This window comes from Sphingopyxis sp. DBS4, from assembly GCF_024628865.1.
GTDB lineage: Bacteria > Pseudomonadota > Alphaproteobacteria > Sphingomonadales > Sphingomonadaceae > Sphingopyxis.
This window is the reverse complement of the sequence record NZ_CP102384.1, coordinates 135,001-359,878: the sequence shown is the minus strand read 5'-3', so window position 1 is coordinate 359,878 and position 224,878 is coordinate 135,001. Positions and strand designations below refer to the sequence as shown.

The following is a 224,878-nucleotide window of genomic DNA, read 5'->3' as shown; positions in this document are numbered from 1 at the left end:
CGGCGAGCAAGGGTCAGTACGGCTTTAAATATGTCCTCAACTGCTCGATCAACCATGTCGTCTGCCACGGCGTCCCCGACGCCGACGCGATTATCCGCGATGGCGACATCATCAACCTCGACATCACGCTCGAAAAGAACGGCTTCATCGCCGATTCGAGCAAGACCTATCTCGTCGGCGCGGTCGCGCCCGCGGCGCGGCGGCTGGTCAAGGTGACCGAGGAAGCGATGTGGCAGGGCATCGCGCAGGTGCGGCCCGGCGCGCATCTCGGCGACATCGGCTTCGCGATCGAGCGCCACGCGAAGCGGAACGGCTATTCGGTCGTGCGCGACTATTGCGGGCACGGCATCGGCCGCGAGATGCACGAGGAGCCGTCGGTGCTCCATTTCGGGCGCCGCGGGTCCGGGGTGCGGCTGCGCGAAGGCATGGTCTTCACGATCGAGCCGATGCTCAATCAGGGCAGCCGCAAGGTTTCGACCGAAGAGGACGGATGGACGGTGGTGACGGACGACCGCAAGCTGTCGGCCCAATTCGAGCACACCGTCGCGGTCACCGGCACCGGCGTCGAAGTCCTGACCCTGCGCCGCGACGAGGTGGGGACAAGCCGCCTCCGCGCCTGAGCGCGCCCGCTATTCGGCCGCGACGGCGCTCGCCAGTTCCGGCGACGAACGCTGGCCATCGTAGACGAATTCCGCTCCCCTCAGGTCGATCAGCGGGAAGGCGTCCTTTTCCGCCCAATAATCCTGATTGTGCCGCCATTCGGGCTTGTCGCCGCGGCGCGGCATCGCGTCGAGGCCGCGCATCAGATAGCCGGGATTGAAATTGTCGGCCTCGATCCACGGCAGGATCGCCATGCCGGCATCCTCCGGCCGCAACGCGACCTCGACCTTCCTCGCGCCAATGTCGTCCATATGACCCAGAAGATTGCAGACGAAATCGCCCACCATGTCGACGCGCAGTGTCCAGCTCGCGCGGAAATAGCCCATGACCCAGGCGAGGTTCGGGACGCCGGTCATCATCATCCCGCGATAGGTGACGGTATCCGCCCAGTCGACGGGCGCGCCGTCGACGCTGAAGGGAATGCCGCCCATCACCGACAGGTTGAACCCGGTCGCCGCGACGATGATGTCCGCCTCGATCTCCTCGCCGCTGGCGGTGCGGACGCCCTTTCCGGTGAAGCGATCGATGGTGTCGGTGACGACGCTGAGCTTGCCCTGCACCGCCGCCTTGAAGATGTCGCCTTCGGGGCAGAAGGCCAGCCGCTGCTGCCATACGCGATATCTGGGCGTGAAATGCGGCTCGAACGCGAAGTTCGGGTCGCCGGAGAAGGCGCGGATCAGCTCCTTCAATTCCTCGAACACCTGATCGGGCTCGGTCTGGCAGCGCCGCGTCATCTGATCCTGATCGTGCATGATCTGCGCGCGCACGACGCGGTGCACTGTCGGCTCGTCGATCCCGACCTCGCGCAACCGGTCCGCCAGTTCGTTCTTGTTCTCGCTGCAGAAGAAATAGGTGGGCGAGCGCTGGAGCATCGTCACATGCGCGGCCTTTTCGGCGAAGGCGGGGACGACGGTCGCGGCGGTGGCGCCCGATCCGATCACGAGGATGCGCTTGCCCGCATAATCGGTCGACGGGTCCCAGAGCTGGGCGTGGACGAACCGGCCCCGATAGTCGGCAAGCCCCGGCCAGTCGGGGATGTAGGGCTTTTCATGGTCGTAATAGCCCTGACACATCCAGAGGAAGCCCGCGGTGAAGACAGCGGTGGCGCCGTCCGCGGCGCGAACCGCCTCGACGGTCCAGAGATTGTCGGCGCTCGACCAGCGGCAGGCGGTGATGCGGTGCCCATAATGGATATGGGCGCCGATGTCGTTTTCCTCGATCACCTCGCCCAAATATTTGAGAATCTCGGCGCCGCTCGCGATCGGCGCGCCAACCCAGGGCTTGAAGCGATAGCCGAAGGTGTAGAGATCCGAGTCCGAGCGCACGCCGGGATATTTATGCGTGTCCCACGTCCCGCCGAACGTCTCCTTCGCCTCGAGGATCGCATAGCTCTTGCCGGGGCATTGCTGCTGGAGATGATGGGCGGAGCCGATGCCCGAAATCCCCGCGCCGGTGATCAGCACATCGACGTGGATAGGCGCCCGGCCCGCGGCGGCACGATCGGCATTCGACTTCGACATCTTCCAGCTCCCGTTTCTGTTCGTTCGCCATATCATGGCGCGGCGACGAGGAGAGGACATTGATCCCGATCAAAGGCGGCGCTTCGCCCCCTCCCCGCCGCGACGCGCCGGGAAGGACCCCATTTACTTGATCTTGTCGCGGTTCGCGTAGAGCAGCGCCGCGAGCACCGCGGCGGATCCAATCCCGATCCCCGCAGCGGCGGCCGTCTTCCAGCCGCGCTTTCTGTCATCCTTCGCCGCCGCGTCCTTGTCGGCCGCTTCGGTGGCCTCGGCGGCTTCCTTCTGCGCCTGCAACTCGCGCGCGGCGCGGATGACTTCATTTTCCTCTTCGTCGTGGGGAGGCTGGTCCTGATTCGTCATCGTCTCTCTTCTCGTTCCTCAGGCAAGCGCCTGGCCGACAGGCACATAATCGGTTCCGACCGCCTCGGCTACGGCCTCGAAGGTCACCTTACCATCCCAAACGTTCAAACCCTGCGCAAGATGCACGTCGCGTCGCAAAGCTTCTTTCCAGCCCAAATCGGCGATGCGGAGCGCGTGCGGCAGAGTGACGTTGTTGAGCGCATAGGTGCTGGTGCGCGCGACCGCGCCCGGCATGTTGGCGACCGCATAATGGACGATGCCGTCGACCACATAGGTCGGATCGGCGTGCGTCGTCGCGTGGCTGGTCTCGAAACAGCCGCCCTGGTCGATCGCGACGTCGACGAGCACCGAACCCGGACGCATCGTCCCCAGCATGTCACGCGTCACCAGCTTCGGCGCTTCGGCGCCGGGGATCAGCACCGCGCCGATGACGAGATCGGCCTCCGCCACGCATTCGGCCAGATTGGCACGGTTCGAGAAGCGCGTCTTCGCCCGCGCCTCGAAAAAGGTGCCGACGCGTTCGAGCACTTCGGGATCGCGGTCGAGGATGGTGACGTCGGCACCGAGCCCCGCCGCCATCTGCGCCGCGTTGAAGCCGACGACGCCGCCGCCGATGATGCAGATCTTGCCCGGCGCCACCCCCGGCACGCCGCCGAGCAGCACGCCGCGGCCGCCGTGCGCCTTTTCGAGCGCGGTCGCGCCGGCCTGGATCGACATGCGCCCCGCGACCTGACTCATCGGCTTCAGCAGCGGCAGGCCGCCGTGCGGGCTGGTGACGGTCTCATAGGCGATGCACACCGCGCCCGATTTCATCAGGTCGCGCGTCTGGTCGGGATCGGGGGCAAGGTGAAGATAGGTGTAGAGGATCTGCCCCGGACGCAGCATCGCGCGCTCGGCCGGCTGCGGTTCCTTGACCTTCACCACCATCTCGCAGGTGGCGAAGATTTCGGCGGGCGTTCCGACGATCTCGGCACCCGCCTGTTCGTAGAAGCGGTCATGCGCGCCGATCCCCTCGCCCGCGCCGGTCTCGACGAGGACGCGGTGCCCGTGCACGACGAGTTCGCGCGCGCTTTCGGGGGTCAGGCCGACGCGATATTCGTGATTCTTGATTTCCCTGGGGGTGCCGATGATCATGGTCGCTCTCCATATCGGGCGCCGGACGCGCGGCCTCGCCTGTGCGTCTCGGCTTTCTTTGTGTCGTCCTGCGATTATCTTGTTTTCGCACAAAGACACGAAGCCACAAAGAGGAAGTTCGGGCGGCGCGCCCTGCCGGGGAGCCGCGCTTTCCCGGCACAATCGGCACAGCTGGTTAACGGCGCTTTTACCAATGTCCTTTCATATCTGACCGGCAAGTTTCGAAAGTCATGGCAGCCGCAGAGCTGTGTGTCGTGCGAGTCGCGGTTTTTGGGGATCGGGGAAACGGATCATGGTGAAGGAAAATCCCATTCATAAGCAGCAGATCGATCCCGTTCTGATGGCGGATCGCTTTCCCTTTTACGATCTCGACGGGCAGCTCGCCGCGCACTCGGCCGAAATCCAGGCGATCATCGCCGGGCGCGAAGAGGTGATCGCGCGCGCCTATTGGGACGCCTTCAACGCGCTTCCCTCGGTCGACCGTCCGGTCGAGGGCGAGCTCTACGAATCCTATGTCCGTGGCAGCGCGCGCCACACCGCGCTCAAATATAGCGACCCCGCGGGACAGGAAGTCGCGACGATCGCCTGTCAGAACACGCATATGGCGCGGCGCGTCAAGCTGCCGCTCGCTTCGGTGATGTCGTGCATGGCCGAAAGCCAGCGGCTGACGCTCGAATATGTCGTCGCGGCGTGCGGGAACGATGCGAACCGCATCGTCCGGCTGGCCAGCGCCGTCAATCGGCTCGGCCTGCTCGAATATGACATCATGCAGCGCTATGCCGAAAAGCTGGACCGCGCGGTCATCTCTGGCGAGCGGCAGACGCTCGCAGGCGATTTCGACCGCTCGATCGCGTCGCTGGTGCAGGACACCGACACCGCGCGCCAGCAGCTCGCGAAGCAGGCGGCCTCGGCCGACCAGGCGGCAAAGGGCATGATCGCCAAGACGAGCGAAGTCGCCGCCGCGTCCGAGCAATCGGCGATGGCGATGCGCGAGGCGGCCTCGACCGCCGCCGGGCTGATCCGCGCGATCGAGGATGCGCGCAGCGAGGTCGAAGCCTCGGCCAGCGTCGCAACCCGCGCGTCGGAACAGGCGGGCGAAGCGGTCGCCATGTCCGAAGCGCTGTCGCGCCACGCCGAATCGATCGAATCCATCTTGGGCCTGATCCGCGAGATCGCGGGGCAGACCAACCTCCTCGCGCTCAACGCCACGATCGAGGCGGCGCGCGCGGGCGAGTCCGGCCGCGGTTTTGCCGTGGTCGCGCAGGAAGTGAAAAGCCTCGCCAACGAAACCGCGCGCGCGACCGACGACATCGCGGGCAAGATCACGGCGATCCAGCAGGCGACGCGCGGATCGGTATCGGCGAACCAGTCGATCCAGGCGACGATCGTCGAGGTCCAGACCTCGGCCCAGCGCATCCGCGACGCGATGGACGCGCAGGCGCAGACGGTCACTTCGATCACCGCCGCGGTCGACGAAACCGCGCTCGCCGCCGACTCGATGTCGTCGACGATCGCCAGCATCCGCAACGATTCGGGCATGGTCGCGGGCGAGATCAGCACGCTGAGCGGCGAATTCGCCAAGATGGGCGACCGCCTCCAGTCGCTCGAAAAGGCCGCCAGCGAGTTCAGCCGCCGGGTGGCGTGACGCCGGCACCCTCTCTCCAATCGTCATCTCGGCGAAGGCCGGGATCTCACCCTTGCGTTCTATTCACCGTCGAGATCCCGACCTTCGCCGGGATGACGAGGTAAGGGTGGCACGTCGGTTCGGTCCAACCTTGGCAAGCCCTAACCCGCCGCCTAAGCCAGTTGGCATGAGCTGGATCGTCTCCCTCCCCTGCACCCGCGCCGAAGCCGAGGCGCTGTCGGGGGAAATTCCCGAACTCGACGCGCTGGCCGAAGCCCCCGTCGTCGTCACCCGCGAAATCGAAGAAGACAGCGGGCATTGGCAGCTCGATGCCTATATGGACGAAAAGCCCGGCACGGCGCTGCTCAAGCTGCTGCAGCGGCTGGTCCCGAGCGCCAAGGGCAGGCAACCCGTCGTCGAGCAGCTTGCCGAAGAGGATTGGGTCACGCTGTCGCAGCAGGGGCTCGAGCCGGTGCAGGCAGGCCGCTTCTTCGTCCATACGAGCAGCTATGCCGACCGCGTGCCACCGGGCAGCACCCCCTTCCTGATCGACGCGAGTCAGGCCTTCGGCACCGGCGGGCATGACACGACCGCGGGTTGCCTTGCGATGCTCGACCGGCTGGCGCGCGCCGGAGCCAGCCCGCGCAACATCGCCGACATCGGCACCGGCACCGGCCTCCTCGCTTTCGCCGCGCTGGCGCTGTGGCCGCGCGCGCGCGTGATCGCGTCGGACATCGACCCCGCGAGCATTTTCGTGACCAGAGACAATGCCGCGATCAATGGCGTGCCGCTGGGCCGAGGCGGCGGGCGGCTCGCGCTCGCGGTCGCGCCGGGGACCGATCATCCGGCGATCCGGCACCGGGCGCCTTATGATCTGGTCGTCGCGAATATTCTCGCGGGGCCGCTGATCACCCTCGCCCCCGATATCGCGAGCGCCACGGCGCCCGGCGGCCATGCGATCCTCGCCGGGCTGATCGCGCGGCAGATGGAGCCGGTGCTCGCCGCCTATCGCGCGCATGGCTTCCGCCTGGCCGCGCGCGGTGGCAGCGCGGAGTGGCCGTGCCTGCTGCTCGTCAAGCGCCGGCGTTACGGTTGGCGACGGAAGGAACGCGCCTTCCACCGGGCAAACCCGTCGGACGCGACGTTCGGGAGCTGGTAGCCAACAGGCGCCCAATTCCCGAAGGATTTAGACGTTTTGCCTGCCCAGCGCATAATCCTGCGTGCCGTGCGTCATCACCTCGTCGCCGGGCAATATGTCGGCGATCGGGATCGACGGCAGCGCGGCGTTGGCGGCATAGAGCGGCGCGAAATCGGTGTTCACCGTCACGTCGAGCAATTGGCCGAGGCTGTCGACGACGAAATAATTCTGCTGGAAATCGTCGATCCGGTAATCGGTGCGCATCACGCGCGCGAGGTCGAAGCCGATGCGGTTCGGGCTGTCCGAATCGAGCGCGAAGACGCTTTCGGCAAAGGAGGAGACGATCCCCGCGCCATAGATGCGAAGCCCGCCCGCTTCGCGGATCAGACCGAATTCGACCGTGTACCAATAGAGGCGCGCCAATTGTTTCAGCGCATCGAACTTGAGACTGCGGAGGCCCCCCTCGCCGTAGGCGACCATATAATCGGCGAACACCGGATCGGCGAGCATCGGGACATGGCCGAAGACGTCATGGAAGACGTCGGGTTCCTGCAGATAGTCGAGCTGTTCCGGCGTGCGGATGAAATTGCCCGCGGGGAAGCGCCGGTTCGCGAGATGATCGAAAAAGACATCGTCGGGCACCAGCCCCGGCACCGCGACGACCTGCCACCCGGTCGCGGCCATCAGCCGAGCGTTGAGTTCGCGATAGTCGGGAATGCCCGGCTTTTCGAGCCGCAGCACATCGATCCCGCGCAGGAAGGCCTCCGACGCACGGCCGGGCAGCATCGCCGACTGGCGCGCGAACAGCCGATCCCACATCGCATGCTCGTCGGCGGTGAAGGCGTCCCAATCCTGCGAAATCGTCCAGTCGGCCGCGGCGCCCGGCGGCGGGATGTCGTGAACGTGGGTGTCGGGGTTCTTCATGCGGCATCCCTAGCATGAAATGGTTTCAAGTGAAACTTTATCGCCAGCCTTTAGAACTACAGTACATTCTATTTTGTCATTGCGAGCGAAGCGAAGCAATCTCCAGCCATCGGCCTCGCGCGATCCCGATGGCTGGAGATTGCTTCGTCGCTACGCTCCTCGCAACGACGAGGAAGATTGATCTGACATCATCACAGTTCAAGATGAAGCAACTTGATCCGCCCATAGCCGGTTTCGACCAGCCCGCGCGCGGTCAGGTCACGGAGCGCGGCGCCCAGCGTGACGCGCGACACGCCGAGCAGGTCGGCGAGCTGCTGCTGCGTCGCGTGCACGGTCGCGCCGTCGTCGCCGTCTGCCGCCATCATGCCGAGCAACCGCCACAGCCGGTCGGCGCTGCCGAGCCGCCGCTCGGCATCGATGATGTCGAGCGCCCCGGCAAGCTGGCGGCCGAGGCTGCGCAGCAGCAGCTCGGCCCAGCCCACATCGGCAGCCATCAGGCGGCGGAGCAGCGCGCGGTCGATCGCGACAAGCCGCGCCGAGCCGCTGGCGAGCGCGTCGGCCTGCCGCGGCACGCCGGTGAAGAAGGCGAGCTCGCCAAACAGGTCGCCCGGCCCGAGCACGGCAAAGGCGGTGAAGCCACCGTCCTCGGCATAGCGGCCGACGAGGACATGCCCCTCGACCACCGCCCAGAAGGCGTCGCCGGGATCGCCCTGCTGCTGCACGAACTGGCCGTCGGCGAACCACCGCGCCGGGGCCATCGCCACGAGCCGTTCGCGCTCGGCGGGCGACAGCCGCGTCCGCTCGGCCAGATCAAAATGATAAGATCTTTGCATTTCCGCCGCCCCGTCTGTGGCAAAGGCGGCGGAAAGGCAAGGCCCGCGAAGGCCGGAACGGGAGAATCGGGATGCACCTCACCAACGCGCAATCGAGCATGATCGTCGCGCTCATCTATCTGGGCTTCTGCCTCGTCGAGCTCGCGCGCACGCGGTTTTTCGCGAAGACCGAACAGTCGCGGCACGACGGCATCGTCGAGATCGTCAGCACCTTCACGCTGACGATCCTGACCCAGCCGGCGATCCTGCTGACGGTCGGGGCACTCGGCCACCGTTTCTTTCCACAATATGAGGGTGCGCTTGCGCATAGCCCCTGGTACGCCGCGCTCGCGCTGTTCCTCGTCTTCGAGGATATGATGCAATATTGGTGGCACCGCGCGTCGCACAGCACCGCGTGGCTCTACAACCTCCACCGCGCGCACCATAATGCCCGTTATATGAGCGTGCGGCTCGTCTACCGGAACAACCTCCTCTATTATGCGATGATGCCGAGCATCTGGCTGGCGGGCGCGCTCGTTTATCTCGGGCTCGGCTGGTTCTACGCCTTCTACCTGATCGTGAAGATGCTGGTGATCATCGGCGCGCACAGCGACGTCGCATGGGACGCGCCGCTCTATCGCATCAGGGCGCTCGCCCCTGTCATGTGGGTGGTCGAACGGACGATCAGCACCCCGGCGACGCACCACGCGCATCACGGACGTCACGCCGACGACCCCGCAGTCCATTACAAGGGCAATTTCGGCAATCTCCTCTTCTTCTGGGACGTGCTGTTCGGCACCGCGAAGATCACGCGCCATTATCCCGCGAGCTATGGCGTCGAGAATCTGCCACCCGCGACGCTGGGGCAGCAATTGCTGTGGCCGATCCTGCCCGAGAACAAGGATATGGAGGCGGTGATCCCCGGCGCGACCCCCGCGCGCGCCGAGGCGCAGGCGGCGGTCGCGGCCGGGTGACGCCGCGCGTGGATCAGAAGCGCGCACGCAGTCCCATCGACACCGACCGGCGCTCGATCGGATAATAGATCGCCGAGGCGTCGGTGACGTCGATCGCGGCGCTGATGTCGCCGATCGCCTTCTTGCCCGCGATGTTGCGGACATCGATGAAGGCGTCGATGCCTTCGGCAATGCGCGCGCCGCCGGTTACGCCGATCAGCGCATAGCCGGGGGTGCGGACGCGGCTGCGGTAATCGGCGAACGGCCCCTGCGGCACCCATTCGAGGTTCGGCGCGACATGCAGCGTATCGGTGCCGATGCGCGCCTCGGCGCGATAGACGTGGCGCGGCACGACCGGCAGGCGGTTGTCGCCGAACTGGACGTCATCGCGGAATCGAAAGTTGCTGTAAGTATAGACCTGCCGCAACCGGAGCCAGTTCGCCGGCGCGATCTCCAGCGCCGCTTCGACCCCTTCGTGCCGCGTCCGGCCTGCGTTGAAGGTCGAAGCGGGAATGTCCGCCGTCACACTATATTGCAGCAGCTCGCCCTTGATGTCGGCGCGATAGAGCGAGAGATCCCAGCTCAGCATCCCCCTGCGGCCGCGCGTGCCGACCTCAGCCGTCCACGCGCGCTGTGCATCGAGCGGGACGAAGGCCGACACCTGCGCCAGTTCGATGAAGCCCGGGAATTCGACCGAACGGCTGTAGTTGCCATAGAATTGCACGCCCGGCGCAGGCTCGAACAGCAGGCCGAACTTGGGCGAGAATGCGTCGAAATCGGCGCGGCCAAAATTGTCGACCGGGCCGTTGTTGAACGCCTCGTGCTGGCGCCGCATTCCGTCGGCGTAAATGCCGCCGGCGATCAGCGACAGGCTTTCGACCGGCTTCAGCCGCACCTCGCCATAGAGCGTCGCGGTGCGCGCATCTTGCTGCGCGTCGAAGGTCTTCGCACCGCGCCGCCCCGCGAGATTGACGAAGCGCCGCGAATGGACGTCGCCGACGCGCAGCTCGCCGCCGAGCGTCGCCTCGACCGGCCCGGCGGCATAGTCGAGGCGGAAGAAGCCGCCACGATCGACGCTCTTCTGGTCGATGAGCTGATAGATGGGATGGTGCAGCGTCTTGGCGTTGACGAAGACGCCGAAGTCGAGCGTCGCGGCGCCGAGATCGACGCTGGTGCGGTTCTGAAGCCGCAGCGATTCGATGTCGCGCGCCTGATCGCCCGCGACGCTGCCCGCATTGGCAATGCGCGGCGTCGTGAGCGCTTCGGCGCGGGTCAGCGCGCCCGGCAACTCCTGCTCGATAGTGTTGTAGCTCGCATAAAGGCGCGTCGTGATGTTGTCGGTCAGCGCCAGCCCGACATTGCCGTGGAAGCGCAGGCTGCGCCGCTTCGCGTGATCGCGGTCGCCCTCCGACGTGTCGGCGCTCACCGCGCCCCACGCATCGACACGCTCGCCCGCGACGCCCGCCGAGACGAGCCCGCGCAGCATGTCGAAACTGCCCGCGTCGGCGCGAAGATACACGCCCTCAGCGGTGCGGCCGGTCGGCGTCACGCCGTTGATCGCGCCGCCGAGCGTGCCCGAACCGAAACGCAGCGCGTTGGCGCCGCGATACACCTCCAGATGGTCGAAGAAGATCGGCTCCAGTTCCTGAAAATCACCATTGTCGTCGGCGAGGTTGATCGGCACCCCGTCCTGCAGCAGCGTCAGCCCGCGCATATGATAGCCGCGCGACAGGCCCGAGCCACGGATCGAAATCCGCACCTCCTGCCCGAAGCGCGGCTGGAGATAGACGCCGGGCGAGAAAGCCAGCGTGTCGCGCAGCGAGACGACGCTCTTGTCGGCATAATCGCGATAGGAGACCACGTCGGCACCGCCGGGGGTGCGCGCGGCGCGATCCTCGGCGGCGTCGGTCGCGGTCGGCGCGGTGACGATGATGGTGGAATCGGCCTCGTCGGCATGGGCAGGCGAAGCGGCAAGACAGAGGGCAAGCGCCAGCAAGGGCGCCGCACGATAGGCAATAGTGGACATTGGAAATCTTCCCCGGATACAGGCATGGGGCCGCACCGCGCTTCGGCACGCGGGCGGCGGTTCAGGCTGGATCAGGCGAAGGCAGGGGGGCCGGTGCTCGGCGGGAGCGGCGAGGCGATGCCCGGTGCGAAACCGAGCGACGGGAGTGCGACGGGCGCGGGTTCGGCCGCGGCGAGCTTTGCGGGCAGCGCCGGAGCCGCGGGCGTGATCGGGGCGACGGCGAGCGCGCCCCACGGGCAATGCTGTTGCCCCTCACCGGCTTTATGATCGCCGGTCTTTTCGAGCGCGATCGTCATCGTGCCGCCGGGATTGGCGGGGTCCGAACAGACGCGCACGGTGATCGTGCCGCCCGCGCTGTCGATCATCCAGCCCGGCGCGACGAATACCCGCGCGGCAAGCGCGAGCAGCAGCGGCAGAAGCAGCAGGATGCCCGGACGGCGAAAGGCGGCGAGGATGCCCACGGCGGCGGCCTTATGGCGGGGAGGGCCGATAGGCAAGCGGACATAATGTCCAATGAGCTTCGTCATTGCGAGCGGAGCGAAGCAATCCAGAGCTGGCGTAAACCGCCCTGGATTGCTTCGCTCCGCTCGCAATGACGAAACATTATTCCGCCGTCGCCTCGTCGGTCTTCTTGCCGGTGCGCGTCCAGGGATAGAGGAATTGGCCCCAATAGGCTTTGGGTACATCCTCGGGGATACCGTAATTTTCGGGCCAGCGATCCTTGGGCAGATGGAAGGTGCCGAACAATTTGTCGATCCACGGGAAGTGGATCGCGAAATTGACATCGAACGCCTCGCGTTCCAGCCCGTGATGCCAGTGATGGAAGCGCGGGGTGGCGATCCAGTGGCCGAGCCGGTTGAAATCGCCGCCGACATTGGCGTGGAGCAGCGACGACCAGACATAGATGAAGCCGATATAGGCCTGCATCACCGACGGGCTGAAACCGAGCGTGAACAGCGGCAGCGACGTCACCGATCGCAGCAGGACGACCTCGACCAGATGCATCCGCGACCCCGCGAGCCAGTCCATCGATTTCGCGCTATGGTGGACCGCGTGAAAGCCCCACAGGAACGGCACCTTATGGAACAGCCGGTGATACCAATATTGCGCGACGTCCGAGGCAACGAGGACGATCAGGAACTGCACGATCCACGGCAGCGAAGCGACGGCGGCGCGGAAGGCGTCCCAACTGTTCGTATGTGCATTGACGAACTGCTGCGGCGCGAGCGCGAGAAAGCTCAATATCTGCACGAACATCGTGCTGACGAGGAAATAGAAGAGATCCTCGCGCCATTCGGTGCGGAACAGCCGCTGCGCGCGGCGATGCGGGAAGGCGCGTTCGAGCGGCGCGAACATGAAGCCGGTGACGAGCAGGTTCACGGCGAAGAAATCGAGCCCGAAGAAGATGCCCCAGTCGCGCGTCTCCTGCGGCTGGACGTTCGCCCCGCCGAGCAGCGCCGCGGCGAGCCCGACCATCAGCGCGGTCAGCCCCAGCACCTTGCGCGGACGCAGCAGCAGGCTGAGCAGCGACAGGCCATAGCCCGCGAGCAGGACCAGATGCACCGCCCCGCGAAAGCCGGTCCAGTTCTTGACGATCGCCAGTTCGGGGGTCGCGAACCAGTCGGGAAAGCGCAGCGCGATCACCATGAAGAAACCGCTGATCGCGAAAAGCAGGCCGAAGAAGCCCGACAACCATCCGCTGCCGAAACGCCGCACCTCGGTATGCGATTCGAGATCGCGCATGAGGGTGTCCAGATAATCGCGTTTGGCCATGTCGCCCCACTCACCTCTTATATTCGTCAGGCTGAACTTGATTCAGCATCCATTCGGCCCGTCGTCAGTGACAGCGAGCACTGAATGGACCCCGGATCAAGTCCGGGGTGACGAAGAGAGGAATCGCTCCTCTACCCCGCCGCCGCGACGATCGCCGCCCATTCGGCTTCGTCGATCACGCGGATGCCGAGCGCGCTCGCCTGCTTGAGCTTCGATCCCGCGCCCGGTCCTGCGACGACGAGGTCGGTCTTGGCGCTCACGCTGCCCGCGGCCTTGGCGCCGAGCGCTTCGGCCTGCGCCTTCGCTTCGTCGCGGCTCATCGTCTCGAGCTTGCCGGTGAAGACGACGGTCATCCCCGACACCTCGCTGTCGCGCGTCTCGACCACATAGGGCGGCGGCGACACTTCAGAGAGCAGGTCGTCCCACAGCGCGCGATTGTGCGGTTCGTGGAAGAAATCGCCGAGCGCCTCGCCCACCGCGGCGCCGATGCCGTCGGCGCGCACCTCGAGGATCGCTTTGATCGCCTCGACCTTGCGCGTCATATATTTGCCGGCCGACTCGTCTTCGCCCTGCGGATGCTCATCGAGATAGGCATGGATTTCCGCCGCCTTGCCGGGGAGCCGCGACAGGTCGCCGAGCCCCTTGAGCAGGTCGCGCGCGGTCACCGCGCCGACGTGGCGGATGCCGAGCCCGAACAGCAGCCGCGCCGCGTCGGGCACGCGCTTGGCCTCGATCGCGGCGAAAAGATTGTCGACCGACTTTTCCTTCCACCCCTCGCGTCCGAGCAATTCGTCGCGGTGATTCTTCAGGCGAAAGATGTCGGCGGGCCCCTTGTCGAGCCAGCCGAGCTCCAGAAACTCCGCGATGCTCTTTTCGCCCAGCCCCTCGATGTCGAGCGCGCCGCGGCTGACGAAGTGGCGCAGGCGCTCGAACTTCTGGGCATTGCAGATGAGGCCGCCGGTGCAGCGCACGTCGACCTCGCCCTCCTCGGCGACCGCTTCGCTGCCGCACACCGGGCAATGGTCGGGGAAGGCATAGGCGGGGCGGTCTTCGTCGCGGGTCAGATTGTCGACGACCTGCGGGATGACGTCGCCCGCACGCTGGACGACGACGCGGTCGCCGGGGCGCACGCCGAGGCGTCCGATCTCGTCGCGGTTGTGGAGCGTGACGTTCGAGACGACGACACCGCCGACGGTGACGGGGGTCAGGCGCCCGACCGGGGTCAGCTTGCCGGTGCGGCCGACCTGGATGTCGATGGCTTCCAAGGTCGTCTGCGCGCGCTCGGCGGGGAATTTATGCGCGATCGCCCAGCGCGGCGCCTTGGCGACGAAGCCGAGCCTCGCCTGCCAGTCGAGCCGGTCCACCTTGTAGACGACGCCGTCGATGTCATAGGGCATGTCGGCGCGACGCCGCTCGATCTCGGCATAATGGGCGAGCAGGTCGGCGACGCTGTCGCAACGCGCGAGCAGCGGCGACACCGGAACGCCCCAACCCGCGAGCGCCTGCATGACGCCGAACTGGGTATCGGCGGGAAGCCCGCTCACCTCGCCCCAGCCGTGCGCGAGGAAGCGCAGCGGGCGCGACGCGGTGACGCTCGCGTCCTTCTGGCGCAGCGACCCCGCCGCGGCGTTGCGCGGATTGGCGAACTGGCGGACGGTGGCGGGATCGAACGCCTGCTCGCGCTGTTCGGCGAGCGCACTGCCCTCTTCCATCAACCGCTCGTTGAGGGCCGAAAAATCGGACTTCGCCATATAGACTTCGCCGCGAATCTCAAAAACGTCGGGGGGGTCACCCGCTAATTGCTGCGGAATATCGGCGATATGCCGCACATTGGCGGTGACGTCCTCGCCCACCGTCCCGTCGCCGCGCGTTGCCGCCTGCACCAGCCGTCCCTTTTCGTAGCGCAGCGAACAGGACAGGCCGTCGATCTTGTCCTCGGCGGTCATCGCAATCGCGGCATCGCCAGGCAGGTTGAGGAAGCGGCGCACGCGGGCGGCGAATTCCTCGACATCGTCGGCCGCGAAGGCGTTGTCGAGGCTCATCATCCGCACCGCATGGGCGACCTTGGCGAGCGGCGACGCCTCGACCGCCGCACCGACCAGCCGATTCGGACTGTCGGCGCGGATCAGATGCGGAAAGGCGGCTTCAAGCTCGTTATTGCGACGGACGAGCGCGTCGTATTCGGCGTCCGAAATCTCGGGACTGTCCTCGGCGTGATACAGCTTGTTGTGGTGGGCGATCTGCTTCGCGAGCCGCATCAGTTCGTTGGCGGCCTCGGCTTCGGAGAGCGATTCAATTTCGGTCATGCGCGCGCTTTTGCCACCGACGGACGCCCGGCGCGAGCCTCAATTCGCCGCGATCGCCAGCACGTGCACCTCGCGCCGGATACGAAAGCCGAGCGATTCATAAAGCGCGATCGCGCCCGCATTGTCGGCATAGCTGTGCAGAAAAGGCTGCTCGCCGCGCGCGGTCATCGCGCGCATGACGTGGCCGATCAAGGCGCGCGCCAGCCCACGCCCGCGACAATCTTCCCACGTGGCAACGCCGCTGACCTCGGCCATGCCCGGCATCAACATTCTCTGCCCCGCCATCGCGAGCAGGCGGCCGCCCTCACGAACCCCGAAGAAAGGACCGTAACGATGCGTCGTGCTGCTCCATGGGCCGGGCCGGGCATGATCGGCAAGCCCCGCCATCTCGGCCGCGTCGGCCTCACCAAGCGCGATGATTGCGGGTTCGCCCGGCCGGGCCTCGGGCGGCGGGCCTTCGGCGACCATCTGCGCGAGCGCCGCGCGCTTCACTTCGCGCGTGCCGGGCGGCACGGGCCAGCGCTCGCCCTCGACGATCCAGAGCTCGCCATCCGCCGGAACCAGCGCGGCGAGCGCCCCCTGCGCCGTGCCGCTTCGGTCGGCGGCGGCACCGAACGGCCCATAGCCGCGATCGATCCGCACCGCGCGCGCATCGCCCTCGGCCAGATGCGCCTGCCGCCCTGTGAGCATCGACCAGACGGGGCGGTCGAGGGGGTGCGGCGCCATCATGCAGCGATGTCGAGCAGCCGCAGCGCCTGCGCCCGCGCCTCTTCGGTCACTTCGGCGCCCGACAACATGCGCGCGATTTCTTCGCGGCGGCCGGGAGGATCGAGAACGCGGACGCCGGTGCGGGTCACGGTTCCTTCGCTCGATTTGGCGATGACGAAATGCGACGCGCCCTTGGCGGCGACCTGCGGCGAATGGGTGACCGCGAGCAATTGCTTGCCCGCGCCCGCGAGTCTGGCCAATCGCTCGCCGATCGCGCTGGCGACGGCGCCGCCGACGCCGCGGTCGATCTCGTCGAAGATGATCGTGTCGGCGCCGCCCTCTTCGGCCAGCGCGACCTTGAGCGCGAGGATGAAGCGCGAGAGTTCGCCGCCCGACGCAATCTTTGCCAGCGGCGCGAATGGGGCGCCGGGGTTGGTAGCGATGAGGAATTCGACGCGGTCCATCCCGTCGGCGCCCCAGCGTTCGGCGGGGAGGCGGTCGATGCGGGTCTGGAAGCGCGCCGCGTCGAGCTTCAGCGGCACCAATTCGCCCGCAACCGCCGCGTCGAGTCGCGCCGCGGCCTTGCTGCGCAGGTCGGAGAGCGCGGTCGCGGCGTGGGTATAGGCGGCGGCGGTCTCCGCAACCGCGGCTTCGAGCTTCGCCAGCCCGGCGCTGCCGCCCTCGATCGCGTCGAGCCGCGCCGCGAGTTCGCCCGTCAGTTCGGCGAGTTCGTCGGGCTGAATCCCGTGCTTGCGCGCCATCGCGCGGAGTTCGAACAACCGCGTCTCGGCGGCTTCGAGCCGCTCGGGATCATATTCGAGCGCGCGCGCCGCCTCGTGCAATTTCGTTTCGGCGTCGTCGGCGTCGATGATCGCGCGATCGAGGCTGGCGAGCGCCTCGGCAAGCAAAGGATGATCGCCTGCGAGCCGGTCGAGCCGCCGCGCCGCGCCGCGCAGCAGCGCCGGGCCGCCCGCGCTGCCGTCGAACGCCTCGAGGATCGTGCCGAGGTCGCCGGCGATCCGTTCCCCCTTCTGCATCGTCGCGCGCGCCTCGGCGAGTTCGGCGTCCTCGCCCGGCCGCGGATCAAGCGTGCGGAGTTCGGCGACGCAATGTTCGAGCCATTCGCGGTCGCGCTCGGCTTCCGAAATCGCCGTCTTCGCCGCGTCCAGCCTGGCCTCGGCGGCGCGCCATGCGGCATGGGCGGCCGCGACCCCCGCCGTGTCGGCGCGCGCATAGGCGTCGAGCAGCGCACGGTGCCCGGCGGGCGCGAGCAGGCCGCGATCGTCATGCTGGCCGTGGATTTCGACCAGATAGCCGCCGACCTCACGCAGCAGCGCCGCCGAACAGGGCTGATCGTTCAGAAAAGCGCGGCTGCCGCCGTCGGCCTTGAGCGCGCGGCGGATCAGCAGCGGCTCGCCCGGCTCCAGCGCGATCTCATTGCCGGCGAGCAGCGCGGCGAGCGGCGTATCGGAAGCGGGCGGCGTGAAGCTGGCGGTCACCTGCGCCTTGTCGGTGCCTTGCCGGACCAGTGCGCTGTCGGCGCGCATTCCGAGCACCAGCCCCAGCGCGTCGAGCAGGATCGACTTGCCCGCCCCAGTCTCGCCGGTCAGCACGCCGAGCCCAGCCTCGAAATCGAGGTCGAGCCGTTCGATCAGAACGATGTTCGCGATGGACAGCGCCGTCAGCATGGGCCGCTCTTAACCCAGAACAAAATGCGAATCTATTCGGGAGTGAGGCCGGTGCGGCGAGGGCGTGCCAATCGGTTCACGCGAAGCCGCGAAGCCGCGAAGAAAATAATCTCACACAAAGACACGAAGAGGGCGCGCCCTGTCGCAAGCGCTCCTCGCCGCCGCAGGCGGCATTGCCAGAAAATGCGCTTCGCGCTGGAAAAGCGACATAGCGGGACGATTTTCCCTCTTCGTGTCTTTGTGTGAGATTATGTCCGTTCCGGCGCGCGGAAAAATTCTTCGCGGCTTCGCGTGAACCAAAGTCTATGCGATCTCTGCGCCTCTGCACGAATCCATTCGCGAACGATCGCGGCCCCCGCCTGCGCAGGGGCGACGAAGATCACGCGCTCGGCGCGTGCTTCTGCATCAGCTTGTAGGCGCGGTCGTACCATTTGCTGCCGGGATAGTTGGCACCGAGCACCGCGGCCGATTTCTTCGCTTCCTCGGGAACGCCGAGCGCCAGATAGCATTCGGTCAGGCGATAGAGCGCCTCGGGCGTGTGGCTCGTCGTCTGGAACTTCCGGGTCACTTCGCGGAAGCGGATCGACGCCGCGAGCCAGTTCGAGCTGCGCTCGTAGAAGCGGCCGATCTCCATCTCCTTGCCCGCGAGATGGTCCTGCACCAGATCGACCTTCAGCCGCGCGTCGGCGGCGTAGCGGCTGTCGGGATAGCGGCGAATCACCTCGCCGAGCGCATTCTGTGCCTGCTGGGTGATCTTCTGGTCGCGGGTAACGTCGCTGATCTGCTCATAATAGCTGAGCGCGATCAGATAATAGGCATAGGGCGCGTCCTTGTTGCCCGGGTGGATCGAGAGGAAGCGCTGCGCCGCCTCGATCGCGGGGGTATATTCGCGGTCCATATAATAGGAAAAGCTGCTCATCAGCTGCGCGCGGCGCGCCCAGGGCGAATAGGGGTGCTGGCGCTCGACCTCGTCGAACAGCGCCGCGGCGATCCTATACTGGCGGCGGTCGAGGCGGTCCTGCGCGGCGCGATAGAGGGTATTCACATCGCGCGCGACGTAGCGCGTGTCCTTCTTCACGCCCGAGCCCCCGGCGCAGGCCGCCAGCAGCGGCGAAATCACGAGGGCGGCGGCGGCGAGGCGCGCGGCGGCGCGAAGGGAGATGCGCTGAGTCATGGGCGCGGTATAGCCACAGCGCGGATGAACGCAAAATAAATGATCATGCGTTTCGTCGGCTTCGGGCGGGCGGGCCGGAACGCCGTCACGCACCCTTCACCACGCAGCCCTTCGGCGCGTCGGCGGGCGCGGGGATGCGGCGCGCGGAGAGGATCTTGAACTCGGGATCGAGCATCTGGCCGACCATCACCCCCTCGCCCTTGGTCGGCGAAACCGGCGCGGCATAGATTTTCTCCGCGACGTCGAGCCCCGAAACCAGCTCGCCGAACACCGCGAAGCCGGCATTGTCGCCGCTCGCCGCTGGATCGGCGTCGAAGCCCGGGATATCGGAGAGGAGGATGAAGAAATCGCTCGTCGCATCGCCCGGCGCGAGCCGCGCCATCGCGAGCGCGCCCTTGCAGTGGGTCAGGCCGGTGGCGGTGGTCGCCTCGTGCGCGATCGGCGGATAGTTCAGCCGCGCATCGCCGCGATTGCCACCCTGGACCAGCGCATTTCCCTCCCCCCAGCTTCGCGTCGTGCGATAGAATTTGAAGGTTGTCGCCATCCGCTTGCTGTCAACATAGCGCAGGAAGTTCGCGGTCGTAATGGGCGCACGCTTCGTCTCCAGCCGCACGACCATCCTTCCCGCGTCGGTGACGAGTTCGACATAGGGCCGCGTGTCGACCTCGACCGGCGCGGTGACCGGCGCGGGCACCGCGGGCGGCGGCGGCGGCAATTGCGTCGCCTGCGGCGGAACGGCCTGCGCCGCGATGACGAGGGACAGGAGCAGAGTGTCGAATATCATGATCTTCCTCGGGTCGGATTATGGTCGAGGCGAGGCTAGACGCTGTCGGCGGCCGCGCCAAGCCACCGCTTGCAGGGAGGCTTGCCCTGCGTCCCGGCCCGATGTCGGAAATCTACAATGCCGCGCGGCCGGGCGGTGGCAGGGCGGGCCTTTCTTCACAGGGAGTTTGATAGGATGGTTCGGACGGGAAATACGGCCTTGCGGGCGGCGGCGGTGCTGATGCTCGCGGGGGCGTCGATGCCGGCGGCGGCGGCCGACAAGGCGGCGGGGTGGCATAATTGGGCCGACCGCGGCGAGCGGATCGTCGCGGCGATCGACGCCGTGAACCCCGCGCAGCTCGGCAGCGCGTGCGACGGGGTGACCGGAACGGTGGTCGGCCAGGGATTTCAATTCCCCTATTGGGGGCAACAATTGATCGGCGTGTGCCATGTGTATCGCAGCCTGTTCAGCCACCTTCGGGACGGCACCACGACCCGCAGCGCCAAAAAGGGCGAGTGCAAGGAACTGAAGCAGGTCGGCGGCAATCTTGCGAAGGCGACCGATGTCGCCGAAGAACCGCGCGCGCTGCTCATCGCGCAGGAACTCGTCGTGCATATCGACGCCATGCGTGAGGTCTATTGTACCTGATACCAGGTCCGTCGCCGGATATCGGTCTGGCTCGCCCGCGCAATATCCATGGACAGCCGACCGAAGATCATGGCCTTCCCGAAGGCGCAAAGCGAGCCGGAGCGAATTGGCGATCGAAATTCGGCTGACTGTCGATCACCCATATGATCGACCGGCCGGTTTCGACCGATTGCGGACCTATCTTTCATCGTCATCCCGGACTCGATCCGGGATCCATTCTCTCAGCGCCGGGTGAATGGATCCCGGATCAAGTCCGGGATGACGAGAGTTTATAGGCGGCGGGTGAGCGACAGTCTGTGTCTCATATCTTCGTCATTCCCGCGAAAGCGGGAACCCAGTGTGGGATCAGCCGACGCACGCCCTGGGTTCCCGCTTTCGCGGGAATGACGAAGGTGAGGAGGGGGCAGTTCCCCACCCCATAGCCGCCATAAAAAAGGGGCCGCCTTACGGCAGCCCCTTTCTTTTTCGATCGGTGAAGAAGCTTAGTCCTTCAGGAAGTCGGGCACATGGCCCTGATCTTCGGGACCGTCATTGCGCTCACGGCGCGGACCGCGATCGCCACGATCACCGCCGTCGCGACGGGGGCCACGGTCGCGGCCGCCGCGGCCGCGGTCGCCGCCGTCGCGGCGGGGGCCGCGATCACCGCGCGGTTCGCGCGGCGGGCGGGTGTCTTCGAGTTCGGCGCCGGTTTCCTGATCGACGACGCGCATCGACAGGCGGACCTTGCCGCGCGGGTCGATCTCGAGCACCTTGACCTTGACTTCCTGGCCTTCGCTCAGGACGTCGGACACTTTTTCGACGCGCTCGTTGGCGATTTCGCTGACATGGACGAGACCGTCCTTGCCGCCCATGAAATTCACGAACGCCCCGAAATCGACGAGATTGACGACCTTGCCGTCATAAATCTTGCCGACTTCGGCTTCCTCGACGATCCCGGCGATCCACTTTCGGGCCGCTTCGATCTGGCTGAGGTCGCTCGACGAAATCTTGATCAGGCCCTCGTCATCAATGTCGACCTTGGCGCCGGTGGTCGCGACGATCTCGCGGATTACCTTGCCGCCGGTGCCGATGACATCGCGGATCTTCGACTTGTCGATCTGCATCGTTTCGATGCGCGGCGCATAATCCGACAGCTCGGTGCGGGTTTCGCCGAGCGCCTTGGCCATCTCGCCGAGGATGTGCGCGCGGCCTTCCTTGGCCTGGGTCAGCGCGGCCTCGAAGATTTCCTTCGTGATGCCCGCGATCTTGATGTCCATCTGCATCGTGGTGATGCCTTCGGACGTCCCCGCGACCTTGAAGTCCATGTCGCCGAGATGGTCCTCGTCGCCCAGGATGTCCGACAGGATCGCATAATCCTTGCCCTCGAGGATCAGGCCCATCGCGATGCCCGAGACGGGGCGCTTGATCGGCACGCCCGCGTCCATCATCGCCAACGAGCCGCCGCACACCGACGCCATCGACGACGAGCCGTTCGACTCGGTGATGTCGCTGGTCAGGCGGATCGTGTAGGGGAAGTCGTCCTTGGTCGGCAGCACGGGGTGCAGCGCGCGCCACGCGAGCTTGCCGTGGCCGACTTCGCGGCGGCCCGGCGCGCCGAAGCGGCCGACTTCGCCGACCGAATAGGGCGGGAAGTTATAGTGGAGCATGAAATTCTGATACGACAGGCCGTTGAGACCGTCGATCATCTGCTCGCTTTCCTTGGTGCCGAGGGTGCAGGTCGCGATCGTCTGCGTCTCGCCGCGAGTGAACAGCGCCGAACCGTGGGCGCGCGGCAGGAAGTGCGTTTCGGCGACGATCGGACGAATCTGCGTGGTCGTGCGGCCGTCGATGCGCTTGCCGTCCTTGAGGATGGCGGTGCGGACGATTTCGGCTTCGAGCTTCTTGGTCAGCTTGATGCCGGCCATGACTTCCTGCGGGCTGAGGCCGTCGGCAGCGAAGCTTTCCTTCGCCTTCGCGCGCGCCTCGTTGAGCGCGTTCGAGCGGGCCGACTTGTCGGTCAGCTTGTAGGCAGCGGCGATGTCCTTGCCGATCAGCTTCTTGAGCTTGTCCTTGATCGCGGCATTGTCGTCCGACGCAGCCATTTCCCAAGGGTCCTTGGCGGCCTGTTCGGCGAGCTTGACGATCGCCTTGACGACTTCCTTGCACGCGTCGTGCGCGAACATCACCGCGCCGAGCATGACTTCTTCCGACAGCTCGTTCGCTTCGGATTCGACCATCATCACCGCGTCGTAGGTTGCGGCGACCACCAGGTCGAGGTCGCCCTCGGCGACCTGCTCGTCGGTCGGGTTGAGGATATATTCGCCGTTGAGGTAACCGACGCGCGCGGCGCCGATCGGACCCATGAAGGGCACACCCGAGATGGTGAGCGCGGCCGACGCCGCGACCATCGCGAGGATGTCGGGCTCGTTATGGCCGTCATAGCTCAGCACCTGAGCAATGGCGTTGATCTCGTTGTAGAAACCTTCGGGGAAGAGCGGACGGATCGGGCGGTCGATCAGGCGGGAAACCAGCGTTTCCTTTTCGGTCGCGCCGCGTTCGCGCTTGAAGAAGCCGCCCGGGATGCGCCCGGCGGCCGAATATTTTTCCTGATAATGGACGGTGAGCGGGAAGAAGTCCTGCCCGTCCTTCACCGACTTGGCGGCGGTCACGGCGCACAGGACAACCGTTTCGCCCAGCGTCGCCATCACGGCGCCGTCGGCCTGGCGGGCAACCTTGCCCGTTTCGAGAGTGAGCGTCTCACCGCCCCACTCGATCGATACTTTTTTCACGTCAAACATGGATTTTCCTTCGCCCGCCGGGCCCTATGCCGGGCGGGGCCTCTGATTCCGGGCAGTCCGGCCCGGGGCGGTGTAGGGCGTCTGTCTGCCCTATGGCGGTCCCGCCGGATGCGGGAGCGGCCCTTGCGGCTCGCGAATTTACCGCGAACCAAAATGAAAGCGGCCCCGAACCCGGAGCCGCCCTCGCATTCTTATTTGCGCAGACCCAGCTTCGCGATGAGTGCCTGATAGCGGCCCTCGTCCTTCTTGCGAAGATAGTCGAGCAGGCTGCGGCGCTTGTTGACCATCATCAGCAGCCCGCGGCGGCTGTGATTGTCCTTGTGGTGCGCCTTGAAGTGATCGGTCAGCGTGTTGATGCGGTCGGTCAGGATCGCGACCTGGACTTCCGGCGAACCGGTGTCGCCCTTGGCACGGGCATTATCGCTGATGACTTCGGCTTTGCGCTCGGCGGTAATCGACATAAATATATTCCTCGAACATCATGGCTATAGATTGAAGCCCCGCACGACCTTCAGCGTTCCCGCCAAAGCCTCGATCAGGGCGACGGGCCGATTGTCGGCATCGCGTCCCCAATAGAGCCCGTCGTGCGTGCTTACCCCGGTCCAGACGCGACCCTGACGGATCGCCCCTGCCGCTTCCGGGGAAAGGTTCAGAGCCGGGATGTCGACCAGCCCCGCCTCGAGCGGCAGAATGACATCTGATTGCGCGGCCCCTTGACCGAAAGCGTTCAATTTGTCCAGCGAAATCGCTTGGGACAGGTCGAACGGCCCCGCTTTGGTACGGTGGAGCATGGTGACATGGCCGACGGTGCCGACCGCACGCGCAATGTCGCGGGCGAGGCTGCGAATATAGGTGCCCTTCGAGACATGGGCGGTGAGGGTGATGGCATCCAGTTCCTCCCCGGCACGGGGAGGGGGACCATGCGAAGCATGGTAGAGGGGCACGGACGGTTTGCACCGCGTATCGGCGAAGCGCGAACCCTCGCCTGCCCCTCCACCACCTTCGGCGGTCCCCCTCCCCGTGCCGGGGAGGATCGCGAGCGTGTGTATCGTCACCCTCCGCGCCTTCATCTCGACCTCTTCGCCCGCGCGCGCGCGATCATAGGCCCGCTGCCCGTCGACCTTGATCGCCGAATAAGCGGGCGGAATCTGTTCGATCGGGCCGGTGAAGCGCGGCAGCACCGCCTCGATGTCCGCCAGCGTCGGCCGCACGTCGCTCGTGGCGACGACGTCGCCCTCCGCGTCCAGCCCGGCGGTTTCCATCCCGAACGCCACGGTGAAATCATAGGTCTTGCTGGCATCGAGCATCCGGCCGCAGAGCTTGGTCGCCTCCCCCAGCGCGATTGGCAACACCCCCGAAGCAAGCGGGTCGAGCGTTCCGCCGTGGCCGACCTTGACCTTGCCGAGACCCGCCTCGCGGCAGACGCGCTTCACCGCGCCGACCGCCTGGGTCGAGCCGAGCCCCACGGGCTTGTCGAGGATGATCCAGCCGTTCATCCCGCGCCCCTGCGGACGCGCGGCACGCTTGTCAATTCGACTTGGCGGCCTTCGCGGCTTGCTCGGCTGCCTTCCGTTCCGCCTTGGTCGGCGGCGCCGCCGAGGTCACGAAAGAGGATAGCGTGCAACGCTCGCCGCGCACGAGAAAGGTCGCGAACCTGTCCAGCCGCGCCGCTCCGCGCGTGTCGACGCCAATCGCCTGCGCGAAATCGATATTGTGGCAGGGGCCGAAGAATTTCGCATAATACCAGTTGCGGCGGCTGTCCTGTATCCAGACACCGTCGTCGCCGTCGGCCTGGAAATTGCGGATCGTCGCATTGCTAGGGAAACTGATCCCGGTTTCGACGCCGAGCGGCTGCGCCGCCGTAGCGGGCTCGTCGGCCGCCGCATTTGCCGAAAGGGAAAGCAGGGCGGCGGCCAGGGAGAGTGCGAGTTTCTGTTGCATGTCGAGTCCTTCGAGACTGATGATCCCCGACCTGATGCGGACCGTAGCAAAGCAAATCTGAACCCGCGCTGACCCTCTCCTCTCCTCTTGAGAGGAGGGGCTTAACGCCACTCGTCTGCCAGCAGCGACCAGAGCCCGGTATCGCGCACGAAGCCCGTCCAGGTCACCCGCTCGGATCGCAGCACGCCTTCGCGGACGGCACCGAGCTTTGCCACCGCCGCCTGGCTGCGCTTGTTGCGCTCGTCGATGCGGAATTCGATGCGGCGGATGCCGGCGGCAAAGGCGTGGCCGATCATCAGTCGCTTCAAGCGGCCGTTGAGCCCGGTGCCGCGAACGTCGGGATGGATATAGCTGCCGCCGATCTCGACCGTTTGCGCCGACCAGTCGGGACGGAGCCACGCGGTCATGCCGACGAGCCGGCCGCCCGCGAACACCGCATAGGGCATACGCACCGGATTGCCGAGCAGCGTATCGAAGGCGGCGTCGAAATGCTCGGGATCGAAGCTCGACGAATAGATCGGCCAGATGTCGGCATCGGCCGCGCACGCCGCGCCCAGCGCCTCGCGATGCGCCTCGGCGAGCTTGACAAGGTGGAGGTCGTCGTCCGCAAGCTCGACATACAGCGCGTCACGCATCGGCGAGCACCTCCGCCGCAATGCGCCGCTTTTCCATGAAATGGCGCCGGCACATCGCGACATAGCGGTCGTTGCCGCCGATCTCGGTCTGCGCGCCCTCGACCACCGCGCGGCCGTGCGCGTCGACGCGCAGGTTCATCGTCGCCTTGCGCCCGCACTCGCACACCGCCTTGAGTTCGACGAGCGCATCGGCAAGGCCGAGCAGCGCCGCCGAGCCGGGAAACAGGTTCGCGGCGAAATCGGTGCGCAGGCCATAGCAAAGCACGGGAATATTCGCCTCGTCGGCGAGCCGCGCGAGCGCGAGCACCTGTTCGCGCGACAGGAATTGCGCCTCGTCGACGAGCACGCAGGCGAGCGGGCGCTCCGCATTCTCGGCCCGCACCGCCGCCCACAGGTCGCTGTCGGGGTCGAACTTATGCGCTTCGGCGAGCAGGCCGATGCGGCTGGTGATCTGCCCGGCCCCGTAACGATCGTCGAGCGCCGCGGTCCACAGCATCGTCTCCATGCCGCGCTCGCGATAGTTGAAATCCGCCTGCAACAGCGTCGTCGACTTGCCCGCGTTCATGCTGGCATAATAGAAATAGAGCTTGGCCATGGCGGCAGCGATACCGCCTCGGCCGCGCCGCGCAAATCGAAAATCAGGGAACCCCGAGCAGTTCGCGAAATCGCCCCGGCTGCGGCACCAGATCGGTGAGCCGATAGCCGTCGAGATGCGCCAGAAAGGCCGCGAGCGCGCCGCCGAGCGCGCCTTGCAGGCCGCAGCCGCCGCACACCGGGCAGGTCGAGGTCGCGGGGGCCATGCACTCGACCAGCCCCTCCAGATTCTCGAACTCGCGCACCACCGTGCCGACGATCACCGTATCGGCCGCGCGCGCCAGCGTCAGCCCGCCGCCGCGCCCGCGCTGCGCGCTGACGTAGCCAAGCGCCTGCAGCCGCTGCGCGACCTTGGCGAGGTGGTTGCGCGAAATGCCGTATTGGCCCGCGATCTCGTCGACCGACATCTGCCGGCCGCTCGCCGACAGCGCCATCAGGATGCGCAGGGCATAATCGCTGTGCAGGCTCAATCGCATTAAATAGGTATATTGAATATTGCTTTTTGCGGCAACCTGCTTAAAGAGGTATTTCAAATACTCAATATAGAGTCGGAAGCATATGACGCCGAGAACGGTCCAGGCCCATCCCCACGCCATCGCCGCCCGCGAGGAACGACGGGCCGAGGCGCGCGCCATGGGCATCGACGAAGCCTTCATCGCCGAACTGGTCGATCGCTTCTATGCCTCGGTGCGCGAGGATGCGATGCTCGGCCCGATCTTCGACGCGCGCATCGACGACTGGCCCAGGCATCTCGGCCAGATGAACCGCTTTTGGCAGTCGATCCTGCTCAGCGCCGGCAATTTCACCGGCAATCCGATGATGAAGCATCTGGCGATCCCGACGATCGGGCAGGAGCATTTCCAGCAATGGCTGCGGCTCTTCTACCAGACGCTGCACGCCATCGCGCCGACCCCCGAGGCCATCCCTCATGTCGGCGCCAAGGCGCGGATGATCGCCGAGAGCCTGCTCACCGGCATCTGGGTTCACCGCGACCGCGAGGATCCTCTTGCGAAGAAAGTGGAGTTGCCCGATGTCTGACCTGCCTGCCGTTCCGCCGCCGCCCTATCGCTCGAACGATCCCTATGAAACGAGCGGGGTCCAGGCGGGCTTTCAACTGCCGCGATCGATCTGGCACGCGATGTTCGCCTGCTATGCGGTCTTCTTCCTCGGCATCTTCATCGCCACCGGGCGCGACGCGGCGACGGTGATGATGCTCGTCATCTCGGGCCTCTATATGCTGATGTTCTTCGGCACCGCGAAGCTGCTCAACACCCAGAAGGGCCGCGAGCATGATTCGCCGCTCGACCGGACGGACGGCGTGCTCGACACCTGGACCGGACCGATGGACCGCCACACCGTCGCGGCGCAGATACTTGCGGTGCCAGCGGGCTTCGCTTTCCTCGGCGTCACCTTCGTCATCGTTCGGGCGACGGCGGGTTTCTAGACCATGACCATGCCGATCGCCGAGCGCGGGCCGCCGCTTCCCTCCGGCGCCCGCGCTTACCGGCGGATCGGTCCGTTCGGCGCCGACGCGATTCCCGCCGGGTTGCTGCGCCGGCACGATCTCAAGGACGGCGCCTGGGGTCTGCTATCGGTCCTCGCCGGATCGATCCACTTTCATTGGGACGACGATCAAGGCGGCACACGCCTGCTGAAATCGGGCGACACGATGCTGATTCCGCCGCAAGTTCCGCATCATCTGGAGCGACAGGGATCGGTAACGATCGAGATTGCCTTCTGCACGCCCTGACCATCGCTTGACACGCTCGCCGCCGCTGTCATGCTGCGCAACAAAGGTCGCAACATAAGTGGGGAGAGCGGCGGATGCGGCTGATGCCGGTGAGCGATGCGATGTTCCTCTGGGGCGAGAGCCGCGAGATGCCGATGCATATCGGCGGTATCAACCTCTACACGCTGCCCGACGATGTCGACGAAACCGAATGGCTGAACGAACAACTTGCCCTGCTCCGGCAACCGGAAGGCCTGAGGCGACCATTCAGCGAGGTGCTGAAGCTCACCCCGCTCGGCCAGTACGGCCCGATCCGGCTCGAGCCCGATCGCGACATCGACATGCATTACCACGTCCGCGCCGCCGCGCTGCCGAAGCCGGGGCGCTATCGCGAGATGTTCGAACTCGCCTCGCGGCTCCATTCGGGGCTGCTCGACCGCACCCGGCCCCTTTGGGAAATCACCTTGATCTCGGGTCTGCCGAACCGGCAGATCGCGACCTTCAAGAAGGTCCACCACGCGCTGATGGACGGCGCGGCGAGCATCCATTTCTACAATTCGATGCTGACGCCCGATCCCAAGGAACGGCGCGCCTGTTCGCCGCTGTCGGTCGAAGCCTATGAGGCGTACAAGCGCAAGTTCCCGACCCCGAAGAAGCCGTCGCTCCCGAATCTCACCGACATCAAGGCGATCGGCGATTTCCTGAAGGAGCAATGGGGCAACAGCGTCGGGGTGACGAAGGCGCTCAACCAGTATCTCGCGGCGATGTTCGGGATAGGCGGCGACGGGCTGGTCACCCCCTTCGCCGGAGTGCCGCGCACCAGCTTCAACCGCAACATCACCGGCGCGCGCCGCTTCGTCGCGCAAAGCTGGTCGCTCGAGCGCGTCCGCGCGCTGGGCAAGGCCTATGACGGGACGATCAACGATGCGGTGCTCGGCATGTGCGCGGGGGCGATGCGCAAATATCTGCAATCGCTCAACGAACTGCCCGACAAGCCGCTGAAGGCGATGGCGCCGGTGTCGATCCGCCCCAAGGACGACATCGATTCGGGCAATTCGGTCGCCTCGGTCACCGCCAATCTCGCAACCCACATCGACGACCCCGCCGAGCGGATGGCGGCGATCCAGGAATCGATGAACTCGGCGAAGGCACAGCTCCGCGCGATGACCGCGTCGCAGATCCAGCTCTATACCGCGATCACCAGCTTCCCGATGATGCTGACCGCACTCACCCGCACCGCCGACAAATTCCCCGCCTATTCGGCGACGATCTCGAACGTGCCTGGCCCGCGCGAGCAGATGTACTGGAACGGCGCGCGGCTCGACGGCATGTATCCCGCGAGCATCCCGGTCGACGGCATGGCGATGAACATCACGCAGGTGTCGAATTTCAAGAACATCGACTTCGGCATCACCGCATGCCGCCGCAGCGTCCCCCATGCGCAGCGAATGATCGACTATCTGGAGGAAGCGCTGGTGGAGCTGGAGCAAGCGTCGGGGATCAAGAAGGGGAAGTAGGCAGAGGTGCTTCAGAAGCCCCGATAAGGGCCATCGGTCGGGAATCTCCATTTTTCATCGTCAGGCAACAGACGGACCGAACCGTCCACAATCTTACCCGTCGCCACATCGGAAATCATCAAAAACGATCGCCCCTGCTTGTCGGGCGGAATGGGCCCCGAAAACGCAGGATCTTCAAAGACACACATATCGATCCGCGTTCGAAACGCCCAAGCGAGCTTGCTACCGTCTCTTGACCATTTGAGACCATCTCCCGTCATCCAGTCTGCTTTGTCATCTGATGGCAGGCAGGGGGAAATCTCGCGGGCCTTGTCCTCGCCCGTTCTCAGAAAGTCCGCATATTCGATGACCCGGTCGCCGGTTATCTGAAAGACGCGCGGACGCTGCAAGCCCGAACCCCGGTAATGGTTAATCATGAACCAGTCGCTACGCGGCGACCAATAGAGAGCGAACGGCATATGATCGTTGAGATCGGGCACATGCCCGACGAGCTTGCCGTCCGGCGTCTCGATGACAACATCATAAACTTCTTCAGCGCCGATAGGCGAGGTCTGTATAAGTTTCCAGCGACCGTCAGGTGACAAGGACGATTGCGGGCAATTGGCAAGAAACTGAATCCCGCCATCGGAATTGATGCCGCTATGCTCGCAGTGGCCGTCCGGCACGACATGAGGCGCCGTCGCGTTCCCGTCGTCGGACGCCGAAAGGCCCAAGGTGGCGCCAATCGCTACCAGCGTCGCCATTACGACCGCGAGATAATCAACTCTCTTCACCGCTCTCCAAATCCCGCATCACCTTCGGGTCGCGCAGCAATGCGTCGATATGGCTCGCCTCGTCGAAGCTTTCGTCGGGCAGGAATTTCAGCTTCGCGGCATATTTCATGCGGATGCGGTGCGCGACCTCGCGCTGGAGGTAGGCGGTGTTGGTGCGCAACGCCTTGATCACCGCTTCCTCATCGCGGCCGAGCAGGGGCTTCACGAAGACCGTCGCGTGGCGCAGGTCTGGCGACATGCGCACCTCGGTCACGCTGACCGGATGGTTAGTGAGCACATCGTCGTGCACGTCGCCGCGCGCGAGGATTTCGCTCAGCACATGGCGCACCTGCTCGCCGACGCGCAGGACGCGAACCGATGGGCCGGACGGGGTTTCGTTATGACGCATTTCGGTTCAATTCCATGATGCGCGCGCTCGATGTCGCGCGCGCAAGAAGCTCGCCCTGCTCGTCGAAGAGCTCGGCCTCCAGAAAGGCCACCGAACGCCCGCGGCCGACGACGCGCCCCTTGCCGATCACCCGGCCAGGCATCACCGGTTTCAGGAAGCTGACGTTGAGGTCGATCGACGCCGGAACCTCGGCGCCGCCGGTCATGCTGACCAGCGCCGGTCCCATGGTGTCGTCGAGCATCGCCGCGACGAAGCCGCCCTGTACCGTTCCGCGCGGATTGAGCATCTCGGCGGTCGGGTGAAAGGCGATCTCGATCCGGCCCTCGCCGGGATATTCGGCGATCAACTCCCACCCGAGCAGTTGGGCACAGGGTGGGGCCGGAAACCGGCTGAAAAAACTCTCAGCCATGCTCCGGCTCCCCCGTTACAGCGTCCGTTCGCGCAGTTCGACTTCGAAGACTTCGAGGTGGTCGCCCGCCTTGATGTCGTTGGTGTCCGCCAGCACGACGCCGCATTCCAGACCGGCGCGCACTTCGGCGACATCGTCCTTGAAGCGGCGGAGCGACGCGATCGTCGTCGCCGAGACGATGACGTCCTCGCGCGTGAGACGCGCGTGAAGCCCCTTGCGGATCGAGCCTTCGAGCACCAGCAGACCCGCGGCCTTGTCGCGCTTGCCGGCCGGGAAGACTTCCTTGACCTCGGCGCGGCCGACGACGGTCTCGACGCGTTCCGGCCCCAGCTCGCCCGCCATCTCCTTCGCGATGGCGTCGGTCAGGTGATAGATGACGTCATAGTAGAGGAAGCGGACCTTTTCGCGGTTCGCGATCTCGCGCGCCTTGGCGTTCGGGCGGACGTTAAAGCCGATGATCGGCGCGCGCGAGGCGGCCGCGAGCGTCACGTCGCTTTCGGTGATCGCACCGGCGCCCGACTGGAGCACGCGGACGCGAATCTCGTCGGTCGACAGGCGGTTCAAGGCGTTGACGATCGCTTCGACCGAGCCCTGCACGTCGGCCTTGATGACCACCGGATATTCGATGACCTTGGCCTTGTCGGCGAGCGCGGAGAACATGCCCTCAAGGCTGACCGGCGCCTGCGCCGTCCGCTTCTTGAGCGCCTGCTCCTGACGATAGGCCGCGACCTCGCGGGCGCGCGCCTCATTCTCGACGACCGTCAGCGTGTCGCCCGCCATCGGCACGCCGCCGAGGCCGAGAACCTCGACCGGCATCGACGGACCGGCCTCTTTGACCTGCTTGCCCTGATCGTCGACCAGCGCGCGGACGCGGCCGCTTTCGGCGCCGCAGACGAAGATGTCGCCGACCTTCAGCGTGCCGCGGCGGACGAGAATCGTCGCCACCGGCCCGCGACCCTTGTCGAGCTTCGCCTCGACCACCGTGCCTTCGGCGGCGCGGTCGGGATTGGCCTTCAGCTCCATGATCTCGGCCTGCAGCGCGATCGCGCCGAGCAGCTTGTCGAGGCCGGTCTTCTTCAGCGCCGACACCTCGACATTCTGGACGTCGCCGCCCATTTCCTCGACCACCAGCTCATGTTCGAGCAGGCGCTCGCGGACGCGCTGCGGATTGGCGCCTTCCTTGTCGACCTTGTTGATCGCGACGATGATCGGCACGCCCGCCGCCTTGGCATGATTGATCGCCTCGATCGACTGCGGCTTGAGGCCATCGTCGGCCGCCACCACCAGGATGACGATGTCGGTGACGTTCGCCCCGCGCTGACGCATCTCGGTAAAGGCTTCGTGGCCCGGCGTATCGAGGAAGGTGACCAGGCTCCCGTCGGGGGTCTTCACCTGATAGGCGCCGATATGCTGGGTGATGCCGCCGGCTTCGCCCGATTGCACATTCGCGCCGCGCAGCGCGTCGAGCAGGCTGGTCTTGCCGTGATCGACATGGCCCATGATCGTGACCACCGGCGCGCGCGGCTTCAGATGCGCGGCGTCGTCGACATCCTCGTCGTGGCGGATGTCGATGTCGGCTTCGCTGACGCGCTTGATCTCGTGCCCGAATTCGGTGACGAGCAGTTCGGCGGTGTCCTGGTCGATCGTCTGGTTGACGGTGACGGGCATCCCCATCTTGAACAGCGCCTTCACCAGGTCGGCGCCCTTTTCCGCCATGCGGTTGGCGAGTTCCTGCACCGTGATCGTGTCGGGCACGACGACTTCGCGGACCTGCTTCTCGCGCGGGCCGCTCGACACCATGTGCGAGCGCTTTTCCTTCTCGCGGGCGCGCTTCAGCGCCGCGAGGCTGCGCGCGCGCGCGCCTTCGTCGTCGTTGAGCGCGCGCGTGACGGTCAGCTTGCCCGACTGGCGGCGATTGTCGGCGCCGCGGTTGGCTTTCGGTTCGGGGCGCTTCGGTTCGGGGCGCTTCGGCGCCTCGACCGGGGTGAAGCGGCGCGGCGCGGGGGCTGCGCTGGCAGTCGTTGCGCGAGGCGCGGCTTCGGCACCCGCTTCCTTGGGCGCGGGAGCTTCGGCCGCGGGCGCCTCGGGCTCGGGCGCCGCAGCCGCTGGTTCAGGCGCCGTCTCGACGACCTTCGCCTTTTCCTCGGCGCGCGCCTTTTCTTCCTCGGCGGCGCGCGCACGCGCAGCTTCCTCACGGCGGCGATTGTCCTCGAGCGCGGCCATGCGCGCTTCCTCGGCTTCGCGCAGCAACTGCGCCTGGCGCTCCTGCCGCGACATCAGGCTGTCGACGGGGGGCTTGGGCGCGGCCGGCTTCGGGGCCGGGGCGGGCGCCGGGGCCGGAGCGGCAGGCGCGGCCTTGACCTCTTCGGGCTCGGGCGCCGGAGCGGCTTCGCCGGGGCGGCCGAGCACGCGGCGGCGCTTGACCTCGACCACCACCGTATTGCGGCGGCCGTGGCTGAACTGCTGCTGCACCTGGCCGGCCTCGACCGTCCGCTTCAGCCCCAGCGGCTTGCGGGTAAGGGTCGGCTTGTCCTGTTCGTCACTCATCGAAACGTCTTATTCCTTCAATACGCGTCCGAAGTCGCGGAATCCGTGTCGGAATCCGTGGACGCCGTCTCCTTACCCGCAGAGCGGGAGTCGTTAGTCGAAACGCGGTCGGCCGCGTCCCTACTCCATCCGGTGAAAAACTGCCAGCGGGTCAAATGCGCCAGCACCCGGTCCGCGGCACGCGCGTCCACGATCGCCAGATGCACCGCATTTTCACGCCCCAATGCCATAGATAGGGACTGCCGGTCCACTGGCAAGATCAGGCCTTCGCGGCCCGAGCCTTCGTCCTCCTCGCCGACGCGCCACGCCTGCGCCAATTTCTTGCGCCCGTCCTCGCCCGCGTCGTTGGCATGAAGCAGCAGGCGCACCTGTCCGCGCCGCGCCGCCTGCTCGATCTTGTCGCTTCCCGAAATCAGCGTCCCCGAGCGCGATTCGAGGCCGAGCCGGTCGAGCGTCGCGCGCATCAACTGCGCCTCGATCCGTTCGCCGAGATCGTCGGGAATGACGATATGGCTCTCGTGAAGCGCGCGCGCGAGGCCGCCCTTCAGCTTGCCCTTCGCGCGGGCGGCCTCCAGCGCGGCGCGATTGACCCCGATCCAGGCACCGCGCCCCGGCGCCTTGCCATGAACGTCGGGCGCGATCGTGCCGTCGGGGCCCAGCGCCAGACGCACGAGCTGCTCCGCCGGCGAAACCTCACCGGTTACGACGCAGCGCCGCTCGGGCACATGCTGGCCGCGCCCCTTTGCGCGGTCGGTTTCGGTCAGCTGATCATTGCGCGGGGTCCGCATCGGCGGCCTCCCCGTTTTGCGGCTCTACCGCTTCGGCAGGCGCAGCCGCTTCGGGTTCGTCATCGAACCAGTGCGCGCGCGCCGCCATGATGATCTCGTTGCCCTGCTCTTCGCTGAGGCCATATTCGCCGAGCACGCCGCCCTTGTCCTCGGCGCGCTCGCTGCGTTCGCGCGACGGACCGCGGCGATTGTCCTGCCGCTTCTTGGCGATCAGTTCGTCGGTCGCGAGGTCGGCGAGGTCGTCGAGCGTCTTGATCCCCGCCTTGCCGAGCGTGACGAGCATCGCCTCGGTCAGGTGCGGGATGTCGGCGAGATCGTCCTCGACGCCGAGGCCGCGGCGTTCCTGCCGAGCGGCTTCCTCGCGGCGTTCGAGCGCTTCGGTCGCGCGGCTCTGCAGCTCCTGCGCCAGTTCCTCGTCGAAGCCCTCGATGCTCGCCAGTTCGTCGAGCGGCACATAGGCCACTTCCTCAAGCTCGCCGAAGCCTTCGGCGACGAGGAGCTGCGCGAGCGTCTCGTCGACATCGAGCTCTTCCTGGAACATCGTCGAGCGTTCGACGAATTCGCGCTGGCGCTTTTCGCTCGCGTCAGCCTCGGTCATGATGTCGATCTGGCTGCCGGTGAGCTGGCTAGCGAGACGGACGTTCTGGCCGCGGCGGCCGATGGCGAGGCTGAGCTGGTCGTCGGGAACGACGACCTCGATGCGGCCGTCATCCTCGTCGATGACGACGCGCTGCACCGTCGCCGGCTGGAGCGCGTTGACGACGAAGGTCGCCGTGTCTTCCGACCAGGGGATGATGTCGATCTTTTCGCCCTGCATTTCCTGCACGACCGCCTGCACGCGGCTGCCCTTCATGCCGACGCAGGCGCCGACGGGATCGATCGAGCCGTCATAGCTGATCACGCCGATCTTCGCGCGCGAACCCGGATCGCGGGCGGCGGCCTTGATCTCGATGATCCCGTCGTAGATTTCGGGCACTTCCTGCGCGAACAATTTCTTCATGAACTCGGGGTGTGCGCGGCTCAGGAAAATCTGCGGGCCGCGGTTCTCGCGGCGCACCGACAGGATGATCGCGCGGACGCGGTCGCCGACGCGCATCAGTTCGCGCGGAATCTGCTGGTCGCGGCGGATCACGCCCTCGGCACGGCCGAGGTTGACGACGATGTGGCCGAACTCGACCGATTTCACGACGCCGGTGATGATCTCGTTCGCGCGATCCTTGAACTCTTCATACTGGCGCTCGCGATCGGCTTCGCGGACCTTCTGGAATATGACCTGCTTCGCCGACTGAGCGTCGATGCGGCCCAGGTCGACCGCGGGCAGCGGATCGACGATGAAGTCGCCGAGCTTGGCGTCCTTCTGCAGCTTCTGGCCGGCGGCGAGGTCGACCTGCTTGAAATAATCCTCGACCTGCTCGACCACCTCGACGACGCGCCACAGGCGAAGGTCGCCGGTCTGCGGGTCGAGCTTGGCGCGAATGTCGTTCTCGGCGCCGTAGCGCGCGCGCGCGGCGCGCTGGATCGCTTCCTCGATCGCCTCGATGACGATGCCCTTGTCGATCATCTTCTCGCTGGCGACGCTGTTGGCGATCGCGAGCAGCTCGGCCTTGTTGGCGGAAATGGCAGTGGCCATCAGTCCTGTCCTTCTTCTTCCATATCGTCGGCGCCCTCGGTCGAGAGCGGGACGGTTGCGGCAATCAATTTGTCGGTGAGGACCAGCTTCGCCGTGTCGATCGCGTCGAACGGCAGATGATGCTCCACCCCTTCCTTATCCGAAATCGTGACGGTGTCGCCGTCGACGCCGACCAGCTCGCCGTTGAAGCGCTGGCGCCCGTCGCGCTTCTCTTTGAGCGCGATCTTCGCCTCATGCCCCGCCCAGTCGGCGAAGTCGGCGCGGCGCGTCAGCGGCCGGTCGATGCCGGGCGACGAGACTTCGAGCCGGTAAGCGCCGTCGATCGGGTCCTTGCCCGCCTCTTCGAGCGCATCGAGCCGTTCGGAGATGCGGCGCGACAGGTCGGCGCAATCGTCGATGGTGAGCTGGCGCGTATCGGGCCGCTCGGCCATCACCTGCAGCGTCGGATCGCTGTCGCCGCCGAAGAAGGCGACGCGCACGAGCGCCAGGCCCAGCGCCTCGGCTTCGGGCGCGATGATCGCGTTGAGGGCGTCGAAATCGACCAAATGCAATTCCCAAAATCGGATGACCGGAAACCATGCGGAAATAGCCGCCGCGGCCCGCGGCCCCGACGTCCCAACTGGCTAACCATGTCAAGAAGTAGGCGGCATATAGGCTTTGACGCATGAGTCGGCAAGGGGAGAATGGAAAGGCGGCTTTCGACCGGAAGCGGACCTACCTTACGTCGTCATCCCGGACTTGATCCGGGATCCATTCTCTCGGCGCCGGACGAATGGATCCCGGATCAAGTCCGGGATGACGAGAGTCTGAAAGTCGCGCGCAGCATCTCTTATCCTCGTCATTCCCGCGCAAGCGGGAACCCCGAGCGTGCGTCGGCTGACCCCACTCTGGGTTCCCGCTTTCGCGGGAATGACGAAAATTAGGAAGGGGCCGCTCCCCACCCCAAAGTCGCCAATCGCCACATGCCCCTTGCCCTATCATACCGCGTCATGCTCAACGCGCGCCCATGACTGATGACTCTCCCTTGCTAGCCTTGTCCAACGTTCGCGTCATGGCCGACGAGACGTGCATCCTCGACCTGCCTACGCTGACCATTGCCGACGGCGAAAGCACCGCGATCCTCGGCGCCAACGGGTCGGGGAAGTCGACGCTGGTCAAGCTGATCGCGCGCCAGCTTTATCCCGCCTATGGCGCCGACGTCCGCATCTTCGGGCAGGATAGCTGGAATGTGTTCGAGCTCCGCAAACTGCTCGGGATCGTCTCGACGACGATGCAGCTCGATTTCGATGCCGAGCCGCCGCTGGAGGCGCTCGACTGCGTCGTCTCGGGCTTCTTCGCCTCACGCGGGCTGTGGGCGCATCAGCATTACACGCAGGAGATGATCGACGCCTCGCGCGCCGCGCTCGAAGAGGTCGGCGCCACCCATCTGATCGGGCGCAGCATGGCGAGCCTGTCGACGGGCGAGGCGCGCCGCGTCCTGATCGCCCGCGCGCTCGCGCACCGGCCGCGCGCGCTGCTGCTCGACGAGCCGTGCGCGGGGCTCGACCCCGCGGCGCGGCACCATTTCCTCGACATGCTGCGCGGCGTCGCGCGCGGCGGCACGACGCTGATCCTCGTCACCCACCATATCGAGGAGATATTGCCCGAGATCGGCCGCATCGTGATGCTGCAGGGCGGGCGCGTGCTGCACGACGGCGCCAAAGCCGACCTGCTCACCAGCGACGCGCTGACCGGTCTTTTCGGCCTGCCGATCGATGTATCGCCGCGCGGCGACTGGTACGACGCCGCGATCGTCCACTGATCGCTTGCCCCGCTACGCTTATATAGGATAGGGGGGTATCCTATGTCGCATACGCACGCCAACAAGGATCAGCTTCTCGCCCGCACCCGGCGCATCGCCGGGCAGATCGCCGCGATCGAGCGCGCGATCGCCGATGAGGCAGGCTGTGCGGCCATCCTCCATCAGGTCGCTGGGGTGCGCGGCGCCGTCGCCGGCCTGATGGACGAACTCGTCGCCGACCATCTGCAATCGCATGTCGCCGCGCCCGGCCTCTCGGACGCCGAGCGCGCGCAGGGCGGCGAAGACCTGCTCGCGGCGATCCGCCGCTATACGAAATAGGGGGAGCCGCATGTCGCTCGACGACGACATCGACGCGCTGACGCACAGCCATGTCTATCTCGGCAAGCGGCACGACGAAAATGCGCGCCGTACATTGTGGGTCGTGCTGCTGACCGCGGTGATGATGGTCGCGGAGATCGCCGCGGGGCTTGCCTTCAACTCGATGGCGTTGCTCGCCGACGGCTTTCACATGGCGACCCACGCGGGCGCGCTCGGAATCGCGGCGCTCGCCTATCGCTACGCCCGGCGCCACGCGACGAGCGGGCGCTACAGCTTCGGCACCGGCAAGGTCGGCGATCTTGCGGGCTTCGCCTCGGCGCTGGTGCTCGGCATCGTCGCGATCGGCATCGCGTGGGAATCGGCGATCCGCCTCGTCGACCCCAGTCCCGTCGCCTTCGGCGAGGCGGCGGTCATCGCCGTGATCGGCCTCGGCGTGAATATCGTCAGTGCGCTGCTGCTCGGCCATGGTCACGGTCATGGGCACGACCATCATCACGACCACGCGCATGATCATCACCATGGGCACGAGACCGATAACAACATGCGCTCGGCCTATCTGCACGTCCTCGCCGACGCGCTGACCTCGGTGCTCGCGATCGCGGCGCTGCTCGGCGGGCGCTATTTCGGCTGGGTGTGGCTCGACCCCGCGATGGGCGTCGTCGGCGCGATCGTCATCGCCATCTGGTCCTGGTCGCTGATGCGCGACACCGCCGCAGTGCTGCTCGACGCGACCGACAAGAAACTCGAAGCCGAAATCCGCGCGCTGGTCGAAGGACCGGGCGACGCACGAATTCGCGACCTCCACGTCTGGCGCGTCGGCCCCGCCGCCCACGCCGCGATCGTCAGCGTCACCGGCACGACGCGCGCGGCGGTCTGCGAACGGCTGCGCCCGGTGCACGAAATCGAACATCTGACGGTCGAGATCGGCTGACGCATCACCTGTCCCCCTGCGGCACAGGACATCGGCGGCGAAACACTTTATTGGCGTTTCGGGGCATAAGGCAGGATGAGAGCGGCTGCGCGAATCGGCCGCGGAGATTGTAACGCGACGCATGAAGCCCGAACTCCATCTTGCCGCCCGCTCGACGTGGCGCGACCCGGCGCCGGAAAAACCGGCGGGGCCGGGGCGCGAATATTGGGGGATGCTGGCCGCGATCACCATCGTCGCCTGCCTCGCGCTCATGCTGTCGACGGGGCAATACCGGCCGCGCGGCTTCGGTCCCTATAGCGTCAGCGTGCCGTTGACTTTCAAGCCCTATGATCCGGCGCGCTGGGCGGTGATGAATTCGGACAGCTATGAGGATGCGCTCAAGATCGATCCGACGCTGCCCGACCCCGCCAGCGTCGGCTATGCCGATGCGACCGCGCTGCCCCCCGCGTCGCCGACCGAGCTGCAGCAGGAAGCGTTCGTCGGCCCGCCCGCCAAGCCCTATGTCTTTCGCGGCCTGACCGCGCTCGACCGCGAGCGCGCGCATTATTGCCTGACTTCGGCTCTCTATTACGAGGCGGCGTCCGAAAGCGACGACGGGATGCGCGGCGTCGCGCAGGTGATCGTCAACCGCGCCCGCCACCCGAGCTTTCCCAACACGATCTGCGGTGTCGTCTTCCAGGGGTCCGAGCGCGCGGGCGTGTGCCAGTTCACCTTCGCCTGCGACGGCGCGATGGCGCGCGCGCCCGAACGCCGCAACTGGCTGCGCGCGAGCCGCATCGCCTCTGCAGCGCTGAACGGCTATGTTTTTCCGGGCGTCGGGCTCGCGACCCATTATCACACCACCGCGATCTGGCCGCGCTGGGGCAAGAGCCTCGTGATGACCAACATCGTCGGCGCGCATATCTTCCATCGCTGGCGCGGCCGCTGGGGCATGCCCGACGCCTTTCGTGCCCCCTATATGGGGCGCGAGCCGGTCCCCGGCCCCTATCTGCCGCTCGCGCAGCAACTCGCGATCCTCAAGGGCCAGGGGTTGCCGCCCGGCGCCGGGCCGGTGCCGGGGCTGACCGGCCCGGCGGCGCCGCTGCCCGATGTCGCGCCCGCGCCGCTGCCCGGCACGATGGGCGCCGCACCGCCCGCGGCGGCAACGACAGCGCCCACCGCAGCGCCCGCGCCGACCTACACCGATCCGCGGCTCAACCAGTCGGGGCAGATCAAGGAAGAGTTCAGCAAGAGCGGGGAGTGGATTCGCTGACCGAAGCCGCCTAGTCTCGCGCCCTCGGCATCAGGGAGGCAGGCATGGGACATGTAAAGGGCATCGGCGGACTCTTCTTCCGCGCCCGCGATCCGGAAGCGCTGTCGGCCTGGTATCGCGACCGGCTGGGGGTCGGCGGCGGGATCAGCGCCGACGGCAGCGAGCCGGTCAATCAATGGGTGTGGACGGTCACCGGCGGACCGCTGGTCTTTTCGCCCTTCAAGGCCGACACCGACTATTTCCCCGCCGATCGGCAGTTCATGATCAACCTGCGCGTCGACGACCTCGACGCCGTCCTCGCGCCGTTCCGTGCGGCGGGCGACGCGGTGATCACCAAGAAGGAATGGGACGACCCGAGCGTGGGCCGCTTCGCGCGGGTCCACGACCCCGAAGGCAACCCGATCGAGCTTTGGGAACCGCCGGCGAAATAGGTCCCCCCTCCCTGAAAGGGAGGGGTGATTTACCGCCCCTGGCTTCGCCAGCGCTTGACGACGCGCTCCAATATCTCCGCCTCGCCGCCGGTCTCGCGCCACAGCTTCGAGAACATCGGATCGCTCGACGCGGGCCTCTTGTCCTCGTCGAGCGTGTCGAGATAGACGCGGATCGGAATCGACACGCCCTCGCCGCAGACGATGCATTCGCGGTTGCGAAGCGCCGGGATCGAATCGATGAAGCCGCGCGCGCCTTCGGGCATCGCCGCCTTGACGAAATGCTGGTCGCGCTCGTTGTTGAGGCGCATCGAGATGATCGTGCCGCACTGGGAGAGCACGCCTTCGGCCAGATCCGACGGGCGCTGGGTGATCAGCCCCAGCGACACGCCATATTTGCGGCCTTCCTTGGCGATCCGTTCGAGAATCTTGCGCACCGCCTGGCCCTGGCCGATATCCTTCGACGGGATGTAGCGGTGCGCTTCCTCGCAGACGAGCAGGATCGGACGCTGCGGTTCGCCGCGCGACCAGATCGCATAATCGAAGGTCAGGCGCGACAGCACCGCGACGACGACGCTGGTGATATCGCTGGGAACCCCCGACACGTCGATGATCGAGATCGGACGGCCGTCCGACGGCAGGCGAAAGATCTTGCCGATGAAATTCGCCATCGTGTCGGCGACGAGCATGCCTGAGAACATGAAGTTATAGCGCGGGTCGGCTCGCATTTCCTCGATCTTGCCCTTGATCCGCATGAAGGGCGCCGACGAGGTCGCCTTGTCGAGCTTGCCCATCTCGTTCGTAAGGATGTTGAGCAGGTCGGAGAGCAGATAGGGGATCGGCGAGTCGACCGTGAGCTTGGTCATCCCTTCGGCCATGCGGTTCTTCTGCCGCGCCTGGAGCAGACATTTGGCAAGCACGTCGCAGTCGCTCTGGCGGTCGCGGCCCTCGCTGGTGACGAAGACCTCGCAATGTTCCTCGAAGTTCATCAGCCAATAGGGCATGGCGAGATTGTCGACATCGAACAGCGCGCCGGTGCCCTTGAAGGCGGCCGAATATTCGCCGTGCGGGTCGATCATCACGATATGGCCCTGCGGCGAAAGTTCGCAGATCTTGTGAAGGATCAGCGCGGCGCTGGTCGACTTGCCGGTGCCGGTCGATCCGAGCAGCGCGAAATGCTTGCCGAGCATCGCATCGACATAGAGCGAGCCGCGAATATCACGCGTCGGATAGATGGTCCCGATCTCGACATGCGCGCGTTCGTCGGCGGCGTAAATCTGCTTGAGGTCGTGGCTGGTCGCCGCATAGACCTGCCCGCCCGGGATCGGATAGCGCGTCACGCCGCGGCGGAAATTGTGGATGCGGCCGGTGATCTTTTCCTCTTCGCCTTCGCCGAGGAAGTCGATCGTCGCGACGATCAGCCCTTCGCCGCGCTCGTGCATCTGCTGGTCGCGGATGCTGGCGACGAGCCACACATTGCCGACGCGAATCTTGACCTGCGCGCCGACCTGCCCCGCCATCGCGACCGCCGCGTCGCTCGACGACGCCAATTGGCCGAGCGTTGCGGCATCGAGCAGAATCCGCGAATCCGACCCCGATATATCGATCACTTCGCCGATCAGCAGATCGTCGCGATGATGGGGGGTGACCGGCGCCACGGCCGCGGCGGTCCCACCGCCCGCAAGCCGGACATGCTGCGCGGCTGTCAAATCCCCGGCGCTGAACCCGCCACCCTGCATATCCATATCAAGCCCCCGCCTTTATCGTTCCGGCGCTGCTTATCGCAGGTGAGGGTAAATAAAGCGCTTATGCTGAATCGGCGGAAAAGCGCTCAGCGGCGGCGGAAAAGCGCCGATGCGCCATAGCCGAGGACCAGCGAAAGCATGACCGCGGTCAGGCCGTAGAGAAAGCCGTGCCGCTCGGCGGCGAGCGCGACGAACCGCTCGAACCCCGCCTTGCGGATCTGGACATCGCGCGAGGCGACCGCGATCACGCGGCCGCGGCTGATCAGATAGGTTTCGGCGCGATAGGTGCCGACGGGCACGCGCGCCGGCACCGGGATACGCGCGCGATAGAGCACGCCCTCGCTGATCTCGACCGCGCGCGGATTTTCGTAGAACAGCCCCGCGCGGCGATAGAGGTCGATCAGCCCCGCCTCGAAGCGCGCGAGCTTCTTCGCTTCGGAAAAGCCCGCGGGCGACATCGACAGATTGTCGAGGCCGAGCTCGAAGATCGCCGCGGTGCGCTCGTCGACCAGCTTGTCGATCGGCCGCGACGATCCGATCGCGTAAAAACCGGGCGAGGTGCGCAGCCGGATGCTGCTCGCATTGACCCAGATTCCCGCAACGCGCTGTTTCTCTCGCAGGACGATCGGCCGCACCGGCCCCTTCAGCACGACGACGATGTCGGTGCGGTCGTCGGGAAGCCGCTGCCCCGGATAGAGGATCGCGCCGAACAGCAGCAATTCCTCGCCGGTGAAGCTATACTGAATCTCGATCGCGCGGCTCGACACATCGGGCACGAGGCGCGGATCGTCGGCGCGCGCGGTGCCCACAGTCAGCAGCAGCGCCGATGCGCAGGCGAGAGCGCCGAGCCCCCTCATTGCACGGTGTAGATTTCTTCAGGGCGGATGAAGAGATCAACCGCCATGCGCAGCGCGACGATCAGCACGATCACCGCCAGTGCCATCCGCAGATATTCGGGCTTCACGCTCTGCGCGAACCGCGCGCCGATCTGCGCGCCGGTGACGCTGCCGACCAGCAGCAAAGCCGCGAGCACCAGGTCGACCGCGCCGGTGGTCATCGCATGGACCATCGTCGTCGCGATCGTCACGAACAGGATCTGGAACAGCGAGGTGCCGACCACCACCTGCGTCCCCATGCCGAGCAGATAGATCATCGCGGGCACCATGATGAAGCCGCCGCCGACGCCGAGCAGCATCGTCAGCACGCCGACCATCATGCCGAGCAGCAGCGGCGCGAGCGGCGAGATATAGAGGCCCGATCGATAGAAGCGCCAGCGCAGCGGCAGGTTGGCGACCATCGGATGGTGCCGCCGCTTGCGCGCCGCCGCGGGAAGCCCGGCGCGCATCCGCCGCAGCGCGCCCCACGCCTCGCGCGCCATGATCCCGCCGACCGAGCCGAGCAGCACGACATAGAGGATGTTGATCGTCGTATCGATCTGGCCCCACGCGGTCAGCAATTCGAACAGCCCGGCGCCGATCAGCGACCCGAACAGACCGCCGACGATCAGCACCCCGCCCATCCGCACGTCCACACCGTCGCGCTCGAAATGCGCAAGCGCCCCCGAAACGCTCGCCCCGGTGACCTGCGTCGCCGCCGACGCCGCGGCGACCGTCGGCGGAATGCCATAGAAGATCAGCAGCGGCGTCGTCAGGAAGCCGCCGCCGACGCCGAACATCCCCGACAGGAAACCGACCCCGCCGCCGAGCAGGATGATGACCAGCGCGTTGACCGACAGATTGGCGACGGGAAGGTAAAGATCCATGGGCCCCGAATGACGTTCACAGCGCAGGAAATGCGCCGAGTCCGGCGACCCTAGAGCATTTTTCGGGGCCGGGGAATCGGCTGCGGCACCTAAATTTCGCGGCTCTCTAAAAGTCTGTGGCGAGGGTCAGTGCGAGGCCGCTTTCGGGACGCGCATTGCCCGCCACCCGCTGTCGCCAGTCGAGCGCGATGCGGCTTCCCTTGCCAACGTCGGGAAGCCGCAGGGTCAGCCGGGGACCGACATCGATCCGCGACACGCCCGGCTGGACCGCGCCGGCGGCAAGCGCGCCGAGCCGCAGCGGCGAGCGCTCATCATCGCCGAGCCGCCGGTCAACGACCAGCGCGCCGTCGGCGAAGCCGTCGCGCCGGCGCGCACCGACGACGCCGGCCTGTGCATAAGCATCGAGGCGGAAGCCCGCAGGAAGCGGAACGTCGCTGACGCCTCCAGTCGCCATCGCGGCGAGCGCGGTGCGCCCCTCGCTGCCGATCGCGACGCGCTGCTCGATCGCAATGTCGACCGGCAGACGCCGCACGGGCGCGAACGCCGCGCCAAAGGCAAGTTCGCGCTGTTCGGCCCGACGTATCGCCATCGTCGCGCGGCCATAGGCGCGCAACCGCCCATCGTCGCCGAAGCCGTAGGCGAGGCGGAGGCCCGCCTGCGAACTGCCGAGTTGGCCGCCGGCGGCGATCGCATCCGACGCGCCGGCCGATCCCTCGCGCAGATAGAGCCAGCCGCCGAGCGACCAGCGGGCCAGCGGGCGCTGCATCCAGAAGGATTCGCCCCGCCCCGGATCGCCCACGCGGAGCGGCAGCGCGGCGCGCCACGGCGGCGGGTCGCCCCGCAGGGCGCCGCGCGTCGGAACGCCGGGCAGGAACCGCGCGATCAACGCGAGCCGTATGTCATGCCGGTCGCCGCCGAACCCTTTGTCCCCGGTCGTGCCCGGGACCGAAGAGGCGGCCTTCGGCAATGCGGCAAGGAAGCGGGTCGCTGCGGCGCGTTCGGGCAGCCGCGGCATAGCGGGCGAAAGGACTGCATCCGCCCGGTCGCGGGGGGCCGGCAAGATAAAGGGCGAAGGAATATTCCACGAGGGCCGAAGACCGGCCGGCGGCGCCGGCATCGCCGGGTTCCACAGCATCGCCGCGCGCAGCAGCACCCAACCGCCGAGGCAGAGCGCCAGAAAGCGCAGCGACGCGGCATCGCGCCCCGGCCGGGGGCCAGTCGCGGAGATCATCATGGCCGGATCGCCCGGCGCCCGGGCACGGCCTCGCCGTCCCGATGCTCGGTCTTTTCCCAAAGCACCTGCCCCGACCGCAGCATCCGCCAGTAAAGAACAACCGCCCGCCGCGCGGCCAACATCGCGATGACGTTGGCGACAAAGGCGCGCGGCACCGCCAGCAGCGCCTGACGCGCGCCATACCAGCGCGCGGTGAAATGAACGCGCATCGCGAGGCGCCACAGCAGCAGCGCGGCGTTGAGCGTGAACAGCACACGCATCCCCCCACCCAGCGGCATGGATTCCCAACCCAGCAACGCTTCGCCGGCAAGCGACAGGCCGCTGGCGATCAGACCCAGATAGGCGGCGAGCAGGACCAGCGCGGCGAGCGGCGAACGCCGATCGCGCCACAGCATCCAGCGCGCGAGCCATATCCGCCAGCGCGATGCCTCGCCGCCCGAGAAACGCGCGCCGAGCCAACCGAGATGATCCCAACCCGCAAGCGCGATGCCCGCGATCCAGCGCGATTTCTGCCGTACAGCATGCTCGATCGATCCCGGGAAGCCGCCGCGCGAGACGATGCGGTCCCCCGTCGCGGTCAGGCTGTCGGCGAAACAGGCGCGAAGGCCATAGGCACCGATCAGCATTCCGACCTCATAATCCTCGGTCAGGCTGTCGGCGCGAAAAGGGTAGCCGCCGCGCTCGATCGCGAGCAAGGACAGGGCATTGCGCGTCAGGGCGCAGCCGACCCCCGCCGACGGGATCGGAACCCCGAGGCGCGAGCGCAGCGCCAGTTCCTTGCCGTGCGCCTCCGCGAACTCGTCGCCATAATGGCCGCCGATCCATCGCGACCCGCCGGTCACCATCGGCACCACGGGAATCTGGACCATCGCATGGTCGCCCAGATGTCGGCGGTACAATGCGATTTCGTCGGCGTGGACATGATCTTCCGCATCGTGCAGCACCACCGCCGCGAAGCGCCGTCCCTCCATCCGCTCATCCTCGCCGAGCGCGGCCCATAGGCGATTGAGATTGTCGCCTTTGGTCGTCGGCCCCTCGGTCTCCCCGACGACGAGGCGCAGCCGCGCATCGCGCGCGACAAGCGGCGAAACCGAAAAGAGCGTCGCGACGTCGTTGGGATAGCAGCCGACATAGAGGCGAACATTTTCGCCCGCCCACGCCGCGAGCATACGCCGGAGCGTCGCAGGCAGCACCTCTGCCTCGTCCCACGCCGGGATGAAAACGGCGATCCGCCCGTCGAGCGGCCTGCTTTCCGCCCCCAGCGGCGGTGCCGCCACCTTGCGCGGCATCGCAAGCCACAACAGATCGAACAGCAGATCGTCGATTCCGATCAGCAGAATCCCGACCGATGCGAACAGCATCAGTTCGTGGCCGGCCCCCGCGACCAGCCATTGCAACCATGCGGACGACGGCTCCACCCCGCTTGCCCCGCTCCCCCGCGCGGCGCTTGCCGCGATCCCGCATGGGGTAACCGGCTGTTAATTTTTGTAAAGGGTGACGCCCGGCCGCCCCGGCGCTAGGAATGCGGCTCTCTTCCGGGTCGAGCAGGGTCGCAGCATCGCATATGTCCAGCAATTCAGCCTCTCGCTCCGTCCTGCGCGACTTTCTCGCGAGCGAAAGCGCGGGCGGGATACTGCTGATTTTCGCAGCCATATTGGCGATGATTGTCGCGAATTCGGCGCTGGGCGAATCCTATCACCATCTGGTTCACGCAGAGACCGGCCCGGTGCTCAGCGACAAGCTGGGGCCGATGACGGTCCATTTGTGGATCAACGACGGGCTGATGGCGATCTTCTTCCTGCTCGTCGGGCTCGAGATCAAGCGCGAGTTCGTCGACGGCCGCCTCGCGAGTTGGGACCGGCGGCGGCTTCCCTTCATTGCCGCCGCCGCGGGAATGGCGGTGCCCGCGCTGCTCTATATGCTCTTCGCAGGGAGCACGCCGGGGCTCGCGCAAGGGTGGGCGATCCCCGCCGCGACCGACATCGCCTTTGCCATGGGGGTGCTCGCGCTGCTCGGCAGGCGCGCGCCGACCTCACTCAAGCTGTTCCTCGTCACCGTCGCGATCGTCGACGACATGGGGGCGGTGGCGATCATCGCGCTTTTCTATACCGCGACGATCGACCTTGCCGCGCTCGGCGCCGCAGCGGCGCTGCTCGGCATGATGTTTGCCTGCAATCGCGGCGGTGTCCGGCATCTGTCCGTCTATCTGCTGCTCTTCGCCTGCCTCTGGTATGCGATGCTGCTGTCGGGGGTTCATGCGACGATCGCGGGGGTGCTCGCGGCGATGACGATCCCGCTCGACCGCACGCCCGGCGCGCCCGACAGCGCCGCCTCGCCGCTCCACCGGCTCGAACATGCGCTGCACCCGTGGGTCGCCTTCGCGATCGTCCCCGTCTTCGGCTTCGTCAACGCCGGGGTCGATATTCGCGGCCTCGGCAGCGAGCAATTGCTGTCGCCGCTGCCGCTCGGCATCGCCGCCGGGCTGTTCCTCGGCAAGCAGATCGGCATTTTCGGCAGCGTCTGGCTGGCGGTGAAGCTCGGCATCGCGGGCCGGCTGCGCGGCACGACCTGGCGGCAGGTCCACGCTGTCGCGGTGCTCTGCGGCATCGGCTTCACGATGAGCCTGTTCATCGGCGGCCTCGCCTTTCCGGGCGCACCCGAACTGATCGACGAGGCAAAGATCGGCGTGCTCGCGGGATCGCTCGCCGCCGCGCTCATCGGCTATGCGCTGCTGCGCTTGGCGCCGATGCACCCCGATCACGACGTGATCGAAGCCGCGAGCGAAGGCGAGATCGTTGCCGACGGCGACGTGCACGACACGTCGGAAACGCTCACATGAGATATGCGCCCTTGCTTTTTCTCGCGCCGATGCTCGCCGGCTGTGCGACTGCGGACACCAGGCCCGCCGCCGGCGTCGCGTCGATAGACGTCCGCCGCGCGCCGGTCTCGTCGCAGGCGATGAACGACATCGCCGCCGCCTATGTGATGCTCAGCCTCGAAATCGGCACGCACGAGGACGGTTATATCGACGCCTATTACGGCCCGACGGAGGTGAAAGCCGCCGCCGAAGCCGCGCCGCGCGACAAGGCCGCGCTGCTCGCCGCGACGCGCGCGCTGTGGGCGCGGCTCGATCTCGCCGCGCCCCGCCTCTCCGATCCGATGGAGCGCCGCCGCGCGGCTTTTCTGCGCGCGCAGCTTCGCGCCGCCGAAACGCGCCTGCTGATGATGCAGGGAACGCGCTTCGCCTTCGCCGACGAGGCCGAGCGGCTGTTCGGCGTGCGGCCGCGCCTGCTGCCGCTCGCGAGCTACGACGGTGCGCTGGCGAAGGTCGCGGCGCTCGTCCCCGGCGACGGCGACCTCGCGACGCGCGTCGAGGCCTATCTCGACCGCTTCACCATCCCGAAACCGCGGCTGCAAAAGACCTTCGACGCCGCGATCGCACGCTGCCGCGGACGCAGCGCCGCTCAGATCGAAATGCCCGAGGGCGAGAGCTTTCGTCTGGAGTTCGTCACCGGCAAGAGCTGGAGCGGTTACAATTATTATCAGGGCGGCTATCACAGCCTGATTCAGGTCAACACCGATCTGCCGATCCGCCTGTCGCGTGCGCTCGACCTCGGCTGTCATGAGGGCTATCCGGGCCATCATCTGCTCAACATGAAGCTGGAGGAACAGCTCGTGAAGGGACGCGGCTGGGCCGAATTCACCGTCTATCCGCTCTACAGCCCGCAGAGCCTGATCGCCGAGGGCAGCGCCAATTACGGCATCGACCTCGCCTTCCCGGCCGAAAGCCGCGCCGATACGGAACGCGACGTGCTGATGCCGCTGGCCGAAATTCCGGTTCCGGCGGACGATCTTTACTGGCAGCTCATGGACGCGACGAAAGCGCTACAGGGCGCGCGGCTGACGATCGCGCAGCAATATCTCGACGGCGCGATCGACCGCGCCGCGGCGGTCGCGCTGACGCGGAAATATCTGCTGATGTCGCCCGAGCGCGCCGACCAGTCGGTGCGCTTCGCCGAACAATATCGCAGCTATGTGATCAATTACGGACTCGGCGAAGCGATGGTTCGCGGCTATGTCGAACGCGGCAATCCGGACCGGGACGAAATGTGGCGGCGTATGGCGAAGATCATCGGTGAACCCACGCTGCCGGCGGACCTGCTCCGCCGATGAAGGCGGCGGCGCGCCTCTTGTGGCTCGGCCAGGCGGGTTCGCCCCGCCGTCCCCCGGCGGGCGTGGCACCGCGCGGCTGACCGATCCGGCGCGCACCCTTGCGCGCCGTCCGTCATTCCCGTGCCAAGCCGAAAAGGAGCAGATCATGCTCGACAAAGAAGATATTCATCGCCGCATCGAAACGCCTGAGATGAAGGATTATGGCGTCTACCTTGCGGTCGACCGCCTGCTCGCGTGCCAGAAGCCGCTCGCCGACCTCTGCACCCCCGACGAATTGCAGTTCCAGATCGTCCATCAGGTCGAGGAATTGTGGATGAAGCTGATGGCCTTCACCTTCGCCGAGATCGACGGCCATATGGCGGCGGGCGAGACGATGCGCGTCCTCTCGCTGTTCGACCGCGTCAATCGCATCATGCGGCTGATGACCGATCAGCTCGGCCTGCTCGAGACGATGAGTCCCTTCGACTATCAGGCGATCCGCCTCCAGCTGGGCAACGGGTCGGGGCAGGAAAGCCCCGGCTTCCAGCTTCTCCTCACCCTGCCTCAGTCGCTCTGGACGCGCTACAAGGCGGTCTATCTCGACGCCGCGGGGCGCACGGTGGTCGACGTCTACGACACCGGATACCGCCACGACGAAGCCTATATGGTCGCCGAGGCGATGGTCGAATATGACGAACTGTTCCAGCTTTTCCGCGCCCACCATATCCAGCTCATCCACCGTTCGATCGGCATGGGATCGAAGTCGCTGAAGGGGCGACCGGTCGAATTGCTCAACGCCGGGATGCGCCACCGCTTCTTCCCCGAGCTGTGGGACGTCCGCTGCGAGATGACCGACCGCTGGGGTGCCCGATATGGCGTCAAGCGCGACAGCATCAGCGGCGCTTCGGCGGCCGGGCACGGCAGCGGGCTGTGAGCGGCGCGCTGCTGTCGGAAGCGGTCGCGGGCCGCTTCCACCTGCCGCCGAACGCCACCTATCTCAAGAGCCACAGCGTCGGCTGCCAGCCGCGCACAGCCGAGGATCTGCTGCGCCGGAAACTGCTGGCGCCGTGGCGCGAGACGGGCGAGGCGTGGCCCGACTGGCTCGGCGCGATCGATGCGTGGCGCGCGGCGCTGGCCGGGCTGATCGGGGTCGAGGCGCGCGACCTCTGCCCCGCAACCAACGTCAGCGCGGGCCTGTCGCGCTATCTCTCGGCGCTTGGGACAGCGACGAGGCGGCGCACGATCTTGCTCGCGCCGAGCGCCTTTCCGACGATCGGCTATGTCGCGAGCGGGCTCGAAGCGGCGGGGTGGAGGGTGCGCTACCTGCCCGGCGACGCCGACGTTCGCGATCCCGCGAGCTGGATCGCGGCGCTCGACGACGATGTCGCGCTCGTCGTTGCGATGCACGTCAGTTCGAACAGCGGTGCGCTCACCGACATCGCGGCGGTCGCGGCGGCGGCTAAGGCCGCAGGCGCGCGCTGCATCGCCGACTGCGCGCAGTCGGTCGGCGTGGTGCCGGTGACGCCCGCGGCGTGGGGCGTCGACGCGGTGCTCGGCACCAGCGTCAAATGGCTGTGCGGCGGCCCCGGCGCGGCGTGGCTGTGGGTCGCGCCGCACGACCGCACTGCGCTCTCGCCCATGGAGCGCGGCTGGTGGAGCCATGAAAATCCGTTCGAGATGGACATAAGCGCCTTCCGCTACGCCCCCGACGCGCGGCGCTGGTGGGGCGGTACCCCCGACGTCGCGCCGTTCATCCTGTCCGCCACGGGCATTGCCGAGATCGCGGCGATCGGGGTCGACCGAATCCGGGCGCATAATCGCGCTTTGCAGGCGATGCTGCGCGACGCGCTCGAAGCCCGGACGCCGGGGTGGCGCTGGCCGGCGGGCGACATCGGCGGGACGCTGTGCATCGACACCGGCGCCGATCAGCCGCGCGTGGCCGCGGCGCTCGCGGCGCACGGCATCGGCGCCGACTTTCGCGGATCAGTCGTTCGCCTGTCCTTCCACGCCTATAATGGCGCGGGGGACGTCGAAGCGGTCGCACGCGCCTTTCTGCCATAATGTGTCCCCGCGAAGGTGGGGACCCATCTCCGGTCGGTTCAAACTGGCTCCGGCAGAAGATGGGCTCCCGCCTTCGCGGGAGCACGCCGCTTTTTCCCGAAAGGGAGTGGCATGACCCGACCCACTGAAGGCCTTAAAGCACCGGCCGCCGGTCGAACCAGGGCTGCGCGGCTTCAAGTTGCGTCGCGAGCTGAAGCAACAGCGCCTCCTCGCCGACGCGGCCGACGAACTGTGTTCCCATCGGCAAGCCATCGGGCGTCCACCACAGCGGGAGGTTGATCGCCGGCTGACCGGTCGCGTTCTGGATCGCGGTGAAGGGCACATAGTCGGTCATCGCGCCGAAACCGACCGCGATATCGTCGCTGTCGAGCGGGAAGCTGCCGTTCGGGGGCGGCGGCGCGCCGAGCGTCGGGGTCAGCCAGACGTCGTAATCGGCATGCCACGCGGCGACCGCGCGCGCCATCTGCTGAAGCTGGAAGATCGCGCCCCAAAGCTGCGGCGCGCTGATGCCCTTGCCCATCGCATAGAGGCCGCGCGTCAGCCCTTCGAGCGTGTCGGGGCCGGGCACCTGCCCGGTCATCGCGGCGAGGCCGTCGATCTGCATCGCCGCGCCGCTCGACCAGATCGCCAGGAAGGCGGGCACCATCGCGTCGTTGTCGACCGGCGGCGAAGCCTCCTCGACATGATGACCGAGGCTTTCGCAGAGCTTCGCGGCATGGTCTACCGCTGCGACCGCCTGTGCATCAAGCGCGCGGCCGCCGGGCGCGGTGCGGGCGAAGGCGATGCGCAGCGCCGGGCACGGCGCCTCGGCGGCGCGGCGCCAGCTCGGCGGTGCGGGCGGTGCCGAATAGGGATCGCCGAGCTCGGGGCCGGCGGTGACGTCGAGCATCGCGGCGGTGTCGCGCACCGAACGGCTGACGATATGCTCGGCCGCGAGCCCGCCCATCACGTCGCCGAGCATCGGCCCCAGCGGATTGCGCGCCCGCGTCGGCTTCAATCCGACGAGCCCGTTGCAACTCGCCGGAATGCGGATCGAGCCGCCGCCATCGTTGGCGTGGGCGACGGGCACCATCCCGCTCGCCACCGCGGCGCCCGACCCGCCCGACGAACCGCCGGTCGAATGCTCCGGGTTCCACGGATTGCGCGCGGGGCCATAAAGCTTGCTCTCGGTCGTCGCGACGAGGCCGAATTCGGGAACGTTGGTCTTGCCGAGCGGCACCAGTCCGCCGGCGAGGAAGCGCTGCACCAGCGTCGCGGTGAAGGGCATCGGCACCGGCGGCGAGAGGCGCGAACCATTGCGCGTCGGCCAGCCCGCGAGGTCGCCCAATATATCCTTGAGCAGGAAGGGCACGCCCTTGAACGGCCCGTCGGGCAGAGGCCCCTTCGCCCGCTCGCGCGCACCGTCGAAGTCCGTGAAGATCACCGCGTTGAGACGCGGGTTCAGCGCCTGGATCCGCGCGATCGCGGTGTCGACGAGTTCGAGCGCCGTTACCTCACCCTTCGCGACGAGTTCAGCGAGGCCGAGCGCGTCGTAACGGCCATAGTCGGCAAAGCTCATGCCGTTCTCCTCCGGTCGTTGGAATGGGTTGGCCGGACGCACGGTCCGGCCGCCCGGTCACTCCGCCGCGATCGCCAGTTCGACGCGCTGGGGCCCGCGGATCACGCCGCCGGGGGTCGGGCCCTGCATCGTGCCGTCCTTGAAGGTGACGACGCCCGACTTGATCGTCGCGACATAGCCCTCGGCCTTTTGCAGCAGGCGCTTGCCGCCCGCGGGCAGATCGAAGGCGAGCCACGGCTTGCCGAGCTTGAGCGCCTCCATGTCGATGATGTTGAGGTCGGCGAGATAGCCCGGCGCGAGCACGCCGCGATCCTCCAGCCCATAGAGCATCGCGGTGTCGCGGCACTGGCGCTTGATCGCCGCTTCGAGCGCGATGCGGTTCCCTTTGCGATCACGCACCCAATGCTGGAGCATGAAGGTCGGCGAGGCGGCGTCGCAGATCGTCCCGCAATGCGCGCCGCCGTCGGACAGGCTGTTCACAGTGTCGTCCGACGCCTGCAGATCCTCGAGGAAATTGAGGTTGCCGTCGCGGTAGTTCAAAATCGGGAAATAGATGAAGCCCTTGCCGTCGTCCTTCATCAGCAGGTCATAGGCATATTCGGAGGGCGAGACGCCCGCCGCCGCAGCGCGATGCGCGACGCTTTCGTCCATGCGCGGTTCGTAGTTGAAGTCGGGGTCCATCTCGAAATGCACCGGCCAGCCCTCTGCAACGACCATCAGGAAATCGAGGATATCGCTTTCGGGCCAGACATTGGGTTCGCCGATCATGCGGGCTTTGAAGGCCGGGTCCTTCAGCTTCGCAAGCTGCTGGTCCCACGGCAGCCCCTCGATCTCGGCCCAGGCAGGCTTGAAGCGGAAGGGGTGGACGGTGCCCTGCCACGCCATGATCACGCCATTGCCGCGCAGCGCGATCTGCGCGACGATGTTGGCGCCCGTCGCGTTCTGCTTGCGCATCTCCGAAATCTGTTCCTCGAGCGGCAGTTCCTTGGCGATCGACTGGAGCGCGGCAAAGGTCACCGGCAGGCCGGTCTCGCGGCTGAGATCGCCCATCCACTGGAACTCGTTCCACTCGCGTTTCATGTCGCTCGCCATCTCGAAGACGCCATAGCCGACGCGGCCCATCGCGCGGCCGATCGCGACCAGTTCCTCGGCGGTCGCGGTGGTGCCGGGGACGAGTTCGCCGTCGACCGACTTGTGGAGCACGGTGCGGCTAGTCGAGAAGCCGAGCGCACCCGCGCGCACGCCTTCCTCGACGATCCGCGACATTTCGGCGATGTCCTCGTCGGTCGGGATCGCGCCGGGCTTTTCGCGGTCGCCGAGCACATAGGCGCGTACCGCGCCGTGCGGGACGTGGCAGGCGACGTCGACGGTGCGTGGCAGTTTTTCGAGCGCGTCCATATATTCGGGGAAGGTTTCCCATTCCCACGACATGCCCTCGGCGAGCGCGGTGCCGGGAATATCCTCGACGCCTTCCATCAACGAAATCAGCCAGTCGTGGCGGTCGGGCTTGGCCGGAGCGAAACCGACGCCGCAATTGCCCATGACGACGGTGGTGACGCCGTGCCAGCTCGACGGCGCCATTTCGGCGTCCCACGTCGCCTGTCCGTCATAATGGGTGTGAACATCGACGAAGCCGGGGGTGACGATCCGGCCGCCGGCGTCGATCTCCTCGCGGCCCGCGCCGAGGTTCTGACCGACCGCGACGATGCGGTCGCCCTCGACCGCGACGTCCGCGACGAAGGGCTTGCCGCCCGACCCATCGACGACCGTGCCGCCGCGAATCACCAGATCATGCATGTCCGCTCTCCCGTTATTTTCGTTTCAGGACGAAACCTATCATGGATCGCCGATATGCCAAGAGCTTTGACCAAGCCCCCTAAGGCGACAAAAGATACGGACGGACACATTCTTTCTGTCTCTTTTGTCGCTTTAAGGGAGCGGCCGTCATTGCGAGCGGAACGAAGTGATGATGAAGCAGGCGGTGAACCACAGCATGGATGCTGACACGGCGGGACAATGTAGGAAAGCCCCGCCCCTTCCGCGCGAATAGGCGCGCACACCGCATCGCGAGGCGCTATGGTGCGGCATCAAACAAAAGGGAGTCGAAACCATGATCCGCCCGCTGACCCTCGCCCTGCTGCTCGCCGTCGCCGCGCCATCGGCCATCGCGCAGCCGTCGCCCGCTCCCGATTACAGCGCCGCGCTCGCCGATCCGGCACGCCCCGCCACCGATCAGGCACGCGACGCCGCGCGCAAGCCCGCCGAACTGCTCGCCTTCGCGGGCGTGAAGCCGGGGCAAGCGGTTGGTGACTTTGTGATGGGCGGCGGCTATCTGACCCGCATTCTCGCGGGCGCGGTCGGGCCGGAGGGCAAGGTTTACGCCTTCCAGCCCGCCGAGTTCATTGCCTTCAAGAAGCAATATGGCGACGATCAGGCCGCGATCGACGCCGCCTATGCCAATGTCGACGCGGTCGCGGGGCCGTTCGCGGCGCCGGCCTTTCCGGTGCCGCTCGACACGATCATCACCGTGCAGAATTTCCACGACCTCTATCTGAAACCCTTCCCCGAAGGCACCGGCGACGAGGCGAGCGCGGCGCTGTTCGCGGCGCTGAAGCCCGGCGGGACGCTCGTCGTCGTCGATCATAGCGCGGCGGACGGCAGCGGCACGACGCTGTCCGACAGCCTGCACCGCATCGACAAGGCGGCGGTCGTCGCGGCGCTCACCAAGGCAGGGTTCACGCTCGAAGCGGAGAGCGATCTCTACAAGCAGCCCGACGACCCGCGCACCGCCAACGTCTTCGATCCCGCCATTCGCGGCAAGACCGACCAGTTCACCTTGCGCTTCCGCAAGCCCGCATGAGGCGCTAGGGCGGCGTGATGAACAACAACGACGAAGACTATGTCTATGACGAGGCGAGCGGCGAATGGCTGCCCGCCAGCGAAGCGCGCGAACGGGCGGCGGCCGCCAATGCGCTGCCCGAAGCCAGGGACGCCGTCGGCAATGTGCTGAGCGACGGCGACTCGGTCGTCCTCATCAAGGATCTGCCGGTGAAGGGCGCGGGGCAGACGCTGAAGGTCGGCACCGTGATCAAGTCGATCCGGTTGACCGCCGATCCCGAAGAGATCGACTGCCGCTACGAGGGGATCAAGGGGCTGGTGCTGCGGACGGAGTTCGTGCGCAAGCGTTAAGCGATCGCGCATTTGATCGGGATCGTCCCCTACCGTTCGTGTGGAGCAGGACTATAGTCCGGGCTTAACACACATCGGTTTGGAACGTGATCATAGTTGATGGAATCGTCATCCCGGCGAAGGCCGGGATCTCATCGTATCGACCATCCGCACCGGCGAGATCCCGGCCTTCGCCGGGATGACGAGATGGAAACCGCGTTTCAGTCAGACTCAATCAAGCCCTAAGCCCGCGCCGAAGGCGGCCTTTCCGTGTCCCAGCGGGGCCGCGCGGCGTCCATTCCGGCGACGACCTTGTCCCAATAGGCCTCGGTCCGCCCCTGGAACTTCATGTCGAAACGCTCGACCGTGCGGAATTCGAGCACTTCGACGCCTTCGGGCCCCGGTTTGTAGCTATAGGGGACGTCGCTGCCGACGAAAAAGCCGTCGCCCGCGCCGAGCTCCTCGGTCCCGAGCTTCAGCGAACCCGCGATGATATAATAGAGACAGTCCGCATCATGGCTGTGCAGCGGCAGCGCGAAGCCGCTTTTGAACCAGGCGTAGGTCAGGCTCATATGCGGGAGCGAGAACAGCACTTTGGTGACGTTCCCTTCGCCGACGCCCGCCGCGACCCAGCGGCCGATGCCGGCTTCGACGATCGGGGTCAGCCCGGCGAGCGTCATCTTGTCGGTTTCGTTGAGGTCGGGCGCGTCGCCGGCCCGGAAAATCCGGGACGGCGCCGCGTCCCGCGCGCGATCGGCCTCGGCCATGGCTGTCTCCTCTTCCTTCGTCGCGGCGATCATGCCGCAACGAAGCGAAGAGTCCACCCCGCTCAGATTTTCCCCAGCGTCTCCCTGCGCGGCCCCATATAGCCGAAGAGATAGGCGGCGACCTTGCGCATCTGGATTTCCTCCGCCCCCTCGGTGATCCGATAGCGGCGATGGTGGCGATAGATATGCTCGAACGGCTTGTGCCGCGAATAGCCGATGCCGCCGTGCACCTGCATCGCGCGGTCGGCGGCTTCGCAGACGAGGCGGTTCGCCCAGTAGTTGCACATGCTGACCTTGTCCGACAGCGTGCGCTCGATCTCCTTGTGCGGGGTGTTGTCCATGTCCCACGCGGTCTTGCGGATCAGCAGGCGCAGCATTTCGGCCTGCGTCGCGAGTTCGACGAGCGGGAACTGGATCGCCTGATTCTTCGCCAGCGCCTCGCCGAAAGGCTTCCTCTCCCGCGCGTAGCGCACGCTTTCCTCGATGCAATAAACCGCGGCGCCGAGCGAGCTTGCCGCCTGGCGGATGCGATTCTGGTGGACGAAGCTCTGCGCGATCGACAGGCCGCCATCGACCGGCCCCAGCCGCGCGCTGTCGGGCACCCAGACGTCGGTGAAGGTCATACGCGGATGGTCGGTCGGCATGTTGAAAGTCCACATATATTCGTCGACCGTCATGCCCGGCGTGCCCGTCGGCACGAGCAGGCAGGTGATGCCCTTCGCATCGCCGTCCTCGCCCGCGGTGCGGCAGAAGGCGGCGCAATGCGTCGCGACATGCATCCCGGTGATCCACATCTTGCGCCCGTTGATCAGCCAGCCGTCAACGCCATCCCGCGTCTCGCGCACCGCGCGCGTTTCCATATGTGTCGCATCGCTGCCGTGATCGGGCTCGGTGAGGCCGAAGGCGGTGCGGCGCTTGCCCTCGAAGCCGCCGAGGATGAACTCCTGCTTCTGTTCCTCGCTCGTCGCGAACTGCTCGAACATCGCGACGAAGGGGAAATTGCCGACAATGCTATGCTCGTTCTGGAGGTCGTTGTGGAGGCCGAGGCCCTTCGCCGCGAAATGCTCGCGGATCACCGCCATCCACAGGTTCGACCCGTCCTTGCCGCCATATTTCTTCGGCGCCGAAAAACGCCAGTGCCCCGCCGCGTCGGCCTTGCGCGTCGCCTGCTTCAAAAGCTGTTCCCACTCGTGGCGCGGCAGCCCCTGATTGTCCCAGTCGGTGCGGCTATGCTCGCGGCGGTGATCGAAGAAGCGGATATTGTCGTCAGCCAGTTCGAGCGGCCTGATCTCGGCTTCGATGAAGGCGTCGAGTTCGTCCAGATAGGCCTGCAAGTCGGCGGGCATCGCAAAATCCATCTCTCTCTCCCTATGATCTATCCGCGCCATTCGGCGGTCGCCGCGGCGAGCGCGGCATATTTGGGGCTGTCGACCGCGCATTTGTCGAGCACCGCGCGGCGCAGCGTCGCGAGCAGGCCAGGCTCGGCGAGCGTCGTCTTCCCCGACATCAGCGCCTCAGCCAGCCCCCGGTCCTCGGCGCGGGTTCCGGCGCCCAGATCGCGCATCACGATGCCGAGTGCATTCATCGCGACGACCGCCTCGAACTTGGCGTGACCTTCGGCTTTTGGCTTGATCGCGCTCTCGATCCAGGCGCGCACCGCCTGCACCATCTCGCGGCTCGTCGGCTCGCCCGTCGGCGCCGGCGCGGGATCGGAGGACGGCGGCAAGGCGCGCTGCCGTTCCGCTTCGGGCGCCTCTTCCTCAAGCAGCCGAACAAGATCGAGTTCCTGCTCGGCGGTGCGCCGCCCGACGACGACGCGCTCGACCGTCGTGTCGGCGCCGCTGCGCCACGCCTGCCCCATCTGGAGGCAGCCGAGCGCCCACCACAGGGTGCGATAGACGAGCCAATATTTGAACCGCGCTGGATCGACCCTGATGCCGCCCGCGGCTTCATAGGCCGCGAAATAATCGGCGAGACTGCCGACGCCGAACGCCGGCTTGTCGAGCTGGCCGAAGCGCCAGACGGTCATGCAGCCGAAGGCGAGATCCTCGTGCGCGTCGCCCAGATGCGCGAGTTCCCAGTCGAGGACGACGGCCAGCCCGTCGCCATCGACCATGACATTGCCCATCCGGTAGTCGCCGTGGACCAGCACCGGCTCGGCGGGTTCGGGCAGATGATCCTCGCACCATTTGACCGCGAGCGCGATCGCCGGGCGGTCGCCGCCATAGGAGAGAAAGCGCGCCTTGAGTTCGGCGAGCGCCGCGGCGGTGTCCATCACCGGAATGCCTTCGGGAATCGCGGCGCGCGGCAAGGCATGGATATGCGCGAGTTCGCGGCCGAGGTCGGCGACGAGCGAGGTCGGCGGATTCGGCAATATCTTCGCAGGAGCGACCTCGGCGATGACCCGGCGCATCACATAGCCGGTTCCCATGCCGTCGCCATCGGCCAGCACACCGACGACCTCGGGCGCCTTGACCCCGCCCGCATGGGCCGCCCGTACCAGCGCCGCCTCGACCGGATGGCCATAGGGCCGCCCTTCCATATATTCGGCCGACGGCGCGCGGCGCAGCACATAGGCCGCCCCCGCCCAGTCGAACGCCCAGCTTTCCATGTTCGCCCCGCCCGACAGGCGGGCGAGCCGCGACAGCGTGCCGGGTCCGGCAAGGCGCGTCATGAAGGCGGAAAGCGGTTCGGAGAGGTCGGCCATTACTTAACCATGCTAAGTATTTCCGGAGGCCGCAAGTCCCATTGCATTGGGGGTCTCGGTCAGGGGATCACAAAGCGCACGCTGCTGAGATAATAGGCCTTCATGGGCTTGCCATCGGCATCGAGCGCGGGCTCGAAGCGAGCGCGCTGCATCAGCAACTGGCACACCGTCTTGTCGAAGCCGTCGGGATCGGTCGATTGCTGGATGTGGCACGACAGCGGCTTCCCGTCCTCACCGATCGTCAGCCGGAAATAGATGAGCCCCTGCTTTCCTTTGTTGAGCATGCCGAGCGGATAATCATCGGGCCCAATCCAGTATGCCGGCGATCCGCGCGGTACAGCGCGGCGCGACTGAGCCTTGGCCTGCTTGGGATCGACACCCCAATGCGTCACGAGTTCGTCGGTGCAGGCCCGCATCGCGTCGAGCGCCTGCTTCATCGGCCCGGTATGCAGGATCAGCGGGCGATGCAGCGGGCGATCGAAGCGAACCTGCGTGGTCGCGGCTTCGTCGGCTTCCGAAATCGGCGCGATCTGCGTCGAGTCGGCCAGTCCTTCTTCCGCGACCTGGGCCGCAACCTGCGCCCGCTGCGCCTCTGTAAGCGGGCGGATGCGCGCATTGCCGGCGAAAATCCACGCCGGCGTCTTCTCGCCGAGTTTTCCTGAGAAGAAACGGACCGTCTGCTCGTCCCAACCCGGTCCAAATTGCACATGGGCCTCGCCACCGGACTTCGCCGCGTTGGTCGCCGCGCCGGCCAGCGTCAAGCGAAAGGAATCGCCCGGCGCATAGCGATCCATTATCAGGATGGTCCGCTGCTCTCCCTCGCCAAAGATGCGCCCCAGCCGACAATAATCCTCGGCGTAGTCCATGTTCCACGGCGACGACGGTTCGAGCACGACCGGCTCATCCTTGTCCGCGGCAACCAGCGGTGCGCTGCTCAACAGCAGTCCCGCGCCAACGACCCATCCCCCCGTCTTCATGGACATAGGCTAAGGCGTCCGCGCCCCGAAGGCAAGCGGCCGCTCAGCCGGCGCGTTCGCGGCCCCGCTCCATCACCGCCAGCCGTCGCGCCTCGACCTCTTCGGCGCGCACGGTGCCGTTCGCGGCCTTTGAGCGCTGCTGTTCGAGCGCGAGACCCGTAGCGAAAGGCAGCGCATAGCCGTCGTCGATCAGCTTCTTATAACCCCGCACCATCGCCGGATCGATGCTGGCGATATCGCGCGCGAGCGCCTGCGCCGCGGGAAGCAGCTCGTCGGGCGCGACGACGCGGTTCACCAAACCCCAGTCGCGCGCCGCCTCGGCACCCAGGAAATTGCCGGTCAGCGACAATTCCTTCGCGCGGCCGAGCCCGACGATGCGCGACAATTTCTGCGACAGGCCCCAGCCCGGCATGATGCCGACGCGCGCATGGGTGTCAGCGAAGCGCGCATGGGTAGAGGCGATCAACAGGTCGCAGGCGAGCGCGACCTCGAACCCGCCGGTGATCGCGACGCCGTTGATCGCGCCGATCACCGGCTGCGGACACAGCTCGATCGCCCGCACCGGATTTTCGTCGGCCCCCTCGGCATTGGCGGCGCCGAGGTTGCTGGTGTCGGCGCCAAGTTCCTTGAGGTCGAGTCCCGCGGTGAAAGCGCGCGTTCCCGCCCCGGTCAGCACGATCGCGCGGACGCTTTCGTCGGCAGCAAGCCCCCGCATCGCCGCCGCCAGTTCGGCACGCAGCGCGCGCGACAGCGCGTTCATCGCCTCCGGGCGGTTGAGGGTAACGGTGGCGACGGGACCGTCGCGGGCGATGAGAACCAGGGTCATCGGTCGATTTCTCCCCAGGATATATAATCCTCGACATGAATATTGGGTCGGCGGAAATTGGTGAAGCTCATGCTCGCCGACAGATCGAGCGCCTCGACCTGATGCCACCATCCGACGGGCAGGAATATGGCCTCGCCGGGGCCGATGATCGTTTCGAGGACGGGCGGCGTCGCCGCGTCGCCTTCGCCCGCAGGCAGCGGCGCATTGCCCCAATCCGAAAAGCAATGCCGGCTGTTCCGCATCCGCGCGAAAGCCCAGGGCGGCGCCATCCGCACCCGCTTGCGCCCGAAAACCTGCACTAGCAGATTGTTGGTGAGATCGTGGTGCCACGGCGTCAGCGTGCCTTTCGGTCCCAGCCAGAAAAAGCCGTCCCGATCCCCACGCGCTTCGAGCAGGTCGATCGGCGCCAGATCCTCCCACAGGATCGCGAGCGCCGCTGCGTTGGTGCCGCTGTTATAGGCCGTCAGATAGATGTCGTTGCTCGCTTCGCCCTTGCGCAGCCAGCCGATCAGTTCGCCGAAGCGGACGAGGCGGCGGTGATCATCCTTTGCGAGCTCATAATCGGAATCGCCGTCGCGCCCGACCTGCGCTTCGACCGTGGCATGGCCCGCGACACGCTCGAAATGATCGAGCGACCAGCGCGCCAGCGCCGGCCAATGATCGACGACGCCGGTGAGTTTCGCGGGCCGGTTGGCGTCGTAATATTGGCGGTAGAAGAGGCCCGGCGCGGGCTTGTCGAGCATGGCGAGCGCGAAGCCCCCATCCGCCTCGAACGCCAGCCGCTGCTGATTCGCGAGCAGCCAGTCCTGCTTCGCCATTCGCGCGGCCTGCCGGCGCAGCATCGCCGCCATCGGGTCTTTCGCCAGCCGGTCGATCTCATATTTCGCCGAGGCGGCCGACACGCCGGCGTCGCGCAACCGGGTGCCGAGCGCGGCATCATCCTCGCCGACGGCAAGTCCCGCGGCCAGCAATGCGCGTTTGTCGGGCTGGGACATCGGGCCTCCTCGCTCTCTTGCTTCCGGTTAGCGGAAGGAGCCGCTTCGCCTCAAGCGCCGATCGATGACAGAAGGATGACGCGCTCCAAATGAAAACGGCCGCGGGATCGCCCGCGGCCGTTTCCGAATCATGGCCGAAAGGCTCAGATCTTGCCGGTCAGTTCCGGCACGGCATTGAACAGATCGGCGACGAGGCCGAGGTCGGCGACCTGAAAGATCGGCGCGTCTTCGTCCTTGTTGATCGCGACGATGGTCTTGCTGTCCTTCATGCCGGCGAGGTGCTGGATCGCGCCCGAGATGCCGATCGCGAAATAGACTTCCGGCGCGACGATCTTGCCGGTCTGGCCGACCTGATAGTCGTTGGGGACATAGCCCGCATCGACCGCAGCGCGCGAAGCACCGAGCGCGGCGCCGAGCTTGTCGGCAAGCGGAACGATGACTTCCTGATATTTCTCGCTCGAACCCAGCGCACGGCCGCCCGAGACGATGATCTTCGCCGAGGTGAGCTCGGGGCGATCCTGCTTCGCGATCTCGGCGCCAACGAAGCTGGAGATTCCGGCGTCGCCACCCGCCGGGACGGCTTCGACGGCGCCCGAACCGCCGGTGCTGGCGGCCTTTTCGAAAGCGGTGCCGCGGATGGTCAGGACCAGCTTCGCGTCCGAGCTTTCGACGGTCGCGATCGCGTTGCCGGCGTAGATCGGGCGGGTGAAGGTCTTGGGCCCCTCGACCGACAGGATTTCCGAAATCTGCATCACGTCGAGCAGCGCGGCGACGCGCGGCGCGATGTTCTTGCCGGTCGTGGTGGCGGGCACGACGAACGCGTCATGGCTTGCCATCAGTTCGGCGACGAGCGGCGCGATATTTTCGGGCAGATTGTGACCGAAGGCAGCGTTGTCGGCGACATGCACCTTGCCGACACCGGCGATTTCCGACGCGGCCTTGGCGACGCCATCGACGCCAGCCCCGGCGACGAGAAGGTGGACTTCGCCGAGCTTCGAGGCGGCGGTCACCGCAGCGAGCGTGGCATCCTTGACGGCGCTACCGTCATGTTCGACCCAAACGAGCGTTTTCATGAATGCACTCCCATCGCCTTCAGCTTGGCAACCAGTTCATCGACATCGGCGACCTTGACGCCGGCCGAGCGGACGGGCGGCTCCGACACCTTGACCGTCTTGACGCGCGGCGCCGTGTCGACGCCATAATCGGCGGGCGACTTGGTATCGAGCGGCTTCGACTTCGCCTTCATGATGTTCGGCAGGCTCGCATAGCGCGGCTCGTTGAGGCGAAGATCGGTGGTAACGATCGCGGGAAGCTTGAGCTTCACCGTCTCGAGGCCGCCGTCGACTTCGCGCGTGACGCTCACATGGTCGCCATCGACGTTCACCGCGCTGGCGAAGGTGCCCTGCGCCCAGCCGGTCAATGCGGCGAGCATCTGGCCGGTCTGGTTGTTGTCGCCGTCGATCGCCTGCTTGCCGAGGATGACAAGGCCGGGCTGTTCGGCATCGGCGATCGCCTTGAAGATCTTCGCGAGCGCGAGCGGTTCGACCTCATCGTCGGTCTGCACGAGAATGGCGCGGTCGGCGCCCATCGCAAGCGCGGTGCGCAGCGTTTCCTGCGCCTTTGCCGGGCCGACGGATACGGCGACGATCTCGGTCGCGACGCCTTTTTCCTTCAGGCGGATCGCTTCTTCGACACCGATCTCGTCGAACGGGTTCATCGACATTTTGACATTCGCCAGGTCAACGCCCGTGCCGTCGGCCTTGACCCGCGGCTTGACGTTGTAATCGAGCACCCGCTTCACGGGGACGAGGATTTTCATGGGCTCAAAGCTCCTCTCGAAAAATTGTGCACTGCGCCATAATTGGCGTTTACGTAAACGTCAACCTTGCAGTCCCCACGAACCCCTTCTCCCTTGACGGGAGAAGGATAGGGAGCCTTATCGCCGTAGGCGATTAGGCGGACTTGGATGAGGGTGAGCGGAGCTATGCTCCGCGCGAGCCTACGGCTCGCATACCCCTCACCCAGCTTCGACTAGCGAGCAAGCTCGCAAGTCTCCGCAACCCTCTCCCGCAAGGGGAGAGGGGGTGGAACTTCACGCCGCCTTGGCGACCTCGGCAACGATCTTCTTCGCCGCGTCGCCCAGATCATTGGCGGCAACGATCGGCAGGCCCGAGTTCGCGAGAATGTCCTTGCCCTGCTGGACGTTCGTGCCTTCGAGGCGGACGACGAGCGGGACCGAGAGATTCACTTCCTTCGCCGCGGCGACGATGCCGTCGGCGATGATGTCGCACTTCATGATGCCGCCGAAGATATTGACCAGGATGCCCTCGACCGCCGGGTCCTTCAGGATGATCTTGAACGCCGCGGTGACCTTCTCCTTGCTGGCGCCGCCGCCGACGTCGAGGAAGTTCGCCGGGAAAGCGCCATTGAGCTTGATGATGTCCATCGTCGCCATCGCGAGGCCGGCGCCGTTGACCATGCAGCCGATGTTGCCGTCGAGCTTGATGTAGGCGAGGTCATATTCCGACGCCTCGACCTCGGCCGGGTCTTCCTCGGTCAGGTCGCGGAGGTCGGCGATATCCTTGTGGCGGAACATCGCATTGCCGTCGAAGCCGAGCTTGGCGTCGAGGACGAGCAGTTCGTCGCCGTTCGCGCCTTCGCAGACCGCGAGCGGGTTGATCTCGATCTGCTCGGCGTCGGTCGCGAGGAAAGCGTTGTAGAGCCCCGCGAGCGTCTTCGCCGCCTGCTTCGCGAGATCGCCTTCGAGTTCAAGCGCCGCGGCGACGCTGCGGCCGTGGTGCGGCATCAGGCCGGTCGCGGGGTCGATGACGATGGTGTGGATCTTGTCGGGCGTGTTGTGCGCGACGGTTTCGATGTCCATCCCGCCCTCGGTCGAGGCGACCACCGCGATGCGGCTGGTGGCGCGGTCGACGAGCAGCGCGAGATAATATTCCTTTTTGATGTCGGCGCCGTCGGTGATGTAGAGGCGATTGACCTGCTTGCCATGCTCGCCGGTCTGGATCGTCACCAGCGTGTTGCCGAGCATGTCCTTGGCCGCGGCCTCGACTTCCTCGAGCGTCTTGGCGAGGCGGACGCCGCCCTTGGCGTCGGGACCGAGCTCCTTGAACTTGCCCTTGCCGCGGCCGCCGGCGTGGATCTGCGCCTTCACGACATAGAGCGGCCCGGGAAGCTGCTTCGCCGCCGCGACGGCTTCCTCGACGCTCATCGCGGCAATGCCCTTGGGCACCGCGACGCCAAATTTCGCGAGCAGTTCTTTCGCCTGATATTCGTGGATGTTCATGAGGTCTGCCGGGCCTTTCGACTCTGGAAGGGGAGAAGAATGGCGCCGCATAAGCACAAGTTGCGCGGCAAGGCTACCCCTGCCGCGACAAGAGATTCTATCGAAGGAAGCCGATCACCTTGCTCTTTGTCATCCCGGCGAAGGCCGGGATCTCTCCCTCCCGTCATAACGCCCCGGCGAGATCCTGGCGTTCGCCGGGATGACGATGACGGGAAGCATGAACGAAGGTGTTAGCGCAGCGCGCAAAGCGCGGCGGAGCTTGTCGAAACCGTCAATATCTCGGGATCCTTGAGAGCGCGGACCTTGTGGAGGAACTGGTCGAGCGACAGATCGGTGATCCTTTTGTCCCTGAGGCTGCCGAGCGCCGAGAGGCGGCGGAGCTGGACGAGCGACAGGCGGTCGACCATCCGCTCGGCCATGCACGCCGACATCGCCTGCGACAGGCCGGCATTGTGGAGGCCGTTGCGGAGCCGCGTCTCGGGCGTCGCGCAGCTTGCGAGCGCGAGGCATCCGGCGATCAGGGGGAAAGCGATACAGGTCTTCATGCGCCGCCTATAATCGAAAGCGGCAAGACCACAAACCCCGCAGGACGCCCCTATCGCCCGTGGAATTCGGCGACCGCGCCCGACACCGCCTGCATCAGCGCCATGCGCTGCGGAATCGACGCGGTCGTGGTGCCCAGCATCACGACGATCGCATAGCGGGTGCCGTCGGGCGCGGTGGCGATGCCGATGTCATTATAGCCCGCGGTCATGCCGTTGAGATCCTGGCCGGTGCCGGTCTTGTGGAGGAATTGCCAGCCGGCGGGCAGGCCGGCCTTCAGCCGCTGCGGCCCGCTGTGCGTCCGCGTCATCACGCCGAGCAGATAGTCGGTCGATTCGGGCGACAGCAAGGTGCCGCGCGCAAGGCGGGTCAGCGCGCTCGCGATCGCCGCGGGGCTCGCGCCGTCGATCGGGTCGGCGAGATATTTGTCCATCGCCGCCTGGCGCGTCGCCATCGGAAGCGCCGCGCGCGCGGTCTGGAAGTTGCGGCCGAGCGAATAGCTCTGCTGCCAGGTCAGCCCCGCGGTCGCGCTTTGCAGCAGCCGTTCGCCGGGGCCGAAACGGATCGATCCCAGATCCTTCTTCGCGATGAAAGCGCGCACCGCACCCGGGCCACCGACGGTGCGCAGCAGGCTGTCGTTCGCCAGATTGTCGCTGTGCGTGATCGCGGTCTCGATGAGGTCGCGCACGCTCATCGTCACGCTGCCTTCCGAGCGCACGCGCGCGGCGAGCGGCTGGTGAAAGACCACCAGATCCTCGGGCCCGATGCGCACTTTCTGATCGAGGCTGATCCGGCCGCCGTCGACCGCGTCGAGGACGCTCATCGCGACCCACAGCTTCGATACGCTCTGTTGGGGGAAGAGGTCGGTGCCGCGCTGCGCGATCGCCCATTCGCCGTCGATGCGCTGGACCGCGATGCCGGTCTTGCCGGGAAAGGCGCGCCAGAGCGAAGCAATACGATCATTGAGGCCCGGCGCGGGACGGCGGAAGCCGGGGTCGAGCGTGCCGCGCGGCGGCGGCGCCGACGAGCGCACCGGCTCCCCGATCGGAACGGTGACCGCGCCCGGAGCGTGGGGCGCGGGCTGCGCCTGGCGCGGCGGCGGCGGCACCAGCGCCGCGCCGCTGACGCATCCTGCGAGCAACGTCGCGCCGATCGTCATGCCGAGCAGCGACCTGCCCGAAAACCGTAACTTCATTCCAACCCCGCGGCTGCGACCGTCTATATTGTCCCGACCCTTTTGGCCGCCCCCCTGCTCCCGCAGCCACAGGCGGCGGGCCAGCGATTTGCGACGAACGATTCCGCAGGCGCGATGAGCGGCGGGGCGGCAGCGATCAGGGGACGGGAGTCTGGCGGACGAGGCCCGGAAACAGCCGCTTCAGCGCCGCGAGCTTGGGCGCGTCCCAGCGGACGATATAGGGATTCGCAGGGTGGAGCCGCATGAAATTCTGGTGATAGGATTCGGCCGGATAAAAGCGCTTATAGGCTTCGATCGGGACGACGAGCCGCTTGGTATAATAGCCGCCCTTGCCGATCTGCGCGAGATAGGCGGTCGCGACCTGCCGCTGGGCCGCATCCATCGGCACGATCGCGGCGCGATATTGAGATCCGGCGTCGGGGCCCTGACGATTCTTCAGCGTCGGGTCGGCAACGACAGAGAACAGCACGCGCAGCAAGGTTCCATAGCTGACCTTGGTGGGATCATAGACGATCCGCACCGCCTCGGCATGGCCCGAGCTGCCGTCGTGGGTCAGTTCGTATTTCGCCGTCGCCGCGCTGCCGCCATGATAGCCCGCTTCGACCGAGATCACGCCCTTGACGTTGGAAAAGACGCCCTCGACGCCCCAGAAGCAGCCCCCGGCGAGCACCGCTGTGGCGCGCTTCGCGTTCACCGCGGGGTCATAGGCGGCGGCGGGCAGCTTGACGACATTCTCGGCCTGCGCGGGCGCGCATTGCGCGAGAAGCGGCGCCGCGAGCAACGCGGCGAACGCGCGCCGCATCGGCATTATAAGGGAAGCGCGAGCCCCGGATGCTGGAGCATCACGATCAGCCCGCCGATGGCGAAGCCGGCGAGCATGGTCGGAAACCAGTCGGAGCGGATCAGGGTGAGCATGGGAGCCTCGTGTCATGTTTATCGTTTCGCGGGCGATGCCGCCCTGGTTACACCGAACGATATGGCGCGCCCCTTGCCGCCGCGCAGTGATGGCGATCACCTATAGAGACGAGGGCTTACCGAAGGGTGAACCGGATGGTTGTGCAAGGTTCAGCTTCTCCCCTCCCGCGTGCGGGAGGGGAGACAGAGTCAGCTCAGCGCCGCGCAGGCCTGCTGGATGCGCACGCACGCTTCCTTGAGCGCCGCTTCGGATGTCGCATAGGAAACACGGAAGGCCGGCGACAGACCGAAAGCCCCCCCATGCACCGCCGCGACGCGCGCCGCGTCGAGGAAATAGTCGATCAGCATCTCGTCATTCTCGATGACGTGACCCGAAGGGGTCTTCTTGCCGATGCAGCCGCTCGCGTCGGGATAGACATAGAAGGCGCCGTCGGGGACCGGGCACGATAAGCCGGGCGCGTCGTTGAGCATCGCGACGACCATATCGCGACGCTTTTTGAACGCGGCGTTGCGGTCGTCGAGAAACTGCTGCGGCCCGCCGAGCGCCGCCGCCGCCGCCGCCTGCGCGATCGAGCAGGGGTTCGAGGTCGACTGCGACTGGAGCTTGCCCATCGCCTTGATGATCCAGGCAGGACCGCCGGCATAGCCGATGCGCCAGCCGGTCATCGCATAAGCCTTCGAACAGCCGTTCACAGTCAGGATGCGATCGGCGAGGTCCGGGCAGCGCTGCGCGAGCGTCGAGAAGGCGAAATCGGCGTACCAGACATGCTCGTACATATCGTCGGTCATTACCATCACATGGCTGTGACGGCGGATCACCTCGCCGATCGCGTCGATCTCCTCCGGCGCGTAAGCAGCGCCCGACGGGTTGGACGGCGAGTTGAACATCACCCAGCGCGTCTTCTTCGTGATCGCCTGGTCGAGCTGCGCCGGGGTGATCTTGTAATTCTGCGCCGCCGTTCCCTCGACGATCACGGGCGTGCCCCCGCAGAAAGCGACGATGTCGGGATAGCTCACCCAATAGGGCGCCGGGATGATCACCTCGTCGCCCGCATCGACCGTCGCGACGAGCGCGTTGAAGAGCGTGTGCTTGCCGCCGACGTTGACCGTGATCTGGTCGAGGCCGTAGTCGAGGCCGTTGTCGCGGCGGAACTTGCCGCGGATCGCTTCCTTGAGCGCGATCGTGCCGTCGACCAGCGTATATTTGGTCTGGCCGTTGCGGATCGCCTCGATCGCCGCTTCCTTGACGAAATCGGGGGTGTCGAAATCGGGCTCACCCGCCGAAAGGCCGATCACATCGACGCCTTCGGCCTTCAGCTTGGTCACGCGCGCGGTCATCGCGAGCGTCGCCGAGGGCTGGATGCGGTTCAAGGCAGCGGATGTATGCGGCTTCAGCGACATGGAAAGGCGGTCCTTCGCGAGCAAATGGACAGGAAATTGCGCGGGGCCGCGCCTAGAGCTTCCATCCGCAATTCGCAAGCGCGGCATGGGATAATTTACCTATGCAGGGCGAAGCTCAGCCTATCGCGGTAGCCGTACCGTCCACCAGCCGCGCCGGGATCAGGCCGCGCAGCGAATTACCGAGGAAGAAGCCGCTCGCAAGGTCGGCGAGGCGCAGGTGCGATTCGACCGCGCGGCCTTTCTCGATCAGCTCGGCGCGCAGCACGCCGGGAAGCAGGCCGAGCGCCAGCGGCGGCGTCAGCAGCAGCCCGTCGCGCTCGACGAAGATATTGCTCCAGCTTCCCTCGGTGACGAAACCAGGCTCGTCGACGAACACCACCTCCGCTGTGCCCCGCGCGGCGCGCGCGGCGTCATAAGGCGCGCGCAAACTGGTCTTGTGCAGGGCGCGGAAATCGCCCGCCGCCATCGGCGCCGGGCAGGCCGCGACCGGCACCGGCAGTTCGGCAAGCCGCGGTAGCGGCGACACCTCGACCGCGAGCGCGCCCGACCGCGCGAGCCGCATCCGCACCCGCGCCGCGCTGCGCAGACGGAAGGTCGCCGATTGCAGGCTATTGCGCGCGCCGTGCCGGTCGAACACGAAATCGAGCGCCGCGGCACTCGCCTTCATCCGCGCCAGATGGCCTTCGAGCCGCTGGACGCCCTCGACGGGATCGAAGAACATCGTTTCGATCAGGTCGAAGCTCTCGCCCGCTGCGCTCACAAATTCCCCCTTGGCCAGACATTCGCGCCATTCCTCGGCAGGCTGGCTGTCGGCGACGATTCCGGAACCGAGCCCCAGCGTGGCGCAAGCCGCGCTTTCCTGCAAGGGGCGCGTGGCGCAAGCGGCGCCGTCCCGCAAGTCCCCGTCCGGAAACACCAAAGTCCGGATCGCGACATTGAAGGCGGCGTCGCCGCCCGCTTCGATGAAACCGATCGAGCCCGTGTAGAGCCCGCGCGGTTCGATCTCCAGCGCGTCGATGATCTCCATCGCGCGCACCTTCGGCGCCCCCGTGATCGACCCGCAGGGAAAGGCAGCGCGCAGCACATCGGCCGCCCCCGCGCCGTCGGGCAGCGCCGCCGACACGTCGGAGACGAGCTGGTGGATCGTCGGAAAGCTCTCGACGCGGAAGAGCTCGGGCACCGTCACCGTTCCCGGCACCGCGACGCGCGACAGGTCGTTGCGGATCAGGTCAACGATCATCAGATTTTCGGCGCGCTGCTTGGGGTCTTCGGCCAGTTCGCGCGCCGCCGCGGCATCGGCGTCGGCGTCGGCACGCCGTTCGGCAGTCCCCTTCATCGGCCGCGCCATCACCTGCCCCTCGCGCAAAGCGAAGAAAAGCTCGGGCGACAGCGAGGCGACCGCCCGCTCGCCGGTCCACAGGAAACCGCCATAGCCCGCGCGCGCGGTGCGCCGCAGCCGCGCATAGACGGCGAGCGGATCGCCGAGCAGCGGCACATCGGCGCGGAAGGTCAGGTTCGCCTGATAGATGTCGCCGGCGCGAATATAGGCGAGCACTTGCTCGACCGCGGCCAGATAGTCGGCGGGATCGATGCGCGGGCGGGGCGCGCCGACCCACGCGGCGGCGGGATCGGGAAGCCATTCGGCGACGGCATCGGGCGCGATCCGCTCGACCGTCTCGAACAGGCCGAACCACGCAAGCGGAAGGTCGCCGCCCGCATCGGCATCCCCTGCCCCCCCACGCCAAGCCGGCGCAAAGCCCCGGCCGGCTTCATAGGCGAGATAGCCTGCGACATGGAGCCCGCGCGCGCGCGCCGCGTCGAGCGCATCAAGCAGCGCCCCCATGTCGCCGACGCGCGCCGCGACCAGCGTGCCGACCGGATGCCGGAACAGTCGCGCGGGCGCTGCGCCATCGCGACGCGCATCGTCGAGCAGGACGAAAGGCACAGCGCCTTCGCCGACGGCCAGCCGCTTCTCCATATCCGATGCCTGCCCGAAATCCGCCGGTGCCGGTCAGCGTTCGCGGCGAACGCGAATGGCGGGTCGTCCTTCGAGGCTGAGGAAATAGCTGCCGAGCGACGCGGTCTTGATCTGGATCTTCTGCCCCGGCCGCGGCGACAGCGCCATCCGACGGTCGTCGATCTGAAGCCAGACCGAACCGTCCGCCATCGCGATGCGATAGCGCCCGCCCTCGACCTGCGACGAGGAAGCGACGGTCGTGTCGATGCTCTTCACCTCATCTTCGTCATCGCCGCCGAAGATGCCGAGGTCGGGCAAGGTGAAGCCGAAAAGACCGCGCCGCGTCTTCTTCACCGTTTCGCGGTCGGCGAAGCTGATCTCGCGCTGGGTATCGGCGGTCTGCAACTCACCGACCTCGCGATCGAAGCAGGCAAGGCGCGCCGTCGGATCGGCGATGTCGCGGCAGTTATAGAGTTCCTGAATCTGGGCCGGACGCGGCGGCGGCTCCTTGTCCTTTGCGGCGGCGGGAGCGGCTGCGGCGACCGCGGCAAGAACAGCGAGCGGCGCGATCAGGCGCATGGACAGGTGCGGCATGGCGATCCCCTGGAAATTCGAACGCCCTTGCCTAGCCGTCGCGCCGCCGCGCCGCAAGCACGACCCCCGATTGCGATATGCGGCGGCGCTGCTTAGAGTGATGTCAGTAACGAGCATAGAAAGGACGAATCCCGGCCATGCCGAGCCCCCATGACTGGTCGCACGATTATCGCCATCCGACCGCATGGGATCAGCCCTTCGCTCCCCTCTCGCTTCCCGACATGCTCGCGGCGAGCGCCGCGCGCAAAGGCGATGCACCGATGCTCGATTTCATGGGGCGGCATTTTTCCTATGCCGAGGTCGCCGATGGCGTCGCGCGTGTCGCGCGCGGGCTGCAACAGCGCGGCATCGGCAAGGGAAGCCGCGTCGGGCTCTTCCTGCCCAATGTACCGCATTATGTCGCGGCCTATTATGGCGCGCTCGCCGCCGGGGCGACGGTGGTCAATTTCTCGCCGCTCTATACCGTCGCCGAGCTTGAGGCGCAGGTCGAGGATTCGGGCACCGACACGCTGGTCACGCTCAGCGCAGCGGCGCTGTTGCCGACCGCGCTCGCGGTCCTCGACGGGTCGAGCCTCAAGCATCTTGTCGTCGGATCGATCGCGGGCGGACTGCCGCCCGCGAAGTCGGTCCTCTACCGATTGTTCAAGACAAAAGAGGTCGCCGCGCTGCCCGCCGATCCGCGTATCATCCGCTTTTCGGCGCTCATCGCCAACGACGGGCACCCCGACCCGGTGGCGATCGATGCGGAGCGGGACGTCGCGCTGATCCAATATACCGGCGGCACCACCGGCACGCCAAAAGGCGCGAAGCTCACCCACCAGAATCTCACCGCCAATGCGCGGCAGGTCAATGCGATCGATCCCGATCACGATGCGGGCGACCGCATCCTGGGGGTGCTGCCCTTCTTCCACGTCTTTGCGAACACCTGCGTCCTCAATCGCACGATACTCAACGGCGGGATGATCACGATGCTGCCGCGCTTCGACGCCAAGGCGGCACTTGCGGCGATCACGCGGACCAAGGCCACCGCGCTGCCCGGCGTCCCGACCATGTATCAGGCGCTGCTCGACCATCCCGACCTCGCGAAGACCGACTTTTCTTCGCTGCGCGTCTGCATTTCGGGCGGCGCGCCGATGCCCGCCGAGCTGCGCGAGAAATTCATCGCCGCGACCGGCGCCTCGCTCGTCGAGGGCTATGGCCTCACCGAAAGCTCGGGAGTCGTCGCGACCAACCCCTATGACGGCCCGGTCAAACCCGGCACGATCGGCCAGCCGATCCCCGCGACGCGCATCCGCCTGTTGGGCCGCGATGATCCCACGCAGGACGCCGCGCCGGGCGAAGCGGGCGAACTTGCGGTCAAGGGGCCGCAGATCATGCAGGGATACTGGAACCGGGCCGAGGCCGACGGGGACAGCTTTACGGAGGACGGCTGGCTGCGCACCGGCGACGTCGCGGCGATCGACGGCGACGGCTATATCCGCATCGTCGACCGGCTGAAGGACATGATCGCGGTCGGCGGCTTCAAAGTCTATCCGAGCGTGATCGAGGCGCATCTCCACGAACATCCCGCGGTCAAGGAGGCGATCGTCCTCGGCGTCCCCGACGCCTATCGCGGCGAGACGCCCAAGGCGTTCGTGACGCTGGAGGAAGGCTATGAGGTGTCGGGCGAAGCCCTCGCCGCCTGGCTCAACGCCCGGCTCGGCAAACATGAGCGGGTGAGCGCGGTCGAGGTGCGGAGCAGTCTGCCCAAGACGATGATCGGCAAGCTCGACCGGAAGGCGCTCAGGGCAGAGGCGTCCCAATGACACTCCCTATCCGTCACCCCCGCTAAGGCGGGAGCTTAACAAAGCTCGTCATTCCCGCGAAAGCGGGAACCCAGAGCGTGCGTCAGCTAACTCCGCACTGGGTTCCCGCTTTCGCGGGAATGACGAAGGGGGGATATGAATTGTTGCAATGAGACATTGTAACCTCTGTCATGTTATGCCATATCAAACCCCGCAGTTGGACCAACGGAGAATCGGGTGACCCAAGTCGCCAGTCACAGCCATGCATGGCCGCGCCTCGGCGCGATGGTGCGGGCTGCGCGCGATTCGCGGCCGCTGACCTCGCTGTCGGGCGATCAGCTCGCGATGGGATTGTCGGGACTCTGCCTCGTCCATTGCCTCGCGACGACGATCTTCTTCGCGTCGATCGCCTCGGTCGGCGGGGTATTCCTCGAAAACCATCTCTTTCACGAGGTCGGCCTCGCCATCGCGATCGGTTTCGCGCTGGTAACGCTGGTTTCGGGGGTGCTCAGTCACGGCTATATGATGCCCTTCGGCGTCGGCTGCTTCGGGCTCGGCATGATGGCGGGGGCGCTGGCGCGGCCGCACGACGGCAGCGAAGTGCTGGCGACGATGATCGGCGTCGCGATCGTCGCGCTCGGCCACGATCTCAACCGCCGCGCGCGCCACTGATACGCATTGCCCGCAACTTGCGGGCCGCGCCCAAAGCGCCTACATTATCGCCATGGGCAAGCATGATCATGCGCATATCGAGGCCAGCGGCGCCTCGCTCGCCAGCGCGGCGCAAACCGCGCTCGAGGGCGCGGGCGAAGCCTGGACCGACATGCGCGCGCAGATCTTCGACGCCGTCGCCGAAATCGGCAAGCCCGCGAGCGCCTATGAGATCGCCGACATCGTGTCGCAGAAGCGCGGCAAACGCGTCGCGCCGAACAGCGTCTATCGCATCCTCGACCTGTTCGTCGCGAACAACCTCGTCCGCCGGGTCGAGAGCGCCAACGCCTTCGTCGCGAACAGCCATCCGGGCTGCCTTCACGATTGCATCTTCCTGATCTGCGACAGCTGCGGCAGCGCGGTGCATATCGACAACGACAAGATTTCCGACGGCGTCCGCGCCGCCGCCGACGCGACGGGCTTTGCCGCCGAACGCCCGGTGATCGAAGTGCGCGGCAAATGCGCCGAGTGCCAATAGATTGAGCGCGGCGGCGCTGCCGGCGGCACGCTGGTGGCACGCGGCGCTGTTCCTCGGTTTCGGCGTCATTCTGGTCGGCTTGTGGCTCGGCCAGACCTTCCCGCAGGATAGCTTCGCCGCCGAGCCGGGCTATGGCGCGCCCGTCCTCGCCTTTGAATTCGCGGGCAGTCAGGACGATCTGATCGCCGTATTCGGTCCCGATCACGACGCGCGGCAGGTCGGTCGCCTCGCGATGATGCGGACGGGCAACGAGCGCGACTATCTCTACATGCTGCTCTACGCGGGCTTTCTCGGCTGCGGATTGATCGCGCTGGCGCGTGAGACCGGGCTGAAGATCATCTCGTTCGCCGCAGCGCTACCCGTCCTTACAGCGCTCTGCGATGCAAGGGAGAATTGGCTTCTCTTCGACATCCAGGCGGCTTTCACCGCCGGCGATTATTCGCCCGCGATGGCGAGCTTGCCTTATCCGGTCGCTGCGAAATTCGTGCTGCTCGCGCTCACCAATATCGCGGTCGGTCTGGCGCTGGCACGGCTCGGCGGGCGCTGGTGGACGCTTGCGGGAACGCTCGTGATCGTCGCCTGCGTGCCCGCGCTGATGGCGATCGCCCTCCCCGCGCGCTACGGCTGGACGCTGCTCGCGGCGACCGGCGGCGGCTGGATCGCGCTGCTCGGCACCGCGGCGATCGCATGTTGGCGCGCGTTCGCGCAAAAGCGGCCGTTGGTCGAAGCCGAACCGCCCGAGGTGCTTCAGCGACCCGTTCCGGCACGTCCCGCGCCAGGGCGCCCGACCTTTGGCCGGCGCCGGTCCTGACCCCTCTTCCCGTCGCGGCGATGCGGGTCTAGGGAGACCGGCGAATCCTGCCACAAGGGGGAAAGGCTGCACCCATGAACACCGTCATCATCCGCGAGGACGACCTCGTCGAAACGATCGCCGACGCGCTCCAGTACATCAGCTATTTCCACCCGATGGACTATATCCGCGCGCTGGGTGCCGCCTATGAGCGCGAGGTGTCGCCCGCCGCGAAGGACGCGATGGCGCAGATTCTCTCGAACAGCCGGATGTGCGCCGAGGGGCATCGCCCGATCTGCCAGGACACCGGCATCGTCACCGTCTTCATCAAATGGGGTATGGACTGCCGCCTCGACAGCCCGCGCAGCCTGCAGCAGGTCGTCGATGAGGGCGTCCGCAAGGCCTATCTCCATCCCGACAACAAGCTGCGCGCGTCGATCCTCGCCGATCCGGCGTTCAGCCGCGTCAACACCAAGGACAACACGCCCTCGGTCCTCAATGTCGAGATGGTGCCGGGCGACAAGGTGCATATCGACGTCGCGGCGAAGGGCGGCGGCAGCGAGAACAAGTCGAAGTTCAAGATGCTCAACCCCAGCGACTCGATCGTCGACTGGGTGCTCGACATGGTGCCGCAGATGGGCGCCGGTTGGTGCCCGCCCGGCATGCTCGGCATCGGCATCGGCGGCACCGCGGAAAAGGCGATGCTGCTCGCCAAACAGTCGCTGATGGACCCGATCGACATGACCGAACTGCTCGCGCGTGGGCCGTCGTCACCGATCGAGGAATTGCGCGTCGAGTTGTATGAAAAGGTCAACGCGCTCGGCATAGGCGCGCAGGGACTCGGCGGCCTCGCGACCGTGCTCGACATCAAGATCAGGGACTGGCCGACGCACGCGGCGTCGAAGCCGGTCGCGATGATCCCGAACTGCGCCGCCACGCGCCACGCGCATGTCACGCTCGACGGCAGCGGGCCGGCCTTCCTCGAACCGCCGATGCTCGCCGACTATCCGCAGATCGACTGGACGCCCGACAAGGCCGCGATCCGCGTCGACCTCGACACGCTGACGCCCGAGGTCGTCGCAAGCTGGAAACAGGGCGACCGCATCCTCCTCAATGGCAAGATGCTCACCGGCCGCGACGCCGCGCACAAGCGCATAGCCGACATGCTCGCCAAGGGCGAGGAACTGCCCGTCGAATTCAAGGGCCGCGTCATCTATTATGTCGGCCCGGTCGACCCGGTCGGCGAGGAGATCGTCGGCCCCGCGGGCCCGACCACGGCGACGCGCATGGACAAGTTCATGGACATGATGCTGGAGCAGGGCCTGCTCGCCTGCGTCGGCAAGGCCGAACGCGGCCCCGCCGCGACCCAGGCGATCGCGAAGCACAAGAGCGCCTATCTGATGGCGGTCGGCGGCGCGGCGTACCTCGTCGCGCGCGCGATCAAGGGCTCAAAGGTCGTCGGCTTCGCCGACCTCGGCATGGAGGCGATCTACGAATTCGAGGTCAAGGACTTCCCTGTCACTGTCGCGGTCGACAGCGAAGGCCAGAACGTCCACGTCAACGCGCCGCTGCTGTGGCAGAAAAGGATCAGGGACGAGGGGTTGCTGGAGAAGGCGTGAGATTCCCCTTATCCTTTCTCCGTCACCCCGGCGAAGGCCGGGGTCTCGCCCTATCGACCATCAACCTCCGAAGCGGCGAGATCCCGGCCTTCGCCGGGGTGACGAAGTGGGAAAGTGGGAGAGCGCCATGGCAAAGAGCGAAGCGGTCGATCTTCACTCCCCTCTCTCGCCCGAGGCGATCGCGCACAAGCTGAAGGCGATCATGGCCGACCCCATGGACGGCGCGAAGGCGCGGGTGTTCGGGAGCGGCGATCAATATGTGATGCGACTACGCTATGCGCGCCGCAACGTGCAGAATGCGATGGCGCCCGAACTCGAAGCCTCGATGGAGCCCTATGCGGGGGGGACGCGCATCACCGGCACGCTCGGGCGATCGACCGCGGGGCGGCTGTTTCCTTACATCTGGTTCGGTTTCCTCTCGATCTTCGTGATCGTCGGCGCGGCGATCGTCTGGTTCGTTCCCGGCACGCTGCTGTTCGGCGCGATCTTTACCGGCATTCCGATGTTGATGATGGTGATGGGCGCCGCCGCGATGCGCGTGGGCGGCGACGGATCGAAGGACCGCGAGGAAATCCTGGCCTTTCTGCGCCGCGAACTCGATGCCCGGCCGATCTGAAGGAGAAGGGAGCATGGCCGAAGACCTCAACGGCGTCGCACATGTCATTTTGACCGCGGGCGATTTCGCGCGCTCAACGGCTTTCTGGCGCGATGTCATCGCCTGGCTCGGGCTCAAGAAAGTGCTCGACAGCGAGCATATGCTCTATGGCGTCGGCGGCCGCACCGCGATCGGCATCCGCCCGCCGAGTCCCGATCATGTCGGCAAGCGCTTCGATCAAGGTGCACCGGGGCTGCATCATGCGTGCTTCCGTATGCGCGACCGCGCGGCAGTCGATCGAATCCACGATTTCCTGAAAGACCGGGGCGACATCCATATCGTCCACCGCCCGCAGGAGGAGCCGTGGGCGCCCGGCTATTATTCGATCCTGTTCGAGGATCCCGATGGCATCCGCGTCGAATTCAACCATGTCCCCGGCAACGGCCTGCTCGCTGAAGGACAGGAAATCGGCGGCGCCGGGATATTCGATGACGGTTAGAATCCATAGACCAAGGTGAAGCGCGTCAGCGTATCGACCTTCTCGATCCCCGGCGGCGGACGGGTATCGATATCGGCCGAATAGGAAAAGCGCGCCGACAGCGCACCGGTCAGCTTCGCATTGAGCGCGGTCAGCGAGCTGGTGACGCTGTTGTGCTGGCCGACGATCGTCGAGGCGGTCTGCGTCAGGCGTAGGGTCGGCGACAGGTTCCAGCCGAAATCGAGCCCCGCGAGCCCGGTCAGCTCGCTTTCGTTCTGTCCGCGGCCGGGCAGATAGTCGGTCTCGCGCCACGCCGGCCCCGCCTTCAGGTTCAGCGTCATCGCCTTGTTCGCGATCACCTTGTAGCCCATGCCCGCCGATGCGTTCCAGCGGTTGCCGAAACCCAGGATGCGGTCGCGCTCCCAGCGGCCAAGGCCATAAGCGAAAGCGCGCTCGCCGACGCGAATCTGCGGCTCATATTCGACCAGATAGCGCTCCATCGACGTGCTGCCGCCCGTCCGCTGATAATCGGCCTGGGCGCGAAAGCGCTGGTCCCAGTCGATCCCCTTGCGATTGAGCGCCAGCCCCAGGCTGAGCCCCGTCGAGCTGGTGTTGCCGCTGCTCTGCGACGCGCCGATCTGTCCCTCGCCCTTCCAGTTCTGCCAGAATTTCGCGGCGGCGAGCTTGGCGCGCGCCGCGTCGGCCGCCGCTTTCTTCTCCGCGGTCCGCCTGGCGCGATAATCGACGAGCATCGCGTCGATGTCGGCGATCCGTTCGGGGTTGGTCTTCTTCGCCAGTGCGCCCACCGCCTCGACGTCGCCGTCCTTCCTGGTCGCCATCGCCGCCGCCAGCATTTGCCGGATCGGGTCGGGCTCCGGCTTGCTTTCGTGCTGTGCCTGCCAGGCGGCAAGAATCGCCTCGATCTCGCCCACCGATTTGGGGTTGGTCGCCTTTGCCAGCGATACGACGATTTCGATATCCTTGCCCTCGCCGCTCGCGAGCGCGGCATCGATCATCGCGCGCACCGGATCGGGCAAGGGCCGCGGCAGTTCCTCCAATACCCCTGCGGTCAGCGGGACGATCAGCGCGGGCAGCGCCGGATCGGGAACGGACGCGAACGCCGGCGGGGCGCCAGCGGCCATCAGGAGAGCGGGGGCCAACAGGCCGGGCGCGATGAAGCGGGGGAGAGCTGTCATCGAAAGGATCCTTCGCTGGGGCGGGGGGCTTCGTGCGATCGGCCGACGGACCCATACCGCGGCGCGCGGGCCTTATAGACGCAATTTCGCTGGCAATTCCACCCCACACGCCCCATTTGCGATGCTATGTGGATCGCGATCATCGCCATTTTCTGCGCCGGTGTCGGCAATTTCGCGATGCACCGCGCCTTCATGGAAAGCGACGACCCGCTGATCCGGCAGATGGTCCAGCCGCTCGCCGAACGCGCGGGGCCGAACATCACCTATCTCTTCGAGTTTCTGCTGCTCGTCGGCGCGATGGCGATCGCGACGCGTAACTGGTTCACCGGCCTGCTGCTCTATGGCCTTTACACCATCTTCAACGCGATGGCGTTCAGCTGGGTCATGCACCGGCCGCGATAGATGGCCTCACGCAAAGGCGCGAAGGCGCAAAGGAAGCGGGCTCACACAAAGACACAAAGAGGGCGCAAGCCTCGCTGAAGTAGCCTGCCGCCGCAGGCGGCTATTGATAAATGCGCTTCGCGCGGAAGTTCGAGCGGGGCCGGTTCAATGCCCCACCCTCTTTGTGTCTTTGTGTGAGACGTCTTCTTCTTTGCGTCTTCGCGCCTTTGCGTGAGATTATCCGTCACGCCACGCCGTGATACCACCAGACGCCGTCGCGGTTCTCACGCTTGACGCGGCCCTCGACCTCCAGCCGCTTGAGGTGCGCGAAGGCTTCGCCGGTCGCGAGGCCCTGATTGTGGCTGCCGATCGGGCGGTTGAAGAGCAAGGGAAAGCTGTCGACCGCGCGCAGCGGCGCTTTCGCGGCGGCTTCGGCGAGATTGTAGAGCCGCATCCGGTGCTCGTCGCGCAGCGCCATCAGGCGAACGTGCAGTCCCTTGAAGGGCTCGCCATGCGCAGGGCAGACGATCACGTCCGCCGGGATGGTCGCGAGCAATTTGTCGATCGAGGCGAGCCATTCTCCGAGCGGATCGGCATCGGGTTCGGTGATGTTGACCGACACGTTCGAGCTGATCCGCGGCAGTACCTGATCGCCCGACACCAGCACGCCCTCACGCTCGTTCCACAGGCACGCATGTTCGGGGCTGTGCCCCGACCCGGTGACGACGCGCCAGCGATGCGCCCCCATGTCGAGGACGTCGCCGTCCTTGATTCGCGCGTAGCTGCGCGGCAGCGGGAAGACCATCATGCCGAAGCGGCCCCAGCCCTCCGCCTTCTGCCGCTCGATCGCTTCCTCGTCCCAGCCCGCGGCACGCGACTGCACCAGCGCCTCTTCGGGCGTGGTGTCGCTCGTATCGGCGACGATCGTACGCGCGGTCAGCATCTCGCCGCGCGTCATCCACAGCTTGACGCCCTGCTTCTTCGCGATCCAGCCCGCGAGGCCGATATGGTCGGGGTGCAGGTGGGTGCCGAAGACGCGGGTGATCCGCTTGTCCGCAAGCGCGCCGGCGTACAGCGCTTTCCACGCGTCCGAGCAGATCGTCAGGCAGATGCCGGTGTCGACGACCGCGACCCCCTCGCCCGCCGCATCGGCGTCGTCGAGCAGCCAGCTATTGATATGGCCGAGCGAGCCGGGCATCGGCAGCCGCGCCCAGCTGATGCCATCGGCGATGCGGATCGTCTCGCCCGCCCCCGGCGCCGCCTCGCCCCACGGGTAAGTGAGGCCGGCGTGGCTCGTCGCGGTGAAGCTGTCGTCCTGGGTCAGCGACGCGTCGGGAGAACCGCTGGCCGCGGGGATATTATCGTCGTCGCCCGCGCCTGCCATCGGATCAGGCTTCGTTGCCGGCTTCGGCATCCTCGGCCGCGCGCGCTTCGGCGGCGGCGGTGCGCTCGGCACGCAGTTCCTCGAGCAGCGCCTCGCGGTCGCCTTCGAGGCGACTGTCCTCGGGCGCCTTGATTCCGGCTTTCTTCGCCGCCTTGGCGACCAGTGCATCGAGTTCGCGCTGCGAGCAGAGGCCGAGGGTCACCGGATCCTTGGGCACGATGTTCGCGCTGTTCCAGTGGCTGCGCTCGCGGATCGCGTTGATCGTGTTGCGCGTCGTGCCGATCAGCTTGCCGATCGCGCCGTCCGACACTTCGGGATGGTTCTTGAGGATCCAGGCGATGCCGTCGGGCTTGTCCTGGCGCTTGCTGACCGGCGTGTAGCGCGGCCCACGGGTGCGGCGAATCGTATCCTGCCCCTGCACGCTCATCTTGAGCTTGTAGTCGGGATCCTTCTGGCCCTTTTCGATCTCGTCCATCGACAGCTCGTGCGCGCGCACCGGATCGCGGCCGGTATATTTGGTCGCCGCGGTCTCGTCGGCGATCGCCTGAACTTCCAGGATGTGGATGCCGCAATATTCGGCGATCTGGGCAAAGGTAAGGCCGGTGTTGTCGACCAGCCAGGCGGCGGTCGCGTGCGGCATCAGCGGGGTCGGATTGGCATTGGCCATGGGTAATCTCCAAAAGCGGAAATAATAAGGGCCGCCCCTCGCGGGGCGGCCGGACATTGGCGGCGGCTATATGCCGAATTGGCAGAAGGGGCAAGAGTGCGGATTCGGCTCATGCCTCGGAAGGACAAAGACGGCGGCGGCTCTCACCGCTCGCCGCCTGCTCACAGAGGCAGCGTCTCCGGTGAACCGGGCGATTCCATCAATGTCCGGACGATGCTCAGGACGCAAGTGGCAGCGATGACCAGCGCAGTACCTGCAAACAACCCGATCGCGCCCCACGGATAAAAGCCGAACGGATCCGCCGCCGGTCGCGTCAGCCAGCCGACCGACACTATCGCAAGCGGCGCCGCACACAGCACGGCCCACAACAGGTGGCGCCGGGCCAGTACAGCCACGATGCAACAGATAGCCCAAACGGCGAACAACAGCATGCCGAGACGCTATCACCCGCAGCGCCGCACGGCAATGTCGGCGCCGCGCGCGCTCACACCGTCAGCACGATCTTTCCGACATGCTCGCCCGCCTGCATCCGCGCATGGGCAGCGGCGGCTTCGGCGAGAGGGAAGCTCCGGTCCATCGCGGGTTTCCAGCCGCCCTCGGCCAGGCGCGGCCACAGCGTGCGGTGGAGTTCGTCGGCGAGCAGCGCCTTGAACTCGGCGCTGCGCGCACGCAGCGTCGAGCCGGTCATCGTCAGCCGGCGGCGCATGAGCTGCGAAATGTCGACCTCGACTTTCGCGCCGCGCTGGAAGGCGATCGTCACATGGCGGCCGTCCTCGGCAAGGCAGGCGAGGTTGCGCGGCAGATAGTCACCGCCGACCATGTCGAGGACGATGTTGACGCCCTCGCCGCCGGTGAAGGCCATGACCGCCTCGACATAATCCTCGGTCGAATAATCGACGGCAAGATCAGCGCCGAGCGCGCGCGCCGCGTCGCACTTCGCGGCGCTGCCGCAGGTGACGATCGTGCGGATGCCGAACAGCTTGCAAAGGCCGATCGCGGTCGTGCCGATACCGCTGGTGCCGCCGTGGATCAGCACGGTCTCACCCTCGCGGACATAGCCGCGCTCGAACAGATTGTGCCAGACGGTGAAGACGGTTTCGGGCAGCGCCGCGGCCTCCGCCATCGAAAAGCCCTTCGGCACCGGCAGACAGCTTCCCGCCGGCGCGGCGCAATATTCGGCATAGCCGCCGCCCGCGACCAACGCGCAGACCGCCTGGCCCAGCAGTTCGGGATCGCCGCCCGGCCCGACCGCGACGACGGTGCCCGCGACCTCCAGCCCCGGCAGGTCCGACGCGCCCGGCGGCGGCGGATAGAAGCCCATGCGCTGCAGCACGTCGGGGCGGTTGACCCCTGCCGCCGCGACGCGGATCAGAAGCTCGCCCGGTCCCGGCCGCGGCACCGGCCGCGTTTCGGGCACAAGAACCTCCGGTCCGCCGGGCTCGCGAATCGCGATGGCGGTCATGGTTTCGGGCAGGCTGGTCACGCGCGTCATTCCCCCACTGGTCTTTTGGTCCCGCTGGCCGCCTTATTGACAGCAAGGGGAGTCGGGTCAACAGTCCGCGCGCTTTGCAAATCAGATGGATAGTGTGCAGGGACCAGCGAGAGAAAGGACGTGCCATGGACGATGACGACCTTCCCCGCCGCCGGGACGACGCGCTCGCCGCGCTGACCCGCCAGTCGCTCGACCCGCTGTCGGTCGCCGAACTCGATGAGCGCATCGCGGTGCTGGAGGCCGAGATCGCACGCGTGAAGGCGCACAAGGCCGCCGCCGGGGGCTTCAAGGCGAACGCCGAGGCGCTGTTCCGGAAGGGGTAAATATCGAAACCTCCCTCCCCTTCAGGGGAGGGCAGCGAGACTTGCCAGCTTGCTGGCATTAGTCGCAGCGGGTGGAGCCAGCGGCCTTGCGCAAGGCCGCGGGCCCCCACCCCAACCCCTCCCCTGAAGGGGAGGGGCTTTTACGGCCTCACGCCACCTTGGCGTAGCGCAGCAAATCGACCATCCTGAAATCGTCGCCTTTCTTCGACGGATCGACGGTCGGCAGGAACGGCTGCCATTCGGGGTCCTGCGCCAGATAGGAGCCCTTGTCGCCCTGGAGCAGCCCGAGGAAAACCTCGGTCACGATCCGCGCGCCGACCGGGCCGAGCCGCTCGCCATTCTCGACCGTCTGCGCCTCGCGCAGGATATAGAACCACAGCGGGGTGCGGTCGTCGAGCCCGTGGGGCTTGAGATCGGCAAGGTCGCCCTTCGACAGTTCGGGCAGCTTCATCGCCCGCGCGACGCGCTGGCCCGAAGGGAGCGCGAAGGTCAGGTGGCGCAGCAGGTTGCGCTGCGCGAGCGACGCCGGGTTGGTCTTGGGATCGGGGTTGGGCACCACCGAGCCCGGCAGGCGGAACAGCGCGGTCGACAGCGTCGTGTCGATCTTCTTGTTCGGCTTCACATTGCCGTCGGCGAAGTCGAAGAAGGTCGGCCAGTCGACGAAGCGCCGCGGCGCGCGGCAGCCGCCCGACAGATCGTCGGGATCGTCGGGGTCCGACGGGGTCGGCTTGAAGATCATCGCGAAGAAGGGATTGCCCCCATTGCCGGTGAAGTTCGCACGGTACGACGGCCGTATCTGGCTATGCCCGAAGCGATAGGCAGCGACCGAGAATTCGACCGGAATATAGGGCTCGTTGTGCCAGCTGTAATATTTGCGCCCGTTCTGGAGCACGTCGTCGACCACCGTGTCGCCGCAGGTCCGGCGCAGGAATTCATGAACGACCATCCATTGATAGTGCCAGCGCACGATCCGCTGCGCCTCGGCGAAAATCTCGTCGGAGCCGGTCAGCTTGATCTTGGTCTTCACATAGTCGACGACTTCGTTGTGGAACTTCAGGAAAGCGACCTGAAGCTGGCTGATGATCAGATTCTCGTCGTCGCGCGGATCGCCGATCAGCGCGACCTTCTGGCTGTTGCGCGGCAGGTCGAACTTGTTCGCGGTGCCGGTGGCCTCGAGCAGGAACTTGCCGCCCTTGCCGCCCTGCGTGTCGTAGAGATGCGGACTGCCGCCCGGCCCGGCGCCATAGACATTGTCGAGGCCGAGGCTGGGGGTGCGGAAATTGGCGATCTGCTCGGGGTCCGCCTGCCGTTCGAGGCTGGAGGTCGGATCGAAGGTCATGTCGTGATCGAGGAACTGGCCGAGGAAGGTGAAGCCCGCGGTCAGATTGGGATTGTCGCTGTTCTTCGCCGACAGCGCCGGGTCGGTGATCAACTCGGCCGGAGTCTTGGTCAGATTGTCCTTGGCATCCATGATGCCGCCGGGCTTGCCGATCTCCATCAGCGCGGCGCGGACGTCGGGGGTGTCGGCGGCAAAGGGCGGAAGCTCTCCGAACAGGCGGCCGAAGCGGCCCGCATCCGAATATTTCGAGCGCGGCGGAACGATGTCGCGCGGATATACGCCGTGACGAGGCATGGCAGTCTCTCCTGCTATTTTTTCTAACGATGTGCGATTGTCGGGAGGGCTTCGCCGATGGAAGACGGCGCGCATCCGCTGTTCTGGCACGACACCAAGAGGGGCAGGCTGCACGCTGCGGTCGCGGAGGCCAAGAAGATTGAGGGCTAATTTCCGGTTTACCTGCCCGGTTGCCGCAAAGGCGCGATGGGCCGTGCATTTGGTGCGGAGGCCGTCGCCGTGCGGCAGCTTGCCAAGCGGCGCGAAGGGACCGAAAGGACGGCGATGGATTTCGACGACCAGCTCCGCCGCTATTTCGGCACCGCCGACCTCGCGGCAATCCACCCGGAAGCGCACGCCGCCGGGACCGAACGTATGCGCGTCGATTTCGGTCTCGAAACCAACCCCGGCCGCCGCTTCGCGCTATGGGCGCTGATGCACATGCTCGGCGTCGCGCCCGACCTGGATGTCGCGTTCGAGGACGAGGGCGAACGCAACGTGGCGCGCGATTTCATGGCTATGGCGGATCGCGCCGGGGAAGCCGAGGGCGGCTGACGACCGATAAGCAACACCCTTCGTCCTGCAACATCGTCATTCCCGCGAAAGCGGGAACCCAGAGTGTGCGTCGGCTGACCCCGCACTGGGTTCCCGCTTTCGCGGGAATGACGAAGGTTTAGAAACGACCGGCAATAACCGTCGCTCCGCCTTCGCGAAGACAACGGTTTGCCTCCCCCAATTTCTCAACGCCCCGTTAACCATAGCGCAATCCTGTCATCGTAATTTCACATCCGCCTCCGCTTTTCCCTTGCGGCGGGGCGGCGGCATCGCCACCTTGTGTTCAGCGGGCTCGCCTCTCCCCGGCTTGTCCCCAAGGAGATAAGCCCATGCCGTCCTTTTCGGAATCGCTCGAAAAGACCCTGCACAATGCGCTGAAGGCCGCGTCGGAGCGGCATCACGAATATGCGACGCTCGAGCATCTGCTCTATGCGCTGATCGACGACGAGCACGCCGCCGAAGTGATGCGCGCCTGCGGCGTCGCGACGGGCGACCTGCAATCGGCGGTCGTCCACTATCTCGACACCGAACTCGACAGTTTGAAGGTCGAGGGGCACAGCGACCCCTCCCCCACCAGCGGCTTCCAGCGCGTCGTCCAGCGCGCGATCCTGCATGTTCAGTCGTCGGGCAAGGATGAGGTGACCGGCGCCAACGTCCTCGTCGCGCTCTTCTCCGAACGTGAAAGCTATGCGGTCTATTTCCTGCAACAGCAGGATCTGACACGGCTCGACGCGGTTTCCTATCTCAGCCACGGCGTCGGCAAGGGCGGCAAGCCCTCGCCGCAGGCCGAACCCGAGGAAAAGGAAGAGGCGAAGGACAAGAGCGAAGGCAAGTCCAAGAAGGAAACCGCGCTCGACCAGTTCACCGTCAACCTCAACGAAAAGGCGAAGACCGGCAAGGTCGACCCGCTGATCGGCCGCAGCGCCGAGGTCGACCGCACGATCCAGATCCTCTGCCGCCGCAGCAAGAACAACCCGCTCTATGTCGGCGATCCCGGCGTCGGCAAGACCGCGATCGCCGAAGGCCTCGCGCGCAAGATCGTCGAGGGCGACGTGCCCGAGGTGCTGCTGCCCGCGGTGATCTATTCGCTCGACATGGGCGCGCTGCTCGCGGGCACGCGCTATCGCGGCGATTTCGAGGAGCGGCTGAAGCAGGTCGTCACCGAACTCGAAGGCCTGCCGCACGCGATCCTGTTCATCGACGAGATTCACACGGTGATCGGCGCCGGCGCCACCAGCGGCGGCGCGATGGATGCGTCGAACCTGCTCAAGCCCGCGCTGTCGGGCGGCGTCATCCGCTGCATCGGCTCGACGACGTACAAGGAGTTCCGCAATCACTTCGAAAAGGACCGCGCGCTGCTGCGCCGCTTCCAGAAAATCGACGTGATCGAACCGAGCATCGAGGACACGAAGAAGATCCTCGCTGGCCTCCGCGAAGCGTTCGAGAGCCACCACAATGTCAAATATACCGCCGATGCGATCAACGCGGCGGTCGAGCTGTCGTCGCGCTACATCAACGACCGCAAGCTGCCCGACAAGGCGATCGACGTGATCGACGAGGTCGGCGCGATGCAGATGCTGGTGCCGCCGTCGAAGCGCCGCAAGACGATCACCGCGAAGGAGATCGAGGCGGTGATCGCGACGATGGCGCGCATCCCGCCCAAATCGGTGTCGAGCGACGACAAGAAGGTGCTCGAAACGCTCGAAACCGATCTCAAGCGCGTCGTCTTCGGCCAGAACACCGCGATCGAGGTGCTGTCGTCGGCGATCAAGCTGAGCCGCGCGGGGCTCCGCGATCCCGAAAAGCCGATCGGCAATTACCTGTTCAGCGGCCCGACCGGCGTCGGCAAGACCGAGGTCGCCAAGCAACTGGCGTCGATCATGGGCATTCCGCTCCAGCGCTTCGACATGAGCGAATATATGGAGCGTCATTCGGTGAGCCGCCTGATCGGCGCGCCGCCGGGCTATGTCGGTTACGATCAGGGCGGCCTGCTCACCGATGCGATCGACCAGAATCCGCACTGCGTGCTGCTGCTCGACGAGATCGAGAAGGCGCACCCCGACCTGTTCAACATCCTGCTGCAGGTGATGGACAACGGCCGGCTGACCGACCACCACGGCAAGACGGTCGATTTCCGCAACGTCATCCTGATCATGACGACCAACGCGGGCGCGAGCGACATGACGCGCGAATCGATCGGCTTCGGCAACACGACCCGCGAGGATGTGCAGGAAGAAGCGGTGAAGCGCATGTTCACCCCCGAATTCCGCAACCGCCTCGATGCGATCGTGCCCTTTGGCTATCTACCGCCCGAGGTCGTGGCGCGCGTCGTCGACAAGTTCATCCTGCAGCTCGAACTGCAGCTTGCCGACCGCAACGTCCACATCCAGCTCGACGACGCGGCGCGCGAATGGCTGACCGGCAAGGGCTATGACAAGCTCTATGGCGCGCGTCCGATGGGCCGCCTGATCCAGGAGAAGATCAAGCAGCCGCTCGCCGAAGAATTGCTGTTCGGCAAGCTCGTCCACGGCGGCGAGGTCAAGGTGAAGATGAAGACCGGCGAGGACGCCCATGTCGGCAACCCGCTGACCTTCGAAATCGTCCCCGCACCGCCCAAGGCGAGCAAGGGCAAGGCGAAAGGCAAGGCCGAGAAAGCGGCGGAATAGCGATTATGCGCGCAGGGCAGTCTATCGGCCTTCGGGTTTGTCGCGACTGCCCTGTTCGCTTTGGGAGGGACGAAACCAATGGCCGCGGGAAAGATCTACAGAATGTCAAAGGACGACATTCACCCGCTCGCGACCGGGCGCGGCGGATGCATAGCGTCCGACCGCATAACCATAGATGGTCTTCCCGTCCGGTTCATGTATCGACAACAACCGCATAATCCACAGGATAGCGGATGGGCTTTCCTTTCCGGCACTGAAGACGATGCATATATGAATGATGCCGCGAAACACGACATCTATGACGTGAACACGATCGCCAACTATGACCGCTCCATCATCCCGTTTCTCGATGCACCCGTTGGCAGCGTTTTTGAGAAAGTGCCCGGAGCGACGGATTTCGTCCTTATAACCGATTGGGCTCCGTCGCGCAGCTAGTTACGCGCGTCGCTTCTTGAATTGCTTGAGCGGCAGCGTTATAACACATGTATGAACACGCCACTTAAGATAACCAAGGTCGGCAACAGCGCCGCCGTCATCCTGCCCAAGGAATTGCTGGCGCGCCTCGGCGCGGCGCAGGGCGACATGCTATCGGTGCGCGACACCGAGCGCGGTATCGAACTGGCGCCTTTCGACGCTGATTTCGAGGAAGAGATGGCCGCCGCTCGCGAAGTGATGGCGCGCCGCAAACGCGCGCTACGCGAACTGGCGAAATAGGCCAGATTCATGGGGTGGAGATGGGTGTCGCTGGAGACTGCTCTGGCGGCGCACCACGAACAGATTGCGGAACATGGCGGCGGCAGCGGCGTTCGTGATGCTGCGCTGTTGGAAAGCGCGATGGCGAGACCGCAAAATCTGGCCGCCTATGCCGACCCCGACCTTGCCGCCCTCGCTGCGGCCTATGCCTTCGGAATCGCGCGCAACCATCCCTTCGTCGATGGCAACAAGCGGACAGCCTTGGTCGTCAGCGAAACCTTTCTGGTCCGTAACGGGAGCTGGCTGGATGCCACCGATGCCGAACTGGTCGTGACGTTCCTCGCGCTTGCAGCAGGCGAGCTTGCAGAAGAAGAGTTGGCCGACTGGTTCCGCGATCATCTGTCGGCGCTCTGACATCGCGCCCCTCGCATTTCGGCGCCAACTTGCCTATATACCCCCCATGTACAACTACATCTCCGTAACCGCCGACGAAGCGGCCACTCCTGCCCGCGTCCGCGACGGCACGATCAAGCTGCACGATGCGGCCGGCTTTGCCGGAATGCGGCGGGCTGGACAGCTTGCGGCCGAAATTCTCGACGCACTCGTCCCCTTCGTCCAGCCCGGCGTGACCACGGCACAGATCGACGATCTCGTCCGCGAAATGACGCTCAAGGGCGGCGGCATTCCCGCGACGCTCGGCTATCGTGGCTATACGCATAGCTGCTGCACCAGCATCAACCATGTCGTGTGCCATGGCATCCCCGACGACAAGCCGCTGCGCGAAGGCGACATTATCAACGTCGATGTCACCCCGATGGTTGACGGCTGGCACGGCGATTCGAGCCGCATGTATCTGCTCGGCGACGTCGGCGTGAAGGCGCGGCGGCTGGTCGACGTGACCTATGAATGCCTGATGCTCGGCATCGAGCAGGCGAAACCCGGCAACACGATGGGCGACGTCGCGCACGCGATCCAGAGCCATGCCGAGCGCCACCGCTATTCGGTGGTGCGCGATTTCTGCGGCCACGGCGTCGGGCAGATGTTCCACGACGCGCCCGAGGTCGTCCACGCCGGGCGCCCCGGCACCGGACCGGAACTTCGCCCCGGCATGTTCTTCACGATCGAGCCGATGATCAACACCGGCAAATATGCGGTGAAGATGCTCGCCGACGGCTGGACCGCGGTAACCCGCGACCGTTCGCTTTCGGCGCAGTTCGAGCATAGCATCGGGATCACCGAGACCGGCTGCGAGATTTTCACCGCCAGCCCCGCGGGTCTGAACGCGCCGCCCTGGACAAGCTGATCAGCACCACGATTTAGTTCGTCATCCCGGACTTGATCCGGGATCCATGGCGTCCAGGGCAGCGTTTGCCTTCGTGGACCCCGGATCAAGTCCGGGTGACGATAAGAGAGCCTCCTTCTCCTCATTTTCCTGCTTGCACCCCGGCCCCTTCCGGCGCAGACTTGACGTTAACGTCAAGCATAGACGTGGGAGAGGGATATGGCGAAGACGGTCTTTTCGGCGGCGCTGCTGGGTTGCGCGGCCTTGGCACTGGCGGCGTGCAACGCATCGAAGAACGACAGCATTTCGGGCGGAGGCGCGCTCGACGATGCCGAGAAGGCGAGCGAGGCGCTGCTCAAGACCGGCGGCAACGGCGATAATTGGGCGGGCATCGGCTACAGCTACGACGAACAGCGCTTCAGCCCGCTGACCGATATCAACGACAAGAATGTCGGCCAGCTCGGCATCGCCTGGTTCGCCGACCTCGACGATGCGCGCGGGCAGGAAGCGACCCCGGTCGTCGTCGACGGGGTGCTTTATGTCAGCCACGCCTGGTCGAAGGTCGACGCGTGGGATGCCGCGACCGGCAAGAAACTCTGGAGCTTCGACCCCAAGGTTCCCGGCGACCGCGCGGTTTCGGCCTGCTGCGACGTCGTCAACCGCGGCGTCGCGGTGTGGGGCGACAAGCTGTTCGTCGGCACGCTCGACGGCCGCCTGATCGCGCTCGACCGCAAGACCGGCAAGGAGCTGTGGTCGACGCAGACCTTCGACACCTCGAAGCCCTATACGATCACCGGCGCGCCGCGTGTCGTGAAGGACATGGTGCTGATCGGCAACGGCGGCGCCGAGTTCGGGGTACGCGGATACGTCACCGCTTACGACGCCGACACCGGCAAGGAACGCTGGCGCTTCTACACCGCACCCAACCCGACCAAGGCAAAAGATGGCGCCGCGAGCGACGACATCTTCGCATCGAAGGGCAACGCCACCTGGTCCGACAAGGGCGAGTGGAAGGTGTCGGGCGGCGGCGGCACGGTGTGGGACGCGATCGTCTACGACAAGGATCTCGACCAGATCTATCTCGGCGTCGGCAACGGCAATCCGTGGAACCATGGCGAGCGCTCGAACGGCGAGGGCGACAACTGGTTCCTCTCCTCGGTCGTCGCGCTCGACGCGAACACCGGCAAGTATAAGTGGCATTATCAGGAAACGCCCGGCGAGAGCTGGGACTATACCGCGACCCAGCCGATCATCCTCGCCGAGCAGGCGGTGGACGGCAAGCCGACCAAAGTGCTCTACCACGCACCGAAGAACGGCTTCTTCTTCACCATCGACCGCACGAGCGGCAAGCTGATCGACGCCAAGCCCTATGTCGACGGGATCAACTGGGCGACCGGCTATGACCTCGCCACCGGCCGCCCGATCGAGAATCCCGAGGCGCGCTTCTACAAGACCGGAAAGCCGTTCATCGCCATCCCCGGCGCGCTCGGCGCGCACAACTGGCACCCGATGAGCTACAACCCCGCGACCGGGCTCGTCTACATCCCGGCGCAGCAGATTCCGCAGGGCTATCTCCAGGACATGGACGAGCTCGACAAGCGCAAGGTGCTGGGGTTCAACGTCGGCACCTCGCTCAACAAGACGATGCTTCCCGACGATGCCAAGGCGTTCCGCGCCGCGGTCGCCGCGACGACCGGACGCCTCGTCGCCTTCGACCCGCGCACGGGCAAGGTCGCGTGGGGCGTCGACTATCCCGCCGCGTGGAACGGCGGGACGATGACGACCGCGGGCAACCTCGTCTTCCAGGGCACGAGCACCGGCCGCTTCCGCGCCTATGCCGCCGATACCGGCAAGCAGCTTCTCGACCTCGACATGCAGTCGGGGATCGTCAGCGCGCCCTCGACCTTCCGCGTCGGCGGGGTGCAATATGTCGCCTTCCAGACCGGCAAGGGCGGCGCCTTCCCGCTTGTCGCCGGGGTCGCCGGAGGCGTGACGCGCAAGCTGCCCAACCTGCCGCGCCTTGTCGTACTCAAGCTCGGCGGCACGGTGAAGCTGCCCGCGCCGCCCGCGACGACGACGCTCGCGTGGAATCCGCCGCCGCAGTTCGGCACGCCCGAACAGGTCGCGTCGGGCAAGGCGCACTTCGGCCGCTATTGCCAAGTCTGTCACGGCGACAGCGCGATCGGCAACGGGTTCACCCCTGACCTCCGCGTCTCCGGCACCCTCACCAACGCCGACGCCTGGAAGAGCGTGATTCTCGACGGTGCGCTCAAGGATCGCGGCATGGTGAGCTTCGCCCGCGTCCTCACCCCCGCCGACGCCGAGGCGATCCGCGCTTACGTCATCGACCGCTCGAACTGGACCAAGGCCAACCTCCCCGACGCCACCGCGCCGGTCGGGCGGTAAATAGTCTCGCCAAAGGCTAGGGTGGCGTCGGCGACGACTCCACCCACAGCTTGCCGTCGGGGTATGAAATTATAACTTTCCGCCCGAGGAAGAAGGGGGCTCCAATCAAGCCCTCGGCCGTTTCGGCGGAGCGTCCTGACACCTGGTCCGAAACAGCTACCAATTGAGACGGTGCCGCCTGCCCGCCCAATTCGATATCGGCGTGGCCGGATCGCACCCTGCCTTCGCCGCCCGCACCCACCGCATTTGCGTCGGCATCGACGGCGATTCCGGCGCGCTTAGCCAGCGACGGGCTGACGAAGGAAGCCGTCGCGGCCGTATCCAGCTCCATTTCGACGGGTCCGTACCCGTTCACTTTCGCACGAACCCGGATCATGGGACTCTTCGGCTCGACGGTGAAGGCGATGGCACGGGTTTCGGCACCTGCTTCGGCGTCGAAATCGATCAGCCGTGCCCCATAGTCGATCGAAAAGCGATGCGTGCGCAAAAACTCATATCCGACGATTCCATCGATCCGCCGGCCGATCGACGCGCTCAGCTTGTCGATGAATTTGCTCGCGGCAACGGGTGGATCAGCTAGGGAAACCGATCCCAAGGAAAAGGACGCGATATGCACGCGCTGCAACTCGATGGCGTCAGGACCGAACGCTCCCGATTCCTCGAGTTTGAATGACATGTCCCGTGGCAGTGCCAGCTCTTGCGCCAGCGCGGCGCTGATGAACAATGCGTAAGGAGGCATTGCGCCCGTATCGACCACTATAGTGATGGGGCGATCGCCTTCGATCCGGCCGGTCACGAGGACGAGAGGCGCATCGGGGGCGAGAAACTCGAACGGAATAGCGTCAAGCATATCCCATCGTGTGGCCGGACGCAGGGCAGGTCAAGCGAAGGCATTGCCTGAAAAATAGGCACCCCACTTGATGGAATGCTCAATCGTTGAGCAGACCCGCCTTTCCCCGCCGCAAATCTCCGCGAAAGCCCGCGATTCGGCAATTGGCACGGGTCTTGATTGGTGCAAGATGGCGGGACACCGCACCGACTCGACCGGCCGAACCGGACCAGGCGCGCCTGATCCGGCTTTGACTGCGAGCGGCGGCGGCCAGTCCAAAGGGGATCAGACGCGTGAAGAAGATTGAGGCGATCATCAAACCGTTCAAGCTCGACGAAGTGAAGGAAGCGCTGCACGAGGTCGGTGTCAGCGGCATCACCGTGACCGAGGCGAAGGGCTTCGGCCGCCAGAAGGGCCATACCGAACTCTATCGCGGCGCCGAATATGTCGTCGACTTCCTGCCCAAGGTGAAGCTGGAGGTGATCGTCGAGGATTCGCTGGCCGAACGCGTCGTCGAGGCGATCGCCGCCGCCGCGCAAACCGGCCGCATCGGCGACGGCAAGATTTTCGTGATCCCGGTCGAAACAGCGCTCCGCATCCGCACCGGCGAACGCAACGAGGACGCTCTTTAAGGCATCCGCGCTCCATCCCGTTCAACCAGACCCCGGCGCGAGCCGGTCATCATCGCAAGAAGGAAGCATAGACGATGGCTACGAAGCCCAAGGATATCATCGCGCGGATCAAGGAAAACGACATCGAATGGGTCGACCTGCGCTTCACCGACCCCAAGGGCAAGTGGCAGCATCTGACCATGTGCGCCGGCGTGATCGACGAGGATGCGCTCGAGGACGGGCTGATGTTCGACGGCTCGTCGATCGAGGGCTGGAAGGCGATCAACGAGAGCGACATGATCCTGATGCCCGACCTCGACGCCGTCTATGACGATCCCTTTTCGGCGACCCCGATGATCGTGATCTTCTGCGACATCGTCGAGCCCTCGACCGGCGAAGGCTACGCCCGCGACCCGCGCACGACCGCGAAGCGCGCCGAAGCCTATGTCGCCTCGACCGGCATCGGCGACACCGTCTATGTCGGCCCCGAGGCCGAATTCTTCATGTTCGACGATGTCCGCTTCGAAACCGGTTACAACAAGTCGGGTTTCGAGATCGACGATATCGAACTGCCGACGAACACCGGCCGCGCTTATGAAGGCGGCAACCTGGCCCACCGTCCGCGCGCCAAGGGCGGCTATTTCCCCGTCGCGCCGGTCGACAGCGCGGTCGACATCCGCGCCGAGATGGTCTCGACGATGCTCGAACTCGGCCTGCCGTGCGACAAGCATCACCACGAAGTCGCCGCCGCGCAGCACGAGCTCGGCCTGACCTTCGGCACGCTGACCCAGACCGCCGACCGGATGCAGATCTACAAATATGTCGTGCACCAGGTCGCGCACGCCTATGGCAAAACCGCGACCTTCATGCCGAAGCCGATCAAGGACGATAACGGCTCGGGCATGCACACCCACATCTCGATCTGGGAAAAGGGCAAGCCGCTGTTCGCGGGCAACGGCTATGCTGGTCTTTCGGACATGTGCCTCTATTTCATCGGCGGCGTGATCAAGCACGCCAAGGCGCTGAACGCCTTCACCAACCCGACGACGAACAGCTACAAGCGTCTCGTCCCCGGCTTCGAGGCGCCGGTGCTGCTCGCCTATTCGTCGCGCAACCGCTCGGCCTCGTGCCGCATCCCTTACGGGGCGGGCGCCAAGGCGAAGCGCGTCGAGTTCCGCTTCCCCGACGCGATGGCGAACCCCTATCTCTGCTATTCGGCGCTGCTGATGGCGGGGCTCGACGGCATCCAGAACAAGATCCATCCCGGCGACGCGATGGACAAGAATCTCTACGATCTGCCGCCCGAGGAACTGGCTGAAGTGCCGACCGTCTGCGGCTCGCTTCGCGAAGCGCTCGACAGCCTGCTCGCCGACCACGACTTCCTGCTCAAGGGCGACGTCTTCTCGAAGGACCAGATCGAAGCCTATGTCGAGCTCAAGTGGGCCGAGGTCTATAATTTCGAACAGACGCCGAGCCCGGTCGAGTTCGACATGTATTACAGCGCCTGATCCGCAGCGATCAGACCGCGCGGGGCGTCCGGTTCGGGGGAACCGGGCGCCCCATTTTGTTTGCGCCCGCCTGCCGCCTCGCTTACGCTTTGGTAAGCGGTGTGCGCTAGGACCATCCGGCTTGCAGGGGGGCCGGGTCATGCCGCGTATTTCGATCGTTTTTGCCGCGCCGCTGCTTCTCGCCAGCTGCGGCGACGCCGTGCTGCTCGCCAACCAGACGAAGACCGTCGCGGCGCCGCGCGAAGCGGTATTCGCGAAGATGTTCGGCGACGACGGCGCCTTTGCGGGCCTGCCGCTCGTCACCAACGGCGGCTCCGACCGGCTCTACGAGCTGGTCGTCGAAAAGAGCGATCCGATGTGGGCGCAGATCGCGCCGAAACAGCGCCCCGACGCCTATAAGGTCAAGATCGCGGTCCAGATGGACATCCCGCGCGAGGCGCATATGATCTACAGCGTCGACGACGGCGCGCTCGCCACCGGCCTCAAGTTCAACTTCGAGGAACTCGCGCCCGACCGGACGCGCGTCACCTTCACCATCGACGAGTTGACCGGCGACGATACCGACGGGCTGGCGGTCAACACCGGCAAGCTGCGCGGCATCGCGCGCGACGCGCTCAGGAAACTCGACGCCTTCGACGCGGCGAAGGACGCCGTCTGACGCTCGCACGCTTGCGGCGCGGGCGCCGCGGCGGCACAAGGGGCGGAATCGAAGGAGTCCTCCCCCATGAAATCGCTGCCCTTTGCCGCCCTGATCGCTCTTCAACTCGCTCTGTCGCCTGCCGTGCACGCGAAGCTCAGCCCTGCCGAGGCGAAGATGGCGAAGACGGTCGAGGCCGAACAGGGCCGCAACCTCGCGCTGCTCGAAAGGCTGGTGAACCAGAACAGCGGATCGCAGAATCTGGAAGGCGTCGAAAAGGTCGGGCAGATGATGCGCGCCGAACTCGAACCCCTGGGCTTCCAGGTCGAATGGAAACCGATGCGCGATACCGGGCGTGCAGGCCATCTGATCGCAACGCACGCCGGCAAGCCGGACGGCAAGCGCCTGCTGCTGATCGGCCATCTCGACACGGTGTTCGAGCCCGACTCGCCTTTTCAAAAATTCGTCCGCAAGGGCGATATGGGCGAAGGCCCCGGCGCGGGCGACGACAAGGGGGGGATGGTCGTCGTGGTCGCGGCGCTCCGCGCGATGCAGGCGGCGGGAACGCTGAAGGACGCCAACATCGAATTTCACATGACCGGCGACGAAGAGGATGCCGGCACCCCCATCGAGAAAGCGCGCGCCGACCTGATCGCCGCGGGCAAGCGCAGCGACGTCGCGCTCGATTTCGAGGGGCTGGTGCGCGATGCGGGCGCCGACATGGGATCGGTGGCGCGGCGCTCGTCGGATAGCTGGACGGTGACCGCGACCGGCAAGGCGAGCCACAGTTCGGGCATCTTCAGCGCCGAGGCGGGCGAAGGCGCCATCTATGAATTGACGCGGATCATTCACCGCTTCCGCACCGAGCTTCCCGAACCCAATCTGACCTTCAACGTCGGGCTGATCGCGGGCGGCCAGCAGGCCGAGCTCGACGCGGGCGGCATCCGCGCCACCGCCAACGGCAAGACCAACATCATCCCAGCGATCGCGATCGCGCGCGGCGACCTGCGCGCGCTGTCCCCCGAGCAGATCGATCGGGTGAAGGCGAAGATGGCCGCGATCGTCGCCGATCACGCCCCCGGCACCGGCGCGACGATCGGCTTCGACCCCGGCGGCTATCCGCCGATGGCGCCGACCGAGGGCAATAAGGCGCTGCTGGTGAAGCTCAACGGCGTGAACCGCGACCTGGGTCTCGCCGAAATGGCGGCGCTCGACCCGCTGAAGCGCGGCGCGGGCGACATCAGCTTCGTCGCCGCCGACGTCGACGGGCTCGCGGGGCTTGGCCCCTGGTCGACGGGCGATCATGCGCCGGGCGAGGCGGTCGACATCCCCAGCATAGCGCGGCAGGCGACCCGCGCCGCCATATTGATGTCACGGCTGTCTGCTGAAAAGCGCTGAGTAGCCCCCTGCGTCGTCCGCCCGGACTTGATCCGGGGCCCCGCTTTTCGACGTCGCTGAGCGGGACCCCGGATCAAGTCCGGGGTGACGAAAATGGGGGTGATGCTTGATTCATTCGCTGCCGTCATTAGGTAGCAATGCGAGACGTAATTTCACGCCGATGGGAGACTTATGATGAGCGACACCGAAACCCACCTGAAACAGCATTACATCGGCGGCAAATGGGTCGATAGCCAGGGCGGCAAGCTCCACGAGGTCATCAACCCGGCGACCGAGGAAGCGGCTTCGACCGTCGTGCTCGGCAGCGCGGCCGACGTCGATGCCGCGGTCGCGGCGGCGAAGGAAGCCTTCAAGACCTTCTCGCAGACGACGCGCGAGGAGCGCCTCGCGCTGCTGAACCGCATCGTCGAGGAGTATAAGAAGCGTGGGCCCGATCTCGCCAGGTCGATGGCGAGCGAAATGGGTGCGCCGGTGAGCTTCGCGGGCACCGCACAGGTCGGCGCCGGCATCGGCGGCTTCCTCGGCACGATCGCCGCGCTCAAGGATTTCGAGTTCGCCGAAAAACATGGCGCGAACACGATCGTCTATGAACCGATCGGCGTCGTCGGCATGATCACGCCGTGGAACTGGCCGCTCAACCAGATCGCGCTCAAAGTCGCCCCCGCGCTCGCCGGGGGCAATACGATGATCCTCAAACCGTCCGAGGAATGCCCCGGCAATGCCGTGATCTTCGCCGAAATCCTCGACGCCGCGGGCGTGCCGCCGGGCGTGTTCAACCTCGTCCAGGGCGACGGCCCGACCGTCGGCAACGCGATCTCGTCGCACCCCGGCATCGAGATGGTCAGCTTCACCGGCTCGACCCGCGCCGGCATCCTCGTCGCCAAGGCGGCCGCCGACACGGTCAAGCGCGTCCATCAGGAGCTGGGCGGCAAGTCGCCGAACATCGTCCTGCCCGACGCCGACCTCGAAACCGTGCTGCCGCCGACGGTGCAGGGCGTGCTCGTCAACACCGGCCAGAGCTGCATCGCGCCGACGCGCATCCTGGTCCACAAGGACCGCAAGGCCGAAGCGGTCGGCGTCATCAAGGCGATGTTCGACGGGACGCAAGTCGGCGACCCGCAGGCCGAGGGCGGCCATATCGGCCCCGTCGTCAACAAGGCGCAGTTCGACAAGATCCAGGGCCTGATCCAGTCGGCGATCGACGAAGGCGCGACGCTGGAGACCGGCGGCACCGGCCTGCCCTCGAACGTCAACCGCGGCTATTTCATCAAGCCGACCGTCTTCTCGGGCGTCACCCCCGACATGCGGATCGCCAAGGAAGAAGTGTTCGGCCCCGTCGCGACGATCATGGAATATGGTGACCTCGACGAAGCGGTCGATATCGCCAACGACACCGAATATGGCCTGTCGGCGGTCGTCTCCGGCGACCCCGCCAAGGCGGCCGAAGTCGCGCCGAAGCTGCGCGCGGGCATGGTCGCGGTCAACGCGTGGGGCCCGGCACCGGGCGCGGCGTTCGGCGGCTACAAGGCGTCGGGCAACGGCCGCGAGGGCGGACTGTTCGGGCTGAAAGACTTCATGGAAGTGAAGTCGATCAGCGGCATTCCGGCGTAACATCTCCCCTCCCTGAAAGGGAGGGGTTGGGGGTGGGTCGCCGCAGGCGTTCTGCTTGGCGGCACACCCACCCCGCTGCGACTAAGCGGGCAAGCCCGCAAGTCTCGCTGCCCCTCCCTTTTCAGGGAGGGGTTTTTCTTTGCGCATTGGCAAGCTACACGCCGCGCCATGACCACGCGCTCGCCCCTCGCCCCCGCCGCCTTCCCGGCCCTCCCCGACATCGCCGGCGTGACCCGCCGCGTCGCGCGCGCGCAGTACAAGAATTGGGATCGCTGCGACCTCACCTATATCGAGCTGGTTCCGGGCACCGCCGTCGCCGGTGTGACGACGCGCAACCTCTGTTGCTCGACCGAGGTCGAGATGTGCCGCGAAGGCATCGCCCACGGCCGTGCGCGGGCACTGATCGTCAACGCCGGCAACGCCAACGCCTTCACCGGCTATCGCGGCCGCGAGGCGGTCGAGCAGATCGTCGAACAGGTCGTCGCGCATCTCGGCTGCGACCCGAAGGAGGTGTTCGTCTGCTCGACCGGCGTCATCGGCGTGCCGCTGCCCAAGGACAAGGCCCGCGCGGGACTGGCAAAGGTCATCGGCTTCGACGCGCCGGCGGCGAGCTGGGAAGAAGCGGCGCAGACGATCACCACCACCGACACCTTTCCCAAAGGCGCTGCGGCAAGCGCGGTCGTCGGCGACCGCACCGTGTGGGTCGCGGGGATCGTCAAGGGATCGGGGATGATCGCCCCCGACATGGCAACGATGCTCGGCTATATCTTCACCGATGCCGCGGTCGCGCCCGCGCTGCTACAGGAGATGCTGAGCGAAGCGACCGGCGGGACGTTCAACAGCATCACCGTCGACAGCGATACCTCGACCAGCGACACGGTGTTGCTGTTCGCGACCGGGCAAGCGGGCAATCCAGTGCTCGCCAGCCGCGACGATCCGGGCGCCGACGCGCTCTACGCGGCGATCCACGCCGTCGCGCTCGACCTCGCGCAGCAGGTGGTGCGCGACGGCGAAGGCGCGTCGAAATTCATCGAGGTTCAGGTGACCGGCGCGGTCAGCGACGACAGCGCCAAGCGCGTTGCGCTGTCGATCGCCAATTCGCCGCTGGTCAAGACGGCGATCGCGGGCGAGGACGCCAACTGGGGCCGCGTCGTGATGGCGGTGGGCAAGGCGGGCGAGCCCGCCGACCGCGACCGCCTCGCGATCCGCTTTGGCGATCACTGGGTGGCGAAGGACGGGCTGCCGGTCGACGGCTATGACGAGGCGCCGGTCGAGGCGCACCTCAAGGGGCTGGGCATCCGCGTCGGCGCCGATCTTGGCCTCGGCGAAGGCCGCGCGACCGTGTGGACGTGCGACCTGACCCACGGCTACATCAGCATCAACGCCGATTACCGGAGCTGAAATCAACCAATCCCGATAAAGTATCAGCGTGTCCCCGCGAAGGCGGGGACCCATCTCCTGTCGGTGCAAGATGGAACCGACCGGTGATGGGCTCCCGCCTTCGCGGGAGCACACGGCTTTTGATCACGGTCCGCGCCTTACAGCGCCCCTTCGAGCCAGCCCTTGAGCGCGCTCTTCGGTGCCGCGCCGACCTTGGTGTCGGCGACCGCGCCGTTCTTGAACAGGATCATCGTCGGGATGCCGCGCACGCCATATTTGCTCGGCGCGTCGGGGTGGTCGTCGATGTTGAGCTTGGCGATCACCACCTTGCCCGCCAGCTCGTCCGAGATTTCCTCGAGCGAAGGGCCGATCATCTTGCACGGGCCGCACCATTCGGCCCAGAAATCGACGAGCACCGGCGTGTCGCTGTCGAGCACGTCGGCCTGGAAGCTGGCATCGGTGATGGCTTTGGTACCCATGATCAAACTCCTGAAACTGTCTTGCCCCCAAGCTAGGGCGTCGGCGCGTCCGGCTCAAGGGTCGAACCCGGCAAATTCGCCTTGGTTGCCGCCAAGCCGGGCTTGTGCGCATCGAGCAGCGCATCGCCCAGCCGGATCAGCCGCGGCGCGGCGGTATAGAGCAGCGCCGCCTCGACCCGCCGGCCGGGGAAAATGACCGTCAGCGCGTCGCGATAGGCCGCCATCTGGCGCAGATAGGCGGGCTGGACCGCCTCGGCGCTGCCCGGCACCTGCCGCCCGGTCTTGTAGTCGATCACCGTCACCGCCCCGTCGGTGACGAGCAGCCGGTCGACGATCCCCGCGATGACCGCGCCGCCATCGACTACCGCCGACAGCGGCACTTCCGCGAGACTGCCGGGGCCAAACAGCGCAGCGTGCGCGGGATCGTCGAGCACCGCGAGCACTTCGCCGACCATCGCCGCCCGCGCCGTCTCGCCGAGCGTCGGCGCCTGCGCGGCGAGCCAGCGCAGCGCGGCGCTCCGCCGCTTTTCCGCCACGACCGGCGGCAACCGCTCGAACAGCGCATGAAGCAGCAGCCCGCGCTCGACCGCCGCGACGCGCGCGGTTCCCTGTGGCGGCACCGCGACATCATCCTCGCCAAGCGCCGACGGCGCGAGCGGGCGCGGCGGGCGCGCTTCCTCGGGCGCTGGACGGAGCGCCCATAGGGGAAGCGCGAGCGCGGGTGCCGGAGCCTTGGCCGCTTTCTCCTTCTTCGCCCATTTGCCGTCGTTGGCGCGGTGGATGCGGCGCCGGCCCCAGACCGGACCGGCGTCCTCCCACTCGCAGGGCATCGCCGCGAGCACGCTTTCGGCCGCGGCGTGCCAGCTCGTCTCGGGAACCGTCCGGTCGGCCTTTTTCGTCACCCCAGCGACGACCAATATTTCCTCGGCGCGCGTCATCGCAACGTAGAAGAGCCGCCAATGCTCCTCCGACGCCGCTTTCGCCGCGGCGGCATAGGCGTCGGCGAGCGCCCCGTGCCGCTCGTCGGCGGGCAGCGCGAAGACCGGCAATTTCTCCCATGCCGCGACATCGACGCTGAACGGCCGGTGCCCGATCGCGGCATCGTCGGTCGCATCGGCGAGGATCACGATCGGCGCCTGCAGCCCCTTCGATCCGTGGACCGTCATCACGCGCACGACATCGCTGCGCGCTTCGGTCTGGCGCTTGATGTCGGCCGCGCTCGCCGACACCATCGTCAGGAAGCCGAGCAGCGACACCGTCTCACGGCTCTCGAAGGCGAGCGCCTGATTGAGCAGTTCGTCGATCGGGTCGCGCGCCTCGCGCCCCAGCCGCGCCGTGAGCTTGCGCCGTCCGTCGATCGGCCCCGACAGCACGGTTTCGAGGAAGCGGAAGGGCGTCGTGAAATCGGCCATGCCGAGCAGGTGGCGCAGCGCCGCCATCGCCGCCGCGGGAACCTCGCTCTCGGTCGCACGCAAATGCTCCCACAGCGCCGCGCGGCCACGCTTGTGGGCGTGCGCATAAAGCTCGTCCTGCGTCCAGCCGATCAGCGGCGAGACCAGCAGCGCGGCGAGATTGAGGTCGTCGAGCGGCTGCACCGCAAAGCGCATCGCCGCGATCAGATCCTGCGCCGCGAGCGGCTGGGTCAGCGCGAAGCGGTCGACGCCCGCGACGGGAACGTGCAACGCCTGCAGCCGCGCGACGATCCGCGCCGCAAGGTCGCGGCGGCGGCGCACGAGGATCATGATATCGCCCGGCGCGACCGGGCGTCCGTCCTTGCCGTGCGCGATCCAGTCCCGCACCTCGCCCGCGATCGCCTTCGCCAGCCGCATCGAGGCGGGGTCGGAGGCGGGCGCATGTCCGTCGCCATCGCCCTCGTCCGCTTCGTCGTTGCCGGCATCGAGCGCCTTGCCGACCGGCAGCGGCTGCCAGAGTTCGACCTGTCCCGCGTGATTCGAGCGGAAAGGGCGGTGCGGCGGTTCGTCGCCGTCGAGCCCCATGTCGGCGGTGCCGCCCGCAGCCAGCCAGCGATCGACGACATCGAGCACCGCCGGGGTCGAGCGATAGTTGGAGACGAGGTCGACATTCTCGAAGGCCTGCCCCGCGCGCTCGCCCAATATGTGGAACAGCTCGCGCGCCGTCGCGAACGCCTTGGGCTCGGTGCCCTGAAAGCCGAAGATCGCCTGCTTGCGGTCGCCGACGGTGAACAAGGTACGAATGCGCTCGGCATCGCCCGGCGCCACCGCGAAAAACTCCTCGGCCATCGACAGGACGATGCCCCATTGACGCATGTTGGTGTCCTGCGCCTCGTCGACGAGGATATGGTCGGTGCGCTGGTCGAGCTTGAAGCGCACCCATTCCCCGAAGCTGCTGACGCGCAACAGCGAGCCCGCGAGGGTGATCAGGTCGTCGAAATCGGCGAGCCCCTGCTCACGCTTGGCGAGCGCATAGCTTTCGGCGAAGCGGCTGCCGAGCGTCCACGCTGCCGCAAGATCGTCGGCGACGCGCATCGCGGTGACCATACCGATGAGCCGCTGCGCGGCCTCAACGATGCGCACTGCGCTATCGACGCAGTCGGTCATCCGCCCCTTGTCGCCCGCGAAATCGGCGCGAAGATCGCCCTTGCCGGTCAGGAAGCAGCCGAGCAGTTCGCCGAGCATCGCGGCGCGCGCGGGCGCGGCGGCGATCAGCCAGCCGACCATGACGTCGTTGCACGCGAGCCCGGTCTTCGTCCCCCAGTTGGCGCCGCTCGTCGCGACCGCGCGGATGTCGGCGTCGGGGACCGCGCCGTTCGCGAGTTCGCCCTCGATCCAGACATCGGGATCGCCGCCCGGCAGGTCGAACGCGGCGCGCAGGTCATGCGCCGAGGGCGGCAGCGCCGCGCGCGGGCCGCCGAACGCCGCGGCGCAGCTCGACAGGAAGGACAGCGCCGACTCCTGCCCCAACCGCCGCGACAGCATTGCCGCGGCGTCGCGGAGGGCCGCGCGGTCCTCGCCCGCTTCGAGCAGGTCGGCCAGCACCCTTCTTTGCAGCGCCGCCGCCTCATCCTCCTCGATCGCGCGAAACCCCGGCAGCAGCTTCGCCTCGAGCGGAAAGCTCGCGAGCAGGGTCTGGCAGAAGCTGTGGATCGTCTGGACGCGGATCGCACCGCCGGGGCTGTCGATCACCGTCGCGAACAGCGACCGCGCCCGCGTCATCAGCCCCGGCCGGTCCCAGTCAAGCCCCAGAGCCTGCAGGTCGAGCCGCAGATCGCCGTCGTCCATCCGCACCCACGCCGCAAGCCGTTCGTGGATGCGGTGCGCCATTTCGGCCGCGCCCGCCTTGGTGAAGGTGATGCAAAGGATCGCTTCGGGCGACACGCCGTCCAGCATCAGGCGCAGCACCCGCGCCGACAGCACCTGCGTCTTGCCCGTCCCCGCCGACGCGCCGAGCCAGACATGGCTTTCGGGATCGGCGGCGGCGGCCTGCCGCGGGTCGAGGGTGGCGAGGCCGGAGGGCTTGCTCATTCGCCGTCCTCCCCGCGCCCGAACCATTCGTCGCGGCGCATGAGCTGGTCATAGTCGCCATAGCCCGCCGCCTCGCCCGGCGCGAAGGGCGCATCGCCAAACAGGTAGCGCGCCGCAAGATCGGACAGCGCATCGGCCGCATGGTCGATCGCCTGCTCCGCGCTCTTCAGATCGCTGCGCGGCCCATAGGTGGCAGAGACCTTCCCCGCCCCGCCCGCGCGGCGGTCGGGACGCAGGCTCCAATATTCGAGGGCATCGACCGGCGCGGCGGCGATGTCCTTCATCCCGCCGCGCTGCGCGATCAGCCCGAGCAGGCCGAGCTGGTTGTCGAGCTTGTCATAGGCCGCCTTCGCGCTCGGCGCGCCGCCCGACTTGTAATCGACGATCGCGAGTCGGCCCTCGCCGTCGCGGTCGATCCGATCGGCCTTGCCGTGCAGCACGATGCCGTCGACGGTGATCTCGCCCTGCGCCTCGACCGCCAGCGGCTTGCGCCCCTCCGCATCCCAGACCTGCTCCGCCGCCCAGCGCAGCGCGGGCTCGATCCGCGGCAGCCAGAAGGCGCGCGCGATGGCGTCGAGCGCCGGATCGGCGCCGAGCGCAGCGAGTTCCGCTTCGAACCCGTCGCGCGTCGCGCCGCCGCGCACCCAATCCTCGAACAATCGGTGGACGCGCGTTCCGCGCCAGCGCGGGTCGGGTGCGGCGCTCAAGGGGTCGAGCGCCGACAGGCCGAGCATCCGGTCGGCATAATAAGCGAAGGGATCGCGGGCGAGCTTGTCGACCCCGGTGACGCTGATCCGGCGCGGGCGGTCTTCGATGGGCGGGCGCGGCGCGGGCCGCCCGGCGGGCTGCGTCCCGCCGGCCGGACCATCGAGTTCGGCCGCGAGCCGCGTCAGCGGTACGCCGCCCGGCGCGGGCTCGGGAAGGTCGCCCGCGAGCGCCGCGAGCCGCAGCCAGAAGCGCGAGGCGACCGCCGGATCGCCGCCACTCCGTTCGGCGCGGGTGACGACGATCTCGCTGCCGCCAAGCGCGCTCGCGAAATCATGCGCCGCCATCCCCTGCTGCCGCTCGGGCGCGGGCAGGCCGAGCAGGCGGCGGATGCCGGGCGCAAGCCACGGGTCGGGCTGGGTGGCGGCGGGCCAGCGCCCCTCGTCGAGCCCGCCGAGGATCATCAGATCGGCGCGCTGGAGCCGTGCTTCGAGCAGCCCCCAGATGAAGAGCCGCGGATGACCGCCATAGGGCGGACGCACGCTCGCTGCCCCCAGTAACTGCCCGAGCATCGCCGGGAAATCGGCGGGATCGACGAGCGCCGGGCCGTCGCCGCGCGCGAGCGCCCACTGGTCGAACAGTTCGGCGAGCATCCGCCCCGCGGGACCGGCCCATACGGCATCGCCGGTGAGTCCTTCGAGACCTTGCTGCAACGCCGCGAGCAGCGTCGCGGGCGGGGCGGATGCGGCAAAGGGCGCGAGCGCCGTTTCCAGCGCCTCCGACACCGCGTCCCACCACGGTTGCAACTGGGCCGCGAGGCCGTGCCCGCGCGCCTTGGGATCGGCCGCGCGCGCGGCGAGCCGTGCACCCACTCCCTGCCATCCCGGCGCAAGCCCCGGCTCGCGCAGAAGCAGGTCGAGCCGCCGCACCTGGTCGAGCCACGCCGTCCGTCCCTCGCCCTTCCGCACCAGCGGATGCCCGAGCAGCGACACCAGGGCGACGGGATCGAAATCCGCCGCCAGTTCGGCGAGCAGCAGCAGCAGCGCACCCGGCGGCGTCCGCGACAGGGGCTGGCCCGCGCTATCGTCGACCGAAATCCCCCAGCGCGCGAGCGCCGCCGCGACGCGTTCGGCGAGGCCGCGATCGGGGGTGACGAGCGCCGCGGTGCGCCCCGGCGTCTCGACCGCCTCGCGCATCAGCAGCGCGATTCCCTGCGCCTCCTGTCCGTCGGCGGCGAACACCGCACCCTCTATTCCGGCGGTCGCCGCCGACAAATCGCCCACCGCCTGCCATAGCGCGCTATATTCCGCGGGCGCGAAGAGCAGCGACACGAAGGGCGTGCGTGCCGCGGGGCCGTCATACTCCGACGCCGCCTCCCATTCGAGCACTTCGTCGCGGCTCGCCCCCATGCGGTCGAGCAGAAGCTTCAGATGATATTGCGGGTGCGTTTCCAGCGGCCGCGCCGGATGGTCGGGGTCCGGCCGCGTCGGGCCGAGCGCGTCCCATTCCTCGGCCGCCATGACGCGGTCGAGTCCCGGCAGCACGACCATGCCGCGTTCGAGGTCGGCGACGGTGCGCAGCAGCCGCGCGATCGCGGGCGCCGCGGTGGTGATGCCCGCCGCGACGGTGAAGCGCGCGGGCGGCGCGGCGCGCCATCCCTTGGTCACGCGGTCGAGCAGGCGATTGCGCCGCGCGGCGCGGTCGATGTGCCCCGTCTTTGCCAGCATCTCCGGCCAATGATCGACGAGCAGCCGCAGCCGCCCGAGCGAGGCCTGCCAATGTTCGGCGAAGGCGCCGAGGTCGAGGTCGACGAGCGCGCTGGCGCGGATTTCCTCATAATGAAGCTGGTCGATCACCCGCGCGAGCCCGTCGGCAAGCTGGAACGCCGCCGCGCCGCTGATCGCCGCCTCACCCGCAGGCGTATGCCGTTCGATCAGTTCGGCGAGCAGCAGGCGGCGGCGCAGCGGATCGATCGCGGGCGGGATCGGGTCGTCATCGATGGCGTCGAGCGCCAGCGCCACGCTTTCATCGAGGTCGGCGTCGCCGATCACCGCGAGGCGCGGCATCAGCAGGCCCTGCCCGCCTGCGCGCACGAACGCCGCCTGCACCGCGCTCCGCGCGCGGTTGCTCGGCAGCAGGATCAGCCCCTCGGCAAGGCCGAGCGCGCCGTCGCCGTAGCGCGCGACGATCCCGGCCGCGAGCGCATCGGCAAACGCCCGGTGGACCGGGATGGAATGGATGGTGGGGCGTTTCACCTCGGACACGGAAATTCGGAACTCCCTTTCTCCGTTCGCCCTGAGCTTGTCGAAGGGCCGTTCTTCCTTTTGACGGAGAAAAAAGAAAAGGACAGTGCTTCGACAAGCTCAGCACGAACGGCTGAGGAGGACAGACCCGATCCGTGTCAAACCTCGCCCAGCGCCGCTTCGGTCGGCGCGATGCTGGCGGGGGTGCCGACGTCGAACCATTGCCCCATGTGCGACAGGCCATAGAGCCGCCCCGCCGCGATCGCACGGTCCCAGAGGATGTTGGTCGAAAAGGCGCCCTCGGGGGCATCGGCCAGCAACCGGCGCGAGACGAGCTGGATGCCGGTGTAGACGAAGGGAGCAACCCGCCCCGGTTTGCGGCGGCTGAGCCTGCCGTCGCCGTCCATATGAAAATCGCCGCGCCCGCCATGTCCCGTCGCGCTCGCCTGCCGGATGACGAGCAGCAGCGCATCCATCCTGTCCCCTTCCCAATGGCGCGCGAGGTTCCGGATGCTGTCCTGCGGCCCGTCGGTCCAGATATTGTCGCTGTTGACGATCAGGATCGGGTCGCCGGTGAGCAAAGGCAGTGCCTTGACCATCCCGCCGCCGGTTTCGAGAAGCTGGCCGCGCTCATCGGACACCGCGATGGTGAAATTCCGCTTCTGCGCCGCGAGATGCGCTTCGAGCGCGTCGGCGAGATAATGGACGTTGACGACGACATGGCCGATCCCCGCCGCCTCGATCCGGTCGAGACTATGGTCGATCAGCGCCTTGCCCGCGACGCGCACCAGCGGCTTCGGCCGCGTCGCGGTGAGCGGGCGCATCCGCTTGCCGATCCCCGCGCCCATCACCATCGCGCTTTCGATCTTTGCGCTCACGCCCCCTGCTCCACCCATGCCTCCGCCCGCTTCGACGCGGGGACATGCTCATCGAACCATGTCCGCACCGACGCAAGCGCCGGATGCGCCAGATCGCGTTCGAGCAGCCCCCACATGCGCGGCTGGAAGCGGCGATAGCCTTCCTTGCCGTCGCGCTTCCACAGCCGCACGAAGACGCCGAGGATGCGCGTGTTACGCTGCGCCGCGAGCGCCCAATAAGCGGCGCGGAACGCCTCGCCCTGTCCGGTCGCGGCGACGTAGCGATCGAGCATCGCCGCCTCGACCGCCGGGGTCACGTCGCGCCGCGCATCCTCGAGCACCGAGGCAAGATCATAAGCGGGATGGCCGACGAGCGCGTCCTGGAAGTCGAGCAGGCCGTAATGCGCGATGCCGTCCCGCCCCGGCACCAGCATGATATTTTCGGCATGATAGTCGCGCAGCACGGTGACGCGCGGCAAGCCGTCGGCCTCGACCGGGGCCAGCACTTCTTCCCACGCGGCGCGGAACGCATCGCGGTCGACCTCCAGATCGAGCGCGGGGCAGTACCAGTCGGTGAACAGCATCACCTCGTCCAGCCATTGCGCCAGCCCATGCACCGGCAGCCCCGCCATCGGCGGCCGCGCGTGGAGGTGGACGAGCAGGTCGGTCACCCCCGCATAATGGTCCGCCTCGGCATCCGGCTTTGCGTCGAGCGTCTCGCGCAGGCGCACATCGCCGAAATCCTCGATCAGCAGCAGCCCTTGGTCGAGGTCGCGCGCGAGGATCGCCGGCGCGGTCAGCCCCTGTTCGCAGAGAAATTCGGCGACCGCGATGAACGGCCGCGGGTCCTCGTGCGGCGGCGGCGCGTCCATCAGCACCGCCTGCCGCCCTTCGCCGACGACGCGGAAATAACGGCGGAACGAGGCATCCCCCGCCAGCGGCAAAATCTGGGCGTCGCCCCAGCCATGCGCGGCGAGGAAAGCCGGGGCGTGGGCGGGCGGAATCATCGGAGCGGCCATCGCGCCTCCCAAGCCGCAGGCACTTCGGCTGTCAAGACGCGGGCGTCGCCGCTGCCCGAAATCGTCAGCATCAGCGCCTCCGGCCACCCCTGCGCGCCGAGCCGTTCGGGCCATTCGATCAGCAGCGCACCGTCGTAGAGATAATCGTCGAGCCCGAGCTCGATCAGCTCGCCCTCGCTCTCGATGCGATAGAGATCGACATGCACGATGGGTAGATCGACCTCGGGCGGCGCATAGGGCTGGACGATCGCAAAGGTCGGGCTCGGCGCCTCGCCCGCCAGCCCCCGCGTCTTCAGCATCGCGCGCGCCAGCGTCGTCTTCCCCGCGCCGAGATCGCCCGACAGCAGCACCACGTCGCCGGGCGCCAGCGCGGCGCCGATGGCAGCGCCGATGCGCCCGGCTTCGTCGAGATTATAGGGGCGACGGAATTGCATGGCGGTTTTGCAACAGATTCGCGCAGAGGCGCAGAGTCCGCAGAGAAGACGGTGAAGATTCACGCGGAGACGCGGAGACGCGGAGAGAAGAACACGGGCCGCCAGGCCCTTTATTATCACAATGGGCGCGCCCGGATGCGAGGTCGAATGTAAAGAGCCGCTTCGCGGCAAACACAACATCTCCGCGTCTCCGCGTCTCCGCGTGAACAAGAATCTCTGCGCCTCTGCGCGAATCTCTCCTCTGCGCAGGCAAGGACACCCCTACCCACCCCGCGGCAGGCTGATGCGCACCAGTGTCCCCTGCCCCTTTTCGCTCATCACCTCCATCGTCCCGCCGTGCGCGGCGACGAGCTGGCGGGCGAGGGCGAGGCCGATGCCGCCGCTTTGCGTCCCCGCCTGCGTGCCCCGGGTGACTGCGGCAACGGTGTCGGGCATCCCGGGCCCATTGTCGGAAACGACAATCTCTACCCGCTCGCTATCGCCCTCGGCGTGGAGCAGGACGCGGCCGCCGCTGCGCTTCGCAGGCGCGGTGAAGCGGATCGCATTGTCGAGCAGCCCGGCGACGAGCCGCGACAGCCGCGGTGCATCGCCCTCGATCGTCCCGAGCCCTTCGGCAAGCTGGCCCGCAAGCTCGATCTTCTCGGCCTTTGCGAATGCCTTTGCGTCGGCGAGCGCGCTTTCAAGCAGGGCACGGACGTCGACCGGCGCGCGCTCGACCGCGAGCGTCCCCGCCTCACCCTGCGCGAGGTCGAGCACATTGTCGATCTGCCGCCCGAGTACCGCGACCGAATCCATGATCGCATCGACATAGGCCTTGGCGGGCGCGGGCAGTTCGCCGGCATAGCCCGCCTGCAGCATCTCGCCGAAGCCGCCGATCGAGGTCAGCGGCGTGCGCAGTTCATAGCTCATCCGCGACAGGAAGGCGGTCTTGACCTTGTCGGCGGCTTCGAGCGCCTCGTTGCGTTCGCGCAGCGCGCCTTCCATCTTCCGGCTCGCGGTGATGTCGAGCATGATCAGCAGCGCGTTGCCGTCGGGCAGCGGGATCGAGGCGAAGTCGAAATGGCGCCCGTCGGCGAAGCGGATCTCGCCCGCGCGCTGCGTGCGTTCGAGCGTCGCGGCGCGGATCACCTCCTGGACGATACTGATCTGGTTCGGCTTGGCGAGCCGGTCGGCCAGCCCGCCCATCAGGGCATCGACGCGCGGATGCGCCGCGAGCTTATGCTCTTCGATATTCCAGAGCCGGCGGAAGCGCTGGTTCCAGAGGTGAAGCCGGCCGTCGGGCGCGAACACCGCGATCGCCTCGAACAGATTGTCGAAGGTCGCGGTGCGGACGCGGAGCAGCGTGTCGCGCGCGCCCGCAAGCTGCACCTGCTCGGTCTTGTCCTCGGCGATCAGCAGCAGGCCGCCGTCGGGGGTCGGCTGCGCGACGACGTGCAGGTGGGTGCCGTCGCGCAGCAGCCAATCCTCCTCGCTCGCCTCGGCGCGCGCGAACCAGTCGACATGCGCCCGCCGCCATTCGGGATAGTCGCGCACCTCGGGCGTGCGCCCGCTCTCGCGCCACGCATCGAGCAGCCGTGCAAAGGGCGGCGCCTCGGCGACCTCATCGGCGTCGAGCGCGAAGAAGCGGCGGAACGGCAGATTGGCGAAGACGAGGCCCTGGTCGGAGCCGAATTGCGCGACCGACGCCGACAGCCGGTCGAGCAGTTCGCGCTGGGTATCGACGAAGCGCCGGTGCGCGCCGCGCTCGCTTTCGAGTTCCTGAATGTCGATCGCATAGCCGGCGATGCCGATCATTCGTCCGCCCTCGGGCGCCAGCGGCACGTCGACGACGCGCATAATCCGCCGCTCGCCCTCGATCGTGACCGGCACGGTGCGCTGCTGCGCCGATCCGGCGTCGCGCGCCGCCTCGGCGGCGTCGGTAGCGCTTACCCCGGCAACCGGCTCGCACAGCTCGACGCCGGCGTCGATCACCGCCGCCGCGCTCTTGGCCTCGACCGCGCGAACATAGGCGCTGTTGACGAGCGCGAGGCGCATGTCGGGCTCGCGGAACCACATCGGAAAGGGCGCCGCCTCGATCAGTCCCGACAGCGCGGCAAAGGCGGCCATCGCCTCGTCGCGCTCGCGCCGCGCCTCGGCCAGCGCCTGTTGCCCGTCGGTCGCGTCGCTGATCCACAGCAGGACGCTGCCCGGCCCGCCGACGGCCTGCGGCGCCGCGGCGCCATGGAAGACGATCGTCCGGTTGCCGCCGATCGGCCTCAGGCTGAGCATGAAGGGCTTGGCGCCGCGCTGCGCGCCGAGGATCGCCTGGCGAAGCTGCTCATGTTCGGGCTGGCCGAGCCCGGCGTCGAGCCCGCGCAGTTCATCGAAATTGCGCGGCCCGCGATCAAGCCCCAGCCACAGGCCAAGTCGTTCGCTCGCCTCGATCCGCCAGTCGGCGCGGACGACGACGGGAAGCTGCGGCGACGCCTCGATCAGGCTGGCGAGCCGGTCGGTCTGCCCCGCGACGAACGCCGACCGCCGCTGCATCGCAATCCCGCGCCCGACCGCCCACAGCCCGGCGAGCAGCCACAGCGCCGCGAACAGGCCGAGGGCGAAGAGCAGCCCCGGGGAAAGCGTGTCGCTCATCCCGTTTCAAATCCTCGCGTGTCCGGCTCCCGCGCGTGCATGGTGCCAAGCCCTAGAGGCGATGGCGGGAGGTTTCAATCGCATGTCGGCGCCGATCGCCGCGCACGGGCGTCCGATGGGCGCGCGGCTGTGGAAAACATGAATTCGCGCGGAGGCCGCAGAGGGAGCAGAGAGAGTTCCCTGACCCGTTTTCCGGGAAAGAAAAAGGGGACGGCAACGCCGCCCCCTTCCCCTTTCTCTGCGGCCTCCGCGCGAAACTTTCCCGCGCCGAGGCCGAAAAGCATCAATACCGGTAATGATCGGGCTTGAACGGCCCTTCAACCGGCACGCCGATATAATCGGCCTGCTTCTGGGTCAGCTTGCTCAGCTTCACGCCCAGCTTCTCGAGGTGCAGCGCCGCGACCTTTTCGTCGAGATGCTTGGGCAGGACATAGACGTCGTTGCCGTAATTCTCGCCCTTGGTGAACAGTTCGATCTGCGCCAGCACCTGGTTGGTGAAGCTCGACGACATCACGAACGACGGGTGGCCCGTCGCGCAGCCGAGGTTCACGAGGCGGCCCTTCGCCAGCACGATGATCTGCTTGCCGTCGGGGAATTCGACGAGGTCGGTGCCGGGCTTGACCTCGGTCCACTTATAGTTGGCGAGCGCCGCAATCTGGATCTCGCTGTCGAAGTGGCCGATATTGCAGACGATCGCCATCGGCTTCATCGCCGCCATATGCTCGGCGGTGATGACGTCGGCGTTACCGGTCGCGGTGACGAAGATGTCGGCACGCTCGACCGCTTCGTCCATCGTCACGACCTCATAGCCTTCCATCGCCGCCTGCAGCGCGCAGATCGGGTCGATTTCGGTCACGAGCACGCGCGCGCCACCGTTGCGCAGGCTCGCGGCCGATCCCTTGCCGACGTCGCCGAAGCCCGCGACCGCGGCGACCTTGCCCGCCAGCATCACGTCGGTGGCGCGGCGGATCGCATCGACCAGCGATTCCTTGCAGCCATAGAGATTGTCGAACTTCGACTTGGTGACGCTGTCGTTGACGTTGATCGCCGGGAAAGGCAGCTCGCCCTTCTTCGCGATGTCATAGAGGCGGTGGACGCCGGTCGTCGTCTCTTCCGACACGCCCTTCAGCGCCTTGACGGTCTTGGTGAGGTAGCCGGGGTTCGCGGCGACGAACGCCTTCAGCGCGCGCTGGAACTCGACTTCCTCTTCATTCTCGGGCGGCGGCAGGGTGGCGCCGGCCTCGAGCTTCGCACCCCACAGCGCGAACATGGTGGCGTCGCCGCCGTCGTCGAGGATGATGTTCGCGGTCGTGTCGCCCCAGTCGAAGATGCGGCCTACATAGTCCCAATAATCGGCGAGGCTTTCGCCCTTCACCGCGAAGACCGGCGTCCCGCCCGCGGCGATCGCGGCGGCGGCATGGTCCTGGGTCGAGAAGATGTTGCACGTCGCCCAGCGGACGTCGGCGCCGAGCGTTTTCAGCGTCTCGATCAGCACCGCGGTCTGGATCGTCATGTGCAGCGAGCCGGTGATGCGCGCGCCCTTGAGCGGCTGCGCGGCGCCATATTCGGCGCGCAGCGCCATCAGACCCGGCATTTCGGTTTCGGCGATCGCGATTTCCTTGCGGCCGAAGTCGGCCAGGCCGATATCGGCGATCACATAGTCACGGGTGTCGGCGGCGAGAGTAGCCACGGGGAATCTCCATATTGGCAGATCGACCGCAGGCGAGCGGCCACGAATTTTGCCCGGCGCCCTATCCGAAAGCGCCGCTTGGATCAAATATAAACTTTTCTTTATATCCTCAAGACCCGAGCTGTCCGCGGTCGCGCTTTCGGCACGATTCGGCGGCCGCCGATCGGCGGCGACGCGAAAATAAATTTTTCGCGGGCGCAATTGTGACAGCCGCCCGCGCGACTTTGTGACACGGAGTCGCCGCGCCCAAGATTCTGATAATCGAGCCTTATAATGCGGCTTGGCGCTAAGCTTAATTCTGCTTTGTGACATCCATGTTACAACACCCCGGAAATATTGACTTTTCATCCCGCCAGACGGAAAATCATCCAAAGTTTTCGGGGAGATAGAGACAATGAAAAAAATTCTGCCACTGTTCGTCGCGCTCGCTTTCACAGGCCCGGTCGCGGCGCAATCGATCGTCGTGAGCGGCGGTGACGCCAGCGACCTGTCGCCGCTGTCGGTCGCCTATGACGAATTGCAGGCCGGCCGGAACGCGGCTGCTGTCGACAAGCTGACGCACAGCGCGATCGATGCGCGCGACCCGTCGCGGCTGATCAACCTCGGCACCGCTTATGCACGGCTGGGACAAACGGCCGATGCCGCCACCGCCTATGAGGCCGCAATTACCAGTCCGATCCGTTACGACGTCGAGCTGGCGGGCGGAACCTATATGGATTCGCGCTGGGCCGCCCGCATCGCGCTCGCCAACCTCAACGAAGGCAAGCCGCTGCTCGCGCTGGCGCGGTAGAAGTCTTTAAGCCCCTCCTCTCCGCAAGACGGGGAGGATTTCAGGCCTCGCCGCCTTCGGTCGTCAGCAAGCGGGCGTCCACTCCCGCTTCGGCGAACGCCGCCTGCCAGCGACTGGTGGGCGGCGTTTCGAATATCACGCTGTCGCTGCCCGGGGTGACGTGCCAGCCGTGGCGAACCATTTCCTCCTCGAGCTGCCCCGGCGACCAGCCGGCATAGCCGAGCGCGACCAGCCATTGCGCCGGACCGCGCCCCTCGCCGATCGCGCGCAAGATGTCGTGCGAGCTCGACACCATCCAGCGGTCGGCGACCTGCACCGCGCCTTCGCCGCCCCAATCGCGGCTGTGGATCACGAAGCCGCGCGACGGCTCGACCGGCCCGCCAAGGAAAACCGGCTGATCGAGCGGCTCGTCATGTCCGATCTCGAGCTGGTCGAGCACCGCGCCGACGGTCATGCCATCGATCGGGTCGGCAACCCCGATCCCCATCGCGCCGTCCTCGTCATGGCTGATCATCGCAATCACCGCATGGGCGAAACGAGGGTCGCCGATGCCCGGCAGCGCGAGCAGCAACTGGCCGGTGAAGAAAAGCGGCGCGGTGTCCATGGGCGTACAATGCCCCGTGCGGTAAAAAGGGTCCAGCGCCATATTTCCCCGAATTGGAATGGCCGCGCTTGACTCCAGCCCACCGCGCCCCAATGTCGCGCCAACCGAAATCCCCTCAACGAAAGGATGCCAAGATGACGATCCAGACCGGCGACAAGCTGCCCGAAGCGACCTTCGTGAAGGTCACCGACAACGGTCCCGAACAGGTGAATACCGCCGACTATTTCAAGGGCCGCAAGGTCGCGCTCTTCTCGGTTCCCGGCGCCTTCACCCCGACCTGCTCGGCCAAGCATCTGCCGGGCTTCGTCGACAAGGCCGACGAGCTCAAGGCCAAGGGCGTCGACGAAATCGTCTGCACCGCGGTCAACGACGCCTTCGTGATGGGCGCCTGGGCGAAGAGCGCGAACGCGAACGACAGCGTCACCATGCTCGCCGACGGAAACGGCGCCTTCGCCGACGCGGTCGGGCTGACGATGGACGGTACCGCCTTCGGCATGGGCAAGCGCGGCCAGCGTTTCTCGATGATCGTCAACGACGGCGTCGTCGAGCAACTCAACGTCGAAGCCCCCGGCGAATTCCGCGTGTCGAGCGCGGACCATATGCTCGAGCAGCTCTGAGAATTTTGAGGGGCGGCACGACGGCGCGCCGCCCCTTTCCTTTTGTCACATTTTCGTGCAACAGCGTCGCGATGACATCACACTCATCGAACAATCAGAACAGCTCCGACCCCGCCGCCCTTGTCGAGGGCATCATCGCCGAACTTCAGGACAAGTTCCGCGCGTCGGTTTCCAACCTCAAATCGGCCATCGCCGCCTATGTCCGCGACGGCACGCTGCCTCCGGCCGATGCCGCCGCGACCGGCCTCTTCGACTATCCCGCGATCCGCCTCACCACCACCGGCGAGCAGCGCGAGGGGCAGAAGGGGCATAATCTCTCCTTCGGCCGCTTCGAACATGCGGGCGTGTTCGTCACCACCGTCACCCGCCCCGACCTGTTCGCCGATTATCTGCGCGATCAGCTCCTGCTGCTTGCGCGCCATTACGACATCACGCTCGAGGTGACGCGCACCGGGCAGCAGATCCCCTTCCCCTATGTGCTCGACGCAAGCGACGGGTCCGACATGGGCGGGGTCACCCCGCTCGAACTCGCGCGCCATTTCCCGACCACCGAACTCGCCGACATCGGCGACGAGCTCGCCGACGGGCTGTTCGGCGCCGACCCCACGAAGCCGCAGCCGCTCGCGCTGTTCGACGCGCTGCGCACCGATTTCAGCCTTGCGCGGCTGCGCCATTACACCGGCACCGCGCCCGAGCATTTCCAGCGCTATATCCTGTTCACCAACTATCACCGCTATGTCGACGAATTCGTCGCCTGGGCGGCCTCGCAGGTCGGGCAGGGCCGCTACACCGCGCTCGCCGGCGCCGCGGGCCTCTATGTCGACCGGCCGGGCGTCAACGCCAGCGCGCTCGTCGCCGACAGCGCATGGCGGCGGCACCAGATGCCCGCCTATCATCTGATCGCCCCCGACGGCGCGGGCATCACGCTCGTCAACATCGGCGTCGGCCCCGCCAACGCCAAGACGATCTGCGACCATCTCGCGGTCTTGCGGCCCGAGGCGTGGCTGATGATCGGCCATTGCGGCGGCCTCAGACCCAGCCAGCGGATCGGCGACTATGTCCTCGCCCACGCATATCTGCGCGACGATCATATCCTCGACGCGGTGCTGCCCCCCGAAATCCCGATTCCCGCGATCGCCGAGGTCCAGCTCGCGCTCGCCAGCGCCGCTGAAGCGGTGTCGGGCGCCAGCGGCGCCGACCTCAAGAAACGGATGCGCACCGGCACCGTCGTCACCACCGACGACCGCAATTGGGAACTGCGCTATACCGACAGCGCGCTGCGCTTTTCGCAGTCGCGCGCGATCGGCATCGACATGGAGTCGGCGACGATCGCCGCGCAGGGCTATCGCTTCCGCGTCCCCTACGGCACCCTGCTCTGCGTCAGCGACAAGCCGCTTCACGGCGAATTGAAGCTGCCGGGGCAGGCCAACCGCTTCTACGAGGAAGCGATCGCCGCGCACCTCCAGATCGGCATCCGCGCCTGCGAGACGATGCGCGACGAGGGCGCCAAGCTCCACAGCCGCAAGCTCCGCGCGTTCAACGAGCCGCCGTTCCGCTAAGCGTCGCACCAGTGAAGGGGCCCGGTAGGACTAGATTCGTTTAGTCCGTTCGTGTCAGTGACAGATCATCATATTCCGCCAATGGGAGAGGAACCCCGATGACGAACGCACCCCCCACCCTCTCACGCTCCATCGCCGGCCGCGTCGCGATCGTCACCGGCGCGGCGAGCGGCATGGGCCGCGCGACCGCGCTGCTCCTCGCGAGTGAAGGCGCGAAGGTCGCGGTCACCGATCTCGACCTTGCCGCCTGCGAAGCCGTCGCGGCCGACGCGGGCGCGGGTGCCAAAGCCTTCGCGCTCGACGTCGCCGACGGCGAGGCGATCAAGCGCACCGTCGTCGCCATCGCCGATCATTTCGGCGGCATCGACATCCTCATCAACAATGCCGGGGTGTCGAGCTTCTGCCCGCTTGATGCCGAAGACGACTATGAGGCGATCTGGCACCGCGCGATCGCCGTCATGCTGACCGCGCACCAGCGCATGGTGCGCGCCGCGCTGCCGTGGCTCCGCCAAAGCGATGCCGCGCGCATCGTCAACATCGCCTCGACCGAAGGGCTCGGCGCGACGCCGGGCGACACCCCCTATGTCGCGGCCAAGACCGGCGTCACCGGGCTGACGCGCGGCCTTGCAGTCGACCTCGGCAAGGAGGCGATCACCGTCAACTGCATCTGCCCCGGCCCGATCCGCACCGGCATGACCGACAAAGTGCCCGAGGAGGACAAGGCGCTGTTCGCGAAACGCCGCACCGCGCTCCGCCGCTATGGCGAGCCCGAGGAGGTGGCGCATGTGACGCTCGGCCTCGTGCTTCCCGCCGCCAGTTACATCACCGGCGCGGTGATCCCGGTCGATGGCGGACTGATGGCGCGTAACGCCTGAATAACACAGACTTAATTGTCGAAACGCCCGAATTTCGGCGTTTTTGCGCTGGGCCCTCGATCGGCTGAACCGTGCAAAGCGCTCGACAATCCGCGCAACTCTGCGCCCTGCCGGGAGTATAGCTGTGCCGGAAGGGGCTCGTAAATTGCGAAGCCCTGCCGACCCAATTGAAGGAGAGCTTATGGGTGCCGTTTCCAAAAATTCGCGAATCCTGTTGCTGACCATGCTCGCCGGGGCGGCGACGGTCGGCTTCGCCGCGCAGGCGCAGGACGCGCCCGAGCGCGACGCCGTGATCGTCAACGGCGAGCCGATCCCCGATCCGGCCACGATGGCCAAGGGGCCCGAAATCGAAGGCATCATCTCGGCGCGCAGCGACGGCATGATGCAGGTCACGACCGCCGACGGCACCGACACCGCGATCGCTATCGGCGACAACACCAAGATCAAGGGCAGCGGCGGCTTCCTGGGCCTCAGCCGCAGCAAGCTCGCTGCGGACTCGCTGCTCAACGGCCTGCCCGTCTCGGTCGAGACCTTGCAGTGGAGCGGCGGCCTGCTCGCGAGCCAGGTCGAACTCAAGAGCAAGGATCTGCGCACCGCGTCGATGATCCGCACCGGCACCAACCAGCGCTTTGCCGAGCAGACGGCGGCGACCGAGGCGCTGCGCGGCCGGGTTGGCGATATCGACCAATATAATATCAAGGGCACGACCAACGTGAACTTCGACACCGGCAAGGCGGTGCTGTCGTCGCAGGCAAAGGCCGACCTCTGCGCCGCGGCAACCCAGGCCGAAGGGATGGACAACGCCCTGCTGCTCGTCATCGGCTACACCGATTCGCGGGGCAGCCAGGAATTCAACCAGGCGCTCAGCGAAAAGCGCGCCAGCGGCGTCGTCAATTATCTTCAGCAGGCCTGCGGGTGGAAACCCTATCGCATGTTGACCCCGACCGGGATGGCCGAAGCCGATCCGGCGGCGGACAACAGCACCCCCGAAGGCATGGCGCAGAATCGCCGCGTTGCGGTGAACATCATGGTCAGCAAGGCCGTCGACGGGATTTAAGATGGCGCGGGGTGGGCTTTCGCTCACCCCCACCCTTCTTTTCGTCACCCCGGATCAAGTCCGGGTGACGAAAGAAAGAAACTCACGCGCGACCGCGGTCAGACATACATGCCCTCCCGCAGATTGATGCCGTGCTCGATCCAGACCTTGAGCGCGCAGAGCATCTGCGACCAACCCTGACAATTGCCATAGGAGGCGCCGAGCGCCCCCTGATTCTCGCGCCAGCCCTCCTCGGCGATCTCGACCAGGGTGCGCCCGTCATCCAATCCCTTGAAGCTCATTGTCACGCGGGTGCGATAATCGGCGTCTTTCATCTCGCCGCCCTCGACATTCGGCGCCTCGCCTTCATTCGCCTGCCATTCCAATATGATCTTCTCGTCGGGCACGACCTCGATCACATGGACCGGGAAGGCGCCGGGGAAGTCGTGGAAATCCCACTCCACCGTCGCGCCGGTTTCAAGCCGCCCTTTCGCGCCGCCGGTTGTGAAATAGTGCGACAGCTTCGCGGGATCGGCGACCGCCTCGAACACTTCGTGCACCGGCTTAGCGATCCGCGCCGCGACTCGGAATTTCAGTTCCATGACCAGTCTCCGCTTGAGTCGCATCCTTTTATGTTATATTTATATAACATGTCAATTCACGACTCGTTCGACGCGACCTTCAAGGCGCTCGCCTCGCCGATCCGGCGACAGATTCTCGACGATCTGAAAGAGCAGCCGCTCACCACGGGAACGCTGTGCAGCCATTTCGCCGACGTTGACCGCTGCACGGTGATGCAGCATCTGAAGGTGCTGGAGGATGCGGGGCTGGTAATCGCCGAACGCCGCGGCCGCGAGCGCTGGAATCATCTCAACGCGATGCCGATCCAGGACATCCACGACCGCTGGATCGGCCCGCACGCGGCGGCGGCCGCGGCGCGACTGGCGCGGTTCAAGCAGGCAGTGGAGGCGCGGTGAAGCCGGGGGACGGCGACGGCGGATTTCGGCCGGTGCGGCCACTCTTCTCCCCTCCCGCAAGCGGGAGGGGCTTGGGGGTGGGCAGCGACGTCGCGATGGCCCACCCCGCTGCGACTAACGAACAAAGTTCGTAAGTCTCGCTGCCCCTCCCGCTTGCGGGAGGGGAAATCAGCGCCATCCTTCAATGTCCGCTCCCCACCCCAATGCCGACACTCGCGCTTACGCATGAAAAAGACCGGGAAGTCGCCTCCCCGGCCCCTGTCACTGCGCCTTGACCGCGCTCACCAGCCCGACGGATGCCCCTTGTTCTGCTCGTCGAGCCACTTCTTCAGCGGCGCGAAATAGTCGGCCATCGCGCGGCCCGACATCTCGCGGCTGCCGGTGAAGGCCTCCAGCGCATCGGGCCACGGCTTCGACGCGCCCATTTCGAGCATCGCGTTCAATTTCGCGCCGACCGCCTTGTTGCCGTAGAAGGAGCAACGGTGGAGCGGCCCCTTCCACCCCGCCTGCTTGCACGCAGCCTGATAGAATTGGAACTGCAGCACGCGAGCGAGGAAATAGCGGGTGTAGGGGGTGTTGCCCGGAATATGATATTTGGCGCCTGCGTCGAACGCATTCGCTGGCCGCTCGCCCGGCGGAACGATACCCTGATATTCGCGGCGAAGGTCGGTCCACGCCTTGTTATAGTCTGCGGGCTTGATCGACCCGTCGAACACGCCCCAGCGCCAGCGGTCGACGAGCAGGCCGAACGGCAGGAAGGCGACCTTGTCCATCGCCTGCCGCAGCAACAGGCCGATATCCTTGTCGGCGCTCGGCACCTTCGATTTGTCGAGCAGGCCGATGTCGACCAGATATTGCGGGGTGATCGACAGCGCGACGAAATCGCCGATCGCCTCGTGGAAGCCGTCGTTCGCGCCGTTGAGATAGAGGAACGGCTGTTTGTTGTAAGCGCGCTGGTAATAATTGTGGCCGAGTTCGTGGTGGATGGTGACGAAATCGTCGGCATTCACCTTGATGCACATCTTGATGCGAACATCGTCCTTGTTGTCGACGTCCCACGCCGAGGCGTGGCAGACGACTTCGCGGTCGGCGGGCTTGAGGAACTGGCTGCGCTTCCAGAAGGTCTCCGGCAGCGGCGCGAAGCCGAGCGAGGAATAGAAATTCTCGCCCGCCTTGACCATGTCGAGCGGCTTCTTGCCCTTTTCCTGGAGCAGATCGCCGATGTCATAGCCGAGGTCGCCAGTGCCGGCAGGCGCGACGAGCGGGTAGATATTGCCCCATTCCTGCGCCCACATATTGCCGAGCAGGTCGGCGCGGATCGGGCCGGTCTTGGGCTGCACCGCGTCGCCATATTTCTCGTTCAGTTTCCAGCGGACATAGGTGTGGAGCGCCACATAAAGCGGCTTCATGTCCTGCCAGATCTTCTCGGTCAGCTTCGCGAACTCCTCGGGCGGCATGTCGTAGCCCGAGCGCCACATCGCGCCGGTGTCGGCGAAGCCCAGCTCCTTCGCGCCTTCGTTCGCGATGCCGACCATCTTGGCATAATCGTCCTTCATCGGCGTGCCGACATTGTCGTGCCAGCTCGTCCACATCTCGGCATATTCGGCGGGCGTATGCTTCAGATTGCCCATTTCGGCCTCGATGTCGGAGCCCGAGATTTCCTTGCCGTCGAGCGTGCCGCGACCCTTGCCATATTGCGATTGCAGGTCGGTCGCGATCGTGTTGAGTTCGGCCGCGGCACCCGGCGTCGTCGGCGCGGGCAGCACGATGCCGGTGCGCAATATGTCGAGCTTGCGCTTCGTCTCGGCACTGAGCCCCGCGACGTTCATGAACTTGGCCGCCTCGAGCGCATATTTGACCGACTTCTCAGTGCCGATCGCGTTGATCCGCGCCGCCATCGCGTCGGTGTCCTCGGTGATATAGGTCGCGTTGACCCAGTTCACCTGGCTGCCCTCGACCGTATAATCGAACAGATCCTTCTCGACCGCAGCGATGAAGGCGTCGGCATCAGCAGCGGTCGGAGCCGCGGCCGGCGCGGCGGCGGGGGCCGTCTGGGCAAGAGCGGGGGCCGCCACCGCGAGCGACAGGGCCAGCGACAGCGTGGAAATCATGGCTTTCATGGGGTGCGTCCTCTGATGTTTCATGCGCTCTCTGGCGCGATGGCGCGCAATCTGGACCGCGCGGCGGACAGGGTCAAGCCGTGAGGAAAGCCGCGATCGCCTCGCCCAGTTCGGGGCGCGTGACACTCGACATATGGGTGCCGGGGATCGTGGTGAGCCGCGCGTCGGGCAGCACCGCGACCAGTTCCTCGGCCGAACCATTGTCCTGATCCTGATCGCCGCAGACGACCAGAGTCGGCATCGTCAGCGCCGCCAGCATCTCGGGCGTCGTGTCGGTGAAGCTGTCCAGCAGCAAGCGCGCCGCGACGCGGTCGATCTTCATCGTCTTCATGAACTGGATCGACATCCAGGTATCGTCGCCGCGCTTCGCACTCTCATAGTCGGCGATGACGCGCTGGAAGAATTGCCCGCGCTTCGCCCAGCCGGCGAGCCCCGCGAGCCCCATGCCGCCGAGGATCAGCCGCCGCGGCCGCATCCCCGCGACCACCGCGCGCACGCTAGTCCGCGCGCCGAGCGAAAAGCCGCCGAGGTCGAAATCGGCGAGACCCAGATGCGCGACCAGATCCTCAAGATCCCGCACCAGCACGTCGGGCGGATAATGCTCGGGCTCGTGCGGCGCGTCGCTCGATCCATGGACGCGCAGGTCGGGCATGATGACGCGGTAGCCCGCCGCGGCGACGCACGCGGCGGTGCCGAACTTGATCCAGTTGACCTCGGCGTTCGAGAACAGGCCGTGGAGAAGCAGGATCGGCGCCCCTTCGCCCATTTCGCGCCACGCCAGCCGCACGCCGTCGCGCGCGTCGAAAAATTGCGGTTCGATGGTCATGGGCAGCCTTTATCTGCGGAGGCGGGGCAAGGGCAAGATGGGCGAATTGCGCGCAGAGGGCAGGGTGCGCGAAGAAGAATAGGGTTCACGCGGAGGCGCGGAGCCGCGGAGAAGAAAGATCCGGGCCGGCAGGCCACCTGCTATCGCTCAGGGTTCGGCCGAAAGCGAGGCGGAAGAGAAAAGCCGCTTCGCGGCGAACGCAATCTCTCCGCGTCTCCGCGTGAACCGAAAATCTCTGTAGCGTCTGCGCGAAACTCCGCTATCGCGCCCGCAGCCCCTTCTGCTCCATCCGCCATTTCGCCAGCTCGATGCGGTCCTGTCCGAAGAAAGGTTCACCATCGAAAACCAATGTCGGCACGCCCCAATGTCCCGCGAGTTCGAGCGCGAGCTGGTTCGCCGCGATTTCGGTGTCGAGCGACTCGGCATCCTCCACCACCTCGGCGTCGAGCTCGGCAAGATCGAGCCCCGCGCGCTGCGCAGCGCCGGCGAGATGATCGCCGAGATGCCAGTCCTGCGCGCCGCCCCAGATGAGCTGCGCCACCTCGTGGCAGAAAGCGAGGCTCTTGCCGCGCCGCGACGCCGCCTGGCCGAGGCGGGTCAGGCGGTAGATATAGGGCTGCTCCTCCGCAATCGCGCGCGTCGCGACATTCTGGACGATCGGGTCGGGCCGCGGCGGGCCGAAAGGAATGCCGTGGAACTGCGCGACGCGGATCATATCGCGCATCGTATAGCTCAGCCAGTTCGGGTGATTGCGCTCGAAGAAATCGGGCTGGCGGATCGCGAGCGGATAGACCGGGCGCAGATCGATCGTCAGGTCGTGGCTCGCCGCGAGCGCGCGGTAGCGGCCGATCGCCAGATAGGAATAGGGCGAGCGAAAGGACCAGAAGAGGTCGGCGGTCAGGGTCATGGCACGCATAGTGCCGAAAATGCCGGACAGCGCAAGCACCCCTGTCGGGAAATTTTACACCATATCAGATGTTTCGCAGATGCAGCAAAGTTGCGATTGAATATAATAGCATCTGCTACTATATGCGCCGCCATGAACGAAACGATCGGCTTCCTGCTGAACGACAGCGCGCGGCTGTATCGCCGCGCCTTCAACGCGCGCACGAAAGCCAGCGGGATCACCGCACTGCAATGGCGGCTGATCACCTATCTCAAGCGGCATGAGGGAATCCGGCAGGGACCGCTCGCCGAGCTGATCGAGGTCGAGCCGATCACCCTGTCGCGGATGGTCGACCGGCTCGCCGAGGCCGGGCTGGTCGAGCGCCGCGCCGACCCGACCGACCGCCGCGCCTGGCGGCTCTACCTGACCGCGCGCGCCGCCGACCTGCTCCACTCGGTCCGCCGCACCGCCGAAGTGCTGAACGACGAAGCTACCGAAGGCCTGACCCCCGCCGAACGCGAACAGCTCGCGGTGCTCGTCGAGCGGGTGCGCGCCAATCTCTCCCGCCGCGAATGCCTGAAAGAAGCCCTGTAATGGACCAGCTCTCCCCTTCCCGCACCAAGGCCGAGGACGCGCGGCCAAAAGCGCTGCCCAAGGCTGACCCGGTGCCGGCTGCGGCAACTCCCGCGGCCGAAGCCGGGATGGAGGAGAAGGCGTCGTGGCGCACCCGCGCGCTGATGTTCGGCGTGCCGCTGCTTCTCGCGGTCGCGGGCGGCGCCTGGTGGCTGACCAGCGGCGGGTCGGTGTCGACCGACAACGCCTATGTCCAGATGGACAAGGTGTCGGTCGCGGCCGAGGTCGGCGGCCTGATCACCGAAGTCGCGGTACGCGAGGGGCAGGAGGTGCAAAAGGGCCAGCTTCTCTTCCGCATCGACGGCCATCCCTATGCGCTGACCGTCGCGCAGGCGAGCGCCGCGATCGACGCCGCCAAGGTCGACGTCGGCAATCTGTCGGCGAGCCTCGCCTCGACCAGCGTCGACATCAGGGCGGCGCAGGAAGCCGTCGGCTTCGCCGAATCGAATTTCGCGCGGCAGGCGGCGCTGATGGAAAAGGGCTTCACCACCAAGGCCGCCTATGACGCCTCGAAGCACGCCGTCGAACAGGCACGCGCCAGCCTGGCGCAGGCCCGCGCCGATGCGGCCGAAGCGCGCGCCAAGCTCGCGACCGGCGCCGGCGGCGTCAATCCGCAGGTCGAGGCGGCGAAGGTCCAGCGCGCGCAGGCCGAGGTCAATCTGGGCCGCACCGAAGTGCGCGCGCCGAGCGCCGGCCGCGTCGCCGAATCGGATCGCCTCCAGCTCGGCCAGATGATGGTCGCGGGGCTTCCCGCGGTGACGCTGGTCGACACCGCGCATCCGTGGGTCGACGCCAATTTCAAGGAAACCGACCTCGCCCATATGTGCGCGGGGCAGCGCGCCGAAATGCGCTTCGACGCCTATCCGGGGCTGGTCGTGCGCGGCCACGTCCAGACGATCGGCGCGGGCACGGGCAGCGAATTTTCGGTGCTGCCGGCGCAGAATGCGACCGGCAACTGGGTCAAGGTGACGCAGCGCGTCCCCGTCCGCATCGCCTTCGACGAGGTCGCCAAGCGCCCGATGATCGCGGGCCTGTCGACCGAGGTGAAGGTGATCACGTCGGACGGCTGCAAATAAGCCCCGCCTGATGGCCAGCCGCGCCCTTCCCCGCCGCCGCGCCGCGCCCGCGGCGACGGTCGTCCATGAGGATCGCCCGCTCTACGAGCAGGTGCGCTATCGCGGCCTCCTGACCGTCGCCGTCATGGGCGCGTCGGTGATGCAGATTCTCGACACGACGATTGCCAACGTCGCCATCCCGCACATGCAGTCGAGCCTCGGCGCGACGAGCGAGACGGTGAACTGGGTGCTGACCAGCTATATCATCGCCTCGGCGGTCGCGATGCCGATCACCGGCTGGCTCGCCGACAAGATCGGGCGGCGGGCGCTGTTCCTCGGCGCGGTGATCGGCTTCATCATCGCCTCGATGGCGTGCGGCGCGGCACAGAATCTGGAGGAGATGGTGATCTTCCGCTTCCTCCAGGGGATCAGCGCCGCCTTCATCGGCCCCCTGTCGCAGTCGGTGATGCTCGACATCAACCCGCCCGAGCGTCACGCGCGCGCGATGTCGATCTGGGGCATGGGGATCATGGTCGGGCCGATCATGGGACCGATCATCGGCGGCTGGCTGACCGAATCGGCCAATTGGCGCTGGGTCTTCTACGTCAACCTGCCGGTCGGCGCGGCGACCTTCGCGCTGATGTGGGCGCTGCTCCCCGCGACGGGGCGCAAGCAACGCAAGTTCGATCTTTTCGGCTTTTCGATGCTCGCGCTGGGTCTCGCCTCGCTCCAGCTCATGCTCGACCGCGGCGCACAGAAGGACTGGTTCGACAGCCTCGAAATCTGGATCGAGACCGGGGTCTCGATCTCGTGCCTGTGGATGTTCGTCATCCACCTGTTCACCGCGCGCAACACGATGTTCGACCGCCGGATGCTCGCCGACCGCAACCTCGCGACCGCGCTCGGTTTCATGGTCGTGATCGGCATCGTCATGTTCTCGTCGATGGCGCTGCTGCCGCCGATGCTTCAGCGCCTGTTCGACTGGCCGGTGATCGACACCGGCTGGGTGCTCGCGGTGCGCGGCATCGGCATCTTGCTCAGCATGTCGGTCGCCGGGCGATTGATCGGCAAGGTCGACGCACGCTGGATGGTCGGCAGCGGCCTGTTGATCGCCGCTTACTCGCTGTGGCAGATGAGCCACTGGTCGCTGATGATGGGCGCGTGGCCGGTGGTCGTCAGCGGTCTCGTCCAGGGGCTCGGCATGGGGCTGGTCTTCATTCCGCTCAACACCATGGCCTTCGCGACGCTGGGCCCGATGTGGCGCACCGATGGCGCGAGCCTGCTCAACCTGTTCCGCAGCGTCGGCGCCTCGGTCGGCATTTCGGTCGTCACGACCCTGCTCGGCGCCAACACACAGACCAGCCACGAAGACCTGGTGGCGCATATCACCAGCGGCTCGGTATCGATGATCGATCCCTCGACCTCAGACCGGCTGGGCCAGCTCGGCGGCAGCGTGATGGCGATGGTCAATGCCGAGATCAACCGGCAGGCGGCGATGGTCGCCTATATCGACAATTTCTGGGCGATGATGTGGGTAACGCTCGCCTCGGTCCCGCTCGTCATCCTGTTGCGTCCGCCAAAGCCCGGCGGCCCGGCGGCGTCGGCCGCCGACATGGGGCATTAGAGTGCGACTGTCCTGAAGGGGGCGGGGAACGGACATTTCCCTCTTTGTCATTCCCGTGAAAGCGGGAATGACGAAGGCAGGAGATGCAGAACGTCGCTTATCGGCTTAAAACGCCCTTCACCTTGCCCAGCGCAGTGCCCGGCGCAGTTCGGCGGCACCGTCCGAGGCATAGGGAAGCCCATGCGCCATCACCACGCGCTCGCAGGGCCAGGCGAGGATCGCCGCTACCACCGCGCGGACCGCGCGCCGCTTCGGCCAGAAGGTCAGGCGAAGGTCGATCGGCGCCGTACCGTCGGGATGCGCCGCGCCCGATAGGCGAACGAGCCAGCGATAGACGGGATTGACGACGCGCTGCGGCTCGAAATTCTCGATCAGGTCGGTCAGGATCGCGGCGCGCGACGCGTGGTGGAAAAAGACCGCTTCGCTCACCGCCGTGCCGGGAACGAGCACCGTGTCGATCTCCTCGCGCGGCCACGGCGCGCCGGCGCCATCGAGCACCGCGTCGATACGAAAGGTCCGCTTCGCCTTTTCGGCGAGCCCCGGCACCGCGGCGGTCTTCGCCTGCGGATAGCGCTGCTGCCAGTCGGCGACGAACCAGTAATGAAGGCTGTTGGGGGCAACGAGCCACGCGACCTCGCCCAACTCATCGACCGCGTCGAACAGCGCGGCTTCCGGCGCGACCGGCGAATGGACCCACAGGCGCCCGTCGCCCAGCCGCACCAGCGTCATCCGCGTCGGAAAGGGGATCGAGGCGGGGCCATAATCCATGCGGATTTCCGGCCCGTCAACGATCCAGATATTCTCGCCGAAGGGCTTGGGGACATTGAGCGGCGCATAGGGGCGAAAGCCGGCCATCGCCTTTCCTACCACCCCGGCTAGCCGGGTTCAAACACTCCCCGGCTGGAGTAGGGAGGCAGTTCGACTACACTCCTCGTCACCCCGGGCTTGATCCGGAGTGACGAAGACAGAAAAATCGCACCTGGTTCCACAAATCAGGTCATCATCCCAGCCGGGAACCGGCCCCCCGCCGCGTCATCGCCAGTTCCATGAAGCTCGCCGGATCGGGCGTCGCGTCGAAAGCCGGCACGCCTTCGGGGATCGCGACCCAATCGCGTTTCCGCCGCACCCAGATATGCGCGAACGGGTCGAGCTCCGCCGGGTCGTCGAGGGTGCCGCCGCGCACGATCGCCATGCCGGGACGCTCGCTGTTGACGTTGTAGATGCGGCCGAAACAATCGGGGCAGAAGCTGTGCGTCGACACGCCGCCCGAGGGGCGCGGCATCGCGCGCTCGACGCGCCGCCCCTCGCTCGACAGGCTGGCTTCCATCACGATCAGCTGATCGGCAAAGGCACTGCCGGTCGACTTCTGGCAGTCGAGACAGTGGCAGCAATAGTTGAGCAGCGGCCCCTCCTGAACGAAGCGGTAGCGAAGCTGGCCGCAGCGGCAGCCGCCGGTAATCTCGCGCGTCATGTCGCTTTCCTTCCTTGTCCCGTTATCGCCGGCAACATGACGATCGCACCGAGCGCGGCGATCGCCATATCCTTTTGCGCGTCCCACATATCGCCCTGCTGCCCATTATAGCGATCGGCAGTCTCGCCCGCCGCAACGATCGTCAGTAGCCATTCGAAAATCTCGTAGAGGCAGGAAATGGCGAGCACCCAGCCGAGCACGGCAACCACCGCGCCGCGTCGCCCCAGGCCGCCCCAGCGCCGCGCGATTTCGGCAACGGGGATCGCCGACAGCGCCCCGAAACCGAAATGGACGAGCCGGTCATAGTGGTTGCGCGTCCAGCCGAAGCTTTCGGACAGCGTCGCGCCGGTCAGCACGCGCGCCCAATCGTCATAGGGAACATTGCTATAGGCATAGCGCCCGCCGAGCGTATGCAACGCAAGAAAGGCGACGATGCAGGCCAGCGCCGGGCTCGAGAGCGGCCAGCGGCGCAGCAGCCACGGCGAAGCGAGGAGCAGCAGCCCCGTCGGAATATGCTGCAACAGCGCCACCTCGGGATAGGGCTGCGCGATCTGGGCGGTGAGCAGCAGCGCGAGAAGCAGGCCGAGAAACCAGCGCTGCGGCCGGGACAGCGACGCGATCACCAGCGCAGCGACATGCAGCTCAGCCCCGCATCGATGCGCGCGATCTGGTCGGTCGCCATCGGCCGGACGGCGATCCCGCGCGCGGACAGCAGGGCGTGGGTGGCGGACCAGCGGGCACCGACGAGGATCGTGTCGCCGATGCGCAGCAGATTGGCGGCCGCCTCTTCGCCCGCCGGAGTCTCGACGACCGTCAGACCGGCGAACTGCGGGCAGCCCGCGAGCGCGGGAACGGCGAGGATCGTCGTTTCGTCGATCAGCCCGCAACCGGTCTTGAAATGGAGCACGCCGGGCGGGGTCTCGGCAATCTCGGCGCGGATGCCGAGTTCCCTGAGCAGCACCGCCAGTTCCTCGGCGCCCGCGCGGTCAGTGCGCGCGGACAGGCCGATGATCACGCGGTCGGCGAGACGCAATATGTCGCCGCCGTCGGCATGGCCCGGCCCCGTCATTGCGAGCAGACGCGCGTGGCGCGCCGCGAGCGCTGCGCGGATATGCTCGACCTCGCCCGCGCGGGGTCCCGCGCCGGGGCGCAGCAGGATCGCGCCTTCGGGAAAGGTCAGCGCGACATCCTCGGTGAACAGCGCGTCGGGGAAAGCGTCGAGCGGCGGCAGCACATCGACCGACAGGCCGAGATTGCGCAGCGCCGCGACATAGGCGGCATGTTCGGCGGCGAGGCCGGCGAAATCGGGATCGGGCCCGTCCCCGGCGCGCAGGCCCTTGACCGCCGATGGGGCGGGGGCGCGGCAGAGGGCGTGGGTGAAGGCGAAGGGACTGGTCATGCACTCCCTTATCCGTTCGCATCGAGCGAAGTCGAGATGCCGTGAGGGCAAACGCCAACGATGGGTGTCTCGACTTCATCCTCAGGATGAAGTTTATCCTGAGCGCCTGCCAAGGCAGTCGAAGGGCTCGACACGAACGGGATTTGGAGAGTCGCTTTACCCCTTCTTGAGGTGCCGGCGGCCGAGCAGTTCGGCGATCTGCACCGCGTTCAGCGCCGCGCCCTTGCGGAGGTTGTCGCTGACGCACCAGAGGTTGAGACCGTTGTCGACGGTCGGATCGTCGCGGACGCGGCTGACGAAGGTCGCGAAATCGCCGACCGCTTCGACCGGCGTGATATAGCCGCCGTCCTCGCGCTTGTCGTGGAGCACGACACCCGGCGCCTCGCGCAGGATGCGCTGCGCTTCCTCGGCGGGCAATTCATCTTCCAGCTCGATGTTGATCGCTTCGGAGTGCCCGACGAACACCGGGACGCGGACGCAGGTCGCGGTGACCTTGATCTTGGGGTCGAGGATCTTCTTGGTCTCGACGACCATCTTCCATTCCTCCTTGGTCGAACCGTCGTCGAGGAATTTGTCGATGTGCGGAATGACGTTGAAAGCAATCTGCTTGGTGAACTTGGTCACGTCCTTCTCGTCGCCGACGAAGATCTGGCGGGTCTGGTTCCAGAGCTCGTCCATCCCCGCCTTGCCCGCACCCGACACCGACTGATAGGTCGAGACGACGACGCGCTTGATCGTCGCGGCGTCGTGCAGCGGCTTGAGCGCGACGACCATCTGCGCGGTCGAGCAGTTCGGATTGGCGATGATATTGCGCGCCGTATAGCCGTCGATCGCGTCGGGGTTCACCTCGGGCACGATCAGCGGCACGTCGGGGTCCATGCGATAGAGCGAGCTGTTGTCGATCACGACGCAGCCCGCCGCCGCGGCCTTGGGCGCGTGGATCGCGGTCGCGTCGCTGCCGATCGCAAAGATCGCCATGTCCCAGCCCGACCAGTCGAAATTCTCGATATTCTGGCATTTGACGGTCTTGCCGGTGTCGCCGATCTCGACCTCGTCGCCCTGGCTGCGCGACGATGCGACCGCCGCCAGTTCGTCATAGGGAAATTCGCGCTCGGCGAGAATGGCGAGCACTTCGCGCCCGACATTGCCCGTGGCCCCGGCGACAACGATACGATAACCCATCTACTCACTCCTCAAGCGTAAGAATTCGGTGGAAACGATAATCAGACTTTCCAGCGGAAATGGCCGGTCAGCGGATGCGCGAACAGCGCATCCTCCTCACGCGTGCCGCCGCCGATATTGTGGATGACCAGCGGGATGCCGATCGTATTCTTCCGGTCCGAGACGATGCCGGTATGCGGCAGGCGCCCGCCCACCCGCTGGGTGAAGATATCGCCCGGCCGCCAGCCCGCCGGATCTTCGCTCACCGGAACCGCCGCCTTCTGCCGCCGCCAGAAGGTCGCGAGGTTGGGAACACGGCGGTGGTCGATATTGCGGTCGGGACGGCCGAGCCCCCAGTTCTTCGGATAGGCCCCGAAATTGGCGCGCATGTCGGCGTTGACGAGCGCTTGCAGATCGAGCCCCAGCGCATCGCGAAAGGCGCGGATCACGACATCGGTGCACACGCCCTTGACGCGGTCGACGTCGCCGTTCGGAAAGGACAGCACCGTATAGGCGGGGTCATAGCGCAGCGTGACGCCGATCTGTCTGCGCGCCGCCGCGACAAGCCGCTGCGCATGGGTCGCGGCCATCGCCTGCCCCGCGAAGCCGAACGCCCCAAAGCACAGCCCCGCGCCGATGAAGGCGCGCCGTGTCGGCTGGAAAGTGGGGGACGGCTGGATCAATTTCGCTTTGCCCAAATGAAAACGACCGGCTCTGCCTGTTGGCGGAACCGGTCGTTTTTGAAAGCTGTTTCGGCTTTATGGAGGAGAAGCTCTCCTTAGCCTTCGCCGGCTTCCGACCGGTAATCGCGGCGCTCCGCAATACGTGCCGATTTACCAGTGCGTCCACGCAGATAGTAAAGCTTCGCACGACGGACAGCGCCCTTACGGACGACGGTAATCGAATCGATGTTGGGCGAGTAGAGCGGAAACACGCGCTCGACACCTTCGCCGAACGACATTTTGCGCACGGTGAAGTTGGAGCCCATGCCCTTGTTCGAGCGTGCGATGCACACGCCTTCGAAATTCTGGACGCGGGTGCGTTCGCCTTCGACCACCTTCACGCCGACTTTCAGCGTGTCGCCGGGACGGAAGGTCGGAATGGTCTTGCCAGCCTTGGCGATTTCTTCGGCTTCGATCGTCTGGATGAGGTTCATGTCCTCTAGTCCTTTTCTTTTCGCCGCGCGCCAGAGGCAGGTCGGTCCCGAGCGCCCTCATGGCGCTCCCAAAGGTCCGGCCTGCGTAACCGTGTATCGATCTCGGCCTGTTGTTTCCGCCAGGCGGCGATCTTCGCATGATCCCCCGATCGCAGCACTTCGGGGATCGTGCGCCCTTCCCATGTGACGGGCCGGGTATAGTGCGGATATTCGAGCAAACCGTTCTCGAACGATTCGTCGTCACCGCTGGATGGCGCGCCCATTACGCCGGGAAGCAGCCGAATGCAAGCGTCGAGGAGGAGCAGCGCGCCCATCTCGCCCCCCGACAGGATGATGTCGCCCATCGACACCTGTTCGACGGCCCGCGCCTCGAAAATCCGCTCGTCGAACCCCTCGAACCGGCCGCAGAGGATGATTGCTCCCGGCCCCGCCGCCAGCGCGCGCACGCGCGCCTGCGTAATCGGCGCCCCGCGCGGCGTCATCGCCAGCACCGGCAACCCCGGATGCGCGGCCATCGCATGGTCGATCACGGCGCCGAGGACATCGGCCTTGAGCACCATCCCCGCCCCGCCGCCCGCGGGCGTATCGTCCACGGTTCGATGCTTGTCGGTCGCGAAATCGCGGATCTGCACCGGATCGCACGCCCAGACCCCGGCTTCGAGCGCGCGCCCCGCCATGCTGTGCCCCAGCGGGCCGGGGAACATGTCGGGGTAAAGGGTCAGCGGGACGGCGGTGAAGGTCAAGGCAGCGTCCAATTCTCGACTTTCAGCCCCGGGACATCGGCGAAGTCGGCTTCGTTGTTGGTTACGAGGGTCAGGCCGAGTGACAGGGCGTGGGCCGCGATCAGCCGGTCGAAGACCGCCCGCTTATGCGGCAAGGTGCCGTATATCCTTGCCGCAGCCTCGTCGAATGGAACGGCCGGAACATTTTCCAGAAAGATGCCCAGGTCGGAGGCGTCGAGCGCGCTGGCGCCATAACCCACCGCGATTTCAGCCAGATTGATCGCCGAGCAGCAAAGCGTACCCGCATCCTGCTGGCTTACCTTATCGAGAAGTTTTGGTGAAGCGGCAGTTAGCAAGTAGATGCAGATATTGCTGTCGAGCAGAAAGCGAAATTCACTCATCGGGTTTCAGTTTTTTGCCTTCCCAATCGAGCTGACGCTCCTCGAAATCACGACGCTCCGGAACCTTGAGCCAAGGCGCCTTGCCCCAAAAACCGCTGACGTCGATCTTCGCCTTGGGCTTGTCGGCGGGCTCGAAGCGGAATTCGCCGCGTTCCTCGCGGACGATCATCTCGGTTCCTTCCTCGATCCCCAGCGCCTTGGGCAGGCGCAGCGCGAGCGAATTGCCCGATTTGAACACTTTGGCGCGATATTCCTTGGTCATGGCAGGCTCCGTATATACATTATGTATATACGAGATCGCTCCGAATCAATCCATCGCCTGCCACAGCGGCGCCGGAACCAGATCGCGATCCATCGCCAGTTCCTCGTGAAGCCATTCGCGGAACCGCTCGATCTTGCGGACACCGACGCGGCCTTCGGGATGGACGAGGAAATTGGCGGTGCCGGGACAATAGAGCGTCTCGAACGGGCGCACGAGCCGCCCGCTGTCGAGTTCGGCGCGCCAGAAGAGCGGGGTCATCAGTGCGACGCCGAAACCGCCCTGCGCCGCGATCGCTTCCTGAAGCTGGCTGTCGAGTTCGATCCCGCGGCGCGAAGGCGGCGGCGGGGTACCGATGCCGGCCGCAGCGAACCAACCCGCCCACCAGGGATCGTTCGGCGCGAGGCGCGGAGCGCGGAGCAGATCGGTGGGCGCCACGATCGCGTTCGCATCGCGAAAGGCGGGCGAGCAGATCGGCGTGACGTGACTGCCGAACAGAAAGTCGCTGCGCAGCCCCGGCCAATCCCCGCCGCCGGTGCGGATCGCGACGTCGACATTGGTCGCATCGAAATCGACGAGTTCGTTCGACATCAGGAGGCGCACCGCGATGTCGGGATGACGAAGCTGAAAGCGTCCGATGCGTGCGCTGAGCCAGGTACCGCCGAAGGTGATCGCGGCGCTGATCGTCAATATATCGGCGTCATCGCTGCTGAGCGCGGCGAAGGCATCGTTCATCGTAGCGAAAGCTGTGCTTATTGCTGGAAGCAGGCGTCGCCCGGTGTCGGACAATCGCACCCGTCCCTTCGCCCGCACGAACAGCGCGCGACCCAACCGCTCCTCCAACTGCCGTATTTGATAGCTTACGGCTGCTTGCGTCATGCCCAACTCATCGGCGGCGCGCGAGAAATTCTCGAGCCTGGCGGCGGCTTCGAAGGCGCGAACGGCGGCAAGAGGCGGGAGCTTGGACATATCTCATATAAGTTGTGCTTATATCATGCCGCAATAGTTTTGTTGGCTTTGCGGGCCGCCCGAGCGCATCTGCGGACCATCGCGGACGAAAGGAGACAAGCGATGATGGAAGAGCATTTCATGCGCGGCTGGACGCACGGTCACGAACGCCTGAGCGCGGATCTCGACCGCGGGTTCCGATGGCTGCGCCGCGCGGCCTGCCGGTTCGTCGAAACGGTCGCCCCCAGCCATGCATCGGGCGAGGACGTCTATTTCGTGGCGCCCGCCCGCCACGTTGCGGGGCAGAGTGCTCCGGTTCGCGCGGCCCGTCACCGCTGAGCCGCGCTCGCGTCTGCCGTTCCCGTCCGGTGGTCCCTCGCCGGCACCGGGGACGGCGGGCGCTTTATTCGATGAAAGCCGCGTTCACCGTCACGCCGTCGGCGTCCCACGCGGGGACCGCCTGCGCGGTCATCGGCACCATGAAGCGCTTGCCGTCGGACTTCTCGATTTCGAGGATGTCGCCCGCGCCGAAATTCTCGACCGCCGCGACATGGCCGATCGCAGCGCCGCCGGTCGATACGCACGGCAGGCCGATCAGGTCGTGATGATAATATTCGCCCGGACCGAGCGGCGGCAATGCCGAGCGCGGGACGGTCAGGATCGTGCCGCGCAGCGCTTCGGCTGCGCTGCGGTCGGCGATCTCGGCGAAGCTTGCGACCGCGCCTTGGTTCGCCGGACGCACCGATTTCAGAGTCAGCTTGCGACCGCCCGCGTCGAAAACGGAAAAGGCGCGGAGAGCCTCCGCGCCTTCGCCGAACAGCTTGAGCCGCACCTCGCCCTGCACCCCATGCGCGCCGGCAATGGCGGCGAGGGTGACGGGGCGGTCGGCGTTCGCCAAGGCTTAGCCTTCGGCCTTTTCTTCGCCGGCTTCTTCAGCGGCGGCTTCGGTCGCAGCTTCTTCGGCCGGGGTTTCTTCGGCAACCGGGCCGCCTTCGGCGACTTCCTCGGCGATCGCGGTCGCGTCTTCGGCGGTCGCGTCGGCCGGGACTTCGTCAGCGACGGCTTCGGCCACCGCTTCGGCGGTCTCTTCGCTCTTCACCGAACCGGTCGCATCCGATTCGGCGGCTTCGGGAGCGGCCGCTTCTTCAACCTCGGGTTCCGGGGCCGGAGCCGCAGCGGCTTCCTTCGCCGCCTCTTCAGCGTCGGCCAGCTTCTGGGCCTTTTCCTCGGCGCGTTCCTTGGCCTTCTCGCCCGGAACACCCTTGTTGGGGTTGTTGCGCGCGGCGCGTTCCTTGATGCCGGCGGCGTCGAGGAAACGGGCGACGCGGTCGCTCGGCTGGGCGCCGACGCTCAGCCAGTGCGCGGCACGCTCGGCGTCGAGCTTGACGCGCTCGGGATTATCCTTGCCGAGCAGCGGGTTGTAGCTGCCGATACGCTCGATGAAGCGGCCGTCGCGCGGGCTGCGCGAATCGGCGACGACGATCTTGTAATAGGGGCGCTTCTTGGAGCCGCCGCGCGAAAGGCGAATGGAGGTAGCCATGATGTAGTCCTTCTTTCTAATTCAATTCAAACTTGGGTTTTCGTAAACTCTGGATCCCCGCTTTCGCGGGGATGACGGCCTGTCGGGACCGTCATTTCTTCTTGTTCATCAAATTGGCGAGTTCGGGCGGGATCGCCCCGCCGCCGAGGCCGGGCAGCCCGCCGAGACCGCCGCCTCCGCCGCCCATTCCTCCGCCCCCGCCCATACCGGGAATGCCGCCGCCCTTGCCGAACAGCGCGCCGAGCCCCTTGAGGCCGCCCATCTTGCGGATACGCTTCATCGCGGTCGACATTTCCTGGTGCATCTTAAGCACCCGGTTGACCTGCTGCACCGTCGTCCCCGAGCCGTTGGCGATGCGGATCTTGCGCTTGGCGGTCAGAATTTCGGGCTTCGCGCGCTCCTTGGGGGTCATCGAGCCCATGATCGCGTCGAAGTGGATCAGCATCTTGTCGTCGGCGCCGCTGTCGGCCATCGCCGCCTGCGCTTTCTTGAGGCCGGGGATCATTCCCGCGAGCGCGCCGAGGCCGCCCATGCGGCGCATCTGGTTCAATTGCGTGCGAAGATCGTCGAGGTCGAACTGGCCCTTCGCCATCTTCGCCGCCATCGCCTCGGCCTCTTCGGCCTGGATCGTCTCGGCGGCGCGTTCGACGAGGCTGACGACATCGCCCATGCCGAGGATGCGGCCCGCGATGCGCGAGGGCTGGAAGAGTTCGAGCCCGTCGAGCTTTTCACCGGTGCCCGCGAACTTGATCGGCTTGCCGGTGACCGCACGCATCGACAGCGCGGCACCGCCGCGCGCATCGCCATCCATGCGGGTCAGCACGACGCCGGTCAGCGGCACCTGGTCGGTGAAGCGCTGCGCGACCTGCACCGCATCCTGCCCGGTCAGGCTGTCGACGACGAGCAGCGTCTCGGCCGGGTTCGTCGTACGCGACACCGCCTGCATCTCGTCCATCAGTTGCTGGTCGACGTGGAGGCGGCCCGCGGTGTCGAGCATGAGGACGTCGAAGCCTTGCAGCTTCGCCGCCTGCAGCGCGCGCTGCGCGATCTCGACCGGCTGCTGGCCCGCGACGATCGGCAGGGTCGCGACGTCGATCTGGCTGCCGAGCACGGCGAGCTGTTCCTGCGCGGCGGGGCGATTGACGTCGAGCGACGCCATCAGCACCTTCTTGCGCTCCTTGTCCTTGAGGCGCTTGGCGATCTTCGCGGTCGTGGTGGTCTTACCCGACCCTTGCAGGCCGACCATCATGATGACGGCGGGCGGGGTGACGGCGAGTTCGAGTTCGGCGGTCTCCGACCCGAGCATCTCGGTCAGCGCGTCGCTGACGATCTTGACGACCTGCTGCCCCGGCGTGACCGAACGCAGGACATTCTGGCCGATCGCGAGTTCGGTGACCTGATCGACGAAGCTGCGCACCACGGGCAGCGCGACGTCGGCCTCGAGCAGGGCGATTCGCACTTCGCGCATCGCCGCGCGCACGTCGGCCTCGGTCAGCGCGCCGCGGCCGCGGAGCTTTCCGAAAACATCGCCAAGCCGATTGCTCAGACTGTCGAACATGCGCTTTTTCAACCTTCTGACGACCGCAACGCAAAACACGCCGGTGAGCGAAACCTCGCCAACCAGCGGTATCCGTGGACAGGTTTTCCGTCGCGGATGTCGTATCTGCCCGGGTGCAAGATGCGCCCGAACGCGGCGCTTTTACGCAAAAGCGGGGAGAAAGGCAAGGCCGGCCCCGTCTGCACTTAACGCAAATTTCACCGCTCGCAGCCAATATGCAGGACATGGTGGGGAATGAATCTATGACATTATGGCCGAAGTCTCGCGACCGAAGCGAGGATGCGCGCCGCGACGTCGTCGCCGGCGGCATCGTCGTCGCCGGCATATTGCTGTTCGTCGGCACCGGCGGCAGCGTGATGCAGTCGATCGTGCAGACGCTCGTCGGCATCGGTGGCGGCCCCGACAAGGTGTTGGCGATCGCGCTGATCCTGAATGTCGCGCTCCTTCTCTTCGGCTGGCGGCGCTATGAGGATCTGAACCGCGAAATCCGCGAGCGAACCGAGGCGGAACAGCGCGCGCGCTACCTCGCCGACACCGACCCGCTCACCGGCTTCCTCAATCGCCGCGCGCTGCTCGTCCAGGGCCAGCGGTTGATCACCGACGCGACATCGAACGGGCGCCACGTCGCCTTGTTCCTGCTCGACCTCGATCATTTCAAGACGGTCAACGACATCCACGGCCACGCGGCCGGCGACCGCGTGCTGCAGGTCGCGGCCGAGCGCATCAGCAGCGTGCTGCCGCCGACTGCCGCCAAGGCACGACTCGGCGGCGATGAGTTCGTCGCGATGCTGTCGTTCGAACCCGCCGCGCGCGCCAGCATCGACGCGCTCGCCGCGGCATTGGTCGCCGCGCTTGAGGATAATGTCGCGCATGATTCGCAGCAGATCCGCGTCGGCGCATCACTCGGCATCGCGCTCGCCACCGATGCCAGCATGACGATGGAAACAATGGTCCGCCAAGCCGACATCGCCATGTATCACGGCAAGGACGAAGGGCGGAACCGCCACATCTGGTTCGAGCAGGGCATGGAAATGGCGGTCCAGGTCCGCAACCAGATCGAGACCGGGATTCGCGACGGCATGCCGCGCGGCGAATTCATCCCCTATTTCGAACCGCAGGTCGATATCGCGACCGGCCGGCTCGTCGGCTTCGAGATGCTGATGCGCTGGGAATCGCCCGAATATGGCCTGATCCCGCCCGAACGCTTTATCCCGGTTGCGGAGGACAGCGGCCTGATCGGCGAACTGTCGCTCCAGGTCATCGGCCGTGCGATGGAGATCGCCAAGGGCTGGGATCCGTCGATCGTCCTCGCGGTCAACATCTCGCCGCAGCAACTGAAGGACCCCTGGTTCAGCCAGAAGCTGACCAAGCTGCTCGTCGAAACGGGCTTCCCGGCCAATCAGCTCGAGGTCGAGATCACCGAAAGCTCGCTGTTCGAGAATCTGCCGCTCGTCCGCTCGATTGTCACCAGCCTCAAGAATCAGGGGGTGTCGCTCAGCCTCGACGATTTCGGCACCGGCTACAGCTCGCTGTCGCACCTGCGCGCGCTGCCGTTCGACCGGATCAAGATCGACCGCAGCTTCATCGCCGCGATGCGCGGCAGCCCCGACGCGCTGGCGATCGTCGTCGCGATCGTCCGGCTCGGCGAAAGCCTGGCGATGCCGATCACCGCCGAGGGGGTTGAGGACGAGGCGACCGCGATCGAACTCACCCGGCTCGGCTGCTCGAAGGGGCAGGGTTGGTATTACGGCCGCGCCGCGTCGATCGACGACACCGCCCGCCTGCTCGCCGACCGCGGCCTGCTGCGCGCGCCGATGCTGCCCGAGGCGGCGAGCGAGGAAGCAGAATTGCGCAAGAGGGCGTGATCTCGGACGCAGCAGGCCGCTCGTCGAAAAGATGCCGCACCAGGGAGTTTCACGCGAAGACGCGAAGACGCGAAGAAGATCGCGGATGAATCTCATGCTTCTCCTGTCGCCGCAGGCGACCTTGAAAGGCGCTTCGCGCGATTGGCAGTCTACGCAGATGCCATGACGCGACATCCTTCGCGTCTTCGCGGCTTCGCGTGAAACAATATAGCGCGTCGCTCTCGCACAACGCGGTGCCGACGCCTCGCTAGACTTCCCTGCACTGCATCCCTAAATGCGGCCCATGGCGGACCGCTTCACCAAGATGCATGGACTGGGCAACGACTTCGTCGTCATCGACGCGCGCGAGAAGGCGGTCGCGATGACCCCGGCGCGCGCGCATGCGATCGCCGATCGGCGGCACGGCATCGGCTGCGACCAGCTCATCCTGCTCGAACCGTCCGAAAAGGCCGATGTGAGGATGCGTATCTTCAACGCCGACGGTGGTGAGGTCGAGGCGTGCGGCAACGCGACCCGCTGCGTCGCGACGCTGCTGGCACGGCCCGCAGTGATCGAGACGCTGGGCGGAATGCTGCGCGTCACCCCCGCCGACGGTGGCGCCGAAGTGACCTTGGGCGAACCCGTCTTCGACTGGGAGGCGATTCCGCTCGCGATGCCGATGGACACGCGCGACATGCCGGTCGCGTGGGACGAGCTGGAGCGTGGCGCCGCGGTGAATGTCGGCAATCCGCACATCATCTTCTTCGTGCCCGAGGCCGACGCGGTGCCGCTCGCCGAACTCGGCCCGCGGATCGAGACCGACCCGCTGTTTCCCGAACGCGTCAACGTCAATGTCGCGAGCCTCGATGGCGAGAACCAGCTGCAGCTTCGCGTCTGGGAACGCGGCGTCGGGCTGACGCAGGCGTGCGGCACCGGGGCCTGCGCGACCGCCGTCGCGGCGATCCGCGCCGGGCTCGTCGCATCGCCGGTCACCGTGTCGCTGCCCGGCGGCGACCTGATCATTCGCTGGGCGCCGGGCGAGCCGATCGTGATGAGCGGCGCCGCGACGCGCGTCTTCGACGGCGAGACCGACTGGGCGCGCTTCGGATGAGCCTCCTTGCCGCCGACCGGCAGGAGGTCGTCAATTTCGGCTGCCGCCTCAACATCGCCGAGGCCGAGGCGATCCGCGCCGCCGCGCGCGAGGCAGGCGCGCGCGACACGATCGTCTTCAATAGCTGTGCCGTGACCGACGAGGCCGTGCGGCAAGCGCGTCAAGCGGTACGCCGCGCGCTGCGCGAGCGGCCCCAGGCTGACGTCGTGGTGACCGGCTGCGCGGCGGAGCTGGAGGCCGAACGCTTCGCGGCAATGGGCGCGCGGGTGGTGGCAAACGATGCGAAGGGGTTGGCGGAGAGTTATAGTCAAAACCCCACACCGTTCCCCCGCGAAGGCGGGGGTCCATCTTCCGCCGGTGTCATTTCGAACCCACCGGAGATGGGTCCCCGCCTTCGCGGGGACACGGCATATTATTCCCCCGCCCTGTCCGGCCCGGATCACGCGCGCGCCTTCCTCGGCGTCCAGACCGGCTGCGCGCATAGCTGCACCTTTTGCGCGACGGTGATGGCGCGCGGCACGGCGCGTTCGGCGACGGTCAACGCCGTGCTCGACGCGGCGCGGATCGCATGGGATCGCGGCCAGCGCGAGATCATCCTGACCGGGGTCGACCTTGCGAGCTATGGCGACGACAGCGGGACAACGCTCGCCGCGCTGATCGAGGCGCTGCTTGGGCTGCCGATCGAGCGCCTGCGTCTTTCGTCGCTCGACCCGAACCGCATCGACGACGCCCTGTTCGCGCTGCTGACAGAGGAAAAGCGCGTGATGCCGCACGTCCATCTGTCGCTTCAGGCGGGCGACGACATGATCCTGACCCGCATGAAGCGCCGCCACCGCCGCGCCGACGCCGTCCGCCTGACCGAACGGCTCAAGACCGCGCGCGCCGACATCGCCATCGGCGCCGACCTGATCGCCGGATTTCCGACCGAGGATGACCAGATGTTTGCCCATACAATGGCCCTGATCGACGATTGCGACATCGTCTTCGGCCATATCTTTCCCTACAGCCCGCGCGCCGGAACCCCCGCCGCGCGAATGCCGCAGGTCGGCCGCGCCGTCGCGCGGACGCGCGCCGCGCTGCTGCGCGAGGCCAATATGCGGCGGCGCCATGCGTGGCTGGACGCGCAGGCGGGCCGCACCGCAACGATGCTCGTCGAGCGCGACGGGTTGACCGGCCATGCGGAGAATTTCGCGCCGCTGACGCTGACCGCACCCGCCGAACCCGGTACCATCGCCCGGGTCCGCTTGACCGCGCGGGACGGCGACCGGATGATCGCCGAAAGGCTGGACGCATGACCGGACAGAGCTGGAGCGACCGGCTGCTCGGCGGCCTCAAGCGCACGTCGGAGCGGCTCGGCGAAAATCTGTCGGGGCTCACCGGCAAGTCGCGGCTCGACGACGAGGATCTCGACCGCATCGAGGAGGCGCTGATCACCGCCGACCTGGGCCCGGTCATGGCCGCACGCATCCGCGACCGGCTCGCCGAGCGCCGCGACGTCGCCGCGAACGGGACCGAGGAATTGCGCGGCATCGTCGCCGAGGAAATCGCAGCGGTGCTGCGCCCGGTCGCCGAACCGCTCGACATCGACGCCTTTCCGCGCCCGCAGGTGATCCTCGTGATCGGGGTCAACGGGTCGGGCAAGACCACGACGATCGCCAAGCTCGCGCACCTGTTCCAGGAACAGGATTATGGCGTGATGCTCGTCGCGGGCGACACTTTCCGCGCCGCCGCGATCGGGCAATTGAAGGTCTGGGCCGAACGGCTCGGCATCCCGATCATGGCCGGTCCCGAGGGCGGCGATTCGGCCGGCATCGTGTTCGACGCGGTCAAACAGGCGACCGCGACCGGCATCGACGTGCTGATCGTCGACACCGCCGGGCGCCTCCAGAACAAGCGCGAGCTGATGGACGAGCTCGCGAAGATCAAACGCGTTCTCGGCCGCCTCAATCCCGCCGCGCCGCACGATGTCGTGCTGGTGCTCGACGCGACGACGGGGCAGAATGCGCTGTCGCAGATCGACGTGTTCCGCGAAGTCGCCGGGGTCACCGGCCTCGTCATGACCAAGCTCGACGGCACCGCGCGCGGCGGCGTCCTTGTCGCCGCGGCCGAACGCCACGGCCTTCCCATCCACGCGATCGGCATCGGCGAGACGATCGACGACCTCCGCCCCTTCGACGCCGACGAGATCGCGGGCATCATTGCCGGAAACATCCGATGAGCGACCAACTTGAACAGCTTCCCGGCGGCCCCGAAGCCGTACCTGCGCCGCCGCCCGCCAAGCATGGCTGGCTGAATTTCGCGATCGATTTCGGGCCGCTGCTCGTCTTTTTCGTGACTTATAAATTCACCTCTGGCGGCAGCGGCGCCTTTGCCGCGACGACCGGCGCGATCAAGGGCACCATCGCCTTCATGGTCGCGATCGTCGCCGCGATGATCGTATCGAAATGGAAGCTCGGCCGGATTTCGCCGATGCTATGGGTATCGAGCATCCTCGTCCTCGGTTTCGGTGCGCTGACCATCTGGTTCCACGACGAGCGCTTCATCGTGATGAAGCCGACGATCATCTATGCCGCCTTTGCGGCGCTGCTGCTCGGCGGCTGGGCGCTGGGCAAGCCGATGCTCAAATATCTGCTGCAATCGGCGCTCGAAGGCGTGACCGAAAGGGGCTGGCTGCTGCTGTCGCGCAACTGGGGGCTGTTCTTCGCCGCGCTCGGCGTCGCCAACCATGTCATGTACGAACTGATCCAGGCGAAGCAGATGAGCTTCGATGCGTGGCTGACGATCAAGGTCTGGGGCGTCACCGCCCTCTCCTTCCTCTTCACGCTGACGCAGGTTCCGGTGATGCTGAAGAACGGGCTGGCGGTGCCCGAAGAAAGCTGACTTCCCCTCCCGCTTGCGGGAGGGGAGAAGACTTAACCCTCCACCGCCGCCTTGTGCATGCGGCCGTTCAGCACATAATGCTGTACGCCGACCTGCATTCCCGCGGCTTGCGCGTCGTCGATGTCGCGCACGCGCCGTGCGGGAGCGCCCGCCCACAGTTCGCGCGCGGGAATGTCCTTGTTCTCGGTGAGCAGCGCGCCCGCGGCGAGCATCGCGTCGCTGCCGATGCGGCAGCCGTTCATCACCGTCGCCTTCAACCCCACGAAAGCGCGGTCGGCAAGCGTGCAGCCGTGCACCATCGCCATATGGCCGATCAGCACATCCTCGCCGATGATCGTCGGAAAACCGTCGGGCCGGTGCGGCATCGGGCCGTCGCAATGGACGACGCTCCCGTCCTGGATGTTCGACCGCGCGCCGACGACGATGCGGCTGACGTCGGCGCGCAGCACGCAATTGTACCAGATGCTGACATCGGGGCCGATCGTCACGTCGCCGATGATCCGGCACCCCGGCGCGATGAAGGCGCTGGGGTCGATCTGCGGCGTCTTGCCGTTGACGGTGATGATGCTGACGTCGGTATAGGTCATTCGCGTTGTCCGATCAGATGGCCCCAAAACAGGACCGGCAGGGTCGACGCATAATCGTCGGTCCAGCGTTCGAAATGCGGCCGCGATTCGAGCGGCACCCATATACCGTCCTTCGCCGCCTCCGTGCGCGGCTCGAGACCGTCCGTCAACTGGCCGAGGCGCTGCGGTGTCGCGGTCAGCGCCACCCAGTTCGATCCGGTCAGGTTGCTGAAATCCTCGTCGGCCGCGCCTTCGTCGGGCGACGGGTCGATGCGGATCGCCGCCGACCAGCCGCGCGCCTTCGCCTCCGCCGCCAGCACGGGTTCGAGGTCGAAGAAGCGATTCGAGATATGAATCAGCAAGATGCCGTCCGGTTTCAGCGCGCGCGCATAGATGCCGATCGCTTCGGCCGTCAGCAGGTGCAGCGGAATGGCATCCGACGAAAAGGCGTCGATGATCAATATGTCGAACTGCGCCGCGGGCTGCTGTGCGATCCGCAGCCGCGCGTCGCCGATCACGATCGGCACATCGGGGGCGCAGCGGCTGATGAAGGTGAATTTCGACGGGTCGCGCGCGATTCGCGCCATCGCCGGGTCGATCTCGAAGATCGTCCAGCGCTGCCCCGGGCGGCGGTAGCAGGACAGGGTTCCGGCGCCGAGCCCGACGAGCCCGACCGCAGCGCGCGGCCCGGCGAGCGCTTCGGCCTTGTCGAGCGTCAGCCCGACCCCCGACTGGTGGCCGTAATAGGTGGTCGGCTCGAACTGATGCGGCGCATCGGTGCGCTGGAGCCCGTGCAGCGTCGTCCCGTGCGCAAGGCGGCGCTGGTGGCGATACGGATCGTCGGTCACCGTATAGACGCCGAAATAGCTGCGCACGCGCATTCCGGTCACGCTTTCCTGAAGCGTGCTCCATCCCCCGACGCCGATCATCAGCAGCGCGAGAATCGAAACGAAGGCCCAGCGCCAGCCGATGACGAGGAGGCCGGCGGCGAAGATGGCGGCGCCCCAGACCGCCACGGCTCCCTCGAAGCGGCCCGCCCATTCGCCCGTCATCTTCCAGCAGGCGAAGATCGCGAAGGCGACCAGCAGCGCGGCGATAGCGCGCGCCCGGCCCGGCGACAGTTTCGGCCATGCGTCCCACGGGAACAGCGCCGGGAGCGGCAACAGCATCGCGGCGGCAAGGACGAGCAGCGGATGCTCGTAGACCCAGTCGAAGATCAGCGGGGCGATCAGCGCGGCGAACAATCCGCCGAGCACCCCGCCCGCCGACATGATGAGGTAAAAGAGCGTCAGATGCTCCGCCGCGGGCCGCAGATGATAGAGATAACCGTGGAGCGCGACCGCCACGATGAACAGCATCGCGAGCGCCGCGAGCGCGACGAGCATCGTCCCGCCGCCGGTGCTGAGCAGCGCCAGCCCGCCGATCGCCAGCAGCACGGCCGGGGCGATGGTCGTGAAAATCTGGGTCAATCGCTCGGCGGTCGAGAAAGCGATGACGAAGCTAAGGAGATAGAGGCCGAGCGGCAGCACCCAGAGCAGCGGCATCGCGACGATGTCGGTGGTGAGGTGCGTCGTCGTCGACAGCATCAGCCCCGACGGCACCGCCGCGAGCAGCAGCCAGTGCAACCGGCGGCGCAGCGAGGGCGGCGGCTCGGAGCCATCGGCAACATCCGCTTGCACGGCATGGGCGTGCCAGCGCGCCGCCGCGCTCGCCGCGACGAGCAGGACGAGCACACCGTAACCCGCGCTCCACCCCCAGCTTTGCGCCGCTAGCGGCATCGCCGGCTCGACCAGCGCGGGATAGCTGATCAGCCCGGCGAAGCTGCCGAGGTTCGAGGCGGCATAAAGATAATAGGGATCGCCGGCGCGCGCATCGGCCGCGAACCAGCGTTGCATCAACGGCGCCTGCGCCGACACGACGAAGAAGACCGGGCCGATCGACGCGAGCAGCAGCAGCGGCACCCACAGCGCTTCCTGCCCCGGCGCGGGCGGCGCGATGTTCGCGATGCCGATCGGCAGCCACAGCGCCGCGACGAGGAACAGCGCGACATGGATCGTCGCCTGGCGGCGCACCTCGAAACGGGTGAGCCAATGGGCATAGGCATAGCCGCCGAGCAGCAGCGCCTGATAGACGAGCATTGCGCTGTTCCAGACGGCGGGCGCGCCGCCCAGCTTGGGCAGAACCATCCGCGCCACCATCGGCTGAACCTGGAACAGCAGGAAACTGCCGACGAATATCGTCAGCACGAACAGCCAGCGGCGCGGCGTTGCGGACAGGCGATCGATCATGCCGCCGTCCACGCCCCGCGCGCAATCGAATATGCGACATCCGCGTCGCGCCACGACCGCATGACCAACCGCGCGGTCTCGATCATCCGTTCAGCAACCGCGCCGCGTGGAGCGCGTGATAGGTCAGCACGCCCGAGGCGCCCGCGCGGCGGAAGGCGAGCAGGGTTTCGAGGACGAGCGCATCACGGTCGCCCGCGCCGACCGCCACCGCGGCCTCGATCATCGCATATTCGCCCGACACCTGATAGGCATAGACCGGTACCGCGAAATGATCCTTTACTGCGCGCACGACGTCCAGATAGGGCAGGCCAGGCTTGACCATGACGCTGTCGGCGCCTTCCGCCAGATCCATCTCCACCTCGCGCAGCGCCTCTTCGACGTTCGCGGGGTCCATCTGATAGGTCTTCTTGTCGCCCTTGAGCAGCCCGCGCGAACCGACCGCGTCGCGGAAGGGACCATAGAAGGCCGAGGCATATTTGGCGGCGTAGCTCATGATCTGGACGTGCCCGAAGCCCTCGATCTCCAGCGCTTCGCGGATCGCGCCGACGCGGCCGTCCATCATGTCCGAAGGCGCGATGATGTCGGCCCCCGCGCGCGCCTGATTGAGTGCCTGCCCGACCAGCACCTCGACCGTCTCGTCGTTGAGGACATCGCCCGCCTCGTCGATCAGCCCGTCCTGCCCGTGGCTTGTGTAGGGATCGAGCGCGACGTCGGTGAGCACACCGATGTCGTCGCCGAGCGCCTGCTTGATCGCGGCGGTGGCGCGGCACATGAGATTATCGGGATTGAGCGCTTCCGCGCCATCCTCGCTGCGCCGCCCGGCCTCGGTATAGGGAAAGAGCGCAAGGCACGGGATGCCCGCCGCCGCCGCGTCCTTCGCGCGCTCGACGAGCCGGTCGACCGACCAGCGCGATACGCCCGGCAGGCTCGCGATCGGCTCCTCGGTGCTCGATCCGGCGCAGACGAACAGCGGCCAGATCAGGTTCGACGGGGTCAGATGATGCTCGCGCACCATCGCGCGGCTCCATGCCGTGCGGCGGCTGCGGCGCAGGCGCAGGTCGGGAAAGGGGGCGTGAGTCATGCCCGCGTGCATAGCGGCGCGAAGCGCAAGGGCAAATAGCATTCATCCCCTGCCGCTTGCAGGAGGGGGAAAGCTAGATCCCTTCGCCCGCGCGCTTTGCGGCGACATCGCCGAGCGACCCGAGCTTCGGCCCTTCGACCGGCTTCGCCGCGACCGGAGCGAGCGCCGCGCCGGGCGCGATCGACGTGAGCTGACGGATGCGCGCGCGGAAGTCGGCGAGCGCCTGCCCTTCCAGCCTGGCGCGGGTGACGAAGGCGATCGACAGCGGGTTCACCGGAACGCCGTTGCGATAGACTTCATAGTGAAGATGCGGGCCGGTCGAGAGGCCGCTCGATCCGATATAGCCGATCACCTGCCCGCGCGTCACATGCTGGCCGGGCCGCACCGCGATACGGCTCATATGCCCATAGCCGGTGCCGAGCCCGCCGCCGTGGCTGAGCTTCACATAATTGCCATAGCCGCCGGTGCGACCGGCGACCTGCACGACGCCGTCGCTGACCGCGAAGACCGGACCGCCGTAACCGCCGCCCATGTCGATGCCGCGATGCATCCGTACATAGCCGAGGATCGGGTGGCGGCGCATTCCGAAGGGCGAGGTGATCCGACCGTTCGTCGGACGCACCATGCCGCTGCGCTGCTCGCCCGCGCCCGACGCCTCGAACCATTGGAGACGGCCGTCGACGGTCCATTCGATCATCGACAGCTTCGGCTTGCCGCCGCGGACAAGACCCGCATAGAGCAATTTGCCCGTTTCGCTCTCGCCCGTTTCGGCGCGGCGATGCTCGACGATGATGTCGAACTCGTCGCTCGCGCGGATGTCGCTGCCGACCGAAAGCTGACGGCCGATGACGCGCAGATAAGCCTGGATCGATTCGGGCGAAGCGCCCGCGGCGCGCGCCGAGCGATAAAGGCTGTCACCGACGCGGCCGCGGATGCGCAGCGGCGTCGCATCGACCGCGATCGGGATGCGGCGCATCACCAGCCGCCCGTCGATCCGCTCCATCTCGATGCGCAGGTCGAAGCGCGCGCGCATCGCGAGCGCGTCGACCGGGCGCGGCATGGTCCGCGCGGCGCGGCGGCCGAGGATCAGGTCGATCCGCGTGCCCGGCGCGATGTCGGCGAGCGGCACCGCGCCCGCGACCTGGCTCGCAAGTGCCTCTGCATCCTGGCTGCCGACGCCCGAGCGTTCGAGCACGCGGGCAAAGCTGTCGCCCTGGCCGAGCGTCGCGGTGAGTTCGATCTGCGGGCGTTCGGGGGTCTGGGCGAGCGGCCGTACGGCGTCGGTCGCGGCCATGTGGCGGCCGGTATCGCCACCGAACGCGAGCGGCACGATCATCTGCGCGCGCGCTTCGTTGAAATCGGCGGCATCGAGTGCCGCGGCGGGCTGTTCGAGCGGCTGCACGCCGGGATAGGTTGCAATGGCAGCGCCGCACAGCAGGGTCAGCGTCGCTAGCCCCCGCCACCATTCGCCCGAACCGATATTGTCGCCAAGGTCGGGAACGAGATCGAGCAGCGCAAGCCGGTCGCGCCAGGACAGCGCCGGTTCGGGCGCGGCGTCCGCGCGCCGCAGGCCGATCGCCTGCGACATCGTGAGGGCGGCCGCATTGCCGGACATCCCCGCGATGGGTTCGTGACGCTGGAACAAAAGCAACCCCCGTTCGACGGGCCTCCCGACCCGGCCGTCGAATGATCTTTTCGACCGCCGATCTGTAAACAAAGGCCGTTAAAGTCAATTTAACGCCCCACCTCCTCGCCCGCCTTGCGGCGGGCCGTGCGGAGGCCGGGATATGATGCGGCCCCTCGTCGATCCGCCTCATATTCGGGTCCGCTTCCTTCACTCTCACGCAAAGGCGCAAAGACGCGAAGAAGGAAGAAAATAGAGAAGCTCACACAAAGACACAAAGAGGGCGGCGCGCACATTAAGCGCGGTGAAGAGCCGCGCGAAGCGCATTTGATACAGTCGCCTGCGGCGACAAGCCGACGCCGCAAATCGCGCGCACCCTCTTTGTGTCTTTGTGTGAGGCATTTCTTCTTCTTCGCGCCTTTGCGCCTTTGCGTGAGATCATCATCGCAACACCCACCGGAAAAAGGCGGGACCACGCCAGGAGCGACGGACGAAATCGCCGCTCTTCGTCGATCCCCTGTTGCGCTGCAGCGCGCGCCATGCCAGCTTGGGGCAAAGACAATGACGGCATCCTCTTCCAGCCCGGTCAAGGCCGTCCTTGGCCCCACCAACACCGGCAAAACCCATTTGGCGGTCGAGCGCCTGACCGCCCATTCGAGCGGGATGATCGGCTTTCCGCTGCGCCTGCTCGCACGCGAGGTCTATGACCGCGTCGTGGCGATGAAAGGGCCGGCACAGGTTGCGCTGGTGACGGGCGAAGAGCGGATCATGCCGCCCGAGGCGCGCTACCTTCTGGGCACGATGGAAGCGCTGCCGGTGGAACGCGACGTCGCGTTCGTCGGCATCGACGAGGCCCAGCTCGGCGCCGATCCCGAACGCGGCCATGTCTTCACCGACCGGCTGCTCCGCGCGCGCGGGCGCGAGGAGACGATGATCCTCGGCTCGGCGAGCCTCAAGGGGCTCGTCCGCGATCTGGTGCCCGAGGCAGAGATCGTTACCCGCCCGCGCTTTTCGACACTGAGCTATGCCGGCACCTCGAAATTGTCGCGGCTGCCCAAGCGCTCGGCGGTTGTCGCCTTCTCGGCCGAGGAAGTTTACGCGATCGCCGAGATGCTGCGCCGCTTTTCGGGCGGCGCCGCGGTCGTCATGGGCGCGCTCAGCCCCAAGACGCGCAACGCCCAGGTCGCGATGTTCGAGGCGGGCGAGGTCGACTATCTCGTCGCCACCGACGCGATCGGCATGGGGCTCAACCTCGACGTTCAGCACGTCGCCTTCGCGAGCCTGCAGAAATTCGACGGCCGCCGCCTGCGCCGCCTGACCATTTCCGAAATGGCGCAGATCGCGGGGCGCGCCGGGCGGCACCAGCAGGACGGCAGCTTCGGCACCGTCGGCACCCCGCAAGGCGGCTTCACGCCCGAGGAGATCGCAGCGATCAAGGGGCATCATTTCCCGCCGCTCACCAGCCTGTTCTGGCGCAATCCGGCGCCGCGTTTCGACACGCTCGAAACGCTGCTCGCCGATCTCGCGCTGCCGCCCGCGCAGCCGAGCCTGCGCGCCGCGCCCGAGGCGGTTGACATCGCGGTGCTGCGGCATCTCGCGGGCGACATGGAGGTGCGGATGCGCGACGGCGAGCCCGAGGCGGTCCAGCGCCTGTGGGACGTCTGCGGCCTGCCCGATTTCGAGCAGCTCGGCGCCGAGCATCACAGCCGCACCGTCCTCAAGCTATGGCAATGGCGGACGAGCGGCGACGGGATGGTCGATCCCGACTGGTTCGCGCGGCGTCTCGCGCGGCTCGACGACACCGACGGCGATATCGACCAGCTCGCGAGCCGCATCGCCGCCGTCCGCACGCTTTGCTTCATCGCCCAGCGCGGCGACTGGATCGCCGGCGGCGCGGGCTGGACCGAGCGGACGCAGGATCTCGAATCGCGGCTTTCGGACGCGCTGCACGCCGCGCTCGCCCAGCGCTTCGTCGATCGGCGGCTCGCGCTGCTGCTGCGCGACGCGGGCCAGCGCCACACCGCGCTGCCCGTCGCGGTCGCCGCCGACGGCACCGTCGCGGTCGATGGCGAGGCGATCGGCACGCTGAACGGATTCCAGTTCAAGGTCGACGCGCGCGCCCGCGCGAGCGATCATCGCCTGCTCCTCGCCGCCGCCGAAAAGCATCTGCGCGACGAATTGGCGCGCCGCGCCGCGACGCTCGCGGCGGGCGAGGATCAGGCGCTGTCGCTGGTCAGCGAAGCGGGCGCGCCGCCGCGGCTGGCCTGGCACGGCCATATCGTCGCGACGCTGGCGCGCGGCCCGACGCTCGTTCAGCCCGCGATCCAGATCGACGCCGCGCTCCGCCGGTTCGAGCCGCAGCAGGTGCAGGCGATTTCCGAACGGTTACAGGCTTTCGTCGCCGAGCAGCTTGCGCGCCACGCCGCACCGCTCGCGGCGATGGGCGAGGCGGCGGGCGACCTCTTCACCCCACCGCGCGTCCGCGCGCTGCTCGCCGCGCTCGTCGACGGCGGCGGCACGGCCCCGCGTGCCGCGGTCGAGGCGCAGCTCGCGGCAATGACCGCCGAGGAGCGGCCGCAGCTTCGCAAGCTCGGCCTCACCGTCGGCTCGCTCGACATCTTCCATCATCAATTGCTGAAGCCCGAGGCGGTGCGCTGGCGCGCCGCGCTGCTCGCCGCGCAGCAGGGCGAGCCGGTCCCGGCGTTGCCGCCGCAGGGCGCGGTGTTGCAGAAGACGGGCAATCACGCCGGGCTGCGCATCGCGGGCTTCCGCCGCTGCGCCTCGGGATGGCTGCGTATCGACATGGCGGAAAAGCTGGCGCGCCAGGCGCACGCCGCGCGCATTCAGGCCGCCGCGCCGCCGACTTCGCCTGTCGTCGGCGGCGACGCGCATCATCAGGAAGAGGAGGCAGGCGAAGACGTCCATGCCGCGCCGCCGCCGGGCTTCGCGATCGACCCCGCGCTCGCCACCTCGCTCGGCCTCGACGAGGAAGCGCGGCGCGCGCTGCTCGCCAGCTTCGGGTTTCGGAGCGTCGGAGACCCTCTGCTGCAACGCTGGCGCTGGTCGGGCCTCAAGATCGCCGACAAGGGCCCGCGTCGCAAACGGGGCAAGCCGAACGAACGGGCAGAAGCGCGGGCACGGTCCGGGCCTGCTGGCGAACGCCCGCATCCGCCCGCCAAGCAGGGCAAGGGCCGGCGCGGCAAACCGGCCAAGCCGCCGAAGCCATCCGATAGCGCCGGCCGCGCGCCACGCGCCGATCGTCCCCAGCGTCGCGGCCCCTCGCCGAACAGCCCCTTCGCCGGACTTGCGGCGATGCTGGCCGAGGCCCGCAAGGATTGATGGCGCGCTGATGGCGAGCCCCGGCGCCGCGGGAAGCATCCGGCTCGACAAGCTGCTCTGGTATCTGCGCTTCGCGCGCTCGCGCGGCCTCGCGCAGGCGATGGTCGCCGCGGGGCATATCCGCCTCGACGGACGGCGCGTCACCCGCCCCTCGGCCGCGGTCCACGCGGGCGCGACGCTGGTGCTGCCGGTCGGCGAGCGGATCGAGGTGATCCGCCTCCTCGCCCTGCCGCAGCGCCGCGGCCCCGCGCCCGAAGCGCAGGCCTGCTATCTGAAGCTCGATGCCGGGACGCCCGCCGCTTCCAGTTGAACTATCCGCGCCGCAGGAAAAGCTGTCGCGCGAAAGCGCCGCCTTTCCGCTACTGAATGAGAGTGATTCGCAACTGTCGCTTTGCGTTGACGCACCGCATTGGCGCGGCTTAGAGGCGGGTCGATGAATGTCCGGGCGGCCGGGAAGCCGCCCCCGAAGGGAGCCGCTATCCATGACCTATGTCGTCACCGACGCCTGCATCCGTTGCAAATATATGGACTGCGTCGAGGTCTGTCCGGTCGACTGTTTCTACGAAGGCGAGAATATGCTCGTCATCAACCCCAGCGAATGCATCGACTGCGGCGTGTGCGAGCCCGAATGCCCGGCCGAGGCGATCCTGCCCGACACCGAAAGCGGCCTGGAGAAATGGCTGGAAGTCAACGCCAAGTTCAGCGCCGAATGGCCGAACATCACGGTCAAGAAGGACAGTCCCGCCGACGCCGATGAATTTAAGGGCGTCGACGACAAGTTCGACAAATATTTCTCGGCCGAGCCCGGCGAAGGCGACTGATCGAAAACAGGGCGGGACTTTCCCGCCCTTTTCTTTGGTCGCGACAATGGACATGAAGGCCGCTTTCGACCGATTGCGGACGTCCGGCATCTCCTAACTTTGTCATCCCCGCGAAAGCGGGGACCCAGAGCGTGCGTCGGCTAACCCCACACTGGGTTCCCGCTTTCGCGGGAATGACGAAAGTGGGGAGTGTCCGCTCCCCACCCCGAAGCTGCCACCCTTTCCTACAATATCCGGCCGTGATAGCTCCTTGGCGATGCCCTGTGCCGATCGATCTTCTGCCACCCTTCCGCAACGCTCCAGCCGCTGTTCGGGGGCGAAATGTACGGGGACCTACCGTGACCTTCGTGACCTTTGAAATAAAATGTCGCAGGCGGTCAGCCTCACCCGCGGCCCCGACTCCGAAACCGACATCGACGATCCGTTCGCCGAGCCGGTCAGCCCGATTTGCCCCCTTGAAAGACCTTCGCTTGGCGACGATGTAGAGCGGCGGAGGGGCAGCCCGTCGGTTCTCGGCGCGGCAACCCGGATAATGAAGGACGAATTCCCAATGATCGACCCGCTCGCCGCCCTTGTTCCCGTCGTCGTCGAGCAGACTAGCCGCGGCGAACGCAGCTTCGACATCTTCTCCCGCCTGCTGCGCGAACGGATCGTCTTCGTCACCGGCGAGGTTGAGGATAATATGGCCTCGCTGATCACCGCCCAGCTTTTGTTCCTCGAATCGGAAAATCCGAAGAAGGACATCTATATGTATATCAACTCGCCGGGCGGGGTCGTCACGGCGGGCATGGCGATCCACGACACGATGCAATATATCCGCCCGCGCGTCGGCACCGTGTGCATCGGTCAGGCGGCGTCGATGGGCAGCTTCCTGCTCGCAGCGGGCGAGCCCGGGATGCGCGTCGCGCTCACCAACGCGCGCGTCATGGTCCACCAGCCGTCGGGCGGCGCGCGCGGCATGGCGTCGGACATCGAGATCCAGGCCAAGGAAATCCTGCGCATCCGCAAGCGGATGAACGACCTCTATGTCCAATATACCGGCAAGTCGCTGAAAGAAATCGAAAAGGCGATGGACCGCGACACCTTCCTCGAAGCCGACGAGGCGAAGGCCTTCGGTATCGTCGACCATGTCTACGACCGCCGCCCCGCGCTGCCAGGCGACGAAGCGCCCAAGGAAATCAGCGAAGGCCCGACGCCCTGATCGAGCGTCTATCCATCCTTTCGTCACTCCGGACTGGATCCGGGGTCCATTCAAGGCCGCGCAGCGTGGATGGATGCCGGATCAAGCCTGTCCTGAGCCGGGCTCCGGCATGACGAAGAAGGTGACATTCCGGTAACCGCATTTCTTGACATCCGTCCCACGCCTTGGCGCTAGGCGGAACATTGAACCCGCGTCATCCAATTGCCATATTGTAATTGGGTGGCCGGGGGCTAGGATAAGGACGGCAGCGCGCCTTTTGCGCCCGCCAGAGGAAGATTTATGACGAAATTGAGCGGCTCGGACAGCAAGAGCACACTCTACTGCTCCTTCTGCGGCAAGTCGCAGCACGAAGTCCGCAAGCTGATCGCGGGTCCGACCGTGTTCATCTGCGACGAATGCGTCGAGCTTTGCAACGACATCATCCGCGAAGAAATCAAGGGCGGGATCGCCGCGCGCAAGGATGGTGCGGTGCCGACGCCGCTGGAAATCTGCCAGCATCTCGACGCCTATGTGATCGGGCAGAACAAGGCGAAGCGCGTCCTGTCGGTCGCGGTCCACAACCATTACAAGCGTCTCGCCAACTCGGGGCGCGGCGAGGACGTCGAACTCGCCAAGTCGAACATCCTGCTCGTCGGCCCGACCGGCAGCGGCAAGACCCTGCTCGCGCAGACGCTCGCGCGCTTCCTCGACGTGCCCTTCACCATGGCCGACGCGACGACGCTGACCGAGGCAGGCTATGTCGGCGAGGATGTCGAGAATATCATCCTCAAGCTGCTCCAGGCGTCGGACTATAACGTCGAAAAGGCGCAGCGCGGCATCGTCTATATCGACGAGATCGACAAGATCAGCCGCAAGGCGGAGAATCCCTCGATCACCCGCGACGTGTCGGGCGAAGGCGTGCAGCAGGCGCTGCTCAAGCTGATGGAAGGCACGACCGCGAGCGTTCCGCCGCAGGGCGGCCGCAAGCATCCGCAGCAGGAATTCCTGCAGGTTGACACGACGAACATCCTGTTCATCGCGGGCGGCGCCTTCGCCGGCCTCGAAAAGATCATCGGCGACCGCCTGCAGGGCAAGTCGATCGGCTTCGGCGCGCATGTCGCCGGTCCCGACGAACGCCGCGCGGGCGAGACGCTCAAGCAGATCGAGCCCGAGGATCTTCTGAAATTCGGCCTGATCCCCGAATTCGTCGGCCGCCTGCCGGTGATCGCGACGCTCGAGGATCTCGACGTCGACGCGCTGGTCAAGATTTTGGGCGAGCCCAAGAATGCGCTGGTCAAACAGTATAAGAAGCTGTTCGATCTGGAGGAGGTCGCGCTGACCTTCACCGACGACGCGCTGGTCGCGGTCGCCAAGAAGGCGATCGAACGCAAGACCGGCGCGCGCGGACTGCGCTCGATCGTCGAGGCGATCCTGCTCGACACGATGTTCGACCTGCCCGACCTGACCGACGTGGTCGAGATCGTCGTCGACAAGGATGTCGTCGAGGGCCGCAAGGACCCGGTGCGCGTCTATGCCGACAAGGCGAAGGAAGCCGCGGGCGACGCGGCCTGATTGCGCGCGCCGCTGAGTCGCGGCCTATATTCCGATTGAAATCAGCGGCGTCGCGCGCAATGCGCGGCGCCGTTTTGTTGCATTGCAGCAACAGTCGCCCGAAAAAATGCAACGGCCCTTGTGGATAACTTTGGCGGACCGACGCAAATTCGCGTTTTTTTACCGCCCGCCCCGCCCGTTCCCCAAGCGCGGCTTGCACTGTCACAATTGCTGTCACAATCGTGCCACATGCGGGCTTCAGGGGCGCTCGCAGGTGAAGCGCGCCCAGGTTGCGCGGCTGCCGAATGCTACCAAAGGGGACATCCTGACATGAAACTTCGTTATTCGATCGCGGCTAGCCTGATGGCTATCAGCGTCGCTACCGTCGTCGCCGCTCCGGCGCAGGCGCAACAGATCACCACCGGCATCCAGGGCCAGGTCAGCGACGACAATGGCGGCGCCATTGGCGGCGCGAAGGTCATCATCACCGACACGCGCACCGGCGCCGCACGCACCTTCACCACCGGCGCCGACGGCCGCTTCGTCGCGACCGGCCTGGTCACCGGCGGTCCTTACAGCGTCTCGGTTACCGCCGACAGCTTCGAAGGCCAGACGCTGCAGGACATCTACACCTCGCTGCAGGGCAACACCGACCTCGCCTTCTCGCTGTCGTCGGGCGGCGGTGAAATCGTCGTCACCGGCACCCGCGTCCGCGTGACCCAGCTCGCGGTCGGCCCGGGCAACAGCTTCACCACCGAAGTGCTCGAAAGCGCCCCGTCGTTCAACCGCGACGTCCGCGACATCATCCGCCTCGATCCGCGCGTCAGCCTCGACCGCGACGACGGCGGCTCGGGCCAGGACCGCATCTCGTGCCTCGGCGGCAACGACCGCGGCAACGCCTTCACCGTCGACGGCATCAGCCAGGGCGACGTCTACGGCCTCAATGACACCGGCTTCTCGTCGCGCAGCTCGACCCCGATCCCCTATGACGCGGTCCGCGAAACGCAGGTGCAGTTCGCGCCGTTCGACGTCGACTATGGCTCGTTCACCGGCTGCGCGATCAACGTCGTGACCAAGTCGGGCACGAACGATTATCATTTCGGCGGTTTCTTCGAATATTCGGACAACGGTATGCGCGGCGACTCGCTGCCCGGCATCGCCAAGCTGCCGCCGGTCAAGCCCGAAAAGCGCTGGGGCCTGTGGGCCGGCGCGCCGATCATCAAGGACCGCCTGTTCATCTTCGGCGCCTATGAGCATCAGGAAGCCGGTCAGGCGCAGGACGACGGTCCGGTCGGCGGCGGCTATGCCAATGAACAGACCGGCATCACCGTCGATCAGTTCAACGAAATCTCGGGCATTCTGAAGAACACTTACGGTGTCGACACCGGCCCGCTCGTAACCAATCGCCCCTATTCGAACGACCGCTATTTCGGCCGCCTCGATTGGCAGATCACCGACAACCACCGCCTCGAGCTGACCTATCAGCGCCTGGAGGAAGGCTCGACCCGCCCCGATGACCTGTTCACGGGCACGTCGCCGCAGGCCGTCGGCCTCAACACCTTCTACACCAGCGGCACCAAGTCGAACTATTATTCGGGCCGCCTCTATTCGCAGTGGACCGATAATTTCTCGACCGAATTGCGCTATTCGCGTTCGGAGGTCCGCGACCGTCAGGATCCGATCGGCGGCGGTGAAGCCCAGTCGGCGAACCCGATCCCGCGCATCATCGTCGGCATCGACAATCCGACGGGGATCGACGGCACCGTGCTGGCGGGTCCGGGCACCTCGCGCTCGGCGAACGACCTTCGCACCGACATCGACCAATATCGTGCGGTCGCCAAGCTGGTCGCCGGTTCGCATACGCTGAAGATCGGCGCCGAACTCAATCGCGCCAGCCTGTTCAACCTGTTCGTCCAGAATGCGACCGGCACGCTGGTGTTCCGCAACATCGACGATCTGCGCGCCGGCCTGCTGTCGCCGGGCGCGGTTCCGACCGGTCCCGATCCGGCTTGCAGAAACGTCACCAACTCGACGACGCCCGTCAACGTCGTCAACGGCTGTACCTATGGCGCCTTCGGCAACTTCTCATCAACGGGCGACATCAACGATGCCGCCGCCGCGTTCACGCGCAGCATCTATTCGATCTTCGCGCAGGACGATTGGGAAGTTTCCGATCGCCTGAACGCGGTGATCGGCGTGCGCACCGACTGGTACGACGGTGGCAATCCGCGCTACAATCCGGTCTTCGCGCAGCGCTATGGCATTCCGAACACCACCGGATTCAGCAATCTGGCGCCGGTCGTCATGCCGCGCCTCGCGCTGACCTATGACATGGACGATTTCGCGGTGTTCGGGCGGCCGAAGCTCAGCGCCGGCGTCGGCATCTTCTCGGGCGGCGATCCGGTGGTCTGGTTCGGCAATGCCTTCCAGAACGACGGCCGCGGCTTCAACGAAGGCAATACCGGATCGTCGAACTGCCCGACCGGCCAGATCAGCGTCCTGACGGGTGGTCAGTTCAGCGGGGTTCCGACCTGCATCCAGGCCGCCGGCATCTCCACCGCCGCGCGCGGCCTCGGCGATACCCAGTCGATCAGCCCGGACATCAAGATGCCGACGGTGCTGCGCGCCAATATCGGCTTCCAGTCGGAGCTGAATTTCGCCCCCTCGGGCTTCTTCAGCGGCTGGAACCTGAACCTCGACTATATCTACAGCAAATATCGCAATCCGCTGACGCTGGTCGATCTCTCGCAGACGGTGAATCCCAACCTGGGTCTCAACGGCTACACGATCGACGGTCGTCCGATCTATCGCGCGATCGATCCGAACGTCGCGGGTTGCACGGCGAAGCTCGTGGGCCTGAATCCGGCTCCGGTGTATGAAGACGTCAACGCGGTCTGCTTCAACACCGGCCGCGACGACGAACTGCAGCTCACCAACAGCGCCGGCTATCGCAGCCACAATGCGTCGATCATCCTGTCGAAGACCTTCGACGGCGGGCTGTTCACCGAGAATGGCAGCGTCGATTTCAACTTCGGCTATGCCTATACCGACTCGCAGGACCGGCGGAGCATGTACAACTCGACGGCAGGGTCGAACTACGACTATGTCGCCGCGTTCGACCGCCAGAATCCGGGTGCGTCGCGCAGCTTCTACGAAAGCCGTCACAACATCTCGACGCGCCTCGCCTTCCGCGAGGAGTTCTTCAACGATCTGTCGACGCGCTTCGCGATCAGCTTCATCGCTCGCTCGGGCCGTCCGTACAGCCTGACGTTCAGCGGCAGCGGCATCTTCAACGACAGCGTGTCGGGCAGCAACAATGCACTCGCCTATCTGCCGACCGGGATCGACGATCCGAACATCTCGCCGGCGTCGAACATGACGGCAGTGAAAGATCTCGTCGCTTTCGCGAGCGGCCTGGGCTGCGCGAAGAAATATGTCGGAAAGACGATCCCGCGGAACACCTGCTCGAACGACTGGTATTTCGACATGGACCTGTCCTTCTCGCAGGAGCTTCCTGGTCCGGGTCGCCTGTTCGGCCGCAACGACAAGATCAAGCTCTATGCGACGATGGACAATTTCCTGAACTTCCTCGACAAGGACTGGAACGTTCAGCGTCGCCGCAACTTCGCGGGGCTTCAGGACATCGCGTCGCTTGGGTCGACCGGCTTCGATTCGGATGGCCGCTACATCATCTCCGGCTTCAACGGTGTGGACAGCATCGCGGACGACAATGGTATCAACACCAGCTCGTCGGTGTGGCGCCTCAAGATCGGCGTCTCCTACGAGTTCTGATCTTCGATCAGGCCGGAAAATCGGGGCGCGGGAGGCAACTCCTGCGCCCCTTTTCTTTGTCCGGCGAAAGGAGGCGGGAGATTGCGATCGATGCTTTGGTGACGCGCTAACCCGCGGCGAGGCGGCGGGCGGTGTCCTGGACCAGCGCGATCATGTTCGGCACACCCTGGGTGCGGTTCGACGAAAGCTGGCGCGTCAGGTCGAAGGGGGCGAGCGCGGCGGTGACGTCCATCGCCGCGACCTCGGCCGCCGGCCGGTCCTGCACCGCAGCGAGGACGAGCGCGACGATCCCCTTGGTGATCGCGGCGTTGCTGTCGGCGAGGAAATGGAGCCGGTCGCCCGCCTGCGGCACCGGATAGACCCAGACGTTCGCCGAACAGCCACGAACGAGCGTCGCGTCGGTCTTGAGCGCATCGGGCATCGGTTCGAGTTCGCGCCCGAGTTCGATCAGCAGGCGATAGCGGTCGTCGCCGTCGAGGAAATCATATTCGTCGAAGATGTCGGAAAGGCTGCGCATGGCGCGGCCGTGGCAGATTTGAAGGAAAGTTGGAAGCCCACCGGTCGCCCGGCAAAGACCAAGCGTAATAAAATAGTGTGTCCCCGCGAAGGCGGGGACACATCTCCCGCCGGTTCGAAATGGCACCCGAGAGTGATGGCCCCCCGCCTTCGCGGGGGGAACACACAACTTTTTACGGGAGACGGCTTTTTACGGGAGACGGCGCTCCAGCGGCCCCCGCCTGCGCGGGGGCGACGTTATGGTCAGAGGTCGACCCCTGCCGCAATCGCTTCGAGCTTGCGCAGCCGCTCCTTGAGGTCGGCGATCTCGATCCGCGACCCGGCGTGCGGCACCCCGGGATCCTGCGCGGCGACATGGCCGGCGGCGAGTTCTTCGCGCTTGAACTGGATCCAGTCGCGCCAACCGCGCAGCGCGGCGAGGCTGATGATGGTCAGCGCGCTCAGCGCCACCGCGGCGGTGACCAGATTATTGGCGAGGTCGGAAGCAATGGGGACCATGTCTCGGTTCCTTCTCCGTCACGTCTTCACGGGTGCGAGCGGTCGCGCAGTTTCTCGATTTCCTCATCGAGGCTGGCCGCCCGGTTGGTGTCGGTGGCGATGCGTTCGAGCACCTGGATGCGCTCCTTGAGCGCGCGAATCTCGGCCTGCAGCGCCTTGGTCTCGGCCTCGTTGCCCGCATTGCCGACGAAATATTCGTTGCCGTGGCGGTCGCGGCGGACGCCGTGGCGGGCGCGAAGGACGCTGCCGATCGTCACGATCAGGACGATGCCGATGACCATTTCAAAGGGGTTCATGGGGAATCCTTCTCTTCTTTCTTATCGTTGTTCAGTTCAGCGGCGCGTCGCGCAGTTTTTCGATTTCTTCGGCAACATCGACGCCCTTGTCGGTGACGATGCGTTCGAGGACGCGGACGCGGGCCTCCAGCCGTTCGGTCTGCGCCGCATATTGCGCGGCCTTTTCGGCGGTCAGTTCGGACTGCTTCTCGATCATCTTCTGCTGATGCTTCGACCAGAAGATGAAGCCGACGAGCAGGAAGGGCGCAAGCGGCACGAGGATCCAGATGGTGTCACCCATGATTGCGTCTCCTCAGTTCGCGGGGCGCCGCAGCGCCTCGATCTCGTGGCTCAGCCGGTGGCCTTCATCGGTGACGATGCGCTCGATCACCGCGAGGCGATCCTTGACCGAGCCGAGTTCGGCGCGAAGCTGGGCATTTTCCTGGCTGATCAGCTTGACGCGCTCGACCGTCTCGTCGCTGGTCTTGGGATAGACCGCCTGTCCCCAGGCGCCGTCGAGCGGATAGCCGTTCTTGATCCGCAGCCAGGTGGTAAAGACCCAGCCGGCGACCCCGGCCACGCCGATGATGGCGACGACGGGAGCGATGGCGGTCAGAATATCGAGATTCATGATCTTTTCCTTAGTCAGCGCAGGCGGTCGATCTGGTCGGCGAGCTGCGCGGCCTGGCCGTGGTTTTCGGTCGCGATGCGTTCGAGCACCGAGATACGCTCCTCCAGCCGGCCGATCTGGCCCGCGAGCTTGGCGTTGTCATCGGTCAGCAGCGCAATTTTTCGATCAGCGTCGGCGTCGGTTCGATGAACCGTGCCACCCCATTCATTCTCGACGGGATAGCCGTGCTTGGCGCGGACCCAGGTGGTGAACATCCAGCCGCCGATCGACAAAGCGACGATGGTCAGGACGAAGAGGGGGCCACCGAAGTTCATATATCTTGTCTCCCTGTTGCGTTTCCGCCTGCCCGGTCGGCGCCCCGATCAGCGAAGCGCGTCGATTTCGTCGGCGAGGCGGCGGTTGTGGCTGGTGTAGTAGAGTTCGATGTCGGCGAGCCGGCGGTCGATGTCGCGGAAGCGCGAGCGGATGTCGCGGGTCGAGGCGCTGGGGTTCGAGCGCACGCCCTGCCAGAACTTCGCTTCCTCGTTCGAGCCATAGAGCGCGAAGGGTTTGGGCGTTCCCATCCAGGCAACCATCCAATAGGCGATCAGCGTCCACGGGAAGCCGCCCATCAGGGTCAGCAGCACCGCGCCGACGCGCACCCACAGGACGTCGATCCCGCTATAGTCCGCGATCCCCGCGCACACGCCGCTCCATTTGGCGTTCTGCTTGTCGAGATAGAATTTGGTGCGGCTGGCAGACATCTCAGTTCCTCCGGCTGATATTGTTTTCGAGTTGCGCCAGTTCTTCATCGCTCCTTACCGCAGGGCGGAAGTCGGGATGGTCGGCGCTGATGATGCGTTCGACGGTGTGCAGGCGGTTCTCGAGCCGGCGCGCCGTGTCGTACAGTTCGTCGAGCAGTTGCTCATCCTCTCCGGTCAGCGTCTTGGCCTGCTTCCACTTAGTGATGTAGTGGAGGATCAGCCAGGGCAGACCGAGGAAGAGGGTGCCGATGACGATCGGGACGATGATGATCTCTTCCATCGGTCCGGCTCCTTATTTCTTGCCCTGCGCGGCCTTCAGCGCGGCGAGCTCGTCGGCGACCTTGTCGGCGGCCTGAAGCTCGGCGATCTCCTCGTCGAGCGACTTCTTGTAGCCGAGGCCCAGCGCATCGGCGCGGCCTTCGGCCTCATCGACGCGGCGTTCGAGGATCTCGAAGCGCGAGAAGGCATCCTCGACGCGGTCGCCGTTGGTCATCTCGCGCAGGCGATAGCGATTTTCGGCGCTTTCGAGACGATTGACGACGCTCGACTGGCGGGCGCGGGCTTCGCTCAGTTTCTTCTGCAGCTTGGCGATGTCGTTTTCATAGCCCTGGAGCGCGTCGTCGAGGACGGCGATCTCGGCCTTCAGCTTCTCGGCCATGTCGCCGGCCTTCTGCTTTTCGACGAGCGCGGCGGTGGCGAGGTCCTCGCGGTCCTTCGACAGCGCGAGTTCGGCCTTTTCCTTCCAGCTGTCCTGCAGGCTTTCGAGCTTGGCGATGTGGCGGCGCATTTCCTTCTGGTCCGCGATCGTGCGGGCGGCGGAGGCGCGGACTTCGACGAGCGTCTCGTTCATCTCGAAGATGATCTGGCGGATCATCTTTTCGGGATCTTCCGCGCGGTCGAGCAAATCGGTGACGTTGGCGGCGATGATGTCGCGGGTGCGTGAGAAAATACCCATGTGTGAAACTCCTGTCGAACTTGGTCCTGAAATACTGGTGCCGGGGCGGGGCAAGGGGGGAGAGTGCCCCGGCACCAGCGTGTCGGTCAGGCCAGTTGGCTGACCGCCGGGGTGGCTGCAGCGGCATCGTAACCGAGCTTGGGCTGGTCGATCACGCCGACGAAAATGGCCAGTGCTCCGAGCGCGCTGAGCGCGAAGGTGGCGGCCTGGGCAAAATTCGTCTTCATGGGTCAACCTTCCTGTTTTTCGCTGCACCGGAGCGTTTTGCGCCGGTTCGTCTCATACTTTGCAGAAGGCGTGCCAATTGCCGAAAGGGGCGGAAAAGCGCCTAACTTCATTCGCAAATCGACCCGAACATCGATTTGACTTGCCAATCAGCGGGAAATTTTGCCAATGATTGGGAATGGAACGCGAAACGCAGTTCATCGGCCAATCGGCGGCCTTTCAGGACGCGGTCGAACGCGCGAGCCAGGCGGCGACGCTCGACCGCCCCGTCCTCGTCATCGGCGAGCGCGGCACCGGCAAGGAACTGATCGCCGAGCGCCTGCACCGCCTGTCGGCGCGCTGGGACAAGCCCTATGTCATCCTGAACTGCGCCGCGATGCCCGAAACGCTGATCGAGGCCGAACTATTCGGGCACGAGGCGGGTGCCTTCACCGGCGCGACGCGCAGCCGCGCCGGCCGCTTCGAAGAGGCCGACGGCGGCACCCTGTTCCTCGACGAGCTCGCGACGATGTCGAGCGGCGCGCAGGAGCGATTGCTGCGCGCGGTCGAATATGGCGAGATCACCCGCGTCGGCGCCTCGCGCCCGACCCGCGTCGATGTCCGCATCGTCGCCGCGACCAACGAGCATCTGCCCGCACTGGTCGAGCAGAACCGCTTCCGCGCCGACCTGCTCGACCGGCTGTCGTTCGAGGTCATCACCCTGCCCCCGCTGCGCGCGCGCGAAGGCGACATCGAAGTGCTCGCGACCTATTTCGGGCAGCGCATGGCGGCGGTGCTCGGCTGGGACGAATGGCCGGGTTTCGGCCCGCGCGCGCTTGCGGCGATGGAGGGGCACGACTGGCCGGGCAATGTCCGCGAGCTCCGCAACGTCATCGAGCGCGCCATCTATCGCTGGGCCGATCCCGAACGGCCGGTCGACGCGCTGACCTTCGATCCCTTTGCGAGTCCGTGGCAGCCGGTGGCGCGCAAGGCCGAAGCCAGGACGGACGCCCCCGCCCTGTCAGCGGTGGCCGACGCAGCCGCAGCGCCCGCCACGCCGTCAGGGCCGGTAAGCGACCTGCGCGCGGCAGTCGATGGCTATGAGAAGCAGATCCTCGCCGACACGATGGCGCGCTGCCGCTACAATCAGAAGGTCGCGGCCGAGGCGCTGGGGCTGAGCTATGACCAGATTCGCCATGCGCTGAAGAAGCACGGGTTGAATCAGTAAGTCCCCTCTTGTTTCCTCGTCATGCTGAACTTGTTTCAGCATCCATGGCCTGCCGCTTCCTCAAGCGCGGCGCGTTCTTTGGATTCGCACAAAGCCACGAAGCCACGAAGATGTCGTGCTTGCCGCGAAGCGGCTTTTCTCTCAGACGTTGCGGCCGCCGCATCGTGGAAAGAAAAAAGGGCCTGCCGGCCCAGACGGCCCTCTTCGTGGCTTCGTGGCTTTGTGCGAACAAATAACCGACACTGTCCTATCAGGAGAGCGTCAGACCATCGATGCCGAAACAGTTCGGCTATTCCCCCGGCAACTGCCGGCTCAGCGCCTCGATGACCGCATCCTGCGCCGACGCCGTATCGGCGAGGCGGTCGCGTAGCGCATAGATGTCGGGCAGTCCGTCGACCGCCGCATCGATGCTGCGGTCGAGATAGAGGCGGTCGATGTCGGCGAGTGCCCCGGTCAGCGGCGCGCGCGCGGCGATCAGGCGCGAGATCGCCTGCTGCGCAACGACCCAGCGCTCGCTGGCAACCGGCGCGCCGGCAGCGGCGGAAACGAGCGACGCGGCATTGCCGCGCTCGGCGGCGAACGCCTGCTGCGCCGCGGCGGCGTCCGAACTCCACCGCGCGAGGCGGCCGGTGAGATCGGCGGGCAGCGGCCCCGGCGGCGTCACGACCACCGAAGGCGGCGCGACGTTGAATCGCCCCTCGACCGCCCGGTGCGCGAGCGATGGCGCCGCCTCACCACTCACCCCGCCCGCGCAGGCAGACAGCGAAAGGGCGGCGATCGCGGACGGAAAAAGAGAGGCGCGCTTCATCGTGCCTCCTGATATGGGGCCGCAGGCGTTGCAGCAAGTGCCGAATCGGGTGGGAGTGCGACACCGCGGCCCGGCCCGTGCTTTTCCTTGAAAACCACGGAAATATGCGGTTGACAGCTTGCGCCCATAACGCTAGTGGCGCGGTCTTTCCCGCTTGCTGGAAAATTCGCCTGCCTTGGCGGGTGACCGGTGGCGCGGGTGTTTTAGTTTCTGATTGGATGGAAGACCATGTTCGCAATCGTGCGCACGGGCGGAAAGCAGTATCGCGTTGCCGCCGGAGACAAGATCGCCGTCGAGAAGATCGAGGGTGAAGCCGGCGACACCGTGTCGCTGGGCGACGTCCTGCTGGCCGGTGACGGCGGCGAGGTGAAGGATGCGAAGGGTCTGGCCGTCTCGGCCGAGATCATCGCCCAGACCCGCGGCGAAAAGGTCATCGTCTTCAAGAAGCGCCGCCGGCACAATTATCGCCGCCGCAACGGCCATCGCCAGTCGCTGACGCTGCTGCGCATCCTCGCCGTCGGCGACGCCAAGAAGACCGCCCCGAAGAAGGAAGCCGCGCCGAAGGCCGAGGAAGCCGCCGCTGCTCCCGCTGCCGAGAAGAAGGCTGCTGCACCGAAGAAGGTCGCCGCCCCCAAGGCCGAAGCCGCCGAAAAGAAGCCCGCTGCCAAGAAGGCGGCCCCCAAGAAGGAAGCCTGAGCGCGGCAACGCGGCTCGGCCCCCGGAAGAGAATAGGAGTTTAGGTCATGGCACATAAGAAAGCAGGCGGTTCGTCGCGCAACGGTCGCGACTCGCAAGCCAAGCGCCTTGGCGTCAAGAAGTTCGGCGGTCAGGAAGTGATCGGCGGCAACATCATCGTGCGCCAGCGCGGCACCAAGGTGTATCCGGGCGTCAATGTCGGCATGGGCAAGGATCACACCCTGTTCGCCACCACCGACGGCCGCGTCCGATTCCACGACGGCAAGCTTGGCCGCAAATATGTGTCGGTCGACGCCATGGCGGAAGCCGCCGAATAAGGACGATCTTTCCAGGGTCGTCCATCCAAGGGACGACCCGGAACTGTCCTTTCCGCCCCCGGCGGAAACAAGGTTCGAAAAGAGGGAGACGGGTCGTCCCGGACTCCCTTTTTTCTTGCCCGAAATCGGCACCCCGAATTTCCGGCGCGAAAACAGGGCCATCCATCTCCCTCACTATCGAATGTCGTCAAAGCGTCACCATCTGGCGCCACGGCGACAGGCAAATGGGAGTGAGAATATGTTCGCGCGTACCGAAAGACTGTTGCTGCGGCCCGGCTGGCAGGAAGACGCCCCCGCCCTCGCGCGTGCGATCGGTGAGGAAGTGGTCGTGCGCAATCTGTCGCGCGCGCCCTGGCCCTATGGCGAGGAGGAAGCGCAGGCGTTCCTGAGCCTTCCCCTCCATCCCGACCAGCCGCGTTTCCTGATCTTCGCGCGCACCGGCGGCGCCCCGCGCCTCGTCGGCGGCTGCGGCATTTCGCCGAGCCCGGAAGGAGCGCTCGAACTGGGTTACTGGATCGCGCGCCCCTATTGGGGGCTCGGCTTCGCGACCGAGGCGGGGCGCCAGCTCGTCCGCATCGCGCGCGCGATGAACCTCCCGAAGCTCGGCGCGGGCCACTTCGTCGACAATCCCGCGTCGGGCGCGGTGCTGCGCAAGCTGGGGTTCCGACCAACCGGCAAGGTCGCGCGGCGCTACAGCGTCGCGCGCGGTGGCGAGGCGGCGTGCGCGCTGTTCGAGGAAGGCGATGGTGACGGCAGCAATGCCGTCACCCCCATGCGCGGCCGCATCGGCGGCGACGAGGATTTCCGCGAGCACATCCGCCTGATGGCGGCGTGACTCCCCCCCCTCCCGCAAGCGGGAGGGGGCCGGGGGGTGGGCGCCCCATAAGCCCACCCCGCTGCGACTAGCCAGCAAGCTGGCAAGTCTCGCTGCCCCTCCCGTTTGCGGGAGGAGGCTTCGCTCTACCCCCTCAATTTCCCCGCCATGCCGATGATGTCGTCGAGCGGATTGCCGTCGCCGTCCATGTCGAGCATCTTGCCGAGACCACCCAAGCCGCCGCCGCCGCCGAGAACGCTGCCCAGCATACCGCCAAGGCCGCCGCCCGATCCGCCGCCGCCGAGCGCGCCGCCGATCAGGTCGCCGAGGCCTCCGCCGCCGCTCTGCTGGCCGCCCTGCTTGGCCATATAGCCCGCGACCATCATCGCGAGGATCGGCAGCATCTGCTTGAGCAGCCCCGAATCGAGCCCGGTCTGCCCCGCGGCATGATCGGCGACGGTGCGGCTGACATCCTTCGACCCGAAAATCTGGCCGAGTACGTCGTTGCCCTGACTGACGGGCGTCGCCTGCGACCCGAGCACCGCGTCGAGCAGCCCGCCGCCGCCGAGCTGGCCCAGCAGGCCGCCCAGACCCTCGACCCCGCCGGCACCCGCCGCCTGCTTCTTGAAGCCGCCAAGGATCGCGGGCAACAGCGCTTCGGCGCCCTGCTTCGCGACCGTCGGCGATACGCCGAGCTGGCTCGCCATCGATTCGATGCCGCCGGCCTGCGCGAGAATATCGGTCAGATTCATCATCAATCTCCCACTTCGGCGCGGGATCGAAACGCGCCGGACGACGTTATCATAGTCCGGCAGCGAGCGAAGAACGAGACGTTCATTTCGCTGTCATTTTCAACTGCCTAGGTCCATCCTGCAGCCATGCGACTCGCCCTCGGCGAATGGCCGCGCATCTTAGTGGGAGCAAATGAATGAGCATTTTCGGCAAGATCAAGGACGCGATCTTCGGCAAGGCGCAGGCTGCCGAACCCGCCGCCCCGGCGGCGCCCAACCCCGTCGGCGCCGCGCTCGACGCCGCGACGAGCGCGATGGCCGCGGCCGCCGCGGCACCGGTCGACGTCGACGCCATCCTGACCGCCGAGGCCGCGAACGCCGGCCAGACGCTTAACTGGCGGACTTCGATCGTCGACCTGATGAAGCTGCTCGGCATCGATTCGAGCCTCGACAACCGCAAGTCGCTGGCGCAGGAGCTCGGCTATACCGGCGCGCTCGACGGCAGCGCCGAGATGAACATCTGGCTGCACAAGGCGGTGATGCGCGAGCTCGCCGCGAACGGCGGCAAGGTGCCCGCCGAGCTGACCGACTGACAAACGGCAGATATTTTTCGATGGGGGTCGGACGAGCGGAAGCTCGCCCGACCCCTTTTCGTTGACCGGCGCGCCGTGTCCCCTAGACAGGTTTCACAAGAAACGAAGTCGCCAGGGAGTCCGTCCGTGCACCATCCGCTTTCCATGCCCCTCAGCCGCCGTCAGTCGCTCGCGACTCTCGGCGCCGGCGCAGCCGGTCTCGCCATCGCCGGCCCCGCCGCGGCCTTGCAGGCCCCGCCGCAGAGCGACGCCGCAAAGCTGCTCGATTCGGTCGCCGACAATCTGCTCGCCCTCTCGCCCGAAGGCGCGACCGCGCTCGGCATCGACACCGGCGCGCGCGCGGCGATGCGCGGCCGGCTCGGCGACCGCTCGGCGGCGGGAATGACGGCGGTCGCCGACACGCTGAAGGCCGACCTCGCGCGCGTCCGCGCGCTCAAGACCGACGGGCTCGATCATGCGACGCGCACCAGCCTCGCGGTCGTCGACAGCGCCTACAGCGTCGCGCTCGACGGCTTCGCGCAGCCCTATGGCGACGTCGCGGTCGGCGGCTGGCGCAACACGCCTTATGTGGTGATCCAGAATGTCGGCGCCTACCTCGACGTGCCGAAGTTCCTCGACAGCGACCATCCGGTGAAAACGTCGGCCGACGCCGAGGCCTATCTCTCGCGCCTCAATGATTTCCCGGGCGTGCTCGACGGCGAGACCGACCGGCTGAAATCCGCCGCCGGTCAGGGGCTGATCGCCCCCGGCTTCCTGATCGACAAGGCGGTGAAGCAGATGGAGGCGACGCTCGCCGACGCGAAAGCGGGCGGGTCGATGGTCGAAAGCCTCGCCCGCCGCACCGGCGAGGAAAAGATCGCGGGCGACTGGCGCGCGCGCGCGGCGAAGATCGTGCAGGGCCCGGTCGCCGCCGCACTCGACCGCCAACTCGCCGAACTCAAGGCGCAGCGCCCCAAGGCGACGATGGACGCGGGGATGTGGGCGCGCCCGCATGGCGACGAATTCTACGCCTGGGCGCTGCGCGCCTCGACGACGACGCGCATGACCCCCGAGGAGGTTCATGCGATGGGGCTCGACCAGCTCGCCGAGCTGCACGGACGGATGGACCCCATCCTCCAGAAGCTGGGCTATACCAAGGGCTCGGTCGGCGCCCGGATGATCGAGCTTGCCAAGGATCCGCGCTTCAAATTCCCGGAGGGCGACGCCGGCCGCGCCGAGATCGTCGCCTATATCCAGACGTGGCTCGGCAAGATACGCGCGCAATTGCCCCGTGCGTTCCGCACGCTGGTCAAGGGCAATGTCGAGGTGAAGCGCCTGCCGCTGGCCGAAGAGCCCGGCGCGCCCGCGGCCTATGGCGGCGCGGGCTCGATCGACGGCAGCACCCCCGGCCGGATGTGGCTCAACCTGCGCACCACCGATTTGCACAGCAAATATTCGCTTCCCGATCTGGCAATGCACGAAGCGATTCCGGGGCATGTCTGGCAGGGCGAATATGCGAACAAGATGCCGCTGATCCGCACGATGCTGGCGTTCAACGCCTATTCGGAAGGATGGGCGCTCTATGCCGAGCAGCTTGCCGACGAACTCGGCCTCTACGACGATTTCGAGGTCGGACGGCTCGGCTATCTCCAGTCGCTCGCCTTTCGCGCCTGCCGCCTCGTCGTCGATACCGGCATTCATGCGAAGCGCTGGACGCGCGAACAGGGGGTCGATTTCTTCGTGCATCAGAACGGATCGAACCCGCTCGAGGTCGCGAGCGAGGTCGACCGCTATTGCAGTTGGGTCGGTCAGGCCTGCGGCTACAAGGTCGGTCACAGCGAGATCGTCCGCCAGCGCGGCCGCGCGCAGGCGGCGCTGGGCGCGAAATACGATCTGCGCGATTTCGACGACACGGTGGTCAAGGGCGGCAACGTCCCGCTCGACGTGCTGGCGCAGAATGTCGACGAATATATCGCGGGGGCAAAGAGCTAAGTTTCAGGCCTCTGTCATTGCGAGCGAAGCGACGCAATCCAGAGCGGTTTACGCCTGCTCTGGATTGCCGCGTCGCCTTCGGTTCCTCGCAAGGACGGTCTAGGGCAAAGGTCCAAGATCCGGTTCCACGAACCCCCGTCGCGCCGCGACCGAGAAGAGCAGGTCCCGGCTGTAGAAACGCAGCGGCCAGTCGCGCCGCCCCATGTCGGACTGCAGCAGCGCATTGACGCGCGCCGCCAGCCCCGCCTCCACCGTCTCCGACAGAAAAAGGCGCACCCCCGCGACATAGGCGCGGGTAATGCTGTCGTGATAGCCTTGGTGATCATCATTCACCCCGCCGACGCTTTCGTTGAAGCGGCGAATAAGTCCCGCAATCTCGGTATCGATATCGATGTCGGGGCGCTCGCTGAGCAGCCAAAGGCACGCACCCAGATGCGCCTCATGCGTCCATGCCGCACGCGGAAGCGTGCAGGCGAGCAGGCCTTCGCCGATCGCGCGGACATCGGCGTCACGCCCGAACAGGCGCGGGGGATATTCGGTGGTCATATCTCCGGTCCTTCCGGGTGACGGGCCACCCGGAAGCGATCCGGGTCGATTATGCGGCGACGGGCGCCTGCGGCGCGGCCTGCCGGACGCCTTCATCGACATGGTCCGCGAATTGCGCGAAATTGTCGATGAATTGCTGCACCAGCGCCTCGGCGGTGCGGTCATAGGCGGCCTTGTCGGCCCACGCTTCGCGCGGGTCGAGCAGCGCCGTGTCGACGCTCGGCACCGCGACCGGAACGAGGAAGCCGAAATTCGGATCCTTGCGGAATTCAACATCGTTCAGGCTGCCGTCGAGCGCGGCATTGAGCAAAGCGCGCGTGGCCTTGATCGGCATCCGCTTGATCCCGTCCATCGTCGCCATGCCGCCGGTCCAGCCGGTGTTGACGAGCCAGCACTGGACGCCGCCTTTGGCGATGCGCTCCTTGAGCAGATTGCCGTAGACCGACGGATGACGCGGCATGAAGGGCGCGCCGAAGCAGGTCGAGAAAGTCGCTTCGGGCTCGGTCACGCCAATCTCGGTCCCCGCGACCTTCGCGGTGTAGCCCGACAGGAAATGATACATGGCCTGATCGGGAGTCAACTTGGCGATCGGCGGCAGCACGCCGAAGGCATCGGCGGTCAGCATGATCACCGTGCGCGGCACCGGCCCCATATTCGCTTCCGACGCGTTCGGGATGAAATCGATCGGATAGGCGCCGCGGGTATTTTCGGCGAGGCTGTTGTCGTCGAGGTCGAGGGTGCGCGTCGCGGGGTCGATCACGACATTTTCGAGCACCGTGCCGAAGCGGCGGGTGGTCGCGTAAATTTCAGGCTCGGCCTCTTCCGACAGACGGATCATCTTGGCGTAGCAGCCGCCCTCGAAATTGAAGACCGCGGTGTCCGACCAGCCATGCTCGTCGTCGCCGATCAGCGTGCGCGAGGCGTCGGCAGACAGCGTCGTCTTGCCCGTGCCCGACAGGCCGAAGAAGACCGCGGTGTCGCCCTTCGGCCCGATGTTCGCCGAACAGTGCATCGGCATCACGCCGTCGACGGGCAGAAGATAGTTGAGGATGCCGAACACCGACTTCTTCATCTCGCCGGCATAGGCGGTGCCGCCGATCAGCACGAGCTTTTCGGCGAAGTTGACCGCGACGACGGTTTCGGTGCGCGTGCCATGCTTCGCGGGATCGGCGCGGAAGCTCGGCAGGTCGATGATCGTATATTCGGCCGCGAACGCCGCCAGTTCCTCAGCGGTCGGACGCACCAGCAGCGTGCGGATGAACTGGCTGTGCCAGGCGAGTTCGGTAACGACCTGAACCTGGACGCGATGCTCGGGCTGCGAGCCGCCGAAGAGCTGCTGGCGATAGAGGCGTTCGCGGCCCGCGAGATGCGCAAGGAAATCGGCCTTCAGCGCCGCGAAATGATCGGGGGTCATCGCGACATTGGTCTTGCCCCACCAGATGGTATCGCGCGTTTCATCGTCCTGGACGATGAACTTGTCCTTGGCGCTGCGCCCGGTGTGCTTGCCGGTTTCGACGACGAGCGGGCCATCCTTGGCGAGCAGGCCTTCGCCATGGCGAAGCGCATCCTCCACGAGCCGCGCCGTGCCCCAGTTTTCGGCCACATCCGCCTTCGTCTCGACGGTGTCGGTGCCGATCGCAATCTTGGTCATTGCCTTTGCCTCTCCATTGTCCGGCGGCGTCGTTGCATACCTATGCAATGCTTAGCGTGCTAATGGACAGGCCCGCATTTCCATGGGTGCCGACGGGAGCGCCGATTCCGAAATCCCGATCGCGTTAGCGACGATGCGAAGACAGGTCAAAAGATTAAAGGGTGAATCGCGGGCCAGCCGTGCGCGGTTGTCGCTGGGCGGCAGATCGGCTAGTTGAACCGCCGGGTCCGCCCAATGGAAAGAGCATGACGGCAACCATCGCGCTGGTCGACGACGACCGCAACATCCTGCAATCCCTGTCGATCGCGCTGCAGGCCGAGGGATTCGTCACGCGCGTCTATTCGGACGGCGAGGCGGCCCTGAAGCCGCTGATCGACAATCCGCCCGACCTCGCCGTGTTCGACGTCAAGATGCCGCGCATGGACGGGCTCGAACTGCTGCGGCGCCTCCGCGAGAAAAGCCAGCTTCCGGTCATTTTCCTGACCAGCAAGGACGACGAGATCGACGAGGCGCTCGGTCTCGCGATGGGCGCCGACGATTATATCGCCAAACCCTTCTCGCAGCGGCTGGTGATCGCGCGCATCCGCGCGATCCTGCGCCGCGTCGAACTCAACCGCGCGCCGCCGAGCGAGAATGACGAGCCCGTCGCCGACCCGATCACGCGCGGTCGCCTGCGCATGGACCCGGCGCGCCACAAGGTGAGCTGGGACGGCAAGGACGTCACGCTGACCGTCACCGAATTCCTGATCCTCGAAACGCTTGCGAGCCGCCCCGGCATCGTGCGCAGCCGCAACCAACTGATGGACGCGGCCTATCAGGACGACGTCTATATCGACGACCGCACGATCGATAGCCACATCAAGCGCCTGAGGCGCAAGTTCCGCGAAGTCGACCCCGATTTCGACGCGATCGCGACTCTCTATGGCGCCGGATACCGCTTCTCCGATGACGGCTGACTCCAAAAGGCCCGAAGGGAGCATTGCCGAGCAGGAGGAGGCGCCGCTCGTCTGGTCGGCGCGCTGGTCGCTGACGACGCGCATCCTCGCCGTCAATATCCTGGCCATCGTACTGTTCGGCGGCGGTTTCTTCTATCTCGACACCTATCGCAGCCGCCTCATCGATACGCGGATGGACGTGATGGGCGACCAGCTCGCACAGCTCGACGAAGCGCTCGAAGCGGCGCGGCCCGACCAGCGCCGGCACCTGATCGGCGAATTCACCCGCGCGACCGAGTCGCGCCTGCGCTTCTATGATGCGGACGGGCGCAAGATTGACGACAGCTTCGCGCACGCTCCGCCGACCTATACGCTGCGCGATCCCGAGCTTCAGCCGTGGAAGCGCGACGCCGCGCGCGCGATGGACCGCGGCATCGACTGGATCGTCGGCGCTCCCGCCTACCCCGATTTCGAGGAACCGCGGATCGACCATGGCAGCGCCTGGCCCGAGGTCGCCGAGGCGATGAAGACCGGCGCGGCGGCGAGCCGCTTCCGCTACGCCCCCGAACGCACCCCCTTGCTCAGCGCGACGCGCATCGTCGACCTCGACACGCCCGAAGTGATGCTGATGACGCTCAACGCGCGCGATATCACCAAGACGGTGCGCGCCGAGCGCTTCCGCCTCGCGGTCGTCGTCGCGATGGTGCTGATCGCCTCGATCCTGCTGTCGCTCTTTCTCGCGCGCACGATCGTTCGCCCCTTGCGCAAGCTGGCGCGCGCCGCGGTGCGCGTGCGCCTCGGCCGTGCGCGCGAGGTCGTCGTCCCGCGCCTGCCGAGCCGCCGCGACGAGATCGGCACCCTCGCCCGCGCGCTGTCCGACATGACGCAGGCGCTGCGCGAACGCATCGACGCGGGCGAGCATTTCGCCGCCGACGTGACGCACGAGCTCAAGAATCCGATCGCCTCGGTGCGCTCGGCGATCGAGGGGCTGGGGCGCGGCACGACCGACGAACAGCGCGCGCAACTGCTCGCCATCGCCGACGAGGATGTGCGGCGGCTCGACCGCCTGGTCACCGACATCAGCGACGCAAGCCGGATCGACGCGCAACTGTCGCGCACGCTGTTCGAGCCGATCGACATCGGGCTGATGATCGAATCGATGCTCGCGGGCCGCGCCGCGCGCATCAAGCCGGATGCTCCGACCCCGCGCATCGCCTTCGCCCGGCCGCGCAAGGGCACGACGCAGGTGATGGGCGACGGGCACCGGCTCGAACGCGCGATCGACAATGTCATCGACAATGCGATCAGCTTCTCGCCCCAGGGCGGCCTCGTCTGCATCGCCGCGACGCGGCTGGGCGACGAGGTGCATATCCGCGTCGACGACGACGGCCCTGGCATCGACCCCGCGCAGCGCGAGGCGATCTTCCGCCGCTTCCACAGCGAGCGGCCCGACGGCGAGGCGTTCGGCCGCCACAGCGGCCTCGGCCTCGCGATCGCGCGGACGATCATCGAGGGGCACGCGGGAACGATCTCCGCGCGCGACCGCGACGACGGCCAGCGCGGCGCGAGCCTGCTCATCACCCTGCCCGCACGCGAGGGGCATGAGGCGGAAGGATAGCAGGGTTCACGCGGAGACGCGGAGCAATTCTCCTCATCCGTTCGTGCTGAGCTTGTCGAAGCACCGTTCTTCCTTTCGGTCGGGCAAAAAAGAACGGCCCCCTTCGACTGCCTTGCAGGCGCTCAGGACAGGCTTCGACAAGCTCAGGGCGAACGGGCTTCTTGTTCTCTCCGCGTCTCTGCGTGAACCTTCTTCCCCGAGGCTGCTACGCGAGCCTCCTCTCTTCACCCGAATCGGTTTGCCGCCTTGCAGCCCCGCTTCGTCGCCGGTAAGCCCCGTTGATGTTTCCGAGCCGGACCAAGCCCGAGATCCAGAATATCCACGCCAGTTGCGTCGCGGCGGGCAGCGGCGGCGTGCTGATTCTCGGCAACAGCGGGCAAGGCAAGTCCGACCTCGCGCTCAGGCTGATCGATCGCGGCGCGCGGCTTGTCGCCGACGACCGCTGCGACATCTGGTACGATCGCGACCGGCTGTGGTGCCGCCCGCCCGAGAATCTTGCCGGCAAGCTGGAAGTGCGCGGCATCGGCATCGTCGAAAAGCCGTGGACCGCGCCGGTGCCGCTCGCACTCGCGGTGCGGCTTTCCGACCGCTACGACCGCATGCCCTCGGTGAATCAGGTCGAGACGGTCGCCGGGCATCCGCTACCCGCGCTGCTGCTCTCGGCCTTCGAGGCGTCGGCGCCGATCAAGATATTGCTCGCGCTCGAACGGCTGGCGCCCGACCGATGAGCAGCCCCGACCCTCGCCTGCTTCTCGTCACCGGCCTCTCCGGCGCGGGCAAGTCGACCGTGCTCAAGGTGCTCGAGGATCTGGGCTGGGAGGTCGTCGACAATCTGCCGCTCGCCTTGCTCGAGGCGCTGATCGACGCGCCCGCAAAACGCAGCGAGGCGGGCCGCCCGATCGCGGTCGGGATCGACAGCCGCAGCCGCGGCTTCAAGCCCGCGCGACTGGTCAAGCGGATCAAGGAGCTGCGCGAGGACGGCGGCCGCGACATCCAGACTTTGTTCCTCGACTGCGCGGGCGCCGAGCTCGAACGCCGCTTCTCCGAAACGCGGCGCCGCCATCCGCTCGCCGAGGATCGCCCCGCCGCCGACGGCATCGCGCGTGAACGCGAGCTGATGGAGCCGCTTCGCCGCTGGGCCGAGCATGTCATCGACACCACCAACTATTCGAGCAACGATTTGCAGCAGGAGGTGCGTCAGCGCTTCGGCGACGCGGGCGACGGCGAGCCGGTGCTCAACATATTGAGCTTCGGCTTCGCGCGCGGGCTGCCGCGCAACGCCGACCTGGTGTTCGACATGCGCTATCTGCGCAATCCGCACTGGGATGCGAAGCTGCGCCCCGGCACGGGGCTCAACCCCGATGTCGCGGCCTATGTGATGGCCGATCCCGCCTATGAGGACAGCGTCGCGCAGATCGAGCGGCTGCTCCTCACATTACTGCCGCGCTACCGCGCCGAGGGTAAAAGCTATGTCACCGTCGCCTTCGGCTGCACCGGCGGGCGGCACCGCTCGGTCCATGTCGCCGACCGTGTGGCCAAAACGCTACGCGCCGCGGGTCATGAGCCGACCGTGACCCATCGCAACCTTGACTCTGCCCCGCAAGATGGGCTTGAGGGCAGGCCCCCGCCCGCATCTCCCGCCGGCGCCGGACAAGCATAAGGGTCTGCGATTTCATGCCCGTCGATAAAGCATTGCCGCTGCTGGGAATGGTCTTGGTCACCCATGGCCGGCTCGCCGAGGAAATGGTGACCGCGATGGAGCATGTCGTCGGACCGCAGCGCGCGATCGCCACCGTGTGTATCGGCCCCAACGACAATATGGAAATGCGCCGCAAGGAAATCGCCGAGGCGATCCGCAAGGTCGATGAAGGGCGCGGCGTGATCATGCTGACCGACCTGTTCGGCGGCACCCCGTCGAACCTCGCGATCAGCCTGCTCGAAAGCGGGCGGACCGAAGTGATCGCGGGTGTGAACCTGCCGATGCTGATCCGCCTCGAAAGCGCGCGCAAGGCGATGGACCTGCGCGCCGCGGTGATCGCGGCGAAGGAAGCGGGCCAGAAATATATCTCCGTCGCGTCGGAGATGCTGGGAGTGGGACCATGAGCGAAAACAGCGAGACGGTCGAAATCACCAACCAGCGCGGCCTGCACGCGCGCGCGAGCGCCAAGTTCGTGACCTTCGTCAGCCGCCTTCCCGAGACCGTCAGCGTCGAGGTCGAAAAGGGCGGCAGCCGTGTCAACGGCACCTCGATCATGGGGCTGATGATGCTCGGCGCCGCGAAGGGCGACAGCATCACGATCCACACGAAGGGCGAAGGCGCCGACGCGGCGCTGCTCAAGCTGGTCGGGCTGGTCAAGGACAGCTTCGGCGAGGATTGACCGGATGACCGGTCGCCGTTCCCGCATCGAAAGCCTTTCCAATCCGCTGATCAAGCGGATGCGTCTGTTGCGCGAGAAGCGGCATCGCCGCGCCGAGGGGCTGTTCCTCGCCGAGGGGCTGCGCATCGCAACCGAAGCGCGCGAGGCCGGCGTGCTGCCGTCATGGCTGTTTCTCGCCAACGAGGACGCCGCCGCGCACCCGCTCGCGAAGACTCTGGTTGACGCGACCCTCGCGGCGGGGGGCGAGGTGATCGACACCACTCCCGCGATCCTCTCCAAACTTTCGGGCAAGGATAATCCGCAGACGATCGTCGGCATCTATGCCGAGCCGAAGACCGGCCTTGCCGATCTCGATCGCGCCACCGCGCCGATCTGGCTCGTTGCCGAGCGACTGCGTGATCCCGGCAATCTCGGCACGATGCTCCGAACCGGCGACGCGGTTGGGGCGGGCGGGCTGATCCTGCTCGACGAAAGCACCGATCCCTATGGCGTCGAGGCAGTGCGCGCGAGCATGGGCGCGATCTTCACGCAAAAGCTGGTGCAGGCGCGCTGGGACGATTTCCTGCCCTGGCTGCGCAGCGGCCGCGGCGAACTCGTCGCGACCTGGCTCGGCGGCGACACACAGGATTATCAGGCAGTACGCTATGCCGCACCGACCTTCATTCTGATCGGCAACGAATCGCAGGGCCTGCCCGCCGCCTATGCCGCGGCCGCCGATGTGCGGGTGAAAATGCCGATGATGGGCAAGGCGGACAGCCTCAACGCCGCGGTCGCAGCGGCAGTGATGGCCTATGAAGTGCTCAACCAGCGGCGAAGCTGAACGGCGGTTGGCGCTGCCGTTCAGGGCACGGCCATTCAAGGCACCCTAACGGCGCCTTCAACACTCTCGCCACGCCGAAACAATATCCGGTTGGCGAAGAACGAAAGGCTATTTCCGTGACACGCATCCTCCCCCTCATCGCCCTGCCGCTGGTCCTCGCGGGCTGCGCCGCCTCGGGCGCCCCGCAGGCGCCCGGCGACACGCCCGCGCCATCCGCCGCCTATATGGCGATCGGCACCGAACCCGGCTGGACGCTCGAGATCACACCCGAACGGCTGACCTATGCCGGCGACTATGGCGAGACGCGAATCGCCGTCCCGAACCCTGGCGCGGCACCGTCGATGAACGGCAAAACCTACGCCGCCGGGCGGCTCTCGGTCGTGATCAAGCATGCGCCGTGCAGCGACGGGATGAGCGACCGGCGCTATGCCGACACCGTGCGTGTGATCGCCGACGGCAAGCGCGTGCAGGGCTGCGGCGGCGCGATCCTGCCGCCCGATACGCTCGCGGGGTCGAGCTGGAGCTTCGTGTCGATCGACGGAACGCCGGTAGCGTCAGACAGGCCGACCTCGCTGGCGTTCGACGGCACGCGCCTCAGCGGCAGCGCAGGGTGCAACCGCTTCGGCGGAAGCTACAAGGTCGAAGACAGCACGCTCTCCGCTGGACCGCTCGCCGCGACGATGATGGCTTGCCCCGGCCCGGCAATGGAGCAGGAGCGTGCCTTCCTCGACCTGATGCGCGCGCCGGTGCAAATCACCTTCCCCTCGGACGGCACGCTGCTGCTAACCGGCAAGGACGGCAAGACGGCGGCGCTCAAGCGGGTGATTTGAGGAGCGGCGCTTCATCAAAGCCGTGTGCTCCCGCGAAGGCGGGAGCCCATCTCCGGGCGGCGCGATCTTGAACCGGTCGGAGATGGGTCCCCGCCTTCGCGGGGACACGCGGCTCATTCCCCGTCGTTCACCGCAGACGGCGCAGCCGCGAGCTTTGCTAGCGGTCGCGCGGTTTGCTCGGCGACCGGCAGCACAGGAATCTCCTTGTCGCCGGTCTCGACATCGAGCGCCTCGAAGCGCTTCGCTTGCGTCAGTACCTGACTTTCGAAACTGCCGACGAAGGCGTTGTACGCACCCGTCGCCTGGTCGAGATTCTTGCCGACCCGCGCGATATGCGAGCCCATCACCGACATGCGCGCATAGAGCTCCTTGCCGAGCGCCGCGATCTCGCGCGCCTGACCCGCGAGCTTTTCCTGCCGCCACACCGCCGCGACGGTGCGCGCGATCGCGATCAGGTTCGTCGGCGTCGCGAGCAGCACCTTGCGTTCGAACGCATAATCCCAAAGCTCGTGATCCTGATCGAGCGCCGCGGCGAGGAAATGCTCGCCGGGAACGAACATCACGACGAAATCGGGGGTGTCGTCGAACTGGTTCCAATAGGATTTGGCGCCGAGCAGGTTGACGTGCGCCTTCATCGCCGCGGCGTGCACCGCGAGGTGCCCCGCCTTCTCGCCCTCGTCGACCGCGCCGAAGGCGTCCTGATAGGCGTTGAGCGACACTTTCGCGTCGATGATCAGGCTTTGTCCGCCGGGCACCTTGACGACGACATCGGGGCGGAGCCGCCCGCCGTCACCGTCGGCGACGCTGACCTCGGTCTGGAAATCGGCATGTTCGCTGAGCCCACAGCTTTCGAGGACGTTGCGAAGCTGCTGCTCGCCCCAGCGCCCGCGTGCTTTGGGCGCGTTGCGCAGCGCGTTGACGAGCTTCGCCGCTTCGCTCGACACGCGCTCGGTCCCTTCGCGCATCGCGGCAATCTGGCCGTGGAGCAGGCCGAAGGCATTCTGACGCTCGGCCTCGACCTTGCCGATCGCTTCCTCATATTTCTGCAACCGGTCGTGGACGGGGGACAGCAGCGCCGTCAGATTCTTCCCCGCGCTTTCCTCGCTCTGGCGGAAGCGTTCGTCGGCGCGTTCGAGAAAGGCCTTCTGCGCCTCGCCCAGCATCGCCTGCCCGACCTCACGGAATTGCGCGGTGAGCGCCGCCTGCGCGTCTTTCAATTCGGCGATGCGCGCCTCCTGCGCCTCGTCGCGCGCAGCCTGTTCGGCAAGCAGCGCGGCGAGTTTCAAGTCGGCGGCCTTGCGCGCCTCGGCCTCGGCAGCAAGGTCCGTAACCGCCGCCTTGAACCGATCGGACAATCCGTCGCGCTCTGCCTTGAGCGCACCCGCCTGTTTTCCGGCAAGCAACCAGCCGATGAGGGCGCCGAGAACAAGAGCGACGAAAGCGGTGGCGAGCGCGGCAACATTCATAAGTGGAACATAGGACGAACGCAGCGCTTTTGGCTAGCCGCAAATTATCGGGTCAGAGCAGGTAGACGAAGATGTAGCGAGCGATGAGCGCGACAAGAATCGCCGTGCTCCAGCGGCGATCCGCCACCCACATCGCCGCACCCATCAACGCCACGAGGATCAGCGTCAGGGTCGCGCTGAGCGGCCGCGTAAGATTGGGCGCGATATCGGGCTGCGACAGATAATAACCGAGTTGCGCCGCGAGCAGCACGAGAAGCAGTGCGAGCACGACGCGGCGGACGCGAAAATAATGGATGTCGAGGTCGGCGAAACCCTCGGGATGCGAGGGGAAGACGAGCCGTGCGGCGAGAAAATAGAGGCTGGCGAACGCCGCGACCGCCATCAGCGTCGTGCCCGACACCGCGATGTCCGCGCGCACCGTCCACGCCGCCGACCAGAAGGACAGAAGGTCAAGCATCACGAAGATCGCGAGCAACGGAGTGAGCCAGCCGATCGTGAACTTTGTCCGGCCGTCCTCCGCCGCGAACCGCGTTTCGAGAGCGCCGCCGAGTCCGCTCAGAAGCTCGACCATCGAAAGACCCAGCAGCAAGCTGTAGAGTGCGAAGACAAAGTCGAAATCCTTCACGTCGCGGCATTCCATTCGGCGGGCAGGATGGCTCGATAGGCGGCGACATCGGGCGCCCCGCCGATCGTCACTCCTCGCGTCAGCAGCCAATAATGCCGCACGATCTCCGCCTGCTGCTCCAGCCCGTAGCGGCGCAGCGGCCAGCCGGGTTTCAGGCTGTAATCATAGGTCGCGAAAGGATGCCGCATCAGCACCAGATACCAGCGCCCGCGCTGCTGCGCCTGCCAGACGTGGGTCATCTCGTGAAGAAACAGCCCCTTCGCGCGCAATTCTTCGCTCCGCCCGCCGGCCGGGCAGGAGAAATCGTCGCAATAGACGCCGCCTTTGGGGTGGAAATGCAGGTCGCCCATCGGCGCCATGACGATCCGGCGCGGCTGGAAGAAAATCCATTTATAATGGCGCACCCGCACCCGCGCATAGTCGATCGCATCGCCGAACACCGAACGGGCGAGCGCGATTTCTCCAGTCGTGAGGGGGCGCGAAGGGCGCGGCACTTCGGCCTATTTCTTCGCCGCGTCCGTCCCCGTCTTGCCCCCGCTCATATCCATCGCACCGTGATCCATGCCGGCCATCCCGTCGGCGCTCGCATTCGGCGCCGGCTTGATCGGCAGGTCGAACAGGATGCGTTCATTGTCGTTGTCGGTGAAGACGAAGGCCATCGGCAGCTTGCCCGCACGCACCGCGGCGCCGTTGATGTGCCAGATCATCAGATGCTTGCCGCCGGGCTTGAATTCGAGCTTGCCCTTCGCCGGGACGACGGCGGCGGCGAGCGGCTTCATCGTCACGACGCCGTTTTCCTTGACGCTTTCGTGCATCTCGACCCGCTGCGCGAGGTCGGCGGTCACCGCGACGAGCTCGACGTCGCGAGGCCCGCCCTGGACGGTGAAATAGCCCGCCGCGGGGCTGTCGGGCGTCGCCCCCATCTGGATATAGCCCGCGACGACGTTGAGCGGCTGTCCCGCGCCCAGATTCTTCTCGCACGCGGTCAGCGTGAGCGCGGTGGCGGCAAGCGCGGCTATTGCAAAGGGCTTCATGATGCTTGGGACTCCCGAAATGCGTCAATTTTCCTGTCCCAGATACGCCGTCAAAACCCTTGTGCCAAGGCAAAGCGCACCTATATCGCCCCCATCAAATCAACGCACGGCGTGCCTTTTCAGGGCGCCGAATGAAGCAACAAGGACGAAAAAACCCATGGCCAAAGTGATCGGGATCGACCTCGGCACCACGAACAGCTGCGTCGCGGTGATGGAAGGCGGCAAGCCCAAGGTTATCGAAAATGTCGAAGGCACGCGCACGACGCCGTCGATCGTTGCCTTCGCCAAGGACGGCGAGCGGCTGATCGGCCAGCCGGCGAAGCGCCAGGCGGTCACCAACCCCGAAAACACCATCTTCGCGGTCAAGCGCCTGATCGGCCGCCGCTTCGACGATCCCCTGACCAAGAAGGACATGGAACTCGTCCCCTACACCATCGCCAAGGGCACCAATGGCGACGCGTGGGTCAAGGCGGGCGGCGAGGATTATTCGCCGTCGCAGATTTCGGCCTATATCCTTCAGAAGATGAAGGAAACTGCCGAAGCCTTTCTCGGCGAAAAGGTCGAGCAGGCGGTGATCACCGTTCCCGCTTACTTCAACGACGCCCAGCGCCAGGCGACCAAGGACGCGGGCAAGATCGCCGGCCTCGAAGTGCTGCGCATCATCAACGAGCCGACCGCGGCCGCGCTCGCCTATGGCCTCGACAAGACCGAGAACAAGACGATCGCGGTCTATGACCTTGGCGGCGGCACCTTCGACATCTCGATCCTCGAAGTCGGCGACGGCGTGTTCGAGGTGAAGTCGACCAACGGCGACACTTTCCTCGGCGGTGAGGATTTCGACAGCAAGATCGTCGAATATCTCGCCGACGGCTTCAAGAAGGACGAAGGCATCGACCTGCGCGGCGACAAGCTGGCGCTGCAGCGGCTGAAGGAAGCCGCGGAGAAGGCGAAGATCGAGCTGTCGACCGCGCAGTCGACCGAGGTCAACCTGCCCTTCATCACCGCCGACGCCAACGGGCCGAAACACCTCGTCAAGACGATCACCCGCGCCGATCTGGAAAAGCTGGTCGAGGATCTGATCAAGCGCACGCTCGAACCGTGCAAGAAGGCGATCAAGGACGCGGGCGTCAGCGCCAGCGAGATCGACGAGGTCGTACTCGTCGGCGGCATGACGCGCATGCCGCGCGTGCGCGAGGTCGTGAAGGACTTCTTCGGCAAGGAGCCGCACACCGGCGTCAACCCCGACGAAGTCGTCGCGATCGGCGCCGCGATCCAGGCGGGCGTGCTGCAGGGCGACGTCAAGGATGTGCTGCTGCTCGACGTCACGCCGCTGAGCCTCGGCATCGAGACGCTGGGCGGTGTGTTCACGCGCATGATCGACCGCAACACGACGATCCCGACCAAGAAGTCGCAGGTCTATTCGACCGCCGACGACAATCAGTCGGCGGTGACGATCCGCGTGTTCCAGGGCGAGCGTGAAATGGCGGCCGACAACAAGATGCTCGGCCAGTTTGACCTCGTCGGCATCCCGCCCGCGCCGCGCGGCGTGCCGCAGATCGAGGTGACCTTTGATATCGACGCCAACGGCATCGTGTCGGTCCACGCCAAGGACAAGGGCACCGGCAAGGAACAGCAGATCAAGATCCAGGCCTCGGGCGGGCTTTCCGACGCGGACATCGACCAGATGGTCAAGGACGCCGAGCAGTTCGCCGAAGAGGACAAGAAGCGCCGCGAGGCGGCCGAGGCCAAGAACAACGCCGAAAGCCTGATCCACACGACCGAGCGCCAGCTCGAAGAGCATGGCGACAAGGTCGATGCGGGCCTCAAGAGCGAGATCGAAGCGGCTGTCGCCGAAGCCAAGACGGCGGTCGAGGGCGGCGATCCCGCCGCGATGACCGAAAAGTCGCAGGCGCTGGCGCAGGTCGCGATGAAGCTCGGCCAGGCGATCTATGAAAAGGAACAGCAGGCCGCGGCCTCCCCCGCCGCCGACGCTGGCGAGACCAAGGCCGACGAAGATGTCGTCGATGCCGAATTCTCGGAAGTCGAAGACGACAAGAAGTAAGGATGAAACTCTCCCCGCCGCACCCTGAATGTGCGGCGGGGCTGAGGGGGCTTTGAAGCATGTCGCTCGACATCGATTATTACGAATTGCTGGAAGTCGAGCGCACCGCCGACGACAAGACGCTGAAGTCGGCGTATCGCAAGCTCGCGATGCAATATCACCCCGACAAGAATCCGGGGTGCGGCGACAGCGAGGCGCGCTTCAAGGCGATCAACGAAGCCTATGATTGTCTGAAGGATCCGCAGAAGCGCGCCGCCTACGACCGCTTCGGCAAGGAAGGCGTCAATGGCGCGGGCGGCTTCGGCGGCGGCAACGGCGCCGATTTCGGCGACATCGGCGATATCTTCGAATCGATTTTCGGATCGGCGTTCGGCGCGCGCCAGCAACAGCGCGGCCCCGCGCGCGGCGCCGACCTGCGCTATGACATGGAAATCAGGCTCGAGGATGCGTTCACCGGGTGCAGCCGCGAGATTCAGGTCGACGTTGCCGCGCGCTGCGAGGCGTGCGACGGGTCGGGCGCGAAGCCCGGAACCTCGACCAATCGCTGCTCGACCTGCGCGGGGCACGGCAAGGTGCGCGCGCAGCAGGGCTTTTTCATGGTCGAGCGCACCTGCCCGACCTGTCAGGGCGCCGGCGAGGTCATCGCCGACCCCTGCAATAGCTGCCACGGCGAAGGCCGGGTCGACCGGCGCAAGACGCTGACCGTCACCATCCCGCCGGGGGTCGACGAGGGCACCCGCATCCGCCTGTCGGGCGAAGGCGAGAGCGGCGCGCGCGGCGCGGCGCCGGGCGACCTCTACATCTTTCTCCACATGGCGAGGCACAAGGTCTTCGAGCGCGAGGGCACGACGCTCTTCACCCGCGCGCCGATCAGCTTCACCACCGCAGCGCTCGGCGGATGCATCACGATCCCGGGGCTCGACGGCAAGAAGCACGAGATCAATATTCCCACCGGCATCCAGTCGGGCAAGCAGCTCCGCCAGCGCGGCGCCGGCATGCCGGTGCTCAACGGCCGCGGCCACGGCGACCTCGTCGTCCAGATCGACGTCGAGACGCCGACGAAGCTCAGCGCCAAGCAGAAGGAATTGCTGCAGGCGTTCCGCGAGACCGAAACCGGCGACGAATGTCCCGCGAGCCAGGGATTCTTCGGCCGCATCAAGGAAATGTGGGACGATCTGACGGAGTAAGGACGCCCGTCGCCCCCACGCAGGTGGGGGCCGCCGTCGACCTTGCCCCTTATTTGCCGCCTAAATCTCCAGCAGCCCCCGCCTGCGCGGGGGCGACGAGATTTAGCCGATCTCCCCCCTCAACTCCGCAATCAGCGCCTTCACCTTAGGCAGCCGCTCCTCTTCCTCGTCCAGGATCGCATGGAACGCTCGCCGCTTGATCGCCGCGAGGTCTTCGGCGGGCAACGCACCGTCGCCGGTCACGCTGCTCGACACGATGTCGCACAACCGGTCGGCACCGTGGAGCCGCCCCCAGAGATAGTCGTTCTCACGATAGGCGCGGCTGAAGAAGGCGCCGAAGCTGTTGAATTCGACCCCCTTCAGCATCGCCGCCGCGCCGCCGGTGCGGATCGCAGTCGCATCGGAGGGCGAGATGCGGTCGATCTTGATCGGGTCGAACTCGTCGAACCCCTCACCCTGCAGCAGCGGCAAGGTCGCAATGTCGTAAAAGGGATAGCCGAGATAGGCGAGCAGCAGCGTCCGCCGGTCGTCCTTGGGCAGCCCGCCAAGCGCTTCGGCGACGAACGCATCGCCCTCGGCATCGGCACGGATCAGGTCGCGGTGCGCCGCGATGCCGTCGAGCCATTGCCCGGCATCGGCATCGACGGGCACATCAATGCCCGCAAGCCAGCTGTCGTTCTCGCGCTCGAGATAGATGCCGAGCGCGGTGAAGATCGCCTCGCGCATCGCGTCGCACGCCAGGTCGCGCGTGTCGCGCTTCGCCTCGACCACCCGGTCGAGTTCGCGCGCGAGGAAGCGCAGGCGGCGGATACGGAAGCCGAGGTCGTGGTGGCGGAAGAAATCGACGGCATCGTCGCTTGCACCCGCCCCGCGGCGCCCCGACAACCGGTCGAGCCCGCGCGCGCGGACCTCGTCCCAGATCGCGGCGCGGCGATTGCGACGATGGATGTCGCCTTCGGGCGGCGCGAGCCGGTCGACGACGCCGACCAGTTCCTCGACGATCGCCGACAGCTTGAGATGGCCATAGGGCGCGAAGGCGAAGCCCGCGCGCGCCGCCGCCTGATCCTGGGCCTTGGCGCGCCATTTCTGCAACCGCGCCGGGGTCGGCGTGTCGAGGAAGAAGGTGGTGCCGAACAGCGCCGCTACCTGTTCCTCGACCTCGACCTTCATCGCGTCGACGATATGCTGCATCCGACGGATGCGGCGCGACATGCCCTCGATCGCCTCGACATTCTCACGGATCGGCTGTTCGCGCGGGATTTCGGAAAGCGCGCCGAGAATCGTCGAGAGAAAGCCGGGCAGCTTCGGCGCCCCATCCCCGACATCACCGTCCGCCGCTTCGCCGGGCTTGCCGAAGCTGATCGAGCGGTAATCGGGCTTGGGGTCGATATAGACGAAGCGCCGATCGATCTCGCGCCGCGCCGGACGCTGCTTGAGCGCCGCGATTGCGGGGCGGAACGGCGCGTTGGCGAGCACCGAGCCATCGATAAGCACGCGATCGGCGGGATTGCGCGCATCGTCCGCGCCGCCCGCGGGCAATTGGGCGCGGATGAAGGCATCGCGGTCGGGCCAGGCGATCCGGCGCTTGTGCAGCACCCGATCGAGTTCGCGCAGCGTGAAAGGCGGAAAGGCGCCCGGAAAGCTCGCGGTCGCGCGCGCGGCGGCGGCGAGCGCCGGCACGTCGTCGAGGCTCTTGCCCGCGCGCGCGTCCTGCCGGAAATGCAGCATCAGTCGATGCTCCTCCTCGGTGACGCGTGGCGGGCTGTTCAGCGACAGAAAGGTCTGGTGCCCCGCAAAATCGGTCACCGATACGAACAGGTCGACCGGTTGGCCTGCGGGCACCAGCGCCGGCCCCTTGGGGCCCGCATCCATCGCGTCGAAAGCGTCGAGCAACAGCTCCGAGAAGGTCTCGCCGCCGAAAGGCGGTTCGAACCAGCGCGCGCGGACGAAGCGCGACAGCTTCGCGCGCACCTCGTCCTGCGCGCTTTCACCCACCGTCTGGTCTATGACGTTGCCGCGCCGCTTCATCGCCCAACCGGCGATCGGCACCGCCCAGAATTTCGTCGCCGCCGACAGCGGCCGCGCGTCGGGGTCGAGCAGGCTGTCGACGTCGGCGTCCTTCAGCCACAGCTCGGTCAGCGGGTCGAGCGAATGACCGCCGGCGATCGCGCGCGCCAGGAAGATGCCGTTGATCCCGCCCGCGCTCGCGCCCGCGACGATGTCGGCGAGCACGCGCAGCTTGACTCCGCTCCGCTCAGCGATCGCCGCGAGCAGTTCGCCATAGACGCGCCCCGATCCCGCCTGCGGTGCGCCTTCGTGAAACGCCCGCGACGCCGCGGCAAGCCGCCACACCTCCTTGGTGATGCCGTGCATATAGACGGCGAGACTGATACCGCCGTAGCAAATCAGGGCGAAGCGAAGTTCCTTTTCCCGCATCGCAAGGGTGATAGCGCGCTTTGCGCGGCATGTCCCTCCCTCCCGCCAACGCGAAGACTGCTTCGGGGTGGAAAGCGAGCATTATGCCCCCGGTGGCCTTCCGACTGCCGGCAGGCCGGCCAGCCAAAGGGCCACAGGGAGAAGCCATGGACCGCAACCCGTCGTTTCCGCCCCCTGAATAAATCCACGCGACCCAGGACGGCAACAATTCCCGATCCTGCCCGCGCCCGCTTGCCCCTTACCTGCTACATGGTTAAGGCCGGTCCCCATGACCGCCGCACCCTCCTCCGTCCGCATCGCCCCGTCGATTCTCAGCGCCGACTTCGCGCGGCTGGGCGAGGAAGTCCGGGCGATCGAGGCCGCGGGAGCCGACTGGGTGCATATCGACGTGATGGACGGCCATTTCGTCCCGAACCTGACGATTGGCCCGATGGTCGTGAAGGCGCTGCGTCCGCATTCGGCGCTGCCCTTCGACGTGCATCTGATGATCTCGCCCGTCGATGGCTTCCTCGACGCCTTCGCCGCGGCGGGTGCCGACATCATCACCGTCCATCCCGAAGCCGGGCCGCACATCCACCGCAGCGTCCAGCACATCAAGTCGCTCGGCAAGCAGGCGGGCGTCTCGCTCAATCCCGCGACCCCGGCGAAGATGCTCGACTATCTGATCGACGACATCGACCTGGTGCTGGTGATGAGCGTCAATCCGGGCTTCGGCGGGCAGAGCTTCATCACCAGCCAGCTTCGCAAGATCGAGGCGGTCAGGAAGATGATCGAGAAATCGGGCCGCGACATCCGCCTCGAAGTCGACGGCGGCATCGACGCGGCGACCGCGCCGCTCGCGATCGACGCGGGCGCCGACGTGCTCGTCGCCGGCACCGCGACCTTCAGGGGCGGACCCGACGCTTACGCCGACAATATCCGGCGCCTTCGCGGCGCCTGACCGGGGAAGGGCAGGCCTGTGACCTCTCCCCCATCCAGCCCGATTCCCGATCCGGGTGATGACGCCCCGCCGCTCGACGATTCGATCGAGCCCGGCAAGAGGCTGATCCGCCTGCCTGCCGACAAGGGGCTGTCGCTTGGCGACCGCATCGCCAACCAGATCACCCGGCTGACCTGGCGCACGCCGCTCCACGCCTTTCGGTTGAAGGGGCGCTTTCCGCTGAAATTGCTCGGCGTGCCGGCCGATCCGGTGCCCGGCGACATGCGCGCAGGCACCGCGATCCGCGCCGGTCACTTCCTCCACCGCGGGCTGAAGTTGCCGCTAAACGAGCTCGATTTCGCGACGCTTGCGGTCGCGCCGGCCTTTGCCGACTATCTCCACAGCTTCGCCTGGCTCCGCGACCTCGCCGCGACCGGCACCCGCGCCGACGGCGCCCCGATCGCCGAGGCGGTCGTGCGCCAGTGGCTCGCCGCACATGGCGAGGCAGTCAGCGAACCCGCGTGGCAGGCCGACAATACGGGCTGGCGCATCCTCTTCTGGGCCGCCCACGCGCCGCTGATCCTGTCGTCGAGCGACCTCATCTATCGCTCGGCGGTGCTCAACCATCTCGCGCGCGCCGCGCGCCATCTCGACCGCGTCGCCGACAAGACGCGCCCCGGCACCGGCCAGCTCGTCGCATGGATCGGCATCGTCGCCGCGTCGCTGCTGATGCCCGGCGGCGAGCCGCGGCAGGTGTTCGGCGAGGCCGGGCTGCGCAAGGTGATCGAGACGAGCTTCTATGCCGACGGCGGCAATATCGCGCGCTCGCCGCAAGCGCAGCTCGACGCGGTGATGGCGCTGGCGATGCTCGCGCGCGTCTATGACATGCGCCGCATGGAGGTGCCGCCCTTCGTGCAGGAGGTGCTCGCGCGCGCCGTTCCCGCGCTGCTCGGCCTCGTCCACAGCGATGGCGGCATGGGCAATTGGCAGGGCAGCGGCGCGACGTCCGCCCTCCATATCCAATATGTCGTCGCCGCGAGCGGCGTCCGCACCCGCCCGCTCAAGCAAGCGCGCGACTGGGGCTATCAACGGCTCGTCGCGAACAAGGTCGTGCTGCTCGCCGACGCCGCGCCGCCGCCGATCGCGCGGGTGACCGAAGCGGGCTGCGCCTCGACCCTTGCCTTCGAGCTCAGCGACGGCGACGAGCGTATCGTCGTCAATTGCGGCGGTGCCGCGCTGACCGGCGCGACGATCCCCGCCGACCTCGCGCGCGGGCTCCGCACCACTGCCGCCCATTCGACGCTGACGATCGCCGACAGCAATTCAACCGCGATCCTGCCGAGCGGCGCGCTCGGCCGCGGGGTGACCGAGGTCGAGCTCGACCGGCGCGAGACGCCGCAGGGCAGCCGCGTCGAGATGAGCCACGACGGCTATGCCCGCCGCCACGGCTTCATCCACCGTCGCCTGCTGATCCTCGCCCCCAACGGCCGCGAGCTGCGCGGCGAGGACATGCTGCTCCCCGCCCCGCGCAGCCGCCGCAAGGGCGACAAGCGCTTCACGCTGCGCTTCCATCTCGGGCGCAACCTGTCGGCGAGCCTGACCGCCGACAAATTGGGGGCGCTGCTCCGCATATCGGGCGGGCCGTTATGGCAATTCCGCACCTCCGACGGCGTGCTGGAAATCGAGGAAAGCCTGTGGGTCGACGGCGACGGCCGCCCGCACCCGACCGAACAGCTCGTCGTCACCGGCACCGCGCCGGCCGGCGGCGCCAGCATCGGCTGGATTTTCAAGCATATCGGCTGAGCGGGCCGCCGGCGGCTTTGAGACAGTAAGCGATCATTCCCAATCTTCGTCATTCCCGCGAAAGCGGGAACCCAGGATGGGATCAGTCCACGCGCGCTCTGGGTTCCCGCTTTCGCGGGAATGACGAAGGTGTGAGATTGCGAAAAATAGTCGGCACCCAAAATCCCTCCCGTATCCAGCGCCTTTCCCGGCAAGGCCCTCCCCATATGTCACTCGTGTGACAGTCACGTAACACAGCGGTCACAAGGCGCTGTCACTCGCCCCCTCGAATCGCGGGAAGCAAATCTGCTCCGCGATCTTCCGCACTCTCCAGGGGGAAAAAATGCAATCGCTTCGCTCCGTCCGCTCGCGCATCCTGCTCGGCACCTGCCTTTCGCTCGCCGCCGCGCTTCCCGGCACCGCCTTCGCGTCCGACATCGTGGGCACCGTCACCGACGCGAGCGACACGCGTGCGCTGCAGAGCGCGCAGGTCCGCATCATCGAGCTTAATCGCGAGACCGAGGCCGGCCGCGACGGCAGCTTCCGTTTCGGTGACGTCCCCGCGGGCACCTATACGCTGGAGGCGCGCTACGTCGGCGCCGCGCCGCGTACCGAGACCGTCACCGTGTCCGACGGCGGCAACGCCACTGTCAGGCTGGTGCTCGGCACCGACGGCACGATCCTCGTCCTCGGCCAGTCGGCAAACATGACCAGCGCGCTGTCGCGGCAGAAGGCCGCCGACGGCGTCGAAAGCGTGCTGACCCGCGACGCGGTCGGCCAGTTCCCCGACCAGAATGTCGCCGAATCGCTGCGCCGCCTGCCCGGCATCAACATCCTCAACGACCAGGGCGAAGGCCGCTTCGTCTCGGTGCGCGGACTCGATCCCGAGCTCAACGCGACCTCGGTCAACGGCGTCCGCCTGCCCGCGCCCGAAAGCGACATCCGCTCGGTCGCGCTCGACGTGATCTCGAGCGACAGCATCGAATCGATCGAGGTCAAGAAATCGCTGACCCCCGACATGGACGCCGACACGATCGGCGCCTCGATCGAGATCAACACGACGAGCGCGTTCGAGCGCCGCAAGAATCTGCTGACCGCGAAGATCGAGGGCAGCTACAATGAATATTCGGAAAAGCTGACCCCGAAGGGCAGCATCGATTTCTCGCAGCGGCTCGGCGACAATGTCGGCGTGTCGGGCGGCGTCTCCTATTATCAGCGCAAGTTCGAGACCGACAATATCGAGGCCGATGGCTGGGGCGAGGACGACGGCCTGATCTTTCCCGAAGAGGTCAATTACCGCGACTATGACGTCGAGCGGAAGCGCTTCTCGGCCAACCTCAACTTCGATGTCCGCGTCGGCAGTTCAACCAAACTCTATGCCCGCGGCGTCTACAGCCAGTTCGACGACCAGGAGTATCGGCGCGAAACGAGCCTCAAGCTGGAGGATGCGGACACCATCACCGCTAACGGCGCCACCGGCGTCGACTTCAGCGACGAGGACGGCGAGATCAAGATTCAGCGCTCGCTCAAGGACCGCTTCGAGCGCCAGCGCATCCGCAGCCTCGTGCTCGGCGGCGACACCGAAGCGGGCGGCTGGCACGCCCAATATTCGGTGAGCTATGCCAAGTCGGCCGAGCGCGAGAACGGCTCGATCGACCCCGCCAATTTCGAGCAGAAGTTCGAGGACGACGGGCTGGTGATCGGCCTCGACACCGCCGATCCGCGCAAACCCATCTATACCGTGGGCGGGCTCGCAGGCGCGGTCGCCGACTTCCGCGATCCGGCGGAATATGAGCTCGACAGCATCCAGGTCACCAACCTGTCCGACTCACGCGACCGCGAATGGGGCGCGCGCTTCGACCTCGGCCGCGAGTTCGCGACCGACAACGGCAGCTTCACGATCCAGGCAGGCGCCAAGGGCCGCTGGCGCAAGAAGAGCTATAATCTGGAAACGACCTATTGGGAAAATGACGATCTGACGATGGCCGACCTCGTCGGCGATCAGACCTATCGCCTGATCGATATCTCGCCGGTGCTCGACAAAAAGGGGGTGCGCCGCTTCTTCAACGCCAATCGCGACATCTTCGAACTCAACGAATTCGACACGACGCTCGACTCGCTTCTCGACGATTATTCGGTCACCGAAGATGTCGTCGCGGGCTATCTGCTCGGCCGGTGGGACAGTTCGACGCTGCGCGTGATCGGCGGCGTGCGCTACGAGCATACGAAGAACGACATTCGCGCCAATACCGTGCTGACGGTCGAGGAAGGCGGCGAACTGCCCGACGGGACGACCGCCGACGACGACACGATCGCCAGCGTCACCCCGAACCGCTTCCAGCGCAGCTATGGCGACTGGCTGCCCAGCCTGACGATCCGTTGGGAGCCGCAGCAGAACCTCGTGCTGCGCGCCGCGGGCTACAAGAGCCTCGTGCGCCCGAAGCTGTCGAAGCTCGCGCCGCACTTCACCATCGAGCAGAATGACGACGACGAGCGCGAAGGCGATTTCGGCAATCCCGACCTCAAGCCCTATCGGGCGTGGAACTTCGACGCCGGGGTCGAATATTATCTTCCCGCGGGCGGCGCGCTGTCGGCGGGTGTCTTCTACAAGGACATCAAGGATTTCATCGTCGACGCGAAATATCAGAACCCCGGCACCTGGCAGGGCATTGCCTATGACGAGGCGACGATCCCGATGAACGGCGACAGCGCCAAGGTCTGGGGCCTCGAACTCAGTTATCAGCAGGCGCTGCGCTTCCTGCCCGCGCCGCTCGACGGGCTGCTGGTACAGGCGAACTACACCTACACCGACGCCACCGGAAAGGTGCCGGTCGACGGCGACATCACCGACCTGCGCAAGATCGACCTGCCGGCGGCGTCGAAGCACACGTTCAACGTCGCGCTGGGCTATGAGAAGGGGCCGGTCTCGCTGCGCCTTGCGGGCACCTATCGCTCCAAATATCTCGACGAGCTCGGCGACGACGCGCCCGAGGACCGGATGATCGACAATCATTTCCAGCTCGACCTCTCGGCCAAATATGACGTGACCAAGCGGTTCCAGGTCTTTTACGAGTGGGTGAACATCAACAACGCGAAATATTTCGCTTACAATAATGTCGGCGCACGCCGGAATCTGCTGCAGTTCGAGCAATATCGCTGGACGATGAAGTTCGGGGCGCGGATGAAGTTCTGATGCCTCGTCGCGAGGGGCGTCCGGAGGCCTGTGACCCCGGAGCCCCTCGCGAACGCGCGGCGCCGTTTCGGCCCGACACCGCTTGCGATAACGGGCCCAGCCGCCTAGGGGAGCCGCGTCTTTCCCTTCCTGCAAAGGCCGCTCTTTCCATGACCGATCTCGTTCCCGTCCGCCGCGCCCTGCTGTCCGTCAGCGACAAGGCGGGGCTCGCCGATCTTGCCGCCGCGCTCGTCCGCCACGGCGTCGAGCTGGTGTCGACCGGGGGTACCGCGAAGGCGCTGCGCGAGGCGGGGCACACCGTTCTCGATGTCGCCGACCTCACCGGCTTTCCCGAGATGATGGACGGCCGCGTCAAGACGCTGCACCCGACGGTCCACGGCGGCATCCTCGCGGTGCGCGACGACGCCGCGCATGTCGCGGCGATGGAGCAGCACGGCATCGGCGCGATCGACCTCGTCGTCGTCAACCTCTACCCCTTCGCCGCGACCGTCGCCAAGGGCGCGCCGCGCGACGACATCATCGAGAATATCGACATCGGCGGCCCCGCGATGGTGCGCTCGGCGGCGAAAAACCACGCCTTCGTCGGCATCGTAACCGAGCCCGAGGATTATGCCGCGGTGATCGCCGAGATGGACGCTAACGGCGGCGCGACCAGCTTCGCGCTTCGCAAGCGCCTCGCCGCGACGGCCTTTGCGCACACCGCGACCTATGACGGGATGATCGCAAGCTGGTTCGCCTTCGCCGATCAGGGCAAGCTGTTCCCCGAAACGCTGCCGCTCATCGCCAAGCTGTCGACCGAACTGCGCTATGGCGAAAACCCACATCAGAAGGCGGCGCTCTACCTGCCCGCCGGCCCCGCCGCGCGCGGCATCGCGCAGGCCGAGCAGGTGCAGGGCAAGGAGCTCAGCTACAATAATATCAACGACGCCGACGCCGCGCTCGAACTCGTCGCCGAATTCCGCGAGGCCGACCCGACCTGCGTCATCGTCAAGCACGCCAATCCGTGCGGCGTCGCGAGCGCGGCGACGATCGCCGAGGCCTATGACGCGGCCCTGAAATGCGACGATGTGTCGGCCTTCGGCGGCATCATCGCGGTCAACCGCCCGCTCGACGGCGCGACCGCCGAGCTGATCAGCGGCATTTTCACCGAGGTCGTCTGCGCGCCCGACGCCGACGCCGATGCACGCGCGGTGTTCGCGAAGAAGAAGAACCTCCGCCTGCTACTCACCGGCGAACTGCCCGATCCGGCGCGCGGCGGGCTGATGATGAAGACGATCGCCGGCGGCTGGCTCGCGCAGAGCCGCGATAACGGCCGGATTACGCGCGCCGAGCTGAAAGTCGTCACCGAGCGCGCACCGACCGAGGAGGAACTGACCGACGCACTCTTCGCCTGGACCGTCGCCAAGCATGTGAAGTCGAACGCGATCGTCTATGCCAAGGGCGGCTCGACCGCGGGCATCGGCGCGGGACAGATGAACCGCCGCGACAGCGCGCGCATCGCCGCGGTGAAAGCGCGCGAAGCCGCCGAAAGCCATGGCTGGACCGAGCCCCGCACCGTCGGCAGCGCGGTCGCCAGCGACGCCTTCTTCCCCTTCGCCGACGGCCTGCTCGCCGCAGTCGAGGCGGGCGCGACCTGCGTCATCCAGCCGGGCGGCTCGATCCGCGACGACGAGGTGATCGCGGCCGCGAACAAAGCGGGGCTGGCGATGGTGTTTACCGGAATGCGGCATTTCCGGCATTAACGACCTTTTCCGAATCGTCATCCCGGCGAAGGCCGGGATCTTATCCTCGCATCCTGGCGCACCGGCGAGATCCCGGCCTTCGCCGGGATGACGAGAAAGGAAAGGATGCTCCTGTCTCGACTTCGTTCGCCGCGAACGGCATAGGAAAGCCGTGGTCATCCTGACCCGCAACAAGGACCAGCATGACCGCCACCGTCCGCAACACATCGATCATCCAGCGGCTCTACAACTGGACGATGGAGAAGTCGGCGCATCCGCACGCCGAATATTGGCTGGCGCTGGTCGCGTTCGTCGAGGCGAGCTTCTTCCCGATCCCGCCGCACCCATTGCTGGGGCTGATGTGCCTCGCGAACCCGAAGAAGGCGGTGCGCTATGCGATCATCTGCACGCTGGCATCGGTCGCGGGCGGGATGCTCGGCTATTCGATCGGCTATTTCCTTTACGAGAGCGTCGGGCTGTGGCTGCTCGGGGTGCTCGGGCTGACCGACGCCTTTCCGCCGGCCGCCTGCTATCTGCGCGAATTCGGCGCCGAGATCATCCTGATCAAGGGCGCGACGCCGATCCCGTTCAAGCTGCTGACGATCACCGCCGGCTTCATCCACATGAATTTCTGGACCTTCCTGTGGGCCAGCCTCGCCAGCCGCGCCTTTTCCTTCATGCTGGTCGGCATATTGTTCCGGCTTTTCGGGGCCCCGATCAAGGCGTTCATCGACAAATATCTGATGTGGGTCGCGGGCGGATTCATCGTGCTGGTGGTCGCGGGCTTCCTCGTTATCGGCGCGCTGTCGGGCGACGGCAAGGCAAAGGAAGCCGACAAATGCAGCGGCGCGACGCTCGCGAGCATGGGGCTGGATCGGACGTAAACGGATCGGGCAAAACCTTCGCGGGGGCACGCGGTTTATTTGCGCAACGATTGCTACTCGTTCGCCGCCTGATGCAGCCAGTCGGCGTGGCGCGGGGCCTTCTTCGTCCGGCTCCATTCTTCCAGCATCAGCGGCGCGACGCGGCGAAGTTCGGCATATTGCGCGTCGGTGCCGATGTCGCACGCCAGCTCGACGCGGTGACCGTTGGGGTCGAAGAAATAAATCGACTTGAAGATGCCGTGGTGCGTCGGGCCAAGCACATCGACGCCGTTGGCGGTCAGATGGTCCTTTGCCGCGACCAGCTCGTCATAGCTGCCGACCTTGAACGCAAGATGTTGGACCCACTGCGGCGTATTCTCGTCGCGCCCCATGTCGGGCTGGTTGGGCAGCTCGAAGAAGGCGAGGATGTTGCCGTTCCCCGCATCGAGGAAGACGTGCATGTACGGATCATATTCGCCGGTCGAGGGCACATGATCCTCGGCGAAGGCGGTCGTGTAGGTCATGCCGAGCATGGCCTCATACCATTCGACCGTTTCCTTCGCGTCCTTGCAGCGATAGGCGGCGTGGTGGACGCCGCCCAATTTGATCGGCGATTGGCTGGTCATTTTACCCAACTCCGTTCGTGCTCAACCTAATTCCGTTTGCCCTGAGCTTGTCGAAGGGCCGTTCTTTCTTTCGAGCGACGAAGAGAAGAACGGTGCTTCCCCCGGACTTGATCCGGGGTCAGCACGAACGGGATTGGGATCAAGCGTTCTCTTTCACTTCCAGCGCGCCACGACGAATCTGATCGAGCTCCATCGACTTGAACAGCGCGGTGAAATTGCCCTCGCCGAAGCCTTCGTCCTTCTTGCGCTGGATGAATTCGAAGAAGACCGGGCCGATCACGGTCTGGCCGAAAATCTGGAGCAGCAGCCGCGGGTCGCCTTCGGTGGTCGAGCCGTCGAGCAGGATGCCGCGCGACTTGAGGTCCGCGACCGGCTCGCCATGGCCGGGCAGGCGCTCGGCGAGCAGTTCGTAATAGGTTTCGGGGGGCGACGGCGCGAACGGATTGCCGAGCGCCTTCAATTTGTCCCACGAGGCATAAAGATCGTCGCAGGAAAAGGCGATGTGCTGGATGCCCTCGCCATTATAGGCGCGCAGATATTCCTCGATCTGGCCGCCACCGCCCGCGCCTTCCTCGTTCAGCGGGATGCGGATCTTGCCGTCGGGGGCGGTCATCGCCTTCGAGGTGAGGCCGGTATATTCGCCCTTGATGTCGAAATAGCGGATCTCGCGAAAGCCCGCGATCCGCTCGTAGAAGGCGGCCCAATGCGCCATGCGGCCACCGTAGACATTATGCGTCAGGTGATCGATGACCTTGAGGCCGGCCCCGACGGGATGGCGATCGACGCCTTTCTCATAGACGAAATCGATGTCGTAAATGCTGAGGTCGTCGCCGTAGCGGTCGATCAGATAGATGATCGAGCCGCCGATGCCGCGAATCGCGGGGAGGCGCAGTTCCATCGGTCCGGTCTTGCCCTCGACCGGCTCGGCGCCGCGCTCGATCGCCGCAGCATAGGCTTTCGCGGCGTCGCGGCAGCGCCAGCCCATGCCGCACGCCGACGGACCATGCTCGGCGGCGAAATAGGCCGCAGGCGACTTGGGCTCGTAATTGGCGATCAGGTTGATGTCGCCCTGACGCCACAATTGCACATCCTTCGAACGGTGCCGCGCGACCAGCGTGAAGCCCATGCGTTCGAAGACCGGTTCGAGCATGCCCTTTTCGGGCGCCGAAAATTCGACGAACTCGAAACCGTCGAGGCCCAGCGGGTTTTCGAACAGGTCGGCCATAGTCAGTCCCTCACATGGTTTCAATTGAAACTATTATGAGGGATCGAGGCGAGGGAGTCAATGCGCGAGCCCTTTCCCATACTTCGTCATTCCCGCGAAAGCGGGAACCCAGAGCGTGCATCGGCTGACCCCACACTGGGTTCCCGCTTTCGCGGGAATGACGAAGGTGGGAATCTCAACTCCCCACCCGTTCGGGCCATTGAGCGTAATCCTCGACTAGGCGGCTGCCGTCTCGATCGCTTCGAGCGCGTCCATCCACGCCGCCTCGACGGTTTCGAGTTCGGACGCGAGCTTGCCGCGGCGCTGCGACAGGTCGCCCATCTTCAGCTTCGCCAGCGCGGGGTCGGCGCTCGCGGGATCGAACATCGCACGGTCGATCGCGCTGATCTGCTGCGCGAGCTTGCCGGCGCGCGCCTCATGATCCTTGGCCGATTTGCGGAGCGCCGCCTGTGCCTCGCGCGCCTTCGCGGCTTCCTGCCGAGCGGCCTTCGCATCCTTGGGCTTGGCGGGCGCCGCCTTCATATCGTCGTTCGCGGCCGATTTGCCGAGGATGAAGGCGACATAATCGTCCATGCTGCCGTCGAAATCGCGCGCCGTGCCGCCATCGACGAGCACCAGCCGATCGGCGCTGAGTTCGAGCATATGGCGATCGTGGCTGACGACCAGCACCGCGCCGTCGAAGCCGTTCAGCGCCTGCACCAGCGCCTCGCGCGCATCGACGTCGAGGTGGTTGGTCGGCTCGTCGAGGATCAGCAGGTGCGGCGCCTCGCGCGTGATCAGCGCGAGCGCGAGCCGGGCGCGTTCGCCGCCCGACAGCTTCGCGACCTCGGTCGTCGCCTTGTTGCCCGAAAAGCCAAAGCGCCCCAGTTGCGCGCGCACCGCGCCGGGGGTCTTGCCCGCCATCACGCGGGTCATATGGCCGAGCGGCGTGTCGTCGCCATCGAGTTCCTCGACCTGATACTGGGTGAAATATCCGACACGCATCTTGCCCGCGACATTCATCGCACCATCCTCGGGCTTCAATTGCGCCGCGAGCAGCCGTGCGAGCGTCGTCTTGCCGTTGCCGTTGCGGCCAAGCAGCGCGATGCGATCGTCGGGATCAATGCGAAGGTTGAGGCGCGACAGCACCGGCTCGCCGGGCGCATAGCCGACGCTTGCAAGGTCGAGCGTGATCAGCGGCGGCTTCAATTCGTCGCCGGGGCTGGGGAAGTCGAAGACGAGACTGGGGTCTTCCGAAATCGCCGCGATCGGCTGCATCCGCGCGAGCTGCTTGGCGCGCGACTGCGCCTGCTTCGCGGTCGAAGCGCGGGCGCTATTGCGCGCGATATAGTCCTGCAGCTTCGCGCGCTGCGCATCCTGCGCCGCCTTGGCGGCTGCAAGCTGCGCCGCGCGTTCGGCGCGCTGGCGCTCGAAGGCGTCGTAACCGCCCGCATAGAGCGTCACCTTGCCGCCCTCCAGATGCAGGATATGATCGACGACATTGTTGAGCAGGTCGCGCTCGTGGCTGATCACGACGAGCTGCCCCGGATAGGCGCGCAGAAAGCTTTCGAGCCACATCGTCGCCTCGAGGTCGAGGTGGTTCGAGGGCTCGTCGAGCAGCAACAGGTCGGGGTTCGAAAAGAGCAGCGCCGCCAATGCGACGCGCATCTTCCACCCGCCTGAGAAGCTGTCGAGCGGCTGCCCCTGCATATCCTCGTCGAAGCCGAGCCCGATCAGGATGCGCGCGGCGCGCGCGGGCGCCGTATAGGCGTCGATCGCGATCAGCCGCTCGTGGATGTCGGCGAGCCCGTCGGGATCGGTTTCGGTCTCCGATCGCACGAGCAGGTCGGCGCGCTCGGTGTCGGCGGCGAGCACGGTTTCGAACGGCGTCGCGGTGCCGCTCGGCGCCTCCTGCGCGATATAGCCGACGCGAGTGCGGCGCGGCATTTCGATCGCGCCGTCGTCGGCCTCGAGCTGGCCGATCATCACCTTCATCAGGGTCGACTTGCCCGCGCCGTTGCGCCCTATCAGCCCAACGCGGCTCTTCGGCGGCAAGCTCGCGCTCGCGCGGTCGAGGATGGTGCGCCCGCCGAGGCGCACGGTGAGGCCATTGATCGTCAGCATGGGCGCGCCGCCTAGCATGGTGCGACGCAAAGCCCAAGCCCGAGGCTGGCTTTTCGGTGCGCCGCGCGGCACAAATGCACGCATGAGCGACCTCGCCCCCTTTCACATCGCCTTTCCGGTCGACGACCTCGATGCAGCACGCCACTTCTACGGCACGGTGCTGGGCTGTCCCGAGGGGCGGAGCGATGGCGACTGGATCGACTTCGACCTCTATGGTCACCAGATCGTCGCGCACCGCGTTAAAGGCCATCGAGTCGTCGCGGGGCATAATCCGGTCGATGGCCACGACGTGCCGGTACCGCATTTCGGCGTCGTGCTGCCGCCCGATCAATGGCGGGCACTCGCCGAGCGGCTGAAGCACCATGGCGTCGCCTTCGTGATCGAGCCGCACACGCGCTTTGCGGGCCAGCCTGGCGAGCAATCGACGATGTTCTTCCTCGACCCCGCTGGCAACGCGCTGGAATTCAAGGCCTTCGCCGACCTGGAGCAGTTGTTCGCGCGATAGGCGTCAGTGCGATGCGCCCATCGATATCTGCTGCGGGCGCGGCGCGAGCCACACCGCAATGGCTGCGATGATGAAGATCACCCCTGACGCGAGAAAGAGGTGGATCACCCCCAGTGTCGCGGCCTGCCCCTCGACCAGCCGGTCGAGCACGCCGCGCGCCTGGTCGGCGGTGAGCCCCCCGCTTTCCATCGACGCCAGCGCGCCCGCAGGATTGTTAAGCGCCGACACCAGCTCGGAGCGCGAGACGCGGCTCGCGTCATCCCATGCCGTCGTCGCGATCGCGGTGCCGATCGCACCGCTCAACGTTCTGAGGAAGCTCATCAAGCCGGCGGCGGAGGTCTGGTCGCGCATCGGCACCGAACTCAGTGCGAGCGCGGTCAGCCCGACGAAGAAGAAGGGCATGCCCACGCCCTGCAACAGATGGGGAAGCGCGAGCGACCAATAGCCGACCTCGGTATTCCAGCCCGCGCGCAGGACCGACGTCATCGCCATCCACAGGATGCCCGCGCAAATCGAGATGCGGATATCGACCTTGCCGATCATCCCGGCCGCGACCGGCGACAGCAAGACCGCGAAACAGCCGAGCCAGGCGACGACGAACCCCGTCTCGGTCGCGGTATAGCCGACGACCTGTTGCAGCCAGAGCGGCGTCAGCACCACCTGCGCGAAGAAGGCACCGAAGCCCAGCGAGATGGCAAGCGTTGCAAAGCTGAATCCGCGGAAGCGGAAGACGCGAAGGTCGACCACCGGATTGGCGTCGGTCAATTCCCAGATGATGAAGGCGGCGAAACTGATCGCGGCGACGATCGCGAGCATCACGATCCACGCCGATCCGAACCAGTCATGTTCGCGCCCGGTGTCGAGCATGATCTGGAAAGCGCCGACCGACACAACGAGCAGGATCAGGCCGACGACGTCGATCCGCGCCTTTTCGCGCTTCGTCTCGAACCCGCCGAGCAGGCTGCCGACGCCGAAAGCGCAAAGCGCGACGACGGGCAGGTTGATGAAGAAAATCCACGGCCAGCTCCAATTGTCGCTGATCAGCCCGCCGAGGATCGGGCCGAGGATCGGGGCGGTGGTGGTCGTCATCGCCCAGATCGCCAGCCCTGCCCCCGCCTTCTCCTTCGGGAAGATGCGCAGCAGCAAGATCTGCGACAGCGGCATCAGCGGCCCGCCCGACAGACCCTGGAGCACGCGGAACAGGATCAGCGCGTCGAGCGTGCGCGATATGCCGCACAGGAAGGAAAAGAGGCCGAAGCCGAGGATCGAGATGATGAACCAGCGCACCGTCCCGAACCGAAATGCAAGCCAGCCGGTCAGCGGCACGCTGATCGCGTCGGCGACCGCATAGCTGGTGATCACCCACGTTCCTTGGGTGGGCGAGACCGCAAGGCCGCCTGCAATATGCGGCACCGACACGTTGGCGATCGTCGAGTCGAGCACGACAACGAAGTTGGCGAGCGCCAGCGCGAAGGCGGCGATGATCAGCTTCGCGCCGCTGAGCGGTTGCGGCTCGGCCGGGATGGCGGGGGCAGCGGCGCTGGCCATGATTCAGCTCAATTCCCGCGCGTGTCGATCGTCGCTTCCATCGACAGGCCGACGCGCAGCGGGTGCGCCTTCAGTTCCTTCGGATCGAGCGCGATGCGGACCGGCAGGCGCTGCACGACCTTGACCCAATTGCCCGTGGCATTCTGCGCCGGGATCAGCGAAAAGGCGGCGCCGGTGCCGCCGGCGATGCCGATCACCTTGCCGCGATAGACCACGTCGCCGCCATAATAGTCCGAGGTGAGTTCGACCGGCTGGCCGATGCGGATGCGTTTGAACTGGCTTTCCTTGAAATTGGCGTCGACATAGGCGGTGGCGATCGGAACCACGACCATGATCGGCGCGCCCGCGGCGATCCGCTGCCCCACCTGCACCTGCCGGTTCGTAACGACGCCGTCGACCGGCGCGCGGATCACCGTGCGTTCGAGGTCCAGCCGCGCCTTGTCGAGCCGCGCCTGCGCCGCCGCGACATCGGGGGCGGTGTCGATCGTCGTACCGCGCACCACCGCTTCGGCGGCGCCGAGGTCGCCGCTTGCCGATCCGCGCGTCGCCTCGGCCGAGGTGATTCCCGCTGCCGCAAGGTCGCGCGCCGCGCCCGCCGAGGCGAGCGCCGTGCGCGCCGCGGTCAGTTCTTCGGCCGATACGGCGCCGGTGCCGGCGATGCTTTCGCGCCGCGCCAGTTCGGCGCGTGCCTTGGCGACCGCCGCGTCGGCGTCGCGCAGCCGCGCCTGCGCCTGCGCGATCTCGGCGCCGCGTGCGCTGACGCGCGCGCGCGCCGCATCGGCATTCGCGCTCGACTGTCCATAGCGCTGGCGCGCCTGACGGAGCGCCGCTTCGGCATCGGCAACCGCGATCCGCTGATCGGCGTCGTCGAGGACCACGAGAACGTCGCCCTTCTTCACCACCTGCGTGCCGCTGACGCGAACCTCCTTGACCGGACCCGAGACGAGCGCGGTCACCGTCGCGGAATCAGCACCGACATAGGCATTGTCGGTCGACACGCGGCCGGCCTGGGTCAGGAAATACCAGATGCCCCACAGCGCCGCGATCGACACGACGACGATCGCGAGGATGCGCAGCAGCTTCTTGCGCTTCGCCATCGCTTCACTGTTTTCGGGGGAAGAGGATTCGGGGAGAGCCTCGCTATTTGCCGCAGCCGTATCGTCGGCCATCGTCATTCTCCTGTCTGGGTCTAGTAGCCGCCGCCGAGCGCGCGGATCAGGGCGATATCGAGGGAGAGCCTGCGCGCCTGCAGGTCGGCGACCTGACGCGCGAGCTGGGTCATGCTGTCTTCGGCGACGAGCTGTTCGAGCTGGTTCGACAGGCCGGCGCGGTAGCGGAGGCCCGCGAGCTCAGCCGCGTCGGTCGCGGCCTTGAGCGCGTCCTGCCGTTCGGAAAGCTGGCGCTCGGTCGCCGCGCGGCTGGTGACGATGTCGGCGACGTCGCGCAGCGCGGCGATCAAAGTACGGTCATAATTGGCGACCGCGCTGTCGAAATCGGCACGCGCGCCGCGATAACGGCCCTGCAAGCGTCCGCCGTCGAAGATCGGCAGGCTGACCGCCGCGCCGAAATTGCCATAGTCGGACCCCGACTTGAACAGGTTGGAAAGGCCGAGCGACTGGAGCCCGATAAGCGCCGACAGGTTGATGTTCGGATAAAAGTCGGCGCGCGCGACGTCGATCCGCTTCGCCGCCGCCTCGGCGCGCAGCTTCGCCGCGACGATGTCGGGGCGGCGGCCGACGAGATCGATCCCCGCCTGCGGCGGCAGGCCGATCCCCGGTGAGGCGAGCGTCGGCCGCGCGATCGACAGGCCGCGATCGGGCCCCGCGCCAACGAGCGCGGCGATCCGGTGGCGCGTCGTCGCAATCGCTTCCTCGAGCGCGGCGATGTCGGCGCGCGCAGAGGCGGCGCGGCTTTCCGCCTGGCGCTCGGCTGACTGATTCTCGATCCCTGCCGCGGCGCGCCGACTCGAAAGTTCGGCGCTAGCACTGCGCACGCGCACCGCTTCCTTCGCGACATCGAGCGCGTGATAATAGCCCGCGAGATCGGCATAGGCCGAAGCAATTCCCGTCGTCAGCATCAGCCGCGCCTGCGCTTCGTCGACGCGCGCCGCTTCGGCTTCCGAGGTCGCGGCGGCGAGCGCCGCGCGATTCTTGCCCCACAGGTCGAAATCGAGACTGAAGGTCGCGGCGACATGGCCGGTGTCCTGAATGCCGTCGGGAACGAAGGCGGGCGGAATACCCAGATTCTTGCTCTGCTGGGTGCCGCCGGCGCTGCCCTCGACCCCGACGCGCGGGAGCAGCGCGGCGCCCGCCTGCTGTGCCAGCGCCTCGGCGGCGCGAACCCGCGCCGCAGCGACCGCCATATCGGGCGAACCCTTGAGCCCTTCCGCGATCAGCGTGTCGAGCTGAGCGTCGCCGAAGCTCTGCCACCAGCCTTCGACAGGCCACGCGCCCGCAGCGTCGGCGAAGCTCGCTGCCGATTCGAACGACCCGGCTGCGGCCGGGACCGGCTTGAGCCCAAGGTCGGGAACGGTGGCGCAGGCCGAAAGCAGGCCGAAAACGGCGCCCAAAATCAATGGGGAGGGGAGATTTCGATAAGGCATGGAATCCAACGATACTAGCTGGTATCATGCGTCATTGGACCTTGGAGAGTGCGTTGTCAATCGAAATGATACCAGACAGTACGGCACCGCTGGACGACGCCGCAACGGCGCGGCGCAAGGCGTTCGTCGATGCGGCGCGCGAGGCTTTTTTCACCAACGGCTATGCCGGGACGACGATGTCGTCGATCGCCAGCAAGGTCGGCGGGTCGAAAACGACGCTGTGGAGCTATTTTCCGTCGAAGGAGGATCTGTTCGAGGCGGTGGTCGACGGCATCGTCGAAGAATATGGCGACGCGCTCGCGGTCGACCTGCCGCTCGACGAGCCGGTGCCAGAGGTGCTGCGCCGCTTTGGCAATCTGCTCATGACCAAGCTCACCGCGACGCCGATCCTGTCGCTTTTCCGCCTCGTCGTCGGCGAAGCCGAGCGCTTCCCGCACCTCGCCAAGACCTTCTATGATCGCGGCCCGCGCCGCGGCAAGGCCCGCGCTGCCGAGTGGGTCGGCGAAAAGATGGCGCGCGGCGAGTTGCGCATGGGCAATCCGCTGCGCGCGGTGCAGCATTTCACCGGGCTGTGCCAGTCGGGACTCTATCAGTTCGCGGTGCTCGGCCTGCCCGAAGGCCGCGACCTCGACCGGCTCGCTGCCGAGATCGACGACGCGGTCGACATCTTCTACCGCGCTTGGAAGCCTGAGGATTAAGGCCAGTCATTCCTGAATGAACAAGGCCGTGTTCCCCCGCGAAGGCGGGGACGCACGCACTCTTTGCAGATGTCGGCACTCAACCAAGCCCTCTCTCCGCGAAAGCCGGTTGCCAAATTGCGGCATCGCGCTATGGGCGGCGAAGCGGGGCGATGTCCCGCATGATCGCGCCGGTGCCCCGCAAGGGGCTTAATAGGGAATGCGGTGAGAAGGCCCTGCCTTCGAATCCGCGGCTGTCCCTGCAACTGTAAGCGGCGAGCGCGACGCACCGCCCCGAACGTCTTTCCGGGGCAGCCACTGGGATCCGTCCCGGGAAGGCGTGCGTCAAGCGACGACCCGCGAGCCAGGAGACCTGCCGGCGTGGGTCGCTCAATGCCTCGGTCCAGGGAAAGGCCAGGGCACGGAGAACTCCGTCGAGCGACGACCAAGCGGTGGAGCCGCTTCGGTGTCGGGGTCGCGGTCCTTCACGCCGCCGGTGGCCTGGACATCGGTCGAACGTGCGCGCGTTTCGGCAGGCCCCGCCTTCGTTGCCGGCGTCGGGGGACTCCCATGTTGAAGCCTGTCACTCTTTCCTTGATCCTGTCGGCGGCGGCGACGCCCGCCTTTGCCCAGACCGGTTCGCCCGCCGACGATATCGTCGTCACCGCGTCGGGCATCGAGCAGCCCCGCGACGAGACCGGGCAGGCGATCACCGTCATCGATTCCGACACGATCGCGAAGCGCCAGACGATCGACGTCGTCGATCTGCTCGCCACCACCCCCGGCGTGCGGTTCAGCCGCACCGGCAGCACCGGCTCGGTCGCGGGGGTATCGCTGCGCGGCGCAGAGACGACGCAGACCCTGGTGCTGATCGACGGCGTCAAGGTGAACGACCCGAGCGGGATCGGCGACGGCTATGATTTCGGCCCGCTGCTGACCGGCAACATCCGCCGGATCGAGGTGCTGCGCGGATCGAACTCGGTCGTCCACGGCAGCCAGGCGATCGGCGGCGTGGTCAGCCTGACGACCGCCACCCCCGCCGAAGGGTTCGCGGCGGACGCCGCGGCTGAATATGGCTATAGCGACACGACCAGCGCGCGGGCCGACGTGTCGGGCACCGCGGGCGCGGTGTCGGGCGGCGTCGGCGCGTCCTGGTTCCGGACCGACGGCATCTCGTCGGCCGCGAGCGGCACCGAAAAGGACGGCTACAAGAATTTCGCCGGCAATGCGCGGCTGAAGGTCGCGCTCGGCGATGCGCTGAGCCTCGACCTGCGCGGATATTATATCCATTCCAACCTCGACTATGACAGCTTCTTCGGTCCCCCGGCGGACAGCGCCGACGTCGCCAAGCTCGACCAATATGTCGGCTATGCGGGCCTCAATCTCGCGCTGTTCGATGGCCGCTTCACCAGCCGCGCCGCGGTGACCTGGCTGCGCAACGACCGCGACTATTATTTCGTGCGCGGAACCGCGCCCGACTATGGCTATTCGGGGAGCAACCTGCGCTTCGAATATCAGGGCGTCGTCACGCCGGCCGACCGCGCGAAGCTGATCTTCGGCTATGAGCACGAGCGGCCCGACTATGATTTCTTCGGCTTCGGATCGACCGACAGCCAGCGCGCGAACATCGATAGCGTCTATGCGCTGGGGATCGTCCAGCCATTCGCCAGCCTGTCGCTGACCGGCGGCGTGCGCCACGACGACCACAGCCAGTTCGGCGGCGCGACGACCTTCGGCGCCAACACCAATTATTCGCCGAACGGCGGCGCGACCAATGTCCGCGCGAGCTATGGCGAGGGGTTCAAGGCACCGTCGCTCTATCAGCTCTACGACAGTTTCAGCGGCAACGCAGCGCTGCGGCCCGAACGGTCGAAAAGCTATGACCTCGGCATCGACCAGAGTCTGGCGGACGGGCGCGCGGTGATGTCTCTGACCGCCTTTGTGCGCAACACCACCGACCAGATCAATTACGACAACGCCACTTCCAAATATGGCAATATCGACCGCACCCGCGCCAAGGGGGTCGAGGCGACACTCGCGCTGCGCCCCGTCGACGCGCTGAACGTCACCGCCTCCTACTCCTACATCGATGCCCGCGACCGTTCGGGACGCCCCGCATTCGACGGCAAGCGCCTCCCCCGCCGCGCCGAGCAGGCGATCAGCCTGTCGGCCGACTATGACTGGTCGTTCGGCCTGTCGACCGGGGCGACGCTGACACTGGTTGGCGACAGCTTCGACGACGCGGCGAACCTCGTCCCGCTCGACGGCTATGCGCTCGCGGGTGTTCGCGCCTCCTTCCCGATTGGCGGACATATCGAGCTGTACGGCCGCGTCGATAATCTGTTCGACGCCGATTATGCGACCGCCTCCGGCTATGGCGTCTATGGCCGTGCCGCCTATGGCGGCGTCCGGCTGAGTTTCTGACCGTGAAGCCCCGTACCGACGCCGAGCATAAGGCGAAGATGGTCAAGCTGCAGGCGGCGCAGGCGAAGAAGATCGCGACCAAGACGGTCGAAAAGGGCCTCGTCATCGTCCACACCGGTCCCGGCAAGGGCAAGAGCTCGGCCGCCTTCGGCATGGCGATCCGCGCGATCGGGCACGGGATGAAGGTCGGCATCGTCCAGTTCGTCAAAGGCGCGATGGCGACCGGCGAGCGCGCAGTGTTCGATCGCTTTCCCGAGCTTGCCGCGTTCAAGCCGATGGGCGAAGGCTTCACCTGGGACACGCAGAACCGCGCGCGCGACATCGAAGTCGCCCGCGAAGCGTGGGAGGAAGTGAAGCGGATGATCGCCGACCCCGCCTACAAGATGGTCATCGCCGACGAGCTCAATATCGTGCTGCGCTATGATTATCTGCCGGTCGAGGAGGTGCTGGCGACGCTCGCCGCCAAGCCCGCGATGACGCATGTCGTGATCACCGGCCGCAACGCGCCACAGCCGCTGATCGACGCCGCCGATCTCGTCACCGAAATGACGCAGGTCAAGCATCCCTTCCGCGAGCAGAATGTCCGCGCGCAGGCGGGGGTCGAGTTCTGATGCGCGGCCTGCTCGCGATCCCCCTGCTGCTCGCCGGCGCAGGGGCCTTGTGGGCTGCTGCACCTGCAAGTGCACCGAAGGCCCCCGCGACGCCTAAGCGCATCGTCTCGGTCAATCTTTGCGCCGACCAGCTCGTCCTCGCGCTCGCCGACCGTGGACAGATCGCGGGGCTCACACACAATGCGTCTGATCCCGAACTGTCGGCGGCGGCGGCGAAGGCGCGCGGACTGCCGCTGCTCGGCAATTCGGCCGAGCAGATTTTGGCGATCGGTCCCGACCTCGTCGTCGGCATGCCCGCGAGCCGCAGCGCCGCGCTCGCCGCGCTGCCCGGCCGGACCTATCCGCTGCTCGACCTCGACACCGCCGACCGGCTCGACCAGATCTACACCTCGATCCGCGCGACGGCGAAAGCGGTAGGGCACGCCGACCGCGGCGAAGCGCTTGTCGCGAAGATGGAGCGCGAGCTTGCTGGCTTGCCGAAGCCGGGACGCGGGCGCGTCGCGGCCTATTATCAGCGGCGCGGCTACATGACCGGCACCGGCACGCTGATCGACGAATTGATGACCCGCCTCGGCCTCGTCAATCTCGCCGGCAAGCTCGGCAAGCCGCCGCTGTCACAGCTCAGCCTCGAGGAAATGGTGGCGGCGCAGCCCGATTTCCTGATCGTCGAGAGCGCGACCGATACGATCACCGACCAGGGCAGCGAAATGCTCCATCATCCGGCGCTGAAAAACATTCCGCGCATCAGCATCCCGCAGGCGTGGACCGTGTGCGGCAGCCCCGAATATACCGTCGCCGCGCGCAGCATCGTCGCGCAGATCGCGGCGATCGACGGAGGGCGGCGATGACGCGCTGGATTCTCGTCGCCGCACTCGCGGCGCTCACACTCGCCGCCGCCGTCGCCTCGCTGCTCTTCGGCCCCGTAGACCTGTCGCTCGCGCGGCTTGGCGCGGCGGCCAGCGGACATGGCGATGCGGTCGCGACGACGATCCTTTTCGAACTCCGCCTGCCACGCACCCTGCTCGCGCTGATCGTCGGAGCAGCGCTCGGCCTGTCGGGGGCGGCGCTGCAGGGTTATCTCCGCAATCCGCTCGCCGAACCCTCGGTGCTTGGCACCTCGAACGCCGCGGCGCTCGGCGGGGTTGCCGCGCTCTATTTCGGCTTCGCACAGATCCATCCCGCCGCGCTGCCCGTGCTGGCGATCGGCGGCGCGCTCGCCTCGCTCGCCCTGCTGTTTGCGCTCGCTGGGCGGTCGGAGAGCCCGCTGACGCTGATCCTCGCGGGCATCGCGGTCGGCACGCTCGCGGTCGCGGGGACCAGCCTCGCGCTCAACCTGTCGCCGAACCCCTTCGCGGCGATGGAGATCATGACCTGGCTGCTCGGCAGCCTCGAAAACCGCTCGTTCCAACATGTCTGGATCGCGCTGCCCTGCGTCGCGATCGGCATGGCGATGCTGCTGTGGAACGGCCGCGCGCTCGACGCGCTGACGCTCGGCGAGGATGCAGCGAAGGCGCTCGGCGTCGACATCGGGCGGATGCGGCTCCGCCTGCTCGTCGGCACCGCAATCGCGGTCGGCGGCGCGGTCGCGGTATCGGGGGCGATCGGTTTCGTCGGGCTGATCGTCCCGCACCTGATCCGCCCGCTCACCGACCGCAGCCCGTCGGCGATCCTGCTCCCCTCGGCGATCGGCGGCGCGGCGCTGCTGACGCTCGCCGACCTTGGGGTGCGGATCATCCCGACGACGAACGAATTGAAGCTCGGCGTCGTCACCGCCTTCCTCGGCGTTCCGGTCTTTCTCGTCCATCTGATGCGGGAGAAAAGGCTATGGTGACGATCGCGCTCGAACGGGTCGGAGTCACGCTCGGCCATCGCGTCGTGGTCGCGGATGCGAACGCGACGTTCGTGCCGGGCACGCTGACCGGAATCGTCGGCCCCAACGGCGCGGGCAAGTCGACGCTCGCCCGTGCGATGCTCGCGCTCGTTCCCGCAAGCGGAACGGTGCAAATCGACGGCACCGACGCCGCCGCGATACCGCGCGCCGACCTCGCCCGGCGCGTCGCCTATCTGCCGCAGGGGCAGACCCTGCACTGGCCGCTGACCGTCGAGCGGCTCGTCGGGCTCGGTCGCCTGCCGCACCTCGCCCCGATGTCGCGCGTCTCGGCCGCCGATACCGCCGCGATCGAGCGCGCGATGGAACGCGCCGACGTCCTCGGGCTCCGGGACCGGATCGCGACCGAATTGTCGGGGGGAGAGCGCGCCCGCGTCCTTTTCGCCCGCGCGCTCGCGGTCGAGGCCGCCGCGCTGATCGCCGACGAGCCGCTCGCCAGCCTCGACCCCGGCCACCAGATCGACGCGATGGACCTGCTCCGCGCCGAAGCCGACGCCGGCGCGCTGGTCATCGCGGTGCTCCACGACCTCAGCATGGCGGCGCGCTATTGCGACCGGTTGCTGATTGTCGACAAGGGCCGGATCGTCGCCGACGGGACCCCGCCCACGGTCCTGACCGCCGACCTGTTGCGCGCCGTCTACGGCATCGACGCACGGGTCGAAACCGGCGGCGACTGGCCGACGGTGACGACGCTCGGGCGCGCGCGATGACCCCCGCGACGCAGTTCGCCGAACAGGGCTATGCCGCCGTGCCATTGTTCGATCGCGCGAGCATCCTCGCGGCGCGCGAGGACATCGCCGAACATATCGACCGCGTGTCGCGCGCGCTGTATCTGCCGTTCGAACAGAGCTGTCCCGACGCTCCGCTGACCGAGCGGATCGACCGGGTCTACGCCCACGAACGCAGCATCGCGAACCTGCTCCGCGTCGCGATCTGCACCGACGCGCATCGCGGACCGCGATTGCAAGCGCTGGCCAACGATCCGCGGCTGATCGAGACGGCCGAAGCGCTCTGCGGCCGCAAGCTGGCGGGCCGGATCGTCCGCGTCCGCGCCAGCATCGCCTGCTTCCCCGAACATCGCCACGCGTGGCACAGCGACGTCGCGCGCGACGACGGCACCGGCTGCGGTAAGGTGCTGGTGACCGCGTGGATTCCGCTCGGCGACGTGGGGCCAGAGAGCGGGGGGCCGGAAAGCGGCGGACTGGAGGTCGCGGCGGCGCGCCAGCCGGCACCGCTGGGCGAGCAGGTCGCGGATGGCTTTGAAATCCCCGACTATCGCCTCGCCGACCTGCCGCGCGTCCGCCCCGATTGCCCGGCCGGAACCGCGCTGTTCCTCGACCGCTTCACCCCGCACCGCACCCTGCCGGCGCGCGCGACACGCTTCGCGCTCGTCGTGTGGATGAAGGCCGCCTGATCGCTGTTGCAACGCAGCAATTGACCGCCGCCCCGATATTGCGTTAGGGGCGCGTCCAGCGACAGGTTCCCCGAAAGGGGATCAAAAGGGAACGGGGTGCAAGACCCCGGCTGCCCCTGCAACTGTAAGCGGAGAGCCATCGGGCCACATGCCATTGGGACTTGAAGTCCCGAGAAGGCGGCCCGAACCGGCACCGACCCGCGAGCCAGGAGACCTGCCCGTCGCCGTCGTCTTTCGTGCGGACAGGGTGTGCCGGGCGGACGGGGAGTGAACCCGAGCGACGACAAAGGTGGCCGTGCGCACGCACGGGCCGATGTCGTGCGTCCCCATGGGGCGGGCTCCATCGACCCTGCGCGCAAGCGGCCTTGTCGATGGGGTTATCCATGTTCAGGACTGTTTTTCGTACCACGCTTTCCGTGGCCGCCATCGCGGCCGCGCTGCCTGCTTTCGCCGACGAAGCCGCCGACGCCGACAGCATCATCGTCACCGCGACGCGCGCACCGCTGACGCTCGACGAAATTCCCGCGTCGGTGGCCGTGCTCGACAAGGAGGCGATCGACCGTAGCCAGGATATCGGCGTCACCGAATTGCTGCTCCGCACGCCGGGCATCAGCATCTCGCGCAACGGCGGCTATGGCACGTCGACCTCGCTCCGCATCCGCGGCGCCGAATCCGAACATACGGTGGTGGTGATCGACGGGGTGAAGCTCAACGATCCCTCGTCGACCGGCGGCGGCTTCAACTTCGCCAACCTGCTCGCCGGCGATATCGCGCGGATCGAGGTGCTGCGCGGGCCGCAATCGATCCTGTGGGGCAGCCAGGCGATCGGCGGCGTGGTCAATATCGTCACCGCGACCCCCGAAAAGCCGCTCGAAGGCAGCTTCGACGTCGAGGCGGGCTCGCGTGAGACGGTCAGCGCGCGCGCCGCGATCGGCGGCCGCACCGGCCCCCTCGCCTGGCGCATCGGCGGCCAGCGCTTCACCACCGACGGCATTTCCTCCTACGCCCGGGCGTTCGGCGGCAAGGAACGCGACGGCTATCGCAATTACAATCTGTCGGGCCGCGCCGAGCTGGCGCTCGCCGACACTATCAGCGTCGACCTTCGCGGCACCTATGCGAGCGGGCGGGTCGAATTCGACGGCTTCAGCGCCGACAGCGCCGATTATGGGCTGAGCAAGGAATTCGTCGGCTATGCGGGCCTGAACGTCGCGCTCGCCGATGGGCGTTTCCGCAACCGGATCGCCTATGCCTATACCGACACCAACCGCGACAATTTCAACCCCGACCGCGCCCGGCCGCGCAGCTTCGAGGCCGACGGCCGCAACAAGCGCTGGGAATATCAGGGCAGCTTCGACGTCAGCGACCGGATCCACGCGATCTTCGGGGTGGAGAATGAGCGCTCCTCGTTCCGCAGCCGCTCGCCCTCGGCCTCGCTCGCGATGCCGCTCCCCGCCTTCGCGCGCGGCAAGGCCGAAATCACGAGCGTCTATGGCCAGCTCAGCGTCGAGCCGGTCGCCGGGCTGACGCTGAACGGCGGCGTTCGCTACGACGACCACAACCGCTACGGCGGCCAGACTTTGTTCGCCGCGGGCGGCGTGTGGCGGCTCGCCACCGGCACCGTGCTGCGCGCAAGCTATGGCGAAGGCTTCAAGGCGCCAGGCCTCTATCAACTGTTCAGCGAATATGGGAATGTCGCGCTCGATCCCGAGGAGGCGCACGGCTGGGAAGCGGGAATCGAACAGCATCTGTTCGATCGCAAGCTCGTCGTCGGCGCGACCTGGTTCGACCGCAAGACGGTCAACCAGATCATCTACAACGGCTGCTCGTCGGGCTCGACCGATCCGCTCTGCTTCGTGCCCGGCGACCCCACGACGCCGCGCTACGGCTATTATCTGAACATCGCGCGCAGCGAGGCGCACGGGGTCGAGGCGGCGGCGGCGCTGTCGCTCGGCGGGCTGACGGTGGACGGCAATTATAGCTGGATCGTCGCCGAGGACCGCTCGCCCGGTGCCAGCTTCGGCAATTGGCTGCCGCGCCGGCCATGCGAGACCGCCAATGCGTCGGCCAGCTACGCCTTCGGCTTCGGGCTGGAACTCGGCGCGGCAGTGCGCTGGTCGGGCAAGAGCTATGACAATGCCAGCAACGCGCAGCGGCTGGACGACTATACGCTCGTCGACCTGCGCGCAGAGCTCAAGCTGTCGGACGCCGTGAAGCTGTTCGCGCGCGCCGAGAATATCTTCGACGAGGACTATATGACCACCTATCGCTACGGCACGCTCGGCCGCAGCTTTTACGCCGGTATCCGGGGGCGCTTCTGATGACCGGCCTGTCCGAACGGGGGGCGTCGGCGCTGTGGGTCTCGATGTTCACGGGGGCGAGCACCGCGACCACGATCGCCCTCGCCTGCGCGACGCCTTTCCCGGCACTCGCGGCGCTCGCGGCGGTGCATATGCGCCGCCGCGACGGCCTCGCGCTCATGTTTCTGGCGTGGGCGGCGAGCCAGTTCGTCGGCTTTTTCCTGCTCGGCTATCCACGCGACGGAAGCACGCTGGCGTGGGGTATCGGGCTGGGCACGGCGGCGGCGGGATCGGCGCTCGCCAGCTACGCCGCGCTCCGGGCGCTTGACTACCGCTCGGTCGCGGCGCGGCTCGGCCTCGCCTATGCGGCCGGGTTCACGGCGTTCAAGGGCATCATCCTGCTCTGGGCCCTTGCGCTCGGCGGGCTCCACACCGCGATGGCTCCCGATCTCCTGGCCGAACAATTCGTCCGCAACGGCGCGATCCTGATCGGGCTGTATGTCCTGTATCGGGCTCTCGTCGCGGTTGGCGTCCCGGCGCCCCCGCAACCGGCGGCGGTCGCCTGATGCTGACGCGCGTCGCCCCTGGCCCCGCGGTCGTGGTGTGCAGCACCTGTCGCCACAGCCGCGAAGCACGGGACGACGCCGCAGGCGTACGCGGCGGCACGCGCCTCGCCGAAGCCTTGCAGCGGATCAAGAGCGGCGACCCCCGCTACGCCGGCATCGCGGTGCAGGAAATGGCATGCCTCTTTGCCTGCCAGGATCATTGCACCGTCCATCTGCGCGCGCCGGACAAGATCGGCTATGTCCTCGGTCGCTTCACCCCCGACGAGAACGCCGCGCGCGCGATCCTCGACTATGCCGTCCATTATGCGGCCAGCGACCATGGCCGGGTGGCCTATGCGGACTGGCCCGAGGGCGTCAAAGGCCATTTCATCGTCCGCACCCCGCCAGCCGGATATGTCGCCGAATGATCTTTCCCTCGCTTGCCGCCTTCGAGGCTGCTCTCGTCGATCTGCGCGGTCCCGACCCCGCCGCCGAAGCCGCCGCGCGGGCCAGGCAGGCGCGGCTTACCAAGCCCGCCGGATCGCTCGGCCGGCTCGAGGAGATCGCCGTCTTCATCGCGGGCTGGCAAGGCCGCGAGCGCCCGCAGATCGATCGCGGCCGCGCGGTCGTCTTCGCGGGCAATCACGGCGTGACCGCGCACGGCGTCAGCGCCTTTCCGGCCAGCGTCACCGCGCAGATGGTCGCCAATTTCGCGGGCGGCGGTGCCGCGATCAACGCCTTGGCGGGCGCGGCGGGTCTGGAGTTCAAGGTCGTTGCGCTCGATCTCGATCGGTCGACCGCCGATTTCACGGCCGCCCCGGCGATGGGCGAGGCCGAATGCCTCGCGGCGCTGAACAGCGGGGCGGCGGCGGTCGAGGAGGGGCTCGACCTCCTCGTCCTCGGCGAGATGGGGATCGGCAATTCGACCGCCGCCGCCGCGCTCTGCGCGCGGAGTTTCGGCGGCAACGCGCGCGACTGGGTGGGGCCCGGAACGGGTGTCGACGACGCCGGCGTAGCGCGAAAGGCGGCCGTCATCGATTGCGCGATTGCCTTTCACGACGGCGCTCCGCGTTCGGGGTTCGAGACGCTGCGCCGGGTCGGCGGGCGTGAGATCGCGGCGATCGCGGGCGCGACCCTGCGCGCGCGGCAACTTGGCATTCCGGTGCTGCTTGACGGCTTCATCTGCGGGTCGGCCATCGCCCCGCTCGCCGCCGACAATCCGGCGATCACCGCGCATTGCCTCGCAGGGCATTGTTCGGCCGAACCCGGCCACGCCCGGTTGCTCGACCGGCTCGGGCTCGACCCGATCCTGACGCTCGGCATGCGCCTCGGCGAAGGCAGCGGCGCGGCGGTCGCGGCGGGGGTGGTCCGTGCGGCGCTGGCCGCGCACGACCGGATGGCGACCTTCGACGAAGCCGCCGTGTCGGGCGCGCTATGACCGGCGTCGCGCTCCACTTGCTGCGCCACGGCGCGCCCGAGCGGCCGGGCCTGTTGCTCGGGCGTACCGACGATGCCTCGACCGCCGAAGGCCTCACCGTCTGCGCCGAACGGGCCGCCGGGCTGAGCTTCGATCGGGTGATCGCGTCGGACCTGCAACGCTGCCGCCTTGCCGGCGAACGCATCGGCGCGGCGCGCGACCTCCCGCTGACCATCGACGCACGCTGGCGCGAGCTCGATTTCGGTGCATGGGACGGCAAGGCGCCCGGGGTGATCGATCCCCATGCGCTCGGCCGGTTCCGGGCCGATCCCGACGCCTGCCCCCCGCCCGACGGCGAGCGCTGGTCGGCACTCGTCGCGCGCGTCGCCGACGCGCTCGCGCCGGTGCCGACGCTGGTCGTCACCCATGGCGGCGCAATGCGCGCGGCGCTCCATCACCTGTGCGACTTCGACCAACGCGCGGTGTGGGCCTTCGATCTGCCCTACGGCGCCGTGCTGTCACTTCGCCTGTGGCGCGGCGAGCGAACCGCGCAGATCACGGGCCTTCGCGCATGAAGGGGCTCATCATAGCGATCCGGTTCCTGACCCGGCTGCCGGCGCCGCGCGTGACGGTGTCGAGCGCCGAATTCGCGGCGTCGATGCGCTGGTTCCCCGCGGTCGGGCTGATCGTCGGCGCGCTGGTCGCGGGCGGAGGCTGGGCGGGCGCGAAACTCGATCCCTGGTCCGGCGCGCTCGCCGCGCTGCTGCTGTGGGTCGCGGTCACCGGCGCGCTGCACCTCGACGGTCTTGGCGACATCGCCGACGCAAGCGGCGCCGCACACAAAGACCCCGTGCGCCTGCGCGCTGTCCTCGCCGATCCCCACGCGGGCAGCTTCGCGGTGGTGGCGATCGCGCTCCAGCTTCTTGCCAAGCTCGTGCTGCTGCACGGCCTGATCGCGACCGAAGCCTTTACCGCCATCCTGCTCATACCCTTCGCGGCGCGCATCGCGCCCTTGCTCTGGTCGCGCTGGCTGCCCGCTCTCCACGACGGGCTAGGGTCGCGATTCCGCGGCGCGGTGCGGCCGGTCGACATCGGCCTCTGGACGATCCTGCTGCTCGCGCTGGCGGCGCTGTCGCCCTCGCTGCTCGCCGCGCCGCTGGCCGTCCTGCTCTGGGGCTGGTGGCTGCGGCGCCGGATCGGCGGCATCTCGGGCGACGGCCATGGGGCGGGGATCGAGGTGAGCGAAAGCCTGCTGCTCTTCGCCGCGCTGCTTTGGACGCACGTCGCATGACGCCTGACTGGACGTGGCATGGCGGGGCGCTGGAAGCCGCGAAGCGCCATTTCGGCACCGGCGACGCGCCGTGGCTCGACCTGTCGACCGGGATCAACCCGCACCCCTGGCCGGGCGCCGACACGATCGCGATCGACTGGCGGCGGCTCCCCGAACGCGAAGCCCTTGCCGATCTCGAAGCCGCCGCCGCGGCGCATTTCGGGGTCAAAGCGCGCCATGTCTGCGCGATTCCGGGTAGCGAGGTCGGCCTGCGCCTCGCGGGCCGGATCATCGGCGGCGCGGCGCGGCATGTCGCCCCCGCCTATCGCACCCATGGCGAGATTTTTTCCGGCAGCGCGCCGATCGACCGCGCCGAAGCACCGACCTGCAAAGGCACAATGCTTCTCGCCAATCCGAACAATCCCGACGGGAGCATCATCGATATCGCGATGCTTGACGCCATGCTCGCGCAGCGCGACGGCTGGTTGCTCATCGACGAAGCCTTCGCCGATTGCGCACCCGTGACGAGCATCGCGCATCGGATCAGCGACGACCGGCGCCTGCTCGTCTTCCGCTCCTTCGGCAAATTCTTCGGTCTCGCCGGGGTTCGGCTCGGCTTCGTGCTCGGCCCGCCGTTGTTTCTGGACGAGTTGCGCACCTTGCTCGGCGCGTGGCCCGTTTCCGCCGCGGCGCTCGCGATCGGCAACGCCGCTTATCGCGACCGCGACTGGATCGCCGCCATGCGCGAGCAGCTAACCAGGGAAGCGGCCGCGCTCGACGCGCTGCTCACCCGCCGCAATCTGTCCGTCATCGGCGACTGCCCGCTGTTCCGGCTGGTCGAAGCCGATGACGCCGGGGCGCTGTTCGAGCGGCTCGCGCGCGCCGCGATCCTGACCCGGCCCTTTGCCGACCAGCCGCGCTGGCTGCGCCTTGGTCTGCCCGGCAGCGCAGCGGCACTGGCCCGGCTCGATGCGGCGCTCGGTGGCTGAGCCCGTCGCTCTCGCCGCGCTCGCGCTCGACGCTGCGCTCGGCTGGCCGACCCCGCTCTATCGGCGCATCGGCCATCCGGTCGGGCTGTTCGCGCGGCTGATCGACGGCTGCGAAGCGCGGTGGAATCGCCCCGAAACAGGCTTTGCGACGCGGCGCGCGCTCGGCATCCTGACCTTGCTGCTGCTCCTGCTGGTGGCGGGAGGCGGCGGCTGGATGCTGCAACGCCTGTTCTCCGCAGCGCTCGGCGGCTTCGCGTGGATCGGCATCGCTCTTTTCTCCTGGCCCGCGCTCGCGCAGCGCAGCCTGTTCGACCATGTCCGCGCGGTCGCGCAGGCGCTGGGCGCCGACGACCTTGCCGAAGCGCGGCGCGCGGTCGGGGCGATCGTCGGGCGCGACACCGCCGCGCTCGACCGGAACGGCGTCGCCCGCGCGGGCATCGAAAGCCTCGCCGAAAGTCTTTGCGACGGCGTCGCCGCGCCGCTTTTCTGGCTGCTGTTGCTCGGCCTGCCGGGGATATGGGCGTATAAGGCGATCAACACCGCCGACAGCCTGATCGGGCATCGCGAGGAGCGCTGGCGCGCCTTCGGCTGGGCGGCGGCACGCGCCGACGATCTCTCCAATCTGGTTCCGGCCCGGCTCGCGGCGGTCCTGCTCTGCGTCGCAGGTGGCGGCGGGTGGCGCATCATGGTTCGCGACGCCGGGCGTCATGCCTCACCCAACGCCGGTTGGCCCGAGGCGGCGATGGCGGGCGCTCTAGGTCTTCGCCTCGCGGGTCCGGTCGCCTATGACGGCGTCATGCATGACAAACCCTGGATCGGCGATGGACGGACGGAGGCGACGGCGGCCGACATTCGCCGCGCGCTTCGTCTCTATGTCCGCGCCTCTGGGCTGCTATGGCTGATCGCGGGAGGCGCGGCATGGGCGCTTTGATGCTGCAGGGGACCGGCTCCGACGTCGGCAAGTCGGTGCTCGTCGCGGGCCTCTGCCGCGCGCTCGCGAATCGCGGCCTTTCGGTGCGGCCGTTCAAGCCGCAGAATATGTCGAACAATGCCGCGGTCACCGTCGACGGCGGCGAGATCGGGCGCGCGCAGGCGCTGCAGGCGCTCGCCTGCCGGGTGGAACCGCACAGCGACATGAACCCGGTGCTGCTGAAGCCGCAGGCCGACCGGACCTCGCAGCTCATCGTCCACGGCCACGTACGCGGCACGCTCGGCGCCGCCAATTTCCGCGAGGCGCGCGGGTCTTTACTCGCCGAAGTATTGGAAAGCCACGCCCGGCTCCGCGCCGCAAGCGATCTGGTGATCGTCGAGGGCGCGGGATCGCCCGCCGAAATCAATCTGCGCGCGGGCGACATCGCGAACATGGGCTTCGCGCGCGCGGCGAAAGTTCCGGTCGTCCTGATCGGCGACATCGACCGCGGCGGCGTCATCGCGTCGGTCGTCGGGACCAAAGCGGTGATCGATCCCGGCGACGCCGCGATGATCCGCGGCTTTCTGATCAACAAATTCCGCGGCGACCCCGCCCTGTTCGACGACGGCTATCGCGAGATCGAACGGCGCACCGGCTGGCGCGGCTTCGGGGTCGTCCCGTGGCTCGACGCGGTCAAATATCTGCCGAGCGAGGATGCGGTGGTGCTCGAACGGAAGGCAGCGAGGCCTGACGGCGCGATCGTCGTCGCCTGTCCGATCCTACCGCGCATTTCCAATTTCGACGATCTCGACCCGCTGAAGCTCGAACCCGGCGTGCGGCTGGTGATGGTGCCGCCGGGCCAGCCGATCCCCGCCGAGACCGCGCTCATCGTCCTGCCGGGGTCGAAGGCGACGATCGCCGACCTCGCCGCATTGCGCCGGGAAGGCTGGGACATCGATATTCGCGCGCATGTCCGGCACGGCGGCCATGTGCTGGGGCTGTGCGGCGGCTATCAGATGCTCGGGCGCTCGATCGTCGATGCCGGCGGGATCGAGGGTGCGCCGGGTCGGGCCGCGGGGCTCGACCTGCTTGACGTCGAAACGCGTCTGGCCCCCGCGAAGACGCTTCGCGCAATGTCGGGCACTGCGCTCGGCGCGCCGATCGCGGGGTATGAAATGCATATGGGGGAAACGACCGGCGCCGGAACCGAGCGCCCCTTCGGAATGATCGGCGGCCGGCCGGAAGGCGCGATCAGCGCCGACGGGCGCGTGATGGGCAGCTATGTCCACGGCCTGCTCGCCAGCGCTGAATTACGTCACGCCCTGCTCGCCCGGCTGGGCACCGTCGGCGGCGGGCGCGATTATCATGCCGCGATCGACAGCGCGCTCGATGCGATCGCCGCCGAGCTCGAACGCCATGTCGCAATCGACGCGCTGCTCGCCATCGCGCGGCAGGAGTCCGGGGCATGATCCATCTGATTCTCGGCGGTGCGCGCTCGGGCAAGAGCCGCCACGCGCAGACGCTGGCCGAGGCGTTTGCCGGCGAACTGGTCTTTATCGCGACCGGCGAAGCCTTCGATACCGAAATGGCCGACCGGATCGCGCGTCACCAAGCCGATCGCGGTCCGCGCTGGCGCACGATCGAAGCGCCGCTCGCGCTGGCCGACGCGATCCGCGACGCCGCGGCGCCCGATCGCCTGCTGCTCGTCGACTGCCTCACGCTGTGGGCCTCGAACCTGATGCACGCGAACCGGGATGTCGCCGCCGAAACGGCCGAACTGATCACGGCCTTGCGCGCCGCGAGCGCCCCGGTTCTGCTCGTCGCGAACGAGGTCGGCCTCGGCATCGTCCCCGGCAACGCGCTTGCCCGCGCCTTCCGCGATACTGCGGGACGGATGAATCAAATGATCGCGGCAGCGGCCGACCAGGTGACGTTCGTCGCGGCGGGCCTGCCGATGCGGCTCAAATGACAAAAACCCGCCGTCCCTTTCGGGAAAGCGGGCTTTTTGTTGGTTGCGGGAGTAGGATTTGAACCTACGACCTTCAGGTTATGAGCCTGACGAGCTACCGGGCTGCTCCATCCCGCGTCAACCAGTATACGGCGCCTTTCGGGCCGCCAAAAACAGCAAAAGGCCGGCATCGCTGCCGGCCTCTAACTTTGTGAATGGGTTTCCGTTTCGACCTTACGTCGGCTGCAATGCCTGGCGACGTCCTACTCTTCCAGGGCTTGAGCCATAGTACCATCGGCGCTGTCAGGTTTCACGGCCGAGTTCGAGATGGGATCGGGTGGGTCACTGACGCCATGGTCACCAAGCAATGAAGCCGGCGTAGGTCAAAAAGGGTTTCAATCGATATCCGTGCAACACTGTCTGATCAATCATCCGCATCAAGCGGACAAACCGGTCAGGCTTGTCGTTGATGGCGGGACTCTTAAGTGCGAATAGAGCAATTAGTATCGGTTAGCTCCACGCGTTACCGCGCTTCTACATCCGATCTATCAACGTGGTGGTCTTCCACGGCTCTAAGAAATCTTATCTTGAGGGAGGCTTCCCGCTTAGATGCTTTCAGCGGTTATCCCGTCCATACATAGCTACCCTGCTGCGCGGCTGGCGCCACGACAGGTACACCAGAGGTATGTTCAACCCGGTCCTCTCGTACTAGGGTCAACTCCTCTCAAATTTCGACGCCCACGGCAGATAGGGACCAAACTGTCTCACGACGTTCTGAACCCAGCTCACGTACCACTTTAATTGGCGAACAGCCAAACCCTTGGGACCTGCTCCAGCCCCAGGATGTGATGAGCCGACATCGAGGTGCCAAACGATTCCGTCGATATGAGCTCTTGGGAATCATCAGCCTGTTATCCCCGGCGTACCTTTTATCCGTTGAGCGATGGCCCTTCCACTCGGGACCACCGGATCACTATGACCGACTTTCGTCTCTGCTCGACTCGTCAGTCTCGCAGTCAGGCAGGCTTATGCCATTGCACTCTAACAGACGGTTTCCAACCGTCCTGAGCCTACCATCGCGCGCCTCCGTTACTCTTTAGGAGGCGACCGCCCCAGTCAAACTACCCGCCACAGAGGGTCCCTGATCCAGTTTCATGGATCGAGGTTAGACATCAGAAAACAACAGGGTGGTATTTCACCTATGGCTCCACACCGGCTGGCGCCAGTGCTTCAAAGCCTCCCACCTATGCTACACAGTTCTTTCCTAATGCCACTCTGAAGCTGCAGTAAAGGTGCACGGGGTCTTTCCGTCTAACCGCGGGTACTCCGCATCTTCACGGAGAATTCAATTTCGCTGAGCATCTCCTGGAG

At 66.6% G+C, this 224,878-nt stretch carries 214 protein-coding genes, 1 tRNA gene, 2 rRNA genes, 1 pseudogene and 2 riboswitches (2 of these 220 running past the window's edge); of the genes and pseudogenes, 102 read left to right on the top strand and 116 right to left on the bottom strand.

Annotated features, from left to right (window positions below; all coding sequences use genetic code 11):
• A protein-coding gene (gene map / locus NP825_RS01665; protein WP_257547889.1) for a type I methionyl aminopeptidase crosses the window boundary here: on the top strand, positions 1-620 show its 3' portion. Its footprint begins 160 nt before the window's first position; 620 of the gene's 780 nt are visible here — the last part of the coding sequence; its start codon lies off the left edge, out of view; it ends in the stop codon at positions 618-620.
• Between the two features lie 9 nt (positions 621-629).
• Here map (NP825_RS01665) and NP825_RS01660 read toward each other — a convergent pair whose 3' ends face one another.
• From NP825_RS01660 to ald, 3 genes are all read right to left on the bottom strand, one after another.
• A complete protein-coding gene (locus tag NP825_RS01660) occupies positions 630-2,180 on the bottom strand; it encodes an NAD(P)/FAD-dependent oxidoreductase (RefSeq protein WP_257547888.1) in 1,551 nt (516 codons plus the stop codon).
• 123 nt (positions 2,181-2,303) lie between these two features.
• Positions 2,304-2,540 (bottom strand): hypothetical protein, encoded by a 237-nt coding sequence (locus tag NP825_RS01655; RefSeq protein ID WP_257547887.1) that lies wholly within the window; start codon positions 2,538-2,540, stop codon positions 2,304-2,306.
• An 18-nt stretch (positions 2,541-2,558) separates the two neighbouring features.
• Positions 2,559-3,674: an alanine dehydrogenase gene (gene ald / locus NP825_RS01650; RefSeq protein WP_257547886.1), complete on the bottom strand. Its 1,116-nt coding sequence runs from the start codon at positions 3,672-3,674 to the stop codon at positions 2,559-2,561.
• A gap of 292 nt (positions 3,675-3,966) precedes the next feature.
• On the opposite strand from ald, the gene NP825_RS01645 reads away from it, so the two are divergent.
• A complete protein-coding gene (locus NP825_RS01645) occupies positions 3,967-5,319 on the top strand; it encodes a methyl-accepting chemotaxis protein (RefSeq protein WP_257547884.1) in 1,353 nt (450 codons plus the stop codon).
• Between the two features lie 166 nt (positions 5,320-5,485).
• Positions 5,486-6,457, top strand: a complete 972-nt coding sequence (locus NP825_RS01640; RefSeq protein ID WP_257547882.1) for a 50S ribosomal protein L11 methyltransferase — start codon at positions 5,486-5,488, stop codon at positions 6,455-6,457.
• 27 nt (positions 6,458-6,484) lie between these two features.
• On the opposite strand, the gene phhA is transcribed toward NP825_RS01640, so the two are convergent.
• Entirely contained in the window at positions 6,485-7,360 is an 876-nt protein-coding gene (phhA, locus tag NP825_RS01635; protein WP_257547880.1) for a phenylalanine 4-monooxygenase, read from the bottom strand.
• 191 nt (positions 7,361-7,551) lie between these two features.
• The gene (locus NP825_RS01630; protein WP_257547877.1) at positions 7,552-8,193 is read right to left on the bottom strand and encodes a Crp/Fnr family transcriptional regulator; all 642 of its coding nucleotides are present in this window, start codon (positions 8,191-8,193) and stop codon (positions 7,552-7,554) included.
• Positions 8,194-8,264: 71 nt separating this feature from the next.
• Here NP825_RS01630 and NP825_RS01625 point away from each other — a divergent pair, with 71 nt between their 5' ends.
• On the top strand, positions 8,265-9,146 hold the full coding sequence (locus NP825_RS01625; RefSeq protein WP_257547875.1) for a sterol desaturase family protein: 882 nt from the start codon (positions 8,265-8,267) through the stop codon (positions 9,144-9,146).
• Between the two features lie 13 nt (positions 9,147-9,159).
• Here the strand turns inward: NP825_RS01625 and NP825_RS01620 are convergent, their stop codons facing one another.
• From NP825_RS01620 to NP825_RS01585, 8 genes are all read right to left on the bottom strand, one after another.
• Complete coding sequence (locus tag NP825_RS01620) at positions 9,160-11,151, bottom strand: TonB-dependent receptor domain-containing protein (RefSeq protein ID WP_257547873.1); 1,992 nt, start codon at positions 11,149-11,151, stop codon at positions 9,160-9,162.
• A gap of 71 nt (positions 11,152-11,222) precedes the next feature.
• Positions 11,223-11,678 (bottom strand): hypothetical protein, encoded by a 456-nt coding sequence (locus NP825_RS01615; RefSeq protein ID WP_257547872.1) that lies wholly within the window; start codon positions 11,676-11,678, stop codon positions 11,223-11,225.
• Positions 11,679-11,754: 76 nt separating this feature from the next.
• Positions 11,755-12,924 carry a sterol desaturase family protein gene (locus tag NP825_RS01610; RefSeq protein ID WP_257547871.1) on the bottom strand — a complete coding sequence of 390 codons (1,170 nt, stop codon included), beginning with the start codon at positions 12,922-12,924 and terminating at the stop codon, positions 11,755-11,757.
• 131 nt (positions 12,925-13,055) lie between these two features.
• Entirely contained in the window at positions 13,056-15,230 is a 2,175-nt protein-coding gene (gene ligA, locus NP825_RS01605) for an NAD-dependent DNA ligase LigA (protein ID WP_257547870.1), read from the bottom strand.
• 39 nt (positions 15,231-15,269) lie between these two features.
• Entirely contained in the window at positions 15,270-15,959 is a 690-nt protein-coding gene (locus NP825_RS01600; RefSeq protein ID WP_257547869.1) for a GNAT family N-acetyltransferase, read from the bottom strand.
• Complete coding sequence (gene recN / locus NP825_RS01595) at positions 15,956-17,626, bottom strand: DNA repair protein RecN (protein ID WP_257547868.1); 1,671 nt, start codon at positions 17,624-17,626, stop codon at positions 15,956-15,958. Before recN ends, NP825_RS01600 begins: the two co-directional genes overlap by 4 nt.
• Before the next feature lie 379 nt (positions 17,627-18,005).
• Complete coding sequence (locus NP825_RS01590) at positions 18,006-18,800, bottom strand: outer membrane protein assembly factor BamD (RefSeq protein ID WP_257547867.1); 795 nt, start codon at positions 18,798-18,800, stop codon at positions 18,006-18,008.
• Positions 18,801-18,885: 85 nt separating this feature from the next.
• Positions 18,886-19,584, bottom strand: a complete 699-nt coding sequence (locus NP825_RS01585; RefSeq protein ID WP_257547866.1) for a peptidylprolyl isomerase — start codon at positions 19,582-19,584, stop codon at positions 18,886-18,888.
• A 174-nt stretch (positions 19,585-19,758) separates the two neighbouring features.
• On the opposite strand from NP825_RS01585, the gene NP825_RS01580 reads away from it, so the two are divergent.
• Positions 19,759-20,211 (top strand): hypothetical protein, encoded by a 453-nt coding sequence (locus tag NP825_RS01580; RefSeq protein ID WP_257547865.1) that lies wholly within the window; start codon positions 19,759-19,761, stop codon positions 20,209-20,211.
• A 482-nt stretch (positions 20,212-20,693) separates the two neighbouring features.
• On the opposite strand, the gene pnp is transcribed toward NP825_RS01580, so the two are convergent.
• The 7 genes from pnp to NP825_RS01545 all read right to left on the bottom strand — a co-directional run bounded on the left by pnp (position 20,694) and on the right by NP825_RS01545 (position 26,634).
• The gene (gene pnp, locus NP825_RS01575; RefSeq protein WP_257547863.1) at positions 20,694-22,988 is read right to left on the bottom strand and encodes a polyribonucleotide nucleotidyltransferase; all 2,295 of its coding nucleotides are present in this window, start codon (positions 22,986-22,988) and stop codon (positions 20,694-20,696) included.
• A gap of 191 nt (positions 22,989-23,179) precedes the next feature.
• Positions 23,180-23,449, bottom strand: coding sequence for a 30S ribosomal protein S15 (gene rpsO / locus NP825_RS01570; protein WP_257547861.1), 270 nt, complete (start codon positions 23,447-23,449; stop codon positions 23,180-23,182).
• A 24-nt stretch (positions 23,450-23,473) separates the two neighbouring features.
• On the bottom strand, positions 23,474-24,484 hold the full coding sequence (gene truB / locus NP825_RS01565) for a tRNA pseudouridine(55) synthase TruB (RefSeq protein ID WP_257547859.1): 1,011 nt from the start codon (positions 24,482-24,484) through the stop codon (positions 23,474-23,476).
• A gap of 31 nt (positions 24,485-24,515) precedes the next feature.
• Complete coding sequence (locus tag NP825_RS01560; RefSeq protein WP_257547857.1) at positions 24,516-24,929, bottom strand: DUF6491 family protein; 414 nt, start codon at positions 24,927-24,929, stop codon at positions 24,516-24,518.
• A 101-nt stretch (positions 24,930-25,030) separates the two neighbouring features.
• Complete coding sequence (locus tag NP825_RS01555) at positions 25,031-25,564, bottom strand: GNAT family N-acetyltransferase (protein WP_257547855.1); 534 nt, start codon at positions 25,562-25,564, stop codon at positions 25,031-25,033.
• Entirely contained in the window at positions 25,557-26,159 is a 603-nt protein-coding gene (locus NP825_RS01550; RefSeq protein ID WP_257547852.1) for a thymidine kinase, read from the bottom strand. The genes NP825_RS01555 and NP825_RS01550 overlap by 8 nt, the downstream gene beginning before the upstream one ends.
• A 43-nt stretch (positions 26,160-26,202) precedes the next feature.
• Positions 26,203-26,634, bottom strand: a complete 432-nt coding sequence (locus NP825_RS01545; RefSeq protein WP_257547850.1) for an Rrf2 family transcriptional regulator — start codon at positions 26,632-26,634, stop codon at positions 26,203-26,205.
• Positions 26,635-26,716: 82 nt separating this feature from the next.
• On the opposite strand from NP825_RS01545, the gene NP825_RS01540 reads away from it, so the two are divergent.
• The 4 genes from NP825_RS01540 (at position 26,717) to NP825_RS01525 (ending at position 29,404) form a co-directional block, all read left to right on the top strand.
• Positions 26,717-27,196, top strand: a complete 480-nt coding sequence (locus NP825_RS01540; protein ID WP_257547848.1) for a group III truncated hemoglobin — start codon at positions 26,717-26,719, stop codon at positions 27,194-27,196.
• A complete protein-coding gene (locus tag NP825_RS01535; RefSeq protein ID WP_257547846.1) occupies positions 27,189-27,602 on the top strand; it encodes a hypothetical protein in 414 nt (137 codons plus the stop codon). Before NP825_RS01540 ends, NP825_RS01535 begins: the two co-directional genes overlap by 8 nt.
• Before the next feature lie 3 nt (positions 27,603-27,605).
• Entirely contained in the window at positions 27,606-27,908 is a 303-nt protein-coding gene (locus NP825_RS01530) for a DUF1971 domain-containing protein (RefSeq protein WP_257547844.1), read from the top strand.
• 74 nt (positions 27,909-27,982) lie between these two features.
• Complete coding sequence (locus NP825_RS01525; RefSeq protein WP_257547842.1) at positions 27,983-29,404, top strand: wax ester/triacylglycerol synthase family O-acyltransferase; 1,422 nt, start codon at positions 27,983-27,985, stop codon at positions 29,402-29,404.
• Between the two features lie 11 nt (positions 29,405-29,415).
• On the opposite strand, the gene NP825_RS01520 is transcribed toward NP825_RS01525, so the two are convergent.
• The 7 genes from NP825_RS01520 to rimP are packed head-to-tail and all read right to left on the bottom strand — an operon-like array spanning position 29,416 to position 36,484.
• Complete coding sequence (locus NP825_RS01520) at positions 29,416-30,147, bottom strand: hypothetical protein (RefSeq protein ID WP_257547840.1); 732 nt, start codon at positions 30,145-30,147, stop codon at positions 29,416-29,418.
• Between the two features lie 16 nt (positions 30,148-30,163).
• Positions 30,164-30,565, bottom strand: coding sequence for a 30S ribosome-binding factor RbfA (gene rbfA / locus NP825_RS01515; RefSeq protein ID WP_257547838.1), 402 nt, complete (start codon positions 30,563-30,565; stop codon positions 30,164-30,166).
• Entirely contained in the window at positions 30,555-30,974 is a 420-nt protein-coding gene (locus tag NP825_RS01510) for a PaaI family thioesterase (protein ID WP_257547837.1), read from the bottom strand. The genes rbfA and NP825_RS01510 overlap by 11 nt, the downstream gene beginning before the upstream one ends.
• A gap of 15 nt (positions 30,975-30,989) precedes the next feature.
• Complete coding sequence (gene infB / locus NP825_RS01505; RefSeq protein WP_257547836.1) at positions 30,990-33,521, bottom strand: translation initiation factor IF-2; 2,532 nt, start codon at positions 33,519-33,521, stop codon at positions 30,990-30,992.
• A gap of 17 nt (positions 33,522-33,538) precedes the next feature.
• Positions 33,539-34,309 carry a DUF448 domain-containing protein gene (locus tag NP825_RS01500; protein WP_257547835.1) on the bottom strand — a complete coding sequence of 257 codons (771 nt, stop codon included), beginning with the start codon at positions 34,307-34,309 and terminating at the stop codon, positions 33,539-33,541.
• A complete protein-coding gene (nusA, locus tag NP825_RS01495; RefSeq protein ID WP_257547834.1) occupies positions 34,290-35,939 on the bottom strand; it encodes a transcription termination factor NusA in 1,650 nt (549 codons plus the stop codon). Before nusA ends, NP825_RS01500 begins: the two co-directional genes overlap by 20 nt.
• Entirely contained in the window at positions 35,939-36,484 is a 546-nt protein-coding gene (gene rimP, locus NP825_RS01490; protein ID WP_257547833.1) for a ribosome maturation protein RimP, read from the bottom strand. The genes nusA and rimP overlap by 1 nt, the downstream gene beginning before the upstream one ends.
• 461 nt (positions 36,485-36,945) lie before the next feature.
• Between rimP and NP825_RS01485 the strand changes: the two genes are divergently transcribed.
• From NP825_RS01485 to NP825_RS01465, 5 genes are all read left to right on the top strand, one after another.
• On the top strand, positions 36,946-37,740 hold the full coding sequence (locus tag NP825_RS01485) for an ABC transporter ATP-binding protein (RefSeq protein ID WP_257547831.1): 795 nt from the start codon (positions 36,946-36,948) through the stop codon (positions 37,738-37,740).
• Positions 37,741-37,782: 42 nt separating this feature from the next.
• The gene (locus NP825_RS01480) at positions 37,783-38,058 is read left to right on the top strand and encodes a metal/formaldehyde-sensitive transcriptional repressor (RefSeq protein WP_257547829.1); all 276 of its coding nucleotides are present in this window, start codon (positions 37,783-37,785) and stop codon (positions 38,056-38,058) included.
• Between the two features lie 10 nt (positions 38,059-38,068).
• Entirely contained in the window at positions 38,069-38,989 is a 921-nt protein-coding gene (gene dmeF, locus NP825_RS01475) for a CDF family Co(II)/Ni(II) efflux transporter DmeF (protein ID WP_257547827.1), read from the top strand.
• Between the two features lie 121 nt (positions 38,990-39,110).
• A complete protein-coding gene (locus NP825_RS01470; protein WP_257547825.1) occupies positions 39,111-40,241 on the top strand; it encodes a cell wall hydrolase in 1,131 nt (376 codons plus the stop codon).
• Between the two features lie 44 nt (positions 40,242-40,285).
• On the top strand, positions 40,286-40,672 hold the full coding sequence (locus NP825_RS01465; RefSeq protein WP_257547823.1) for a VOC family protein: 387 nt from the start codon (positions 40,286-40,288) through the stop codon (positions 40,670-40,672).
• 29 nt (positions 40,673-40,701) lie between these two features.
• Here NP825_RS01465 and NP825_RS01460 read toward each other — a convergent pair whose 3' ends face one another.
• The 5 genes from NP825_RS01460 to NP825_RS01440 all read right to left on the bottom strand — a co-directional run bounded on the left by NP825_RS01460 (position 40,702) and on the right by NP825_RS01440 (position 46,828).
• Positions 40,702-42,414, bottom strand: a complete 1,713-nt coding sequence (locus NP825_RS01460) for an ATP-binding protein (protein WP_257547821.1) — start codon at positions 42,412-42,414, stop codon at positions 40,702-40,704.
• Between the two features lie 86 nt (positions 42,415-42,500).
• On the bottom strand, positions 42,501-43,271 hold the full coding sequence (locus NP825_RS01455; protein WP_257547820.1) for a TIGR02186 family protein: 771 nt from the start codon (positions 43,269-43,271) through the stop codon (positions 42,501-42,503).
• Complete coding sequence (locus NP825_RS01450) at positions 43,268-44,176, bottom strand: sulfite exporter TauE/SafE family protein (protein WP_257547819.1); 909 nt, start codon at positions 44,174-44,176, stop codon at positions 43,268-43,270. The genes NP825_RS01455 and NP825_RS01450 overlap by 4 nt, the downstream gene beginning before the upstream one ends.
• Before the next feature lie 106 nt (positions 44,177-44,282).
• Complete coding sequence (locus tag NP825_RS01445; RefSeq protein WP_257547818.1) at positions 44,283-45,410, bottom strand: hypothetical protein; 1,128 nt, start codon at positions 45,408-45,410, stop codon at positions 44,283-44,285.
• Positions 45,407-46,828: a glycosyl transferase family protein gene (locus NP825_RS01440; protein ID WP_257547817.1), complete on the bottom strand. Its 1,422-nt coding sequence runs from the start codon at positions 46,826-46,828 to the stop codon at positions 45,407-45,409. The genes NP825_RS01445 and NP825_RS01440 overlap by 4 nt, the downstream gene beginning before the upstream one ends.
• Before the next feature lie 146 nt (positions 46,829-46,974).
• Here NP825_RS01440 and nhaA point away from each other — a divergent pair, with 146 nt between their 5' ends.
• A complete protein-coding gene (nhaA, locus tag NP825_RS01435; RefSeq protein ID WP_257547816.1) occupies positions 46,975-48,249 on the top strand; it encodes a Na+/H+ antiporter NhaA in 1,275 nt (424 codons plus the stop codon).
• On the opposite strand, the gene NP825_RS01430 is transcribed toward nhaA, so the two are convergent.
• On the bottom strand, positions 48,242-48,379 hold the full coding sequence (locus tag NP825_RS01430; RefSeq protein ID WP_257547815.1) for a hypothetical protein: 138 nt from the start codon (positions 48,377-48,379) through the stop codon (positions 48,242-48,244). The genes nhaA and NP825_RS01430 overlap by 8 nt on opposite strands.
• Here NP825_RS01430 and NP825_RS01425 point away from each other — a divergent pair.
• The 3 genes from NP825_RS01425 to NP825_RS01415 all read left to right on the top strand — a co-directional run bounded on the left by NP825_RS01425 (position 48,369) and on the right by NP825_RS01415 (position 51,623).
• On the top strand, positions 48,369-49,583 hold the full coding sequence (locus NP825_RS01425; protein ID WP_257547813.1) for a hypothetical protein: 1,215 nt from the start codon (positions 48,369-48,371) through the stop codon (positions 49,581-49,583). The genes NP825_RS01430 and NP825_RS01425 overlap by 11 nt on opposite strands.
• Before the next feature lie 145 nt (positions 49,584-49,728).
• Positions 49,729-50,496 (top strand): tryptophan 2,3-dioxygenase family protein, encoded by a 768-nt coding sequence (locus tag NP825_RS01420; protein WP_257547811.1) that lies wholly within the window; start codon positions 49,729-49,731, stop codon positions 50,494-50,496.
• Complete coding sequence (locus NP825_RS01415; RefSeq protein WP_257547809.1) at positions 50,493-51,623, top strand: aminotransferase class V-fold PLP-dependent enzyme; 1,131 nt, start codon at positions 50,493-50,495, stop codon at positions 51,621-51,623. Before NP825_RS01420 ends, NP825_RS01415 begins: the two co-directional genes overlap by 4 nt.
• A gap of 133 nt (positions 51,624-51,756) precedes the next feature.
• On the opposite strand, the gene NP825_RS01410 is transcribed toward NP825_RS01415, so the two are convergent.
• Together NP825_RS01410 and NP825_RS01405 are read right to left on the bottom strand one after the other, a co-directional pair.
• Positions 51,757-53,181, bottom strand: coding sequence for an amidase (locus tag NP825_RS01410; RefSeq protein WP_257547807.1), 1,425 nt, complete (start codon positions 53,179-53,181; stop codon positions 51,757-51,759).
• A 57-nt stretch (positions 53,182-53,238) separates the two neighbouring features.
• Complete coding sequence (locus NP825_RS01405) at positions 53,239-54,978, bottom strand: amidohydrolase family protein (RefSeq protein WP_257547805.1); 1,740 nt, start codon at positions 54,976-54,978, stop codon at positions 53,239-53,241.
• Positions 54,979-55,291: 313 nt separating this feature from the next.
• Here NP825_RS01405 and NP825_RS01400 point away from each other — a divergent pair, with 313 nt between their 5' ends.
• Together NP825_RS01400 and NP825_RS01395 are read left to right on the top strand one after the other, a co-directional pair.
• Positions 55,292-56,041 carry a class I SAM-dependent methyltransferase gene (locus NP825_RS01400; protein ID WP_257547803.1) on the top strand — a complete coding sequence of 250 codons (750 nt, stop codon included), beginning with the start codon at positions 55,292-55,294 and terminating at the stop codon, positions 56,039-56,041.
• A gap of 17 nt (positions 56,042-56,058) precedes the next feature.
• Positions 56,059-56,370 (top strand): alkylphosphonate utilization protein, encoded by a 312-nt coding sequence (locus NP825_RS01395; protein WP_257547802.1) that lies wholly within the window; start codon positions 56,059-56,061, stop codon positions 56,368-56,370.
• A gap of 221 nt (positions 56,371-56,591) precedes the next feature.
• Here NP825_RS01395 and NP825_RS01390 read toward each other — a convergent pair whose 3' ends face one another.
• The 15 genes from NP825_RS01390 to NP825_RS01320 form a co-directional block, all read right to left on the bottom strand.
• Positions 56,592-57,116 (bottom strand): cupin domain-containing protein, encoded by a 525-nt coding sequence (locus tag NP825_RS01390; RefSeq protein ID WP_257547801.1) that lies wholly within the window; start codon positions 57,114-57,116, stop codon positions 56,592-56,594.
• 62 nt (positions 57,117-57,178) lie between these two features.
• On the bottom strand, positions 57,179-58,474 hold the full coding sequence (locus tag NP825_RS01385; protein ID WP_257547800.1) for an acyl-CoA dehydrogenase family protein: 1,296 nt from the start codon (positions 58,472-58,474) through the stop codon (positions 57,179-57,181).
• A gap of 17 nt (positions 58,475-58,491) precedes the next feature.
• Entirely contained in the window at positions 58,492-59,823 is a 1,332-nt protein-coding gene (locus NP825_RS01380) for a phosphotransferase family protein (RefSeq protein ID WP_257547799.1), read from the bottom strand.
• A gap of 59 nt (positions 59,824-59,882) precedes the next feature.
• A complete protein-coding gene (locus NP825_RS01375) occupies positions 59,883-60,800 on the bottom strand; it encodes an energy transducer TonB (protein WP_257547798.1) in 918 nt (305 codons plus the stop codon).
• A 43-nt stretch (positions 60,801-60,843) separates the two neighbouring features.
• The gene (locus tag NP825_RS01370) at positions 60,844-61,626 is read right to left on the bottom strand and encodes an enoyl-CoA hydratase (RefSeq protein WP_257547797.1); all 783 of its coding nucleotides are present in this window, start codon (positions 61,624-61,626) and stop codon (positions 60,844-60,846) included.
• Entirely contained in the window at positions 61,623-62,621 is a 999-nt protein-coding gene (locus NP825_RS01365) for a cupin-like domain-containing protein (protein ID WP_257547796.1), read from the bottom strand. The genes NP825_RS01370 and NP825_RS01365 overlap by 4 nt, the downstream gene beginning before the upstream one ends.
• Before the next feature lie 143 nt (positions 62,622-62,764).
• Positions 62,765-63,694, bottom strand: coding sequence for an electron transfer flavoprotein subunit alpha/FixB family protein (locus tag NP825_RS01360; protein ID WP_257547795.1), 930 nt, complete (start codon positions 63,692-63,694; stop codon positions 62,765-62,767).
• Positions 63,691-64,440 (bottom strand): electron transfer flavoprotein subunit beta/FixA family protein, encoded by a 750-nt coding sequence (locus tag NP825_RS01355; protein WP_257547794.1) that lies wholly within the window; start codon positions 64,438-64,440, stop codon positions 63,691-63,693. The genes NP825_RS01360 and NP825_RS01355 overlap by 4 nt, the downstream gene beginning before the upstream one ends.
• 273 nt (positions 64,441-64,713) lie before the next feature.
• Entirely contained in the window at positions 64,714-65,922 is a 1,209-nt protein-coding gene (gene sucC, locus NP825_RS01350) for an ADP-forming succinate--CoA ligase subunit beta (protein WP_257547793.1), read from the bottom strand.
• A 230-nt stretch (positions 65,923-66,152) separates the two neighbouring features.
• Positions 66,153-66,467: a hypothetical protein gene (locus NP825_RS01345; protein ID WP_257547792.1), complete on the bottom strand. Its 315-nt coding sequence runs from the start codon at positions 66,465-66,467 to the stop codon at positions 66,153-66,155.
• 50 nt (positions 66,468-66,517) lie between these two features.
• Positions 66,518-67,660, bottom strand: a complete 1,143-nt coding sequence (gene bla / locus NP825_RS01340) for a class A beta-lactamase (RefSeq protein WP_257547791.1) — start codon at positions 67,658-67,660, stop codon at positions 66,518-66,520.
• A gap of 136 nt (positions 67,661-67,796) precedes the next feature.
• A complete protein-coding gene (msrA, locus tag NP825_RS01335; protein ID WP_257551244.1) occupies positions 67,797-68,462 on the bottom strand; it encodes a peptide-methionine (S)-S-oxide reductase MsrA in 666 nt (221 codons plus the stop codon).
• Positions 68,463-68,764: 302 nt separating this feature from the next.
• Positions 68,765-69,976 carry a pyridoxal phosphate-dependent aminotransferase gene (locus NP825_RS01330; RefSeq protein ID WP_257547790.1) on the bottom strand — a complete coding sequence of 404 codons (1,212 nt, stop codon included), beginning with the start codon at positions 69,974-69,976 and terminating at the stop codon, positions 68,765-68,767.
• A gap of 115 nt (positions 69,977-70,091) precedes the next feature.
• Positions 70,092-71,954 carry an aminodeoxychorismate synthase component I gene (pabB, locus tag NP825_RS01325; protein WP_257547789.1) on the bottom strand — a complete coding sequence of 621 codons (1,863 nt, stop codon included), beginning with the start codon at positions 71,952-71,954 and terminating at the stop codon, positions 70,092-70,094.
• A 33-nt stretch (positions 71,955-71,987) separates the two neighbouring features.
• Positions 71,988-72,527, bottom strand: coding sequence for a hypothetical protein (locus NP825_RS01320; RefSeq protein WP_257547788.1), 540 nt, complete (start codon positions 72,525-72,527; stop codon positions 71,988-71,990).
• A gap of 137 nt (positions 72,528-72,664) precedes the next feature.
• Here NP825_RS01320 and NP825_RS01315 point away from each other — a divergent pair, with 137 nt between their 5' ends.
• From NP825_RS01315 to NP825_RS01285, 7 genes are all read left to right on the top strand, one after another.
• Positions 72,665-74,332 (top strand): AMP-binding protein, encoded by a 1,668-nt coding sequence (locus NP825_RS01315; RefSeq protein ID WP_257547787.1) that lies wholly within the window; start codon positions 72,665-72,667, stop codon positions 74,330-74,332.
• A 216-nt stretch (positions 74,333-74,548) separates the two neighbouring features.
• Entirely contained in the window at positions 74,549-74,983 is a 435-nt protein-coding gene (locus NP825_RS01310; RefSeq protein ID WP_257547786.1) for a MerC domain-containing protein, read from the top strand.
• Positions 74,984-75,035: 52 nt separating this feature from the next.
• On the top strand, positions 75,036-75,500 hold the full coding sequence (locus tag NP825_RS01305; protein WP_257547785.1) for a Fur family transcriptional regulator: 465 nt from the start codon (positions 75,036-75,038) through the stop codon (positions 75,498-75,500).
• 1 nt (position 75,501) lies between these two features.
• A complete protein-coding gene (locus tag NP825_RS01300) occupies positions 75,502-76,311 on the top strand; it encodes a hypothetical protein (protein ID WP_257547784.1) in 810 nt (269 codons plus the stop codon).
• 74 nt (positions 76,312-76,385) lie between these two features.
• Positions 76,386-77,909, top strand: a complete 1,524-nt coding sequence (locus NP825_RS01295; protein WP_257547783.1) for a fumarate hydratase — start codon at positions 76,386-76,388, stop codon at positions 77,907-77,909.
• A gap of 127 nt (positions 77,910-78,036) precedes the next feature.
• The gene (locus NP825_RS01290; RefSeq protein ID WP_257547782.1) at positions 78,037-78,525 is read left to right on the top strand and encodes a hypothetical protein; all 489 of its coding nucleotides are present in this window, start codon (positions 78,037-78,039) and stop codon (positions 78,523-78,525) included.
• A 13-nt stretch (positions 78,526-78,538) separates the two neighbouring features.
• The gene (locus NP825_RS01285; protein ID WP_257547781.1) at positions 78,539-79,003 is read left to right on the top strand and encodes a VOC family protein; all 465 of its coding nucleotides are present in this window, start codon (positions 78,539-78,541) and stop codon (positions 79,001-79,003) included.
• Here NP825_RS01285 and NP825_RS01280 read toward each other — a convergent pair.
• Positions 79,000-80,178: a YdiY family protein gene (locus tag NP825_RS01280; protein ID WP_257547780.1), complete on the bottom strand. Its 1,179-nt coding sequence runs from the start codon at positions 80,176-80,178 to the stop codon at positions 79,000-79,002. The genes NP825_RS01285 and NP825_RS01280 overlap by 4 nt on opposite strands.
• A 126-nt stretch (positions 80,179-80,304) precedes the next feature.
• Between NP825_RS01280 and NP825_RS01275 the strand changes: the two genes are divergently transcribed.
• Positions 80,305-80,580, top strand: a complete 276-nt coding sequence (locus tag NP825_RS01275) for a hypothetical protein (RefSeq protein ID WP_257547778.1) — start codon at positions 80,305-80,307, stop codon at positions 80,578-80,580.
• A gap of 223 nt (positions 80,581-80,803) precedes the next feature.
• Here the strand turns inward: NP825_RS01275 and NP825_RS01270 are convergent, their stop codons facing one another.
• The 4 genes from NP825_RS01270 to NP825_RS01255 all read right to left on the bottom strand — a co-directional run bounded on the left by NP825_RS01270 (position 80,804) and on the right by NP825_RS01255 (position 84,102).
• A complete protein-coding gene (locus NP825_RS01270) occupies positions 80,804-81,943 on the bottom strand; it encodes an MBL fold metallo-hydrolase (protein WP_257547776.1) in 1,140 nt (379 codons plus the stop codon).
• 4 nt (positions 81,944-81,947) lie between these two features.
• Positions 81,948-82,583 (bottom strand): DUF1013 domain-containing protein, encoded by a 636-nt coding sequence (locus tag NP825_RS01265; protein WP_257551242.1) that lies wholly within the window; start codon positions 82,581-82,583, stop codon positions 81,948-81,950.
• A 188-nt stretch (positions 82,584-82,771) separates the two neighbouring features.
• Entirely contained in the window at positions 82,772-83,041 is a 270-nt protein-coding gene (locus NP825_RS01260) for a hypothetical protein (protein ID WP_257547774.1), read from the bottom strand.
• Positions 83,042-83,094: 53 nt separating this feature from the next.
• The gene (locus NP825_RS01255) at positions 83,095-84,102 is read right to left on the bottom strand and encodes an NAD(P)H-quinone oxidoreductase (protein ID WP_257547772.1); all 1,008 of its coding nucleotides are present in this window, start codon (positions 84,100-84,102) and stop codon (positions 83,095-83,097) included.
• Positions 84,103-84,227: 125 nt separating this feature from the next.
• Between NP825_RS01255 and NP825_RS01250 the strand changes: the two genes are divergently transcribed.
• Entirely contained in the window at positions 84,228-84,425 is a 198-nt protein-coding gene (locus tag NP825_RS01250; RefSeq protein WP_257547770.1) for a DUF1192 domain-containing protein, read from the top strand.
• Between the two features lie 148 nt (positions 84,426-84,573).
• Here the strand turns inward: NP825_RS01250 and NP825_RS01245 are convergent, their stop codons facing one another.
• The gene (locus NP825_RS01245; protein ID WP_257547768.1) at positions 84,574-86,058 is read right to left on the bottom strand and encodes a heme peroxidase family protein; all 1,485 of its coding nucleotides are present in this window, start codon (positions 86,056-86,058) and stop codon (positions 84,574-84,576) included.
• Between the two features lie 264 nt (positions 86,059-86,322).
• Here NP825_RS01245 and NP825_RS01240 point away from each other — a divergent pair, with 264 nt between their 5' ends.
• The 7 genes from NP825_RS01240 (at position 86,323) to NP825_RS01210 (ending at position 93,639) form a co-directional block, all read left to right on the top strand.
• Entirely contained in the window at positions 86,323-86,592 is a 270-nt protein-coding gene (locus NP825_RS01240) for a hypothetical protein (protein WP_257551240.1), read from the top strand.
• Positions 86,593-86,921: 329 nt separating this feature from the next.
• Positions 86,922-89,258, top strand: a complete 2,337-nt coding sequence (gene clpA, locus NP825_RS01235; RefSeq protein WP_257547765.1) for an ATP-dependent Clp protease ATP-binding subunit ClpA — start codon at positions 86,922-86,924, stop codon at positions 89,256-89,258.
• A 102-nt stretch (positions 89,259-89,360) separates the two neighbouring features.
• Positions 89,361-89,693, top strand: a complete 333-nt coding sequence (locus NP825_RS01230) for a DUF2185 domain-containing protein (RefSeq protein ID WP_257547763.1) — start codon at positions 89,361-89,363, stop codon at positions 89,691-89,693.
• A gap of 51 nt (positions 89,694-89,744) precedes the next feature.
• On the top strand, positions 89,745-89,972 hold the full coding sequence (locus NP825_RS01225) for an AbrB/MazE/SpoVT family DNA-binding domain-containing protein (RefSeq protein ID WP_257547761.1): 228 nt from the start codon (positions 89,745-89,747) through the stop codon (positions 89,970-89,972).
• Positions 89,973-89,981: 9 nt separating this feature from the next.
• Complete coding sequence (locus NP825_RS01220; RefSeq protein ID WP_257547759.1) at positions 89,982-90,365, top strand: type II toxin-antitoxin system death-on-curing family toxin; 384 nt, start codon at positions 89,982-89,984, stop codon at positions 90,363-90,365.
• Between the two features lie 46 nt (positions 90,366-90,411).
• Positions 90,412-91,254, top strand: a complete 843-nt coding sequence (gene map, locus NP825_RS01215; protein WP_257547757.1) for a type I methionyl aminopeptidase — start codon at positions 90,412-90,414, stop codon at positions 91,252-91,254.
• 198 nt (positions 91,255-91,452) lie between these two features.
• A complete protein-coding gene (locus NP825_RS01210; protein ID WP_257547755.1) occupies positions 91,453-93,639 on the top strand; it encodes a PQQ-dependent dehydrogenase, methanol/ethanol family in 2,187 nt (728 codons plus the stop codon).
• Between the two features lie 16 nt (positions 93,640-93,655).
• On the opposite strand, the gene NP825_RS01205 is transcribed toward NP825_RS01210, so the two are convergent.
• Positions 93,656-94,489 carry a retropepsin-like aspartic protease gene (locus NP825_RS01205; protein ID WP_257547753.1) on the bottom strand — a complete coding sequence of 278 codons (834 nt, stop codon included), beginning with the start codon at positions 94,487-94,489 and terminating at the stop codon, positions 93,656-93,658.
• 272 nt (positions 94,490-94,761) lie between these two features.
• Between NP825_RS01205 and NP825_RS01200 the strand changes: the two genes are divergently transcribed.
• The 6 genes from NP825_RS01200 (at position 94,762) to argJ (ending at position 101,634) form a co-directional block, all read left to right on the top strand.
• Positions 94,762-95,100 carry a P-II family nitrogen regulator gene (locus NP825_RS01200; RefSeq protein WP_237836378.1) on the top strand — a complete coding sequence of 113 codons (339 nt, stop codon included), beginning with the start codon at positions 94,762-94,764 and terminating at the stop codon, positions 95,098-95,100.
• Between the two features lie 74 nt (positions 95,101-95,174).
• Positions 95,175-96,587 carry a type I glutamate--ammonia ligase gene (gene glnA / locus NP825_RS01195; RefSeq protein ID WP_257547749.1) on the top strand — a complete coding sequence of 471 codons (1,413 nt, stop codon included), beginning with the start codon at positions 95,175-95,177 and terminating at the stop codon, positions 96,585-96,587.
• 139 nt (positions 96,588-96,726) lie between these two features.
• Positions 96,727-97,245: a hypothetical protein gene (locus NP825_RS01190; RefSeq protein ID WP_257547747.1), complete on the top strand. Its 519-nt coding sequence runs from the start codon at positions 96,727-96,729 to the stop codon at positions 97,243-97,245.
• 66 nt (positions 97,246-97,311) lie between these two features.
• Positions 97,312-98,622 (top strand): M20/M25/M40 family metallo-hydrolase, encoded by a 1,311-nt coding sequence (locus tag NP825_RS01185; RefSeq protein ID WP_257547745.1) that lies wholly within the window; start codon positions 97,312-97,314, stop codon positions 98,620-98,622.
• A gap of 171 nt (positions 98,623-98,793) precedes the next feature.
• Positions 98,794-100,233 carry an aldehyde dehydrogenase family protein gene (locus NP825_RS01180; protein WP_257547743.1) on the top strand — a complete coding sequence of 480 codons (1,440 nt, stop codon included), beginning with the start codon at positions 98,794-98,796 and terminating at the stop codon, positions 100,231-100,233.
• A gap of 168 nt (positions 100,234-100,401) precedes the next feature.
• Positions 100,402-101,634 (top strand): bifunctional glutamate N-acetyltransferase/amino-acid acetyltransferase ArgJ, encoded by a 1,233-nt coding sequence (argJ, locus tag NP825_RS01175; RefSeq protein ID WP_257547741.1) that lies wholly within the window; start codon positions 100,402-100,404, stop codon positions 101,632-101,634.
• A gap of 137 nt (positions 101,635-101,771) precedes the next feature.
• On the opposite strand, the gene trxA is transcribed toward argJ, so the two are convergent.
• The 8 genes from trxA to ahcY all read right to left on the bottom strand — a co-directional run bounded on the left by trxA (position 101,772) and on the right by ahcY (position 115,168).
• Positions 101,772-102,092: a thioredoxin TrxA gene (gene trxA / locus NP825_RS01170; protein WP_257547739.1), complete on the bottom strand. Its 321-nt coding sequence runs from the start codon at positions 102,090-102,092 to the stop codon at positions 101,772-101,774.
• A 32-nt stretch (positions 102,093-102,124) separates the two neighbouring features.
• Entirely contained in the window at positions 102,125-105,595 is a 3,471-nt protein-coding gene (gene addA / locus NP825_RS01165) for a double-strand break repair helicase AddA (protein WP_257547737.1), read from the bottom strand.
• Complete coding sequence (gene addB, locus NP825_RS01160; RefSeq protein WP_306998017.1) at positions 105,592-108,555, bottom strand: double-strand break repair protein AddB; 2,964 nt, start codon at positions 108,553-108,555, stop codon at positions 105,592-105,594. Before addB ends, addA begins: the two co-directional genes overlap by 4 nt.
• 146 nt (positions 108,556-108,701) lie before the next feature.
• Positions 108,702-109,421: a nucleotidyltransferase family protein gene (locus NP825_RS01155; RefSeq protein ID WP_257547732.1), complete on the bottom strand. Its 720-nt coding sequence runs from the start codon at positions 109,419-109,421 to the stop codon at positions 108,702-108,704.
• Complete coding sequence (locus NP825_RS01150) at positions 109,418-110,407, bottom strand: aminoglycoside phosphotransferase family protein (protein ID WP_257551238.1); 990 nt, start codon at positions 110,405-110,407, stop codon at positions 109,418-109,420. The genes NP825_RS01155 and NP825_RS01150 overlap by 4 nt, the downstream gene beginning before the upstream one ends.
• Positions 110,404-110,853, bottom strand: coding sequence for a tRNA (adenosine(37)-N6)-threonylcarbamoyltransferase complex ATPase subunit type 1 TsaE (gene tsaE / locus NP825_RS01145; protein WP_257547730.1), 450 nt, complete (start codon positions 110,851-110,853; stop codon positions 110,404-110,406). The genes NP825_RS01150 and tsaE overlap by 4 nt, the downstream gene beginning before the upstream one ends.
• Before the next feature lie 261 nt (positions 110,854-111,114).
• Positions 111,115-113,478 carry a PAS domain-containing sensor histidine kinase gene (locus NP825_RS01140; RefSeq protein ID WP_257547728.1) on the bottom strand — a complete coding sequence of 788 codons (2,364 nt, stop codon included), beginning with the start codon at positions 113,476-113,478 and terminating at the stop codon, positions 111,115-111,117.
• Positions 113,479-113,761: 283 nt separating this feature from the next.
• Complete coding sequence (gene ahcY, locus NP825_RS01135; RefSeq protein ID WP_257547726.1) at positions 113,762-115,168, bottom strand: adenosylhomocysteinase; 1,407 nt, start codon at positions 115,166-115,168, stop codon at positions 113,762-113,764.
• Between the two features lie 394 nt (positions 115,169-115,562).
• On the opposite strand from ahcY, the gene NP825_RS01130 reads away from it, so the two are divergent.
• Complete coding sequence (locus tag NP825_RS01130) at positions 115,563-115,958, top strand: hypothetical protein (protein ID WP_257547723.1); 396 nt, start codon at positions 115,563-115,565, stop codon at positions 115,956-115,958.
• A 40-nt stretch (positions 115,959-115,998) separates the two neighbouring features.
• On the opposite strand, the gene NP825_RS01125 is transcribed toward NP825_RS01130, so the two are convergent.
• Complete coding sequence (locus NP825_RS01125) at positions 115,999-116,562, bottom strand: YqgE/AlgH family protein (RefSeq protein ID WP_257551236.1); 564 nt, start codon at positions 116,560-116,562, stop codon at positions 115,999-116,001.
• A gap of 134 nt (positions 116,563-116,696) precedes the next feature.
• Here NP825_RS01125 and NP825_RS01120 point away from each other — a divergent pair, with 134 nt between their 5' ends.
• From NP825_RS01120 to NP825_RS01105, 4 genes are all read left to right on the top strand, one after another.
• Positions 116,697-117,179: a peroxiredoxin gene (locus NP825_RS01120; protein ID WP_257547721.1), complete on the top strand. Its 483-nt coding sequence runs from the start codon at positions 116,697-116,699 to the stop codon at positions 117,177-117,179.
• A 71-nt stretch (positions 117,180-117,250) separates the two neighbouring features.
• Positions 117,251-118,738, top strand: a complete 1,488-nt coding sequence (locus NP825_RS01115; RefSeq protein ID WP_257547719.1) for an AMP nucleosidase — start codon at positions 117,251-117,253, stop codon at positions 118,736-118,738.
• 98 nt (positions 118,739-118,836) lie between these two features.
• On the top strand, positions 118,837-119,613 hold the full coding sequence (locus tag NP825_RS01110; RefSeq protein WP_257547717.1) for an SDR family NAD(P)-dependent oxidoreductase: 777 nt from the start codon (positions 118,837-118,839) through the stop codon (positions 119,611-119,613).
• A 181-nt stretch (positions 119,614-119,794) separates the two neighbouring features.
• Positions 119,795-120,670, top strand: coding sequence for an OmpA family protein (locus tag NP825_RS01105; RefSeq protein ID WP_257547714.1), 876 nt, complete (start codon positions 119,795-119,797; stop codon positions 120,668-120,670).
• 98 nt (positions 120,671-120,768) lie between these two features.
• Here NP825_RS01105 and NP825_RS01100 read toward each other — a convergent pair whose 3' ends face one another.
• Complete coding sequence (locus tag NP825_RS01100; protein WP_257547712.1) at positions 120,769-121,251, bottom strand: SRPBCC family protein; 483 nt, start codon at positions 121,249-121,251, stop codon at positions 120,769-120,771.
• A gap of 48 nt (positions 121,252-121,299) precedes the next feature.
• On the opposite strand from NP825_RS01100, the gene NP825_RS01095 reads away from it, so the two are divergent.
• Positions 121,300-121,626 carry a helix-turn-helix transcriptional regulator gene (locus NP825_RS01095; RefSeq protein ID WP_257547710.1) on the top strand — a complete coding sequence of 109 codons (327 nt, stop codon included), beginning with the start codon at positions 121,300-121,302 and terminating at the stop codon, positions 121,624-121,626.
• A 281-nt stretch (positions 121,627-121,907) separates the two neighbouring features.
• On the opposite strand, the gene NP825_RS01090 is transcribed toward NP825_RS01095, so the two are convergent.
• From NP825_RS01090 to NP825_RS01080, 3 genes are all read right to left on the bottom strand, one after another.
• A complete protein-coding gene (locus NP825_RS01090) occupies positions 121,908-123,746 on the bottom strand; it encodes a M2 family metallopeptidase (RefSeq protein WP_257547708.1) in 1,839 nt (612 codons plus the stop codon).
• A gap of 73 nt (positions 123,747-123,819) precedes the next feature.
• Positions 123,820-124,572 carry an alpha/beta fold hydrolase gene (locus NP825_RS01085; RefSeq protein WP_257547706.1) on the bottom strand — a complete coding sequence of 251 codons (753 nt, stop codon included), beginning with the start codon at positions 124,570-124,572 and terminating at the stop codon, positions 123,820-123,822.
• A gap of 259 nt (positions 124,573-124,831) precedes the next feature.
• Positions 124,832-125,479: a 2-hydroxychromene-2-carboxylate isomerase gene (locus tag NP825_RS01080; protein ID WP_257547704.1), complete on the bottom strand. Its 648-nt coding sequence runs from the start codon at positions 125,477-125,479 to the stop codon at positions 124,832-124,834.
• Positions 125,480-125,611: 132 nt separating this feature from the next.
• Here NP825_RS01080 and NP825_RS01075 point away from each other — a divergent pair, with 132 nt between their 5' ends.
• From NP825_RS01075 to NP825_RS01065, 3 genes are read left to right on the top strand one after another with little or no spacing between them, the layout of a single operon-like run.
• Complete coding sequence (locus NP825_RS01075; RefSeq protein WP_257547702.1) at positions 125,612-126,052, top strand: MarR family winged helix-turn-helix transcriptional regulator; 441 nt, start codon at positions 125,612-125,614, stop codon at positions 126,050-126,052.
• Positions 126,052-127,167 carry an HlyD family secretion protein gene (locus tag NP825_RS01070; RefSeq protein ID WP_257547700.1) on the top strand — a complete coding sequence of 372 codons (1,116 nt, stop codon included), beginning with the start codon at positions 126,052-126,054 and terminating at the stop codon, positions 127,165-127,167. The genes NP825_RS01075 and NP825_RS01070 overlap by 1 nt, the downstream gene beginning before the upstream one ends.
• A 10-nt stretch (positions 127,168-127,177) precedes the next feature.
• Positions 127,178-128,770, top strand: coding sequence for a DHA2 family efflux MFS transporter permease subunit (locus NP825_RS01065; RefSeq protein WP_257547698.1), 1,593 nt, complete (start codon positions 127,178-127,180; stop codon positions 128,768-128,770).
• 117 nt (positions 128,771-128,887) lie between these two features.
• Here NP825_RS01065 and NP825_RS01060 read toward each other — a convergent pair whose 3' ends face one another.
• The 11 genes from NP825_RS01060 to NP825_RS01010 form a co-directional block, all read right to left on the bottom strand.
• Positions 128,888-129,625 (bottom strand): DUF4336 domain-containing protein, encoded by a 738-nt coding sequence (locus tag NP825_RS01060; protein WP_257547696.1) that lies wholly within the window; start codon positions 129,623-129,625, stop codon positions 128,888-128,890.
• Positions 129,626-129,770: 145 nt separating this feature from the next.
• Positions 129,771-130,241 (bottom strand): GFA family protein, encoded by a 471-nt coding sequence (locus NP825_RS01055; protein WP_257547694.1) that lies wholly within the window; start codon positions 130,239-130,241, stop codon positions 129,771-129,773.
• Complete coding sequence (locus NP825_RS01050; RefSeq protein WP_257547691.1) at positions 130,238-130,864, bottom strand: DUF2238 domain-containing protein; 627 nt, start codon at positions 130,862-130,864, stop codon at positions 130,238-130,240. The genes NP825_RS01055 and NP825_RS01050 overlap by 4 nt, the downstream gene beginning before the upstream one ends.
• Positions 130,861-131,640, bottom strand: coding sequence for an arginine deiminase family protein (locus tag NP825_RS01045; RefSeq protein WP_257547689.1), 780 nt, complete (start codon positions 131,638-131,640; stop codon positions 130,861-130,863). The genes NP825_RS01050 and NP825_RS01045 overlap by 4 nt, the downstream gene beginning before the upstream one ends.
• Before the next feature lie 156 nt (positions 131,641-131,796).
• On the bottom strand, positions 131,797-132,822 hold the full coding sequence (locus NP825_RS01040; RefSeq protein ID WP_257547687.1) for an aspartate-semialdehyde dehydrogenase: 1,026 nt from the start codon (positions 132,820-132,822) through the stop codon (positions 131,797-131,799).
• Between the two features lie 41 nt (positions 132,823-132,863).
• The gene (locus NP825_RS01035; RefSeq protein WP_257547685.1) at positions 132,864-133,484 is read right to left on the bottom strand and encodes a DUF1287 domain-containing protein; all 621 of its coding nucleotides are present in this window, start codon (positions 133,482-133,484) and stop codon (positions 132,864-132,866) included.
• A 95-nt stretch (positions 133,485-133,579) separates the two neighbouring features.
• The gene (gene rplS / locus NP825_RS01030) at positions 133,580-133,957 is read right to left on the bottom strand and encodes a 50S ribosomal protein L19 (protein WP_037555002.1); all 378 of its coding nucleotides are present in this window, start codon (positions 133,955-133,957) and stop codon (positions 133,580-133,582) included.
• Between the two features lie 5 nt (positions 133,958-133,962).
• Positions 133,963-134,700, bottom strand: coding sequence for a tRNA (guanosine(37)-N1)-methyltransferase TrmD (trmD, locus tag NP825_RS01025; RefSeq protein ID WP_257547681.1), 738 nt, complete (start codon positions 134,698-134,700; stop codon positions 133,963-133,965).
• On the bottom strand, positions 134,697-135,080 hold the full coding sequence (locus NP825_RS01020) for a type II toxin-antitoxin system VapC family toxin (protein WP_257547679.1): 384 nt from the start codon (positions 135,078-135,080) through the stop codon (positions 134,697-134,699). Before NP825_RS01020 ends, trmD begins: the two co-directional genes overlap by 4 nt.
• Positions 135,073-135,342 (bottom strand): AbrB/MazE/SpoVT family DNA-binding domain-containing protein, encoded by a 270-nt coding sequence (locus NP825_RS01015; protein WP_257547677.1) that lies wholly within the window; start codon positions 135,340-135,342, stop codon positions 135,073-135,075. The genes NP825_RS01020 and NP825_RS01015 overlap by 8 nt, the downstream gene beginning before the upstream one ends.
• Before the next feature lie 45 nt (positions 135,343-135,387).
• Entirely contained in the window at positions 135,388-136,308 is a 921-nt protein-coding gene (locus NP825_RS01010) for a LysR substrate-binding domain-containing protein (RefSeq protein ID WP_257547675.1), read from the bottom strand.
• Positions 136,309-136,410: 102 nt separating this feature from the next.
• Here NP825_RS01010 and NP825_RS01005 point away from each other — a divergent pair, with 102 nt between their 5' ends.
• Entirely contained in the window at positions 136,411-136,626 is a 216-nt protein-coding gene (locus tag NP825_RS01005; protein ID WP_257547673.1) for a hypothetical protein, read from the top strand.
• Positions 136,627-136,690: 64 nt separating this feature from the next.
• Here the strand turns inward: NP825_RS01005 and rimM are convergent, their stop codons facing one another.
• From rimM to ffh, 3 genes and pseudogenes are all read right to left on the bottom strand, one after another.
• Positions 136,691-137,185: a ribosome maturation factor RimM gene (rimM, locus tag NP825_RS01000; protein ID WP_257547671.1), complete on the bottom strand. Its 495-nt coding sequence runs from the start codon at positions 137,183-137,185 to the stop codon at positions 136,691-136,693.
• Between the two features lie 174 nt (positions 137,186-137,359).
• Positions 137,360-137,827 (bottom strand): annotated as a pseudogene (rpsP, locus tag NP825_RS23545) (30S ribosomal protein S16); the annotation flags it as partial.
• Positions 137,828-137,918: 91 nt separating this feature from the next.
• Positions 137,919-139,385: a signal recognition particle protein gene (gene ffh, locus NP825_RS00990; protein WP_257547667.1), complete on the bottom strand. Its 1,467-nt coding sequence runs from the start codon at positions 139,383-139,385 to the stop codon at positions 137,919-137,921.
• Positions 139,386-139,627: 242 nt separating this feature from the next.
• On the opposite strand from ffh, the gene NP825_RS00985 reads away from it, so the two are divergent.
• The 5 genes from NP825_RS00985 to NP825_RS00965 all read left to right on the top strand — a co-directional run bounded on the left by NP825_RS00985 (position 139,628) and on the right by NP825_RS00965 (position 145,220).
• Positions 139,628-141,250, top strand: a complete 1,623-nt coding sequence (locus NP825_RS00985) for a bifunctional diguanylate cyclase/phosphodiesterase (protein WP_257547664.1) — start codon at positions 139,628-139,630, stop codon at positions 141,248-141,250.
• Positions 141,251-141,533: 283 nt separating this feature from the next.
• Entirely contained in the window at positions 141,534-142,340 is an 807-nt protein-coding gene (dapF, locus tag NP825_RS00980; protein WP_257547662.1) for a diaminopimelate epimerase, read from the top strand.
• Positions 142,337-143,635 (top strand): MiaB/RimO family radical SAM methylthiotransferase, encoded by a 1,299-nt coding sequence (locus tag NP825_RS00975; protein ID WP_257547660.1) that lies wholly within the window; start codon positions 142,337-142,339, stop codon positions 143,633-143,635. The genes dapF and NP825_RS00975 overlap by 4 nt, the downstream gene beginning before the upstream one ends.
• Complete coding sequence (ftsY, locus tag NP825_RS00970) at positions 143,632-144,558, top strand: signal recognition particle-docking protein FtsY (protein WP_257547658.1); 927 nt, start codon at positions 143,632-143,634, stop codon at positions 144,556-144,558. The genes NP825_RS00975 and ftsY overlap by 4 nt, the downstream gene beginning before the upstream one ends.
• Positions 144,555-145,220 (top strand): inner membrane-spanning protein YciB, encoded by a 666-nt coding sequence (locus tag NP825_RS00965; protein ID WP_257547656.1) that lies wholly within the window; start codon positions 144,555-144,557, stop codon positions 145,218-145,220. The genes ftsY and NP825_RS00965 overlap by 4 nt, the downstream gene beginning before the upstream one ends.
• A gap of 32 nt (positions 145,221-145,252) precedes the next feature.
• Here the strand turns inward: NP825_RS00965 and NP825_RS00960 are convergent, their stop codons facing one another.
• The 4 genes from NP825_RS00960 to NP825_RS23540 all read right to left on the bottom strand — a co-directional run bounded on the left by NP825_RS00960 (position 145,253) and on the right by NP825_RS23540 (position 150,770).
• Positions 145,253-145,807, bottom strand: a complete 555-nt coding sequence (locus tag NP825_RS00960) for a gamma carbonic anhydrase family protein (RefSeq protein ID WP_257547654.1) — start codon at positions 145,805-145,807, stop codon at positions 145,253-145,255.
• Positions 145,804-148,074, bottom strand: coding sequence for a spermidine synthase (locus NP825_RS00955; RefSeq protein ID WP_257547652.1), 2,271 nt, complete (start codon positions 148,072-148,074; stop codon positions 145,804-145,806). Before NP825_RS00955 ends, NP825_RS00960 begins: the two co-directional genes overlap by 4 nt.
• 82 nt (positions 148,075-148,156) lie before the next feature.
• Positions 148,157-149,155, bottom strand: coding sequence for a porphobilinogen synthase (hemB, locus tag NP825_RS00950; RefSeq protein WP_257547649.1), 999 nt, complete (start codon positions 149,153-149,155; stop codon positions 148,157-148,159).
• A 73-nt stretch (positions 149,156-149,228) separates the two neighbouring features.
• On the bottom strand, positions 149,229-150,770 hold the full coding sequence (locus tag NP825_RS23540; RefSeq protein WP_306998000.1) for a M23 family metallopeptidase: 1,542 nt from the start codon (positions 150,768-150,770) through the stop codon (positions 149,229-149,231).
• Between the two features lie 570 nt (positions 150,771-151,340).
• Between NP825_RS23540 and NP825_RS00940 the strand changes: the two genes are divergently transcribed.
• The 6 genes from NP825_RS00940 to NP825_RS00915 all read left to right on the top strand — a co-directional run bounded on the left by NP825_RS00940 (position 151,341) and on the right by NP825_RS00915 (position 161,462).
• Positions 151,341-154,118 carry a helicase-related protein gene (locus NP825_RS00940; protein ID WP_257547647.1) on the top strand — a complete coding sequence of 926 codons (2,778 nt, stop codon included), beginning with the start codon at positions 151,341-151,343 and terminating at the stop codon, positions 154,116-154,118.
• Positions 154,119-154,128: 10 nt separating this feature from the next.
• Entirely contained in the window at positions 154,129-154,428 is a 300-nt protein-coding gene (locus NP825_RS00935; protein WP_257547645.1) for an RNA-binding S4 domain-containing protein, read from the top strand.
• Positions 154,429-154,600: 172 nt separating this feature from the next.
• Complete coding sequence (fdxA, locus tag NP825_RS00930) at positions 154,601-154,939, top strand: ferredoxin FdxA (protein WP_257547643.1); 339 nt, start codon at positions 154,601-154,603, stop codon at positions 154,937-154,939.
• A gap of 550 nt (positions 154,940-155,489) precedes the next feature.
• On the top strand, positions 155,490-156,140 hold the full coding sequence (locus NP825_RS00925) for an ATP-dependent Clp protease proteolytic subunit (RefSeq protein WP_257551234.1): 651 nt from the start codon (positions 155,490-155,492) through the stop codon (positions 156,138-156,140).
• A 279-nt stretch (positions 156,141-156,419) separates the two neighbouring features.
• Positions 156,420-157,691 (top strand): ATP-dependent Clp protease ATP-binding subunit ClpX, encoded by a 1,272-nt coding sequence (clpX, locus tag NP825_RS00920; RefSeq protein ID WP_257547641.1) that lies wholly within the window; start codon positions 156,420-156,422, stop codon positions 157,689-157,691.
• A 309-nt stretch (positions 157,692-158,000) separates the two neighbouring features.
• Entirely contained in the window at positions 158,001-161,462 is a 3,462-nt protein-coding gene (locus tag NP825_RS00915; protein WP_257547639.1) for a TonB-dependent receptor, read from the top strand.
• A 106-nt stretch (positions 161,463-161,568) separates the two neighbouring features.
• On the opposite strand, the gene NP825_RS00910 is transcribed toward NP825_RS00915, so the two are convergent.
• The 10 genes from NP825_RS00910 to NP825_RS00865 form a co-directional block, all read right to left on the bottom strand.
• A complete protein-coding gene (locus tag NP825_RS00910; protein WP_257547637.1) occupies positions 161,569-161,979 on the bottom strand; it encodes a SufE family protein in 411 nt (136 codons plus the stop codon).
• Positions 161,980-162,221: 242 nt separating this feature from the next.
• On the bottom strand, positions 162,222-162,476 hold the full coding sequence (locus NP825_RS00905) for a hypothetical protein (RefSeq protein ID WP_257547635.1): 255 nt from the start codon (positions 162,474-162,476) through the stop codon (positions 162,222-162,224).
• Between the two features lie 26 nt (positions 162,477-162,502).
• On the bottom strand, positions 162,503-162,772 hold the full coding sequence (locus NP825_RS00900; protein WP_257547633.1) for a hypothetical protein: 270 nt from the start codon (positions 162,770-162,772) through the stop codon (positions 162,503-162,505).
• Positions 162,773-162,803: 31 nt separating this feature from the next.
• Complete coding sequence (locus tag NP825_RS00895) at positions 162,804-163,052, bottom strand: hypothetical protein (RefSeq protein WP_257547631.1); 249 nt, start codon at positions 163,050-163,052, stop codon at positions 162,804-162,806.
• A 12-nt stretch (positions 163,053-163,064) separates the two neighbouring features.
• Entirely contained in the window at positions 163,065-163,382 is a 318-nt protein-coding gene (locus NP825_RS00890; protein WP_257547629.1) for a hypothetical protein, read from the bottom strand.
• A gap of 14 nt (positions 163,383-163,396) precedes the next feature.
• Positions 163,397-163,696, bottom strand: coding sequence for a hypothetical protein (locus NP825_RS00885; protein ID WP_257547627.1), 300 nt, complete (start codon positions 163,694-163,696; stop codon positions 163,397-163,399).
• A gap of 48 nt (positions 163,697-163,744) precedes the next feature.
• On the bottom strand, positions 163,745-164,125 hold the full coding sequence (gene pspC, locus NP825_RS00880) for an envelope stress response membrane protein PspC (RefSeq protein WP_054731198.1): 381 nt from the start codon (positions 164,123-164,125) through the stop codon (positions 163,745-163,747).
• Between the two features lies 1 nt (position 164,126).
• On the bottom strand, positions 164,127-164,405 hold the full coding sequence (pspB, locus tag NP825_RS00875) for an envelope stress response membrane protein PspB (protein ID WP_257547619.1): 279 nt from the start codon (positions 164,403-164,405) through the stop codon (positions 164,127-164,129).
• 12 nt (positions 164,406-164,417) lie between these two features.
• On the bottom strand, positions 164,418-165,080 hold the full coding sequence (pspA, locus tag NP825_RS00870; protein WP_257547617.1) for a phage shock protein PspA: 663 nt from the start codon (positions 165,078-165,080) through the stop codon (positions 164,418-164,420).
• An 86-nt stretch (positions 165,081-165,166) separates the two neighbouring features.
• The gene (locus NP825_RS00865) at positions 165,167-165,307 is read right to left on the bottom strand and encodes a hypothetical protein (protein ID WP_257547615.1); all 141 of its coding nucleotides are present in this window, start codon (positions 165,305-165,307) and stop codon (positions 165,167-165,169) included.
• Positions 165,308-165,483: 176 nt separating this feature from the next.
• On the opposite strand from NP825_RS00865, the gene pspF reads away from it, so the two are divergent.
• Positions 165,484-166,512 carry a phage shock protein operon transcriptional activator gene (gene pspF, locus NP825_RS00860; protein WP_257547612.1) on the top strand — a complete coding sequence of 343 codons (1,029 nt, stop codon included), beginning with the start codon at positions 165,484-165,486 and terminating at the stop codon, positions 166,510-166,512.
• Positions 166,513-166,801: 289 nt separating this feature from the next.
• On the opposite strand, the gene NP825_RS00855 is transcribed toward pspF, so the two are convergent.
• Positions 166,802-167,320 carry a hypothetical protein gene (locus NP825_RS00855; RefSeq protein WP_257547610.1) on the bottom strand — a complete coding sequence of 173 codons (519 nt, stop codon included), beginning with the start codon at positions 167,318-167,320 and terminating at the stop codon, positions 166,802-166,804.
• A 228-nt stretch (positions 167,321-167,548) separates the two neighbouring features.
• On the opposite strand from NP825_RS00855, the gene rplU reads away from it, so the two are divergent.
• From rplU to NP825_RS00840, 3 genes are all read left to right on the top strand, one after another.
• Positions 167,549-168,016, top strand: coding sequence for a 50S ribosomal protein L21 (rplU, locus tag NP825_RS00850; RefSeq protein WP_257547608.1), 468 nt, complete (start codon positions 167,549-167,551; stop codon positions 168,014-168,016).
• A gap of 47 nt (positions 168,017-168,063) precedes the next feature.
• Positions 168,064-168,333 (top strand): 50S ribosomal protein L27, encoded by a 270-nt coding sequence (gene rpmA / locus NP825_RS00845; RefSeq protein ID WP_257547606.1) that lies wholly within the window; start codon positions 168,064-168,066, stop codon positions 168,331-168,333.
• A 238-nt stretch (positions 168,334-168,571) separates the two neighbouring features.
• The gene (locus NP825_RS00840; RefSeq protein WP_257547604.1) at positions 168,572-169,168 is read left to right on the top strand and encodes a GNAT family N-acetyltransferase; all 597 of its coding nucleotides are present in this window, start codon (positions 168,572-168,574) and stop codon (positions 169,166-169,168) included.
• A gap of 125 nt (positions 169,169-169,293) precedes the next feature.
• Here the strand turns inward: NP825_RS00840 and NP825_RS00835 are convergent, their stop codons facing one another.
• Complete coding sequence (locus tag NP825_RS00835; RefSeq protein ID WP_257547602.1) at positions 169,294-169,899, bottom strand: DUF937 domain-containing protein; 606 nt, start codon at positions 169,897-169,899, stop codon at positions 169,294-169,296.
• Positions 169,900-170,075: 176 nt separating this feature from the next.
• Here NP825_RS00835 and NP825_RS00830 point away from each other — a divergent pair, with 176 nt between their 5' ends.
• Both NP825_RS00830 and NP825_RS00825 read left to right on the top strand, forming a co-directional pair.
• Positions 170,076-170,471, top strand: coding sequence for a DUF3597 domain-containing protein (locus NP825_RS00830; RefSeq protein WP_257547600.1), 396 nt, complete (start codon positions 170,076-170,078; stop codon positions 170,469-170,471).
• A 144-nt stretch (positions 170,472-170,615) separates the two neighbouring features.
• Complete coding sequence (locus tag NP825_RS00825; protein WP_257547598.1) at positions 170,616-172,442, top strand: DUF885 family protein; 1,827 nt, start codon at positions 170,616-170,618, stop codon at positions 172,440-172,442.
• 99 nt (positions 172,443-172,541) lie between these two features.
• Here NP825_RS00825 and NP825_RS00820 read toward each other — a convergent pair whose 3' ends face one another.
• Both NP825_RS00820 and NP825_RS00815 read right to left on the bottom strand, forming a co-directional pair.
• A complete protein-coding gene (locus NP825_RS00820) occupies positions 172,542-172,988 on the bottom strand; it encodes a hypothetical protein (RefSeq protein WP_257547596.1) in 447 nt (148 codons plus the stop codon).
• Positions 172,989-173,037: 49 nt separating this feature from the next.
• The gene (locus NP825_RS00815) at positions 173,038-174,639 is read right to left on the bottom strand and encodes a phosphoenolpyruvate carboxykinase (protein WP_257547594.1); all 1,602 of its coding nucleotides are present in this window, start codon (positions 174,637-174,639) and stop codon (positions 173,038-173,040) included.
• A gap of 245 nt (positions 174,640-174,884) precedes the next feature.
• Here NP825_RS00815 and NP825_RS00810 point away from each other — a divergent pair, with 245 nt between their 5' ends.
• From NP825_RS00810 to NP825_RS00775, 8 genes are all read left to right on the top strand, one after another.
• Entirely contained in the window at positions 174,885-175,595 is a 711-nt protein-coding gene (locus tag NP825_RS00810; RefSeq protein ID WP_257547592.1) for a response regulator transcription factor, read from the top strand.
• Positions 175,561-177,192 (top strand): stimulus-sensing domain-containing protein, encoded by a 1,632-nt coding sequence (locus NP825_RS00805; RefSeq protein ID WP_374046515.1) that lies wholly within the window; start codon positions 175,561-175,563, stop codon positions 177,190-177,192. The genes NP825_RS00810 and NP825_RS00805 overlap by 35 nt, the downstream gene beginning before the upstream one ends.
• A gap of 281 nt (positions 177,193-177,473) precedes the next feature.
• On the top strand, positions 177,474-177,920 hold the full coding sequence (locus NP825_RS00800) for an HPr kinase/phosphorylase (RefSeq protein ID WP_257547588.1): 447 nt from the start codon (positions 177,474-177,476) through the stop codon (positions 177,918-177,920).
• Positions 177,917-178,852 carry an RNase adapter RapZ gene (rapZ, locus tag NP825_RS00795; protein WP_257547586.1) on the top strand — a complete coding sequence of 312 codons (936 nt, stop codon included), beginning with the start codon at positions 177,917-177,919 and terminating at the stop codon, positions 178,850-178,852. Before NP825_RS00800 ends, rapZ begins: the two co-directional genes overlap by 4 nt.
• 38 nt (positions 178,853-178,890) lie before the next feature.
• A complete protein-coding gene (locus tag NP825_RS00790) occupies positions 178,891-179,295 on the top strand; it encodes a PTS sugar transporter subunit IIA (RefSeq protein WP_257551232.1) in 405 nt (134 codons plus the stop codon).
• Positions 179,292-179,570, top strand: a complete 279-nt coding sequence (locus NP825_RS00785) for an HPr family phosphocarrier protein (RefSeq protein ID WP_257547584.1) — start codon at positions 179,292-179,294, stop codon at positions 179,568-179,570. Before NP825_RS00790 ends, NP825_RS00785 begins: the two co-directional genes overlap by 4 nt.
• Before the next feature lie 4 nt (positions 179,571-179,574).
• Positions 179,575-180,390 carry an RNA methyltransferase gene (locus NP825_RS00780; RefSeq protein ID WP_257547582.1) on the top strand — a complete coding sequence of 272 codons (816 nt, stop codon included), beginning with the start codon at positions 179,575-179,577 and terminating at the stop codon, positions 180,388-180,390.
• A 116-nt stretch (positions 180,391-180,506) separates the two neighbouring features.
• Positions 180,507-181,220: an META domain-containing protein gene (locus tag NP825_RS00775; RefSeq protein WP_257547580.1), complete on the top strand. Its 714-nt coding sequence runs from the start codon at positions 180,507-180,509 to the stop codon at positions 181,218-181,220.
• Positions 181,221-181,333: 113 nt separating this feature from the next.
• Here the strand turns inward: NP825_RS00775 and NP825_RS00770 are convergent, their stop codons facing one another.
• From NP825_RS00770 to NP825_RS00755, 4 genes are read right to left on the bottom strand one after another with little or no spacing between them, the layout of a single operon-like run.
• On the bottom strand, positions 181,334-182,686 hold the full coding sequence (locus NP825_RS00770) for a DNA recombination protein RmuC (protein ID WP_257547578.1): 1,353 nt from the start codon (positions 182,684-182,686) through the stop codon (positions 181,334-181,336).
• 52 nt (positions 182,687-182,738) lie between these two features.
• Positions 182,739-183,311: a hypothetical protein gene (locus NP825_RS00765; RefSeq protein ID WP_257547576.1), complete on the bottom strand. Its 573-nt coding sequence runs from the start codon at positions 183,309-183,311 to the stop codon at positions 182,739-182,741.
• Entirely contained in the window at positions 183,308-183,805 is a 498-nt protein-coding gene (locus NP825_RS00760; protein ID WP_257547574.1) for a vgr related protein, read from the bottom strand. Before NP825_RS00760 ends, NP825_RS00765 begins: the two co-directional genes overlap by 4 nt.
• 6 nt (positions 183,806-183,811) lie before the next feature.
• Positions 183,812-184,345, bottom strand: coding sequence for a copper chaperone PCu(A)C (locus NP825_RS00755; protein WP_257547572.1), 534 nt, complete (start codon positions 184,343-184,345; stop codon positions 183,812-183,814).
• A gap of 157 nt (positions 184,346-184,502) precedes the next feature.
• Between NP825_RS00755 and dnaK the strand changes: the two genes are divergently transcribed.
• Together dnaK and dnaJ are read left to right on the top strand one after the other, a co-directional pair.
• A complete protein-coding gene (gene dnaK, locus NP825_RS00750) occupies positions 184,503-186,407 on the top strand; it encodes a molecular chaperone DnaK (RefSeq protein ID WP_257547570.1) in 1,905 nt (634 codons plus the stop codon).
• Positions 186,408-186,466: 59 nt separating this feature from the next.
• Positions 186,467-187,594, top strand: coding sequence for a molecular chaperone DnaJ (dnaJ, locus tag NP825_RS00745; protein ID WP_257547568.1), 1,128 nt, complete (start codon positions 186,467-186,469; stop codon positions 187,592-187,594).
• A gap of 102 nt (positions 187,595-187,696) precedes the next feature.
• Here dnaJ and NP825_RS00740 read toward each other — a convergent pair whose 3' ends face one another.
• Positions 187,697-190,030, bottom strand: a complete 2,334-nt coding sequence (locus tag NP825_RS00740) for a patatin-like protein (RefSeq protein ID WP_257547565.1) — start codon at positions 190,028-190,030, stop codon at positions 187,697-187,699.
• Positions 190,031-190,298: 268 nt separating this feature from the next.
• On the opposite strand from NP825_RS00740, the gene rpe reads away from it, so the two are divergent.
• The 5 genes from rpe to NP825_RS00715 all read left to right on the top strand — a co-directional run bounded on the left by rpe (position 190,299) and on the right by NP825_RS00715 (position 198,529).
• Entirely contained in the window at positions 190,299-190,970 is a 672-nt protein-coding gene (gene rpe, locus NP825_RS00735) for a ribulose-phosphate 3-epimerase (protein ID WP_257547563.1), read from the top strand.
• An 18-nt stretch (positions 190,971-190,988) separates the two neighbouring features.
• Positions 190,989-192,752 (top strand): heparinase II/III family protein, encoded by a 1,764-nt coding sequence (locus NP825_RS00730; protein ID WP_257547561.1) that lies wholly within the window; start codon positions 190,989-190,991, stop codon positions 192,750-192,752.
• A 322-nt stretch (positions 192,753-193,074) separates the two neighbouring features.
• Positions 193,075-195,924, top strand: a complete 2,850-nt coding sequence (locus NP825_RS00725; protein ID WP_257547559.1) for a TonB-dependent receptor — start codon at positions 193,075-193,077, stop codon at positions 195,922-195,924.
• Between the two features lie 149 nt (positions 195,925-196,073).
• Positions 196,074-197,666, top strand: a complete 1,593-nt coding sequence (gene purH / locus NP825_RS00720) for a bifunctional phosphoribosylaminoimidazolecarboxamide formyltransferase/IMP cyclohydrolase (RefSeq protein ID WP_257547558.1) — start codon at positions 196,074-196,076, stop codon at positions 197,664-197,666.
• Between the two features lie 209 nt (positions 197,667-197,875).
• Positions 197,876-198,529 (top strand): YqaA family protein, encoded by a 654-nt coding sequence (locus NP825_RS00715; protein WP_257551230.1) that lies wholly within the window; start codon positions 197,876-197,878, stop codon positions 198,527-198,529.
• Between the two features lie 53 nt (positions 198,530-198,582).
• On the opposite strand, the gene NP825_RS00710 is transcribed toward NP825_RS00715, so the two are convergent.
• The 3 genes from NP825_RS00710 to NP825_RS00700 form a co-directional block, all read right to left on the bottom strand.
• Positions 198,583-199,134, bottom strand: a complete 552-nt coding sequence (locus NP825_RS00710; protein ID WP_257547557.1) for a VOC family protein — start codon at positions 199,132-199,134, stop codon at positions 198,583-198,585.
• Positions 199,135-199,273: 139 nt separating this feature from the next.
• On the bottom strand, positions 199,274-200,359 hold the full coding sequence (gene hppD / locus NP825_RS00705; protein ID WP_257547556.1) for a 4-hydroxyphenylpyruvate dioxygenase: 1,086 nt from the start codon (positions 200,357-200,359) through the stop codon (positions 199,274-199,276).
• 216 nt (positions 200,360-200,575) lie between these two features.
• Complete coding sequence (locus tag NP825_RS00700) at positions 200,576-202,462, bottom strand: ABC-F family ATP-binding cassette domain-containing protein (RefSeq protein ID WP_257547555.1); 1,887 nt, start codon at positions 202,460-202,462, stop codon at positions 200,576-200,578.
• Positions 202,463-202,544: 82 nt separating this feature from the next.
• Between NP825_RS00700 and NP825_RS00695 the strand changes: the two genes are divergently transcribed.
• Positions 202,545-202,967: a VOC family protein gene (locus NP825_RS00695; RefSeq protein WP_257547554.1), complete on the top strand. Its 423-nt coding sequence runs from the start codon at positions 202,545-202,547 to the stop codon at positions 202,965-202,967.
• Positions 202,968-202,970: 3 nt separating this feature from the next.
• Here the strand turns inward: NP825_RS00695 and NP825_RS00690 are convergent, their stop codons facing one another.
• Genes NP825_RS00690 through NP825_RS00680 form a run of 3 tightly spaced genes read right to left on the bottom strand, consistent with a single transcriptional unit; the run spans position 202,971 to position 207,117 of the window.
• Positions 202,971-204,515: a DHA2 family efflux MFS transporter permease subunit gene (locus NP825_RS00690; protein ID WP_257547553.1), complete on the bottom strand. Its 1,545-nt coding sequence runs from the start codon at positions 204,513-204,515 to the stop codon at positions 202,971-202,973.
• Between the two features lie 8 nt (positions 204,516-204,523).
• Positions 204,524-205,684 carry an HlyD family efflux transporter periplasmic adaptor subunit gene (locus NP825_RS00685; RefSeq protein WP_374046514.1) on the bottom strand — a complete coding sequence of 387 codons (1,161 nt, stop codon included), beginning with the start codon at positions 205,682-205,684 and terminating at the stop codon, positions 204,524-204,526.
• Positions 205,685-205,704: 20 nt separating this feature from the next.
• Complete coding sequence (locus NP825_RS00680) at positions 205,705-207,117, bottom strand: efflux transporter outer membrane subunit (protein WP_257547552.1); 1,413 nt, start codon at positions 207,115-207,117, stop codon at positions 205,705-205,707.
• Between the two features lie 65 nt (positions 207,118-207,182).
• On the opposite strand from NP825_RS00680, the gene NP825_RS00675 reads away from it, so the two are divergent.
• The 17 genes from NP825_RS00675 (at position 207,183) to cobU (ending at position 223,528) form a co-directional block, all read left to right on the top strand.
• Positions 207,183-207,815 carry a TetR/AcrR family transcriptional regulator gene (locus NP825_RS00675; RefSeq protein ID WP_257547551.1) on the top strand — a complete coding sequence of 211 codons (633 nt, stop codon included), beginning with the start codon at positions 207,183-207,185 and terminating at the stop codon, positions 207,813-207,815.
• A 154-nt stretch (positions 207,816-207,969) separates the two neighbouring features.
• A riboswitch (cobalamin riboswitch) is annotated at positions 207,970-208,190 on the top strand.
• 174 nt (positions 208,191-208,364) lie between these two features.
• The gene (locus NP825_RS00670) at positions 208,365-210,218 is read left to right on the top strand and encodes a TonB-dependent siderophore receptor (protein WP_257547550.1); all 1,854 of its coding nucleotides are present in this window, start codon (positions 208,365-208,367) and stop codon (positions 210,216-210,218) included.
• A 2-nt stretch (positions 210,219-210,220) separates the two neighbouring features.
• Complete coding sequence (gene cobO / locus NP825_RS00665) at positions 210,221-210,829, top strand: cob(I)yrinic acid a,c-diamide adenosyltransferase (protein ID WP_257547549.1); 609 nt, start codon at positions 210,221-210,223, stop codon at positions 210,827-210,829.
• Positions 210,829-211,677: an ABC transporter substrate-binding protein gene (locus NP825_RS00660; protein WP_257547548.1), complete on the top strand. Its 849-nt coding sequence runs from the start codon at positions 210,829-210,831 to the stop codon at positions 211,675-211,677. Before cobO ends, NP825_RS00660 begins: the two co-directional genes overlap by 1 nt.
• Positions 211,674-212,660: an iron ABC transporter permease gene (locus NP825_RS00655; RefSeq protein ID WP_257547547.1), complete on the top strand. Its 987-nt coding sequence runs from the start codon at positions 211,674-211,676 to the stop codon at positions 212,658-212,660. The genes NP825_RS00660 and NP825_RS00655 overlap by 4 nt, the downstream gene beginning before the upstream one ends.
• Positions 212,654-213,427, top strand: a complete 774-nt coding sequence (locus tag NP825_RS00650; RefSeq protein ID WP_257547546.1) for an ABC transporter ATP-binding protein — start codon at positions 212,654-212,656, stop codon at positions 213,425-213,427. The genes NP825_RS00655 and NP825_RS00650 overlap by 7 nt, the downstream gene beginning before the upstream one ends.
• Positions 213,424-214,131 carry a hypothetical protein gene (locus tag NP825_RS00645; protein WP_257547545.1) on the top strand — a complete coding sequence of 236 codons (708 nt, stop codon included), beginning with the start codon at positions 213,424-213,426 and terminating at the stop codon, positions 214,129-214,131. Before NP825_RS00650 ends, NP825_RS00645 begins: the two co-directional genes overlap by 4 nt.
• A gap of 46 nt (positions 214,132-214,177) precedes the next feature.
• A riboswitch (cobalamin riboswitch) is annotated at positions 214,178-214,368 on the top strand.
• 146 nt (positions 214,369-214,514) lie between these two features.
• Positions 214,515-216,449, top strand: a complete 1,935-nt coding sequence (locus NP825_RS00640; protein WP_257547544.1) for a TonB-dependent siderophore receptor — start codon at positions 214,515-214,517, stop codon at positions 216,447-216,449.
• Positions 216,449-216,994 carry a hypothetical protein gene (locus tag NP825_RS00635; RefSeq protein ID WP_257547543.1) on the top strand — a complete coding sequence of 182 codons (546 nt, stop codon included), beginning with the start codon at positions 216,449-216,451 and terminating at the stop codon, positions 216,992-216,994. The genes NP825_RS00640 and NP825_RS00635 overlap by 1 nt, the downstream gene beginning before the upstream one ends.
• A complete protein-coding gene (locus tag NP825_RS00630) occupies positions 216,994-217,401 on the top strand; it encodes a DUF1636 domain-containing protein (protein ID WP_257547542.1) in 408 nt (135 codons plus the stop codon). Before NP825_RS00635 ends, NP825_RS00630 begins: the two co-directional genes overlap by 1 nt.
• Positions 217,398-218,411: a nicotinate-nucleotide--dimethylbenzimidazole phosphoribosyltransferase gene (gene cobT / locus NP825_RS00625; protein WP_257547541.1), complete on the top strand. Its 1,014-nt coding sequence runs from the start codon at positions 217,398-217,400 to the stop codon at positions 218,409-218,411. Before NP825_RS00630 ends, cobT begins: the two co-directional genes overlap by 4 nt.
• Positions 218,408-218,965 (top strand): histidine phosphatase family protein, encoded by a 558-nt coding sequence (locus NP825_RS00620; RefSeq protein WP_257547540.1) that lies wholly within the window; start codon positions 218,408-218,410, stop codon positions 218,963-218,965. Before cobT ends, NP825_RS00620 begins: the two co-directional genes overlap by 4 nt.
• The gene (locus tag NP825_RS00615) at positions 218,962-219,681 is read left to right on the top strand and encodes an adenosylcobinamide-GDP ribazoletransferase (RefSeq protein WP_257547539.1); all 720 of its coding nucleotides are present in this window, start codon (positions 218,962-218,964) and stop codon (positions 219,679-219,681) included. The genes NP825_RS00620 and NP825_RS00615 overlap by 4 nt, the downstream gene beginning before the upstream one ends.
• Complete coding sequence (locus NP825_RS00610) at positions 219,678-220,649, top strand: aminotransferase class I/II-fold pyridoxal phosphate-dependent enzyme (protein WP_257547538.1); 972 nt, start codon at positions 219,678-219,680, stop codon at positions 220,647-220,649. Before NP825_RS00615 ends, NP825_RS00610 begins: the two co-directional genes overlap by 4 nt.
• Positions 220,642-221,580: an adenosylcobinamide-phosphate synthase CbiB gene (gene cbiB, locus NP825_RS00605; protein ID WP_257547537.1), complete on the top strand. Its 939-nt coding sequence runs from the start codon at positions 220,642-220,644 to the stop codon at positions 221,578-221,580. Before NP825_RS00610 ends, cbiB begins: the two co-directional genes overlap by 8 nt.
• Entirely contained in the window at positions 221,568-223,028 is a 1,461-nt protein-coding gene (locus NP825_RS00600; protein WP_257547536.1) for a cobyric acid synthase, read from the top strand. The genes cbiB and NP825_RS00600 overlap by 13 nt, the downstream gene beginning before the upstream one ends.
• Entirely contained in the window at positions 223,025-223,528 is a 504-nt protein-coding gene (gene cobU / locus NP825_RS00595; protein ID WP_257547535.1) for a bifunctional adenosylcobinamide kinase/adenosylcobinamide-phosphate guanylyltransferase, read from the top strand. Before NP825_RS00600 ends, cobU begins: the two co-directional genes overlap by 4 nt.
• A 40-nt stretch (positions 223,529-223,568) precedes the next feature.
• Here the strand turns inward: cobU and NP825_RS00590 are convergent.
• The 3 genes from NP825_RS00590 to NP825_RS00580 form a co-directional block, all read right to left on the bottom strand.
• Positions 223,569-223,645: transfer RNA gene (locus tag NP825_RS00590), tRNA-Met, on the bottom strand.
• 112 nt (positions 223,646-223,757) lie between these two features.
• A 5S ribosomal RNA gene (rrf, locus tag NP825_RS00585) occupies positions 223,758-223,872 on the bottom strand.
• A gap of 116 nt (positions 223,873-223,988) precedes the next feature.
• Positions 223,989-224,878, bottom strand: a 23S ribosomal RNA gene (locus NP825_RS00580) (it continues 1,901 nt past the right edge of the window).

Coding starts and splice junctions, on each gene's coding strand:
- argJ (WP_257547741.1), top strand. CDS start 100,402: ATGACCACGCGCTCGCCCCTCGCCCCCGCCGCCTTCCCGGCCCTCCCC.
- NP825_RS00685 (WP_374046514.1), bottom strand. CDS start 205,684: ATGGCCGACGATACGGCTGCGGCAAATAGCGAGGCTCTCCCCGAATCC.
- NP825_RS01205 (WP_257547753.1), bottom strand. CDS start 94,489: ATGCTTGACGCTATTCCGTTCGAGTTTCTCGCCCCCGATGCGCCTCTC.
- NP825_RS00820 (WP_257547596.1), bottom strand. CDS start 172,988: ATGACCACCGAATATCCCCCGCGCCTGTTCGGGCGTGACGCCGATGTC.
- NP825_RS01230 (WP_257547763.1), top strand. CDS start 89,361: ATGTCAAAGGACGACATTCACCCGCTCGCGACCGGGCGCGGCGGATGC.
- NP825_RS00905 (WP_257547635.1), bottom strand. CDS start 162,476: ATGGTCCCCATTGCTTCCGACCTCGCCAATAATCTGGTCACCGCCGCG.
- NP825_RS01055 (WP_257547694.1), bottom strand. CDS start 130,241: ATGACGCGCGAGATTACCGGCGGCTGCCGCTGCGGCCAGCTTCGCTAC.
- dmeF (WP_257547827.1), top strand. CDS start 38,069: ATGTCGCTCGACGACGACATCGACGCGCTGACGCACAGCCATGTCTAT.
- NP825_RS01105 (WP_257547714.1), top strand. CDS start 119,795: ATGGGTGCCGTTTCCAAAAATTCGCGAATCCTGTTGCTGACCATGCTC.
- infB (WP_257547836.1), bottom strand. CDS start 33,521: ATGAGTGACGAACAGGACAAGCCGACCCTTACCCGCAAGCCGCTGGGG.
- tsaE (WP_257547730.1), bottom strand. CDS start 110,853: ATGCAATTCCGTCGCCCCTATAATCTCGACGAAGCCGGGCGCATCGGC.
- dnaJ (WP_257547568.1), top strand. CDS start 186,467: ATGTCGCTCGACATCGATTATTACGAATTGCTGGAAGTCGAGCGCACC.
- NP825_RS00645 (WP_257547545.1), top strand. CDS start 213,424: ATGACCCCCGCGACGCAGTTCGCCGAACAGGGCTATGCCGCCGTGCCA.
- NP825_RS01375 (WP_257547798.1), bottom strand. CDS start 60,800: ATGAAGACGGGGGGATGGGTCGTTGGCGCGGGACTGCTGTTGAGCAGC.
- NP825_RS00650 (WP_257547546.1), top strand. CDS start 212,654: ATGGTGACGATCGCGCTCGAACGGGTCGGAGTCACGCTCGGCCATCGC.
- NP825_RS00600 (WP_257547536.1), top strand. CDS start 221,568: ATGGGCGCTTTGATGCTGCAGGGGACCGGCTCCGACGTCGGCAAGTCG.
- NP825_RS01185 (WP_257547745.1), top strand. CDS start 97,312: ATGAAATCGCTGCCCTTTGCCGCCCTGATCGCTCTTCAACTCGCTCTG.
- clpA (WP_257547765.1), top strand. CDS start 86,922: ATGCCGTCCTTTTCGGAATCGCTCGAAAAGACCCTGCACAATGCGCTG.
- NP825_RS01620 (WP_257547873.1), bottom strand. CDS start 11,151: ATGTCCACTATTGCCTATCGTGCGGCGCCCTTGCTGGCGCTTGCCCTC.
- truB (WP_257547859.1), bottom strand. CDS start 24,484: ATGAACGGCTGGATCATCCTCGACAAGCCCGTGGGGCTCGGCTCGACC.
- NP825_RS01270 (WP_257547776.1), bottom strand. CDS start 81,943: ATGGCAGGCGCGGGCGACGACGATAATATCCCCGCGGCCAGCGGTTCT.
- NP825_RS01455 (WP_257547820.1), bottom strand. CDS start 43,271: ATGAGGGGGCTCGGCGCTCTCGCCTGCGCATCGGCGCTGCTGCTGACT.
- NP825_RS00810 (WP_257547592.1), top strand. CDS start 174,885: ATGACGGCAACCATCGCGCTGGTCGACGACGACCGCAACATCCTGCAA.
- NP825_RS00955 (WP_257547652.1), bottom strand. CDS start 148,074: ATGATCGATCGCCTGTCCGCAACGCCGCGCCGCTGGCTGTTCGTGCTG.
- map (WP_257547757.1), top strand. CDS start 90,412: ATGTACAACTACATCTCCGTAACCGCCGACGAAGCGGCCACTCCTGCC.
- NP825_RS00640 (WP_257547544.1), top strand. CDS start 214,515: ATGTTCAGGACTGTTTTTCGTACCACGCTTTCCGTGGCCGCCATCGCG.
- pspF (WP_257547612.1), top strand. CDS start 165,484: ATGGAACGCGAAACGCAGTTCATCGGCCAATCGGCGGCCTTTCAGGAC.
- NP825_RS01120 (WP_257547721.1), top strand. CDS start 116,697: ATGACGATCCAGACCGGCGACAAGCTGCCCGAAGCGACCTTCGTGAAG.
- NP825_RS00925 (WP_257551234.1), top strand. CDS start 155,490: ATGATCGACCCGCTCGCCGCCCTTGTTCCCGTCGTCGTCGAGCAGACT.
- NP825_RS01600 (WP_257547869.1), bottom strand. CDS start 15,959: ATGATGGCGCCGCACCCCCTCGACCGCCCCGTCTGGTCGATGCTCACA.
- NP825_RS01470 (WP_257547825.1), top strand. CDS start 39,111: ATGAAGCCCGAACTCCATCTTGCCGCCCGCTCGACGTGGCGCGACCCG.
- NP825_RS00840 (WP_257547604.1), top strand. CDS start 168,572: ATGTTCGCGCGTACCGAAAGACTGTTGCTGCGGCCCGGCTGGCAGGAA.
- NP825_RS01550 (WP_257547852.1), bottom strand. CDS start 26,159: ATGGCCAAGCTCTATTTCTATTATGCCAGCATGAACGCGGGCAAGTCG.
- NP825_RS01005 (WP_257547673.1), top strand. CDS start 136,411: ATGATGGAAGAGCATTTCATGCGCGGCTGGACGCACGGTCACGAACGC.
- NP825_RS01290 (WP_257547782.1), top strand. CDS start 78,037: ATGGCAAAGAGCGAAGCGGTCGATCTTCACTCCCCTCTCTCGCCCGAG.
- NP825_RS00890 (WP_257547629.1), bottom strand. CDS start 163,382: ATGAATCTCGATATTCTGACCGCCATCGCTCCCGTCGTCGCCATCATC.
- clpX (WP_257547641.1), top strand. CDS start 156,420: ATGACGAAATTGAGCGGCTCGGACAGCAAGAGCACACTCTACTGCTCC.
- addA (WP_257547737.1), bottom strand. CDS start 105,595: ATGAGCAAGCCCTCCGGCCTCGCCACCCTCGACCCGCGGCAGGCCGCC.
- NP825_RS00655 (WP_257547547.1), top strand. CDS start 211,674: ATGACGCGCTGGATTCTCGTCGCCGCACTCGCGGCGCTCACACTCGCC.
- NP825_RS00620 (WP_257547540.1), top strand. CDS start 218,408: ATGACCGGCGTCGCGCTCCACTTGCTGCGCCACGGCGCGCCCGAGCGG.
- NP825_RS01560 (WP_257547857.1), bottom strand. CDS start 24,929: ATGCAACAGAAACTCGCACTCTCCCTGGCCGCCGCCCTGCTTTCCCTT.
- NP825_RS00885 (WP_257547627.1), bottom strand. CDS start 163,696: ATGAACTTCGGTGGCCCCCTCTTCGTCCTGACCATCGTCGCTTTGTCG.
- NP825_RS01360 (WP_257547795.1), bottom strand. CDS start 63,694: ATGAAAACGCTCGTTTGGGTCGAACATGACGGTAGCGCCGTCAAGGAT.
- rpsO (WP_257547861.1), bottom strand. CDS start 23,449: ATGTCGATTACCGCCGAGCGCAAAGCCGAAGTCATCAGCGATAATGCC.
- NP825_RS01110 (WP_257547717.1), top strand. CDS start 118,837: ATGACGAACGCACCCCCCACCCTCTCACGCTCCATCGCCGGCCGCGTC.
- NP825_RS01545 (WP_257547850.1), bottom strand. CDS start 26,634: ATGCGATTGAGCCTGCACAGCGATTATGCCCTGCGCATCCTGATGGCG.
- cobU (WP_257547535.1), top strand. CDS start 223,025: ATGATCCATCTGATTCTCGGCGGTGCGCGCTCGGGCAAGAGCCGCCAC.
- NP825_RS01220 (WP_257547759.1), top strand. CDS start 89,982: ATGGGGTGGAGATGGGTGTCGCTGGAGACTGCTCTGGCGGCGCACCAC.
- NP825_RS01500 (WP_257547835.1), bottom strand. CDS start 34,309: ATGCGGACCCCGCGCAATGATCAGCTGACCGAAACCGACCGCGCAAAG.
- NP825_RS01615 (WP_257547872.1), bottom strand. CDS start 11,678: ATGACGAAGCTCATTGGACATTATGTCCGCTTGCCTATCGGCCCTCCC.
- rapZ (WP_257547586.1), top strand. CDS start 177,917: ATGAGCAGCCCCGACCCTCGCCTGCTTCTCGTCACCGGCCTCTCCGGC.
- NP825_RS01385 (WP_257547800.1), bottom strand. CDS start 58,474: ATGGATTTTGCGATGCCCGCCGACTTGCAGGCCTATCTGGACGAACTC.
- NP825_RS01355 (WP_257547794.1), bottom strand. CDS start 64,440: ATGAAAATCCTCGTCCCCGTGAAGCGGGTGCTCGATTACAACGTCAAG.
- NP825_RS01245 (WP_257547768.1), bottom strand. CDS start 86,058: ATGCCTCGTCACGGCGTATATCCGCGCGACATCGTTCCGCCGCGCTCG.
- NP825_RS00700 (WP_257547555.1), bottom strand. CDS start 202,462: ATGCTGACGATCAATGGCCTCACCGTGCGCCTCGGCGGGCGCACCATC.
- purH (WP_257547558.1), top strand. CDS start 196,074: ATGACCGATCTCGTTCCCGTCCGCCGCGCCCTGCTGTCCGTCAGCGAC.
- NP825_RS01460 (WP_257547821.1), bottom strand. CDS start 42,414: ATGGATATGCAGGGTGGCGGGTTCAGCGCCGGGGATTTGACAGCCGCG.
- NP825_RS00695 (WP_257547554.1), top strand. CDS start 202,545: ATGAGCGACCTCGCCCCCTTTCACATCGCCTTTCCGGTCGACGACCTC.
- NP825_RS01190 (WP_257547747.1), top strand. CDS start 96,727: ATGCCGCGTATTTCGATCGTTTTTGCCGCGCCGCTGCTTCTCGCCAGC.
- trxA (WP_257547739.1), bottom strand. CDS start 102,092: ATGGGTACCAAAGCCATCACCGATGCCAGCTTCCAGGCCGACGTGCTC.
- NP825_RS00670 (WP_257547550.1), top strand. CDS start 208,365: ATGTTGAAGCCTGTCACTCTTTCCTTGATCCTGTCGGCGGCGGCGACG.
- dnaK (WP_257547570.1), top strand. CDS start 184,503: ATGGCCAAAGTGATCGGGATCGACCTCGGCACCACGAACAGCTGCGTC.
- NP825_RS01520 (WP_257547840.1), bottom strand. CDS start 30,147: ATGGCGACGCTGGTAGCGATTGGCGCCACCTTGGGCCTTTCGGCGTCC.
- NP825_RS00630 (WP_257547542.1), top strand. CDS start 216,994: ATGCTGACGCGCGTCGCCCCTGGCCCCGCGGTCGTGGTGTGCAGCACC.
- rpe (WP_257547563.1), top strand. CDS start 190,299: ATGACCGCCGCACCCTCCTCCGTCCGCATCGCCCCGTCGATTCTCAGC.
- NP825_RS01405 (WP_257547805.1), bottom strand. CDS start 54,978: ATGCATGATCTGGTGATTCGCGGCGGCACGGTCGTCGATGGGTCGGGC.
- NP825_RS01525 (WP_257547842.1), top strand. CDS start 27,983: ATGCGGCTGATGCCGGTGAGCGATGCGATGTTCCTCTGGGGCGAGAGC.
- pspB (WP_257547619.1), bottom strand. CDS start 164,405: ATGGAAGAGATCATCATCGTCCCGATCGTCATCGGCACCCTCTTCCTC.
- NP825_RS01330 (WP_257547790.1), bottom strand. CDS start 69,976: ATGTCGCTGAAGCCGCATACATCCGCTGCCTTGAACCGCATCCAGCCC.
- ald (WP_257547886.1), bottom strand. CDS start 3,674: ATGATCATCGGCACCCCCAGGGAAATCAAGAATCACGAATATCGCGTC.
- NP825_RS01390 (WP_257547801.1), bottom strand. CDS start 57,116: ATGGCCGAGGCCGATCGCGCGCGGGACGCGGCGCCGTCCCGGATTTTC.
- NP825_RS01090 (WP_257547708.1), bottom strand. CDS start 123,746: ATGAAAGCCATGATTTCCACGCTGTCGCTGGCCCTGTCGCTCGCGGTG.
- NP825_RS23540 (WP_306998000.1), bottom strand. CDS start 150,770: ATGTCCGGCAATGCGGCCGCCCTCACGATGTCGCAGGCGATCGGCCTG.
- NP825_RS01150 (WP_257551238.1), bottom strand. CDS start 110,407: ATGATTCCGCCCGCCCACGCCCCGGCTTTCCTCGCCGCGCATGGCTGG.
- NP825_RS01465 (WP_257547823.1), top strand. CDS start 40,286: ATGGGACATGTAAAGGGCATCGGCGGACTCTTCTTCCGCGCCCGCGAT.
- NP825_RS01140 (WP_257547728.1), bottom strand. CDS start 113,478: ATGAGCGACACGCTTTCCCCGGGGCTGCTCTTCGCCCTCGGCCTGTTC.
- NP825_RS00675 (WP_257547551.1), top strand. CDS start 207,183: ATGATACCAGACAGTACGGCACCGCTGGACGACGCCGCAACGGCGCGG.
- NP825_RS00740 (WP_257547565.1), bottom strand. CDS start 190,030: ATGCGGGAAAAGGAACTTCGCTTCGCCCTGATTTGCTACGGCGGTATC.
- NP825_RS01260 (WP_257547774.1), bottom strand. CDS start 83,041: ATGCTGTTGTTCGCCGTTTGGGCTATCTGTTGCATCGTGGCTGTACTG.
- NP825_RS01315 (WP_257547787.1), top strand. CDS start 72,665: ATGCCGAGCCCCCATGACTGGTCGCACGATTATCGCCATCCGACCGCA.
- NP825_RS01040 (WP_257547687.1), bottom strand. CDS start 132,822: ATGGGTTATCGTATCGTTGTCGCCGGGGCCACGGGCAATGTCGGGCGC.
- pabB (WP_257547789.1), bottom strand. CDS start 71,954: ATGGAGAAGCGGCTGGCCGTCGGCGAAGGCGCTGTGCCTTTCGTCCTG.
- NP825_RS01285 (WP_257547781.1), top strand. CDS start 78,539: ATGGCCGAAGACCTCAACGGCGTCGCACATGTCATTTTGACCGCGGGC.
- NP825_RS00900 (WP_257547633.1), bottom strand. CDS start 162,772: ATGAACCCCTTTGAAATGGTCATCGGCATCGTCCTGATCGTGACGATC.
- NP825_RS01590 (WP_257547867.1), bottom strand. CDS start 18,800: ATGACTCAGCGCATCTCCCTTCGCGCCGCCGCGCGCCTCGCCGCCGCC.
- NP825_RS00835 (WP_257547602.1), bottom strand. CDS start 169,899: ATGAATCTGACCGATATTCTCGCGCAGGCCGGCGGCATCGAATCGATG.
- NP825_RS00815 (WP_257547594.1), bottom strand. CDS start 174,639: ATGACCAAGATTGCGATCGGCACCGACACCGTCGAGACGAAGGCGGAT.
- rplU (WP_257547608.1), top strand. CDS start 167,549: ATGTTCGCAATCGTGCGCACGGGCGGAAAGCAGTATCGCGTTGCCGCC.
- NP825_RS01645 (WP_257547884.1), top strand. CDS start 3,967: ATGGTGAAGGAAAATCCCATTCATAAGCAGCAGATCGATCCCGTTCTG.
- NP825_RS00935 (WP_257547645.1), top strand. CDS start 154,129: ATGGCGAGCCCCGGCGCCGCGGGAAGCATCCGGCTCGACAAGCTGCTC.
- NP825_RS01400 (WP_257547803.1), top strand. CDS start 55,292: ATGATCCGCCCGCTGACCCTCGCCCTGCTGCTCGCCGTCGCCGCGCCA.
- NP825_RS01010 (WP_257547675.1), bottom strand. CDS start 136,308: ATGTCCAAGCTCCCGCCTCTTGCCGCCGTTCGCGCCTTCGAAGCCGCC.
- NP825_RS01130 (WP_257547723.1), top strand. CDS start 115,563: ATGAAAAAAATTCTGCCACTGTTCGTCGCGCTCGCTTTCACAGGCCCG.
- NP825_RS00825 (WP_257547598.1), top strand. CDS start 170,616: ATGCCCCTCAGCCGCCGTCAGTCGCTCGCGACTCTCGGCGCCGGCGCA.
- ffh (WP_257547667.1), bottom strand. CDS start 139,385: ATGTTCGACAGTCTGAGCAATCGGCTTGGCGATGTTTTCGGAAAGCTC.
- hppD (WP_257547556.1), bottom strand. CDS start 200,359: ATGGCCGACCTGTTCGAAAACCCGCTGGGCCTCGACGGTTTCGAGTTC.
- NP825_RS01125 (WP_257551236.1), bottom strand. CDS start 116,562: ATGGACACCGCGCCGCTTTTCTTCACCGGCCAGTTGCTGCTCGCGCTG.
- NP825_RS01410 (WP_257547807.1), bottom strand. CDS start 53,181: ATGAGCTTTGCCGACTATGGCCGTTACGACGCGCTCGGCCTCGCTGAA.
- ftsY (WP_257547658.1), top strand. CDS start 143,632: ATGACCGGACAGAGCTGGAGCGACCGGCTGCTCGGCGGCCTCAAGCGC.
- NP825_RS00755 (WP_257547572.1), bottom strand. CDS start 184,345: ATGAAGCCCTTTGCAATAGCCGCGCTTGCCGCCACCGCGCTCACGCTG.
- NP825_RS01080 (WP_257547704.1), bottom strand. CDS start 125,479: ATGACCCTGACCGCCGACCTCTTCTGGTCCTTTCGCTCGCCCTATTCC.
- NP825_RS01095 (WP_257547710.1), top strand. CDS start 121,300: ATGTCAATTCACGACTCGTTCGACGCGACCTTCAAGGCGCTCGCCTCG.
- NP825_RS01630 (WP_257547877.1), bottom strand. CDS start 8,193: ATGCAAAGATCTTATCATTTTGATCTGGCCGAGCGGACGCGGCTGTCG.
- NP825_RS01345 (WP_257547792.1), bottom strand. CDS start 66,467: ATGAAGACCTGTATCGCTTTCCCCCTGATCGCCGGATGCCTCGCGCTC.
- NP825_RS01640 (WP_257547882.1), top strand. CDS start 5,486: ATGAGCTGGATCGTCTCCCTCCCCTGCACCCGCGCCGAAGCCGAGGCG.
- rpmA (WP_257547606.1), top strand. CDS start 168,064: ATGGCACATAAGAAAGCAGGCGGTTCGTCGCGCAACGGTCGCGACTCG.
- NP825_RS00635 (WP_257547543.1), top strand. CDS start 216,449: ATGACCGGCCTGTCCGAACGGGGGGCGTCGGCGCTGTGGGTCTCGATG.
- NP825_RS01420 (WP_257547811.1), top strand. CDS start 49,729: ATGCTCGACAAAGAAGATATTCATCGCCGCATCGAAACGCCTGAGATG.
- NP825_RS00690 (WP_257547553.1), bottom strand. CDS start 204,515: ATGGCCAGCGCCGCTGCCCCCGCCATCCCGGCCGAGCCGCAACCGCTC.
- NP825_RS01210 (WP_257547755.1), top strand. CDS start 91,453: ATGGCGAAGACGGTCTTTTCGGCGGCGCTGCTGGGTTGCGCGGCCTTG.
- NP825_RS00785 (WP_257547584.1), top strand. CDS start 179,292: ATGAGCGAAAACAGCGAGACGGTCGAAATCACCAACCAGCGCGGCCTG.
- sucC (WP_257547793.1), bottom strand. CDS start 65,922: ATGAACATCCACGAATATCAGGCGAAAGAACTGCTCGCGAAATTTGGC.
- NP825_RS00710 (WP_257547557.1), bottom strand. CDS start 199,134: ATGACCAGCCAATCGCCGATCAAATTGGGCGGCGTCCACCACGCCGCC.
- NP825_RS00855 (WP_257547610.1), bottom strand. CDS start 167,320: ATGAAGCGCGCCTCTCTTTTTCCGTCCGCGATCGCCGCCCTTTCGCTG.
- NP825_RS01580 (WP_257547865.1), top strand. CDS start 19,759: ATGGTTCGGACGGGAAATACGGCCTTGCGGGCGGCGGCGGTGCTGATG.
- recN (WP_257547868.1), bottom strand. CDS start 17,626: ATGCTGACGGCGCTGTCCATCGCGAACATCGTTCTGATCGAACGGCTC.
- NP825_RS01540 (WP_257547848.1), top strand. CDS start 26,717: ATGACGCCGAGAACGGTCCAGGCCCATCCCCACGCCATCGCCGCCCGC.
- NP825_RS01075 (WP_257547702.1), top strand. CDS start 125,612: ATGAACGAAACGATCGGCTTCCTGCTGAACGACAGCGCGCGGCTGTAT.
- NP825_RS01395 (WP_257547802.1), top strand. CDS start 56,059: ATGAACAACAACGACGAAGACTATGTCTATGACGAGGCGAGCGGCGAA.
- nhaA (WP_257547816.1), top strand. CDS start 46,975: ATGTCCAGCAATTCAGCCTCTCGCTCCGTCCTGCGCGACTTTCTCGCG.
- NP825_RS01365 (WP_257547796.1), bottom strand. CDS start 62,621: ATGTCCCAGCCCGACAAACGCGCATTGCTGGCCGCGGGACTTGCCGTC.
- pspA (WP_257547617.1), bottom strand. CDS start 165,080: ATGGGTATTTTCTCACGCACCCGCGACATCATCGCCGCCAACGTCACC.
- NP825_RS01085 (WP_257547706.1), bottom strand. CDS start 124,572: ATGACCATCGAACCGCAATTTTTCGACGCGCGCGACGGCGTGCGGCTG.
- nusA (WP_257547834.1), bottom strand. CDS start 35,939: ATGGCCACTGCCATTTCCGCCAACAAGGCCGAGCTGCTCGCGATCGCC.
- NP825_RS00940 (WP_257547647.1), top strand. CDS start 151,341: ATGACGGCATCCTCTTCCAGCCCGGTCAAGGCCGTCCTTGGCCCCACC.
- NP825_RS00895 (WP_257547631.1), bottom strand. CDS start 163,052: ATGGGTGACACCATCTGGATCCTCGTGCCGCTTGCGCCCTTCCTGCTC.
- NP825_RS00910 (WP_257547637.1), bottom strand. CDS start 161,979: ATGCGCAGCCTTTCCGACATCTTCGACGAATATGATTTCCTCGACGGC.
- NP825_RS00985 (WP_257547664.1), top strand. CDS start 139,628: ATGACATTATGGCCGAAGTCTCGCGACCGAAGCGAGGATGCGCGCCGC.
- NP825_RS00610 (WP_257547538.1), top strand. CDS start 219,678: ATGACGCCTGACTGGACGTGGCATGGCGGGGCGCTGGAAGCCGCGAAG.
- NP825_RS01280 (WP_257547780.1), bottom strand. CDS start 80,178: ATGACAGCTCTCCCCCGCTTCATCGCGCCCGGCCTGTTGGCCCCCGCT.
- NP825_RS01380 (WP_257547799.1), bottom strand. CDS start 59,823: ATGGCCGACCTCTCCGAACCGCTTTCCGCCTTCATGACGCGCCTTGCC.
- NP825_RS00830 (WP_257547600.1), top strand. CDS start 170,076: ATGAGCATTTTCGGCAAGATCAAGGACGCGATCTTCGGCAAGGCGCAG.
- NP825_RS01065 (WP_257547698.1), top strand. CDS start 127,178: ATGGCCAGCCGCGCCCTTCCCCGCCGCCGCGCCGCGCCCGCGGCGACG.
- NP825_RS01445 (WP_257547818.1), bottom strand. CDS start 45,410: ATGATGATCTCCGCGACTGGCCCCCGGCCGGGGCGCGATGCCGCGTCG.
- NP825_RS01585 (WP_257547866.1), bottom strand. CDS start 19,584: ATGATATTCGACACTCTGCTCCTGTCCCTCGTCATCGCGGCGCAGGCC.
- NP825_RS01485 (WP_257547831.1), top strand. CDS start 36,946: ATGACTGATGACTCTCCCTTGCTAGCCTTGTCCAACGTTCGCGTCATG.
- bla (WP_257547791.1), bottom strand. CDS start 67,660: ATGAAGTTACGGTTTTCGGGCAGGTCGCTGCTCGGCATGACGATCGGC.
- NP825_RS00915 (WP_257547639.1), top strand. CDS start 158,001: ATGAAACTTCGTTATTCGATCGCGGCTAGCCTGATGGCTATCAGCGTC.
- NP825_RS01370 (WP_257547797.1), bottom strand. CDS start 61,626: ATGACCCTGGTTCTCATCGCCCGCGACGGTCCCGTCGCCACCGTTACC.
- phhA (WP_257547880.1), bottom strand. CDS start 7,360: ATGAAGAACCCCGACACCCACGTTCACGACATCCCGCCGCCGGGCGCC.
- NP825_RS01060 (WP_257547696.1), bottom strand. CDS start 129,625: ATGGCCGGCTTTCGCCCCTATGCGCCGCTCAATGTCCCCAAGCCCTTC.
- hemB (WP_257547649.1), bottom strand. CDS start 149,155: ATGACTCACGCCCCCTTTCCCGACCTGCGCCTGCGCCGCAGCCGCCGC.
- NP825_RS01100 (WP_257547712.1), bottom strand. CDS start 121,251: ATGGAACTGAAATTCCGAGTCGCGGCGCGGATCGCTAAGCCGGTGCAC.
- NP825_RS01625 (WP_257547875.1), top strand. CDS start 8,265: ATGCACCTCACCAACGCGCAATCGAGCATGATCGTCGCGCTCATCTAT.
- NP825_RS01250 (WP_257547770.1), top strand. CDS start 84,228: ATGGACGATGACGACCTTCCCCGCCGCCGGGACGACGCGCTCGCCGCG.
- NP825_RS00615 (WP_257547539.1), top strand. CDS start 218,962: ATGAAGGGGCTCATCATAGCGATCCGGTTCCTGACCCGGCTGCCGGCG.
- NP825_RS01070 (WP_257547700.1), top strand. CDS start 126,052: ATGGACCAGCTCTCCCCTTCCCGCACCAAGGCCGAGGACGCGCGGCCA.
- NP825_RS00865 (WP_257547615.1), bottom strand. CDS start 165,307: ATGAAGACGAATTTTGCCCAGGCCGCCACCTTCGCGCTCAGCGCGCTC.
- NP825_RS01305 (WP_257547785.1), top strand. CDS start 75,036: ATGGGCAAGCATGATCATGCGCATATCGAGGCCAGCGGCGCCTCGCTC.
- NP825_RS01425 (WP_257547813.1), top strand. CDS start 48,369: ATGAACGACATCGCCGCCGCCTATGTGATGCTCAGCCTCGAAATCGGC.
- NP825_RS01555 (WP_257547855.1), bottom strand. CDS start 25,564: ATGCGTGACGCGCTGTATGTCGAGCTTGCGGACGACGACCTCCACCTT.
- NP825_RS00780 (WP_257547582.1), top strand. CDS start 179,575: ATGACCGGTCGCCGTTCCCGCATCGAAAGCCTTTCCAATCCGCTGATC.
- fdxA (WP_257547643.1), top strand. CDS start 154,601: ATGACCTATGTCGTCACCGACGCCTGCATCCGTTGCAAATATATGGAC.
- NP825_RS01295 (WP_257547783.1), top strand. CDS start 76,386: ATGAACACCGTCATCATCCGCGAGGACGACCTCGTCGAAACGATCGCC.
- NP825_RS01045 (WP_257547689.1), bottom strand. CDS start 131,640: ATGACCAGTCCCTTCGCCTTCACCCACGCCCTCTGCCGCGCCCCCGCC.
- NP825_RS01530 (WP_257547844.1), top strand. CDS start 27,606: ATGACCATGCCGATCGCCGAGCGCGGGCCGCCGCTTCCCTCCGGCGCC.
- rbfA (WP_257547838.1), bottom strand. CDS start 30,565: ATGCGTCATAACGAAACCCCGTCCGGCCCATCGGTTCGCGTCCTGCGC.
- NP825_RS01430 (WP_257547815.1), bottom strand. CDS start 48,379: ATGTCGTTCATCGCCTGCGACGAGACCGGCGCGCGGCGGACGTCTATC.
- NP825_RS01015 (WP_257547677.1), bottom strand. CDS start 135,342: ATGACCAAGGAATATCGCGCCAAAGTGTTCAAATCGGGCAATTCGCTC.
- NP825_RS01225 (WP_257547761.1), top strand. CDS start 89,745: ATGAACACGCCACTTAAGATAACCAAGGTCGGCAACAGCGCCGCCGTC.
- NP825_RS01510 (WP_257547837.1), bottom strand. CDS start 30,974: ATGGCTGAGAGTTTTTTCAGCCGGTTTCCGGCCCCACCCTGTGCCCAA.
- NP825_RS01275 (WP_257547778.1), top strand. CDS start 80,305: ATGTGGATCGCGATCATCGCCATTTTCTGCGCCGGTGTCGGCAATTTC.
- pspC (WP_054731198.1), bottom strand. CDS start 164,125: ATGTCTGCCAGCCGCACCAAATTCTATCTCGACAAGCAGAACGCCAAA.
- NP825_RS01255 (WP_257547772.1), bottom strand. CDS start 84,102: ATGACGCGCGTGACCAGCCTGCCCGAAACCATGACCGCCATCGCGATT.
- NP825_RS00805 (WP_374046515.1), top strand. CDS start 175,561: ATGGCGCCGGATACCGCTTCTCCGATGACGGCTGACTCCAAAAGGCCC.
- NP825_RS01535 (WP_257547846.1), top strand. CDS start 27,189: ATGTCTGACCTGCCTGCCGTTCCGCCGCCGCCCTATCGCTCGAACGAT.
- pnp (WP_257547863.1), bottom strand. CDS start 22,988: ATGTTTGACGTGAAAAAAGTATCGATCGAGTGGGGCGGTGAGACGCTC.
- NP825_RS01660 (WP_257547888.1), bottom strand. CDS start 2,180: ATGTCGAAGTCGAATGCCGATCGTGCCGCCGCGGGCCGGGCGCCTATC.
- NP825_RS00965 (WP_257547656.1), top strand. CDS start 144,555: ATGAGCGACCAACTTGAACAGCTTCCCGGCGGCCCCGAAGCCGTACCT.
- ligA (WP_257547870.1), bottom strand. CDS start 15,230: ATGACCGAAATTGAATCGCTCTCCGAAGCCGAGGCCGCCAACGAACTG.
- NP825_RS01240 (WP_257551240.1), top strand. CDS start 86,323: ATGGATTTCGACGACCAGCTCCGCCGCTATTTCGGCACCGCCGACCTC.
- msrA (WP_257551244.1), bottom strand. CDS start 68,462: ATGCGGCGCGCGTTCGCCGCGTTGCTCGCGGCGCCGCTTCTCGCGCAA.
- NP825_RS00960 (WP_257547654.1), bottom strand. CDS start 145,807: ATGACCTATACCGACGTCAGCATCATCACCGTCAACGGCAAGACGCCG.
- cobT (WP_257547541.1), top strand. CDS start 217,398: ATGATCTTTCCCTCGCTTGCCGCCTTCGAGGCTGCTCTCGTCGATCTG.
- dapF (WP_257547662.1), top strand. CDS start 141,534: ATGGCGGACCGCTTCACCAAGATGCATGGACTGGGCAACGACTTCGTC.
- NP825_RS01020 (WP_257547679.1), bottom strand. CDS start 135,080: ATGAGTGAATTTCGCTTTCTGCTCGACAGCAATATCTGCATCTACTTG.
- glnA (WP_257547749.1), top strand. CDS start 95,175: ATGGCTACGAAGCCCAAGGATATCATCGCGCGGATCAAGGAAAACGAC.
- NP825_RS00680 (WP_257547552.1), bottom strand. CDS start 207,117: ATGCCTTATCGAAATCTCCCCTCCCCATTGATTTTGGGCGCCGTTTTC.
- NP825_RS01180 (WP_257547743.1), top strand. CDS start 98,794: ATGATGAGCGACACCGAAACCCACCTGAAACAGCATTACATCGGCGGC.
- NP825_RS01115 (WP_257547719.1), top strand. CDS start 117,251: ATGACATCACACTCATCGAACAATCAGAACAGCTCCGACCCCGCCGCC.
- NP825_RS01265 (WP_257551242.1), bottom strand. CDS start 82,583: ATGCCGCACGCGACCGCCGCCTGGCTGGTCGACAACACCGGCCTTACC.
- NP825_RS01480 (WP_257547829.1), top strand. CDS start 37,783: ATGTCGCATACGCACGCCAACAAGGATCAGCTTCTCGCCCGCACCCGG.
- rplS (WP_037555002.1), bottom strand. CDS start 133,957: ATGAACCTCATCCAGACGATCGAAGCCGAAGAAATCGCCAAGGCTGGC.
- NP825_RS00800 (WP_257547588.1), top strand. CDS start 177,474: ATGTTTCCGAGCCGGACCAAGCCCGAGATCCAGAATATCCACGCCAGT.
- NP825_RS00660 (WP_257547548.1), top strand. CDS start 210,829: ATGCGCGGCCTGCTCGCGATCCCCCTGCTGCTCGCCGGCGCAGGGGCC.
- NP825_RS00770 (WP_257547578.1), bottom strand. CDS start 182,686: ATGAATGTTGCCGCGCTCGCCACCGCTTTCGTCGCTCTTGTTCTCGGC.
- NP825_RS01610 (WP_257547871.1), bottom strand. CDS start 12,924: ATGGCCAAACGCGATTATCTGGACACCCTCATGCGCGATCTCGAATCG.
- NP825_RS01450 (WP_257547819.1), bottom strand. CDS start 44,176: ATGGATCTTTACCTTCCCGTCGCCAATCTGTCGGTCAACGCGCTGGTC.
- NP825_RS00975 (WP_257547660.1), top strand. CDS start 142,337: ATGAGCCTCCTTGCCGCCGACCGGCAGGAGGTCGTCAATTTCGGCTGC.
- NP825_RS00725 (WP_257547559.1), top strand. CDS start 193,075: ATGCAATCGCTTCGCTCCGTCCGCTCGCGCATCCTGCTCGGCACCTGC.
- NP825_RS01655 (WP_257547887.1), bottom strand. CDS start 2,540: ATGACGAATCAGGACCAGCCTCCCCACGACGAAGAGGAAAATGAAGTC.
- NP825_RS01320 (WP_257547788.1), bottom strand. CDS start 72,527: ATGCCGCACCTGTCCATGCGCCTGATCGCGCCGCTCGCTGTTCTTGCC.